At 58.8% G+C, this 230,686-nt stretch carries 180 protein-coding genes, 1 tRNA gene and 3 pseudogenes (2 of these 184 only partly in view); 117 read left to right on the top strand and 67 right to left on the bottom strand.

The window, feature by feature from the left end; all coding sequences use genetic code 11:
• Positions 1-10,872, bottom strand: partial view of a beta strand repeat-containing protein gene (locus tag AC3RLQ_RS24460; RefSeq protein WP_493031263.1) — the 5' portion only. The gene continues 3,429 nt to the left of window position 1, outside the view; the window shows 10,872 of its 14,301 coding nt (coding positions 1-10,872); the start codon lies at positions 10,870-10,872; its stop codon lies beyond the left edge, outside the window.
• 286 nt (positions 10,873-11,158) lie between these two features.
• Positions 11,159-27,172 carry an autotransporter-associated beta strand repeat-containing protein gene (locus AC3RLQ_RS24455; protein ID WP_493031262.1) on the bottom strand — a complete coding sequence of 5,338 codons (16,014 nt, stop codon included), beginning with the start codon at positions 27,170-27,172 and terminating at the stop codon, positions 11,159-11,161.
• 234 nt (positions 27,173-27,406) lie between these two features.
• Between AC3RLQ_RS24455 and AC3RLQ_RS24450 the strand changes: the two genes are divergently transcribed.
• The 3 genes from AC3RLQ_RS24450 (at position 27,407) to AC3RLQ_RS24440 (ending at position 31,100) form a co-directional block, all read left to right on the top strand.
• Positions 27,407-28,948, top strand: a complete 1,542-nt coding sequence (locus AC3RLQ_RS24450; protein WP_493031261.1) for a sulfatase — start codon at positions 27,407-27,409, stop codon at positions 28,946-28,948.
• 89 nt (positions 28,949-29,037) lie between these two features.
• Positions 29,038-30,519 carry a sulfatase family protein gene (locus AC3RLQ_RS24445; protein WP_493031260.1) on the top strand — a complete coding sequence of 494 codons (1,482 nt, stop codon included), beginning with the start codon at positions 29,038-29,040 and terminating at the stop codon, positions 30,517-30,519.
• Positions 30,516-31,100, top strand: coding sequence for a hypothetical protein (locus AC3RLQ_RS24440; RefSeq protein WP_493031259.1), 585 nt, complete (start codon positions 30,516-30,518; stop codon positions 31,098-31,100). Before AC3RLQ_RS24445 ends, AC3RLQ_RS24440 begins: the two co-directional genes overlap by 4 nt.
• Positions 31,101-31,391: 291 nt before the next feature.
• On the opposite strand, the gene AC3RLQ_RS24435 is transcribed toward AC3RLQ_RS24440, so the two are convergent.
• From AC3RLQ_RS24435 to AC3RLQ_RS24415, 5 genes and pseudogenes are all read right to left on the bottom strand, one after another.
• Entirely contained in the window at positions 31,392-31,631 is a 240-nt protein-coding gene (locus AC3RLQ_RS24435) for a hypothetical protein (RefSeq protein ID WP_493038753.1), read from the bottom strand.
• Between the two features lie 99 nt (positions 31,632-31,730).
• Positions 31,731-32,597: pseudogene (locus AC3RLQ_RS24430) on the bottom strand (integrase core domain-containing protein); the annotation flags it as partial.
• A gap of 147 nt (positions 32,598-32,744) precedes the next feature.
• Complete coding sequence (locus tag AC3RLQ_RS24425) at positions 32,745-33,209, bottom strand: EVE domain-containing protein (protein WP_487681364.1); 465 nt, start codon at positions 33,207-33,209, stop codon at positions 32,745-32,747.
• A gap of 292 nt (positions 33,210-33,501) precedes the next feature.
• The gene (locus AC3RLQ_RS24420; protein ID WP_493031258.1) at positions 33,502-34,614 is read right to left on the bottom strand and encodes a D-TA family PLP-dependent enzyme; all 1,113 of its coding nucleotides are present in this window, start codon (positions 34,612-34,614) and stop codon (positions 33,502-33,504) included.
• Between the two features lie 82 nt (positions 34,615-34,696).
• Positions 34,697-34,843, bottom strand: coding sequence for a hypothetical protein (locus tag AC3RLQ_RS24415; RefSeq protein WP_493031257.1), 147 nt, complete (start codon positions 34,841-34,843; stop codon positions 34,697-34,699).
• A gap of 125 nt (positions 34,844-34,968) precedes the next feature.
• Between AC3RLQ_RS24415 and AC3RLQ_RS24410 the strand changes: the two genes are divergently transcribed.
• The 7 genes and pseudogenes from AC3RLQ_RS24410 to AC3RLQ_RS24380 form a co-directional block, all read left to right on the top strand.
• Complete coding sequence (locus AC3RLQ_RS24410; RefSeq protein ID WP_493031256.1) at positions 34,969-36,117, top strand: lactonase family protein; 1,149 nt, start codon at positions 34,969-34,971, stop codon at positions 36,115-36,117.
• A gap of 45 nt (positions 36,118-36,162) precedes the next feature.
• Positions 36,163-37,101, top strand: coding sequence for a transaldolase (gene tal / locus AC3RLQ_RS24405; protein ID WP_493031255.1), 939 nt, complete (start codon positions 36,163-36,165; stop codon positions 37,099-37,101).
• 96 nt (positions 37,102-37,197) lie between these two features.
• Positions 37,198-37,956 (top strand): imidazole glycerol phosphate synthase subunit HisF, encoded by a 759-nt coding sequence (hisF, locus tag AC3RLQ_RS24400; protein ID WP_422321397.1) that lies wholly within the window; start codon positions 37,198-37,200, stop codon positions 37,954-37,956.
• Between the two features lie 218 nt (positions 37,957-38,174).
• Entirely contained in the window at positions 38,175-39,077 is a 903-nt protein-coding gene (locus AC3RLQ_RS24395) for a hydroxypyruvate isomerase family protein (protein ID WP_493031254.1), read from the top strand.
• Positions 39,078-39,147: 70 nt separating this feature from the next.
• A complete protein-coding gene (locus AC3RLQ_RS24390) occupies positions 39,148-39,528 on the top strand; it encodes a VOC family protein (RefSeq protein ID WP_493031253.1) in 381 nt (126 codons plus the stop codon).
• 1 nt (position 39,529) lies between these two features.
• Complete coding sequence (locus tag AC3RLQ_RS24385; protein WP_493030878.1) at positions 39,530-40,546, top strand: IS630 family transposase; 1,017 nt, start codon at positions 39,530-39,532, stop codon at positions 40,544-40,546.
• 17 nt (positions 40,547-40,563) lie between these two features.
• Positions 40,564-40,668, top strand: a pseudogene (locus AC3RLQ_RS24380) (VOC family protein); the annotation flags it as partial.
• 16 nt (positions 40,669-40,684) lie between these two features.
• Here AC3RLQ_RS24380 and AC3RLQ_RS24375 read toward each other — a convergent pair.
• The gene (locus tag AC3RLQ_RS24375) at positions 40,685-41,203 is read right to left on the bottom strand and encodes a L,D-transpeptidase family protein (RefSeq protein WP_493031252.1); all 519 of its coding nucleotides are present in this window, start codon (positions 41,201-41,203) and stop codon (positions 40,685-40,687) included.
• A 212-nt stretch (positions 41,204-41,415) separates the two neighbouring features.
• Entirely contained in the window at positions 41,416-43,275 is a 1,860-nt protein-coding gene (locus AC3RLQ_RS24370) for an ABC-F family ATP-binding cassette domain-containing protein (protein ID WP_493031251.1), read from the bottom strand.
• A gap of 126 nt (positions 43,276-43,401) precedes the next feature.
• Between AC3RLQ_RS24370 and AC3RLQ_RS24365 the strand changes: the two genes are divergently transcribed.
• From AC3RLQ_RS24365 to AC3RLQ_RS24340, 6 genes are read left to right on the top strand one after another with little or no spacing between them, the layout of a single operon-like run.
• Positions 43,402-44,721: an NADase-type glycan-binding domain-containing protein gene (locus AC3RLQ_RS24365; RefSeq protein ID WP_493031250.1), complete on the top strand. Its 1,320-nt coding sequence runs from the start codon at positions 43,402-43,404 to the stop codon at positions 44,719-44,721.
• A gap of 58 nt (positions 44,722-44,779) precedes the next feature.
• The gene (locus AC3RLQ_RS24360) at positions 44,780-46,108 is read left to right on the top strand and encodes an NADase-type glycan-binding domain-containing protein (RefSeq protein ID WP_493031249.1); all 1,329 of its coding nucleotides are present in this window, start codon (positions 44,780-44,782) and stop codon (positions 46,106-46,108) included.
• 4 nt (positions 46,109-46,112) lie between these two features.
• A complete protein-coding gene (locus AC3RLQ_RS24355) occupies positions 46,113-48,608 on the top strand; it encodes a CapA family protein (RefSeq protein ID WP_493031248.1) in 2,496 nt (831 codons plus the stop codon).
• A gap of 60 nt (positions 48,609-48,668) precedes the next feature.
• The gene (locus AC3RLQ_RS24350) at positions 48,669-49,778 is read left to right on the top strand and encodes a hypothetical protein (protein ID WP_493031247.1); all 1,110 of its coding nucleotides are present in this window, start codon (positions 48,669-48,671) and stop codon (positions 49,776-49,778) included.
• A 22-nt stretch (positions 49,779-49,800) separates the two neighbouring features.
• Complete coding sequence (locus AC3RLQ_RS24345; protein WP_493031246.1) at positions 49,801-50,967, top strand: outer membrane protein assembly factor BamB family protein; 1,167 nt, start codon at positions 49,801-49,803, stop codon at positions 50,965-50,967.
• Positions 50,967-51,707, top strand: coding sequence for a TVP38/TMEM64 family protein (locus AC3RLQ_RS24340; RefSeq protein ID WP_493031245.1), 741 nt, complete (start codon positions 50,967-50,969; stop codon positions 51,705-51,707). Before AC3RLQ_RS24345 ends, AC3RLQ_RS24340 begins: the two co-directional genes overlap by 1 nt.
• Before the next feature lie 7 nt (positions 51,708-51,714).
• Here AC3RLQ_RS24340 and AC3RLQ_RS24335 read toward each other — a convergent pair whose 3' ends face one another.
• Positions 51,715-52,155, bottom strand: coding sequence for a hypothetical protein (locus AC3RLQ_RS24335; RefSeq protein ID WP_493031244.1), 441 nt, complete (start codon positions 52,153-52,155; stop codon positions 51,715-51,717).
• 473 nt (positions 52,156-52,628) lie between these two features.
• On the opposite strand from AC3RLQ_RS24335, the gene AC3RLQ_RS24330 reads away from it, so the two are divergent.
• The gene (locus AC3RLQ_RS24330; protein ID WP_493031243.1) at positions 52,629-53,453 is read left to right on the top strand and encodes an FHA domain-containing protein; all 825 of its coding nucleotides are present in this window, start codon (positions 52,629-52,631) and stop codon (positions 53,451-53,453) included.
• Between the two features lie 47 nt (positions 53,454-53,500).
• Here AC3RLQ_RS24330 and AC3RLQ_RS24325 read toward each other — a convergent pair whose 3' ends face one another.
• Genes AC3RLQ_RS24325 through AC3RLQ_RS24315 form a run of 3 tightly spaced genes read right to left on the bottom strand, consistent with a single transcriptional unit; the run spans position 53,501 to position 56,413 of the window.
• The gene (locus AC3RLQ_RS24325; RefSeq protein ID WP_487681326.1) at positions 53,501-54,478 is read right to left on the bottom strand and encodes a 3-keto-disaccharide hydrolase; all 978 of its coding nucleotides are present in this window, start codon (positions 54,476-54,478) and stop codon (positions 53,501-53,503) included.
• Positions 54,479-54,522: 44 nt separating this feature from the next.
• Complete coding sequence (locus tag AC3RLQ_RS24320) at positions 54,523-55,527, bottom strand: BPSS1187 family protein (RefSeq protein ID WP_493031242.1); 1,005 nt, start codon at positions 55,525-55,527, stop codon at positions 54,523-54,525.
• Between the two features lie 52 nt (positions 55,528-55,579).
• Positions 55,580-56,413, bottom strand: coding sequence for a prephenate dehydratase (locus tag AC3RLQ_RS24315; RefSeq protein ID WP_493031241.1), 834 nt, complete (start codon positions 56,411-56,413; stop codon positions 55,580-55,582).
• An 84-nt stretch (positions 56,414-56,497) separates the two neighbouring features.
• On the opposite strand from AC3RLQ_RS24315, the gene pbpC reads away from it, so the two are divergent.
• Entirely contained in the window at positions 56,498-58,753 is a 2,256-nt protein-coding gene (gene pbpC, locus AC3RLQ_RS24310) for a penicillin-binding protein 1C (RefSeq protein ID WP_493031240.1), read from the top strand.
• A gap of 184 nt (positions 58,754-58,937) precedes the next feature.
• Here the strand turns inward: pbpC and AC3RLQ_RS24305 are convergent, their stop codons facing one another.
• The gene (locus tag AC3RLQ_RS24305) at positions 58,938-61,250 is read right to left on the bottom strand and encodes a CehA/McbA family metallohydrolase (protein ID WP_493031239.1); all 2,313 of its coding nucleotides are present in this window, start codon (positions 61,248-61,250) and stop codon (positions 58,938-58,940) included.
• A gap of 147 nt (positions 61,251-61,397) precedes the next feature.
• The gene (locus AC3RLQ_RS24300) at positions 61,398-62,285 is read right to left on the bottom strand and encodes an EamA family transporter (RefSeq protein WP_493031238.1); all 888 of its coding nucleotides are present in this window, start codon (positions 62,283-62,285) and stop codon (positions 61,398-61,400) included.
• Positions 62,286-62,405: 120 nt separating this feature from the next.
• Between AC3RLQ_RS24300 and AC3RLQ_RS24295 the strand changes: the two genes are divergently transcribed.
• Positions 62,406-63,554: a 6-phosphofructokinase gene (locus tag AC3RLQ_RS24295; RefSeq protein WP_493031237.1), complete on the top strand. Its 1,149-nt coding sequence runs from the start codon at positions 62,406-62,408 to the stop codon at positions 63,552-63,554.
• 40 nt (positions 63,555-63,594) lie between these two features.
• Here AC3RLQ_RS24295 and AC3RLQ_RS24290 read toward each other — a convergent pair whose 3' ends face one another.
• Positions 63,595-64,704 (bottom strand): alpha/beta hydrolase family protein, encoded by a 1,110-nt coding sequence (locus AC3RLQ_RS24290; protein ID WP_493031236.1) that lies wholly within the window; start codon positions 64,702-64,704, stop codon positions 63,595-63,597.
• A gap of 67 nt (positions 64,705-64,771) precedes the next feature.
• Here AC3RLQ_RS24290 and AC3RLQ_RS24285 point away from each other — a divergent pair, with 67 nt between their 5' ends.
• The gene (locus AC3RLQ_RS24285) at positions 64,772-65,482 is read left to right on the top strand and encodes a LamG domain-containing protein (RefSeq protein WP_493031235.1); all 711 of its coding nucleotides are present in this window, start codon (positions 64,772-64,774) and stop codon (positions 65,480-65,482) included.
• Positions 65,483-65,525: 43 nt separating this feature from the next.
• Complete coding sequence (locus AC3RLQ_RS24280; RefSeq protein ID WP_493031234.1) at positions 65,526-65,957, top strand: DUF5069 domain-containing protein; 432 nt, start codon at positions 65,526-65,528, stop codon at positions 65,955-65,957.
• Here AC3RLQ_RS24280 and AC3RLQ_RS24275 read toward each other — a convergent pair whose 3' ends face one another.
• The 8 genes from AC3RLQ_RS24275 to AC3RLQ_RS24240 form a co-directional block, all read right to left on the bottom strand.
• Positions 65,958-67,208: a C39 family peptidase gene (locus AC3RLQ_RS24275; RefSeq protein ID WP_493031233.1), complete on the bottom strand. Its 1,251-nt coding sequence runs from the start codon at positions 67,206-67,208 to the stop codon at positions 65,958-65,960. It abuts the gene before it with no gap.
• Positions 67,209-67,816: 608 nt separating this feature from the next.
• A complete protein-coding gene (locus AC3RLQ_RS24270) occupies positions 67,817-69,289 on the bottom strand; it encodes an NADH-quinone oxidoreductase subunit N (protein WP_493031232.1) in 1,473 nt (490 codons plus the stop codon).
• A 7-nt stretch (positions 69,290-69,296) separates the two neighbouring features.
• The gene (locus tag AC3RLQ_RS24265; RefSeq protein WP_493031231.1) at positions 69,297-70,757 is read right to left on the bottom strand and encodes a complex I subunit 4 family protein; all 1,461 of its coding nucleotides are present in this window, start codon (positions 70,755-70,757) and stop codon (positions 69,297-69,299) included.
• 12 nt (positions 70,758-70,769) lie between these two features.
• On the bottom strand, positions 70,770-72,650 hold the full coding sequence (gene nuoL / locus AC3RLQ_RS24260; RefSeq protein WP_493031230.1) for an NADH-quinone oxidoreductase subunit L: 1,881 nt from the start codon (positions 72,648-72,650) through the stop codon (positions 70,770-70,772).
• Between the two features lie 9 nt (positions 72,651-72,659).
• The gene (gene nuoK / locus AC3RLQ_RS24255; protein ID WP_294401205.1) at positions 72,660-72,977 is read right to left on the bottom strand and encodes an NADH-quinone oxidoreductase subunit NuoK; all 318 of its coding nucleotides are present in this window, start codon (positions 72,975-72,977) and stop codon (positions 72,660-72,662) included.
• On the bottom strand, positions 72,974-73,552 hold the full coding sequence (locus AC3RLQ_RS24250; RefSeq protein ID WP_397384637.1) for an NADH-quinone oxidoreductase subunit J family protein: 579 nt from the start codon (positions 73,550-73,552) through the stop codon (positions 72,974-72,976). The genes nuoK and AC3RLQ_RS24250 overlap by 4 nt, the downstream gene beginning before the upstream one ends.
• Positions 73,552-74,097, bottom strand: coding sequence for a NuoI/complex I 23 kDa subunit family protein (locus tag AC3RLQ_RS24245; protein WP_395730385.1), 546 nt, complete (start codon positions 74,095-74,097; stop codon positions 73,552-73,554). Before AC3RLQ_RS24245 ends, AC3RLQ_RS24250 begins: the two co-directional genes overlap by 1 nt.
• Before the next feature lie 174 nt (positions 74,098-74,271).
• Positions 74,272-74,679, bottom strand: a complete 408-nt coding sequence (locus AC3RLQ_RS24240; protein WP_493031229.1) for a ComEA family DNA-binding protein — start codon at positions 74,677-74,679, stop codon at positions 74,272-74,274.
• Positions 74,680-75,005: 326 nt separating this feature from the next.
• On the opposite strand from AC3RLQ_RS24240, the gene AC3RLQ_RS24235 reads away from it, so the two are divergent.
• Positions 75,006-77,315 (top strand): hybrid sensor histidine kinase/response regulator, encoded by a 2,310-nt coding sequence (locus AC3RLQ_RS24235; RefSeq protein WP_422317633.1) that lies wholly within the window; start codon positions 75,006-75,008, stop codon positions 77,313-77,315.
• A 46-nt stretch (positions 77,316-77,361) separates the two neighbouring features.
• A complete protein-coding gene (locus AC3RLQ_RS24230; RefSeq protein ID WP_493031228.1) occupies positions 77,362-77,793 on the top strand; it encodes a hypothetical protein in 432 nt (143 codons plus the stop codon).
• Between the two features lie 6 nt (positions 77,794-77,799).
• Here AC3RLQ_RS24230 and AC3RLQ_RS24225 read toward each other — a convergent pair whose 3' ends face one another.
• From AC3RLQ_RS24225 to AC3RLQ_RS24210, 4 genes are read right to left on the bottom strand one after another with little or no spacing between them, the layout of a single operon-like run.
• A complete protein-coding gene (locus tag AC3RLQ_RS24225; RefSeq protein ID WP_493031227.1) occupies positions 77,800-78,990 on the bottom strand; it encodes a sialidase family protein in 1,191 nt (396 codons plus the stop codon).
• 6 nt (positions 78,991-78,996) lie between these two features.
• Positions 78,997-80,238, bottom strand: a complete 1,242-nt coding sequence (locus AC3RLQ_RS24220; RefSeq protein WP_493031226.1) for an MFS transporter — start codon at positions 80,236-80,238, stop codon at positions 78,997-78,999.
• A 4-nt stretch (positions 80,239-80,242) separates the two neighbouring features.
• Positions 80,243-80,692, bottom strand: coding sequence for a hypothetical protein (locus AC3RLQ_RS24215; protein WP_487681290.1), 450 nt, complete (start codon positions 80,690-80,692; stop codon positions 80,243-80,245).
• Positions 80,665-81,423 carry a creatininase family protein gene (locus tag AC3RLQ_RS24210; RefSeq protein ID WP_493031225.1) on the bottom strand — a complete coding sequence of 253 codons (759 nt, stop codon included), beginning with the start codon at positions 81,421-81,423 and terminating at the stop codon, positions 80,665-80,667. The genes AC3RLQ_RS24215 and AC3RLQ_RS24210 overlap by 28 nt, the downstream gene beginning before the upstream one ends.
• A 72-nt stretch (positions 81,424-81,495) precedes the next feature.
• Between AC3RLQ_RS24210 and AC3RLQ_RS24205 the strand changes: the two genes are divergently transcribed.
• Complete coding sequence (locus AC3RLQ_RS24205; protein ID WP_493031224.1) at positions 81,496-83,052, top strand: phospholipase D-like domain-containing protein; 1,557 nt, start codon at positions 81,496-81,498, stop codon at positions 83,050-83,052.
• Positions 83,053-83,060: 8 nt separating this feature from the next.
• Here the strand turns inward: AC3RLQ_RS24205 and AC3RLQ_RS24200 are convergent, their stop codons facing one another.
• On the bottom strand, positions 83,061-84,311 hold the full coding sequence (locus tag AC3RLQ_RS24200) for an SGNH/GDSL hydrolase family protein (protein ID WP_493031223.1): 1,251 nt from the start codon (positions 84,309-84,311) through the stop codon (positions 83,061-83,063).
• 121 nt (positions 84,312-84,432) lie between these two features.
• On the opposite strand from AC3RLQ_RS24200, the gene AC3RLQ_RS24195 reads away from it, so the two are divergent.
• Positions 84,433-84,978: a hypothetical protein gene (locus AC3RLQ_RS24195; RefSeq protein ID WP_493031222.1), complete on the top strand. Its 546-nt coding sequence runs from the start codon at positions 84,433-84,435 to the stop codon at positions 84,976-84,978.
• A gap of 44 nt (positions 84,979-85,022) precedes the next feature.
• Here the strand turns inward: AC3RLQ_RS24195 and AC3RLQ_RS24190 are convergent, their stop codons facing one another.
• Complete coding sequence (locus tag AC3RLQ_RS24190; RefSeq protein WP_493031221.1) at positions 85,023-86,969, bottom strand: RecQ family ATP-dependent DNA helicase; 1,947 nt, start codon at positions 86,967-86,969, stop codon at positions 85,023-85,025.
• A gap of 160 nt (positions 86,970-87,129) precedes the next feature.
• Positions 87,130-88,479: a trigger factor gene (gene tig, locus AC3RLQ_RS24185; protein WP_422317615.1), complete on the bottom strand. Its 1,350-nt coding sequence runs from the start codon at positions 88,477-88,479 to the stop codon at positions 87,130-87,132.
• A 254-nt stretch (positions 88,480-88,733) separates the two neighbouring features.
• On the opposite strand from tig, the gene AC3RLQ_RS24180 reads away from it, so the two are divergent.
• Complete coding sequence (locus tag AC3RLQ_RS24180; protein WP_493031220.1) at positions 88,734-89,117, top strand: hypothetical protein; 384 nt, start codon at positions 88,734-88,736, stop codon at positions 89,115-89,117.
• 6 nt (positions 89,118-89,123) lie between these two features.
• On the opposite strand, the gene AC3RLQ_RS24175 is transcribed toward AC3RLQ_RS24180, so the two are convergent.
• Entirely contained in the window at positions 89,124-89,420 is a 297-nt protein-coding gene (locus AC3RLQ_RS24175; RefSeq protein WP_493031219.1) for a Smr/MutS family protein, read from the bottom strand.
• A 187-nt stretch (positions 89,421-89,607) separates the two neighbouring features.
• Here AC3RLQ_RS24175 and AC3RLQ_RS24170 point away from each other — a divergent pair, with 187 nt between their 5' ends.
• Together AC3RLQ_RS24170 and AC3RLQ_RS24165 are read left to right on the top strand one after the other, a co-directional pair.
• Positions 89,608-91,386: a SulP family inorganic anion transporter gene (locus tag AC3RLQ_RS24170; protein WP_493031218.1), complete on the top strand. Its 1,779-nt coding sequence runs from the start codon at positions 89,608-89,610 to the stop codon at positions 91,384-91,386.
• Between the two features lie 17 nt (positions 91,387-91,403).
• On the top strand, positions 91,404-92,504 hold the full coding sequence (locus tag AC3RLQ_RS24165; protein WP_493031217.1) for a site-2 protease family protein: 1,101 nt from the start codon (positions 91,404-91,406) through the stop codon (positions 92,502-92,504).
• On the opposite strand, the gene AC3RLQ_RS24160 is transcribed toward AC3RLQ_RS24165, so the two are convergent.
• The 6 genes from AC3RLQ_RS24160 to AC3RLQ_RS24135 are packed head-to-tail and all read right to left on the bottom strand — an operon-like array spanning position 92,501 to position 98,013.
• Positions 92,501-93,574 (bottom strand): HD domain-containing protein, encoded by a 1,074-nt coding sequence (locus AC3RLQ_RS24160; protein WP_493031216.1) that lies wholly within the window; start codon positions 93,572-93,574, stop codon positions 92,501-92,503. The genes AC3RLQ_RS24165 and AC3RLQ_RS24160 overlap by 4 nt on opposite strands.
• Complete coding sequence (locus AC3RLQ_RS24155; RefSeq protein ID WP_493031215.1) at positions 93,571-93,876, bottom strand: PLD nuclease N-terminal domain-containing protein; 306 nt, start codon at positions 93,874-93,876, stop codon at positions 93,571-93,573. Before AC3RLQ_RS24155 ends, AC3RLQ_RS24160 begins: the two co-directional genes overlap by 4 nt.
• A gap of 52 nt (positions 93,877-93,928) precedes the next feature.
• Positions 93,929-95,347 carry a TonB-dependent receptor gene (locus tag AC3RLQ_RS24150; RefSeq protein ID WP_493031214.1) on the bottom strand — a complete coding sequence of 473 codons (1,419 nt, stop codon included), beginning with the start codon at positions 95,345-95,347 and terminating at the stop codon, positions 93,929-93,931.
• On the bottom strand, positions 95,344-96,330 hold the full coding sequence (locus AC3RLQ_RS24145; protein ID WP_493031213.1) for an SAM-dependent methyltransferase: 987 nt from the start codon (positions 96,328-96,330) through the stop codon (positions 95,344-95,346). The genes AC3RLQ_RS24150 and AC3RLQ_RS24145 overlap by 4 nt, the downstream gene beginning before the upstream one ends.
• Positions 96,308-97,558: a valine--pyruvate transaminase gene (locus tag AC3RLQ_RS24140; RefSeq protein ID WP_493031212.1), complete on the bottom strand. Its 1,251-nt coding sequence runs from the start codon at positions 97,556-97,558 to the stop codon at positions 96,308-96,310. The genes AC3RLQ_RS24145 and AC3RLQ_RS24140 overlap by 23 nt, the downstream gene beginning before the upstream one ends.
• Positions 97,558-98,013: a DUF2452 domain-containing protein gene (locus tag AC3RLQ_RS24135; protein WP_395730407.1), complete on the bottom strand. Its 456-nt coding sequence runs from the start codon at positions 98,011-98,013 to the stop codon at positions 97,558-97,560. The genes AC3RLQ_RS24140 and AC3RLQ_RS24135 overlap by 1 nt, the downstream gene beginning before the upstream one ends.
• A 146-nt stretch (positions 98,014-98,159) precedes the next feature.
• Here AC3RLQ_RS24135 and AC3RLQ_RS24130 point away from each other — a divergent pair, with 146 nt between their 5' ends.
• Positions 98,160-98,675: a hypothetical protein gene (locus tag AC3RLQ_RS24130; protein ID WP_493031211.1), complete on the top strand. Its 516-nt coding sequence runs from the start codon at positions 98,160-98,162 to the stop codon at positions 98,673-98,675.
• A gap of 141 nt (positions 98,676-98,816) precedes the next feature.
• On the opposite strand, the gene ppdK is transcribed toward AC3RLQ_RS24130, so the two are convergent.
• Positions 98,817-101,765 (bottom strand): pyruvate, phosphate dikinase, encoded by a 2,949-nt coding sequence (gene ppdK / locus AC3RLQ_RS24125; protein ID WP_493031210.1) that lies wholly within the window; start codon positions 101,763-101,765, stop codon positions 98,817-98,819.
• 314 nt (positions 101,766-102,079) lie between these two features.
• Here ppdK and AC3RLQ_RS24120 point away from each other — a divergent pair, with 314 nt between their 5' ends.
• Positions 102,080-102,742: a type II secretion system protein gene (locus AC3RLQ_RS24120; protein ID WP_493031209.1), complete on the top strand. Its 663-nt coding sequence runs from the start codon at positions 102,080-102,082 to the stop codon at positions 102,740-102,742.
• 65 nt (positions 102,743-102,807) lie between these two features.
• On the opposite strand, the gene AC3RLQ_RS24115 is transcribed toward AC3RLQ_RS24120, so the two are convergent.
• Positions 102,808-103,308 (bottom strand): NADH-quinone oxidoreductase subunit NuoE family protein, encoded by a 501-nt coding sequence (locus tag AC3RLQ_RS24115; protein ID WP_395730411.1) that lies wholly within the window; start codon positions 103,306-103,308, stop codon positions 102,808-102,810.
• 35 nt (positions 103,309-103,343) lie between these two features.
• A complete protein-coding gene (gene nuoD / locus AC3RLQ_RS24110) occupies positions 103,344-104,603 on the bottom strand; it encodes an NADH dehydrogenase (quinone) subunit D (RefSeq protein WP_493031208.1) in 1,260 nt (419 codons plus the stop codon).
• 207 nt (positions 104,604-104,810) lie between these two features.
• Between nuoD and AC3RLQ_RS24105 the strand changes: the two genes are divergently transcribed.
• The gene (locus AC3RLQ_RS24105; protein WP_493031207.1) at positions 104,811-105,548 is read left to right on the top strand and encodes a hypothetical protein; all 738 of its coding nucleotides are present in this window, start codon (positions 104,811-104,813) and stop codon (positions 105,546-105,548) included.
• Positions 105,549-105,555: 7 nt separating this feature from the next.
• On the opposite strand, the gene AC3RLQ_RS24100 is transcribed toward AC3RLQ_RS24105, so the two are convergent.
• Complete coding sequence (locus tag AC3RLQ_RS24100; RefSeq protein ID WP_461527393.1) at positions 105,556-105,852, bottom strand: hypothetical protein; 297 nt, start codon at positions 105,850-105,852, stop codon at positions 105,556-105,558.
• Positions 105,853-105,886: 34 nt separating this feature from the next.
• Between AC3RLQ_RS24100 and AC3RLQ_RS24095 the strand changes: the two genes are divergently transcribed.
• From AC3RLQ_RS24095 to AC3RLQ_RS23970, 26 genes are all read left to right on the top strand, one after another.
• Positions 105,887-106,825 carry a CPBP family intramembrane glutamic endopeptidase gene (locus AC3RLQ_RS24095; RefSeq protein ID WP_493031206.1) on the top strand — a complete coding sequence of 313 codons (939 nt, stop codon included), beginning with the start codon at positions 105,887-105,889 and terminating at the stop codon, positions 106,823-106,825.
• A gap of 50 nt (positions 106,826-106,875) precedes the next feature.
• Positions 106,876-106,957, top strand: a tRNA-Leu gene (locus AC3RLQ_RS24090).
• 226 nt (positions 106,958-107,183) lie between these two features.
• A complete protein-coding gene (locus tag AC3RLQ_RS24085; RefSeq protein WP_493031205.1) occupies positions 107,184-107,396 on the top strand; it encodes a hypothetical protein in 213 nt (70 codons plus the stop codon).
• A 138-nt stretch (positions 107,397-107,534) separates the two neighbouring features.
• Positions 107,535-108,059 (top strand): hypothetical protein, encoded by a 525-nt coding sequence (locus AC3RLQ_RS24080; RefSeq protein WP_493031204.1) that lies wholly within the window; start codon positions 107,535-107,537, stop codon positions 108,057-108,059.
• Positions 108,056-108,868 carry a RecB family exonuclease gene (locus AC3RLQ_RS24075; RefSeq protein ID WP_493031203.1) on the top strand — a complete coding sequence of 271 codons (813 nt, stop codon included), beginning with the start codon at positions 108,056-108,058 and terminating at the stop codon, positions 108,866-108,868. The genes AC3RLQ_RS24080 and AC3RLQ_RS24075 overlap by 4 nt, the downstream gene beginning before the upstream one ends.
• A 61-nt stretch (positions 108,869-108,929) precedes the next feature.
• Positions 108,930-109,304 (top strand): hypothetical protein, encoded by a 375-nt coding sequence (locus tag AC3RLQ_RS24070; RefSeq protein ID WP_493031202.1) that lies wholly within the window; start codon positions 108,930-108,932, stop codon positions 109,302-109,304.
• Positions 109,243-109,689, top strand: a complete 447-nt coding sequence (locus AC3RLQ_RS24065) for a hypothetical protein (RefSeq protein ID WP_493031201.1) — start codon at positions 109,243-109,245, stop codon at positions 109,687-109,689. The genes AC3RLQ_RS24070 and AC3RLQ_RS24065 overlap by 62 nt, the downstream gene beginning before the upstream one ends.
• A gap of 87 nt (positions 109,690-109,776) precedes the next feature.
• Positions 109,777-110,838 carry a WGR domain-containing protein gene (locus tag AC3RLQ_RS24060; RefSeq protein ID WP_493031200.1) on the top strand — a complete coding sequence of 354 codons (1,062 nt, stop codon included), beginning with the start codon at positions 109,777-109,779 and terminating at the stop codon, positions 110,836-110,838.
• A gap of 78 nt (positions 110,839-110,916) precedes the next feature.
• Positions 110,917-111,114, top strand: coding sequence for a hypothetical protein (locus AC3RLQ_RS24055; RefSeq protein WP_493031199.1), 198 nt, complete (start codon positions 110,917-110,919; stop codon positions 111,112-111,114).
• Positions 111,111-112,544, top strand: coding sequence for a DNA polymerase III subunit beta family protein (locus tag AC3RLQ_RS24050; protein WP_493031198.1), 1,434 nt, complete (start codon positions 111,111-111,113; stop codon positions 112,542-112,544). Before AC3RLQ_RS24055 ends, AC3RLQ_RS24050 begins: the two co-directional genes overlap by 4 nt.
• Before the next feature lie 66 nt (positions 112,545-112,610).
• Complete coding sequence (locus AC3RLQ_RS24045; protein ID WP_493031197.1) at positions 112,611-112,805, top strand: hypothetical protein; 195 nt, start codon at positions 112,611-112,613, stop codon at positions 112,803-112,805.
• 29 nt (positions 112,806-112,834) lie between these two features.
• The gene (locus AC3RLQ_RS24040) at positions 112,835-113,611 is read left to right on the top strand and encodes a DUF932 domain-containing protein (protein ID WP_493031196.1); all 777 of its coding nucleotides are present in this window, start codon (positions 112,835-112,837) and stop codon (positions 113,609-113,611) included.
• Positions 113,612-113,731: 120 nt separating this feature from the next.
• Positions 113,732-114,202, top strand: coding sequence for a hypothetical protein (locus tag AC3RLQ_RS24035; protein ID WP_493031195.1), 471 nt, complete (start codon positions 113,732-113,734; stop codon positions 114,200-114,202).
• 140 nt (positions 114,203-114,342) lie between these two features.
• The gene (locus AC3RLQ_RS24030; protein ID WP_493031194.1) at positions 114,343-115,629 is read left to right on the top strand and encodes a TolC family protein; all 1,287 of its coding nucleotides are present in this window, start codon (positions 114,343-114,345) and stop codon (positions 115,627-115,629) included.
• A 12-nt stretch (positions 115,630-115,641) separates the two neighbouring features.
• On the top strand, positions 115,642-116,361 hold the full coding sequence (locus tag AC3RLQ_RS24025; protein WP_493031193.1) for an efflux RND transporter periplasmic adaptor subunit: 720 nt from the start codon (positions 115,642-115,644) through the stop codon (positions 116,359-116,361).
• A 4-nt stretch (positions 116,362-116,365) separates the two neighbouring features.
• A complete protein-coding gene (locus tag AC3RLQ_RS24020; RefSeq protein ID WP_493031192.1) occupies positions 116,366-119,512 on the top strand; it encodes an efflux RND transporter permease subunit in 3,147 nt (1,048 codons plus the stop codon).
• A complete protein-coding gene (locus AC3RLQ_RS24015) occupies positions 119,509-119,943 on the top strand; it encodes a hypothetical protein (protein ID WP_493031191.1) in 435 nt (144 codons plus the stop codon). The genes AC3RLQ_RS24020 and AC3RLQ_RS24015 overlap by 4 nt, the downstream gene beginning before the upstream one ends.
• A 97-nt stretch (positions 119,944-120,040) precedes the next feature.
• Entirely contained in the window at positions 120,041-120,490 is a 450-nt protein-coding gene (locus tag AC3RLQ_RS24010) for a hypothetical protein (protein WP_493031190.1), read from the top strand.
• A 306-nt stretch (positions 120,491-120,796) separates the two neighbouring features.
• On the top strand, positions 120,797-121,849 hold the full coding sequence (locus tag AC3RLQ_RS24005) for a TolC family protein (protein ID WP_493031189.1): 1,053 nt from the start codon (positions 120,797-120,799) through the stop codon (positions 121,847-121,849).
• A gap of 25 nt (positions 121,850-121,874) precedes the next feature.
• A complete protein-coding gene (locus tag AC3RLQ_RS24000) occupies positions 121,875-123,056 on the top strand; it encodes an efflux RND transporter periplasmic adaptor subunit (protein WP_493031188.1) in 1,182 nt (393 codons plus the stop codon).
• A 2-nt stretch (positions 123,057-123,058) separates the two neighbouring features.
• Positions 123,059-126,247: an efflux RND transporter permease subunit gene (locus AC3RLQ_RS23995; RefSeq protein WP_493031187.1), complete on the top strand. Its 3,189-nt coding sequence runs from the start codon at positions 123,059-123,061 to the stop codon at positions 126,245-126,247.
• 67 nt (positions 126,248-126,314) lie between these two features.
• Positions 126,315-126,788 (top strand): hypothetical protein, encoded by a 474-nt coding sequence (locus tag AC3RLQ_RS23990; protein ID WP_493031186.1) that lies wholly within the window; start codon positions 126,315-126,317, stop codon positions 126,786-126,788.
• Between the two features lie 67 nt (positions 126,789-126,855).
• Positions 126,856-127,206, top strand: a complete 351-nt coding sequence (locus tag AC3RLQ_RS23985; RefSeq protein WP_493031185.1) for a hypothetical protein — start codon at positions 126,856-126,858, stop codon at positions 127,204-127,206.
• 12 nt (positions 127,207-127,218) lie between these two features.
• Positions 127,219-127,560 (top strand): hypothetical protein, encoded by a 342-nt coding sequence (locus tag AC3RLQ_RS23980; RefSeq protein ID WP_493031184.1) that lies wholly within the window; start codon positions 127,219-127,221, stop codon positions 127,558-127,560.
• 34 nt (positions 127,561-127,594) lie between these two features.
• Positions 127,595-129,559 carry a heavy metal translocating P-type ATPase gene (locus AC3RLQ_RS23975; RefSeq protein WP_493031183.1) on the top strand — a complete coding sequence of 655 codons (1,965 nt, stop codon included), beginning with the start codon at positions 127,595-127,597 and terminating at the stop codon, positions 129,557-129,559.
• Between the two features lie 12 nt (positions 129,560-129,571).
• Positions 129,572-129,961, top strand: a complete 390-nt coding sequence (locus AC3RLQ_RS23970; RefSeq protein ID WP_493031182.1) for a hypothetical protein — start codon at positions 129,572-129,574, stop codon at positions 129,959-129,961.
• 193 nt (positions 129,962-130,154) lie between these two features.
• On the opposite strand, the gene AC3RLQ_RS23965 is transcribed toward AC3RLQ_RS23970, so the two are convergent.
• Positions 130,155-130,343, bottom strand: coding sequence for a hypothetical protein (locus AC3RLQ_RS23965; RefSeq protein WP_493031181.1), 189 nt, complete (start codon positions 130,341-130,343; stop codon positions 130,155-130,157).
• A 262-nt stretch (positions 130,344-130,605) separates the two neighbouring features.
• Here AC3RLQ_RS23965 and AC3RLQ_RS23960 point away from each other — a divergent pair, with 262 nt between their 5' ends.
• The 8 genes from AC3RLQ_RS23960 to AC3RLQ_RS23925 all read left to right on the top strand — a co-directional run bounded on the left by AC3RLQ_RS23960 (position 130,606) and on the right by AC3RLQ_RS23925 (position 136,251).
• Positions 130,606-130,914 (top strand): hypothetical protein, encoded by a 309-nt coding sequence (locus tag AC3RLQ_RS23960; protein ID WP_493031180.1) that lies wholly within the window; start codon positions 130,606-130,608, stop codon positions 130,912-130,914.
• Between the two features lie 77 nt (positions 130,915-130,991).
• Positions 130,992-131,315 (top strand): hypothetical protein, encoded by a 324-nt coding sequence (locus AC3RLQ_RS23955; protein ID WP_493031179.1) that lies wholly within the window; start codon positions 130,992-130,994, stop codon positions 131,313-131,315.
• Positions 131,312-131,791, top strand: a complete 480-nt coding sequence (locus tag AC3RLQ_RS23950) for a Spy/CpxP family protein refolding chaperone (RefSeq protein ID WP_493031178.1) — start codon at positions 131,312-131,314, stop codon at positions 131,789-131,791. Before AC3RLQ_RS23955 ends, AC3RLQ_RS23950 begins: the two co-directional genes overlap by 4 nt.
• Positions 131,792-131,806: 15 nt before the next feature.
• On the top strand, positions 131,807-132,376 hold the full coding sequence (locus tag AC3RLQ_RS23945; RefSeq protein WP_493031177.1) for an RNA polymerase sigma factor: 570 nt from the start codon (positions 131,807-131,809) through the stop codon (positions 132,374-132,376).
• A gap of 650 nt (positions 132,377-133,026) precedes the next feature.
• A complete protein-coding gene (locus AC3RLQ_RS23940) occupies positions 133,027-133,281 on the top strand; it encodes a hypothetical protein (protein ID WP_493031176.1) in 255 nt (84 codons plus the stop codon).
• A gap of 259 nt (positions 133,282-133,540) precedes the next feature.
• Positions 133,541-134,644 (top strand): hypothetical protein, encoded by a 1,104-nt coding sequence (locus AC3RLQ_RS23935; protein ID WP_493031175.1) that lies wholly within the window; start codon positions 133,541-133,543, stop codon positions 134,642-134,644.
• Positions 134,538-135,617: a helix-turn-helix domain-containing protein gene (locus tag AC3RLQ_RS23930; RefSeq protein WP_493038751.1), complete on the top strand. Its 1,080-nt coding sequence runs from the start codon at positions 134,538-134,540 to the stop codon at positions 135,615-135,617. The genes AC3RLQ_RS23935 and AC3RLQ_RS23930 overlap by 107 nt, the downstream gene beginning before the upstream one ends.
• A gap of 49 nt (positions 135,618-135,666) precedes the next feature.
• Complete coding sequence (locus AC3RLQ_RS23925; protein WP_493031174.1) at positions 135,667-136,251, top strand: helix-turn-helix domain-containing protein; 585 nt, start codon at positions 135,667-135,669, stop codon at positions 136,249-136,251.
• 90 nt (positions 136,252-136,341) lie between these two features.
• On the opposite strand, the gene AC3RLQ_RS23920 is transcribed toward AC3RLQ_RS23925, so the two are convergent.
• Positions 136,342-136,503, bottom strand: a complete 162-nt coding sequence (locus AC3RLQ_RS23920) for a hypothetical protein (protein WP_493031173.1) — start codon at positions 136,501-136,503, stop codon at positions 136,342-136,344.
• Between the two features lie 161 nt (positions 136,504-136,664).
• On the opposite strand from AC3RLQ_RS23920, the gene AC3RLQ_RS23915 reads away from it, so the two are divergent.
• From AC3RLQ_RS23915 to AC3RLQ_RS23800, 24 genes and pseudogenes are all read left to right on the top strand, one after another.
• A complete protein-coding gene (locus AC3RLQ_RS23915; protein ID WP_493031172.1) occupies positions 136,665-136,979 on the top strand; it encodes a hypothetical protein in 315 nt (104 codons plus the stop codon).
• Positions 136,980-137,020: 41 nt separating this feature from the next.
• The gene (locus AC3RLQ_RS23910; RefSeq protein ID WP_493031171.1) at positions 137,021-137,197 is read left to right on the top strand and encodes a hypothetical protein; all 177 of its coding nucleotides are present in this window, start codon (positions 137,021-137,023) and stop codon (positions 137,195-137,197) included.
• Between the two features lie 198 nt (positions 137,198-137,395).
• Positions 137,396-137,656: a hypothetical protein gene (locus AC3RLQ_RS23905; RefSeq protein ID WP_493031170.1), complete on the top strand. Its 261-nt coding sequence runs from the start codon at positions 137,396-137,398 to the stop codon at positions 137,654-137,656.
• Positions 137,653-139,026 (top strand): TolC family protein, encoded by a 1,374-nt coding sequence (locus AC3RLQ_RS23900; protein ID WP_493031169.1) that lies wholly within the window; start codon positions 137,653-137,655, stop codon positions 139,024-139,026. Before AC3RLQ_RS23905 ends, AC3RLQ_RS23900 begins: the two co-directional genes overlap by 4 nt.
• Before the next feature lie 4 nt (positions 139,027-139,030).
• Positions 139,031-140,599 (top strand): efflux RND transporter periplasmic adaptor subunit, encoded by a 1,569-nt coding sequence (locus tag AC3RLQ_RS23895; protein WP_493031168.1) that lies wholly within the window; start codon positions 139,031-139,033, stop codon positions 140,597-140,599.
• Positions 140,600-140,602: 3 nt separating this feature from the next.
• Positions 140,603-144,256 carry an efflux RND transporter permease subunit gene (locus tag AC3RLQ_RS23890; RefSeq protein WP_493031167.1) on the top strand — a complete coding sequence of 1,218 codons (3,654 nt, stop codon included), beginning with the start codon at positions 140,603-140,605 and terminating at the stop codon, positions 144,254-144,256.
• A gap of 2 nt (positions 144,257-144,258) precedes the next feature.
• Positions 144,259-144,903: an SLOG cluster 4 domain-containing protein gene (locus tag AC3RLQ_RS23885; RefSeq protein WP_493031166.1), complete on the top strand. Its 645-nt coding sequence runs from the start codon at positions 144,259-144,261 to the stop codon at positions 144,901-144,903.
• Positions 144,904-144,909: 6 nt separating this feature from the next.
• Entirely contained in the window at positions 144,910-146,895 is a 1,986-nt protein-coding gene (locus tag AC3RLQ_RS23880) for a glycoside hydrolase family 57 protein (protein WP_493031165.1), read from the top strand.
• 302 nt (positions 146,896-147,197) lie between these two features.
• The gene (locus tag AC3RLQ_RS23875; RefSeq protein ID WP_493031164.1) at positions 147,198-148,595 is read left to right on the top strand and encodes an MBL fold metallo-hydrolase RNA specificity domain-containing protein; all 1,398 of its coding nucleotides are present in this window, start codon (positions 147,198-147,200) and stop codon (positions 148,593-148,595) included.
• 28 nt (positions 148,596-148,623) lie between these two features.
• Positions 148,624-150,336, top strand: a complete 1,713-nt coding sequence (gene glgP, locus AC3RLQ_RS23870) for an alpha-glucan family phosphorylase (RefSeq protein WP_493031163.1) — start codon at positions 148,624-148,626, stop codon at positions 150,334-150,336.
• Positions 150,337-150,349: 13 nt separating this feature from the next.
• Entirely contained in the window at positions 150,350-151,411 is a 1,062-nt protein-coding gene (locus AC3RLQ_RS23865) for a 2-hydroxyacid dehydrogenase (protein WP_493031162.1), read from the top strand.
• Positions 151,412-151,424: 13 nt separating this feature from the next.
• Positions 151,425-151,679, top strand: coding sequence for a DUF2934 domain-containing protein (locus AC3RLQ_RS23860; protein WP_493031161.1), 255 nt, complete (start codon positions 151,425-151,427; stop codon positions 151,677-151,679).
• A 186-nt stretch (positions 151,680-151,865) separates the two neighbouring features.
• Positions 151,866-154,613, top strand: coding sequence for a cation-translocating P-type ATPase (locus AC3RLQ_RS23855; RefSeq protein WP_493031160.1), 2,748 nt, complete (start codon positions 151,866-151,868; stop codon positions 154,611-154,613).
• A complete protein-coding gene (locus AC3RLQ_RS23850; RefSeq protein WP_493031159.1) occupies positions 154,585-154,806 on the top strand; it encodes a hypothetical protein in 222 nt (73 codons plus the stop codon). Before AC3RLQ_RS23855 ends, AC3RLQ_RS23850 begins: the two co-directional genes overlap by 29 nt.
• A gap of 173 nt (positions 154,807-154,979) precedes the next feature.
• The gene (locus AC3RLQ_RS23845; protein ID WP_493031158.1) at positions 154,980-155,108 is read left to right on the top strand and encodes a hypothetical protein; all 129 of its coding nucleotides are present in this window, start codon (positions 154,980-154,982) and stop codon (positions 155,106-155,108) included.
• A 36-nt stretch (positions 155,109-155,144) separates the two neighbouring features.
• Positions 155,145-155,519 carry a hypothetical protein gene (locus tag AC3RLQ_RS23840; RefSeq protein WP_493031157.1) on the top strand — a complete coding sequence of 125 codons (375 nt, stop codon included), beginning with the start codon at positions 155,145-155,147 and terminating at the stop codon, positions 155,517-155,519.
• Between the two features lie 75 nt (positions 155,520-155,594).
• Complete coding sequence (locus AC3RLQ_RS23835; RefSeq protein WP_493031156.1) at positions 155,595-155,765, top strand: hypothetical protein; 171 nt, start codon at positions 155,595-155,597, stop codon at positions 155,763-155,765.
• Positions 155,766-155,973: 208 nt separating this feature from the next.
• Positions 155,974-156,297: a hypothetical protein gene (locus tag AC3RLQ_RS23830; RefSeq protein WP_493031155.1), complete on the top strand. Its 324-nt coding sequence runs from the start codon at positions 155,974-155,976 to the stop codon at positions 156,295-156,297.
• A gap of 111 nt (positions 156,298-156,408) precedes the next feature.
• Positions 156,409-156,724, top strand: a pseudogene (locus tag AC3RLQ_RS23825) (copper-transporting ATPase); the annotation flags it as partial.
• Between the two features lie 410 nt (positions 156,725-157,134).
• Positions 157,135-157,728, top strand: a complete 594-nt coding sequence (locus AC3RLQ_RS23820) for a DUF2314 domain-containing protein (protein ID WP_493031154.1) — start codon at positions 157,135-157,137, stop codon at positions 157,726-157,728.
• A gap of 192 nt (positions 157,729-157,920) precedes the next feature.
• The gene (locus AC3RLQ_RS23815; protein ID WP_493031153.1) at positions 157,921-158,403 is read left to right on the top strand and encodes a hypothetical protein; all 483 of its coding nucleotides are present in this window, start codon (positions 157,921-157,923) and stop codon (positions 158,401-158,403) included.
• 85 nt (positions 158,404-158,488) lie between these two features.
• The gene (locus AC3RLQ_RS23810; RefSeq protein ID WP_493031152.1) at positions 158,489-158,653 is read left to right on the top strand and encodes a hypothetical protein; all 165 of its coding nucleotides are present in this window, start codon (positions 158,489-158,491) and stop codon (positions 158,651-158,653) included.
• A 71-nt stretch (positions 158,654-158,724) separates the two neighbouring features.
• The gene (locus AC3RLQ_RS23805) at positions 158,725-161,037 is read left to right on the top strand and encodes a multicopper oxidase domain-containing protein (RefSeq protein WP_493031151.1); all 2,313 of its coding nucleotides are present in this window, start codon (positions 158,725-158,727) and stop codon (positions 161,035-161,037) included.
• 48 nt (positions 161,038-161,085) lie between these two features.
• The gene (locus AC3RLQ_RS23800; protein ID WP_493031150.1) at positions 161,086-162,366 is read left to right on the top strand and encodes a type II restriction enzyme NmeDI-related protein; all 1,281 of its coding nucleotides are present in this window, start codon (positions 161,086-161,088) and stop codon (positions 162,364-162,366) included.
• 9 nt (positions 162,367-162,375) lie between these two features.
• Here AC3RLQ_RS23800 and AC3RLQ_RS23795 read toward each other — a convergent pair whose 3' ends face one another.
• Positions 162,376-162,735 carry a hypothetical protein gene (locus AC3RLQ_RS23795; RefSeq protein WP_493031149.1) on the bottom strand — a complete coding sequence of 120 codons (360 nt, stop codon included), beginning with the start codon at positions 162,733-162,735 and terminating at the stop codon, positions 162,376-162,378.
• A gap of 213 nt (positions 162,736-162,948) precedes the next feature.
• Here AC3RLQ_RS23795 and AC3RLQ_RS23790 point away from each other — a divergent pair, with 213 nt between their 5' ends.
• Positions 162,949-163,428: a hypothetical protein gene (locus tag AC3RLQ_RS23790; RefSeq protein ID WP_493031148.1), complete on the top strand. Its 480-nt coding sequence runs from the start codon at positions 162,949-162,951 to the stop codon at positions 163,426-163,428.
• Positions 163,429-163,516: 88 nt separating this feature from the next.
• Here the strand turns inward: AC3RLQ_RS23790 and AC3RLQ_RS23785 are convergent, their stop codons facing one another.
• Positions 163,517-163,909, bottom strand: a complete 393-nt coding sequence (locus tag AC3RLQ_RS23785; protein ID WP_493031147.1) for a hypothetical protein — start codon at positions 163,907-163,909, stop codon at positions 163,517-163,519.
• 203 nt (positions 163,910-164,112) lie between these two features.
• On the opposite strand from AC3RLQ_RS23785, the gene AC3RLQ_RS23780 reads away from it, so the two are divergent.
• The 8 genes from AC3RLQ_RS23780 to AC3RLQ_RS23745 all read left to right on the top strand — a co-directional run bounded on the left by AC3RLQ_RS23780 (position 164,113) and on the right by AC3RLQ_RS23745 (position 175,115).
• Positions 164,113-164,697, top strand: a complete 585-nt coding sequence (locus AC3RLQ_RS23780; RefSeq protein ID WP_493031146.1) for a hypothetical protein — start codon at positions 164,113-164,115, stop codon at positions 164,695-164,697.
• A gap of 129 nt (positions 164,698-164,826) precedes the next feature.
• Entirely contained in the window at positions 164,827-164,958 is a 132-nt protein-coding gene (locus AC3RLQ_RS23775) for a hypothetical protein (RefSeq protein ID WP_493031145.1), read from the top strand.
• Between the two features lie 45 nt (positions 164,959-165,003).
• Complete coding sequence (locus AC3RLQ_RS23770) at positions 165,004-165,273, top strand: hypothetical protein (protein WP_493031144.1); 270 nt, start codon at positions 165,004-165,006, stop codon at positions 165,271-165,273.
• A gap of 592 nt (positions 165,274-165,865) precedes the next feature.
• Complete coding sequence (locus tag AC3RLQ_RS23765) at positions 165,866-167,935, top strand: multicopper oxidase family protein (protein ID WP_493031143.1); 2,070 nt, start codon at positions 165,866-165,868, stop codon at positions 167,933-167,935.
• 34 nt (positions 167,936-167,969) lie between these two features.
• Positions 167,970-168,239 (top strand): hypothetical protein, encoded by a 270-nt coding sequence (locus AC3RLQ_RS23760; RefSeq protein WP_493031142.1) that lies wholly within the window; start codon positions 167,970-167,972, stop codon positions 168,237-168,239.
• Between the two features lie 603 nt (positions 168,240-168,842).
• Positions 168,843-170,099, top strand: a complete 1,257-nt coding sequence (locus AC3RLQ_RS23755; protein ID WP_493031141.1) for a TolC family protein — start codon at positions 168,843-168,845, stop codon at positions 170,097-170,099.
• A gap of 4 nt (positions 170,100-170,103) precedes the next feature.
• Complete coding sequence (locus AC3RLQ_RS23750; protein ID WP_493031140.1) at positions 170,104-171,792, top strand: efflux RND transporter periplasmic adaptor subunit; 1,689 nt, start codon at positions 170,104-170,106, stop codon at positions 171,790-171,792.
• A complete protein-coding gene (locus AC3RLQ_RS23745) occupies positions 171,789-175,115 on the top strand; it encodes an efflux RND transporter permease subunit (protein ID WP_493031139.1) in 3,327 nt (1,108 codons plus the stop codon). Before AC3RLQ_RS23750 ends, AC3RLQ_RS23745 begins: the two co-directional genes overlap by 4 nt.
• 46 nt (positions 175,116-175,161) lie before the next feature.
• Here the strand turns inward: AC3RLQ_RS23745 and AC3RLQ_RS23740 are convergent, their stop codons facing one another.
• The 3 genes from AC3RLQ_RS23740 to AC3RLQ_RS23730 all read right to left on the bottom strand — a co-directional run bounded on the left by AC3RLQ_RS23740 (position 175,162) and on the right by AC3RLQ_RS23730 (position 178,754).
• Complete coding sequence (locus AC3RLQ_RS23740) at positions 175,162-175,749, bottom strand: hypothetical protein (protein ID WP_493031138.1); 588 nt, start codon at positions 175,747-175,749, stop codon at positions 175,162-175,164.
• A gap of 106 nt (positions 175,750-175,855) precedes the next feature.
• Entirely contained in the window at positions 175,856-178,123 is a 2,268-nt protein-coding gene (locus tag AC3RLQ_RS23735; protein ID WP_493031137.1) for a hypothetical protein, read from the bottom strand.
• 343 nt (positions 178,124-178,466) lie between these two features.
• Positions 178,467-178,754: a helix-turn-helix domain-containing protein gene (locus tag AC3RLQ_RS23730; RefSeq protein ID WP_493031136.1), complete on the bottom strand. Its 288-nt coding sequence runs from the start codon at positions 178,752-178,754 to the stop codon at positions 178,467-178,469.
• 101 nt (positions 178,755-178,855) lie between these two features.
• On the opposite strand from AC3RLQ_RS23730, the gene AC3RLQ_RS23725 reads away from it, so the two are divergent.
• Together AC3RLQ_RS23725 and AC3RLQ_RS23720 are read left to right on the top strand one after the other, a co-directional pair.
• Positions 178,856-179,689, top strand: coding sequence for a hypothetical protein (locus AC3RLQ_RS23725; RefSeq protein ID WP_493031135.1), 834 nt, complete (start codon positions 178,856-178,858; stop codon positions 179,687-179,689).
• A 72-nt stretch (positions 179,690-179,761) separates the two neighbouring features.
• Positions 179,762-180,163 (top strand): hypothetical protein, encoded by a 402-nt coding sequence (locus AC3RLQ_RS23720; protein ID WP_493031134.1) that lies wholly within the window; start codon positions 179,762-179,764, stop codon positions 180,161-180,163.
• Positions 180,164-182,400: 2,237 nt separating this feature from the next.
• On the opposite strand, the gene AC3RLQ_RS23715 is transcribed toward AC3RLQ_RS23720, so the two are convergent.
• From AC3RLQ_RS23715 to AC3RLQ_RS23705, 3 genes are all read right to left on the bottom strand, one after another.
• Positions 182,401-182,592: a helix-turn-helix domain-containing protein gene (locus AC3RLQ_RS23715; protein WP_493031133.1), complete on the bottom strand. Its 192-nt coding sequence runs from the start codon at positions 182,590-182,592 to the stop codon at positions 182,401-182,403.
• Between the two features lie 101 nt (positions 182,593-182,693).
• Entirely contained in the window at positions 182,694-183,470 is a 777-nt protein-coding gene (locus tag AC3RLQ_RS23710) for a hypothetical protein (protein WP_493031132.1), read from the bottom strand.
• A gap of 33 nt (positions 183,471-183,503) precedes the next feature.
• Positions 183,504-184,958, bottom strand: a complete 1,455-nt coding sequence (locus AC3RLQ_RS23705; protein WP_493031131.1) for a tyrosine-type recombinase/integrase — start codon at positions 184,956-184,958, stop codon at positions 183,504-183,506.
• A gap of 172 nt (positions 184,959-185,130) precedes the next feature.
• Between AC3RLQ_RS23705 and AC3RLQ_RS23700 the strand changes: the two genes are divergently transcribed.
• The 6 genes from AC3RLQ_RS23700 to AC3RLQ_RS23675 all read left to right on the top strand — a co-directional run bounded on the left by AC3RLQ_RS23700 (position 185,131) and on the right by AC3RLQ_RS23675 (position 192,743).
• A complete protein-coding gene (locus tag AC3RLQ_RS23700; RefSeq protein WP_493031130.1) occupies positions 185,131-185,580 on the top strand; it encodes a hypothetical protein in 450 nt (149 codons plus the stop codon).
• 109 nt (positions 185,581-185,689) lie between these two features.
• On the top strand, positions 185,690-186,949 hold the full coding sequence (locus AC3RLQ_RS23695) for a TolC family protein (RefSeq protein ID WP_493031129.1): 1,260 nt from the start codon (positions 185,690-185,692) through the stop codon (positions 186,947-186,949).
• Between the two features lie 31 nt (positions 186,950-186,980).
• Positions 186,981-188,171 carry an efflux RND transporter periplasmic adaptor subunit gene (locus tag AC3RLQ_RS23690; protein ID WP_493031128.1) on the top strand — a complete coding sequence of 397 codons (1,191 nt, stop codon included), beginning with the start codon at positions 186,981-186,983 and terminating at the stop codon, positions 188,169-188,171.
• Between the two features lie 2 nt (positions 188,172-188,173).
• Entirely contained in the window at positions 188,174-191,362 is a 3,189-nt protein-coding gene (locus AC3RLQ_RS23685) for an efflux RND transporter permease subunit (protein WP_493031127.1), read from the top strand.
• 73 nt (positions 191,363-191,435) lie between these two features.
• A complete protein-coding gene (locus AC3RLQ_RS23680; RefSeq protein WP_493031126.1) occupies positions 191,436-191,906 on the top strand; it encodes a hypothetical protein in 471 nt (156 codons plus the stop codon).
• Positions 191,907-191,942: 36 nt separating this feature from the next.
• Positions 191,943-192,743 carry a hypothetical protein gene (locus AC3RLQ_RS23675; protein WP_493031125.1) on the top strand — a complete coding sequence of 267 codons (801 nt, stop codon included), beginning with the start codon at positions 191,943-191,945 and terminating at the stop codon, positions 192,741-192,743.
• Positions 192,744-192,951: 208 nt separating this feature from the next.
• On the opposite strand, the gene AC3RLQ_RS23670 is transcribed toward AC3RLQ_RS23675, so the two are convergent.
• Together AC3RLQ_RS23670 and AC3RLQ_RS23665 are read right to left on the bottom strand one after the other, a co-directional pair.
• Positions 192,952-193,269 carry a hypothetical protein gene (locus tag AC3RLQ_RS23670; protein ID WP_493031124.1) on the bottom strand — a complete coding sequence of 106 codons (318 nt, stop codon included), beginning with the start codon at positions 193,267-193,269 and terminating at the stop codon, positions 192,952-192,954.
• Positions 193,270-193,585: 316 nt separating this feature from the next.
• Positions 193,586-194,785, bottom strand: a complete 1,200-nt coding sequence (locus tag AC3RLQ_RS23665; RefSeq protein ID WP_493031123.1) for a hybrid sensor histidine kinase/response regulator — start codon at positions 194,783-194,785, stop codon at positions 193,586-193,588.
• Between the two features lie 82 nt (positions 194,786-194,867).
• Here AC3RLQ_RS23665 and AC3RLQ_RS23660 point away from each other — a divergent pair, with 82 nt between their 5' ends.
• Positions 194,868-195,326 carry a response regulator gene (locus AC3RLQ_RS23660; protein WP_493031122.1) on the top strand — a complete coding sequence of 153 codons (459 nt, stop codon included), beginning with the start codon at positions 194,868-194,870 and terminating at the stop codon, positions 195,324-195,326.
• Between the two features lie 20 nt (positions 195,327-195,346).
• Entirely contained in the window at positions 195,347-199,501 is a 4,155-nt protein-coding gene (locus tag AC3RLQ_RS23655; RefSeq protein WP_493031121.1) for a PAS domain-containing protein, read from the top strand.
• Positions 199,502-199,511: 10 nt separating this feature from the next.
• Here AC3RLQ_RS23655 and AC3RLQ_RS23650 read toward each other — a convergent pair whose 3' ends face one another.
• Positions 199,512-203,513: a PAS domain S-box protein gene (locus AC3RLQ_RS23650; RefSeq protein WP_493031120.1), complete on the bottom strand. Its 4,002-nt coding sequence runs from the start codon at positions 203,511-203,513 to the stop codon at positions 199,512-199,514.
• A 505-nt stretch (positions 203,514-204,018) separates the two neighbouring features.
• Positions 204,019-205,827, bottom strand: coding sequence for a response regulator (locus AC3RLQ_RS23645; protein WP_493031119.1), 1,809 nt, complete (start codon positions 205,825-205,827; stop codon positions 204,019-204,021).
• Between the two features lie 213 nt (positions 205,828-206,040).
• Here AC3RLQ_RS23645 and AC3RLQ_RS23640 point away from each other — a divergent pair, with 213 nt between their 5' ends.
• The 7 genes from AC3RLQ_RS23640 (at position 206,041) to AC3RLQ_RS23610 (ending at position 215,579) form a co-directional block, all read left to right on the top strand.
• Entirely contained in the window at positions 206,041-206,748 is a 708-nt protein-coding gene (locus AC3RLQ_RS23640; RefSeq protein ID WP_493031118.1) for a hypothetical protein, read from the top strand.
• A 26-nt stretch (positions 206,749-206,774) separates the two neighbouring features.
• Entirely contained in the window at positions 206,775-207,422 is a 648-nt protein-coding gene (locus tag AC3RLQ_RS23635; RefSeq protein WP_422321643.1) for a response regulator, read from the top strand.
• A gap of 17 nt (positions 207,423-207,439) precedes the next feature.
• Positions 207,440-208,699, top strand: a complete 1,260-nt coding sequence (locus tag AC3RLQ_RS23630; RefSeq protein WP_493031117.1) for an OmpP1/FadL family transporter — start codon at positions 207,440-207,442, stop codon at positions 208,697-208,699.
• Between the two features lie 143 nt (positions 208,700-208,842).
• A complete protein-coding gene (locus AC3RLQ_RS23625; protein WP_422321641.1) occupies positions 208,843-210,291 on the top strand; it encodes a class I SAM-dependent methyltransferase in 1,449 nt (482 codons plus the stop codon).
• Positions 210,284-212,971, top strand: a complete 2,688-nt coding sequence (locus AC3RLQ_RS23620) for an ATP-binding protein (RefSeq protein ID WP_493031116.1) — start codon at positions 210,284-210,286, stop codon at positions 212,969-212,971. Before AC3RLQ_RS23625 ends, AC3RLQ_RS23620 begins: the two co-directional genes overlap by 8 nt.
• A gap of 14 nt (positions 212,972-212,985) precedes the next feature.
• Complete coding sequence (locus AC3RLQ_RS23615) at positions 212,986-214,236, top strand: response regulator (protein ID WP_493031115.1); 1,251 nt, start codon at positions 212,986-212,988, stop codon at positions 214,234-214,236.
• Positions 214,237-214,400: 164 nt separating this feature from the next.
• The gene (locus AC3RLQ_RS23610; RefSeq protein WP_493031114.1) at positions 214,401-215,579 is read left to right on the top strand and encodes a 3-keto-disaccharide hydrolase; all 1,179 of its coding nucleotides are present in this window, start codon (positions 214,401-214,403) and stop codon (positions 215,577-215,579) included.
• 56 nt (positions 215,580-215,635) lie between these two features.
• Here AC3RLQ_RS23610 and AC3RLQ_RS23605 read toward each other — a convergent pair whose 3' ends face one another.
• From AC3RLQ_RS23605 to AC3RLQ_RS23570, 8 genes are all read right to left on the bottom strand, one after another.
• Positions 215,636-216,574 carry an ROK family protein gene (locus AC3RLQ_RS23605; RefSeq protein WP_493031113.1) on the bottom strand — a complete coding sequence of 313 codons (939 nt, stop codon included), beginning with the start codon at positions 216,572-216,574 and terminating at the stop codon, positions 215,636-215,638.
• Between the two features lie 14 nt (positions 216,575-216,588).
• Positions 216,589-217,329, bottom strand: a complete 741-nt coding sequence (locus AC3RLQ_RS23600; RefSeq protein ID WP_493031112.1) for a type III pantothenate kinase — start codon at positions 217,327-217,329, stop codon at positions 216,589-216,591.
• The gene (locus AC3RLQ_RS23595) at positions 217,326-218,060 is read right to left on the bottom strand and encodes a hypothetical protein (protein WP_493031111.1); all 735 of its coding nucleotides are present in this window, start codon (positions 218,058-218,060) and stop codon (positions 217,326-217,328) included. The genes AC3RLQ_RS23600 and AC3RLQ_RS23595 overlap by 4 nt, the downstream gene beginning before the upstream one ends.
• A gap of 73 nt (positions 218,061-218,133) precedes the next feature.
• Positions 218,134-218,922 carry a phosphate ABC transporter ATP-binding protein PstB gene (gene pstB, locus AC3RLQ_RS23590; protein ID WP_493031110.1) on the bottom strand — a complete coding sequence of 263 codons (789 nt, stop codon included), beginning with the start codon at positions 218,920-218,922 and terminating at the stop codon, positions 218,134-218,136.
• Positions 218,923-218,924: 2 nt separating this feature from the next.
• Positions 218,925-219,713, bottom strand: a complete 789-nt coding sequence (pstB, locus tag AC3RLQ_RS23585; RefSeq protein WP_493031109.1) for a phosphate ABC transporter ATP-binding protein PstB — start codon at positions 219,711-219,713, stop codon at positions 218,925-218,927.
• A gap of 14 nt (positions 219,714-219,727) precedes the next feature.
• Complete coding sequence (gene pstA / locus AC3RLQ_RS23580; RefSeq protein ID WP_422321632.1) at positions 219,728-220,909, bottom strand: phosphate ABC transporter permease PstA; 1,182 nt, start codon at positions 220,907-220,909, stop codon at positions 219,728-219,730.
• Positions 220,906-222,840, bottom strand: a complete 1,935-nt coding sequence (gene pstC, locus AC3RLQ_RS23575; RefSeq protein ID WP_493031108.1) for a phosphate ABC transporter permease subunit PstC — start codon at positions 222,838-222,840, stop codon at positions 220,906-220,908. Before pstC ends, pstA begins: the two co-directional genes overlap by 4 nt.
• Positions 222,841-222,934: 94 nt before the next feature.
• Positions 222,935-223,750: a PstS family phosphate ABC transporter substrate-binding protein gene (locus AC3RLQ_RS23570; RefSeq protein WP_493031107.1), complete on the bottom strand. Its 816-nt coding sequence runs from the start codon at positions 223,748-223,750 to the stop codon at positions 222,935-222,937.
• A gap of 339 nt (positions 223,751-224,089) precedes the next feature.
• On the opposite strand from AC3RLQ_RS23570, the gene AC3RLQ_RS23565 reads away from it, so the two are divergent.
• The gene (locus tag AC3RLQ_RS23565) at positions 224,090-225,685 is read left to right on the top strand and encodes a porin (protein WP_493031106.1); all 1,596 of its coding nucleotides are present in this window, start codon (positions 224,090-224,092) and stop codon (positions 225,683-225,685) included.
• A 154-nt stretch (positions 225,686-225,839) separates the two neighbouring features.
• Positions 225,840-226,664, top strand: coding sequence for a hypothetical protein (locus AC3RLQ_RS23560; protein WP_493031105.1), 825 nt, complete (start codon positions 225,840-225,842; stop codon positions 226,662-226,664).
• 2 nt (positions 226,665-226,666) lie between these two features.
• Here the strand turns inward: AC3RLQ_RS23560 and AC3RLQ_RS23555 are convergent, their stop codons facing one another.
• From AC3RLQ_RS23555 to AC3RLQ_RS23545, 3 genes are all read right to left on the bottom strand, one after another.
• Positions 226,667-227,578, bottom strand: a complete 912-nt coding sequence (locus AC3RLQ_RS23555; RefSeq protein WP_493031104.1) for an alpha/beta fold hydrolase — start codon at positions 227,576-227,578, stop codon at positions 226,667-226,669.
• A 75-nt stretch (positions 227,579-227,653) separates the two neighbouring features.
• On the bottom strand, positions 227,654-230,416 hold the full coding sequence (locus tag AC3RLQ_RS23550; RefSeq protein ID WP_493031103.1) for a DUF6600 domain-containing protein: 2,763 nt from the start codon (positions 230,414-230,416) through the stop codon (positions 227,654-227,656).
• A 57-nt stretch (positions 230,417-230,473) separates the two neighbouring features.
• Positions 230,474-230,686: the end of an acyltransferase gene (locus AC3RLQ_RS23545; RefSeq protein ID WP_493031102.1), read on the bottom strand. Its footprint extends 465 nt past the window's final position; the window shows 213 of its 678 coding nt (coding positions 466-678); its start codon lies off the right edge, out of view; the stop codon is at positions 230,474-230,476.

Here is a 230,686-nt window from a genome sequence, read left to right as displayed (position 1 = left end):
CGTGCGCAATGAAATGTCATCCGTGAAGCCAGCACCGAGGCGAAGCGTGCCACCGGCGAAGACCAGTGAACCGGTGGTGCCGCCGATGTTGCCGAGAGAAGTGATTTCGAGAATGCCTTCATTCAGGGTGGTCTTCATGGTACCGCCGCCGGCGGTATTGACGCCGCTGAGGATCAAGGTGCCACGACCGGATTTGGTGATGTCCGCCGTGGAGGTCAGCGGGGAGCTGATGCTGGCCGTGAGGTTTTCAAGGGGGGCGTATTGATAGGTCTGGCTGCTGGCGGTCAAAATGGACGGCAGGCTCATGACGAAGTGGGTGGCATCCGTCACGCTCAGGACGGTGGCACCCAATGCAATGCCCGCGCCGAAAACCGGCATCCCCGCCTGCAGGCCGGTGGTGCTGGCCACGGTGACGATGGTACTCCCAAAGGTGGTGGAGCCGGTGGTCAAACTGTTGGAGGAGTTTGGATTGATGACGCTGATGACGTACTCGTTGGTGCTTCCCACGGTGATGCCGTTGTCGAAGCCGCCGAGGGTGGTGGTGTAGGCGGTGTTTGTCACCGCACCGGTGACGGTGAAGAGCAGCGCGCCGCTGGTGACTCCGAACGACTGGCCAGCGCCGGAGCCAGCAACATTAAGAGCAGGTGTCGCGGCGTTGTTCAGGACCAGAGAATTGATCGTCTTGCCGCCAAGTCCGGTGAGGTCAGCGGAGAGCGATTCGCGGGCGTTGTCAGTCGCGCCAGCGAGAGCGAGAGTTTTGTATTCGGTGGTGAGATCGAGGGGGCGGAAGCCAGCCCCGCTGACGTAGGTGACGAGGGAGTTGCCCATGTTGCCAGCGGTGAGAGCGCCGCTGGTGGTTTCACCCAGAGCCCAGGGCACGATGCTGATGTTGGTGCTGCCGGCGAGGCCACCGCCACCGACCATGGTGGCGATGAAAGCGGTTTGGTTTGCGGCGGTACCGATAAGGAACTGATTGCGACTGCCAGTTGTAAGCCCCAGTGAACGGCCGCGGACATTGACCGTGGAATTGTTCAGACGGATGAAATCATCCGCAGTGATCGCGGAAAGGGCCGTGCCGGTGGAGTTGGTCGTTTCACCGCTGAGATAGTTTGAGCCGGAGGCAAAATTCAGGCTGCCGATGGTCTCGCTGGTGGTCGCGCCCTGATCAGTGCGGATGGCGAGGCCACGCACAATGGTCTGGCCGTTGAAGGTGCCGTCTGCGGAGTCAAGGGTGACGGTGGTGGTGTCGAGAATGCGGGTGCCGGAGCGGGTGGTGCCGTTGTTGTCGATGAGCAGGGACCCATCATTGCTGACGCGGATGATGGAGGCGTTGAGCTGACCGCTGCCGCTGAGCTGGAGGGTGCCGCCCGCCACCGTGAAGATGCCGGTGAATCCCGTGCTGAGGTTGGTCAGATTGAGATTACCCGCGCTCTGTTTGATGATGCCACCAGTCCCGGTGAAGAAGCCTGCATAGGTGGTGTTGGAGACTTCGTTGATGGTGAGGGTGTGGGTGCCGACGGCGACGGTGCCGTTGTCAGAATTGGTGGCGCGCTGGCCACCGGAGAGACGGCCGATGGTCTCGTCAGCGAGCAGCTGCAAGGTGGTGTCCTGATAGGCACTGAGGGAAACGATGGAGCTGTCACCGATGGCATTGCCGCCAGAGACCTGAAGGGTGCCCTGCAGGATTTCGGTTTCGTCGGTGTAAACGTTGTTGCCGGTGAGGAGAAGGGTGCCCGTGCCGGACTTGGTCACTGCATGATTGATGCGGATGTCCGAACTGATGGTGAAGGTCTGGGCGCTGTCCTGAGTGATGATGAGCTCTGTGACGCCCGAAGCGAGAGTGCCGCCCTGGATGCTGGGAGTGCCGCCGACATTGCTGGTGACAAGGATGCCGCCGCTGGCGATGCTGAGGACGCCGCCCGGAGCGATGATCAAATCTGAACCCGCCACGGCATTGAAGCGGAGGCTGTTGATGTTCAGGCCCTGAAGCGTGCCGGTGAAGCCGGTGGTGTCGTCGGTGATGTGATCAGCGACAGCCCAGGTGGAGACATCGTTTTTAACGGTGGAGACGAGGGCGACGATGTTCCCACCGGCGAGGTTGGTGGCGTTGGTGGCGAACCAGACGCCGGTGCCATCATCCACGGTGGCGAAAGCGCTGGTGCCGAGCAGACCCTGCGTGCCGTTGAGCGTGGAGGTGGTGAAGCCATTGGTGGCGCTCTGTGTACCGGAAGGCAGAATGAAGCGGATGGTGCCATCCCGGTTGGTGGATGTGCGGGTGATGGCCCCCAGGTTTAGCACTATTTCCTGCCCGGCTCCCGGATTGAGCGTGATGGTGCTGGCACCGCTGTTGTCGCTGGAAGAGCTGCCGTCCAGAGTGGTGCTGGCCACGGTCTGGCTGGTAGCGGAGGTGGCGCTGCCGGTGAGGATGAGATTGCCGCCGAGTATTTCAAGAGCGGAGCCGGTGCGGAGCTTGGTGGCGTTGCTGACGGTGTAATCGAGCACCAGAGTGCCTTCGTAGAGGATGCTGTTGCCGGTGGAGGCGAGGCCGCTGTTGTCCCCTTTGAGGGTGATGGTACCGAGGCCGAATTTTTCCAACCCAGTTGTCCCATTGCTGGCGAGGTTGGCGCTGATGGTGCCGGTGTAGAGATTGATGTCGCCACCGGTCACCGTGACCGTGCCGGTGCCGTCGATCTGGCCCACCAGGCCGACATCGCGCTGACCGACGTCGAAACGCAGGGTGGTGATGTTGAAGGTGTTGGTGTTGAGGATGGCGGTCTGAGGGCCGCCAGAGTCGCCGATAATGATGAAGTCGAGACCGCCGCTGTTGGCGACGCCATTCACATCATCCGCGTTGAGATTGATGATGGCACCGGTGCGGGCGTAGAGACCGCTGCTGGTTCCCGCAGGGTTGGAGGCCAGAAGGATACCGGTGGTGTTGAGGTTCAGGACGGTGGAGGCACCCGTGACGATCACATCATCGGCGATGGTTACCGTGTTGTCGCGGAGGGTCCAGATGCCGGAATTCACATTGAGATCGGCCACGGATGTCCCGGTGGGCTGGGAGATGCCGCCGCTGATGATACCTTCTCCGGTGCCAGTGAGAGTGAGGCTGTTGTCGACACCCTGAGTGATGGCACCGGCATAGGTGATGACGGCCCCCGAAGTGCCGCTGGCATCCAAGGTGAAGCTGGCCGTGGAGGTGAGCGCCCTGTTGGTGGACTGACTGGTGTCACCCATGAAACGCAGGATGGATGTGCCGGTGATGTTGATGGCCGAGCCCTGACCGAGGCTGCTGGCAGCGCCACCGATGTTGGTGACGGTGTTGAATTCGAGAGTGCCTTCCTTGAGCGAGATGTCGCCGCCAAAGGTGTTGGCTCCGAGGAGGCGTATGGTCTGGCTGGTGACAGCCCAGGCGCCGAGCTCGTCATTGATGGCAAGGCTGCGGCCCAAACCACCATCGGAGATGACGGCGGAAATGATCAAGGGCCGGACGGACGAGCCTTGATAACTGAGGCTGGCGTTGTTGCCGAGGACGATGGAGTTGGTGATGTTGATGATGCTGAAGTTGTCCGAGGCCTGGCTGATGCGGAGGGCGTTGTTTGCATTGGCGGCGCTGCCGATGGTGATGATGCCGCTGAGGTTGACGGTCATGTCGCTGACGGGTGTGCCGGAGGCGTCTGCGCTTAATTCGAGAATACCGCCGGGGCCATCCACGGTGATGTTCTGGCCGAGGTTGTAAGTGGTGCCGCCGGCGGTGACGAACTGAATGCGGCCGGCGCTGGCGGTGATGTTTCCGGTGCCGAGGCCGGTGACGGTCTGAGTTTGAACGGTGCCGCGGATGAGATTGATGCCGCCGGACCAGCTGCTGTTGTCCGACTGGAAGTAGAGGGTGCCCGTCAGCTGGTTGCCACTCGAAAGCGTGCTGATGGAGTCCACGGTGAGACTGCCAGCGCCGCTGACGACGCCGCTGAGAACCACATTTCCCTGAGTGGCGGTGAGCACGGTGGAATTGGAGCCGCGCATGTTGATGAATGAACCCGCGCTGACACTCACGGTGCCGGTGTAGTAGTTGTTTCCGGCATTGCCGCCTGCGGAGAGAGTGCCGCCGGCCAGCGTCAGTTTGTTGGCGACGCCGGTGGCGGCGGAATTGGCGGCGCCGTTGTAGTAGAAGGCACCGCCGGTGTTGACGGTGATGGTGGCGAGATTGCTGTTGGCGGTGCTGCCCAAAGCGGTGGCATTGAGGATTTCCAACGTGCCTGCGTTGATGGTGAAGTCCGAGGTGACAGTGGTGTTGAAGGTGAGATCGGCCGCGGTGGTGAGGGTCACTTTGCCCGCGCCGCTTTTGATGACATCGGCCTCTCCGAACAGGGGGCCGAGGGAGAGGACGGAACCTGCGTCCGCCACGCTCCAAGTCTGATCCGAAACGATGCGAAGGGGAGCGGTGATATTCACCGTGGCCGGACCGCCGGCGGTGATTTTGATGCCATCGGTGGCGACCTGCGGGGCGATGCTGAGGCGGAAGGAAGGATCGATGCCGGAGGCGATGGTGACGGATGTCGGTGTGTTTGCGCCAATGGTGGCGGCCTCGAAGGTGAGGGAGTTGATCTTGAAGCTTTGCTCCAAGGTGGTGGAGACCGCCGCGCTGGTGGGCGCATTCCACTGAAAGATGACATCGGTGCCCTGGCCCGGAGTGGAGAGCGCCGCGATGGTGCCTGCTTTATCCTGGGACCAGTTGTTGACGTTGCCGTTCCAGGTGGTGTCCGTCAATCCGCGCCAGTAGGAGGTGCCGGTGATGAGGGTGCCGGTGGTGATGGATATGAGGTTGTCCGTTTGATGGATGGTGATGGAGCTGAAACCACCCGGGGTAGAACCGAGTATCCAATCGCTGGCGCCAAGGGGTCCGGTGATGAGACCACCGTCTGCGGAGGAGATGAGGTTGTAGGTTTGGGATGCGTTGAGGCCGGTGTCGCTGAGGTTCAGTTTGATCTGATTTCCGGCAAAGAGCTGCAGGGTGCCGCCTGCGAGAAGTCCGAGAAGGTCGGTGGTGGCGTTGTCTCCCGAAATGCCGCCGTCACCGACATTCAAATTCAGGGTGGTCATGGTTCCACCGCTGGAACCGAGGGAGAGGATGGTGAGCTGATTGAGCCTGTCCCCTGCCCCGTTGAGAAGATTGAGTGAGGAAGCGTTGTCAACGACCACACTGGTGACGACAGCGGGGGCGGCGATGCCGCCGGTGAGAGTGAGTGTGGAGCCGTTTGTGACGCTGAGACCGGTGGTGCCATTGAGCGATGAGCCGATGGTCAGCGAACCGCCGTTCACGTTCGTCGTGCCGGTGTAGGTCAGCGTGACTCCGCTGGATATGACCGCCGCCGCAGTGCCGGTCTTGGTGATGGAGAGAGCACCGCCGCCGCTGTTTTGGATGGAGTAGGTGCCGACACCGCCGCCGTAACTGACTGCTGAGTCTGCGGCACCGAAGGTGAGGGAGGCGGCGGTGGAAGATGTGTTGTCGATGACTGCGGTGCCGTCCGTGCTGGCGGTGAGGCCATTGATGGTCTGGGAGGTGCCGTTGAGATCGAAGGTGGCGGTGTCGCCATTGGCGAGTTCGGGACTGAGGGCCACGCCGCCAAATCCAGCGCCGGAAGGAATGGCGTTGTCCGCCCCCATGCGGAGGGTGCCGCGATCAATGTCTGTGAGGGCGCTGTTTTTGTTGTAGGTGGAGCCGGTGCCATTGAGCTGGAGGACGCCGTCACCGGTCTTGGTGAGCACGACGCCGAAGGCGGTGGAGGTGGTGAAAGCGCCGTTGATGATCGTCGTGCCCGAGCCGTCAACGGTCCACGCGCGATTGGCGGTCATGAGGTCGGAGGTGACTCCGGCAAAGGTCAGGGCCTTGCCGCTGGCGACGTTGTTGTTGAGGCCGGAGTTGTTCGCGGACTGGAGCAACTGGAAGACGCTGGTGGTGGTGAGGCTGTAGTCGCCCGCGAAGGCGGTGGTGGTGTTGTTTATGAGACGGACGGCGTTGCTGATGGTGCGGTCTGCGCCGTAGGAGAACAAGGTGCCGTTGCTCCAGTCGAGAGTGCTGGTGCCGAGAGCGTGGTCATCGCCGATGCCGAGGGAGCCGGCGGTGAAGGTGGTGGTTCCGGTGTAGTTGTTGGAGCTGTTGGTGAGGATCCACATGGCGGAGCTGTCCACCTGAATACCGAGGGTTCCGCCGTTGTCGGACAACACGCTGGTGATCATGTTGCCGGAGGCATTGACGCCACGCAGGAGGAGGACCTTGCTTCCAAGCACGAGGTCGTTGGCCACATTGGTGAGAATCAAGGGGCCCACGCCATCGGCATGGATTTGATTGCTGGCGGTGGTGGTGTTGAGGCGGATGTAGCGGTCGCTGGTTTCACCGAGACCGACGTACTCCAGAATGCCGCCCGTGGTGGTGCCGTTGCCGAGGAGAATGGCGCCGGCGCTGGTGTTGCCGAGAGTGGAGTCGCCGACGCTGGAGCTGCCTGGGGTGGCGCTGCTGCCCAGAGTCTCCACGGCCAGGGTGCCCTGCCGCACCAGTGTCTGGCCGGTGTAGGTGTTGGCGCCGCGCAGATTGAGGATGCCCGCGCCTTCCTTGGCCAGATTGCCAGCACCGGAGATGACGCCGCTGATGGTGGCGAAGTCTGAGCCGCTGGTGGTGAAGTCGCCCACATTGACCTGACGGTAGCCGTCGCCAGAGAAGCTGGAGGAAACACCGGTCGCGGCAAGCACCCCAGTGCCGCTGCTGAGGGTGAACTGTGTGGCGCTGATGATGTTGGCAATCGTCGCGCCAACGGGGATGGCGGGGTTGCCGGAAATCGTCTGGCCGGCGGTGAGTCCGGCGGTGGTGCCGGAGGCGAGATTGACGGTGGCGCTGCCGGCGGTGGTGGTGAGAGACAGGCCGGAGATGGAGGCGCCTTTGGTGATTTGAAATCCGTTGAGCATCGTCACGTCGGACAAGGCGATGCCGTTCACGGTTTGTGAGATGGCATTGAAGAGCAAGGCACCGCCATCCAGGAAGCCGGCCGTGCTGCCCCAGATGGGATTGCTGCCGAGGTCCACAGTGAGCGGGGCAGCGCCCGCAGAAAAACCGCTGGCAACCGTGCCCACGAACTGCACCTGACCGGCACCGGTGCCGAGGGTGCGGACGAAGGCTCCGGTGGTGGCGAGAGAACCGCCGTTCAGCACGAGATTGGAGGCTGTGGGGAGACTTGTGCCGTCGTTGGCATAGAGGAGGCCGCCGGTGATGGTGGTAGCGCCGGAGTAGTTGTTTACCGCTCCCAGAATCCAGACACCGGCATCCGCCTTGTAGAGCGAAGTCAGGGCTGCACCGTTGTCATTGATGATGGGGGCGAAAAAGTTGTCTCCTGTGGAAGCGCCGCCCAAGACGAGGCCCTGGGCATTGCCTGTGGCGGCAGCGCCGAAGGCCAGGGCACCTGTATTGGTGAAACTCAGCGTGGCTCCGTTGACGCCATTGGCCTGAATGCGTGCACCACCGCTGGTACCGCCGTTGAAGGTGAAGAGACGATCGGTGGAATCATTGGTGGTGCCAGCGAAGCTGAGACCGCCATAGGCCTGAGTAGCGCTGGTACCGGTGAAGACGAGATTGCCCGCCGCATTGCTAGCTGCGCCGATGCCGCTGGCGAACCCGCCGTCCGCCACATTGTTCACAGTGAGGATGCCGGTGGAGCTGATGGTGGTGATGCCGGTGTAGGTGCTGAGGCCGTTGAATGACATCGCGCCGGTGCCGAGCTTGGTGAGATTGATGACGCCGTTGGTCTGATCGATGATGCCGAAGGAGGTGCCGACGCCGTTGCTGCTGCCGATGGTGAGGGTCACTGCTGCAGCATTGGTGTTGGAGACGGTGCCGTTGTTATTGAAGTCATCGATGCCGATGGAGACATTCACTCCGTTCAGATCCAAAATGGCGCCCTGGCGGATGGAGAGAGTTGCGGTGGAGCCGCCCGCGCTCAAGCGGCCTCCAGTGGCAAGCTGAACGGTGCCCTCGTTGATCGAGTTGACGCCGGTTTGCGCGTTGAGACCGGCAAGGATCAGCGTGCCCGCGCCGACCTTGGTGAAGCCCCCTGTCGAGGTGCTGGTGATGGGCGCATTGAAAGTCAGCGTGTTGGCGCCGCCGTCCACGTTGATGACCAGCACGCCGCTGCCGCCTGTGGTGACGCCGGTTCCCGAGATGGAGCCGGAGCCGCCCGTCTGGATGATGCCGCCGGAGGCGTTTGAGGCGCCGGCTGTGCGAATGGTGAGCAGGCCGGTCATGTTGAGGGCCTGGGCTCCATTGATTTTCAGTGAGTCGATGGTGACGGCTGCATTGCTGAAGCTGCCGGTGATTTCATTGCTCTGGCCCGAGGTCAGTGCGGTGGCACTGGTGGCGAAATCTGCGTCGCTGGAATAATTGGGCGCACGCACGGCCAGCCCGGCACCGGGGACGAAGGCGAAGTCTGAACCGTTATAGAAGAGCCCGGCATTGGCGATGTTGTTGGTGATGCTTGTGGAGGCAAACGAGACGGTGTCACTGCTGGTGGGAGCCACGATGTTTACGGTGCTGCCGCCGCCCACCGTGCCGAGTGAAGCAAAGACCAGCGAGGCGGTGCCACCGCTGCCGGGAGTGAGCTTGATGGTGCCTGAGCCGAGAGCGGGGGTCAGCACCCCCAGGGTCTCCACGTTGCTGGCACTGGCCTGCCCGACAAACTCCAGGGTGCCGCCTGCGTATTGGTTGACCTGATTGAAAGTGATCGCGGAGGTGTCTGCGATGATCGTCGAGACGGCGGCGTTGGCCTTGAGCTTCAAGATCCCGTTGGTGATGGTGGTGGTGCCGGTGAACGCATTGGCGCCTGCGAGAACCCAGGTGCCGGAGTCGACCTTGGTGAGATTCACGAGACCTCCTGCATCGTTGTTGGAGATGATGCCATTGATGGTATTCTGTGCTATGCTGGTGCCGCCCAGGGTCAAGGTCTTCACATTGGCCGAGGTACCTCCGGTGGCTGCGAAGTCGGCATTGAGAATGAGGCCGGGGCTGGTGCCGGTCTGACTGGCGAGGATGGTGGCGCCGCCGGTGGTGCCGGCGAGATTGATGACCTTGCTGGTGGTCAAATTGGCCTGGAGGACATTGTTGCCGACAATGCTCAGAATCGCCGCAGTGCCGCTGCTGCCGATGTTGATGGCACCGGTGTTGTTGTTGATGGCGCGCCAGTCGCTGACGGCCAGTGTGCCACCGCTCACGCTCACGGCGCCATCGAGAGTCGAGGCTGTGCCGGTGATGGTGAGGGTTCCCGTGCCGGACTTGGTGAGGTTGTGCGCGAAACCAGCGGAGGCGCCATTGACGCTGCCATTGATCAGGGTGTTGCCATTGCCGCTGATGGTCATGGTGCGATTGCCGGTGTTCTCGGTGTTGCTCCAGAAATTTCCGGTGAAGGTGAGCAGCGCGCCACCTTGGAGGTTGTTGGTCATTGTGGTATCGCCGTTGCCACCATTGACCGGTGCGGTGGTGAAACTCATGCCGTAGCCGTTGCGGCTGTTGAAGGTGAGCGTGATGCCGTCTTCATAGGACAAGTTGCCGAAAGAAACCGTCTGGTCCTTGGCCGAACTGTTCGGTGCGTGGTCTGCAAAAATGGTGCTGGCTGCGCGGAAATAGACATTGGCGTTGGTGCCGTTCGAGACTTTGACATCCGGAGAGTCCATGAGCACGGCGAGGACGCCGCCATTCAAGTCGAGCACCGCGCTGGTGGTGCCGGCGGTGCGAGTGCCGAGGACATTGGATGAGCCGATGCGGACCTCGCTCTGGCCGCTGGCGGCGCTGCCGCTGACGCGGATGGTGCCGGAGAAGCCGGAAGAGTCGGTGGGATGGAGATAGAGCGTACCCCCGCCACTGCCTTCAAGAGTTCCCGAGCCCGTGAGCACGCCGGAGATGTTGTAGAAACTGGCACCGGCCTGATTGGTGCCGCCGAGGGAGCTGATGGTCGTCGCGGCTGTGCCGAGCACGTTCAGGGTGCCGGTGAAATTGAGGACGCCATCCGCAGAGATGATGCGGGTGCTGAGGTTGGTGGTGACATACGGGGCGCCCATGGTGACGGAGCCCGAGAGGGTGTTGACACCGGTGCTGATGAGAGCGGCGCCACGATCGGAGATGGGCCCCTGCCCCTGTAGCAACAAATCCCGTGTGAGAGTGATGCTGCCGGCGCTGCCGTCCAACACCAACGAACCGCCGCCAAAGCCACGCAAATTGGTGGAGGCGATCACCGGATTGAAGCCCGTGACAACAATGGCCGAGGTGTCAGCGCCGAGTGCTCCTTGATTGGTGATGACCAGCGAACCGTTGCTGATGGTGGTGGTGCCTGTGTAGGCATTGGCATTGCTGCCGAGGCGGATGGTGCCTCCTCCCAGCATCGTAAGTCCTCCTGTGCCGAGGATCTGAGTGTTGATGGTGGCGCTTTCTCCCAAGGCCGCTCTCAAGGTAGGCGAACCGCCAGCCAGAGTGAGACTGCCGCCGGTGAGTGTGTAACCGCTGCGAAGGAACGACAACTGACCGGCGGTGATGCCAGGGCTAAGGGTCACTGTGCTTAACATGGGCAGCAGTGTCACGGGCGCGCTGAAGATGGCCGTGTCCGCACCGGTGTTGGGCCAGAGGCCAAGTGCTGCACCATTCCACCAGTTTGAGGTCGTCAGATCCCATGCACCGGTGCCGCCGAGGCCGGTGCCATCCACGTTGTTGCCAGCCGTGGTGGTGTCCGTGTCCCAGTAGAAAGAGGCTGCTTGCGTGGATTCCAACTGACACACCAAGAGAGTGAAAGCAGCGAAACGGCACCACACGGGGACGCGAAGCAGCTGATGAGTGGCCTTCATGCAGGGGATGAAACAGTTCGGGTTGGGCGGTTTTTGAACGGCGCAAGGCACCGCACAAATGATCAGACAGGTTGTGTAGACTGATCAGCTTGAATGAACTGCGTTCTTTGGAACAAGCCCAAAGTGGTCCTTAGATCGAGACTTGGCCCATGCCCTATATAAAATGGAACATTGTCTTTATGTTCATAAAGAGTGTTTCTTTATGAGGCGTGGAACCGCTTTCAGCACCTGCACTTACGATCATGCTTTGCCTGACTCATCATGCCGAGGTGCTGCGAGCAGAAGCTTAGAGAGATGACCGGCGGCGGCGGGTCAGGAGTCCGAGAAGGCCCAGCATGAGGAAGAGCGCACGTGAGGGTTCTGGCACGACGACCACGAGTCCGTAGGTGGTGAAAGCAGAGGTGTCCCAAGACATGCCAGAAGAAGACAGGTCAGGAAGGCTGAAGTCGGTGCTGGCATTGAAAGAGCCGCTGTAGGAGGCCCAGTCGATGAGGTTGAACACATCTCCCAGCTGAGGCCCGCTGGTGATGTAGCCGTTGTCGAGAAGGGTGATGGTGCCAGGTCCGGTACCCAGGACCAAAGATCCTGCGCCGAGATTGATGAAGTCATGATTGCCTGGAGTGGCGCTGTTCCAAACCGCCAGACTGGAGGTGCCGATGCCTTGAAGGTAGGCGAGAGCGGTGGCGGCGGTGCCCCCAAGGCCATCGTTATAGACGCCATTGAAGTAGACGCCGGAAGCCTGGGTTGTGGGAGCGGAGAGGCCAAGCTCAATCCTGGCGCCGTCGTTCACGGTCAGCGTGTTTGTGACGGCGGTGAAAGTGAGCGTTTGATTGCTGGTGCTTGTGGTGCCCGTGCCGGGGGCGAGAACGGTGCCATTGTTGAGGGTGGTGGTGCCAGCGATGCTGCCGGAGCCGGCGAGCCTGCTGCCAGCGTTGCTGACGGTCACTGTGCCGGCGCCGGTGCCTGATCCCGAAGTGTTGTTCACCTCCAGCGTGCCGCCGGAAACGGTGGTGCCGCCGGTGTAGGTGCTGGCCTGATCCAAGACCAGAGCGCCGGTGCCCAGCTTGGCAAGACCGACGGAATTGGCTCCCGCATTGGTGTCAGCGATGGCCGTGGAATAGGTGAAGCGACCGCCGGTGGAGTTGGAGGTGTCCAAGCCAATCTTAGAGCCGTCTTCAAAGCCGCCGGTGGCGGTGCCAAGAGGCTGGATGGTGGCGATGTCAGAGGCTGTGAACTCACCCGTTCCACCGACGTTGAAGGCGGCAGTGGCACCGCTGCTCACCACCAGATTGGCGGCTGTCCAGCTGGCAGCCACATTGTTGTAAAGAGATGACTGCCTGGCGAACTGAATTGTGCCGGCACTGACGGTGGTCACACCGGCGTAGGTGTTGGTGCCGCTGAGAATCTGCGTGCCCACACCCGTCTTGGTCACGGTACCACTGCCGCTGATGGCACCGCCATAGGCCAGGCTGCCGAAGCGATTGTATACCAGTGATGCATTGTTAACGATGCTCAGGCTGTTGCTGATTGTTCCATCCCTGCCGCTGGTGCCATCACCCAGCTGCAGTGTGCCGGCGCTGATGGTGGTTGTGCCGGAGTAAGTGTTGCCGGCCGTCAGGGTCATGGTGCCAGTGCCCTGCTTGGTCAAGCCACCTGAAGTGCTGCTGATGACACCACCAAAGGTGGTGCTGGTGTTATCGCTGCCGGTGTTGAGGGTCTTTGAACCCAGGGTCACACTGGATCCGGCGCCGCCGGCCAGAGATGCAATGGTGGCGGACACAGGAGTGACGCCACTGATGTCGAAGATGCCGCCCGTGCCAGTCACGGTGATGGCAGTCAGAGTCGCGGTGCCAGCCGTACTGAGCGCCAAGGTGCCGGTGCCGACGGTTGTCGTTCCCGAATAAGTGCTGGCACCGGTCAGAGTCAGCGCTCCGCCATTGACGACGATGTTGACCTTCCGTGTGCCGCCGCCAAGAACGTTCTGAATGACACCTGCATACGTGGATGTGCCCGTGAGGGTGAGGGTGGAGTCGGAGGTGGTGGAGCTGTTGCCGACGGTTGCTGTGCTGGCGCCCTTGATGATACCAACCAAGGACTGGTTGAAGCCCGCAAGATCGAAATTCCCCGCCGCAGTGGATGCAATGGTCAAAGTGGCGGTGGTGGCAAGACCGTTATTGGCACCGATGGCCGTCGTATCCTGGTTGTTGATGATGCCGGTGTAACCTGTGCCGCCGCCAGAGAAAACCACGGTGCCAATGCGCACGGACACATCCACCGACGAAGTGATGACCCCCGTCACATTCAAAACTGTCCCGGCCGTAGGAGCGGCAAAGTGGCCACCGGCGGCTGCGGCATTGTTGATGGTGATGGGGCCGGAAATGGTGGCGGTTCCAGCCGTGGTTCCAGCCTCCATGAGGCCTCTGCCTGAGGCACCACTGTTGGCACCGATGGAGATCGCATTGGAGAAAGTGAGGCCGGTGCCAACGACGAGGCGAACACCGGAGGTGTTGAAGGTAACGCTGCCGCTGCTCAGGGCGCCGGCGTTGTCGACCTGAATGACGCCGCCGCTGATGGTGGTGGCGCCAGAGAAGGAGTTGGCCGTGTTGAGGATGAGTGTTCCGGTGCCAGTTTTGGCGAGCGCGAGCACCGCGCTGCCGCCGGTGTTTTGCAGCACACCGCTGAAGGTGCTGGTGGCATTGTTGCCGCCGACGGTCAGCGTGCTGGTGGTAGAGGCAGCGAGGTTGTCCACGGTGCCGGTGCCGCTGAGCCCGTTCACGGTGTCGTTGAAACCGTTCATATTGAGGAGGCCGTTGGTGGTCACAAAATTGCCTTTGCCGGTGCCATCCGGGAGGACGTTGTTTGAACCAAGCTGGATGGTGCCGCCGCCGACTGCGAAGGTCGTGTCACCGACGTAGGCATTGGTGCCGTCAAGAATGAGAGTGCCGCTGGTGGATTTGACCAAGGCTGCGCCGGCATTGAAGTCGGCGAGGTTTTTGAGCGTGCCCTGCTGAAGATTGAAGATGGTGACCAGATTGCCGCTGGCGCCGATGGTGCCGCTGGTCATATCGAGGACACCGCCATTGAGCGTGAGGGTGGAGGTTTCCGCGCCTGTGCCATTGGTGGCGGCGATGTTGCCATCCACCATGAGGAGGCCACCGGTGATGATGATGGAGCTGGTCACCGCATTGAGTGCGTTGACGGTGGTGTTGCCCATGGTGAGATTTCCCGTCACACGCAGGGTGCCGCTGTTGAGATTGATGGTGGCGGAGGCGAGGGTGGCAAGGGTGGCCGCAACGGTGGCTGAATTGACGGCCATGTTCAGAGTGCCGATGGTCGTGGTGGAGCCATTGATGTTCATGGTGGCAAAGGTGCCTCCCGTGGCAGTGGTACCGCTGAGGGTGCTGACGCCCATGTTCAAGGTGGTGATGTTCACCGCACCGGTGCCGGCGATGTTGAGCGTGGCCTGTGTGCTGCTGGAGGCAGTGGCACCGCTGACGCTGAGGGCTCCCATGTTCAGAGTGGTCACAGCGACGGTGCCCTGGCCGCTGATGTCCAAGGTGGAGATGGCATTCCCGGATGAATTGGCGGTGGAGGTTGAGTTGGTGCTCATGTTCACCGTGGTGAATGTTGCCGTGGTTCCTGCGGAGGTGCCGCCGATGGTCAGACTGCCGGTGACGCTGCCGGTGGTCAGGCTGGATCCACCGCGGCTGGACAGAGCAAGCGTGGCGGCCGTGAGCGTGCCGGTGTCAAAGGTCATCGATCCCGTGGTGGAGGCTGTGTTGGCAGTGGCCGTGGGGGCGCGTGATGCGATGGTGAGAGTGCCGGCCAGGATGTCCACGCTGTTTCCAGCCAACGAGGCGGTGCCAGACAGGTTGCTGTTGGTGCTGCCTGTGGTGTTGACCAAGTTGATGGTGGCCGCACCCGTGCCATTCGCCGCACGGACTTTCAAGGTGCCGGAACCGACGGCGAAGTTGACCACGCCATTGGCGCGAACAACGGTCGTTCCGGTGGAGACGCCCCCAATGTTGAAGCTGTCCGCATTGATGGTGGTGAGGCCCGTGCCGAACGTCAAAGTGTGGATGCCGGAATGAGCGGTGGAAGCGCCCACATCAACTGTGGCGGCGGTGATGGTGCTGGCGGGGGCGAGCAGAACCGTGACGGTGTCTACGACACTGACCGAAGTGTCCGAACTGCCGAGGCGGAAGGCTCCGCCGCCGAGGCTGGAGTTGAAAGTGCCGATCCCGGTCATGTCGAGCACGGTGGTGCTGGCGACGGTGGCACCGCCACCGACGCGGAAGGTGGCCCCAGGCAAGGAAGAATTCCAGGTGCCCACGCCCGCCGTGGCGCCTGCAACGAGAAGCTTGGTGGTGGGAGTGCCCGTGGTGGCGGACGAACCAACAACCACATTGTTGCTGGTATTGAGCGTCATGCCGGAACCAATCGTGATGACATTGTTGGATGTGGAGACGGACTGAACAAGCATGCCACCGCCAAAGGTGGCGCTGGCACTGGTCAAATCCAAGGTGCCCGTGGTGGTGATGGTGCTGGAGGAGCCAAAGAACAACGCGTTCGTCGTGGAACTGAGAACCTGGGTGGTGTCGAAACCCAGAGTGCCCTGGTTGATGATCGTGGCACCATCGTAAACGTTGACTCCGGCCAAGCGGAGGGTGCCAGCCCCCGCTTTGATGATGCTGAAGAGAAAGCCGCCGTCATCAATCACGCCGGCGATGGTCAGTGTTTTGGCGCTGACGGAGATGGTGGATGAACTGACCAGTGTGACGGCACCTGTGCCGGTGCTGAGATTGTTGGTTCCAACAAAGGTGGAGCTGCCATTGAGGTTCAGCGGATTGCTGGTGCTGAGCGTCAGCGCAACGCCGGAGGTGTTGTCAAAGGTGCCGCCATTGATGGTGAAGGCATTGACGCCGAGTGCGTCGGCTTTGCCAATGTTCAAGGTGCCTGAATTGAGATTGACACCGCTGCTGATGGAATTGCTGCCACCGAGATTGAGAATGCCCCCTGTGACATCCACCGAACCGGTGATGGTGTTGTTCCCATTCATGGTTGCGGTGCCGGCTGTGATGCTGACACCACCGCCAATGGTGCTGGCGCCGTTCATGGAGAAGGTGGTGCCAGAAGCGGTGACCGAACCACCGATGGTGTTGGTGGAGCCGCCGAAGGTGGCGGTTCCGGCGGTGACGGCGAGGCTGCCACCGATGGTGACATTGCCACCGACGGCCAAGGTGCCGGCTCCAGCCTTGGTGAGAGAGCGGCTGCTCCCTGCGTCACCGATGGAGCCGCCGACGGTGAGGGTGCTGGCGATCGTGTTCAACGAGGTGTTAGCACCGAGAGTGACAGCGCCTGAGCCGAGGTTCAGCGCACTGGCGCCGGTGAAGGTGAAGCTGCCGCTCCAGTTCATCGGGTTGTTGGCGGTGGTCAGGCTGACCGCGGAACCTGAAGTGTTGTTGATGGTGGTGCCGGAACCAATGGAGAAGGTGCCTTCGCCCAGGGTATTGTTTGCGTTGATGTTGAGCGTGCCGCCGGTGAGGGTCAGTCCGCCAGAGCCCGTGTTGCTGGTGCCGCTGAGGGTGAGTGTGCCAGCGCCCGTCTTGTTGATCAGGGCGTTGATGGTCAAAGGACCGCTGATGAGAAGAGAGGAGTTGCCTGTGCCATCCACACTCCATGTCTGAGACGACACGTTGGCGATGGATGTCACCAAGGGCGCAATGATGGTGATGTTTCCTGCGTTTGGACCGACGAGAATGCCGCCGGAGGTGCTGCTGGGCGCGAGAGTGAGAGTGCCGCTGGTGCCCTGATCAATCGTGACAGCCGTGACACCCGAAGGGGCGGCAATAAACTGCAGGCCATCCAGAGTGTAGCTGCCGTCCAATGTGGTGGTGATGGTGGGACCGGTGGCATTGGAGGCGCTGAAGATCACGGTGTCTGTAGTGGTCGGCACGGTGGTGTAGTTGGTGGTGCCTGCGTCATCGGTGGCCCAGTTGGTCAAGGGGCCGGCTTTGGTCGTGGCCCAGGAAGTCGTGGCCTGGCTGCCGGTCCAGTAGATGGGCACGTAGGAGACCACATCGAGGCTGATGAGTGTGGCGCTGGTGTGGAGAGTGTAGTTGAAGCCTGCAGGCGCATTGCCCAAGGCAAAGGTGGCCAGATCCAATCCGCTGGCGGCCGAGATGAGGTTGTAGGAGCCACTGCCAAATCCTGCGAGGTTGAAGAAATCCAGGGTGATGGTGCCACTGACCACGGCAGCCACGGAGCTGATGATTTTGTCGCTTGTGCCAGGGGCGGCCAGCTCGAATCCGAGGCGGGCACCGCCAGCGACTTGAAGAGCACCAGCGGTGAGAGTGAGGGCCTCAGCGATGTTGTTTTGGAAGCTCATCACACCGGAGGAAGCGACGGTGAGGGCATTGATGCCGCCTGTGCCGAAACCAGCGCGGAGGCTGCCATCACTCACAATGACGGCATTGGCGCCGCTGTTCCAGCTGTTGGAGCCGGAGATGACGACGGTGCCTGCGCCGGTCTTGGTCAAGTCACCGGTGCTGGAGCTGCTGATGCCGCCGGAGATCGTGAGAACGGCGGTGGAACTGACCGCCTCGATGGTGCCGCCGGAAGAACCGATGGTGAGGACGCGAGTGGAGGTGAGATCCAGAGCGCTGGAGCCCGAGTAACTGAGCGTGCCGCCATTGATGCCGAGGGTGTTGGTGGCGGAGGCATTGCCCAGATTGCCACTGGTGGCAAAGGACAGCCTGCCGCCATTGGCATTGACGGCGCCTGAGAAGGTGCTGGTGGAATTGAGCGTGACGGTGCCGGACGTGGTCTTGGTGACACCCACGCTGCCGGAGAGGATGGCGTTCACCGTGCCGCTGCGGAGGTCGAAGTTTGAGGTGGAAGTCAGCACTCCCGTGGTGCCGGTGACGGTGCCGCTTTGCAGACTGAAGCCGGCGACGGTGTTGTTGAAGGAGGTCAGGTCAAGCGTGCCTCCGTTCACGGTCACGTTTCCTGCGCTGGCGAGTGCATTGTTCACGCCAAGTGCGAGTGTGCCGACGGTGACGGTGGTGCCGCCTGTGTAGGTGTTTGCAGCGGACAATGTCAATGTGCCTGCGCCAATCTTGGTCAAGCCGCCGGAGGTGTTTGCCGTGGTGAGGGAACCCAGAGTGACCGATGCGCCGGAGCCACCACCGCCGGTCAAAGTCAAAGTGGGCGTGGTGCCGCTGACATAGGTGCCGGGCGAGGTGATGACGATGCCAGTGACCGCCCCGCCGCTGATGAGGGCATAACCTGCGGCAGGGGTGCCACCCGCCACGAGGCCCGCACTGCTGAAGACGACCGCCGGAGCGCCGATGTAACCCGTGCCACCGACGACCGTCATGTCAGACTGAGTCACGCCGACACCGGTGGCAGCGATGAAGGGCTGATTGAAGGAGCTGTTGAAGCCACCGCTGTCAAAGACGAGCCCGCCGGCGAAGGAAGGAGCGCCGGAGACGGCGCTGTTGTCGATGGCCCCGAAGAAGGTGGAGGTGTAAGTGATGCCGGCGGAGGAAGCAGGCACCCAGTTGGTGATGGCTGCGGTTGTTTTCAAGGTGCCGCCGGCAAAATTCAGGTAGGCGTTGTTGGCACCGGTGGGATTCACGCTTGAGACGATGGCCGTGCCCACGCTGAGTGTTCCTGCAGCGAGATTGACGAAGCCCGCGTTGCCGCTGCCATTGGTGGTGTTGTTGCCAAAACGAACGGGCTGCGCGCCGGTGATGACGGTGCCGCCCGCGAGATTGAGAACGCCATAGGCGCCGCCGACGGTGGTGCTGTCCATGAAGATGGCGAAGGATGCATTGGAGCCGGTGTGATCGATGACGCCGCTGTCTGCGACGGTGATCTGCCCCAGGCTGTAGCCATTGATGAACCACTCTGCATTGGTGTGATCCAGAAACCCGGTGCCGCCGACATAGACCACACCTGCGGAGAAGGAACCCGGGGTCTGAATGTTCCCGAGATTGGTGAGTGCGTTCACATCAAAGCGATTGCCGACTTTGTATGTGCCGCCGGTCAGGTTGAAGTAACCGTAGGAGCCTGCGGCCCTGGCCACATACTGGGAATTGCCGGTGCCGGGGGTGATGGTGACGGTGCCACCTGTTTGATTGTAAACCGCGACACTGCCGACGGCGTTGCCGCCGGTGGTGGAGAAGAGTGTCATGTCACCGCTCACGTTCACGATCGTATTGGTGGCGGAGCCGCCATAGGCGAGCGTTGATGTGGTGGAGTTGCCGGTGATGGAGCCGGTGATGTTGAGGGTGCCGTTGCTGACGGTTGTGTTGCCAAGATAGGTGCTGGCTCCGCTCAGGGTGAGGGCACCGGTGCCGGTCTTGACGAGCGCGAGATTGGCGGCTGCTCCGTTCTGCAGCGTGCCTGCAAAGGTGGTGGAGGTGTTGTCTGCGCCCACGGTGAGGGTGATGCCTGTGGCAGCACTGCCATTTTCAACGATGGCACCGGCGGCGCCCGCGAGTGAAGCGATGGTGTTGTTGAAACCGTTGAGCTGCAGTTTTCCTGCGGCACCGATGACCACGGCGGAGTTTGCGCTGAAGGCTGTGGCAGAACCGGCGCGCAAGATGCCCCCGGTGATGGTGGTGGTGCCGTTGTAGGTAGAAGCATTGGCGGTAGTGAGCTGCAGAATGCCGTTGCCCAACTTGGTGAGATTGAAGCCATTGCCGGTGACACCGCCTGAGACGTTCAGCACTGTCGCCGCGTCTGCCACGGTCCAGCTCTGAGAAGCGGCGAGAATGAGCGGGGCGGAGATGGTGACGGAGGCGGGAGCACCGGTCTGAAGATTGATGCCGCTGGTCGGGGCGGTGGGGGTGAGTGTGAGCGAACCCCCGGTACCGGCGGCAATGGTGATCGCGCCCAAAGGTCCGGCGCCCACGCTGCTGTTGAAGGTGAGATCCTTGATGTTGAATGCGGCATCAAGCGTCGTGCTCAGGGAGGTGATCGTGAGGTCATTGGCACTGAAGATCACACTGCTGTCCGCCCCGGGGGTGCCGAAGATGTTTGAGGTGCCAGCAGGATCGGAGGTGAAGTTTGAGGTGGTGCCACTGAAGCCCGACCAGCTGGTATTGGCGGCTCCTTTCCAATAGAAGTCTCCGGTGGAGGCTGCTGCGGTGAGCTGGACGAGGCTGTCCGTGCTGGAAAGGGAGAAACTGGAACCTGTCAGCAAAGAGGAGACAGAACTGATGCCGTAGGTGGCGCCACTCAAGCCGCTGGTGGCCGAAATGAGAGTGTAAACGCCGGGCCCGAAACCGGTGAGACCCGTGAGCCGGAAACTGACCGCGTTGGCTGTGGTGGCCGCGCCGGTCAGCACGATGGAGTCATAGTTGCTGGTGGAACCAAGCTCAATGCCGAGAGTGGTGGTGCCGGCACCTGCACCGAGGTTCAGGCTTGTGAGGTTCAGCGCCTGGCCCACGGTGTTGAGGGTGTTGAACGTGGCGCCAGCGGCCACACTGAGGTTTGTGATGGCAGGAGCTGTGGCAGTGGAGCCCGTGATGTTCAAGGTGCCAGCGCTGACAGTCGCACGGGAGAAATTCATACTGGCCGAATTCAAGGTCAGGGCCGAGGTGGCGCTGTTCTGGATCACATTGGTCACGTTGGAACCGATGTCTGCATTGAAGATCGTCGCGCCTGTGGCGGTACCGGAATTGGTGATGGTGCCGATGTTGTTGATGGTGGCGGTGCCGAGGGTGATGGTGCCGGTGGTTCCGGTGTTGTTGATGACGAGACTGCCTGTGCCAGTGATTCCGCCATTGAGCTGGGCGTTGCCGGTGGTGGAAGTCTTGCCGATGGTCAAATCGTGGCTGTTGAGGGTGACAGCGCCGCCCCAGATCACGCTGCCGGTACCGGTGCCCAGAATCAGGGTGGCGACGCCGGTGTTTCCGGTCGCAACGGCGATGGGCTGCAGGTAGGTGAGCGAATTGGTGACCTGCAAGGTGGCGTTCAATGCCCCTGATGAATCACCGATGGTGATGATGTTGGCATTGTCACCGAAGGTGTTGGCGTTGTTGCCGCCGATGACGGTGCCCGCCTTGATGGTGAGGCCGGAGTTCCAAAGGTTGGCGACGGCGCCCAGGGTGAGACTGGAAGTGAGGCTGCTTTGAATGACTCCGGTCACATTGGTGCCGATCACGGCGCTGATGGTGGTGGAGCCGGTGGCGAGACCACTGTTGGTGATGGTGCCAGTCTGATTTACGGACGTGGTGGACAGGGTGATGGTTCCTGTCGTGGCATTGTTGCTGATGATCACATTGCCCGTGCCGGTGATGCCGCCGGTGATGGATGAGGAGCCGGTGGTGCCTTCCTTGGCAATGATCAGATCTTTATTCAGAGTGATGCCGCCGCTGAGAACCGGAGCGCCCGTGGTGGTGCCGAGAAAGATGGTGGCGGCGCCGGTGCTGCCAGACGCGACCACGATCGGGTTGGCGTAACCCGAGGCTGTATTGAAGAAGGTGACACTGGCATCTGCGCTGCCGGAGGTGTCGCCCAGGGTAATGATGTTGGAGCTGGCACCGAACGTGTTGGAATTGCTGCCGCCGATGACCGAGCCAGACTTGATGGTGATGCCGCCGGTGAAAGTGCTGGCGGTGGCTCCCAGGGTCAGAGTGCCGAGGCCGGTCTTGACGATGGCGATGTTGTTCTCGTTGGTTCCGGCACCGCCGATCAAGCCTGCATACGTGGTGTTGGTGTTCTGATTGATGGTGAGAGTGGAGACGGAGCTGTTTCCGCCGACGAGAGAGGCCCCGGCAACGGCGCTCAGATCTGTGACGGTTTGATCTGCCGTGGTAGTACCGCCGAGCTGCAACACCCCGGTGCTGCCCAATGTCAGGCTGGCGGTGGTGGAGAGACGACTGGCACCGCCGTCGAGAATCAAGCGACCGGCGTTGATGATAGTTCCGCCGGTGAAGGTGGAAGCGGCATTCAGCGTGAGCGAGCCGGAGCCAATCTTGGTGAGACTTCCTGCGCCGGCGTTGCCGATGGCATTGGCAAACGAGATGTCGTTGCCATTGGTGTCGAAGGTGGCGCCGCCTGTGCCGACGGTGATGGTCTTGGAGGAGACATCGTAAACTCCGGTGAACTGCAGGCCGCCGCCGAAGAAGTTCAGAGTGCCGGTGCCCAGTTTGGTGAGGGAGTCCGCCTGAACGAGGCCGAGATTGACATAGAGATCGGTGAAGGTGTTTCCGGTGCTGCCGAGCACGAGCGTGCCCGCGCCTGATTTCACCAGGGTGGTGGCGGTGGTGAGCGCGGAATTCAGGGTGAGCGATCCTGCGGCATTGGTGACATAGGCGTAGTAAGGTGTCCCGCCAGTGTTGAGAGCAGTGAAGCCGCCGATGACGTTGGCCACAGCATTGGCGGAAAGGATGGCACCGCTGGTGATTTGCAGTGCGCGCGCAGGGCCGGTGAGCGTCTGCCCCGTGGCAGCATCAATGAGCAAAGAATTGATGGTGGTGGCTGATCCGGCGAGGGTCGCACCTGTGGTAAAACGGACGTTGTTGGTCGTCACAGCGGCGAGTGCATTGAAACCGGCGGCATCCTGGATGTATTCCGTGGAGGTGTTCAGAGTACGAAGTCCCAGCGTGCCATCCACGAAGGTGACGAAGGAGTTGCCGACGTTGGTGGCGGCGACGGGTGCGGCGGTGGTGTTTTCGCCAATGAAGAAGGGATAGATGCTGTAGGTGGTGGCACCGGTTCCCGCGCCGGCGGCAGCTCCGCCGATGGCCCCGCCGGGATCGACACTGAAAACAATTCTGCCGCCCTGGGTGGCGACGGTGTCAAAGCTGCGGGCGAGGAGGAGTGCGGTGGAGAAGTTGTTGCGCACCAAGGGAGCGGCATTGGTGAATTTCGGGCCGCCGATTCGAGAGGCAGCATTACCATCTGCAGTGATCGTGTTCTGACCGGCGTTGAGGGTCAGAACACCCACCGTTTCCAAAGCCGCCGTGGAGCCGCCGTTACGTGTCGCATAAAAGCCAAGGCCACCTGCCGTGTTGCTCAGGGTGACAGGGGTCGTGTCCGGAATACGATTGTTGGAGCCGGTCTGGTCATTGTTGAGTTGAAGCGAGCTGCCAGTTCCGTTCAAGACGATGGCGTTCAGCGCCGTTCCGAACTGAGTGACGGCGCCGTTCATGAGCAAGATGCCCTGATTGATTTGAAGAGTTCCCACAAAACCGCTGCCGCCGTTGGCAGCATAAGTCAGGGTGGACGTGCCGGTTTTGATCAAAGTGGACGTCGCATCTCCAGCAAAGAGCCCGGAATAGCTTGTCGGTGTCGTTTCATTGATGATCAGCGTGCTGCCAAGTCCCAGCGCCACGGTTGCCGGGCCATTCGTGCCGCTGCTGCCCGTGAGGGCGCCAATCGTTTCCGTGGTGGCATCTGCCAGAGAGAAGGTGGCGGAGGCTCCCACGGGGCCCAGTGTCAGGCCCTGGGTGTCACCGACGGCAAAGCCGCCGGAAGCGATCACGGTGCCGGCCATCAAGGTGAAAGCTCCGGTCGAATTGTTAAATCCGCTCAGCGAGAGAGTGCCGGAGCCAGACTTGGTGACGAGAGTCGCGCCTGTAATCGTGGACGAAACCGCGAGAGTCTGAGTGAGGCTGTCGGTGGTGAAAATCAGTTCGCTGCCCACATTGCCGACAAGACGGCCACCGCTGATGGAGGTGACACTGGCGCTGGAAGTCTGGAGTATGCCGCCGCTGTCGATGCGCAGCAGGCCGCCAGCCGAAATCGTGAGATTGGACGCGCTGGATGAATTGAAGCGGAGACTGGTGATGCTGGTTTCTTTGTCCAAGGTGCCCGTGAAACCGGCCGAGTCCGAAATGTTTTGCCCAGCCAGCCAGCTGGTCACCACGTCCTGAATGGTGGTGGTGGCAGCGATGATATTGCCGCCCGATATTGTGCCAAACGAGGTCACACTGCCACTCGTCACGGTCAACCAGCCGCCTCCCGTGCCGACCAAGCCGGTAGTGGCATCGTTGGTGGTGGAAGTGATCACGCCATTGGTCGCACTCTGAGCGCCTGAAGCGAGATTGACGCGCAACACCCCGGCACCGGCAGCGCGGGTGATGGCTCCCAAATTCAACACCAGTCCCTGGCCTGCACCTGGATTCAAAATGATGGAAGCTTGTCCGCCCACGGCCAAGGTGGTGCTCGCGACGGCCTGAGAAGTATCAGCAGTGGCATTGCCATTTAAAACCAGACTGCCGCCAAGCAGCGACAAGACCCCGGCAGCGTTTATTTTAGTGGCATTGGAAGTCGTGTAATCCAGGAGAAGAATGCCGCTGTTGAGCGTGGTGGTGCCGGTAAGTCCCGAGTTGTTTCCGGTGAGCGCGAGCGTTCCGCCTGCAGTGGTGCTTTGAACGATGAGCCCGGAGAAGGTGTTGTCACCGGCGAGCAGCAAATTGCCGGCGCCTGATTTGGTCAGAGCGAAGGCACCGTTGATGGGGGCAAACACCGAAAGTTCATACTCGCCCACTGCCGCGACATTGGTGCTGTCGCCGACGGTGAAGGTGCGAGCAGCGTTCAGGGTTATGTTGCCCGCGCCGGTGCCGGTGATGATCGAACCCAAGGGATTGCCGGTGTTGGTGTAAGTCACGTTGCCGCCTAGAGTGAGCGTGCCCGTGCGGAGATCGATCGTGCCCTGGGCAGTAGCGGTGGTGCCAGTGCCACCAAAGGTCAGGGCGGCGGAAGTGAAATTGTAACCGTTCAAATCCAGCAGCGCAGGCAAACCGGTTCCGAGCGCCACAGTTACCGTGCCCGTTGTATTGAGAGCTTGATTGACTCCAAAGCGGACGGTTCCACCCTGGATGCTGGTGCCACCCGTCCAGTTATTGGTGCCGGAGAGAGTCAAAATACCGGTGCCCTGCTTGGTCAAGCCGTTGCCAGCGACACCTGAGGCCGTCCCTCCGCCAACCGAACCTGAAGCGGCCAATGTGCCTGAAAAAGTGGTGGAGGTGTTGTCACCACCGACCGCGAGAGTCTTGGTACTGGTGTTGGAATTGAAGATGGTGCCGGAGCCAGAGATGGAACCGACAGTCTCGGTTTGACTGGTCGCTGTACCATTGATGTCAAGACTGCCCGAGGCTCCAATGATCACAGGACTTAGATCCGGAATCCCGCCTGAGGAGGAAGTGATGCCTATCTGGAAGACGCCACCGTTGATGGTGGTGGCACCTGTGTAAGTGGGGACGGCCGACAATGCGAGTGTGCCGGCGCCTGTTTTCGTCAGGCCACCGGCCCCAGAAACGACGCCTCCCAAGGTGAGGATGGTGGTGGTCTGAGAGACATCGAGCGTGGCATTGCCTCCCTGGAGCGCGAAGGTATGAGCCCCCGGCGTCGTAGCGGCACCACTGATGGTGCCGGTGGAACCTGTGTACTGCAGAGTGGCACCATCACGAAGCGTCACGACTGTCGTTGAGCCGTTGCCAAGGCTGCCGGCACCCGCAGCGGTGACGTTGCTGAAACTGAGGGTGCCACCGTTCACGAAAACTGTTCCGGTGAAGGTGTTGGTGCCAGCGAGCGTGAGCAGGCCCGGTCCGGCCTTAACGAGGTTCAGCGTACCAGCACCATTAGCGATGCCCGCATTCACTGTGACTCCATTGGTGGAGTTGTACTGCTGAAAAATGAGGTCTCCGCCTCCGCTGGCGGCCTGGCCAAGAACACCTGTGCCGGAGGCGTTGATGTTCCAGCCATCGGTGCCGTCAATGAGGATGGCTCCCGGAGTCACATTGCTGGCACCACCCAAGGTCATGTTCAACGCGCCCGCGCCAAGGTCCAAAGTCTGCACAGTGCCAGCGCTGGAACTAAGCTTCAGAGTGCCGATGGTGGCGGATGCGGTGGTCTGGGTTTGGCTGGCCGTCAGGATATAGGCGGTGCCGGTCGCACCACCTCCTGCCACGGGAAGGGCGGCGACAGGAAGAAAACCGGACATCGCATTTGCAGCGGCGTTGTTATTGTAGGCCCAATTGTAGGTATTGGCCGTGCCGTCGTTGAAGACCAACCGTCCATTGAGAGCCGTCGAAGCAATGGCGGAGCCGATTGTGAAAGTGGTGGTGGCTGGAGCGACGATCAGGAGAGCCCCGCCGGAAGCGGTGGCGGTCAAAGCAAGCGTGGCAAGACTGGTGCCGGTGCCTCCATTTGGGGTCAAGGTGATCGAACCGCCGGTGGCGCCCAAGGTCAAGGTGCCCACGTTTTGTGAGACGGACGCGCCAGAACGGCCCATCATCTGGAAATTACCGCCGGTGATTTGAAAGTTTGTCGCCCCAAGAAAACCGCTGGTGAGGGCGCTGGCCGAAGTATCCAGAATGATCGCGCCCCCATTGATGATGGTGTTGCCCGTGTACGTGGACCCTGCGACACCGTTTGCAGGCTGAAGGGTCAAGGTGCCTGCACCGATCTTTGTGATCGCAATGTTGGCTGCGGTTGTGGGAGCAATTCTGCCGGTAAATGTGGTGCTGGTTTCATTGCGTCCGATGGTCAAAACGCGGGCGGTTGCGGTCGAGTTGGTGAGAAGACCGCCACCACTCAGTGAACCCATGGTGGGAGCCGCCTGGAGATCCAGGGTCGCACCACTGGCAATAATCACCGCACTGCGAACTGGCAGCGCGGTCGATCCACTCACGATCAACTTGCCTGCATTGATTGTCATGGCACCTGCATAGGTGTTGGCACCCGAAAGGCGGACAGTCCCGGAGTCATTCTTGGTCACGCCGCCGCCGGTGCCGATGACGCCTGAGATGTCAATCGAGCCCGTGGCAACTGCGCCCGTGCCGTTGAGCGTGAGATCGAACAGGGTGGAACGCAGCGTGCCGGAGATGGTGAGGGTGCCGATGGTTTCATTGTTGGTGATGGCAAGCGTGTCGTTGAACACGGAGCTGGCAGAAATAACATCCAGGCCGGCACCCGTTTTGGTGATCGATGCAGAACCGGAGCTCACATCGAAAAAGAGGGTGCCTGTTCCCACGGTGATTGCATTGCCTGAACCGCTGCTGTCACCAATGTTCAGCGAACCCAGGGTGGTTTGCTGATTCAGGTTGATGGTCTGCGCGCCACTGAGACTCGCAGTCAGATTCGCGATGTCGTCCAAGGCATTGGGGAAATTGGATACCAGCAACCAATTGGATCCATCATTCCAGTTGTAGGTTCCTGCAGCCGACCGATTCCACAAAAAAGTCGCTGCCTGCAATGGCTGCCCCACCTGCCATGAAAGCAGCAGAACAAACATCAGGGTGCCCAGGGAACGGCGAAATGCACGTAAGTGATTCATCATGAATTTTTAATTGGCGAATTGTGAGGCTAAGGGAATGGGGCAGTCGCGAGCAAGCAAATGTTCAGGTGGCGGCTAAAGATTTGTGCATTTTTAATCCGATGCCTAAAGTATTTATTTAGCTGCAAAACCGATAATTTAATCTTCTTAACCATCTTGGATTTCGCCACTGCCCTCCGGCGACGACATCTGAGTGTTTGGCAAGATGCGTCTTTTCCGGGCGTTTCACCGGGCCGCATGAGACTCCCTACCTTTCTCGCCACCGCCGCACTTATCGTCTTTTCACAGCTTCACGCCGCCCAGCGGCCGAATGTGCTGTTTATGATGGCGGATGACCTCAATAACAGCCTGGGGTGCTATGGGCACCCGCTGGTGAAAACGCCGAATCTGGACAAGCTGGCGGCACGAGGGGTGCGGTTTCAGAATGCGAACTGCCAGTTTCCGCTGTGCGGCCCGAGCCGGAATTCGATACTGACGGGGCTTTACCCGAACAGCACGGGGATCCTGACCAACTCCCAGCTTTTCCGCCAGACGATCCCGAACGCGGTGAGTCTGCCGCAGGCTTTTCGGAGGGAGGGATACTTCGCCGCACGCATCGGGAAACTTTATCACTATGGAGTGCCGAACTCGATTGGCACGAATGGGCATGATGACCCGGCCTCATGGGAGCTTGAGCTCAACCCTGCGGGCTGTGATCGCTTGATCGAGCATCCGGATATTTTTTCGCTCCTGCCCGGGAACTTTGGTGGGACGCTGAGCTGGTATGCCTCGCCGCGGCCGGATGAGAAGCACACGGATGGGCTTCAAGCGAAGGATGCGGAGTGGGTGCTGGAGCGCTGTGCGAAGGAGAAGGACCGGCCGTTCTTTCTCGCGCTGGGGTTCTTCCGTCCGCATACGCCGTATGTGTCGCCGGAGAAGTGGTTCAAGGGTTACCCGGAGGCGGAGATGCCGGTGGTGCAAGGGGTGAAGGAGGATCAGGCGGACCTGCCTGTGCCTGCGCTGGGGAGTTACAAGAAGGAACAGGACAAGCTGACGGATGACCTGCGGCGTCAGGCGGTGCAGGCGTACTTTTCGGCGATCAGTTTCATGGATGCGCAGGCGGGCAAGGTGCTGGATGCGCTGGACCGGCTGGGACTGGCGGAAAACACGATCGTGGTGTTCACCAGTGACCATGGGTACCATCTGGGTGAGCATGGGCTGTGGCAGAAGCAGAGCCTCTTTGAGGAGAGTGCCCGGGTGCCGATGATCATCGCCGGGCCTGGGGCCAAGAAGGGTGTGGTGGCCAATGCGCCCGTGGGTTTGATCGATCTCTACCCAACGTTGGCGGAGCTGTGTGATGTCAAAGCTCCCGCGAATCTTCAGGGGCAGAGCCTGGTGCCAATGCTGAAAGACCCGACGGTCAAGGGTCGCGGCTGGGTGCTGAGCCAGGTGGTGCGCGGAGGGGGCTTCAAGCGCATGGGCGCCAGTGCTGCGAAGGGCGATGATGGGAAGCGGATCTTTGGCTATGCGCTGCGCACGGACCGCTGGCGCTACATCGAATGGAACGAAGGTGCTGCGGGCAAGGAGCTCTACGATCATGAGACGGACCCCAAGGAGCTGACCAATCTGGCGGACAAACCTGAGCAGGCTGAAGTGCAGGCGAAGCTGGCTGAGCAGCTGCATGGCATCGTGAAGACGACGTATCCTGCGAGTGGGAAGACGCCGGAGATTCCGCAAGGGAATGTGATGTATGCGCCTGAGCTGGTGGATCCGCAGGGCGGCAAAGCTGCCAAGAAGTGACCGTGCAATCCAAGGTGGCCAGGGTTCGTGCATCCAGCACCGCCTTGACCTCTCCCCATCCCCCTTCCCTTCATCCTCTTTATCGGCCCATGAAACCCCTGCTCCTCCTCCTTTCGTCATTCACCCTGCTGCACTCCGCCTTCGCAGCCGAGACTCCGAACATTGTGCTCATCAACATTGATGACCTTGGTTATGCGGACATCGGTCCGTTTGGTGCCAAGATCTCCACGCCCAACATCGAACGGATGGCGCAGGAGGGGATGAAGCTGATGAGCCACTATGCGGCGCCGGTGTGCACCCCTTCCCGCGCAGCGATGATGACCGGCTGCTACCCGAAGCGGGTGCTGCCAGTGCCGCATGTGCTGTTTCCGGCGGCGGCGGTGGGACTGAGCCCCGAGGCGACCACGGTGGCCGAGGTGCTGAAGGGCGCGGGCTACGCCACGACGTGCATCGGCAAATGGCATCTGGGCGACCAGCCGGAATTTCTGCCGACCAATCAGGGCTTCGACAGCTACTACGGCATTCCTTATTCCAATGACATGGGGCCGGGAGCGGAGGGATCAAAGAGCAATCCTGACCAGCCGCTGCCGAAAGGGCCAGCCAAGGGCAAAGGCAAACAAGGAGCTGCCAAGGCCGATGCTGAGCCGGAGACGGGCATCAAGGGACCGGCGCAGCCGCCGCTGCCGCTGATCGAAAACCACAACGTGGTGGAGCGCGTGAAGGCGGAGCAGCAGCACACCTTCACCCGGCGCTACACGGAGCGTGCGGTGAAGTTCATCCGCGAGCATCAGAAGAAGCCGTTCTTTCTTTATCTGCCGCACAACGCGGTGCACTTCCCGCATTATCCGCATCAGGATTTCATGGGCAAATCGGGGATCAGCCTGCAGAAGGACTGGGCGATGGAGGTGGACTGGTCTGTGGGACAGGTGCTGGACACACTGCGTGAGCTGAAGCTGGACGCGAATACGCTGGTGATCTTCACGAGCGATAATGGCGGGCCGCTCAATCAGGGCGCGGACAACACGCCGCTGCGCGGAAGCAAGGGCAGCACGCTGGAAGGTGGGATACGCGTGTGCACGATCGCGTGGTGGCCGGGGAAGATCGCGGCGGGTTCGAAGACGAATGAGATTACCGCGCACATGGACTGGCTGCCGACTTTTGGGACGCTGGCGCGATGCAAGAGCGTGGGAGCGCTAACGCTGGACGGCAAAGACATCTCGCCCGTGCTGCTGGGCCAGAAGGGTGCGAGCGGGCACGATGTGTTTTATTACTATGCGGGCTTCAACCTGCAGGCGGTGCGCAGCGGAGCGTGGAAGCTGCACCTGGGCAAAAAGGAGCTGTACAATCTCGACGAGGACATCGGCGAAGCGAGGAATGTGGCGGCTGAGCATGCCGACATCGTGGCGCAGCTGGAGAAGCACGCGGAGACGATGAAGGCGGACCTGGGAGACAAGACGAAGGATGCGCCGGGTGTGCGTGAGCTGGGACGGGTGGAGCATCCGCAGCCGCTCATCAGTGCTGACGGCACGGTGCGCGAAGGGTTTAACAAGATCGCCAAGACACTGCCATGAAGACCGCCCTGTGTCTTTTTCTCGCCACTGCATCCTTCGCGGCAGATGCGCCGCTGCTGAAGGATGAGTTTCTGCTGCCGAACTTTGAAACCCGCCGTGCCGCGCGAGGTGAGTGGAAGTTTGCGGAAGGCTGCGCCACGTGCACGCAGGATGATGCGCTGTTCAAGAAGAACAAGGATCATGGGCCGATCCTGTTTTATGATCTGGCTTACACGGACGCGGCCATCCACTTCGCGGTGAAGCCGGATGCGGCGAACAAGATGATTGTCTTCACGGCGAACGGTGCGGAGGGGCATGTGTTTCGGCTGGTGTTCAGCCAGGCAGGCATGGGAGTGCGGGCGTTTCCGCCGGAGGAGAAGGACCATAAATCGATCTCGCTGGGGAATGAGAAGGCGGTGGTGCTGAAGACGGATGCGTGGACGAAGATCCGTGTGGAGCTGCGCGGCAGCAAGGCCACGGTGAAGATCGGGGATTTTACGAAGACGTATGAGCATGCGTCGATTGCGCGTGCGAAGACGAATCTGAGTGTGGGCTTCAGCTACGGCACGGTGAGCGTGACGGAGATGGTGGTGGAGAAGTAGGGGGGCTCTGGCGCGTTTCACATCATTTTATAGCCCACTCCCCTTGGCTCATGCCATCGTGCGGGCACAAAGCTACTCCCCTCACCCCAACCCTCTCCCCGAAGAAAAAGATACGGGTCTGTGCACTCGGGCACAAGGGTTACATTTTCTCCCGGGCACATAGGTGACACTTTTTTATGGCTGGGGCGGCTCATCCAAGCGCATGCAGCACCTTGTTTTTGTGAGCCTGCGCGCAGGGTGGCTTTCCGAGCGAGGCCTCAGCCGAGCCGGGAAGACGCCCGTAGCGCAGGCTCACAAAACACCGCCCCTCCCATCCTCGGCTTCACGTGGCTTGGCCCCAGCCTGTTTTGGCAGATTTTTATGCCCTTTGACCTTCATGGTGCGCTCATCAAAAACGCCCAGCTCAAGGTCTTGGAACCACACTGCCCAGCGCCCGTCTCCCACCGGCTCCAGCCCCACATCTTCGCCGCTGAGCACCTGTGTGAGATGCACCTCATGGCCGCTCCACTTGATCGTGCCTCCTGGCTTCACTTTGCGCCGGTGCCACTCCTCAGGGAACTCCCGCGCATCAGGCAGTCGCTGAGGATACTCAAGGCTCGATGGCCTGTAGTGTTCCGCAGGTGTGGTCTGGCCCAGCGCCTCGTGCGGGCGCTCGTGGTTGTACTCGCGGCGGAACTCGTCAAAGCAGCGCTACTGCGCCTTGAGCGTTCGTGCTGGCGGTGATGCGGTGTGCTGTTCCAGCGTGCGATGAAAGCGCTCGTGCCGTCCGTTTTGCTGCGGCTTGCCCGGCTCGATGCGCTCCAACCTGATGCCCAGCCGCAACCACCACACGCTCAGTGCGCTGAGCCCGCCGAGCGTGCGGCTGGCAAAGGGCGGCCCGTTGTCCGAGCGTATCGCGCACGGCATCCCATGCTCCCGGAACGCGCTGATCATGATGGGCTGCACCAGCGGCCCTCCGGTCTTGCTGCCCAGGCACTGGCAGCGCAGAAGGTAACGGCTGCTGGCATCGGTGAGCGTCAGTGGACTGCACTTGCTGCCATCGCCCGTGCGGAACCATCCCTTGAAGTCCACGCACCACACCTCGTTGGGTGCACGTGCATGCCCCAGCGGCTGGCTGCTGGGCACTGCGCTGGCATGCGCGCGTCGCTTGATCGAATTGGACAGCCCATGCCTGCGCAAGATGTCGCTGACCGTGCTCTCCGCAGGATGCGGCCCCGCTTCAGACTCGCGCTGCAGCCGTGCCAGAAGCTTTGGCGCGCCCCAGTGTGGCCAGCGAGCCTTGAGCCGCAGGATATGCTCGACGACCTCCAACTCCGTGGCGTTGGGATGGTGATGCGGTGCGCTGGATCGCTCCTGCAATCCCTCCGCTCCTGCCTGCTCGTAGCGAGCGATCCACTTGTAGACGGACTTGCGGCTCACGCCGTATCGCCGGGCCAGCTCCGCTGGCCCATAGCCGCCGCTCAAATACTCGCCGATCATCTTCAACCGTTCCTTCATCTCGTTTGTTTGGTTCCAGGGCATCAGTCACCCTGTCACCCATGTCCCCGGGAGAAAGTGTCACCAACGTGCCCGGAACATACCGGATGCTCTGGGCTCCGGCGACGGCGGGCTGGGGACAGCCCGCCCTACCTGCGGGGCCTGTATCTACAGGCCGCCGAGTTTGCAAATGCGGTCCCAGTGTTTGGTTTCCACGGGGGTGATGGAGAGGCGGTTGCCGCGGCGGAGGATGAGCATGTCGGCGAGCTTGGGGTCGGCGCGGAGCATGTCGAGGGTGACGAAGGTTTTGAAGTCGGCCTCCCATTTCACATCGACCATGAGCCAGCGGGGGTCTTCGCGTTTGCTGCCCTTGTCGAAGTATTCGGAGGAGGGGTCAAACTGGGTATGGTCGGGATAGGCTTCCTTGACGATCTTCACGATGCCGGCGATGCCGGGGACGTCGCAGCTGGAGTGGTAGAAGAAGCCGAGGTCTCCCACGTTCATCTGGTCGCGCATCATGTTGCGGACCTGGTAATTGCGCACGCCGTTCCAGGGCTCGGTCTTTTTGGGACGCTGCTTCAGGTGGTCGAAGGAGAAGACGTCGGGTTCGGATTTGAGGAGCCAGTGGTGCATGAGGATGGCCTACGGAATACACGGAATACACGGAAAGGGAAAGGCAAGTTAGAGATGGCCCGATCAATGGGAGCTGATCAGTGGTTCGATGGCGTCGTTTGCTGAAGACCGCCGAACCGCACATGGAATGTGAGGACCACTTCACGCTGGGTTCGCGGTGTGATGGTGTCTAAAAAAACACCGAAACCGTTCATGAGGCCGGACTACTGCAGCGGGCGTGTGTTTATCACGCGTTCAGAGACGGGCGGGCTGTCGCCACACCCATCCCACGAACGAAAAAGTGCCACGTGGCTCAAACGGTGATCAGCCGGTTGCGGGCGGTGATGGGCCAGCGTTCGGTGGTTTTGAAGCCGTCGATGATGTAGGCTTCGCCGTGCATGGAGACGGTGGGGCAGACGTGGCGGGGGATGCCGTGGAGGGCCTGGCCGATGGTGAATTCGTGGGCGCGCTCGGTTTCGAGGACGAGGTGCTCCTCGCTCTGCATGACCGCGACCGCGTCGGGGAGTTCTTCGAAGCGGACGCGGGGGTGGGGATTTTCGGGGGCGACGGATTTGTGGCCGAGGTCGAGGGTGAGGCGGTTCACGCCGGGCTTGCTGATGACGCGGGCGAGAAGGACGGCGGCGGGCAGGAAGGGGAGATCGGCGGGGTATTTGTCTCCGTAGCCGAAGTCCCAGAGGACGGTGGTGCCGGGGCTGAGGGTGCGGTCTTCATAGCCGGCGTGGATGCCGAAGGTGGGGGAGCCGCCGGCGACGAGTTCTTTGACGATGATGCCCTCCCCCTGGAGGCGGCAGCGGAACTGGAGGACGGACTCGAAGGCGGCGTCACAGCGCTCGCGGCGGACGTCGAGGCTGTCGTCGTGGATGTGGCCGTCATAGCAATGGATGCCGCGGAACTGGAGACGAGGGGTGTCCTTGAGGACATGAGCGAGCATGGCGGCCTCATCGCCGGGGACGATGCCGGTTCGGCCCATGCCGCAGTCGATTTCGATGTAAACACCGAGGGTGACATTGTGCTGCTGGGCGGCGGAGGCGAGGAAGGTGATGACCTCTTCGGAGTCGGCGATGCTGGAGAACTGGGTGTCGGGGAACTTGACAGCGAGATCGCCGAGGCGCTGGGCATTGATGCCGACGCAGGGCATGGCGAGGAGGACGTCCGTGGCGCCAACGGCGGCGCACATCTCCGCCTCGGCGATGGTGGAGGTCTTGAACTGGGTGATGCCAAGACGGATCTGCATGGCGATGACCTCGGCCGTCTTGTGGGTCTTCACATGAGGACGCAGGCGTTTGGGATTGCCTGCGATCTGGAGCATGAGGGCCAGATTGTGCTCGATGCGCTTGCGGTAGAAGAGGAGCGCAGGCGATGGGATGTCAGCTTCGTTTTCGACGTGGAACCAGGCGGGTTGCATATGTGAGCACACCGTGGCGAGGACGGCGGGCGCGGTCAAATGCGCTCATCACCTGGATTTTGAGCTGACGGCGGGCGCCGGGCTAGGTGTTCTTTGGAATCCAGTCGCCTTCGCGGTAGTCGAGAGGCTTCTCTTTATCCGTATCGTGCTCCAACTTGATGGGTTGGAAGCCGCTGCAGCCAGGGAGGATCAACAATAGGGCGGCGAGAAGAAACAGGGACGGTTTCATGGCACGGAAGATGCGCGGTCCTCATGAAGGAGCAAGCTAACAAATTGACGGGATGAAATCCGTTCATGCAGCAGGCGCAGTGAGGGCTTGACCGGGCAGCCACACGCCGTCAGCATCGGGGCACCATGACCCGAGCCTCCATCGCCTTTGCCTTTGCCGCCCTCACCACCACCGCCATCGCCGGGGAAAACTTCCTCGTGTACTTTGGTACCAGCACCAATGCCAAGAATGGGAGCAAGGGGGTTTACGTCTCCCGGTTTAACACCGCGACTGGAGAACTGACGGAACCCCAGCTCGCTGTGGAGGCAGGCAATCCGGGCTTCCTGGCGATCCACCCGTCGAAGAAGTATCTGTATGCCTGCGGGGACGTGACGAAGGCCGATGGCAAGAAGGCAGGGGGGATCAGCGCGTTTGGGATCGACTCAAAAAGCGGGAAGCTGACGCTGATCAATCAGGCGGCGACGACCGGAGCGGGCCCATGCCATGTGAGCGTGGACAAGACAGGAAAGGTGGCGACGATCGCGAACTACGGCAGCGGGAGCATCAGCTCCTATGCGATCAAGGAGGACGGCTCAGTCTCTCCGGAAGTGAGCTTCTTCCAGCATGAGGGCTCAGGCGCGGACCCGAAGCGGCAGGCAGGACCGCATGCGCATTCGGTGAACTTCAGCCCGGACAATCGCTTTGCCTTCGCCTGCGACCTGGGGCTGGACAAGGTGCTGATCTACAAGGTGGACACGGCCAGCGGTAAGCTGACGCCGAATGACCCGCCCTTTGCCAAGACACCGGCAGGCGGCGGGCCGCGCCACCTGGCGTTTCACCCGAGCGGGAAGTTTGTCTTTGTGAACAACGAGATGGGGATGTCCGAGACGGTGTTTGCCTATGATGCGGAAAAGGGCGCGCTGACCGAGGTGGAAACCGTTTCCACGCTGCCGGAAGCGGACCGTGGCCTGAAGGGCCTGAGCACGGCGGAGTCGGTGGCGCATCCGAATGGGCGCGTGGTGTATGTTTCCAACCGCACGCACGACACGATCGCCGTGTTTGCCTGTGACCCTGCCACCGGGAAGCTGACGCTGCTGCAAAACGTGCCTGTGGAAGGCAAGATCCCCCGGAACATCTGCCTGGACCCGACTGGGAAGTGGCTGATCGCCGCGCATCAGGACAGCGCCACGGCGGCGCTTTTCAAGGTGGACCAGGACAGCGGCAAGCTCACCTTTACCGGCACCAAGGTGAACGTCCCGGGGAGCATCTGCGTGCGGTTCCTTGCGCTTGATTAACCTGCCACTGCCTTTACTCTCATACCCCCCAAAAAAACCCAGACTATGACCCAGCTCGATCAGCTCAAGCAGCACACCGTGGTAGTGGCCGACACCGGCGACTTCGAAGCCATGAAGGCCTACAAGCCCCAGGACGCCACGACCAATCCTTCCCTCATCCTCCAGGCTTCGCAGAAGGCTGAGTACAAGTCGCTGTTCGACAAAGCTGTGGCTGATGGCAAATCCGGCGGCGTGGACGCCGTGATGGACAACCTGGTGGTGGCCTTTGGTCTTGAGATTCTGAAGATCGTCCCCGGTCGTGTTTCCACGGAAGTGGACGCCCGCCTGTCGTTCGACACGCAGGCCAACATCGACAAGGCGCGTCATTTGATCAGCATGTACGAGAAGGCTGGCATCGGCCGCGAGCGTATCCTGATCAAGATCGCCTCCACGTGGGAAGGCATCAAAGCCGCTGAAGTGCTGCAGAAGGAAGGCATCAACTGCAACCTGACGCTGCTTTTCAGCCTCGCGCAGGCGGTGGTTTGCGCCGAGGGCGGCATCAAGCTGATCTCTCCTTTCGTGGGCCGCATCCTTGACTGGCACAAAAAGAGCACGGGCAAGGATTTCGCCGGTGCGGAAGATCCAGGCGTGCAGTCCGTGACGCAGATCTACAACTACTACAAGCATTTCGGCTACAAGACCGAGGTGATGGGTGCGAGCTTCCGCAACAAGGGCGAGATCACTGAACTCACCGGCTGCGACCTGCTGACCATCAGCCCGGGCCTGCTGGGTGAACTGGCTGCGAGCGAAGACGCCATCACGCCGAAGCTCAACGCTGCAAACGCGAAGTCCCTGAAGATCGAGAAGATAGGCAGCGACGAGAAGACCTTCCGCTGGCTGTTCAACGAAGACGCCATGGCGACTGAAAAGACCGCTGAAGGCATCCGCAACTTCGCGAAGGACATCGTGAAACTGGAAACGATGGTGGCTTCGGCTTTGGGCTGAGACTGAGCCGAAAGAAGGAAACGAGGAGAAAAAATCGGAGAAGAAGTTCTCTGATTTTTTCCCTTTTTGATTTCTTCGGCGTATCCCATTTTCATTATGCTGACCAAGCGCATCATCCCCTGTCTGGACGTGAAGGAAGGCCGTGTCGTCAAAGGCACGAAGTTCCTGCAACTGCGTGATGCCGGCGATCCGGTGGAGTGCGCGCAGGTGTACAATGCGCAGGGGGCGGACGAGCTGGTGTTTCTGGACATCACGGCGAGCCATGAGGAGCGCAAGACGATGGTGGATGTGGTGGCACGCACGGCGGCGAGCTGCTTCATGCCGCTGACCGTGGGTGGTGGCATCCGCACCGTGGCGGACATGCGCGAGATGCTGCTGGCGGGTGCGGACAAGGTGGGGATCAACACGGCGGCGGTGAAGACGCCGCAGGTGATCGATGAGGCGGCCAATGCGTTTGGCTGTCAGTGCCTGGTGGTGGCCATCGATGCGAAGCGCAATGCCCATGGCTCATGGACGGTTTACACGCATGGAGGCCGCAATGCGACGGAGCTGGATGCGGTGGAGTGGGCGGCTGAAGTGTGCCGACGCGGTGCCGGTGAGATTTTGCTGACGAGCATGGACTCGGACGGCACGAAGAATGGCTATGACATCGGGCTGACCAAAGCGGTGAGCGAGGCGGTGACGATTCCGGTGATCGCCAGCGGTGGCGCAGGGAACATTGACCACATGGTGGATGTGCTGCGTGATGGGAAGGCTGATGCGGTGCTGGCGGCGAGCATTTTCCACTTTGGTGAGTACACCGTGGGGGATGTGAAGAAGTATCTTGGTGAGCGTGGGGTGCCGGTGAGGCTGTAGGAGGCGGTGCTATAGCGGCCGCATACGCTTCCGGATTCCGGCTGAAGCCGGTACTACAATACGTAGGCTGGGTAGGCGCCTATGCTTCGTGAAAATGTCGTTTTCACTTTGGAAGTAGTGGGGGCGAGGGGTGAGAAGTCCAGAACGGGCTGAAGCCCGAACTACGAGCTGTGATTCTGTGCTTGGAATCTTGCGGGGTGTCCGTGTAGGCTGCGCCTATGAATCCATCCACGCTTTCCCGTCGTCAGTTCGGAACTCTTGCCAGTGTCAGTGCCATCGCGGCGATGCTGCGGACGCAGGTTGAGGCGGCGGACAAGGCGGCGGCCGGTGCAGGCAAGGTGAGGCACTCGGTGTGCAAGTGGTGCTACAAGCAGATCCCGCTGGAGGATTTTTGTGTGGCGGCGAAGGAGATCGGGCTGGAGTCGGTGGAGTTGCTGAATCCGGAGGATTTTGCGACGGTGAAAAAGCATGGGCTGCACTGCGCGATGGTGAGCTATCCGACGATTGAAGCTCCGGGCGGAGTGAAGCTGGGGCCGATCCCGAAAGGGTGGAACCGTGTGGAACATCATGACCTGCTGGTGCAGGCGTATGAGCCGCTGCTGCAGACGAGCGCGGAGGCGGGATTCAAGCAGGTGATCTGCTTCAGCGGGAACCGCGATGGCATGAGCGACGAGCAGGGACTGGAGAACTGCGCGAAGGGCCTGCAGCGTCTGATGCCGCTGTGTGAGAAGCTGGGGGTGACGCTGGTGATGGAACTCTTAAACAGCAAGGTGAACCACCCGGACTACATGTGCGACCACAGCGCGTGGGGCGTGGCTTTGTGCAAGAAGATCGGATCGCCGCACTTCAAACTGCTGTACGACATCTACCACATGCAGATCATGGAGGGGGATGTGATTGCCACGATCCGGCGGGATCATGAGTACTTTGCGCATTATCACACGGGCGGGGTGCCGGGACGGGCGGAGATTGATGAGACGCAGGAGCTGAACTACCCCGCGATCATCAAGGCGATCCAGGAGACGGGATACACCGGATATCTGGGACAGGAGTTCATTCCGAAACGGGCGGACAAACTGGCCTCGCTGAAGCAGGGGGTGCAGATCTGCACGGTGGCGTAGTGTGCGCGTTCTGCGCGTTCTGCGCATTCCTGCGCATTCCTGCGCTCAGCGAACTGCATCAGGAAATGCCATGCTTCATCACCTCTCCTTCGCCGTCACGGACATCGCACGCTCCGGGGCCTTCTATGATGCCGTGCTGGCACCGCTGGGGTACGGGCGGGTATGGGAGGATAAGACGTTTGTGGGGTATGGAACGGAACCGGGGAAGGATGTGTTTGCGCTGAAGCTAAGGCCTGAGAATGCATGCGTGCCGGGGGATGGGTTTCATGTGGCCTTCGCCGCGCCGACGCGGGAGGCAGTGAATGCGTTTTACGAGGCTGCGCTAGTGCATGGCGGCAGGGATATAGCGATTTCCAAAACCGATTTCCGGATAGCGGAGCAAAAAGTGCTGTACAAAACGTGCGGCAGTGCTTTGAGGATGGTTGTTGAGAGCGCAAGAACTCAGACCTGATGTGGACAACGCCACGCTGGAGCAACTCCAGGCGGCGATGGAGGCCGCGCCCAACAAGCGCAGCTATATCAGGCTGGCCGCCATGCGCTGCCTGCTGCGAGGCATGGACCGTGTGGATGTCTGCGAAACCTTCTGCCGCAGCGAGCGCATGGTTCGGCTCTGGATCATCAAATACAACCATGGAGGCATCGACGCGCTCATCAGCAAACCCACGGGAGGCAGAAGACGCAAGATCGCCCTGCAACGGCTCGAAGAGGTGCTGGTGCCCGTGCTCAAAGACCCCGCCCAGGCGGCCATGGAGCACTGGACCGGCGTGAAGGTCCACGGCTGGCTGCTCGGGCGGCTCCAGGCCGAGCTGAGCTACAGCACCGTGGTGCGCTATCTCCATGACCTGGACTTTCACCTGCGCGTGCCGCGTCCCTGGCCGCTGCCCCTGCTGGATGAACCCGAGCGTGAGGCGCAGCGCCAGAGCTTCCGCACGCAGATCGCCACACTGGCCGCAGACCCACAGGTCGAGCTTTGGTTCGGTGACGAGTGCGGCGTGGATGGCGATCCCCGGCCAAGACGCCGGTGGGTGCAGCCGGGCAGCAAGCCCAAGGTGCCGCATCTCGGCAAGCATATCCGCCGCAGCGTCGTAGGGGCAGTCTGTCCGCAGAGCGGCGAGTTCTTCAGCCTCATGTTTGATGGCGTCGATGGCGCTGTCTTCCAGTGCTGGCTTGACGAACTGGCGCGCAGCGTGCCAGCGAAACCGGATCTGCGCCGGGTGCTGGTGCTCGACAACGCCTCCTGGCACAAGGTCAAAACGCTCAACTGGCACCACTTCGAAGCACTGTTCCTGCCGCCTTACAGCCCGGACTTCAACCCTATTGAGCGGCTGTGGCTGCGCCTGAAGGCCGACTTCTTTGCCGACTGGATCGCACGCAGCGGCGCGGAGCTCGAAGACCGTCTCTGCCACGCTCTCAACCACTTCATGTCATCGGCCTCTCAGACCGCCTCCATCTGCTCGATCCGGAAATGAGTTTTGCGATTTGCTATAACGGCGGCGCGGGACTGCACGCGGAATATGGGCCGGGTTACTTTGCAGCGTTCGTGGTGGATCCGGATGGGTACCGCATTGAGGCGGTGATCTGTGGAGAGTAGTCCTTTGGAGCGGGCCTCAAGGCACAATCTTTACGGGCGTGCCCACTGAGGACTCGCGGTAGAAAATCTCCGCCATGCGGTGAGGGAGACGGATGCAGCCGTGGGAAGCGGGGTAGCCGGGGAGATAGCCTTCGTGCATGCCGGTGGCCCCGGTGATGCGCATGAAGTAGGGCATTTTGGCGGCGTCAAACAAGGCGCCAGGCGGGCGGGGGTCTTTGCGGACGTCGATCTCACGCTTCAAGACGGTGCCGTCCCGGCTGATGTAATCGCCGAACAAGGAAGATTTGTGATCGATGTCCTTCTCAAGGATGGCGAAATTGCCTGCTCTGGTGGCCATGCCTTCACGACCGGAGGAAATCGGCGAGATGCCTGCGAGCTGGCCGGCCTTGTAGAAGTAAACTTTTTGCTCACCCAAACGGATGACCATGCGCGGAGGACCCACCATGGAATCGCCCTGCCACTGGCCCTCCTCATAGGCGAGGGATTGAAGTCGCGATGCTTTCCGATCCCGTGGCGGAGGCTGTTTCTTTTTCACAACGATCCGCTCAACCCAGTAGCCAGCTCCACCGGGAATCGGGCGACGGATGTAAGCTACACTTTGATCTGAGCAGGCGATCAGGCTGAATGATAGCAGCAGCAGACCAAGCCGAAGACACAGTGCGTGGGATGACAAGTTCACCCCGTCGGGTAAAACACAGCCCCCTTGTGCTGGCAACCGATTTTGCGGGGGGCGCGTGTTGTGCATGGCTACTTTGTGTCGACGGGGACCAGTTTTTCCAGCTCCTCCGTGGCTTTTTCCCACTCGGTGGTGAATTTGGGGATCTTGGTTTCGACGGCTTCGAGTTCGGCGCTGAGGACGCGGAACTGGGCGGCGTCTGCATAGGTGGCTTCTTCCTGGAGGAGGTTGACGATCTCGTGCTTGCGCTTGTCGAGGGTGGCGAGCTCCTGCTCGATTTTGAAGATGCGCAGATCGAGTTCCTTCTTGGCCTTGCTGTAGGCATTGCGGGCATCGGCCTCGGCACGGCGCTGCTGCTTGCTCTTGGCCTCTTTCGGTGCGGGAGCGCTGTTGTAAGAAGTGGGCTGGGCGTTGTGCAGAGTTGCGGTGAGAGCCTCGCGGGCGGAGCCGGCCTTGGACTTGTCGAGGTAGTACTGGTAGTCGCCGGCGTAGGGGGTGATGACGCCGGCGCTGACGTGCAGGACGTGCTTGGCCATCTGACGGATGAAGTGCACGTCATGGCTGATGAAGACGAGGGTGCCTTCGTATTGATCGAGCGCGCCGATGAGGGCGTCGATGCTGCCCATGTCGAGATGGGTGGTGGGCTCGTCCATGAGGAGGAAGTTTGGTGGATCGAGCAGGAGGCGCACGAGCACGAGGCGTGATTTTTCACCCCCGCTGAGAACGCCGACGGGCTTGAAAACGTCGTCTCCGTGAAAGAGGAAGGAGCCTAGGAGTGTGCGGCACATGTTTTCACCGGGACGGCTTGGCAGGTCCATGGCGGACTGGAGCACGGTGTGGCGCATGTTGAGGACATCGCCGCGATACTGGGCGAAGTAGCCGAGCTTGACGTTGTGGCCGAGCTCGTAGGTGCCGGCCTGAGGTTTGAGGGCTCCGGCTAGGAGTTTGAGAAGAGTGGATTTGCCGGCGCCGTTGGGGCCGACGAGCACGGTGCGCTGGCCGCGTTCGATCTCGAGATCGAGACCGGTGTAAACGGGCTGAGTGCCGTAGGCGAAATCGACATCCTTGATGCGGATGACGCGCTGGCCGCTGCGCAGTGGCTGCGGGAAGCGGAACTTGACGGTCTTGGCATCGGCCACGGGTGCATCGACTTTTTCGATGCGGTCGATCATCTTGGCCTTGTCCTGCGCACGGGAGGCGAAGTTGGCCTTGGCTTTGAACTTATCGACCCAGGCCTGCATCTTGGCGAGCTCGCGCTGCTGATTGTCATAGGCGCCCTGGAGCTGCTCCATGCGGGCGGCTTTTTCGCGGGTGTAGTCGTCGTAATTGCCGGTGTAGCGGGTGATCTTGCTGTGGGCGACTTCGAGGATGCTGTCGCAGAGGGCATTGAGGAATTCGCGGTCATGCGAAATCATGAGGATGGCGCCCGGATAGCTCTGGAGGTAATTTTGGAACCAGATGAGGGATTCGAGGTCGAGGTGGTTCGTCGGTTCGTCGAGCAGGAGGAGATCGGGCTCCTGGACGAGAAGACGGGCTAGGTGAGCACGCATGACCCAGCCGCCGCTGAGGGTGCGGGCATTGCGCTCGAAGTCGGACTCGCGGAAGGCGAGGCCGCTGAGGATGCGCTTGGCCTTGGGCTCGATTTCCCAGCGCTGATGTTCGTCCACATGACCGGTGGCGAGCTCAAGCACGGTGACGTCTTCAATGGGGGCGCTTTCCTGCGGCAGGAAGCCGAAGGTGATGCCGCGCTCCATGACGACCTGGCCATCGTCCGGGACGGTGTCGCGCAGCAGCAGGGAGAAGAGGGTGGATTTGCCGGCGCCATTGGGGCCGATCAGGCCGATTTTTTCGCCACGGTTGATGTGAAACGACACCTGGCTGAACAAAGTGCGGCCGGCGTAGGTTTTGCTGACATTGGAAACGGAGAGCATGAGGGAAAGGGGGCGCGCACTGTGGCGATGAAATGGCCAGTGTCGAGGGCGCAGGCGGGGGGGGTAGAGTGTCGGCAGGCAAAATGCGTGCTTGGCAAAGCGGGTCGGCGGGTATTATCCCCATCCATGATGAGATTCCTTTTTACCCTGGGTTTCGGCCTGCTGGTTGTCACGACTGCGATGCATGCCAATGGGGGTGGGTATTCGAAGGGCGTCGTTTCGACGTCGGCTTTTCAGCCAATCGGCGTGGAGCAAGTGGAGATGCTGTCTGAGCGGCTTGAAATTGATCTTCACATCGAGTACGCGGACATCCGCATCGAATACGTGCTGCACAATCCGGGGAAGAAGGTGACGGTGGAATGCGGGTTTCCAGCTGTCTTTGACAATTCTGGAGGGTATTTGACACCGATGCATCCTTTGGCCCCAGGAGAGAGCGCCAAGCCGCGCAAGCCGCAGGCACTTGAGGAGTTTTCCCTGCTCGCAGATGGGAAGGCAATCGCGGCGAAGGTGACTGAAGACGAGGCTGACATTCCGGGTTTCAGCGTGCGCAAGATTGCATCCTGGCATGTGGTGAAGATCCCTTTTGCAGAAGGTCAGACGCGGCACATCCAGGTGAGCTACCGAAACCCGTATCACATCTCATTTCATTCCGTTTCTGAGGACTGGACTCGGACGGCCCCCAGCCTGACGTATGCGTTCTCCGCCGCTGCACTGTGGGCGGGGCCGATCAAGCAGGGCACGGTGATCGTCAATGCGACGTCCGTGGATCCGGCGAAGGTGCGGTTCAACCATCCCAAACGTTATGTGGGAGAGAAGGGCACATGGAAGTGGTCGTTTGCCGATTTTGAACCCACGCTGGAGGATGATCTTGTCATTCAAACGCACCTGGATGAGCATGGGTATAACGGCGGCTACCTCGCTGAGGGTGGCGAGTGGAAAGACGGCTCCCACAAGAATGCACGATGGATGATGAGGGCAGGATTTACCGCCACAGCCTCGTCCTTCCTGAAGGAAGCGGATGGGACCGAACACAAGCCTGAAAATGTGGTGAGCTGGCTAAGAAGTTCAGCCTGGGTGGAAGGCCATCCCAGCGACGGGGTGGGTGAGTTCATCACACTGACATTGAAAAAACCCGCCAAGGTAGGCCGCGTGAGAATTGTGAACGGTTTCGCCAGGTCCCGTGAACTCTATGAGGCCAACAACCGCGTGATGATGCTCAAGGTCAGCGTCAATGATGGCAAGCCTTTCAATGTGGAGATTCCGGATGAGTTTTTGCAGGAGGAACGTTTCTGGTTTGACCTGCCTGCAAGCTCTGAGCTGGTGAAAACCGTCAAACTGGAAATCGCAGCGATCTATCCTGGCACCACTTACAGAGACACGGCCATCTCGAGTGTGGAACTGCTGGTGCCACTGAACAAAACGCCCAGGATCCAGCCTGCGCGATGAAGGCGTGGCGGACCGCCTTTGCCACAAGCGGATTCTCGCCTGCACATTTTATCCTTTCATGAAGACTCTTCATTTCGCTTTTTTAGGCCTGCTAGCGGTTTCGCGCGTCTTCGCCAACGGGGGAGGTTATTCAAAAGGTGTCGTTTCAACGTCGGCTTTTCAGCCGATTGGCGTGGAGCAGGTGGAGATGCTGACGGAGCGGCTGGAAATCGATCTGCACATCGAATACGCCGACATTCGCATCGAGTATGTGCTGCATAACCCAGGCAAGAAAGTGACGGTGGAATGCGGATTTCCAGCAGCAACATCGGGCTCATATTACATGTCCGAGGAAGCACGGAAGACCCGGCCTCCGGTCGCGCTAACCAACTTCGCGATCACGGCTGACGACAAGCCTTTGAAGACACAATTGCTGCCAGACGACATTCGATTGAGTGGCAAGCCGGACGGCCGGACGGCGCTGAACCTAACCTCATGGCAAGTGATGAAGATTCCATTTGCTGAAGGTCAGACACGAAAAGTCAGCGTCTCATATCGCAACGAGTATTTTCGGACGTCCACGGAGGCAGGAAGCCACGCCACCTTATCTTATCTTTTTTCGGCTGCGGGCTTATGGGCGGGAGCAATCAAGCAAGGCGTCGTGATCATTAATCCTATGACAGTCGACGCCGGGAACGTCAGTTTAAACCATCCCAAGCGATTTACCCGCTCCAATGGAGCCTGGAAGTGGAGCTTCACGGATCTGGAGCCAAGCCTGGAGGACGATCTGGTCATTTCCATGGGAGGCCACCTGTTTGCGCAGTCCGAGAATGTTGAAACAGGCAACGAGGAGGAAAGATCGCAGGTCACCTATGTCGCCAAAGGGGGAGAATGGAAAGGCGACAGGATCGTTGGGGCGTCCTGGGAAATGCGCAGTCAGCAGTTCACGGCCAAAGCGAGCTCGTGGCTCAAAGAGGCCGACGGTAACGAGCATCCGCCAACGGCAGTCAAAGACCTAAACCGCAGCACCGCATGGGTTGAGGGGGCAGAAGGAGATGGGATTGGCGAGCACCTGACCCTGGCGCTCGACAAACCCTTCAAAGCGCGCCGGATAGGCATAGTTAACGGGTTCATGAAAAACAAGGATCTCTACCTGGCCAACAACCGTGTTCGAGGACTGGCAGTGAGTGTCAATGGAGGTGAGCCATTCCATGTGGAGCTACCGGACGAGCCATTGGAGGTAGAATACTTTTGGATCGATCTGCCAAAGTCATCTCAACCGGTCAAAACCGTCAGACTGGAAATCACGGCCATAAGGCCGGGCAACACCTACAAAGACACCGCCATATCCGAGATTATTTTGTCGGTTCCACTGGAGAAGGCCCCCCGCATTCAACCAAACCGCTAATCTCATGTTCTCACCTCGTAGAGTTGGAACGGCGGGAACGCACCGTGTTAGAAACTCTGCGGCCTTCCAAACTCTGTGGGAAAAAATTCAGGTTTCCACATGGCTCTTCTTCACGGCGTACGCCTCAGCTCAAACGCTGCCGGTTCACATTGAAGAATCACATGCTGGTGCGTTCTACCATCTGGTGGAGACGCTGCCGCTGAGGGAGGCGCATACGCTGGTTTTGATTGATGCGCATTGTGATGCGAACGGGATGGCGAACTCGGATGAGATCCGCAAGGCGATCCGACGCGGGCCGACGGTGAAGCAGCGTGCGGAGATGCTGGCGGAGTGGCGGCGGACGGGGAAGGTCCAGTGCTACAACTGGATCGAACCGCTGATGCCGGCGCCGATTGCGGAGGTGATCTGGATTCCTGCGGCGCGATTGACCGAGGCGGAACGGGTGGCGCAGGAAACGGAGGCGCGTGAGTATCTGGATGCGCATGAGGAGGCGCTGCCGAGGGAGGCGGGAGCGCTGGGGCCGCAGTATCGGGTGCTGAGTCTCGAAGGCTTTGCGCGTGAGGCGCAAACCTGGCAGGAATCGAAGCCGGTGGTGGCGAGCGTGGATCTCGATTATTTCGCGAAGAGTGCGGATGCTGAGCTGGCACCGCAGATGGAAGGCATCATGGATCTGCTGCTGGGCATGCGTGCGCTGCGCGGCCTGAGCTTTGCGATTTCGTCGCCATATCTGCGAGATGCAGCGCAGGCGGAGCGGCTGACGACGCTGGCGCTGGATGCGGCGTGGCGGATCCCGAATGCAGAGGTGCACTTTGATCCGTTTGCGAAGACGGGGCCGGATCGCTCGCTGATGGCGCGGCTGCTGGAGAGGCAGGGGAAAAGATTGCCGACGTTTGATGTGGCGAAGGCGGGACCAGAACTGCGCAGTGTGCTGATGCAACACTGGCGGGATCCGCAAGCGCAGGAACTGCTGGCGGAGTGGGCGGGAGCGCCGTTTCAGCACCGGATTGAAGTCCCGGGAAGGCTGAGGATGACGAATGGCACGTGGGAGCTGGAGTTTAATCCCAAGGCCAGCCTGGAACTGGTGCCGCCGCCGACGGGGTCGAGGGTGCGCTGGTGGGCCTTGGAAGCGGCGGACGCCAGCTACCGGATCAGTGATACGAATCTGGGGTTTGCCGTACGGGCACCGCGCTGGATGTGGCGGAAGCGGCGGCTTTTGGCGGAAGGCCCTGCATTGGGAAGTCTGACGCTGGAACGGCTCACGCGAGGTGCCGATTACGGCACGTTTGAGATTTATGCGGAGATCATCCGCGATGGTGAAAGCACGCGCACGCCCGCAGAGATCGTGCGCCTGAGCAAAGCGGGGACGACGGGTGTGCGGGCGGAGTGGAGCCGACAGTTTGGGCTGCCGTATGTGTTTGATTCACGCCTGCTGGTGCGCGGCACGCAGACAGGAGCGGAGGCCCGATATGGGGCGGACTGTGCGAACTTCATCACTGCAGCGCTGCGGGCGGAGGGGTGGCTGCTGCCGTGGGGCAGTCCGAATGATGTGAAACCGTTTCTGACGCGCTGCGATTCACGAGAGACGCCGCTGCTGCTGCATTTTGGGTCGCATCTGGCGGCGTTGTGGGAGGACCGTCCGCCAGTGGGGAAGCTGGACGACGCGGACTTGTGCGTGCATCAACTGGAGGGGCTGCCGGAAATTCTTTCGTTTGGGAAGCTGCGACAAAAACGGGCTGAACCGGTGCTGATGACGATGAGGGAGCCGGAGGAGGTGATACGCATCACGATTTGCGGAGATTTAATGTTGGGACGCAGTGTCGCTGATCATGCGGATCCGCTGAAAGATGTGGCCCCGATTTTAAAGCGGGCGGATCTGGCGCTGGGAAATCTGGAATGCGTGATCGGCACGGTGCGGCCGCGAGATCGTCTGCAACTGATCGCGCCGCTGAAGTGTGTGGGCTTGCTGCGTGAAGCTGGGGTGGATGGTGTAAGCGTGGAAAACAACCATGCGATGGATTTGGGCCCGGAGGGGCAAATGGCGACGCGAACGGCTTTGCAGGCTGAAGGGATTGTTCCCATCAGTTCGCAGGTGAAGATCTTTGAGGTGAAGGGCAAGCGCATCGCGGTGGTGGCTTTTGATGATTCGCGGGAAGATGCCGAAGTGCCGGAGCTGAACGTGAAGGCGGATTATGTCATCGCGCTGCCGCACTGGGGAAGAGAACACCGGAAGACGCCGACAGCGCGGCAGCGCGAGATGGCGGTGAAGCTCATGCAAGGCGGGGTGCATCTTATCGCGGGCAGCGGTCCGCATGCGCTGCAGCCGCTGGAGCACACGTATGCGGGCAGCGTGGCCTTTTCTCTGGGCAATACTGTTTTCGACGGCCCCGGACCGGATGCGGAGTGGGACCGGGGGGCGGTGCTGGAGGTGACGCTGGACGCAAAAACCTGCCGGGCGGTGAGAATGCGCCTGATCGAGGTGCGTGCGCTCCCGGCAGAATGATATGTGACGAAACTCCGGCTTGGCGAGGGGCGTTCTTTGTGAAAGCTTGACCGTCTGCCTATGAAATTGAGCCTCATCTCTTTATTTGCCCTCTCCGCTGTGTCTTTGCAGGCGGCGGAGGATTTGTCGAAACCCATCGAAGCTCTGCGAGCGGTGGGGAAAGAAGGCCAGGGAAATGAGGCGGCGGGCAAGGCGTGGCAGGGGATCGTGAAGGCGGATGCGGCAACGCTGCCGGAGGTGCTGAAGGGCATGAACGGGGCGAATCCGCTGGCGGAAAACTGGCTGCGTGCGGCGGTGGGTGTGATCGCGGATGAGGCGCTGAAGGCGAAGAAACTGCCGGTGGCGGCGCTGGTGACGTTTTTGAAGAACACCCAAAACAGCCCCGGAGCGCGGGTGGTGGCGTTTGATCTGATCCACCGGGCGGATGAGAAGCTGGCGGAAGAACTGACGCCGACGCTGTTGGAGGATCCGAGCTCGGACCTGCGGCGGCATCCGGTGGCGAAGCTGATCGAGGCTGGTGACGCGGCGCTGGAGAAGAAAGACAACGCAGCGGCGATCGTGGCCTATGGCAAGGGATTGGGCGGAGCGCGGGATGAGGACCAGATCAAGGTGCTGGCGAAGAAGCTGCGCGCCCTGGACCAGAAGGTGGACCTGCCGAAGCATTTTGGTTTTCTAATGAGCTGGAAGATGATCGCGCCGTTCAGCAATGCGGATCGTGCCGGGTTCGACACGGTGTATCCGCCGGAGAAGGAGCTGAAGTTTGATGCGGTCTATGAAGGCAAGACGAAGGAGGCGAAGTGGGTGGACTTCACCAGCACGGATGAGTACGGCAAGATCGACTTCAACAAGCCTTTCGGGATGGAGAAGAGCGTGGTGGGCTATGCGGCGACGGATTTTTTCAGCACGGAAGACCGCCCGGCGGAGATCCGCATCGGCTGCAAGGACGGCTGGAAGGTGTGGCTGAACGGCGAGCTGCTGTTTGCACGTGATGAGTACCACCGCGGTGCGAAGCTGGACCAGTACAAGCTGCCGTGTCAGCTCAAGAAGGGGAAGAACACGATCCTGGTGAAGTGCTGCCAGAACGAGCAAACGGAGCAGTGGACGGTGGAGTGGGAATTCCAGCTGCGTGTGTGTGATGCGACGGGCACGGCGATCCTGGCTGCGAAGTGATTTTTTAACCTCGATAATGACCATGAAGACGATTTCGATGTGTTTGATGATGTGCCTGGCAACGGGCGTGGTGCGTGCGGACTGGCTGCAATTTCGCGGGCCGAATGCCACAGCGGTTTCCACCGAGGCCAAGGCGCCGGGGGATGACCTGAAGGTGGCGTGGACGGCGGATCTGCCGGGGCGCGGGCTTTCGGCACCGATCGTCGTGGGAGACCGTGTGTTTGTGACGTGCTCGAGCGGGCCGGGGCAGGAGACGCTGCATGTGTTCTGCTTCAACGCGGCGGATGGCACGAAGCGCTGGGAGCGTGCGATGCGCAGCACGGGGCGGACGATGACGCACAACAAGACGTGCGTGGCGGCGAACACGCCGTGCAGTGATGGGGACCGGGTGTTTGCGCTGTTTTCTTCGAACGACCTGTTCGCCTTTGATCTCGATGGCAACCTGCTGTGGCTGCGCGGGCTGACGTTTGATTATGCGAATGCGAGCAACAGCCTGGGGATGTCGCAGTCGCCAGTGGTGATGGATGGGACGCTGGTGGTGCAGAGCGAGAATGACAGCGAGTCCTTCGCAGCGGGCCTGGATGTGGCGACGGGCCGCAACAAGTGGAAGCTGGAACGGCCGAAGGCGGCGAACTGGACGAGCGCGACGATGTGGAAGAACACGGTGGCCCTGCAGTCGAGCAAGGGCATCCTGGCGGTGGAACCGGCGACGGGAAAGACGGTGTGGGATTACAACGACGGGGCGAGCACGATCCCTTCGAGCGTGGGCTCAGGCGAAACGATTTATGCGGTGTCTCATGGCATCACGGCGCTGGCACCTGAGAAGGGTTCGGTGACGCAGCTGTGGCGCAATGAGAAGCTGAACCCGGGCACGGCAAGCCCGCTGGTGCTGGGCGACTCCATCTATGTGGTGAATGGCGCGGGCGTGCTGATCAAAGCGAATATCAAGAATGGCGATGAAGCCTGGAAGCTGCGCATGAAGGGCCCTTTCAGCGGATCGCCTGTGGCGGCTGGCAAGCGCATCTACATCGTGAATGAGCGTGGTATTTTTCAGGTGATTGATCCCGAAGCACCTGACGGCAAGGTCTTGAAGGAGATTGAGCTGAAGGAAACTGTGCTCACGACGCCCGCGGTTTCCGGTGGGGCGATTTACGTGCGTAGTGACGCGAAACTTTGGAAGCTGCAATAATGGCGACCAAGGACGAGCCTGCCGCAGAGCCTGAAGAGCTGGATGTCTCCATCACGAGCGAGGTGGAGCAGGAGACCTCGCGTGCGCTGGGGAAGGAGACGCGCCAAGTGCTGTTTGCGGTGCTGCTGGTGGCTGCGTTCATGGCGCTGGCGCATTTCACAGGTCTGAAGTCGTGGATCACGAATGTGCAGACCTGGAAGGAGATGGTGCGCCAGTTTGGCTGGGGGGCGCATGCGATCTTCATGATCGCGTGTGCCGGAACCGTGATGCTGGGTGTACCGCGTCTGCCGTTGTGTGCCGCCGCCGGGCTGGTGTTTGGCTTTGGTGAAGGGCTGGTGCTCTCCCTTGTCGCATCGACTTTGGGTTCATATGGAGCCTTTGTCTTATCCCGGCATGGGTTCCGCAGAGCGGTTGAATCGCGGGCGGAAAAATGGCCGTGGCTCAAGAAATTGCTGAAAAAGCCCTCCGTATTGCGGGTGTTCTGGGTGCGGCAGCTGATGGTGCCTGGTCTGGTCTTGAATGTGCTGCTGGGCATGACGCCGGTGAAACACACGCGTTTTCTGCTGGGCACGCTGCTGGGTTATCTGCCGCTGAACGTGGCCTTCAGCCTCGTGGGCAGCGGATTGGGCAAAGGCAGCCTTGCGACGACGCTCACACAACTCCTCGCTGCCATGGCGGTGATCAACATCGCCGCATGGCTGGTGTATCGAGTGATGAAGAAGCAGAAGACGAACGGCTGACGCAGGCTCAATGCATGGCGTGCCAGCTCAGGGTGTGATGTTCCGCATCCTCAGCGTCGGCTTGAAGGGCCGAGGCCGCGACAGCACCACAGCCGATGAGCACAGCGACGGGGAAGATGACGATGAGCATTGGCAGCAGCATGATGAAGGCGAGCGGGCCTAGGATGATGCTCAGCGCGATGGTTTCCCAGCCAAACTGCTTTAGATGGAGCCCGACGGGAGGGGAGCCATGCTGGCCGCTTTCCACAAAAATGTGCTCCTGACGGAGCCAGACGAGCAGAGGGCGCAGGGCCTGACGGAAAGGCCGGAGGACGGTGGCCTTCATGCGTCGGAACTGCCAGACGCGGTGGAGATTGCGGGTGACGAAACGCGCTTCGGCGTTGTGAGCGGTGGCGGCTTGCTGAAACGAGGCCGCCTGTCCTCGTTGAGGTGCAGGGATCGTGTTCATAGGTTTGATGGTTGTTATTTAAAACGAACCTCCCACCTACATTCTGACACAAACTCTCCCAAACTCAACAGCCCCGGCCGTGCATGGAGCATGCGCGGCATCCGGCGCAGAGGTCACAACTGACCGTGTGCGGATTCTCCAGGCACTTCGGGCAATGGACGCAGAGCATGCAAAACGGGCGCTGCGTGCTGGTCACGCTGGAGGCGCAGGGAATTCTTTTGGCAGCACCGTCAGATGCAGAACACGCTCTCGACGAGCGTGTCCGGGTGGGTTCCAAAACAGCGGTTTTCATGAGTGCAGGGGTGAGCGAGCACACGCATCGAACCGAACCGAAAAACGCGCTATTGGCAGACCTGCCAATACGTAACTTTTTTTCACCCGCGTTGCACATCGCACGCTCCTGCGCAAAATCCTGCATGCCAGTGAATGCCGGGATGAAGGACCAACCAGCCTTATTGAAGTGGAGTGGAGGCGTGTACACACTCCAGGGCCCCTGCTTCATTGGCCGTCGTTCGGACAACGACATTCCCATCAGCAATGTGCAGGCTTCACGACGCCACGCGGTGCTGATGAATTTGAATGACGACTGGTGGATCAATGACCTGGGCAGTCGCAATGGCGTCATCGTCAATGGCCTGCGCATCACCTGTGCGCGCCGGCTCAAGAACGGAGATGAAATCCGCATCGCCAATCAACGGCTCATTTTCTCCAACTCGTCACAGCCTGCGCCGCATCACAGCTCCATCATGGGCAAGACCACGGAGCTTGCGCCTCAGACCATGAGCGATGCGCCGCTATCCTCGGCTGCATGCGAGCTCCTGATTGTCACGGAACAGGGAGAAATCCTTGAAGGTGACAAAGCGGCCCACTGGTTTTTTGGCAAAACTTTGGAGCGTGCTCCCGGCGCCCCGCATTATTTTCTGCCTCCAACCGTCCGCCAATGGCTGCAGCAACTGGCCGACGAAAGTGAGAACATCTTTCCTCCGCTGGAAATGGAGCAGGAGGGGCACCGCATCGTGCTCTCGCTGGCACGTTGCAGGGACAACCGTTTTTATCTGCTGGGCCGAGTGGAATCACTGCAGGTTTCCATCGAACGGCTGCAGAGCCTCGGACTCACGGAGCGTGAGGCTGAAGTGATGCACTGGGTGTGCGAGGGCAAGAACAACCCTGAAATCGCGCAGATTCTCGATGTGACGCTGCACACGGTGAACCGGCACAACGAGCACATCTTCAAAAAGCTGGCCGTGGACAACCGGCACAAGGCCATCAAGACCGTGAAAGAACGCCTGGGGGTGTGAAACGAATTTTTTGATTCGTCCCACACCCACGAAAGCGGGCAATCGAGTTACTTCACCACCGGGGTGAGGACCATGTTGCGGTAGTCCACGTTGGTGTGATCTCCCTGGAGGTAGATCGGGCCGGGCTTGAATTCATCGCTGGTCATGGCACCACCGGTGCAGCCGAGCACGGGGGCGTTGTCGATGATGGTCTTGCCATTGAGGATCACGGTGAGGTGGCGGTCCACGAGGGTGATGTCGAGGGTCTGCCATTCGCCAATGGGCTTCTCAGCGGCGACGCTTGGGGTGATGCGGCTGTAGAGCGCGCCCATGTGGTGTGAATCAAGAGGCTGGCCAAAGCTTTCCATGACCTGCACTTCATAGATGCCGCGGAGGTAGATGCCGCTGTTGCTGCCTTCCTGGGTGCGCACTTCGGTCTTGAGATTGAAGTCTTCAAATTCAGCGTCGGTGCGCAGATTGCCGAAGTGCTTGTCCTTGGCCTTCACCACGCGATTTTGCAGGATGCCATCGACGACGCTCCAGCCGTTATCGACGCCTTCTTTGAGCAGACGCCAGCCGGTGAGGTCTTTGCCGTTCAGGAGCTGGATGGGGGCGCCATATTTCACCTTGGAGAGATCCGGTGCCGGTGGCACGTCAGCGATGCGCTTGCCGGCGAATTCCTGGGCCTTGCCGATCTCCTTGCCTTCCGCATTTTTCTTGGAGGTGGTGAGCTTCAAAACTTCGCCCTCGGCTTTCGCAGTGATCGTTTCGATGGCAGCCAGTTTGCCTTCCTTGTTCTTCTGCTCGCGGGTCACGATCAGGGTGTCGCCCTCGACCTTGGTGCTGGCGGTGGGCACCACGCTGCCGCCACCCCAGAGCACGCTGGAGCTGAGAGCGCCGTCTTTGGACTCCACGCCGAGCCAGCCTGCGCCGCCTCCAGGGATGGTGAGCGCCCAGCGGCCGATGAAAGGATTGTCAGCAGCATTCAGAAGAGTGCCGAGACTGAACACGGCGGCGATGGAGAGGGGACGAAGCGAGAGCAGCATAGGAGAGCGGGTTGGAGGATTGAGTTGGGCGTGAATTAACGGGATTATTTGCGCTGATCCTTCACACAGTCGGGATCGGCGGGTGTTGGGGAGCCGGTTTTATCGACCGGGTGATTGAAGAGATACTGCCAGACGGCTTCGTGGATGAATTTGCCATCCTTGTCTTTCACCGCCGCGCCACCGGGGGTCACGGAGCTGTGGGCGCGTTTGTCGTCGCCTTTCACATCGGCGTTGGTGATGAGTCGGCGGGTGTTTTGAAACGGAGGAGCGCTGATGTCCACATCCACAATGGGTCCGAACTGATTCAATCCCATCATCTCCCAGGAGCGGCAGTAGTGATCGGCGGACCAGCCACCATCGAGAACGTGGCTGAAGCCGAAGATGCGGTTGGCGGGCGTCGCGGAGGGCAGCGACTGCCAGGTTTCATAATTGTCACGCGGACCGCAGAAGCAGACCACGCGGTCCACCTTCTGATGCTTGGCGAAGCGGGCGGAAGTCGTGGCGCCGTGGGATGCACCGGAGACGATCACTTTGTCCCAACGCAGGCCTTTGCCGTCTTCGCTGATGAACTGGCCCCATTTGCCTTCGGGATGCTCCTTGGACAGCCACTTCACGAATTGAAACGAGCGCTCCATCATGCCGTCTGGCTGTGGGATGCTGACGAGGTCGCTGTGATCCTCACCGATGGAGGCTTCGAGACGGATGTCGCCCAGGGTCTTGCCGTCATTCAGCCGCGCCGGTGGGATGAGACCGAACCACTTGTTGGCGTAATGCACCTGAATGGCGTGGAGGCCGTAGCTGTTGAGGCGCTCGAACAACGGAGCGCTGTAGCCCATGAGCCAGATGACGAGCTTGCCCTGTGGCTTGACCTTCACATCGACACTCGCGTTTTGGAGGTCCTGCGGCTTTCCCTTTTTGTCAGTGAAGACGAAATCGATTTCCGGATGCTCCTTGGCGCGCGGGTCGATTTCGCTGGCGCGTTTGGAGATGGTGGGAGCGGCATTGAGGCTGATGGACAAGGCCAGCAGGCAGGGGAGGATGTGTTTCATAAGGTTGGTGGGTGGCTGTGACTCCAGACGGGCCAGGAATGGCCCGGTTACTTCAGGATTCGAAGCGGAGGTCGGCGGAGTAGGAGCCCACGCTGCGGATCGTCGCGCCATCGGCACGTGTTTGATTGAGGGCTTTCTGCACGCGGGGATCGGCGGTGGAGCCTTCGATTTCGATGTAGAAGCGGTACTTGTTCGGCTGGCCGCGGATGGGGCGTGATTCGAGACGCTTCATGTTGATGTCGTTCTCACTGAGTGGCGTGAGGAAACGGCACAGGCTGCCGGGGCGGTCCGGGAGCTCGACGATGAGCGCGGTGCGGTTGTGCTCGAGCCCGGGTGTGTTGGCCACGTGCCCGATGAGATAGAACTGCGTGATGTTTGGCACCTCGCCTGCAATGGGGAAATGCAGGATCTGCAGGCCATGGCGCTCGGCGTTTTGGCGTGGGCCGATGGCGGCGGCTCCCGGTGTGGCGACGGCTTTTTCGGCGGCTTTCGCGGTGCTGGGCTCCACCACGCGCTTTACGTCGGGATAGTTGGCCTTGAGCCAGTCATCGCCGTGATAAAACGGCATGGCGTGGGAATGGATGGAGGTGATGGGCTCCCCTGCCCTGCCGAGCAGCGCGAGCTTCACATCCAGCGTGAGTTCTTCGAGAATGGACAAGGTGCTGCGGGTGTCCACCAGACGGTCCACGGTGTCGATGATGAAACCTCCGGAGGAGTTTTCGATGGGCACGATGCCCAGGGCGTCTGGATTCGTGGCGAGGAATTCGAACACATCCCCCACATTGTCCCGCAGGCTGACCGCCAGGCCGGGAAAACGCATCTGCGTGATCAGATGCGAGAAACTCCCCTCGGGACCGAGGCAGGCGATGGTTGGCGGCGGATTCATGCGGGCCGTGCATGCTCCGCCGCAGACGCCCACGGTCAAGAACACCGCGCTGGATTTAATCGTGCGCCTCGCGTTCCTTTTCGCATGCTGCGCCGCTGGAAAATCATTCTCATCACCCTGCTCGTGCTGGCGGCAGGCGGATGGTGGGGGCTGCCATGGCTGCTGCCATTGCCGGAGGCGCTGCTTAAGCCGCCGCCAGCTTCCACGCTCTATCTCGCGCGTGATGGCACACCGCTGCGGCATCTGCTGAATGAGAACGGAACGCGCTCTGCACCGCCGGTAAAATACGCTGAGATTCCGCCTGCGCTGGTGCATGCGCTGCTGGTTGCGGAGGACAAACGCTTCTTCTCCCATGGTGGCGTGGACCTCCTGGCGGTCATGCGCGCGGCGTGGGACAATGCACGCAGCGGACACATTGTTTCCGGTGCTTCGACGATTCATCAGCAACTGATCAAGAACACCACGCCGCAATCGAGCAAACGAACGCTGGGGGTGAAGCTCGCTGAAGCGCTGCGTGCGCGCCGGCTGGCGATGTGCTGGAGCCGCGAGGAGGTGCTGGCAGCCTATGCGAACCGGGTTTCGTTTGGCAATCTCATGACCGGGGCCGCCACGGCTGCGTCAGGCTATTTTCACAAACCGCTGGGTGATCTCACGCCTGCGGAGTGTGCGCTGCTGGCGGCGCTGCCGCAGTCCCCGGCACGGCTGAATCCGTTTCGCAATCTGGAGGGAGTGCTGCCGCGTCAGCGCCGAATTTTGGACAAGATGCATGAACTGCACTGGCTGGATGACGAGCAGCATCGTGTGGCATTGGATCAGAAGATCGTGCTGCACCGTTTCAGCGGTGGGTTCGAGGCACCGCATGCGGTGGAGATGCTGCGTGGAGGAAGACATGGAGAAACGATTCGCACGACGCTGAATGCCACGCTGCAGCAGCAGGTGGAGACGATCATCGCACAGAGGCTGGAGTCGCTGAAAGGCCGCCATGTGACGCATGCGGCGGTGGTGGTGATTGAGAATGCCACGGGTGCGGTGCTGGCGCTGGCGGGGTCGCGGGATTTTTTTGCAAAGGACGGTGGGCAACTCAATGGGGCGTGGGCAGCGCATTCGCCGGGATCGGCGATGAAGCCGTTTACGTACCTGCTCGCCTTTGAGCGTGGGGCTACGCCGGCGAGCATTGTGGCGGATCTGCCGGTGGAGTTTGGCACTGCGTCGGGCACGTATCGCCCTGAGAATTTCTCGCTGCGCAGCTATGGGCCGATGACGTATCGCTACGCGCTCGGCAATTCGCTCAACATCTCTGCGGTGCGTGTGTTGGATTCCATCGGCGGAGCTGAGACGCTGCTGCCGAAACTGAGGGAACTCGGCATGAGCACACTCACCGAGGACGCCGCGCACTATGGGCTAGGCCTCACGATTGGGAATGCCTCGGTGCGCCTTGTGGAGCTTGCGAATGCGTATGCGTGTCTCGGGAGACTGGGGCGGTTCAAAGCGTGGACGCTGTTGCAGGATGATCGAGCTGCTGAAGAGCGGCGGCTTTTGGGAGAGAATGAAAGCTGGCTGATTGCTGATATTCTCAGTGACAATCAGGCGCGGGAGATGGCGTTTGGGAGCTGGTCGGTGCTGAGGCTGCCGTTCAAGTGTGCCGTGAAAACCGGGACGAGTTCCACCTTTCGCGACAACTGGACACTGGGATACACGCCTGAGTTTACGGTGGGTGTTTGGGTGGGTAATTTCGACAACACGCCGATGCAGGATGTGAGCGGCGTCACGGGTGCCGGGCCGATCTTCCGCGATGTGATGCTGCACCTGCATGAGAAGCATCCGGCCACGTGGTTTGCGACGCCGAAGGACATTGTGCGTGCGCGCATTGACCCGCGCACGGGGAAACGATTGACGCCGCAGACGCCGCCTGCGCGGGTGAGTCGCGAGGAGTTTTTCATCGGCGGCAAGCTCCCCGCTGTGGCGCAGGCGGGTGATTATGATGCGCGGGGCCGGGCAATTCTGCCGCGTGACTATGCCGGGTGGATTGGCAGCAGCGCGAACTGGCTGGGGGATTTGGTCACGACGGCGGAGAATGAGGACAGGCCGGTGCTGCGGATCACGAATCCGATTCCCGGCACGGTGGTGATTCTTGATCCCGACATTCGCAACAGTGGCAGCCGACTGCTGCTGCAAGCGGCGGGGACGAGTCAGGCGCGGTGGAGTTGCAAGACGCTGGAGCTGCGCAGTGAGGGTGCTCACACGTTTGCGATACTCAAGCCGGGGAGGCATGAGATTGAGGTGAGGGATGAGGCGAGCGGGTTGAGTGCGAGGACTTTTGTGATTGTAAGGGAGGAGTAGGTTTTCCTTCGTGCGAGCGCGTGGCTGCATGTGGGCGGCGCTGGCATACCTACGGCATGCGACCTTTAGGAAGCGTAAGCTGGATGAGCTTTCCAGGGGTCTGCGACCCCTGGCTACCGGCTGTGATCCCTTCGGGATCAAATCAGACGCTGGGACAAACAACCACCCGTCAAAACCTGACCGATCACTCCGCCAGCCGCTCGCGATAGACCTGACGTGCGTGCTCATAGGCGGCGACGGCATCTGTGTGTTCCTTGGGATCGATGAGGGATTCTTTTTGGGACCAGCATTGATCGACGCTTTTGAGGCACCACTCGAGGCTGCGCTCTTCGCGGATGGGTTTGTTGGCGACGATGACGAAGATGGGATTGGTGTGGGAGCTGGCGCGGATGCGCAGGGCGACCCAGCAGCTGTGGGTGACGGGCACGTCGAAGCTCATTTCCCGGGTGACGCCATCTGCGGTGATGTTTTTCTGGGCGACGGAGATGCCGTTCACGATGACTTCGACGGGCACGTTGTGCGAGGCGCCACGGCGGGCGCGCTCGAGATCCCAGAAGGGTTTTTGGTCGACGGGCGCGGATTGAATTTCGGGATGCAGATCGTCATCCAGACGGGCGGCGATTTTGGCAGTGAGCTTGATGGTGGCGGGCTTGGCGAGCTTGAGTTCGCTGCCGTTCACGCCGAGTTCCTGATCGTTGGCCTTGAAGTCCATGAGGTGGCTCTTGCCATCGCTGACATAGGCGCGGCCGGCGCGGATGCCTTCGCACCAGGCATCGTAGCTGAGGCGACCGTCGAGCTTGACGTAGGAACGGCCGAGGCCGACGCGCTCACCGTAGATGCAGGGGAAATCGGTCTCGCCGCTGATGCGGGTGCGGAAGCCGGCATTGAGGGTGTGATACCAGATGTTCAGCTCCCAAGTGTGCGGCGTGTCCACCATGGAGAGGAAATCGACGGCAGGCACCGGTTTGCCAGCGGGCCCTTCCACCATGTGCGTGACATCGACGATGTATTCGTTGGCACCGATGCCGTTGAAGGGCGGGATGATGTAGTTCGGCAGTTCGTCGGTGGCGCTGGGGATGCCGAGTTTGTAGTTCTGCTTTCGCGCAGGATCATTTTCAGCAAGCGGTTGCAGTCCCCAGCCGCTGTGCGCGGGGCCGCAGAGGGCGCCCTGTTTTTTGGCCCACTTCAAAGTGTTCAGGCAAAGCGTGGGCCAGTGGGCGGTGCTGTCGCCGCCGGGATACATCTGCTCCTTGAGCTTGAGCAGGCAAAGGTGGCCGCTTTTGTGGCTGCCAAAGCCGCTGACCTCGACATCGTAACGCAGCAGGAAGGGGAACTTGGATTCCTTGTCCTCGGTGCCGGTGAAGAACTGCTTTTGGTAATCGAAGCAGGGGCCCCAGGTGAGGTTTGCGCCGATTTTCAAATCTTCGCCCATGCAGTGCCGCGCCATGTCGGGCGCATGCACGCCCATGGTCGGCACGGAGTAGTGGGCACAGCCTGCGGCGTGGATGTGGTGATCGCCACTCCACCAACCGAGCTTGCTGGGATCGATCCAGCGCTGGACCTGAAATTTTAGCGAGGTGTTCTTGCCTGCGATCTTCACTTTGCGCTGCTCGGGCACGGATTCCGGGCCGCGACGGAAGGTGATGTCGTAGTCGCCATCGGGGAGTTTTAGCACTTCGCCATCGCCGCGATAGATCTGCGGGTGGAAGAAGAAGTCTGGGGCGAGGCGTTTGATCTGACTGGGGTAGATGCGTCCTGCGTGGTCTTTGATGAGCAGTTCGGCGATGCAGGGTTTACCATTTTCATCGGTGATGTTCAGCGCCACTTCGCGTGCGGGCAGGCAGTCAAAGAGGACGCTCGTTTCAGCGCGGAAGCCGAGATCCTGCGTGCCCTGGCCGGTGTCGAAACTGAAGACGGCTTCGCGTTTGCCTGCCTCGCTGGCGTAGAGCTGGATGATGCGGTATTCGACGCCGAGTCCGCTGAGCGTGGGCTGCAACGGGGGTGACTCATGCATTTGCAGGGCAAGCCAGCGTGAGGAGAGCGGTGGCGGCCCGGGATCGCGGGGCTGGGCATGTGGTGCCACGGGCGGGGAGCCTTTCACATAGACCTCTTTGGCCTGCGGACTGGAGGCGGCGAGCCTGGCGGTGACGCCGGCTTCATTCTCCACGCGCACGAGGTACTGCCGCCAGCCGGATTCATCGAGGAGGGCTTTGGCCGGGCCGCGCTCGACCTTCACGCGCTGTTCGGGAGTGATGGTGACGAGGAACAAGGCGTGTGCATCGAGGACGGCTTGCGCCTTGGCGACGGAGGCTGCGTCGTGAGTCTTGATGCAGGCGTGCAGCGTGGTGAGTTCTTCGGCACTGAAGGGTGAGCCGAGAAAGGCTGCTGCGTCGATGAGGCGCTGAGTGGCGGTGAAGAAGGGCTGGGGTTCGACTTCGGCGGCGTGGCCCGAAGTCATGATGGCGACACACAGACAGAGCAGAATCGGCATTTTCATGGGGACTCAAACGTTCGCTGGGGATACGGGCTTCCAAACGCGATAGAGGTGTTTGGGACAACTCAAGCCCCTGGAGTTTTGCGCAAATGATGGGACGTTCGAAAGCGGCGCTGAAGCGCCGCACACCGAGGACGCTTACGCGACTTTTTACACCACCACCAGTACGATGGCGCTCATCATGAGGAGGGCGCCGGCCAGACGCCAGCGCATGACTTTGGGGCCGAGGTGCTGTTCGGCGTTCATGAACCAGTGGCCAATCATCCAAACGAGGGCGACGCTGAGAAGGCCGCGTGAGGCGTAGACGATGTTGGCCGAGGTGGCCTTGCCAAAGACGGCGAGGGTGCTGACGAAAATGATGCTCTGAGTGCCGAGCAGAGCCGCCCCTCCCACGAGCCATGGCCAGACCTGGATGCGGATGGCGCTGAGGGGGGCTGAAAACCGGAAGATGAGGCCGAAGGAGAGCAGGGCATTGATCCAGAAAATGCAGGGCAGCAGGCGGCCGACTCCCCAGTAGGGGCCCCACTTTTGCACGAGCACATCGAAGATGGCGAAGGCCACCGCACCGATGCCACCGGCGACGAAGGTGATGAACAAGTGACGCGGCGGCTGGCCGGCATCCTTGCGGTTGAGGAAGGTGATGCCCAGGACGCTGAGAAAGGCGGCGATCCACAGTTTCACCCCGACGGCCTCACCAATGAGCAAGGGGGTGAAGAAGGCGACAAGGATGACTTTCAACCCAAACACGGGCACGGCGACGGACACATCCCCCTTTTCCAGCGCCAGAAACTGCGCGAGCTGGCCGATGAAGAGGCACATGGCGATGACGCCGGGCTGCCACAGATCAACTATTTCCACCGGAGGGCCGCCGAGCAGCCAGAGGAAGGAAAACAGCCCCGCGACAATCAAATTTGCGACAAAGGTGGTGCGCCAGAGGCCGACGCCGAGGTCGCTGGAGCGTTTCAGCACGAGCGCCCCGAAAGCATACAGGAGGGCGGCAATGAGCGGAAAAAGCGTGGTGGCGAAGGCTGGGGACACCCCCGCCATTAACACGCGCAGGCAGGGTAGCAAGCGCGAGGAATTTCAAGCTCTTAAGCAGCCACTTGCCACGCGCTAAGTGCTCGCTAAGCAGACAATCCCCCATTTTCCATTTTTCCCATGAGCGCCACTTTTCCCGAACAATCCGTCGCCGTCCTTTTCAGTGGTGGTGACGCGCCCGGCATGAATGCATTTCTGCGTGCCATCGTGCGACTGGGCCTGAACCGTGAAAAAATCGCGGTTCTCGGCATCCGAGACGGTTACCGCGGCCTCGTCCGCACTGCACGTGCCGTGAATGATGATGCTGAAGCTTTGGTGCGCCTGAAAAAGGACATCGCCACCCACACGGGCCGGGCGGGCCTGATCTCCGAACAACTGCACGTCATCCAGATGGACCACGCGAGCGTGAGCGGCATCATGGGCAAAGGCGGCACCATCCTGGGATCGGCACGCTGCCTGGAATTCCACGAGAAGAAGGTGCGAGAGAGCGTCCTCAAGCTCCTCAAAAACCTCAACGTGCGCGCGCTGGTCGTCGTGGGGGGAGATGGCTCGCTCACGGGTGCCCGGCTGCTGGCGGAAGAAAGCGATCTGCGCGTGATCGGCATTCCTGCGACGATTGATAACGATCTTCAATTTACTGACATGGCGCTGGGAGTCGATACGGCGGTGAACACGCTCGTCTGGGCGGTGGATCACTTCATTGACACGGCACGCAGCCACCGCCGCGTGATGGTGCTGGAAACGATGGGCCGCGCGAGCGGAGATCTGGCGCGGATGGCCGGCCTTGCTTCGGGTGCAGAGATGATCGTCACCCCGGAGTCGGGAGCGCTAAACGAGGAGGCCATGAAGAAGCTTGCGGCCAAGATCGAAGGCGCCATGACGCGCGGACGCGGCCACGCCATCGTGCTGGTGGCGGAAGGCGTGGAGTTTGATCCGCCGCAGAAGCGCAACCGCGCCTACGTGCTGATGGATGCCTTCCAGCAGTATTTCCAACGTGCCGGAGCCCCCTTCCCCGACCTTGAAGTGCGTCCTTCTGTGCTTGGTCATTTGCAGCGCGGCGGCCACACCACGCCGCAGGATTGCATCCTTGCCGCACGCTTTGCGGATTGTGCATGGAACAGCATTCAGCAGGCGGACGGCGGCAGCGGCATCACTGCGCTGCGCAAGAACGTCATCGAAATCGTGCCTTACGGCGAGCCTGACATGCCGGAACGAGCTGCCTTCTCCCGTGAGATGGAGCGGCTGCATGATGACTTGAGCTCGTGGTAGGAGGGATGGAGGTCAAGATGCGCCTGAGCGCAGCCTTGACCTACTTGGCTGGATTTCCGTTCTTCACCCAGCGGTCCATCCATTGCACCGTCTTCTCCCACATCTCGGGCAGATACACGTGACCGACGCCGGGGTAGATCTCGTTTTCAAAAAACTCAGCCGCATTCAGGCCATTGAGAAGGTAGATCTGGCTCACGATTTCGCCGATATGACGCACACCATCGGTGGGTGAGCCGCTGTCTTGATCGCCGGTCATGAAGAGCATGGGGCGTGGTGCGCCGAGGGCGATGACGGCTTCGGTGTCGAAGTGTTTGAGCATGCCGGGGACGAAGTAGTAAATGCCGTGGGCCTTGAGCATGCCGGCGCGGATGAGTTCTTCGTAGCGCGTCATGCAGCCTACACACACTGCGGCGCGGGGGCGGTCATCCAGCGCCATGATCCACCAGCTGCGGGTGGAGCCCATGCTGATGCCGGTGACGCCGACGCGCTGCGCGTCTACTTCCGGGCGTGAGCAGAGGTAATCGAGCGCGGTGAGATCATCGCGCAGCATCATGCCCCAGAGAGTGCGACCGGCCCAGAGATTGAACTTGGCGGCGGTCATCTCGCCATTGCCGCCTTTCTGCTGCGGGCCGTCGGGGCCCTGACCGTTGCGCTCGCCGAAACAAGGGGCGTCGATGCCGAGGACGACGTAACCAGCTGCTGCCAATGCGGGGCCTGCGGCGACGGGTGTGGCGTTCGTTTGCAGGAGCTCCTGTTTGCCGATGTCGTACTGCCCGCCATGCCAGTGGCAGTAGAGGATGGCCGGAGCCTTGCTCTGTGCTGTGGCGGTCTTCGGCACAAAGACATAGCCTTTCACGGTCTCGCCTGCGCCATTGTCGAATTGGATCGTCTCCAGAGTGTAGCTGCCTTTGTCTTCGCGAGTGATCACTTGAAACGCGGATACCGGTGGCCGCGGAGGGAGGTCTCCGAGGAGTTCGTTTAACTTCGCGCGGATCTGAGTCCGCTGCTGCTGCCAGGCCTCCAGTGTGGTGGGCACCCGCAAGGGTGGGGCGATCTTTGCTTTTGCCAGCCAGGCATCGGCGACGGCATTGGGTTCGGCGGCTTGCATGTGGGTGAGCAGGAGAGTGAGGCAGACCGTGATCGTGCGCATGCGCTGGTTCTATCAGGTCGGGAATTTTCGCGCAACATGGATGCAGTGCTGTCGTTCACAACGGCCCATGAAACACACTTCCCTGCTCACCCTGACGCTCGCTCTTGCCGCATTCGCTGCACGTGGCGAGGACAAGCCGCTGCTGGCCATCCCCGGCAAAGTCATCTATGAAAACAAGCTCAACGACGGTGCAGGCGCTCCGTGGAAAGCGGCCAAGGGCAAGTGGGAGGCGGTGGACGGTGTGCTGCGTGGCTCTGAACTGGAGGCTGACAAGCATGGTGCGGTGACCCGCCTGCCCAACAAGCTGAAGGACTTTGTCATTGAGTATGAGTTCAAGTTTTCAGGGGCCAAGAGCACGAGCCTTTCGATCAATGCCGTCAAGGACCACATGGCGCGCATCAGCATCACGCCGAAGACGGTGACGGTGCAGCGTGATGACAATGACCATGAGGGGCCGGACAAGGCGGTCGTCTTTGCCCGTTTTCCCACGGAACTCGGTGAAGGCTGGCACAAGGTCCGCCTGGAAATGGTGGGCGATAAAATGCTGGGGAAGGTGGATGACCTCGTGGCCTGGGGTGCCAGTGACCTTTTCCTGACTGAGAAAGCCAGCCCCGGATTCACGGTGAGCGGCCAATCGGTGGATTTCCGTAACTTCTCACTGAGTGAAGCGACGCTCAATCCTGCGTGGGAAGAGGTGAAGGCCACGCTGCCGAAGCCCGGAGAAAAGGTGGCTGCTGCCGCCAAGCCGGCGGGCAAAGGGAAGAAGAAAGCGGAATAAGGCGGTGGATTGACTTTGCCATGCGTCCTCGTTAAAAAGGCGCATGGCATTTCCCATTCGTTCTCCTCGTGATTTGGTCGGCGGCATCGCCGTCTTTGGGCGCATTCTCGATAAAATCCGGCTCAACGCCAAGGAAGGCAAACTGCCCGATGGCTACCACCTGGGCTACATGCCGGGGAACCGCACCTTTGACGAGCGTGTGTGCAAGTTTCTCGGGGTGGACTTCAATGAGCTTTCAGAGCGCACGCTGGCTGGTGGAACGGACGAAGAAATCCTGGAATGGTGCTGCCTGAATGGCAACCGGCCGACGGCAGAGCAGATTGAAATCTGGAACGGCTTCATGCACAAGCGCGGCTGGCGCGATGCTGCCAGTGAAGGGCTCATCAAGCAGCGGGCCGAGGCTGGCCTGGCTCATCGCGAAGACTTGGTGACGTTCTTTGACATGATGGATGTCGAAGAAGGACGTGCACCCTGATCACAACCCGCGCGGAGCCATGGAGTAGAGGCCCAAGGTGACGTCATAGGCATCCAGCAGCGCCATGCGCTTCAGCTCGTGGCCAGCGCCCCAGGAGTCGGTGAAGAGCACCTGGTTCTTGGCCAGGTTATAACCAATGACCATGCGCATATGGCCGCCGCTGACCTGCCCACCGTTTGGGAGCGGTGGATCTTCGGGCTTCTGGCCAAGGAACAAACCCCAGAGCAGAGGCACGCCTTTGTCGGTGTATTCCTTGATGATGGAGAGGAACTCCTTCTCTGAGACACGGCGCTTGCCTCTGGAGTAATACTGTTCGGGATTGATCAGCGGTTTGAAAGTCACGTTGAAGGCTCCATCGATCTTGGCGAGGCTCTTCTGCATGGTGGTGATATCGGCGCCGCCTTGAGCATCGATGCTGACGAGTTTGGCCATCTCGTGCTGGTCACAGGGAATGCGCATGTATTCAAAGAGGCGCTGGCAGCTGGCAGCGACGCAGTAGCCTTTCTGCCCCTGATCCACCATGGGTACGCCGGAAATGTAGACATCACCTTCAGCCGTCTTTTTCACACGCTGGAGCAGTTCCATGCGCTGAACGCCGGTGGCCATCTTGCCCATGCTCCAGTCGGCCTGATTGGGTGCGGCGAGTTTCAGGCGCAGGAACTCAGGCTTGGTGACTTTGCCGGGTGTGTTGTATTCGTTGTACTCAAGCAGGGCGACGCCGCTGGGCGAAGTCCAGTTCCAGCCGGTGACTGGCAGGGCGGCATTGGAGGACAATATCTGCCGTTTGGGAGCGACCTTCATCACCTGACTGAGGTTTTGACCGATCAATTTGAAAATGCGGTCGAATTCCGCCGTGGTGATATCGCCCGAGTCGCCGCGATTGTAGAAGGAGATGGTGGCGCGTGCGGCTTTGCCGTTGACGAATTCGAGAATGGCTTCTTCCACTTTGATGGAGCCGCCAAACATGGTCAGTTTGGTCTCCGCGTTGGTGAACATGTGGCGGGAGAAGCGCGCGCGGTCTTTGGAGCTGCTCACCCATTCAAACTGCGGCGGCTTCGGCTGCTTGTCCTGATCTTGGAGTTTCAGCACGTAGTTCTTTTCGAGATCAGCTGGTGTCCACTGCCACAATCCAGCGAAGTTCAGCAGGGCGTCGAGATTTGCAGACAATGTCGGCTGTTTGTCGGGCTCGCTTGCAGCCTGTCGTTGAGAAGGCTGCGGCGTGGGGGGCACGCCTGAGATGGAAAAGTTCAATGAATAAGCATCCGAAGTAATACCAACCCTATATTTTGGATTTACCCACCACAGCGCCGTTTGACCCGACGACCCAACCGGGACCTCTTTGGGATGAGAATCGCCGGTTTTTTGCGCGAGAAGGATCTCAAGTGCGGCCAGCTTTTTCTTCGTCACGTTCCTATTGTTGAGTGTTATGTCGAAGGAAGAGCTGGTGCGGTAGCAGCTTACGGCAACGTGCGTAACCTCAAAGAGGCCGCCAAACATGGTGTCTTCCAACATGCTACCTTGAGCCGAATTCCCAGGGTGAAAAGTCACTCGGCTCTCCGATTCATCTGTCACGATGGTGTATGAGGGCTTGCGTCGGTCTTTACTGTGCGCATCTAAAAAGCTGATCAGCTTTTGCTGCGTCAGAGCCAGAGGATCAGACCAGTCGATCAAATCATCGATGGAAGGACCGGAAGACTTGGTCTGCGCATTGGCGGCAGAATGAAAGCTCAGCCATGCAAGCAGAACCGAACCGAGGAGCAGCCGAAATTTCATGCGGCTTATGTATCTGGTTTGGCCTAAACCTGTCAATGTTTACTGACAGGCCAAGTCATCACACAGCCTACAAATCATTCTTCCCTTCACTTCGCCACGACAGCAGGGCGATCTGACGTCAGAACGCTTTGCAGTGGCTTGGGATAGACACCAAGGATCAGGATGACGAGAGCCAGGGCACCGGCGACAGCTTTGGCGGGACCTGAGAAGGTGAGCGCGGGGACGTCGGTGCCTTCGGTGGTGTACATCGCGAGGATGGTCTTGAAGTAGTAGTAGAAACCGGCGGCGGCGGCGATGACGGCGCAGCTCATGGCACCCCAGTAGCCGTGGTCGGCGAGGCCGAGGAAGACAAAGAGCTTGCCGAGGAAACCAGCGGTGAGCGGCAGACCGGCGAGGGAGGCGAAGGAAATGGTCATCAGCAACGCGAGCAGCGGGTTGCGTTTGGCAAGTCCGGTGAAGTCCTTGATGTCTTCGCCAAGGCCGTTGGCGCGCATGAGGCCGAGGCCGAGGAAGCCGAGGACGGTCATGGGCAGGTAGGTGGCGAGGTAGAAGGCGACGACGCCACCGGAGGAGAGATCGAAACGGGCGCTTTCGCGGCAGGCGAGCGCGAGGAGAAGGTAGCCTGCGTGGGAGATGCTGGAGTAGGCGAGCAGACGCTTGACGCTGGTCTGGAACATGGCGGGCAGACTGCCGAGCAGGGCGGTGAGCGAACCGATGACGAGCAGGAAGCCCTGGACCTCGCTGCCAATGATGGAGCCTTCGGCCATGAAGGCGTCCAGGGCACGAGTGAGGACGACGAAGCCAGCGGCTTTAGAACCGACGGAAAGGAAGGCGGTCACAGGAGTGGGAGCGCCCTGATAGACGTCCGGAACCCACATGTGGAAAGGAGCGGCGGCGACTTTGAAGCCGAGCCCGCAGAGCAGCACAGCGGCACCAAAGAGCGCGGTGGTTTTGCTGGTGGCAGGATTGGCGAGCGCCTTGGCGATGCCATCGAAGCTCATGGTGCCGGTGGCGCCGTAGATCCAGGCGATGCCATAGACGAGGACGCCGGTGGAAAGAGCACCGAGGATGAGGTATTTGACGCCGGCTTCAAGGCTGAAGGCGCTTTTGCGGGCGAAGGCGACGAGGACGTAGAAGGAGACGGTGACGAGTTCGAGCGCAACGAAGACGGTGACGAGGTCGCGGGCGGAGGCCATCCACATCATGCCGGCGCAGACGATGAGCGGCAGGCTGAACATTTCGGCCAGTTTGCCATCGACAGTGAAACGGGTGAGGTAGGGGGCGCATTCCAGCGTGAGCCAGAGCACGAGAATGGTGATGACGAGCGCAAAGCCCTTGTAGAAGAGGGCGAGGCTGTCGAGCTGATGCCAAGGCTGGATGAAGCCGGGCAGGCTGGCAGAGTCGTGCGGCGCGATGGTCAACAGCACGAGCGCGAGGGCGGCGCCAGCGATGGCGGTGAGACCGAGAGTGCGACGGGAGATGTCGGGCTTGAAGGCCTCCAGCAAGAGGAGGACGAGTCCGAGAATGGCGAGGCCGGCTTCGATGGTGAAAACGCTCATGGCAGGACTACAGCGCGGATTTCATGAGGTTGAGCAGCAGCCAAGGGCAGCAGCCGGTGACAAGCAGCGTGGTGGCGAGCATGATGAACGGCACGCGCTGGGAGAACACAGGATCGATCATGAAGAGGCCTGTGGCAGGACTGCCGTGGAAGATGCTGCGGTAGGCGCGCAGCATGTAAACTGCGGACATCACCACGCCCCAGAGCGCCAGGATGACGGTCCATTGCAAATTGGTCAGGACGCCTGCTTTGAATTCGGTGAAGTTGCCGAGGAAGATCAAAACTTCGCCGGCGAAGTTGGTGAGGCCTGGGAGGCCGATGGAAGCAAAGGAGCCAAAGGCGAACAACACCGTGAACGCTGGAGCATGAGTGGCGAGGCCACCGAGCTTGTTGTACTCCAAAGTGCCAAGCTGATTGCGCATGCGGCCGCAAAGGCCGAACAGCAACGCGATGGAGATACCATGTGCGAACATGAGGATCACCGCGCCTTTCAGGGCGATCTCGGTTCCTGCGGCAATGCCGAGGAAGATGTAGCCCATGTGCATGACACTGGAGTTGGCCAAGGTATTGTCGAGGCGGCTCGCATGGATGGTGACGAGGCCCATGACGAGGATGTTGCCGAGCAGCATCAAGAGCAGCGCGTTCTGCACCCATTCCACATGAGCTCCCTGAGGAAGCAGCGGAAGCGCGATGCGGATGAGGCCGTAGAGACCGAATTTTTTCAACACGCCGGAATGCAGCATGGCCACGGGAGTGGGTGCTGTGGCGTAAGCCGGCGCGGCCCAGCTATGGAAGGGGAAGAGGCTGACGAGGGAGCCAAACCCAAGAAGGAGGACAAAAAAGATCTGCGCCTGCTTGGCGTCGGGCAAGGGATTGAGCTTGGCCTGACTGCGGAGGGCTTCGAGGTCGAAGGTGAGCTTGGAGCCGCCGCTGAATTCGAGCACCAGCCAGACCAAACCGGCGAGCAGGACGAGACTGCCGACACCGAGGTAAATGGTGGCCTTCCATGCAACGGCTTTGCGCTGGGCAGGCTCGGCACGGCCATGCAGCGCGATCATGAGGAAGGTCGGGATCAACGCGAGCTCATGGAATGCGTAGATGAAGAAGACATCCGTGGTGAGGAATGCCCCAAGGGCGCCACCGCCGATGAGCAGCGAGGATACGTAGAAGATCGGGGGACGATCCTCAATCTGCCAGATGGCAGCGAGCATCACCAACCCGGTGAGCAGGGCGAGGATGATCGAGATGCCATCCGCACCGACGGCGAAGCTGAGCGATGGATTTTCGAGGATCGGGCGGGAATGGGTGAAAGCGAGGCCCGTTTTGCCCCAGTATTGAACCGCCGTGTAGAACACGAAGATCAGATTGATGAACGTGGCACCGAGGGATGCAGCGCGGGCAGGCGCACCGAGCCAGATCGCCAGAGCGGCGAGCAGCGGGAGTGCGATGATTAGTTCAAGAACGCTCATTCAGTTTCTCCATCAATGGCCCATGCGGGGCAGCACAAACACGACAAGATAAATCACAGCAATGACACCACCGCCCAGCAGGAAGGTGTAGCCTTGCAGATGGCCGCCCTGCAGCAGACGGGTGGCGGCTCCGAGACGGGCAACGATCGCCGTGGGCAGGCGGGCGATGAGGCCATCGACAAACACACGCTCCAAGGCGGTGACGATCCAAGCGAGGCGGTCCTGGCAGATGCGGACGATGACGGCGTAGATTTCGTCGAAGTAGAACTTGTTGGCGAAGAGCTTGATGCTGATCGGGTCCTTGTCCTTGCCGCGATAGAGGTAGATGGCACCGCCGGTGCCAACGAGGAATGCCAGGATGGAAGCCGCCAGCACCGTGGTATGGGGCGGTTCATGCGCCGGCTTGTAGGCCTGCAGCGGCGTGGCGAAGCCGTCCCAGGCGGAGAAGATGGAAAAGACCGCCAGCAGGACGAGAGGAAGCAGCATGATCACAGGCACCTCGGTGGCATGATGCGCAGATTCGGTGCGGGGCTTGCCAAAGAAGGCGATGATGACCAACCGCATCATGTAGAACGAAGTCAGCAGTGCTGTGAGCGTGGCGGAGTGGAAGAGAATGCTGCAGCCGCTGTCATAAGCCGCTCCCAAGATGCCTTCCTTGCTGTAGAATCCACTGGTAACCCATGGAAGGCCCATCAATGCCAGAGTGCCGATGAGAAAGGTCCAGAAGGTGACGGGCATGTGCTTGCGAAGACCACCCATCTTCCAGATGTCCTGCTCATGGTGACAGGCATAGATGACGGCACCTGAGCCGAGGAAGAGCATCGCCTTGAAGAAGGCGTGCGTATAGAGGTGGAACATGGCCGGATGGCCGGGATTCGGGCCGTGCGCCTCGTGGCCGTGCTGGGCAGCCATCGCCACGGCACCGACGGCCATGACCATGTAACCGAGCTGGGAGAGGGTGGAATAGGCCAGCACACGCTTGATGTCGTTCTGCTGGGTGGCCATCAAGGCCGCCAACAAGGCGGTGAAGCAGCCGATGCCGGCGATGATTTCCGCCGCCAAGGGCGAAGCCTCAATGAGGAAGCTCACACGCACCAGCATGTAAACACCTGCAGCGACCATGGTGGCGGCGTGGATGAGGGCGGAGACGGGGGTGGGGCCTTCCATGGCGTCCGGCAACCAGACATGGAGCGGGAACTGGGCGGATTTGCCGACCGCGCCGAGGAAGATGCACAAAGCGGCGGCCGTGGTGAAACCTGCGCTGTAACCGGGTGCGCCGGGGGCCAGCGGGCCTGATTTGAAGGCCGTGGCGAGATCATCGAGGTTCACGCTGCCGTGGTTGGCCCCAAAGAGCAGCAAAATGCCGATCATGAAGCCGAAGTCGCCAATGCGGTTGGTGAGGAAGGCTTTTTTACAGGCTTCGGCGGCGCTGGCTTTTTGATACCAGTGGCCGATGAGCAGGTAGGAACTCAGACCGACGAGCTCCCAGAAGATGAACATCATGATCAGGTTTCCAGCCAGCACGATGCCGGTCATGGAGAACATGAAGAGTGAGAGCGAGCCGAAGAAGCGCGGCTTTGCGTCGTCGTCCTTCATGTAGCCGAGCGAGAAAATGTGCACCAGCATGCCGATGAAGCTGACGATGAACATCATGCCCCGGCTCTGCTTGTCGATCAGGACCTCAATGCCTGCATGGAAATGGCCGCCGACATCGAGGAAGGGCAGGAGCAGCTTGTTGTCGTCTTCAGCCGCCAGGAAAAACAGGCAGGCGATGAAGGAGATGATCGAGGAACCCACCGAAATGAGCACGGAAGCCCCTTTGAGCTGACGGTGGCCCAGAAGGATGACGAGCGCCGAAAAGAATGGCAGCAGTAGGATGATGCTGGCGTGCATGCGGGCGCGTTATCCTTGAAGTTTGGTGACGGACTCCACATCCACGCTCTGCTTGGAGCGGAAGAGAGCCACGATGATGGCGAGACCCACGGCCACTTCAGCAGCAGCCACGGTGATGGTGAAGAACACGAGCGACTGCGCGGTGTAATCCGGCAGGCCGTTGACGAGATGAAAGCGGGAGAAGCCGACGAGAGCGAGATTGGCTGCGCTGAGCATCATCTCCAGACACATGTAGACAATGATGATGTTTCTTCTGGCAATGACGCCAGCGAGACCCAGAGAGAACAGCATGCCGCTGACAACGAGATAGTGGCCAAGGGTGATCATGGGGCGCTCCTTTCGCGTTTGCTGAGAACGACGACACCGATCGTACCGACGAGCAGGAGCAGGCCGATGACTTGAAGGTGGAAGCCGTATTGATCAAAAAGGGTGAAGCCGATCAGCTTGGCATCAGGCAGCGTGCCTGCTTTGAGGTCGTTGGTAATCGTGGGAAGCGCCGCTTTGCCGATCTTTCCGGCCGCCTCGGCCAGAGCCAGGGGGGTATTTTGCGAGGTTTTATTCGCCAGTTCAGTACTGCCGACAACTGCGATGATCTGCAGAGTCAGCAACACCGCCAGCAGCACACCGGACACGATGGCGGGGACATTGATTTTCTTGCCCTCCTCCGTCTTGATGTCCAGCAGCATAATGATGAACAGGAAGAGCACCATCACTGCGCCGGCGTAGACGAGAATCTGGATGACTCCTATAAAATAGGCGTCAAGACTGAGGAACAGCGCGGCGAGGCCGACGAAGCTGGCCGCAAGCGCGAGAGCGCAGGTGACTGGATTGCGACCGGTGACGACCAGGAAGCCGAAGCCCAGGGTGATCAGTGCAAAGAGATAGAACAGCAGAGGGGGCATTACTTGAGCTCGTTCCACTTGTTCACCAGCCCCACGCGCTGGCCGCCGATTTCATAGAGGCGCTTTTTGTTGTGCACCATCTCCTGGCGTGAGAGACCGGTGATGGCGTAGTCTTTGCGCAGGAAAATGGCCTGCTCCGGGCAGACCTCCTCGCACATGCCGCAGTAAATGCAGCGAATCATGTCGATGTCGAATTCCTTGGGCCGCTTCTCGACCTTGGCCCACGGGTCATCGCTGGGTATCTCGCCGGGGATGATTTTGATGGCCTTGGGCGGGCAGATGAACTCGCAGAGCTGGCAGCTGACGCAGCGCTCGCGGTCCTGCTCGTCGGTGACGAGGGCGGGGGCGCCACGATAGTGTTCGGGCAGATGCTCGTCCCACTTCTGCTCCGGGTATTCCATCGTGACCTTGGGCTTGCCCCCGGCGATCTGGAGGAAGGTCTTGATGCCGTGCCCAATCGTGATTTTCAGCCCTTTCAGCAGCGTGGAAATGAACCAGCGTTCATGCCAGGCAAGTTTGGGACGTTGTACAATGATAGTGGCCATGTATGAGCAGGGAACCGCAGGAGAACCGGGTTTGATTATCCGAACGTCCCGCAGTGCGGCAACCGCTATTTGTGAAAAATTTCACAAGGTCGGGCCGGAATCCCAAAATCAGGCCGAAATGGGCCTTGAATCGCCTGAATGAGCGGCAGGGGCTCCAAAGCTCCCCTCTGCAGGCTATTTTGGGCTCGGGGCGTCCGCTTTCTTCGGCGAGGACTTCTTTTTGGCGGGAGCTTTTTTCTCCGGCTGGGGAAAGCCTGCCTTCGCATAGGCGACCATTTGAGCAAAAATGCCCTCGCCGATGCCATCGACACTGACCACGTTGGTCACATCGGGCAAGGGACGGGCTTTTTGAATACCCTTGGCGCGAACTTCACCAATGCCGGGAATCGCCATGAGCGCCGCCAGATCACCTTGGTTCAGCAAAGTCAGCAACTGGGCCCTTTCTTGGGGCGCGAGTGTTTTGGCTACAGCCTCCACTTTGGCTGAGGGTTTCTCCGGACTTTTCGTTGGCGGAGCGGTTTCAGCGGCGGAGAGCGAGAAACTGAGAGCCAGAACAGCAAGAAATGCGAGGAACGATTTCATGAGAGAGATTTTGTGAAGTGAGCAGCAAGGTTATTAAAAGAACAGGAGGGATGGCGAGCCAAATTTTCGCAGGCTTCTTTTTTTTCAGAAGCCACTATGCCTCATTTGAGCGGTGCGGTGAAGAAGGGCTGTGCAAAGGCACTGATGTAAATTTCTATGTCTCAGCAAACAACGGCCCTGTCAGTACCAACAGGCAAGGTATCCGGACAAGTGCCGTCCGGACCGTGAGTCCTTTCTGGCAAATTCTCACCAGTCGAATAAAAGGACTTAGAATTCCTATGGCGTTTCTAATTCATATCGGTTAGAATAATGGAACTAACGGGGAAATGACCAATTCTGACCGCATTCGTATATTAATCGTCGAGAACGAGGGCCTCGTGGGCTGCGACATGGCCACGACCCTTGGCAAACTTGGCTATGTGGTGGTCGCCATCTGCGCTTCTGGAGAGGAAGCACTGGAGCGGCTGGATGAGTTTCGGCCTGATCTGGTCTTGATGGACGTTCACTTAGCGGGGCAGATGGATGGGATTGACACCGCCCGTGAGCTGCAGAGCCGCAGCCGAGTGGCCATCGTCTATGTTACAGCCTGCGCGGATCTGGACACCGTGGCCCGCGCTCGAGGAACGCACCCCCATGGTTACTTGCTGAAGCCTTTCAATCACGACGAACTGCGACTTGCCGTGGAAGTGGCTGCGCAGCGCCATTTTGAAGAGAACGAGCGCCAGCGCCGTGAACACAGCTACTTTGAGGCTTTTCAAAGCCTGGCTGATGGCGTGATCGCCGCGGATCTGTCTGGAGGCGTGGTGTTTATGAACCCCTCCGCCGCCCGTGCCACGGGCTGGGATGCGCAGGAGGCCGTCGGCCGTTCCTTGAACGAGGTGTTTCGTATTTATCAGAGCACGGGTGAGCCTGCGGAGATTCTTTCTGCGGAGTCAGCTACGCAAGCCGCTGAGCGCACGGTTTACCTCACGACCCTGGCGGGTGAGCGTGTACCGATCCAGGACCGTACGGCACCGCTGCGTGATGCGCAGGGCCAGCTGACCGGGCTCATCATTCTCTTCCGAGCCGCTGCTGTGCCAGCGCCGGTGGAAGCAACGCCTATCCCGAACCGCAGTACTGCGCCACTCGTGGATGTGGTGGAGAGCATTTCCGACCCGCTGTTTGCGCTGGATGCCCGCTGGCGGGTGACCTATGCCAACGCGAGCGCGCTGCGCCTCTTTGACCGCAACCTGCAGAACATGCTGGGTCTTTCGCTGTGGGACATCATGCCCAGCGCGACCCGCGAACTGCATCATGAGGCCTTTGCCCATGCCATGCTGCACCGGGAGACGGTGAACCGTGAGCTTTACCTGGACGAAAAACAGATCTGGCTGGAACTGCGCGGTTACCCCTTCGGAGAAGGCCTGCTGCTCCTGGTGCAGGATGTGACGGCGCGGCGCGAGGAAGCGGAACGCCGCAATCGCATCGACCGCCTGGAATCACTCGGGCTGCTGGCGCGTGGCTTTGCCCACGATTTCAACAATCTGCTTACCGTGCTGCTGGGCAACATCTCGCTGGCCGAGATGCGCCTGCGCAATGCCATCACTCTGCCTGAACTGCACACGGCCAAGCAGGCCACGCTGCAGGCGCAGAACCTTGTGCAGCAACTGCTGACCTTTGCCCGTGGCGGTGCACCGATCAAAACACAGATCCGCCTTGGCGACCTTATTGAGACCTTCTTTACGCACCACACGCGTGCGAATCGCGTGGAGTATCGGATCGAAGTACAGCCCGGCCTGCCGCAAATAGCCATTGATGGTGCCCAGATCCGCCGCCTGCTGAGCAATCTGATCCGCAACGCCGAACAGGCGCAGCCCGATGGCGGGGAAATCACCGTGCGTTGCTTCGCGCCTGATCACGCCGAGATGTTCCCGGGTGAAATGGTCACCGACACGAACTTCCAGCCTTCAGGCCTCGCCATCGAAGTCGAAGACAAAGGTGAAGGCATCACGACGGAGCATCTGCCGCATATTTTTGAGCCCTACTTCAGCACCCGCAAGGCTGACAATGCGACTGGGCTGGGCCTCACGGTCTGCGAATCCATTGCGAAAGCCCACGGCGGCTCGCTAACCGTCAGTTCCGAGCATGGGAAAGGCACCACGGTGCGCTTCTACCTGCCGCTGGATTCCGATGGTGAGGAAGCCGATGCCTTTGGCCTCAGCAAGGTGTTCGACGCGGCACCGGAACTGAACGCTGCCAATCCGCGCATTCTGGTGCTGGAGGATGATCCGCTGGTGCGCTCGTTGATTGTCCGCAATCTTACTGGCAACGGCTTCGATGTGGCTGAGAGCTCCGAAGGCAGTGAAACGGTGCGCATGTACCAGGAAAGCGTGACCCAAGGCCGGGCCTTTGACCTCGTCATTCTCGACCTCAGCATTCCCAATGGCATGGGTGGTGTGCGTGCGATGGAAAAACTCCGCGCCATCGACCCTGAAGTCTTTGCCATCGTTTCCAGCGGCTACTCGGATGATCCGGTGATGGCCAATCCGGCAGCCTATGGCTTTGCCGCCGTGCTGCCAAAGCCCTATGAGCCTGCCGACATGCTGCGGCTGGTGCGCAACATCCTGGCGACACGTGGCATCCGCCGCGCTTCCTAAGCGGGGCTTGCGTTGACAAGTGCGCCTGGTTTGAGAAAGAACCTGCATGCGCGAACAGGACCTTCTCGACAAGCTCAGCAAAATCGAGCGGCTCTATGCAGGCGCTGCGACTCCCGGTGAGAAAGAAGCCGCCGCCGATGCCATCATGCGCATCAAACGACGGCTGGGTGAGACCGCCAAGATCGAGCGGCCCATTGAGTACAAGTTCACCCTTGCCGATGGCTGGTCGAAAAAACTTTTCACCGCCCTGCTACGCCGATATGAGCTCAGACCGTACCGCTATGCGCGTCAGAGGCGGACCACGGTGATGGTCCGAGTGCCGCGCAGTTTTGTGGATGAAACGCTGTGGCCCGAGTTTCTCGAACTCAGCAAGGTACTGCAAACTTACCTCGATGAAGTGACCGAACGGGTCATATCCCGTGCCATCCATGAGAATGAGGGCGAGGAGGAGGTCATTGCGGGGGAGTATCTGGGCTGATGCAGGCTATTTGCCATCCTTCCACAGGATGCGCGCGGCATAGACGCTGTTGTCAGCGCCATACTTGTTGTCGGGCTTGATGACGATGTCCGGGCCGTTCTTCTGCATCCACTCGGCCACGGTGACCCAGGTTTCGTTTTCACTGACCTCGCACACGCCGAAGTTTCCGAGTCGTGCGCCGCGTTCAGGCACCAGGATGCGTTCGGTTTCGCGTTTCACGGTGAGGCCGGCCTTGTCCACCTCCGCCATGAAAAGCGGGGCGCGATGGCGGAAGACGTGATCGTTGTTCGCGCCTTTGCGGGTGTAAACGAGGTAGAGATGGTCTTTGTGCGCCACCCAGTGCTGCTGGGTGTTGTAGTTGCCCAGATCGCCGCCGCCGCTCCAGTCCCAGCGTTTCGGTTCGCTGAAGTGCAGGCCGTCATCGCTGACACACACGTAGCCTGCGGTGTCATTGCGCAGGGTCAGATAGAATTTACCCGCGCAACGGATCAATGACGGCTCATACACACCGCGCCCGGATTCCAGTGCGAGATCATTGCCCTGCTCAATGAAGCGCAGTGTGCTGCCGTCAAAGCTGCAGCGCAACACGGTGACGCAGTAGTATTTATCTCCTTTGGCTTTGAAGTAGATGGGCAGCAGGATGTCACCGTTTTCCAAATCCACCCGCTGCACACAACCTGCGCCTGCATTTTCAAATTTCGGATCTGAGGGCATCGGCAATGTGGCCCATGGCGTCCAGGTGGACTTCTGCGGATCATAGACGGAGAAGCAGGTTTCGCGGGGGCGTTCATGAATGACCTTGTCGCCGGAATAACGCACGGTGTGGCCGATGCCGAGGAGTTTGCCTGATTTTGCATGCCACTTCGGGGTGAAGTCACAGGCGGCTACGATCACGCCATCTGGTTCCGCACGCCGACCCAGGGTGTTCGTGTGCTCGACCGGCTGAGTCCACGACTTGCCGAGATCGGAGGTGCTGACATGGTTCAGCGCATAAAAGACATCGCTACCCGTGAGCAGCAGCTTCTGCATGGTCAGCACGACCTGCGGAGGGCTGCCGGGGATGGCGCCTGCACGCGGATGCACCCAGCACATTGTACCGTCATAGCCTTTGGTGATTGTTTCGAGCCTCAGTTCATAGGGCTCGGCGGCGTGCAGCACCGAAACGACGAACAAGACGGGGGTCAGCAGACGAATCATGCCCACTCAACGCACCGCAGCTGCCGGGTCCTTCGACTTTTGCGTGTCCCACAGAAGCTTCATGGCGATGACGCCGAGCCAAGGTACAAGACCAGCCATCGCCATGCCGAGATCAAAGGACTTCGTTTCATCCACGAGTCTGCCGAAGAGCTTGTGCATGGGGGATGACACTGCCCACACCCAGGTGCTGAGCAAGCCGGTGAGCCTTCCCACATGGCGGTCGGAAAGCTCCTGTACAAAGCTGTAGTAGCAGGGAAACAGAGCCAGGGCGCCGGCACCGACGATCAGAATGGCCCCCATGAGCGGCCAGCCTTTGGGCAGCCAGAGCAGCAGCACGCTGAACGACGTCATGAAACAAGCGCCTGCATACACCCACCGCCGGGCGCCGTGTGCGGAGATGGTGAACCGCCGGGCGAGCCAGAGTGAGATGATCCCAGCGGCGATGCAGCCGATGTCTGTACCGATGTAATAGGCGGAATTGAAGGCGAGGGCCTCCGTCTCCGAGTAGCCGCGTCCTTCCTGCATGAACTTCGGCAGCCAAACGCGGAAGAGGTGCCAGCAGGTCTGCGCACCGAAGATTAAAATGGCCAGCGCCCAGAAGCGGCCGCCCCGAAGAATGCCCCACATACTCTCGCGTTTCGATGGGTCATCCTCCACCACCACATCCAGATCATTTTTGCGCATCGACACGAACCAAAGCACCACCCAAAGCAGCCCGATGAAGCCGATGGCTTCAAAGGCCAGACGCCAGCTGGAGAGCTCGTCCGTCATGAGCCAGATCATCAGCGGGGGTGTCACCACAGCGCCGATGGACGCCCCGCTCTGCAGCACGCTGTTGCCCATGGTGCGGTCCTTTGGCTGCAGCAGTGCGAACGTCGTCTTCAAGGCACACGGCCAGTGGCCCGCTTCAAAGAAGCCCAGCAGCACACGGCACGTCAGCAGCGGCCAGTAGCCTTCCGTCTGCGCCGAAGCAATCCCCATCAGGGACCATCCGCTGAGCACCACCGGATAGAGCCAGTAAATGCGAAACCGGTCCGCCAAAAAGCCGAACACCAGAGATCCCACCGCAAACGCCCAACCGAACGCCAGCTCCATGTCGCCATACTGCTCCTGCGACAGATGGAACTCCTTCGTCACCCTGGTTGAGGCATTCGCCAGCGTCTGGCGGTCCATGTAATTGATCGTTGTGGCCAGCAGCAGGAGGCCGCAGAGATACCATTTCCAGAGGGAGGAGCGTTGTGCAGTCATACATTCACCATTTGATTACCTTCCAGCATTTCCCTGCCTGGTCGAAAAAGACCAGCGCATGATAGTTGCATTCGAATCCAAAGTTAACGACCCGTGAAGACTTGTTGAAAGCCGCCGGCAGCACTTCTCTCTCGGCTGCGGTAATCTCCAAGTCCTTGGTCTGTTCATGCAAATCAGAAATCGAGCTGACAACCTCGGGCTGAGGCTCGCTGGCTTTACGCCAATCAGCTTCATGCGCATGTTCATCCCCCAGCTTGTCGATACGATCACGAATCCGAGACCATACTGCATCCATGGGATTCGAAACCGACTGAATGGTTTTGTGTTGGACACATGCCATGGGAAGAAAGAGCGCAAAGCCGCAGAGACACCCTTTCCATGTAGAGCGAGGTTTGGAATCCACAGGCAATTGTTTTATTCTTTCGGTTAGCCTTCCCATGTTTTCCCATCCCATGCAATCACGCGTTCCAGCAGCTTCACGACGGACTCGCTGAAGCATTGGAACAGCACCTCGCCTTTTTCGGCGGTGGCGGAGCGGGGATCGCCGACGTGGCCGGGCTCGCTGCGGTCGGGCATGATCCAGCCGCGGGAGGCGGGCTCGAAGGCGTTGCCGAAGGGGACATCACCCGTCTTGTTCAAATCGATTACGAGTTCGGGGCGGAGGCGCAGGACCATGCTGGTCTCCCATTCGCAGGCGTGGCCCATGACGCGTTGCTGAATGGAAGGATCACGAGTCCAGGGCTCGGCACCGAGGTTCCAGTAGGTGGCGAAGAGGAGCAGCAGATCGCTGCGATCCCGATATTTCTGCCGGGTTTCGAAGACGGCCTGCTTGCCGGGGATGTCGTTGCCGCCGTGGCCGTTGAGAAAGACGAGGCGCTTGAAGCCATGGGCGATGAAGTTGTCCATCAGGCCGTTGAGCAGATCGAGATACAGCCGTGGCTCTGCGGACAAGGTGCCGGGGAAGTCCATGTGATGGTGCGAATTTCCGAGCCAGGTCAACGGGGCGATCAACACCCGCTCTCCCAGGGCGGCCTCGGTGCGGCGGACGAGTTCATTTGTCAGCATGCTGTCCGTAAAGACGGGCATGTGCCGGCCATGCTGCTCCAAGGCGGCGACGGGAAAGATGACGGGGGTGTTTTTGTCCAGGGCGGCCACAGCGGGCCAGGTGAGATCAGCTAAAAGCATCCGATTAGAACGCCATTCGCGATTCGTTTTTTGATGGACTTGCATCTTTGTTCCGCGCTGGAATCCTGCCTGATGAAATTATGGCCCCGTCTACTGCTTGGTGGGACACTCATTCTGCAGGCAGCTTGCGGGACCTCCGGTCCGAAAAATGGCGCGCTACCCACGGTGGGATTTGTCAGTCAGGAAACCATCGCGCATGCCTGCCGCCAGCACACCGTGCGCCGCGAGGGCACGGCTGGATTTGAAATGCTGGAGGATGGCCGCGAGTCCTTCCTGGCGCGTCTGGCCATGGTGGAGGCCGCGCAGCGCACGCTGGACGTGCAATATTACATCTGGAGAGACGATGTGGTCGGCACCACCTTTGCCGACCGTCTGCTGGCAGCCGCCGACCGAGGTGTGAAAGTGCGCCTGCTGCTGGACAACACCACAGATGCCCAGGTGGAGGTGCGCTCTGCGGCGCTGGCGGCGCACCCCAACATCCGCGTGGCCTTCTTCAATCCGATGACCGACCTCAAGGGCATCTTCGCCGGAAACCCGATTCCGGTGATCGGTGAGATCGACCGCATGCAAAGCCGCATGCACAACAAGCTCATGATCGCGGACGGCACCCTCGTCATGGGCGGCGGGCGCAATCTGGGAGATGCGTATTTTGGCATTGATCGAAGGCACAACATGCGGGATTTGGATTTCATCGCCGCAGGGCCGGTGGTGGAAGCGGCTGCCAGGTCTTTTCAGCTCTTCTGGCGCTCGCCGCTGACACGCATGGGCGATCAGACAAAAATCACCGATCATGATCGTGAAGAACTCCAGGATTTGCGCCGGCACATCGCACGCAAAAAACGCACGCTCGCCGCGAGGAGCGGCCGCCCCTTCCCCCTCTCTCTGAGCCGGGCGGAGTCACTGGACACCCTGCACAACATCGTGAGCCGCATGATCTGGGCTGAGTACGAATTTGTAGCGGACCCGCCGGAGCGCATGATGCGGCAGGGACAAGTAGCCTCACCAGTATGGCGCAAAATTGAAACTGCCGTTCGCAAGGCGAAGTCCGACGTGACGATGCATGCCGCTTATTTCATTCCCCAGAAAGACACGTTGGAACTGCTCAGAGCGGCCACCGCGCGTGGTGTGGACGTGCAGGTGCTGACCAATTCCCTGGCTTCCATCGACGGGGTAGCCGCGATGGCGGGGATCGCGAACCGTCGCGCTGGCGTACTGGACAGCGGAGTCAGCCTTTTTGAGCTCAACTCCCATGCGGCAGATCGTAAAGACTACATCCATGCCCGCAGACTCACGCCGCTGGGCATGCACACGAAAGGGTTCGTCATCGATGACCGCCTGTCGTTCATCGGCTCCTACAACATGGATCCCCGCTCCAAATACATCAATACCGAGACGGGCGTGATCATCCAAAGCGCGGCATTCGCGGCGCGCTTGAAATCACATTTGATGAAGGGTTTGCAGCCGGAGAACAGCTGGCACATCACGCGAGATGCCAGCGGCTCCTTCCTCTGGACAGGGCAGCTTCCCAATGGCTGGCGAACCGTGCGACGCATCGAACCCGGCGCGTCTCTGATGCGCCGGCTTGAGTATTGCATCTACCGCTGCCTGCCCTGGGAAGACCTGCTCTGAGTGCCGCCTCAGCGGATTTCGTCGACCTTGATCGTGTGCGTGACGGGCTTGATGAACTTGCGGACGTTGGCGTCCTGCTTGGCATGCTCATCGGCCAGTTTCTTCTTCAGCTTCGTCAGAGCCCCGGCCACTTTGGGATCTTCGGCCGCTTCGGCGGCGATCACGCGCATGTGCGTGACGAGATTTTTGATCAGGATCGTTTCATAGCTCTCCTTCTGGGTGATGGCGTTGGTCAATGCGGCGAAGTCATTATCAAACGGGGTCTTGGTGAACTCTGCGGCGAGGTTGATGCCGGTGGCGAGCTGATCACGGCTGAATTCCTTGCTCTGGGTGCCCCAGGTGACCTTGGCCTTGGCGCTGCCCAAGTTCAGCACCCTGAGGGTGAAGCGGTTGAGGTCCTGATTGAAGCTGGTGAAGGGCAGGATGCTGCGATTGCTGCTGGCCGAGGCAGGATCTGCGTCGAACACAAACGGCCACTTGGTGCTTTCCAGGGTCACGCTGCCGAGTTGCAGACCTTTGACCGTATGGCCGGTGCTCGCGGTGTTGGGACCTTTCATATCGACCGTGACCGTGCCGATATCGCCTTCAAAGCCCAGCGCCTTCAAAAATGCCTGCGCCATCAAGAGCTGACCCGCAGGTGCCGGATGGAAGCCGTCACCGCCGAAAGGACCGTATTCTTTGCCCAGCGCCGCCTTCGACTTGGTGAGAGCGCTGATCATCGTGTCAAACACGTTGGCAAAGGGCTGCTTGTTCTCTTCGGCGAGTTTCTTGGCGATGTCACGCAGGTGGGAGAGGTTGTCGTTGTAGTCCTGGCCGGTGACGTTTTTCTTGAAGTAATCCGGGTCCACGCCACCAGGGGAGCCGATGGCCATGACCTTCACGCCGACCTTTTTCAGCCCGTCGATGACCAGACGCATGTTCTTCTCATACTCAGCGCCGATCTCGGGGGCGTAGGGCTTGTAGCTGGCGTCGTTCATGCCGTAGCAGGTCGTGGCGACATTTGGATTGAACACCGCGAGATCGTTTTCGAGGCGAGCCGCGAAGCCGCCGGCACGTTCGCCGCTCCAGCCGAACTGAAAGACCTTGATGTCGCTGCGCCCGGTGCAGGCGAGCAGGTAGGTCTCGATGTACTTGGAGTAGATCTTCTGCTCGGTGATGCTGTCACCAATGACGGCGACACGGGCGTTTGGCGGCAGCAGGGATTCCGCACGCAGGCTGACGGCGGCGAGGAGGATGGAAAGAAGCGGGAGAATGCGCATGATGGTTGAATTGAGAGAGGGACATACCTCCAAAAAAGGGGAGTTCTGGCAAGGAATTGTTTAGCCATCCCTAAACTCACTTCTTGTGGCAAGACGACCAAGCCACTAGCCTTCACGACTGATGAGCGATTCCAACCAGAGTCCAGATTCAGGCTTTGAAAAGCCGATACCGGCTTCAGCAGCCAATGTCCCCCCTGCTCTACCATCATCGAGTCGTGCTGCCTTGGGTTGTCTAGCATTGCCAGCGCTGACGGGTGGGTGCTCAATTCTACTCCTGGCATTCGTCTTTTTCTTTGCAGGCGCATCATGGATCCTCACCCGGTTTGGAGGAGAGCCGTTTCACATTGGTATTCCAAGCTTCCATGGTGATTGGTTCTCATGGGCATGGTTTATTGGGTGCCTGATCGCGTGCAGAGCGATACTTGCTGAGAAGCGAAAACCTTGGGTTTATTGGCTCGTCAGTCTTTGCCTGGCTATTGCCGCCCTTTTAAGCCTCGGGAGTGCCTGGTTCAAAATCTCCTGGCCTGGCGCCTCGGATGACCAAACCTTAGAAGTTGGGCGGTGGATCGGTTTTGCCATAGTCATCTCGTTGCTTTGCTGGTTTGTGCTGGGGAAACAGAGCCGCAGGTACTACCGCGTTTCCGCCGAACAAGCCGTTGATCGCTGAGCCCTAAAGTAATCCTCACAAAGAACTGTGAGGATCACCTTGATTCACCCCAGCATCGTTTCCGTCTGCGCGAGGACATCGCCAAAGGGAATGCGCTCCAGCAAACCGAAGCTGGGATGTCTGCCGAGGCGTTCACGCGTGGTGGCAGGGCTGGTGAGGCCGCAGAGGAAGCGGGCGAGCTGGCGGGATGAGCGCAGCGCGGCTTTGCGCTCGGCGATGACATCGTGAATGGCGGCGACATGCTCGACAGTGATTGGCGGCGGCTCGGACTGCGGGATTTCGCGAGGTGACTCGTCGGTGATGCCTTTTTCGCGCTCTTTGCAGCTGGTGCAGGTGCCGCAGTCGGCGGCCATTTCTTCACCGAAGTAATGCAGGAGCCAGCGGGTGAGGCAGCCGCGATGCTGGGCGAAGGTGAGCACTTCGTTCAAGCGCTCGACATCGCGGCGTTCGCGTTCCCCAAAGAGCTGCTGCATCTTTTTGGTGATCTCCTTCGGGTCACGACGATGCGCGTCTTCGGATAGACGATATTTCTGGCGGCTGCCGCTGGGCTTGAGCTCGATGTCGCCGGATTCCTGCAGCCAGGTGAGTGCTTTGAGCACGCGGTCACGTGGTTCATTGAGTTCGGCGGCGGCTTCGTCAGGATTCAGCGTGATCCACTTGGTGCCGCGCTTGCCGCATTGAAACAACAGGCGGAGGAATGCCTGCCGCTCGGGTTTATGGCCGGAAAGGATGCGCTGCTCGGGCTGAATGAAGCGGAACTGATAGCTGGCGTAAAAGGAGCCGAGAGGACGCAGGATGCCGTCGAGTTCGAGGTTGGTGATGACCGTCTCGATGACCAGCGGGCGAATGTCCGTGGCGTGAGCGAGATCGTACATCGAGATATCGAATTCCGCGCCTTGGAGCAGCAGATGATCGAGAAGCTGGCGGATGGCCTGCGGCGTGGGCGTGTCGCCAAAGGTGAAATTTTCCAGCACGATGCAGTCGTCCGCGCAGGCGAGCAGCTCGCAGACGGAGACCTTGCCATCGCGACCAGCGCGGCCGGTTTCCTGCGAGTAGTTTTCGAGGGTCTTGGGAAGATTGTAGTGATAGACGGCGCGGATGTCGGCTTTGTCGATGCCCATGCCGAAAGCGATGGTGGCGACGATGACATCGGTCTGGCCGTTCATGAAGGCATCCTGCGCGGCGTGCCGGTGTTCGTCGGGCAAACCGGCATGATAGGCGAGAGCGTTCACGCCATTCTTCTGCAAATGCGTGGCCACGTGCTCGGCGGTGTTTTGCAGTGTCACATACACGATGGAGGGCACCTTGCGCTTCAGCAGCAGCTTGGTGAGCACAGGCAGGCGCTGCTGGGCGGTGCAGGGTGTGATGCGAAAATGGAGATTGGACCGCAGGAAGGAGGTCTGAACATGATCCGGTGGTTCAATGCCAAAAGCCTTGCGGATGTCTGCGGCGACCGATGGCGTGGCCGTGGCGGTGAGGGCGAGCACGGGCTTGATGCCGAGCTCCTTCGCGACGAGTGCCAGACGCAGGTATTCCGGGCGGAAATTGTGGCCCCACTCGGAGATGCAGTGCGCTTCATCGACCGCCATCATGGAGATGCGCAGGCGCTTGAGGCGCTCGACGAAATTTTCATTCATGAGCCGCTCCGGGGCGATGTAGAGGAGCTTCAGCGTGCCATTCCGCATGTCGTCAAAGACCTGCGCCGCTTCATCCGCTGAGAGCGAAGAATCCAAACGTGCGGCGGCAATGCCACGCGCGCGCAGCGCCTGCACCTGATCCTTCATCAGCGCAATCAACGGCGAGATGACCAGCGTCACGCCGTCCATGAGCAGCGCGGGAAGTTGATAGCAGAGCGATTTGCCCGCGCTGGTGGGGAAGAGCGCGAGTGCGCTTCTTCCGGCGAGCAGGGCCTCCATCACCTGCTCCTGTCCGGCACGAAAGGCCTTGTGGCCAAAGTGCTGTTTGAGTGCGGCGTGAAGATCGTGAGGCATGCGCACTCATGGCACACGCGGGCTTTGGGATGCAATGCAAACCTTGCGGCTGGGCTCACACCAAAACCCGCCACAGCAAAATGCGAAGGCCGGCGAAAATTCGCCGGCCTCCAGCCTGATTTAATTCAGGGACGTTTTAATTCAGAGCCAGGCTCCGAGATTACTTGCTGTGAGTGTCGCAGTGTTCCGGCTCGGGCTCAGTTTCTTCGACGATGGCCTTGGACTTGAGGAACTCCATGGCTTCCTGCAGGAGCAGGTCGCTGCGGACGTTGTCGATGAGGCCGTTTTTCTGAGCCTCGGCCATGAACTTCTTGGCGGGGGTCTTCTGACGCTCGGCGATCTGTGCGAGGGCCATGGCGATCTTCTGGGCGGGAACTTCGAGGGCTTCCTTCTTGGCGATCTGCTCAAGGATGAAGCTGACTTTGACGTTCTGGCGGGCCTGATTGGTGGCGCTGTTGAGGATCTCGTCCTGCTGCTTGATCAACTCTTCTTCGCCGATGCCCTGCTGCATGGCGCGCTGGGCGATTTCGTTGGTGCGGCGCTGGGCTTCGCGGTTCACGACTTCCTGAGGAAGTTCGAACTCCACTTTTTCAAAGAGGTGGGCGATGACCTGATTGGACTTTGCGGCATCACGAGCCTGCTCACGGCGGCGGCGGATGGCATCGCGCACTTCGTCACGCAGGGTTTCGAGGCTCATTTCCTCACCGGCGATCTTTTTGATGAACTCTTCGGTGAGTTCCGGCACGGCCTTGTTCTTCACGCCGTGGCATTTAACGTTCAGGGCGATGGTCTTGCCGCGCAGGGCTTCGAAGTTGAAGTCGTCTGCCAGGGTGATGTTGAGCGTGCGCTCGTCATCTTTGGCGATGCCGACGAGGCCTGCATAGAAGCCGGGGAGGAAATCGTCTTCGTCGGCGAGGAGGAACCAGTTTTCCTTCATCTCCTTGAGATGGGAGGGGGCATCTGGCATGGCTTCGGCAATGGGCTGGCCATCGAGGCTGCCGGTGACGCTGAGAACGACGACATCACCCACAGCGGCGACACGGTCGACGTCTTCGTAGGTGGCCTGGTTTTCACGGAGGTGAAGGAGATCGTGGTCCACATCAGCGTCGGTGACTTCGATGCGGGGGAGCTTGACCGGGATGCCGGTGTACTCGGGCAGCTCAAACTTCGGCGCGAGGCTCATCTCGATGGTGAAGCTGAAGCTCTTGTCCGTGTCGTGATACATTTTGTCGTTCACGGCGAGGACGTTGAGGAGTTCGAGGCCTTCGCTCTTCACCGCCTGGCGCAGGCCTTCGCTGATGAGCTTCTTCTCGAGTTCGTCCTTCACTTCGTTTTCGTAGCGCTTGGCGACGATGCTCTTCGGCGTTTTGCCAGGGCGATAGCCGGGCATGCGCACCATGCCGGCGAAGTAGGTGATGATCTCGTCACGTTCTTTGCCGACCTGGTCGGAAGGAACGCGGACGTGGGCGACGGCGCGGCAGTTGGGCTGATGTTCGACGTTGATGTTCATGAGAAAGAGGTTAGGGGGCGAAGTGTTTTCCATCGCAACAACCGGGCGGTGGGGAACCGCGTCCGGGCCGGAGGGGCGCGCATGATAGACAGTTTGACGGTTTTGACAAACAGAGAACGACATCCCCGATTTTAGCCATCATGCGTATTTTTCAGAGATTTGAGGTCTGGCTGCTGCTTATCGTAGGCGGAATCGCTATTTGGTGGTCCTTTCAAACGGCCCCAAACCCCGCTGAAAACAGTTCTGGAGCCGAAATGAGCGCCGATTCCCCCCTGCAGCTGCGCCGCAGCACGCTGGAGCGGGATTTTGGCAATGCCCGGCTGGATTTGGAGGTGCGCTACAAGAATTCCAGCCCCCGGCCGCTCTCCATGCAGGCGCCGGACGTGCGTTTGGTCAATGGAGCAGGCAAAGAGGTGCCCCCTTTTATTCTGCCTGTGGAACGCCCGCCAAGCATCGAAGCCCAGACCACGGGCGACGTCCGCCTGCGTTTCTGGCTGGAAAAAGCCGACCTCGCCGGCCCCCTGACGCTGGAAATCCGCGGGCAGAAGCTGGAAGTCAAAAACGGCACGGCGCTGGATTTGGAGAAGCTGGAAAACGCCAAGCCGAAGGTGTGGACGAGTGCGGACTGGGCTCCCTGACGAGCTTCAGGCCCGCAAAATGACCCAGGTGGCGCCCCAGGAGCCGCTGGTTTCATCGGCAGGCCAGATGAATTGCTGCACTTCGGGCAGTTTCGCGAGCAATTGATGGACGCCGCTTCGAAGGGTGCCGCTGCCTTTGCCGTGGATGATACGGACGCGGAGGATGCCACGCTTGCGGCATTCGGCGAAATATTCAGGCAGCAGACTGCCGATTTCATTAGGCCGGAAGGTGTGCAGGTCGAGCTCTGGACCGATGGGATGCTCCACCAGATCGGGGATCGGTTCGTCGGCGTCTTCGGGCATGGTGGAAGGTGATTCGGTAGAACCTCGAGTCCAGTGGCAATCGTATAAGCACAAAGCTTGTGATCTGTGCTGAGGCGTTTAGCTTGGGCCAAGCGTTTCCAAGGAGTTTCTTTTGCCCTCCCATCTACAAGCCTGGTTCCAGCAACTGCGTGAATTCGCAAGTCGGGGCCGAACATGGCTGCAGACCATGGCCGCAGCCAGTGAGCTGGACCCGTTTCCGCTCAGGCAGATGCTGAAGGGCTACGACAAAGAAATGTTCAAGGCGGACTCCAGAAGCGGGCTGGACGGTGCGCTACTGGCCATCCCGCAGGGCATGGCGTTTGCCGTGGTGGCCGGACTGCCGCTGGCCTATGGCATCACTTGTTCCGCCGTGGCCTGTGTGGTTGGGGCGCTGCTGATGAGCTCACGGCATTCCATCTATGGGCCGACGAATGCCACGGCGTTCATGGTATCGTCCTATTTCGCCGCCTTTCCCAACCTGAATCAAATGGCCTCGATGCCGATGCTGGTGTTCCTCGTGGGTGCGCTGCTGATCTTCGGCGCGTATTTCCGCGTGGCGGACATGGCGCGGTTCATCAGCAGGGCGGTAGTAGTGGCGTATCTCACTGGTGCCGCGTTGCAGATGTTTGCGCATCAGCTCCCGGTGGTGCTGGGGCAGCAGATCTCCGAGCCTTCCGGGAAACCCGTGGCTCGAACGCTGGTCTCCGATTTGCATGATGTGCTGGGCAATCTCGGGGGCATTCACTGGCCGAGTGCGCTGATCTGTGCTCTGGCCATTGGCTGCTACTACGGTCTCAAACGTTTCGGCAAACGATTCCCGGCCCTGACGCTGACGCTCATCCTGATGTCACTGATCGCGGTGATGATGAACAAAGCGGGGCTGCAGGTGGCCACCTATTCAGACCTGTCCTTCACCTGGCGCACGCTGCTGCCGCCGTTTCCTGACTTCACCAGCGGCAATGCCTCGGCGCAGTTCAGCCAGCTTTTTGGGCTGGCGCTTTCGCTCGCGTTTGTGGCGATGATGGAAAACTCCGCGATGGCGCGGACGCTGGCCAGCCGATCAGGACACAATGTGGATGCCAATCAGGACATGCTGAGCCTGGGCGCGGCGAATCTGGCCTGCGCCTACCTCAGCGGCATGCCTGCCTCTCATTCTCTGACGCGTTCGCTGGCGGCGTATGAGAGCGGGGCGGTGACGCCGGTCTCCGCGATTGTCAGCGGCGTGGTGTGTCTGGTGGCGGCGCTGACGATCGGCCCGCTGGTGGCGTTCATCCCCAAGGCCGCGCTGGGAGCGATGGTGATCTGCGTGGCCGTGGCACTCATCAACAAGAGGCAGATTCAGATTTCCCTGCGAGCCACGGGGGCGGATGCGGCGGTGTTCGTCACAACTTTCGTGGCCACGCTGATGGTGCCGCTGCATGTGGCGATCTTCACCGGTGTGGGAATTTCGATCATTCTCTACCTGCACAAAGCCAGCCAGCCCTCGCTGGTGGAGTACGTCTTCAATGAGGAGGGCAATCTGGCTGAAGCGCACCAGGGCGGACGCCAGCATCCGGCCATCTCCATCGTGCATGTGGAGGGCGATTTGTTTTTTGCGTCCGCCGACCTGTTCCGCACGCAGATCCAGGGCTCCTGCACCGACCCGAATCTGCGGATTGTGATCCTACGGCTCAAGAATGCACGCCACCTCGATGCCACGTGTGCCATGGCGATTGAAGAACTGGTGCGCACGCTGCGTGCTGACGGACGGGACCTGATCGTCAGCGGCGTGTCGAAAGATCTGTACCGCGTGCTGAAAGGTGCGGGCATGGTGGAGGTGATCGGCAAGGACAATCTCTTCCCCGCCAGCCCGTCCAATCCCAATCTTTCCACTCGGAATGCTTTGCGCCGTGCTCAGGAGATTCTAGGCATCAAAGACGCTGATGTGCGTATCTACTACGACCCTTCGAAATCACCCAAGCTCTAGTTTTGACTTCCCCATCTATGAAATGGTCCTTTCGCCTCTTCACCTTTGCCGGCACGGAGGTTCGTGTTCATGTCACCTTCCTGCTGCTGCTGCTGTTCGTCGCCAGCCAGAGTTTTTTAAGCGGACAGGGGCTTCCTGCAGCGCTGGAGTCGACCCTGTTCATCACCGCCATGTTTGCATGTGTGGTGCTGCATGAATTTGGGCACGTCACGGCGGCGCGGGGCTACGGCATCCGCACGCCGGACATCACGCTGCTGCCCATCGGCGGCGTGGCGCGGCTGGAGCGCATGCCGCGCAAACCTTCGCAGGAACTGGTGGTGGCCATCAGCGGCCCGCTGGTCAATGTGATCATCGCAGCGGCCATTTGGCTGGGCCTTGGCATCAACACGGCGTTCCATCCCGGCTACGATTTTCTGCAATCAGGCCATTTCTTCCAGAAGCTCATGATGTGGAACATCCTCATGGTCGTGTTCAACCTGATCCCCGCCTTTCCCATGGACGGCGGCCGGGTGCTGCGCGCCTTGTTCGCCATGTTCATGGAGTACGGAGTTGCCACACGCCGGGCGGCTTCGATCGGGCAGGGCATTGCGATGATGGTGGCCATCTACATGCTGCTGAACCACACGTTTCAGCCCATGCTGCTGCTCATCTGCTTCTTCATCTTCATGGCCGCAGGCCAGGAGGCAGCCATGGTCACCCAGCAGGAGGCCACGCGGAATCTGCGCGTGCGTGATGCCATGCTCACGGATTTCCGCAGCCTGCCACCGGAGGCCACGCTGCGAGATGGTGTCGAGCTGCTGCTCGCCGGCGCACAGCAGGACTTTCCTGTGCTGGACGCCCATGGCGGCATCCAGGGCATGCTGACGCGACATGATCTGATCTCAGCTCTCGCGGAAAAGGGCCCCGGGCAGCCGGTGGTGGAGGTGATGCGCCCCTGCCCTGAATCGACTCAGGCCACGATTGAACTGACACAGGCGCTCGAAACCTTGAACGCCAGCGATTGTCCGGCCCTGCCGGTCCTTGATCCCATCAGCGGTGAACTCATCGGCCTGCTCACCACGGAAAACGTGGGCGAGACGCTCATGGTGCGTGCGGCGCTGATGAAACTGCGCGCCTAAGAAGCAGCGCTCTCCGCCGGCGGCAGATGCACGGCGGGCAGCGGTGCGACGATGTTCACCGGCCACGGGGAAAATTTCTCGAAGATGCCAGGGGCGAGTTCTTTGCTGCTGGCGTAGCCACGCCGGAACATTTCGAGCTTGGCGTCGATGTTATCGACGTGATGCAGCGCCACGGCCTCAGGCGTCTTTGGCAGAACGGGGGAACCGAATTCAAGGCTGCCGTGATGGGCCGCGATGAGATGCAGCAGATGGAGGCGCACGATTTCAGAAGCGGGCTCCAAGGAGGTCCATTCCGCCGCTGCAGGATCTTCCAGCAGATCACGCCACAGCTTGTTCACCAGCTCCAGGCCCAGCGGGATGTGGCCGAGCATTTCGGCGGTGAGATTGTAAGGCATGGTGAAGCCGGACTCGGCATAGACATTCTCCCAGAGTTTGCCGCAGTCATGAAACAAGACGCCCGCGATCATGAGGTCACGGTTCAACTGCGGATAAAGGCCCGCCAGAGCCACCGCGCAGCGCATCATCTGCGCGACATGCTCCACCAGACCACCACGGCGGGCATGATGGTTTTTGCGCGCTGCACCGGTGCGGCGGAAGCGTTCGCCATGGCGTTCAAGAAACACCCGGCAGAGCTTTGCAAGACGTGGGTCACGCATGGATTCGACGAAGGCGACGATGTCAGCGTAATCAGCCGACTGGCGTGCTGAGAGATCGGGATCTCCGAGAAGCAGTGTGCTGGCTTCATCTTCGGCGAGCAGGCGCATCTGCACCTGCCGTGGTTCAAGACCGTATTTGCCCTCCACCCACTGTCCTGCGAGCTGGATGAAAGCATTGCGCCCCAGTTTGGCCGCGTCTTGGAACAGCGGATTGTTGTCAAAGACCCGCCAGATGAACGAATCGGCAGCATCGACGAGCTTCACCTCGAAGAAGGGACTGCCGGAGCTGGTGGCTTTTTCGATGCGTGATTCGACCTGCAGGTGCAGCCGGTAGGGCTGCGGTGTTGGATTCGCGACCTGCCGCAGCTGGGTGATCGTGATGAGGTCGAGGTCGTCTGGCATTTGATCGCTCATGGGGCGGAGTCTTTGGTGTGGCCGGGATTGTTTTGCCAGGGAGTGCCGGTGGTATCTGAAAGCGGAGGGCGGCTTTGGGAGGCGTGAGTGGGTGGAAGTTTGTCTTCTTCGCTGATGAGGAAAAACAACAGAATGCCGATGACTGGTGCGAAAGTGATGACCAAGAACCAGAGGATGCGCTCATGGGTCCCAAAGCGTCTGCGGTTAAGCAGGTAGGCGAGAGTCACCCAGTAAATCAGGATATAAACGACCCAGACTGCGATCCAGAGCGGTTCTGTGCTGGTGAATTTGAAGTCCGGCATGATGCCGCGAATTCAAGCGGTTGCGCCCAGAAAAGCAATAGGTATGCCGGTGTTACATAACTGGCTGCCCGATCTCACGCCACGGCCCCTGCTTAAGAACGATGTCTGGCACGAGGGACTGCCAGTTGCCATCCCGTGCGTGGATCATGTTGCGCACTTCGGCGCTGGTGTGGAAGAGGAAGTCCTGATTGGGCTCCTCCAGCGCCCGCACACTCTGGGTTTCAATCAGGTAGCGGAGCAGATGCCTTTGCTCAGGAGTGACGCGAACATCGTTCAGCCCGAGAATCTGGCCGTTCATGGGATTGCCCATGGGATAAACATAGACACGGACCTGATTTTTGAAGAGCCGCCCAAAGGCTTCGAGCAGGCCACCTTCGAGATCCGTGCACCAGCGTTCGTTAAAGAGTTCTTGAAACAAAGGCAGGCCAAGCACGATGCCAATGGGGCACTGTGTGTGGCGCGCAAGGTAGCTGCTGACACGGTGAAACTCCGGATACGTCGAGATGAGCACGTTTTTGCCAAGTGCCTGGAGGACATCTGCACGCGCGAGGAATTCGCTGTCCGGCACCTCGGCACCACTGGCGAGGAGGTTGTGCATGGTGATTTCGAGAATCTCGATGTTGTTGCGGGCGGAATCGCCGAAATCTGCCTGAAATGCGGCCTGACCACGCTCGATCATGTCGAGGTTGAGCTTGGTGATGGGATCAAAGCTGCCGCGCTTGAGGAAGACCGGCTTTTTGTAAAGCACATCGGAAGCCTGCCAGATTTCGCCATCGGCACCGAAAAGTGCGGCGTCAGCCAGACCGAGGCGGACGAGTTTCAATGCCACGAGACGATCCTGGAACTCCGATGCGGCAAAGGCAGGGCCGGTGAAGTCGATCATGTCAATTTCCACCCGCTTGCGGCTGAGATCGTCGAGCAGGCTTTGAAGGAAAGTGGAGAGATCATCCCGCAAATGGAAGGCGGCGTAGATGAAATTGACGCCCAGTTTGCCGAGGGCATCCGACTGCCGTGCATTGGAGTCGTCCAAGAGCCGCACATGCATCTGGATTTCGCTGCTGGGACCGCCGGGGTCTGTCTGAAAGCGCAGGCCAATCCAGCCATGGCATTCCTCCGTGGTGTCGCGGTAGGAACGAGCGCGCACAGTGTCTGCCAGCGTGAAGAAGGTGGTGGTGGCGCCCCGTTTGGCATTCAGCCGCTGAATGAGCATGGGATACTCATGCTCCAGCATGTCGCACATGCGCTGGCGCGAGACGTAGCGGGAGCATTTGCCGTAGATCTCGTCGCTGATGGTCATGTCATAGGCCGACATGGTTTTGGCGACAGTGCCGGATGCGCCGCCGGCGCGGAAGAACCAATTGGCGACTTCCTGTCCGGCGCCGATTTCAGCAAAGGTGCCATAGATGGTGTGCGCGAGATTGATCTTGAGCGCTTTTTCAAGCGTGCCGGGGCGGTCGTTAACAGAATTCATGTGGGGTGATTTGATGATGCGCATGCCTGACGGCGATGCACGAAGCATTTGAAGGCAGTTCCGGCTCCATCGGCGTCGGTGAGCGCGGCTGGTGCAGGTGCAGAGTGTGAATGCAGAAATTCGGCCAAGGTCTGGCGCGAAGCCTCTGTGAGGCCCAGCTCACGCAGCCAGGCGGCATAGTCAGTGAAATTGATGTCGGCAGTGATGTCCTGGCGGCCAGGATTGGCATAGATGTCGGCTCCGGTGAGTCTTTGGTGCAGGAGATAAGCACGCAGCGTGCCGTGTGGCCGCCGATGGTAGAGCCGGGGGAATTCGTCGCCGTAGTCGATGGTGAGCATGGCGCCGCCTTTCCAATGCGGTGTCCATTGGTGCAGCCAGTCGCGAATGCTGGGGTGGAGCTCGCAGCGCTGGCGGTCGGCAAAGGTGGTGTGACGCAACGCGCTGTAGTGGGCCGCATCGAGAGCGTGTGGGTGCAACTGCTCCGGCACCCAGACTTCGAGCCAGCGCTGCTCGGCGGCGCTCCATTGCACGAGGGTGGCAGGGAAGGCGTCGAGGAGTTCGTTGTGGTAGATGAGCGCTTGGCCTTGCGCAGCGGCGAGTGCGGATTCGAGATCTTGGTGCCATGTCACCTTGGTGCCCAGCTTCTTTTGCTGCTCCTGCCGCAGCACCGGCGAGGTCTCGACGATGTGAAACGTGAAGCGACGGCGCGCCAACCAGCCGAGCGCCTTGCGCACCGCATTCATGAGCGATCCATCACCTGCGCCGACCTCGATGATGTGACGCACCTGGGGCTGCAAACGAGATTCAGCCTTGAGCCAGGCTGCGATGGCGTGACCCAACGCTGGCGAGAGAGTGGCGGAAGTGGAGAAGTCGCCGCGTGCGCCGACGGTCTTGATGTGGCGGGTGTAGTAGCCGCGTTCGGGATCGAACAGGGCACGTGCCATGAAGGCGGAGAAGGGCTCAGAAACTGCGGATGATTTCATCAGCGATGATTTCCAAGCCTTCGCGCACGATGTGCTCCGGCTGCGAGTAGGTGAGCCGCAGGCATTCGTGTGGATGACGCCACTCCTTCTCCAGACCAAAAGCGAAGTAATGCCCCGGGATGACGAGCACTTTGCGCTCTTTGAGCCGGCGATACAATTCTGCCGCAGGGATGGGCAGGCCATTGACCCAGAGCCAGAGGAAGAACGCCCCTTCCTGAGCATGCAGAGCCCACGGAACGCGATCTCCCAGGGCGGATGCGAGCACGGATTTGGCGAAGTCGGAGCGTTCGCGGTAGAAGGGGCGAATGACCGTGGGGCCGAGTTTGACGAGGGTGTCGTCTTTGAGCAGGGGCATGAGGAGCGCCTGGCCGAGGTTACCGTTCGCAAGTGAAACGATGGCGTTCATGTTCGACAGCGCCTTCACGATGTGAGGATCGGCAACGATCATGGCAGTGCGCACTCCGGGGAGACCGACTTTGCTCATGCTGATGCTGAAGATCATGCCCGGCTGCCACTGGGGCAGGAAGCCGTTGTGAATGACGCCGGGAAAAGGATGGCCGTAGGCGTTGTCGATGATGAGAGGGATGCCGTGCGCATCCGCCAGTGCGTGCAGGCTTTCGAACTCATTTTGCGTGAGCACGTTGCCCGTGGGATTCGTGGGACACGAGACACACATGGCGGCGATGTCGGGTGTGATGCGCAACTGATCGAAATCGACGTGGTATTTGATTTCGTGCGGGGCGGTTTCGACAATGCGGGGCAGACAGGCGGTGAACTGGCCGGGGCAGAGCGCCTGGTTGGCGTAGCCGATGTATTCAGGCAGCAGCGGGAAGAGGATGCGCTTCCTGGCAGTGCCGGTCTGCCCAGCGAGAAGATTGAAGAGCAGGAAGAACGCAGACTGCGAACTGGGCATGACCGCGATGTTTTCATGGGTCACGTTCCAGCCGCATTCGCGATTGAGAAAGCCGGCGAAGGCGTCCCGGAAGAGTGGATTGCCACCGGGAGGATCGTAGTTGAGCAAGGTGCGGTCGATGCTGCCATCGTCGAGCATGGCGTGCATGCGATCGCGCCAGAGCTTCTGCACCTCGGGAATGGCCGCAGGCTGGCCGCCGCCGAGCATGCGCATGTCCGGATGGGTGGTGAGCGCGGCTCCGCAATCATCCATGAGTTCCTGGATGCCGCTGGGGCCAGCTAGGCGCTGGCCGATGTCTGAGAAGGTGGGTTGCATCAAGAGGCGACCGAGGTCTGCACCCAGTCGCGAATGCTGAAATCTGGCGCAGCTTTTTCAATCTGCCAGCGGCCATCCGCGTTCAATCTGACACTGCCTAGCCAGCGCTGATGCCACTCCTCGGGAGAAATCATGCTGAGCTGGTGCCTGCCTGAGACTTCGTAGAGGTGATAGACCTCGCCACAGACGGGTTCAAAACCGAAGCTGCTTTCGTAGATGAGCTTGTTCCAGTTGAACGCGTCGATGACCTCCATGTAGCGCTCCTGAATTTCCACCATCTCCTGCTGGAGGACGCGTTCGACCCGGGAAACGCCGCGGGATTTGAAGTTGGTAAGATCCTGGGGGATGATTTTGGCAGCCAGGCGCGAAGCCGGATACGGCAGGTAGTTGCCGCGGGGTTCGGGGGCTTGCAGAGCAGCGTCGATGGGGTCCAAAACAGGGGCGTTTTCTATCATAAGATGGGCTGCGGGGGTGCGATATGCAACGGCGCTTTGATTTGAAATGCCGCTGCGGGAGCTTAGAATGAGCCATGAATAACGTCTCGAAACTCCTCCAGGCCGCAGTGCTCTCTGGTCTTCTGGCATCATGCGCTAGCAGAACCATGGACAGCATTCCCACATTGGCAGACCTGAATGCCTATGAAAAAGTGGTCCGCGCCAGATATCAGTTCATGTACGATGACCTTGAGAAAAAGCGCGCCAGCGGTGCGCTGAGCAAAGCTGACTATGCGGAAGAAAAGCACCGGCTGGATTCCAAGGTTGCTGAGAACGTCAACAACGCAGCATGGAACAAACACTACCTCGCCGAGTCAGAGCGCAAATCTGATGGTGTTCCGACTCCGGATCAGCCGGTGGCATTGCATGCGGGACTGGTGGGAGGAAATGGCATGAGCGGCGGAGTCGGATCCGGAGGGATGGGTTCGTTTTACCAACCCTCATACCAGAATTATGGCGCCGTTACAGGCATGGGTGGTTCCGCAGGCATGGGCAGCATGCGATCTGCCAATGAACAGCTCAGCCAATCCAAAAGCATCCGCAATGATGCCATCTCAGCCGGGGGAACCTATCTTTCCGCGCCGCCTCCCGGCTCCGTTTACGATCAAGACGTGAAGCGTTAAACAGACGCGCTTTCCTTTCCTGGGCCAAGAACCTAACAGAGGCCATCGCATTCAAAGATAAAGCCCTGTGAGGAGTGATCCCCACAGGGCTTTTGGCGGCGGATTGCTCCGCCACATTGACCTCCCTAGGAGGCCAATGCGTTACTTCTTCTTCGCAGCCTTCTTAGCGGCCTTCTTTGCGACTTTGACGGCTTTCTTTGCGGGCGCCTTTTTGGCGGCTTTCTTTGCAGCTTTCTTAGCCATGGTGTTTATCCTCTGTTTGTTGTTGGTTGCGTTGTTGTTTTGTTTTGCCACGGACGCGCTTTTGGCACCTCCACGGACACTTTTTCCTGCGGCGGCCGGAGCGGCGGCGCGCTTTTCTTCGATCGCGGCCTGCGCTGCGGCAAGGCGTGCGACTGGGACCCGGAAAGGACTGCAACTCACATACGTGAGGCCTGCACGATGGCAGAATTTGACGCTCTCAGGATCGCCGCCGTGTTCACCGCAGATGCCCAGCTTGATGTCGGGCTTGGTCTTGCGGCCTTTTTCGATGGCGATATTGATGAGCTGGCCAACACCGGTTTGATCCAGCGTGGCAAAGGGGTTCTTCTTGAAGATTTCGTTCTCCGTGTAAGGCATCAGGAAGCTGCCCATGTCATCACGGCTGATGCCAAGCGCAGTCTGCGTGAGGTCATTGGTGCCGAAGCTGAAGAACTGTGCGGTCTCGGCGATTTCATCAGCCGTGAGAGCTCCACGCGGCACCTCAATCATGGTGCCGACAAGATAGTCGAGCTTAATTTTTTTCTCAGCCATCACTTCTTTTGCTACCTTATGCACGATTTCGACCTGCAGGTCGAGTTCTTTCTTGAAGCCGACGAGCGGAATCATCACCTCAGGTTTCACCTTGATCTTCAGCTTCGCCACATCTGCGGCGGCTTCAAAGATGGCGCGAGCCTGCATCTCGGTGATCTCAGGATAAGCGATGCCAAGACGGCAGCCGCGATGTCCGAGCATCGGATTGAACTCATGCAGAGCAGCGACACGTGCGGTGACCTTCTCAACTGCCACGCCCATTTTCTTGGCGAGCTCAGCCTGGGCTTTTTCTTCATGCGGCACGAATTCGTGAAGCGGAGGATCAAGCAGACGGATGGTGGCGGGAAGTCCTTTGAGCGCCTTAAAGATGCCGGTGAAGTCTTCACGCTGATATGGAAGCAGCTTGGAGAGCGCTTTTTTGCGGTCAGCCACGTTGTCGGCCAGAATCATTTCACGCACGGCGTCAATGCGGTCACCTTCAAAGAACATGTGTTCCGTGCGGGTGAGGCCGATGCCCTGGGCACCGAAAGCGATGGCGTTCTGCGTCTGCTCCGGATTGTCGGCGTTGGTGCGGACCTGCATGCGAGTGGCCTTGGAGCACCAAGTCATGAGCTGCTGGAAGCTCTTGAATTTTTCGGTGCCCTGCGCGGCCTTGTCACCACTGATCATGCCGGTGATGATTTCGGAAGGAGCAGTCTTCAGCTCGCCGCCGTAAACGATGCCGCTGGTGCCGTCGATGGAGAGGTAATCCCCTTCATTGAAGGTCACACCTGCGACAGAAACCGTCTTCTTGTCGTAATCGATTTCCAGAGCGGCGGCACCGCAGATGCAAACCTTGCCCATCTGACGGGCGACGAGAGCGGCGTGGGATGAAACACCACCACGTGCGGTCAGAATGCCTTCGGCAGCGATCATGCCGCGAAGGTCTTCCGGGCTGGTTTCGTTGCGGACGAGGAGCACTTTCTCACCTTTTGCTTCGGCGATGACGGCGCGGTCGGCGTTGAGGTAGATCTTGCCAGATGCGGCACCCGGGCCGGCAGGAAGACCGGAAGCGATGGCCTTGGCCCTCTTCACGTCAGCGACGTCAAAGATCGGAGCAAGGAGCTGTTCGAGCTGATCGGCAGGATTGCGCAGCACGGCGGTCTCCCAGTCGATGAGCTTTTCCTTCACCATGTCGATGGAGAACTTCAGAGCGGCGGCGGCGGTGCGTTTGCCATTGCGGGTCTGCAGCATGAACAGCTTGCCTTCCTGAATGGTGAACTCGATGTCCTGCACGTCCTTGAAATGCTTTTCAAGCTTCTGGCGGACCACCAGCAGTTCCGCGTAGGACTTCGGCATTTCCTTCTTGAGCTGGAGCACCGGCTCAGGAGTGCGCACGCCGGCGACGACGTCTTCGCCCTGGGCATTGATGAGGAACTCACCGTAGAACTCGTTGGTGCCGTTCGCAGGATTACGGGTGAAGGCCACGCCGGATCCAGAGGTCGGACCGGTATTGCCGAAGACCATGGCCTGCACGTTCACTGCAGTGCCCCACTCGGCAGGGATGTTGTACTTGCGGCGATAAACGATGGCGCGGTCATTCATCCAGCTGCCGAAGACGGCGCCGGCGGCACCACGCAGCTGATCCCATGGATCGGAAGGGAACACCTTGCCGGTGCGCTCTTTGACGAGAGCCTTGAAACGCTTCACCAGTTCCTTCTGGTCATCGGCGGTCAGATCGCTGTCGATGATGTCCTTGCCGTAGGTTTCGTGTTTGAACTTCTCGATGGCCATTTCAAACGGCTCATGGTCTTCACCTTCGAGCTTCTGCACGCCGAGAACGACGTCACCATACATTTGAACGAAACGGCGGTAGCAGTCCCAGGCGAAGCGTTCGTTGTTCGTGGCGGCAACCAAGGAGAGAACGGTTTGATCGTTCAGGCCAAGGTTGAGGATCGTGTCCATCATGCCGGGCATGGAGTCACGCGCACCGGAACGCACGGCAACGAGAAGCGGGAAGCCTTTGGCGTCACCGAACTTGTAGCCCATGATTTTTTCCATGCCTTTGACGGCAGCTTCCATCTGCGACTGCAAAGAGGCAGGGTAGGTTCTCTTGTTCTCGTAAAAGTATGTGCAGACTTCTGTGCTGATGGTGAACCCGGGAGGAACGGGAAGGCCGATGCGGCTCATCTCTGCGAGATTGGCGCCCTTGCCGCCCAACAATGCTTTCATGGAACCATCGCCGTCTGATTTTCCTGGTCCGAAAAAGTAAACGTACTTCTTTTTGTCTGCGCTGCCCTTGGATGCTGTCTTTGCCATATGAGATATTTCGAATCGTCTGATGCGATCCGTGGTTGTGTGTGTGTTCTGTGGGGTTTGAAGCGCGGATTTAAATCGTTGCAGTATATGATGCAAGCATTAGTTGACAATCAAAGCCGCCCGGTGAAGGCGGCGCATCTTGGGTCCCAAGGGTCGTGGTTCACCTTGTCAGCCCCCGTCGAAGTTGGCGCTTGTTCATGACAAGTATTGACGTGGCAATGCAAAAACGATTAAATACTTCAGCGGAACGACGACTGTTTTTTTGAACCCCTATCGTTCCTGGCACACGCCCAACACAAACCCAACCGAAGATCATGAAACTCAAACCTCGTTCCAACTTTTCCACACGACCGGGCTTTACGCTCATCGAACTGCTGGTGGTGATCACCATCATCGCCGTCCTTGCAGGCCTGGTCATTTCACAGGCCAACAAGCTGATGGCGGATGGGAGAAAGTTGCAGGTGCAGGTGGTCCTTAAAGATTTGCGCAGCGCCATCACGAGCTATCAGGTTGATTACAACCGCTGGCCGGTGAATCCCAGCCTGCTCAGCGCGGCAGCCGCCGGCCAGGACATTCAGGCTTTGATGACAGATGAGAACAGCGGCATCGTCGGTGCGCTCACAACGCTGACGTCATCCTCTGCCGCAGGCGGCGGCGGCGGAACAGTCAACCTGAACCCCAAAGGCATCAAATTCATTGATCTGCCGATTGCCAGGAATGGCAAGTTTGGCCTGGTCAACGCCCAACCCCCTTACAAGCTGGTCGATCTCTGGGGCACCGTCTACTATGTGCTGCTTGATACCAATGGTGATCTGCAGGTGGCCAATCCAGATTTGACCAACTCGGATCCCAAGATCTCTGCAAACGCCATCAGCCCGCCGCCAAAGATGCTTCCTCTGGAAGTCGCCATTTACAGCTGGGGCCAGGACTTGAAGGCACAGACTCCGGACGACGTTGTGTCCTGGCGGAGCAAGTGAGAGGTCCTGACATCCGTCACAACTAGAGGCGCAGCGGCAAAACCGCTGCGCTTTTTTATGCCTGATCAGGCGCGCTGCGCGAGCAGTTCACCTGCTTTGGCGGGATCAACTTTTTCATAGAAGTCGTCCTCGATCATGCAGACCGGACCAAAACCGCAGCTTGCCAGACACTCGGCAAATTCAATGCTGTACTTGCCATCGGCGCTGACCGCGATGGGATGATGATGATCCGTGTGGGAGCGGTCGATGTTGCCAGCTTTGCAGAGCGCGTCCATCAGTTCGTAGCTCCCCGCCATGGCGCATGACAGCGTGCGGCAAACGCGGATATGGTATTTGCCGGGGGCGGTTTGACGGAAGCCCGGATAAAAAGTGACGACTTCGAGCACCTGAATCGGCTCAAGAGAGAGCTTGGCGGCCACCCAGTTCACGGCCTCTTCACTGATGAAGCGGAAATGCTCCTGCACCAGATGCAGCAGGGGGAGGACGGCGCTGCGTTTTGAAACGGGATAGTGCGAGATCGCCTCGTCCATGCGTTTTTCCAATTCGGCTGGAACTTCAAAGGCCATGCGGGGAGTGTCTCGGATGAAATGGTTAGGATGAATCAGCGGTCGCATTCGCCCATGACGAAGTCCAGGCTGCCAAGCACTGCAGGAATGTCGCTGAGCATGTGGCCGGGGATCAGCTTGGAGATGATGCTGAGATTGAGGAAAGAGGGAGCACGGATTTTCAAGCGGTGCGGGACACCGCCGCCGGTGCTGTTGATGTAGAAGCCGAGCTCTCCCTTGGGATTTTCGGCGGCGAAATAAACTTCTCCCGCAGGAGCATCAATGCCCTGGGTGGAGATGATGAAGTGGTGGATGAGCTCCTCCATCTTCATCAGCACTTTTTCCTTCTTTGGCAGCAGCCCCTTGGCGTCTGCCACATTGATGGGGCCTTCGGGCAAAGTGGCGAACACCTGCCGGAGGATGCGCACGCTCTGGCGCATCTCCTCCATGCGTACCAGATACCGATCATAGCAGTCGCCCTTGGAGCCAACAGGCACGTCGAACTCGTACTTGTCGTAATCGAGGTAAGGATGCGCCTTGCGAAGGTCATGTTCGACACCTGAACCGCGCAGGTTTGGGCCTGTGAGACCGTAACCGATGGCGTCTTCTTTGGAGATGATCCCGATGTCCTGAGTGCGGTCGATGAAGATGCGATTGCGCGAGAGCAGCTTGTCGATCTCATCGATGACAGGCTCCAACTGATCGAGGAAAGTTTTCACGGCACCGACAAAGCCATTCGGCAAATCGCGGATCTGACCACCCACGCGGGTGTAGCTGGTGGTGAAGCGCGCGCCGGTGAGCTGCTCGCACAGATTGTAGATCTTTTCGCGCTCGGTGAAGGTGTAGAGGAAGACGGTCATGGCACCGACATCCATGGCAAACACCCCGACTCCGAGCATGTGGGCGGAAATGCGGGCCAGCTCGCAGCAGATCACGCGGATCGCGCGGCCACGCTCAGGCACTTCCCAGCCCATGAGCTTTTCCACAGCGAGGGCATAGGCGACGTTGTTCGCCAGCGGTGCCAGGTAGTCCAGCCGGTCCGTGTAGGGCACGAACTGGTTGTAGTGCATGTTCTCGGCGATTTTTTCGTCGCCACGATGCAGGAAGCCGACATCGGGATCACACTTGGTGATGATTTCGCCGTCGAGTTCCAGAATGAGCCGCAACACACCGTGGGTGGCCGGATGGCTGGGCCCCATGTTGAGCACCAGTTTCTCTCCGACGATGTCCGTCGTGGCTTCTTCCACAGCTTCGAGCTGCCGGGCCGCTTTGGCGGCGGTATCCGGGGCCTCGTATTCTCGGGTGACAGTGGGCATGAAAAGCAGGGGGCTGGTAGCGTGCGTGAGGGGTATCTATCTACGCTGCCCAAAGAGCGGCAAGGCGATTTTGTGAAAAATTTCACAAGCGCGCTCAAACCAGCCTCAAAAAACCCTCTCCAACCTCTTTATTCTAGGGTGACGGCGCCGGAGCTGCCACGCCGGAAGTTGCCCTCAGGCCCGGTCTGGGGCAGACTGCGGCCGGACATGCGATACCCCCCACGCCTGAAGCGACACCTGCTTTTCCCAGCTTTTGCCGGGGTATGGCTGGCCATGGCTGGGTGGGGAGTGGCCCAGACTGAGCCGCCTGCAGACGGTATTCGCGATGACACCCGGGCCCTCACCCCTGAAAGCCATCGGGTGCTCGCCGAGGAGCTCAAACAGTTTTCCCAGAATTTGAAATGCGATGCGTGGATCCAGGCCACCAGTTTCATGCCTGCAGGGCTCACCGTCCGCAGAAAGGCTCAGATCACGAGACGTGAATGGAGCGGGACGCGGCCTGCCGTGCTGATGGCTTACGACCGTGCCAGCAACAGCAACGCGATGTCGTTTTCTCCGGATTTCTGGGAACGCTACCCGGCGGCCGATCTCGTCGAGATCATCCAAGAGGCTCGCCGCATCCAGGCCGACACCAAGCTCACTCTCGAAGAAAGGCTGACACAGGCCACGCGCTACTGGATGGACCGGCTGCGCAGCATGGAAACCGTGCGGCTGAAACAGTCACTCTGGCTGCAACGGGGTGAAAAGCCGTTCGCGCTGGCTGTTCCAGTCTTTCTGGCCGGCGGGGGCGTCGTCCTGGCCTTGCTCGGGATTGTTTCGCGGCGGCGCAGTGCACGCGCAGGCCGTCGTTTTCTTTTTCCCGAGGTGCAGGTGGGCATGCGTTTTGGCGCAGCCTACGGCGGAGGAGTGACGTCCGAGATCAAAACGAACGTCGGTGCCCAATGACGGGACGTCAGTCGTCCTCGGTCTGCGGCTCGTCTCCCTCGATCTTGATCCCCATGTCCTCCAGCTTCTTGTCCAGATCGACGACGTACTTCCAAGGCAGCTTTTTGCGCTGATACTTGCGGAAGAGCAGATCACGCAGCTCCAGCCAGCGCTCCGGGGGTGGATTTTCCAGCGGCATCCACGTCTCGCCATCGGGATGGGCATAGCGAAACAGCCATTCACGCGAGTTCCAGTACGCGCGGATGTATTGTTTGCGACCGTCTTCGAGACGCTCATGCCATTCGTGGATTTGGTTTTTGGTCATTTGAGAGCACGCAGAATGCGCTAGTATCGCTCCCATGCAAGCCGCCAGCCCCGGCAGTTCCCCTGCCCTGCCGAAACTCCTGCTCTATCTTCTCGCTGTCATGCTTGGCGGGGCGCTGCTGTCCGCGCCTTTGTTTCACCTTGGCAAAGCCGCCCATGGCTGGCTTTCCACTTCATCCCTGCATGAGGCCGGGCTGGTGAAGTGGTTGCTCTCAGAAATCGAGCGGGCGCAGTTTACCCGCTACTTCAACCGCGCCGTGCTCGTCTGCGCCCTGGCCTTTATCTGGCCCTTCATGCGCTGGGTGCGGCTGGAGCGCACGCTGCTGCCCGCCTGGCGTCCGTTCAAAACGGGGCTCAAACAATGGGCCGTCGGCTTTGTTCTGGCCTCGGGTCTGCTGCTCGCGCTCGGGTTCATTTTCCTCAAGATCGGCGCCTATCAACTGCGCCCCGACCCGCGCTGGTGGAAACTGGGGGAACCCATCACCGCGGCACTCGGCGCTGGCATCGTGGAGGAGTTTTTCTTCCGCAGTCTGCTGCTGGGTCTGCTGTTGCGGACCATGAAGGAGACAAAAGCCCTGCTTTCACTCACCTTCGTCTTCGCCCTGGTGCATTTCCTCAAACCCCCGGAAGGCTGGCAGATCAGTGATGCCGCCGTCACCTGGAGCAGTGGATTCCTCGTGCTCCGACAAATCGCCGTCGGCTTTGGGGATGTGCACTTTCTCCTCGCTGAATTTGCCACGCTCTTCGCCGTCGGCTGGGTGCTGGCCAAAGCGCGCATGCAAACGGGGGCGTTGTGGGCCGGCATCGGCCTGCATGGCGGCTGGGTCTTTGGTCTGAAATACTTCAGCGCCCTGACCACCTATTCCGGCAGCTGGCTGCCCTGGATCGGAGCCAATTTGAAGATTGGACTCATGCCGCTGTGCACGGTTCTGGCCACCGGCTGGATCGCCTGCCGTCTGCTGCGCACGCGATAATTCATTTGCAGCATGGGTGTCCGCACGGATCATGCCGCATGCAACTCCATGCCGGAGTGGCGGAATTGGTAGACGCGCCAGACTTAGGATCTGGTTGGGAAACTAGTGCAGGTTCGAGTCCTGTCTCCGGCACTTGCGAAGGAGAAATGGCAAATTTTGAGTGTTGCGACGAAACCTCGAAAAAATGTACCTTGGCCACTTCTTGGCCACTTTTGCGGAGCAACATCCCCGGCCAGTTTGTTGGCTGGGCAGACTTCCACACTTGGCTTGCCCACAGGGTGGACTGCAATTTGCCCCTCTTTCGCGTTATAAGAAATTGAGAAGCCGGGCATTATCCCCAGCTCTCTCATCCACCCACATGCCCCGGCGAACCCATTATTCGCCCTGCATCAACCGGGTCATCGTCTGCGCATTGTATCATGAAGGCCGGCGGCTACGCCGTCCCATGACACAACTGGTCAACGATCTGCTCACTTCATCCCTGCAACACACGCAGGGTTGGAGCATCGCTGCCACGCAGATGAGCGTCCCGGCTCAGGGCCGCATTCAGGAGGCTGGCAACAACTGCTAGCCGCTCTACGTCGTCACAATATCCCACTTCATCCACCCGGTTCCCTCGCAAGAGGGGCCGGGTGTTTTGTTGTCGGGCCATGTGGCGGCTTCTTCATCCACCCAAGCACACCCACCCCACATCAGGAGACACAACATCATGGCCATCAAACTCAGCGCCAACTACAGCAAAAAACTCGGACTGCCTCAGTACAGCAGCCACAGCTTCAGCGCCTCCGTTGAAGTCGAGCTCAGTGACATCACCCAGGTCGAAGCCGAAGTGCAGAAGCTCTACCAGCTCTTGCAACAGTCCGTCGATCAGGAAATCCAGCACCCCGGTTTCGTCCCGACGGCCAGTACCAACGGCAACGGGCAGGCGGCGTCACAATCAAATGGGCGCTCCTACCCGGTCAACGGCAACAATCGCTCTGCTCCACCGCCCGTCACGGATCGCTGGAACTGCACCGATGGCCAGCGCGGGTTTATCCTGCGCATTGTCAGCGAGAACGCCAGCATCACCAAACAGGTGGCGGAGGATCTGTCCCAGCAGCTCTTCGGCATCGGCGTCAAGCAGCTCAACAAGATGCAGGCGTCTCAGTTGATTGAGGACCTGCTCGTCAAAGCAGGCAAGCCCGCACCACGCCAGACCCGCTGGCAGCAACAACCCACCGCCCAAGCTGCATGAACACACCCGCTGCCTCACCACCGGAGCGCAGCGAGCAGGACATCATCACCGCATTGCAGGCAACAGTGTCAGCTTCACGGCTGTCGCTGTTCCTGCAATGCCGGTTGAAGTTCTACTTCCGCTACGTGCTCAAGCTCAAGAAACCCAAGACAGCCTCGCTCCATCTCGGCAATGCGGTTCACGCCGTGTTGAAAGCCTGGAATAAGGCACGCTGGGTGCAGCAACCGCTCTCGCTCAAGGTGGTCCATGAAACCTACCAAACAGCCTGGGCGGACGATACCGAGGGATCGGTGACATGGGAAACCGGGGAGGAGGAGGCCGACAAAACCACCGGCTGGCGTCTGCTCGACACCTATCTGCGCGAAAGTCATGTCCCTGCTGAGATCAAACCCGATGCCGTGGAAGTCCCGGTGGAGGCCGATCTGCAACAGCATGGGCTGCCCCGTCTCATCGGCATTCTCGATCTGGTGCAGCAACGCCAGATCATCGACTACAAGACCAGTGCAACGACCCCCAACACGGACAAGGTCGCACACACCACTGAGATCCAGACCAGCAGCTATGCCATCCTGTATCGCCACAACACTGGTGCGCAGGAAGCCGGCATGCAGCTACATCACCTGGTCAAACTCAAAAATCCCAAAGTGGTCATCACCACACTGCCAGCCATGAGCCCACCGCAGCAGACGCGGTTGTTCCGGCAAATGGAGGCCTACCTCGAAGGATTGCAGCGTCGTGATTTCATCCCTTCGCCTGGGATGCACTGTTCAAGCTGTGAGTTCTTCAGCGAATGCCGCCGCTGGCATTAAACCATGCAGCAGGTCGGCGCTCACCACGAGCGCTGGCCTGCGGCCCATCCCCACATCTACAATGAAACATCTCATCCTCATCACCAGCCTGCTGGTGCTGTTCACGCCGAACACGCACGCAGGCTGGTTCTTCGACGATCCGCCGCCTGACCTCGGACCGGAATACCGGGCCAAGATCGTCAGGTTGGAAGATCGCATCTCGGAACAGCACGCCAGCACCACGCGCTGGGAGATTGCCACCGGCACTCTCGCCGTGGGCTGCGTGCTGTTGTTTGTCATCGGAACCGCCCTCGGGGCCAAAACACGCCAACATTATGATGGAACAACCAGAATGGGACGAACAGTCCCCACCGCTACCCCGGCAGCTCCCAACGGTGCCCGCCACCACTTGGGCGAAGCAGGCCCGCCAGATCGTCATTCGACGATGGCAGCCTGAACCGCTCAGCGAACCCGCCATTGACGATGCCCTGCCACATCTCAGCGCCATTGAGCGCTCTGCTGAGGTGATCAGCTTCACCTGTCGTCGATTTGAATACTGGCTCTCACCGCAGGGAACCTTGCGAGAGTGGTTCAAGTTCAACCTGCGTCTGGCCATAGGATTTGCGGTGCCAGCGTTGCTGGTGGCACCACTGGTCACGCTGGCCTTGAACCAGTTCAACCAGTGGATCGATGTCATCAGCAAGACGACCTCCAATGTTGTCCTGGTGCCGCTCTCGGTGCTGCTGGTTGTCGGTCTCATTGCCGGCTTGGTCTCCATTGGGAAATCCATTCTCTCGATGCGCCTGCGCCATCAACAGCGCCGGGATCCCTACAACTACTGACACGGCACCCACGACCCATACCCAACCCAGAGCCGGATGATCGCAGGATCGTCCGGCTCTTTTCATTTCAAGAAAGGAATTCACCCCATGGAAAGCATCACTTTGTATTTCCGCGAAGGCCCCTCCGACAAAGTGTACCAAGCCAGCATCTCCCCCAAGGATGATGGTTATCACGTACACTTCGCTTATGGCCGTCGCGGTTCCACACTCACCGTCGGCAGCAAAACGCAGACGCCGGTCGAATATCCCATCGCCAAAGGCATCTACGACAAACTCGTCCGTGAAAAGATGGCGAAGGGCTACACGCCTAGAGTCGACACTGCTCCCACCACACCACCAGAATCCCCCAACAAACACACCGGCATCCAGTGCCAGCTCCTCAATCCCATCAACGAACAGCAGCTTGACCAGTTCCTGCTCAATCCCGACTACTGGATGCAGGAGAAACTCGATGGGCGCCGCCTGCTCATCAAAAAGGACGGCGACCAGATCACTGGCATCAACCGCCTGGGTTTTCCCACTGCTGTTCCTGACGGGATCACACGCAACGTGGCCAAATACCCGCGCGACTTCGTTCTCGATGGCGAAGCTGTAGGAGACACCTTCCATGCCTTCGACATGCTCACCATCGGCCCGGAGGACATACGTCCTCTGGCGTTCTCGGTGCGGTATCTGCGGATGCGCGACATGCTCAACGCTTTCGATCATCCCCATATCCAGGAGGTGCGGGTATTCTTCCCCGCTCAAACGGCTGGCTGGTTCCAGCAGTTCAAAAGAGAGGGGAAGGAAGGCGTGGTGTTCAAACACAAGGACGCGCCGTACACTCCCGGCCGACCCAACAGCGGCGGCAGCCAGCTCAAATATAAGTTCTACGAAACCGCATCGTTCATCGTCACCAAGGTGAATGATAAACGGAGCGTCTCGTTGATCCTGTTCGAGGGCGACAAAGTGCGCCCCGCTGGCAACGTCACCATCCCACCCAATCACGATGTTCCCGCACCGGGAACCGTGGTTGATTGCCGCTACCTCTACGCGTTCAAGGAATCCGGCAGCATTTACCAGCCGGTTTACCTTGGCTCGCGCACCGACATCCGCGCCGCCGAATGCACCACCGCCCAGCTCAAGTACAAAGCTGAAACGGATACCTAGCACTACACCCACGCTCAAGCCCATGTGTCTTTATCAGCGCACGGGCTTGTTTGCGTACAACCCGAAAACTCATTCATCATGAAGAACATTGCCCCTTTTATCAGGATGGCAGCCTGTGCGCTGCTCGTCCTCACAGGCACCGCCTGCCCACGCTCCTCTTCGCAACCAGCCATCAAGGAACTGCGACAGGAATTCATCATCGTCGTCCCGCAAACCAACGTGAAGCCGGAGAAGCCATTGCATCCCGGCGATCAACCTCAACCACCACATCCATGAACCCCATCACTCTTCCCATTGCGGAATTGAAACCCGCCCTTGTTGGACTCGGCAAAGTGATCAATCCACGATCCACTCTGCCCATACTGCAGCACGTTAAAGTCGAGCGTACGGCCGATGGTTGGATTGCTCTCACGACCACCGATCTTGACCGCTTCGTCACCGTGCGTCTCGAACATCCCGCCACAGGGCCATCCATGACGGTTTTTATCCCCCATGACCAGCTCGTTCAGCTCACCAAAAACTGTGACCGCAATGAGAGCCTTCTCATTGATACCACGCCGGGAGGCCCCGTCATCAAATTCGCCCTGGCTGACAACCTCGGCGAATCCAAAGTGAAACTTATCCCACTTGCAGAGTTCCCGGTGACACCGCGACTTCCTGGCGAGGCCATCCCGCTGCCGCCCGAACTGCGCCGCTCCATTCACGAAGCGATGGAATGTGCCAGCATCGACAGCACACGGTATGTTCTCAATGGCACCTTCATCGACGCCAGCAACCCGAAGGCCAATTACGTCGTCGGCACCGACGGCAAGCATCTGTACAGCGCAAACTCCTTTGCGCTGCCCTTGAAGCACTCCGTCATTATTCCGAACAACAAGTTCCTCGGCTGGAAGGAATTCAACAACGACGGCGAATGGCAGCTTAAGGCGGACGACAAAACGGTCCAGCTCAGCAGCCGACGCTGGCGGTTCATCAGCAAACAGATCGACGGGAACTATCCCAATTGGCGGCAAACCATTCCGAACCCAGACGACGCCAAGACCCACATCACTCTCGATGCGGCAAAACTGGAAACGCTCATCAAGCTCATCCAGCGCATGCCTTGTCACGATGCGGAGAAGTACCAGACCCTCGGCTTGGAATGTAAAGAAGGGCAATTGCTGCTCCTCGGCAAAGACAACGGCAACGAGCCATGGACCCGAGTCCCTGTGCTCGATGCCAAAGTTCAGGGTCCGGAAGCACTGATCTTCCTGAGCCGACGCTTCCTCATCAAGGCCCTCGATTACGGCCTAAACACCATCAGCATCATCGATCAAATCGCCCCCCTGCGTTTTCACAACAAGGGCAGGCAGATGATCGTGATGCCACTGCGACCTGATGGCCCCTCCTCCAGACCATCAGCAAACCCACAACCGGCACTGGTAAACATGCCACCATCCCGGCCAGTTCTGCCGCCTGCACCACCACCCCAACACATGATCACTCATCCCACCACCGAAGGGCCTGCATCAGGCGAACCCAAAAGCGCCACGGAAGAAGTCATCGATCTGACCTTGCTCCTCCGGGACAAGCTCAACGAAGGTTTCAACCTGCTGCGTGAGCTCTCCATCAAGCTGAAGGCCATCCACCGTGACCAGAAGACAAGCGCTCGGGAGCTGAATTCCGTCCGCACCACCCTGCGCTCGCTGCAAAGCCTCAAACTGTAATCCACCACCCACACACCCCATGGAGCCAGGCGCGTCTTCAGCGACGTGCCTGGCTCCTTTCGTTTTATGAAACGCATCTCGTCCATTGTCTTCGACAGGCACGAGCGTCCCAAGCGAGCCACCATCATCACCCCGCTCGGCACCATCAAGGTCGAGTGGCGGGAAGTGACCGGAAATCGCTACTGGACCAGCTCAGGCGAGCTGCCAGCCAAGCAGCTCGCCGTTCCCGTCATCCAAAGAATCGAGCGTCTCTTTTGCTGACGCTCTCAACTACGAACCACAATATCATCATGATTGCTCAACTCGAACCTGAAGCCCCCACGTTTATCAAACGTCCTCATCCCAACCTCATCCTCCACTGCGGCGCTCGTGCCGCTGAACGGAAGGAAATCATCGCCGTCCCCACTCCTCATTCCACAGAAAGCTGGAGTCCCATCCCGCACATTGAACTGGTGAAGCAGGTGGAAGGCACGATTCGCAGCAACGGCCTGACTGTCGGCACCCAAGCTCACAGCCTCACACACGATGGCATGCGCTACTTTGGCCTCATGGAAATCCAACGTCGTGAACACGACAAGGATTACTGCTGGGTGCTCGGCCTGCGCAACAGTCACGACAAGACATTCCCCGCAGGCATTGTGGCAGGATCATCCGTGTTTTGCTGCGACAATCTCGCGTTTTACGGGGAGGTCAAACTCGCCCGCAAGCACACCCGGTTCATCATGCGTGATCTGCCCGGCCTCGTCCAGAGCGCCGTGGGCAGACTGATGGAGCGCTGGCACCATCAGGACAGCCGCATCGCCAGCTACAAACTCACCGATCTGGACGACCGAACTGCCCACGATCTCGTGGTGCGGGCTTTGGATGTCGGCGTTTGTCCCAACCGTCACATCCCTCTGGTGCTGCATGAATGGCGTATGCCGCGCCATGAGGCGTTCCAGCCCCGGAACGTCTGGAGCCTCTTCAATGCGTTCACCGAAACGCTGAAAGGCAATCTCACCGAACTCCCTCGCCGCACGGAAGCCCTCCACGGCCTGCTCGACAACCACGTCGGGCTTTCCGCCTAGCTGCGCTTGATTCCCAGAGGATCAGGCTGCCGCAGGCGGAACGGAAAAGCTTCTCTCACAAGAGGACCTTTTCTTTTAGCTATCACACATTGTCTGCTGCGTGCTCCATATTAAATCTCGTTGAAAGAGGTCTTCAAAAGTAATGACCCGAGCTACACCCTTGACCTTTTTGTCATGTCAGCTACTATTGAAACTCCGTCGCCGATGAAACACCTCTTGCAAATCCTCGCACTCGTATTGCTGGCACTCATGGTGCCTGCTTCGGTGTGCTGTTTGGGAGTGGAAGTATTGACCGAGCATCACTGTGACAGCCGGAGCGAAACGGAACACCAGTCGGAGACTCCCTGTCTGCCGGATTGTCCCAGCGACACTATCTCCCATAGCCAGGTGCCTGTTTTGGTTGCGATGCCGCAAATGCAGATGGTTGAAATCACAGATCTCATCCAGGCGATGCTTCGTTTGAATGAGTCGGCTGCGGTAAGTGCCGTGCCAGTGCCTTTGATGACCACCGCGCCGCCGCAGTTGCGGACGACATGGGTGTTTGTGAGCCGTGCGGCATTGCCTGTACGTGCCCCTTCGGCTCTGGCCTAATTTTTCCGTGCGTAGCACCGCCCAAAGGGTGGTGAATGAATGCGCCGGAGTGATGCACGCTCCTGATCAGCGGTGTGCATCTGCCTTCCTCATTTCGAGGTTGTTTCGTGCTTTTGCCTGCCACTCAAACCGTTCCCATCATGCGCTCCGTCCTTTATCCTTTTATTCTGTTAATCCCCCTGTCTGCGATCCTCTCAGAGGAACCGCCCACGCCCAAATCCATCGAGCATTTGGTCTCGATCACGCTTGCCGCCAACCCGGAAATTCGCTTCTACGAAGCGGAGATTGCCAAGAGCAAGGCCATGCGCAGCACGGCGGGCAGGCAGTCAAATCCCACCATCGAACTGCAATACGGGAAGAACGCACTTTACGCACCCGACGGCAGCTCCGATGGCCTGGCGTTTTCGGCCAGCCTCGCGCAACCTATCGAGTGGCCGGGGCGTCTCGGTTTACGAAAGGCGATTGCAAACCGCGATGTCTTGCTAGCCGAGCTCGGCCTGGAGCGCTTTCGTTTTCATCTCGCCTCACGTGTGAGGGTGCTGGCTTACTCCCTCGCCGCACAGCAGGATGTTGCCCGTGCGGCAGGCGAAGTCGCCACTCGTTATGCCTCATTGCGAGAGGTCATGGTGCAGCGCGACTCTGCGGGCATCGCTCCGCAGTTGGAGATCGTCACCATTGAGGCGGCGGCGCTCGTGGCTGAATCGAGCGCGGCCAAAGCCGCTGTGGCCGTGCAGCAGGCATTGCTGGAATTGAACCAGCTCATGGGCCGCCGTGCTGATGCCCCACTGGTCGTCCTTCGGAGCGCCTTCGAGATGAAAACGGCTCCGTCGCTTGAAGGGCTGCTGATCACAGCCATGAACAATCACTATGACCTGCGCATCCGGCGCTCGGAACTAGAGCAGCAAGGCTTCAAAGTCGCGCTGGCGAAAAATGAGCGCTATCCCACGGTTACCGTCGGGCCGTTCTTCCAGCAGCAGAATGCCCCAGCACTGGAAAATCAGTCGGTGATTGGCGTCGGTGTGTCATTTCCGCTTCCATCCTGGAAAAATGGCAAGGCTGAAGTCACTGCGGCTGAAGCACGCCAGATGCAGGCACAGGCAAGCCTCAGCACTGCACAGCGCCAGGTGGAGCGGCAGGTCACGGAAGCCATGCTGATCTTCAAAACACAACGGACTCGCCTCGCTCTATGGAAGAAAGATACGATGTCCAAGTTCAGCGACGCGGCAGCGCTGGCGGATCGTCATTATCGTCTCGGAGCCGTGCCGATGAGCACCTTCGTCGATTTGCAGGACAAGTATCTCGCTGCTGTGGAGGCCATCAACGACACCCAGGTCCAGGCGCTCGACGCAGCTCTCATGCTGGAGGCACTCACCGGAGCGCCCGGCAGTCTCGTCACCCTCGCTGCCCCCGCTGCCCAAAAGCCATAACCGCACTCGCCCATGAAACTTATTTTGTCACTCCTGCTCATTTCTATTGCCGCTTTTCTAACGAGTTGCAGCAAGTCCACCGCCAGCATCACTGCCGACGATGACGATGCCGGTTCCTCCGCTGAAACCGGCGCGCAGCTCAAAGAAGGCCACGGCCTGTCACTCACACCGCTGATGACGAAGGCCATCGGCCTGCAAACCGCCGAAGTGCAGGAGGAAAAAATCGCACCCGTCTTCACCGCCGCCTTGCAGACCATGGAGCAGGGCACCGAGGCCAGCGGCTGGATCACCGAGACCCAGGCCGCCCGCGTGCAGCCCGGCATGGAGGTGGAACTCGATCATGCGGGCGGCAAAACCACCGGCAGCGTGCTTCGCCTTGAGAAGTCACCTTACGTCACGCTTGGCGACTTCGAGGTCAAGGTGCAAGCCCGAGAGATCATCAACGCAGGCACCGCACTCACGGCGACGTTTCGTTTTCCTACAGGCGAGGCCGTGCCAACGATTCCAAAAAGTGCGCTGCTCACAACGGCAGAGGGCACTTTTGTGTATGCAAAGAATGACGTTTTCTACGTCCGCACGCCTGTCAAGGTTGGCGCAAGGAGCAATGACCAGATCGAAATCACCGACGGTCTCTACGCAGGCGATGAAATCGTCACCTCCGGAGTGATGTCCCTCTGGCTTGCGGAGCTGCAAGTCCTGCGCGGCGGCAAATCCTGCACCTGTGGCCACTGATACCATGCTTACACATCTCATCACCCTCGCCATGCGACAGCGGCCTGCCGTGCTGCTCGCCATGCTGCTGCTCATCGGCATTGGCTCATGGTCGGCCATCAACCTGCCGATTGATGCCGTGCCGGACATCACGAATCCGCAGGTGCAGATCAATACCGCTGTCTCCGCGCTTGCGCCGGAGGAGATCGAAAAACTAGTGACCTTTCCCATCGAAATGGAAATGGCCGGCTTGCCGGGCATGGTAGAACTGCGCTCACTGTCCAAATTCGGACTCTCTCAGGTCACGATGATTTTTCACGATGACGTGGACATCTACCGCACCCGCCAGCTTGTCACCGAGCGACTGCAGGGCGTGCTTGATGAATTGCCGCCTGGTCTCGCACCAAAACTCGCTCCCATCGCAACGGGCCTTGGTGAAATTTTTTATTACAGCCTCGACTACACTGAAGAGGCGAAGACCCGGCCTGCCACACGGGAGGAGCAGCTTATGGCCCTGGCACAAATCCAGGAGTATCAGGTGAAACCTCTGCTGCGTGGCACACCCGGTGTGGCTGAGGTGAACACCAGTGGCGGCTATCGCAAGCAGATCGTCATCCAGCCTGATCCCACCCGCCTTGCCGCACGCGGTCTTTCGCTTGCCATGCTCGCCGAGATCGTGCAGCAGCACACCCGCAACGCCGGCGGTGGTTATGTCGAGATCGGCGGCGAACAGTTGATCATCCGCGCTGCCAGCCGTGTGAATGAGATCGAGCAGATTCTTGCCATCCCCTTAAAATTCGCCGGAGGTGTAAAGCCCATCCTGCTGAGCGAAGTTGCCACGGTGAGCATCGGTTCCGCCTTTCGCACTGGCGCGGCCACCGATGATGGCCGCGAGGCCCTCGTGGGTGCCACGATCATGCTTGCTGGTGAAAACTCCCGTCTCGTTGCTCAGGCCGTGCGTGCCCGTCTCACCGAAATCCAGGAAAAGCTGCCCCAGGGCGTCGCCATTCGCACCCTGTACGACCGCAGTGATCTCGTCAGCCGCACCATCGGCACCGTGGAGAAAAATCTGGTCGAAGGGGCCGTGCTCGTCGTCGTGGTGCTTTTTGCACTGCTCGGCAATTTCCGCGCCGCCTTCATCGTCGCGCTCGTCATCCCCCTGTCCATGCTTGTCGCGATGACGGGCATGGTTCACTGGCGAATCAGTGGGAATTTAATGAGCCTTGGTGCCATTGATTTCGGTCTCATCATTGATGGCGCGGTCGTCATGGTGGAAAACATCGTGCGTCATCTCGGCGAAAGACAGCATGCGCTGGGACGCAAACTCACTGTCAGCGAGCGCACCGAGGAGGTGCTCAAGTCCGCCAAGGAAGTGGCCAACCCCATGTTCTTTGGTGTGCTTATCATCACGGTTGTCTATGTGCCCATCCTCGCCTTGCAGGGCATTGAGGGGAAAATGTTCAAGCCTATGGCGCTGGTGGTCATGCTCGCGCTCGGGGGTTCGCTCGCTCTTGCTGTCACCCTGATGCCTGTGTTGTGCTCCTTTCTGCTCGGTGGCAAGATTCAGGAGAAAGACAACTGGCTCGTGACTCTCACGAAGCGTCTCTATACCCCGCTGCTCCATTTCGGCCTGCGTTTCCGTCTGTTCATCGTGCTGCCCATGCTCCTGCTGTTTGGCTCCTCGCTATGGGTGCTTTCACGGCTCGGCTCCGAGTTCATTCCGCAGCTTGATGAGGGCGACTTCTCCTTTCAGCTCATTCGCAGCAGCAGCGCCGGGATTACTGCTTCCATCGACCTGCAAAAGCAGAGCGAAGCCCTCATCCGGCGCGACTTCCCGGAGGTAAAGGAAATGTTCTCTCGTATTGGCACGGCCGAGGTCGCCACCGACCCGATGAATCCAAATGTCGCCGACACTTACCTCATGCTCAAACCACGCGAGCAGTGGCGCAAGGAAAATGGCAGGCCCATCAGCAAAGAGGAACTGGGCGCACTGATGCGCAAGGCTCTGCTCAGTCAGGTGCCCGGCCAGAACGTGCTCGTCACCCAGCCCATCCAGATGCGCTTCAACGAGATCATGGCCGGAGCACGTGCCGACCTTGTATGCAAAATTTTCGGCGACAGCTATGACGAGCTTGAACGCATCGCCGGAGAGGTTCGTACCGCGATCACCGCCGTTCGCGGTGGGGGTGAGACCGCTTTCGACAGCATTGGCAAGAATCCCATGATTGAAATTCAGCCCGACCGTGCTGCGCTGCGCAAATACAACGTCCACACCGAAGAGTTGAACCGCCTGGTCGAAACCGCACTGGCTGGTGATGAGGTTGGGCTCGTCATCGACGGCAACAAACGCAGTCCCATCGTTGTGCGTCTTGCCGAGGATCGACGCAGCGATCTAGAAGCTCTCAAGCACCTTGCTGTGCCTACCGATGGCGGGGGAATGCTGGCGCTCGGCCAGATCGCCAAGATCGTTCTCGTGCCTCAGCCCGTGCAGATTGCCCGCGAGAAAACCCAGCGCCGCGTTAGCATCCTCATCAACGTGCGGGGCCGTGATAGCTCCGGTTTCGTCGCGGAAGCCACGCAGGCCATCCGTGAGAAGGTGAAGTTCCCTGACGGATATTACTTTGAGTTCGGCGGTCAGTTTAAGAACCTCCAGGAAGCCAAAGCACGACTCACCATCGTCGTCCCGCTTGCGTTGGGCACCATTTTTGTGCTCATCTTCCTCAGCTTCGGCTCATTCCGGCAGGCCACGCTCATCTTTATGTGTGTGCCTCTGGCGGTCACGGGCGGCATCTTTGCTCTTCATCTGCGGGGCATGCCGTTTACCATCAGTGCTGCGGTTGGATTCATCGCCTTGAGCGGGATCGCCGTCTTGAACGGCATCATGCTTATCAGCTACATCAACCAGCTCCGCAGTGAGGGCCGCGAACTGCGGGATGCCGTAGTCGAAGGCACGCTCACCCGGCTTCGCCCCAAGCTCATGACCGCGCTCGTAGCCAGCCTCGGGTTTGTCCCAATGGCGCTCGCCGACGGTGCTGGAGCGGAAGTCCAGCGCCCCATAGCCACCGTCGTCATCGGTGGCATCCTCACCTCCACTTTCCTCACCCTGCTCGTCGTGCCTGTGCTCTACGACTGGATCGAACGGAAAACCAAACCCACAACAAACACACCATGAAAACACTGCTGAACCTCCTCATCATCGCCGCTCTCGCCTCCACTTCCGCTTTTGCTGATCTCAAGGTCAAAGCCGGACCGCGAAAAGGTCTCATTCTCGATCTCGGAGCAACGCAAGCCGAGTTCCTCGTCGAGAAAGACCGCAGCATCAGCATAGCCATGTATGACGCCGCTCTGAAAGCCCAGCCCGCCAGCAGCGAAGTCATCACTGCCACTGCCGAAGCCCCGACCGGCAAAACCAAGATCGAATTCGAGAAGAAAGGCGACCTGGTTGTTTCCAAAAACAAGCTCCCCGAAGGTGAAGGCTATCAAGTTGTCCTTCAGGTCAAGACCACCTCAGAGAGCAAGCCCAAAAACTTTCGCATCAAGCTCATTCTGGGCATCTGTGAAAAGTGCCACAATCCCGAATACGCCTGCACCTGCGACGAATGAACAGCGTTGCCAGAAACTCCTGACCTCCTGGCATGAAGTCTGGAGGTCAAAAAATAACATTGAACAAATTCAACTCCGCTCCCATCATACTGCCGTCATGTTGCTCCTCCGCAAACGCATCCTTCCCACGCTGGCCGTTCTGCTCGTGGCGTGTGCGCAGGTGTTTGGGATGCAGCGCGGGTTTGTGTGTGATCATCAGGGCACGGTGGTTGTGACGGAGGCGGAGCATTGCCATCATGAGAAGGAAGACGGAAAGACAGGCTTTGCTGTTTGCTCTGAGGACTCACACAAGGATGACGGTGAGCATGAGGATACAGAGCATCATGCTCCTTTGACGGTGGATTTGCTGGCCAGTGCCACAGGTTTGGCAACCGTGTCCATCCCGTCTTTTGTGGCCGTCCTAGTGGCAGAAAATCCAGTTCATGAGTGGGTGCTAATTCAGACTCTCACGGTGAATGAAATGATGATGTCACCCCACGACACCGGGGGCGAGAGTTCGCCACCTGCGGCGTTGCAGGTGGCACGTTGCATGGTGATTTTGGTTTGAGAGAAGTCTGCGCCTCCGTCCACGACTGACGTTTGAGGGCGCTCCGATTTCCCCCCCGTTTCTCAGGCATGGCATGTCCACGCCTACAAACTTCAAACCACTCTGTCTATGTTTCGATCATCTCTTCTATCTACATCTTTATTTTTAGCTGTCGCCTCTTCGGCCTCCGCGCTTTCCGTCACACTTGCTGACATTGGTCCACGGGTTCATTCGTCGAATCCATCCCTCAAGGCTGCCCGCATCATCGTGGAGGAGGCACGCGGTCGCCAGCTTGGTTCAGGTCGTCTTTCCAATCCGACGCTGAGCATGGACTGGCGCACAGAGAGCAAAGTCGAGCCAGGCAGCGCATTGCTTGCCTTCGAGCAGGCGTTCCCCATCACGCGACGCCTAAGCCTCGAAAAAAAGCTAACCAGCCAGATCATCACCACTGCTGAACTGGAGGTGCGTGATGCGGAGCGCCGCATGATCGCAACAGCACAAAGCCTGGCTGTCCAACTGCTGGCACTGGAGAAACAACGCGCATTGCGCCAGCAGCAGATCGCCCTGGCAACCAAGCTTTCTGACTATGCGAAAGGCAGGGCCAAAGCAGGCGAAATTTCCGTCCTGGACGTGGCGCAGATCGGGTTGGATGCGCAACGTCTGACGGTGGATTCACAGCGCATCGAAGCACTGCACACCAGCCTGTTGGGGGAGCTCAAGACCATGCTTGACTTGCCACCTGCGGATTCCCTGACCCTCTCCGGTGACTTGCCTGCCATCTCCCTGCCCGCCATCACGAACGTGTTAAATCAGCGCGCCGACTACCAGCTCGCGCAGACCAAGATGGCGGCGGCGCAAACGGATGCAGATCTTGCAAAAGCGAAGCGGTTGCAAGATGTGACGCTGGGGTTCATCGGAGGCCCGGAGCAGCAATATGTTCAAGGCACCGGCGAACAGCGCACAGGCTTCATTGGCTTCCGCATCTCTCTTCCACTACCCTTCTGGAATCGAAATCAGGGAGAGATCGCGGAGAAAACTGCCGTGAAAAGGAGGGTGGAGCTGGAGCGGGATGCTCTGGGCAAAAAGATCATCAATGAAGCAGATACGGCACGCGGTGAAATGCTCATCAACGCCCGCCTTGCGAAGGAGACAAAAGACAATCTGCTACCCCTTGCTCTGCAACAAACCGCGCAGTTGGAGAAAGCTTACGAAAGCGGCCAGGCTGATCTGATGACCGTGCTGCGTGCGCGTGAACAACGCCTGCAATTGGAGGCCTCCTCTCTGGACGCTCTGCGGGATTTCCATCTGGCCCGCATCCGCTACGAGGCTGCCATCGGCAAACATGCGCCTGCGGTTCCCGCCATGTCTATCAATCACTAATCATATCGCCCCAGTCCCGATTTTCATGAAAACACGTACTTTTAAATTCTTGCTCCTCGGTCTTGCCATGTCAGGCATGGCGTTCGCCGAAAGCGATCCAAAACGCGCCGCGAACACTGTGGTGCTGGATGAAACCGGTGTGAAAAACCTCCGCATCGAAACTGTGGAGGTCGAGGAAACCGATTTCGAGGGCACTATCTTCTCATTGGGCCGAATCGAAGCCATTCCGAACAAGATTGCCGCAGTGAGCAGCCGCATTTCTGGACGCATTGTGGAACTGAAGATCGCTCCTGGGGACATGGTGAAGAAAGATGACGAAGTGGGGAAGATTGAGAGCCGCCAGCCCGGTGATCCGCCGCCTGTCATACCGCTTAAAGCTCCACTCGGCGGCTTGGTGACGCGGGTCGATGCCCGCCTCGGCGATCCACTCGACCCGGAAAAGGCGCTGCTGGAAATCACTGATCTCAGCGAGGTCTATGCCGTGGCCCGTGTTCCCGAACATCAGGCCGGACGTATGAAATCTGGCACTGAGGCTCATATCAAAGTGGCCGCGCTTCCAAACGAAAAATTCAACGGTGAATTGCTGCGTTTTGGAACCAGTGCAGACAAGGAAAGCGGTACAATTGATGCCATCTTCCGCCTGACCAATCCCGGCGGACTGCTGCGGGCTGGCATGCGTGCGGAGTTCTCCATTGTGATGAGCAAGCGCACCACTGTAGTTAGCGTTCCTCGCGCTGCCTTGCAGGGCGAATCCAGCAACCGCTTTGTCTATGTGAAGGACTTCGATCTGCCGAATGCCTTTGTAAAAACCCAGGTGCAGGTTGGTGAGATAAATGACCGGTTTGTCGAAATCACCAAAGGCCTGCTTCCAGCGGATGAAGTCGTCACGCGCGGGGCCTATTCCCTGTCATTTGCCGGAGCCAGCAGCGTCTCGCTCAAAGAAGCGCTGGATGCGGCACACGGACATGAGCATGCGGAAGATGGCTCTGAGCTGACACCGGAGAAGAAAGCCGAGATGGAGGCGAAAAAAGGCGGCTTAGCAGGCAGCCATGCACACGCGGAGGAAGGAGTGAGTTCCATGTGGATGTATGCCAGCTTCGTTCTCATGGTTTTGCTGCTGCTATCCCTGTTCGCCAGGAAAGCAGCAAGCCCTTCTGATGAGGATGACGTTGCTGCGCAGAAACCCATCAAAAAGGAGGCTCACTAGCCATGCTCAACAAGCTGATTCACTGGTCGCTTGCAAACCGGGCGGTCATCATTGGAGTCTCGCTCATCCTTATGGTGATGGGCATACGCACGGCCACTGAGCTGCCTGTGGAGGTGCTGCCGGATCTAACAAAGCCAACGGTCATCATACTCACGGAAGCCCCTGGCCTTGCGCCGGAGGAGGTGGAAATGCGTGTTACACAGCCGATGGAGAGCGCGCTCATGGGTGTGGCGGGGCTCACTCGCCTGCGCTCAAACTCTGACGTGTCGCTCTCGCTTGTCTATGCCGAGTTCGGCTGGGACACTGACATTTACAAAGCCCGCATGCTCGTGCAGGAGCGACTGCAGAGCGTGCGAGGTCAGTTGCCCTCAGGCGTGCAGCCCTTCATGACACCAGTGGCCTCTCTGATGGGAGAAATTTTGCTTGTCGGTGTACGCTCAACGACCAAGGAGGGCGAACCCGGCCATATCCCGCCGCGTGAAGTGCGTTCACTGACGGACTGGACCATCAAACGGCGTCTGCAAAGCATCTCCGGCATCGCCGAAATCCTCAACATGGGCGGCGGTGTGAAGCAAATTGAGATCCAGCCTGATCCTTACAAGATGCAGGCCAACGGCGTCAGCTATGATGAGCTGGAGCGTGCCGCCACCGAATCGGCCAACACGACGACGGGCGGCTTTCTCAATACAGGTTCCACCGAAATCATGGTGCGCAATCTGGCGATGACTGTGGAGTTGAATGACATCGCTCGCACGATCATCAAGAAAATTAACGACCGCCCAATCGCCATAGGGGATGTGGCAAACGTCGTCTGGGGCATCGAGCCCATGCGAGGTGATGCCACCGTCAGCCAGGCACCGGAAAAATCACCTACTTACGGCGTCATCATGTCCATCACCAAGGCTCCCGGTTTCGACACCCGAAAGCTCACAGAGCAAATCAAGGCAGCTCTTGAAGAACTTCAAAGCACTTTTCCCAAAGGCGTTGAAACCACACTGCTGTTCCAGCAGAAGGATTTCATTGATCACGCCATCGGCAACCTTGCCGATGCCATTCGCGACGGAGCCATCATGGTCACCATCGTGCTGTTCTTGTTTCTGCTGAACTTCCGCACCACCTTCATCACGCTGATGGCGATGCCGCTGTCCTTTGGCATCACTCTGCTTGTCTTCAAATGGTTTGGCATCAGCGTAAACTCCATGACACTCGGCGGTCTCGCCGTCGCCATCGGCATGGTGGTGGATGATGCTATTGTGGATGTGGAGAACGTCTTCCGGCGGCTGAGGGAAAATGCCGCTCTGCCAAATCCGCACCCACGATTGAAGGTGATCGCCAAGGCCTCTGGGGAAGTGCGAAATTCCATCCTTTACGCCACCATCCTTATCATTCTTGTCTTTCTGCCGTTGCTCGGCTTGACGGGTGTGGAGGGCAAACTGTTCGCTCCTATTGCCATCGCCACTATCATTTCGATGATCGCCTCTTTCATCGTTTCACTCACTGCAATCCCGGTGCTGTGCTCGATGCTGCTAAATCCTGCCGCAGGTCACGAGCACAAGGACGGCTTCATCACCCGCAACATGAAGTGGCTGCTGGAGCACACACTGTTGCGCTTCGCCCTCAATCAGCCCCTTGTCGTCCTCACCATCGCAATAGTGCTTCTGATCGGCTCATTCTCGCTGTATCCAAAAATGAACAAGGATTTCCTGCCCAAGTTTCAGGAGGAGACAGCGCTCGTAGCCGCCACCACCGCGCCTGGCACCTCGCTGGAGGAGATGAACAAAATCTCCGATGTCATCGAGCAGCAGATCCTAACCGTGCCGGAAGTTCGCAAGGTGGGCCGCCGTCTGGGCCGTGCAGAACGTGGAGATCACGTCGTTCCCGTATCCACTGCCGAGTTTGATGTGGATTTCCGCGAGATCGAAAATGAGAACCAAACCAAAGGTCGCAATCGCAAGGAGATTCTTGAAGACATCAATAAGAAAATCAAAAGCGTGCCAGGTGTCTTTGCTGTCGTGGGCGGCCCGCTAGCCGACCGCATTGGCCACATGATGAGCGGCGTCTCCGCGCCCGTGGCAGTCAAGATTTTCGGTCCAGATCTCGACAGACTGCGCCAGCTCGGCATCGAAATTCAGACCATCGCCAAATCCATCCCTGGATTCCAAGACTGCAAGCTCGACCAGACCTCCTCCATCCCGCAGCTCCGGATCGAAGCGGATCGTGACCGCGCCAAAGCGTATGGAATCGCGCCTGGCAAACTGAATGACCAGCTCTCCAGCCTCATCGGGGGCAAAACCGTTGCTGAACTGCGCGAAGGGCAGCGGCGTGTAAATCTGGTCATGCGGTTACCGGTTGAATGGCGTGATTCACCGGACAAAATTGCTGAGCTGCCTATCGAGATGCAGGATGATGGCGATGGTCGGCATGTTCAGCGCATCCCCTTGTCACTGGTTGCCGATGTACGTGAGGCCAAAGGACCGAACGTCATCTTCCGAGAGAACAGCCAGCGCCGCTTCGCCCTCGCCATCAAGCCCACCGTGCGAGATGTATCGAACCTCGTCGTGAGGCTGCGGGAGGAAGTCACCGCCAAGGTGAAGCTGCCCGAAGGCTACTTCATCACGTTTGAGGGTGAGTTCCAGGCACAGCAGGAAGCTACACAACGCATTGCAGTTTTCTCCTCCGTAGTCTTTGTGGCTGTGTTCCTCATGCTATACGGCTATTTCCGCAGTGCTTCGCTTGCGTTGCAGGTGCTGGTGAACATCCCGCTGGCGCTCATGGGAGGTCTTGTCTTCACCTACTTTAAGTTAAACAACATCAGCATAGCGACGCTCGTTGGGTTTATTGCTGTTGGCGGTGTAGCGGCACGTAACGGCATCATGATGATCTCGCATTACCTGCATCTCATGACACATGAGGGCGAAGGTTTCACCCGCAAAATGGTCGTACGCGGCACGCTGGAGCGGTTGGTGCCTGTGCTGATGACGGCCCTCTCCGCTGGCATCGGCCTTATACCTCTCGTCCTCGCGGCGGATCAGCCGGGCAAAGAGATTCTTCACCCGGTGGCCGTTGTCATCGTCGGAGGACTCATCTCTTCAACCTTTCTCGATATGGCGATCACGCCCGCAATGTTTTGGCTGATCGGCCGCAAAGCCGCCGCCAAGGCCATCGAGAACGAAGCCCCAGCATCTCACTAATTTCCAACGCGACGGAGCTCCAAGCTTTCGACGCGAAGGCAAAACCAAACCAGAATACCAACATACCATGAAAAAGCTGCTCACCACCACCCTGCTCATTCTCTCTCTGGCTTTCACCGCCAGCGCCGCCGACAAAGACAAACACGATCACGAAACCAAGGCTGGCCCAACTGGCGGCAGGCTCATCACAGAAGTCGAACCCCATGTCGAGTTCTTCGTGAACAAAGACAAAAAGGTCGAAATCCGCTTCATTGATGACGCCATGAAGGTTGTGGCCCCTGGCACTCAGGTCATCAGCGTCACCCTTGGCGACCGCTCAGCTCCCACGAAACTGAACTTCACCAAAGATGGCGAAAAGCTGATCTCTGACAAAGCCGTCCCTGAAGGCAACGACCTCCCCACCGTGGTGCAAATTCGCGAGAAAGAAGGTGCCAAGGCCATCAATGAAAAGTTCAACCTTAACCTCAACGACTGCCCCACCTGCAAGAACAAGGAATACGCCTGCACCTGTGCGCACGGCGACGAGGAGAAAAAGAAATAACAGCACGACCGCAATCCGCAGTGCCGCTCACCATTGGGGCGGCGCTGCTAGATGCATTCGCCACCCCATGAACACATTCATCAAAATGGGCCTTCTGGTCTCTGTCGTTCTTTGCGGGGTGCCTGTCAACGCCGGGGTCGTGCCTCCGCGCGGCACCAGTATGACTGGCGTAATACAAAGCGTCGATCATGCCACCCGGTGGATCGTCTTCGCGCAGAATGGCGGCCCAGTGCGCAGATTTGTTTACAGTCAGTGGGCCAAGTTCTGGCATGATGCCATAGAGGCTTCTCCAGCCCGTTTGAAGCCTGGCATGAAAATCCGGGTCGATCTCCATAACCCGTTTTTCGGCCCCGATTTCGTCATGCGGATAGAACTGCTGGAGCCAACAAAAGGCGCAGGCGGCAAAAACCCGAAATGAGAGCAGAACACCATGCCGCATGAACCACCATCCTCACTCACATCGCTGGCGAAAGCGGCGCTTTACTTGTCGTTTGCCACGCTGGTCATCTTCTACTCCGGCGTACTGACCGGAGTCCTCACTCCACACCAACCAGGGGCGGCCATGGGCGATCTGATCGCGTTCATCCTATGCCGCATCCTCAGTCCGGTGCTCGCCTTCAGTGCATGGCTGGTGGGCTTTGTCGCCGTGCTGCGGCACCCCGGTGGCCCCACCTGGAGCGCCGTCACCGTCATGGTGCTCATCCTAATTTTTATACTGCTCTTATGTTACAGCGCCTTGCTTGGCTCCGCCGCTTTTCATCCAACCCATTGAACCATAAACAATCAAAGCAACAGCCCTATTAATTATGAACACCGAGAACCACGACGAATCCCAATCGAAATCCTGCTCTTCCTGCGAGCACAGACACGATGAGACCTCCCTGCCGCGCAACGCACTGGTCATCACCTCCGGCACCTTGCTCACATGCGGTCTGCTGCTGCAGTGGTTCAAGCTCGGGCCACCAATGCTGCAAACCATCAGTTTTGCTCTCGCCACCTTGGCGGGAGGATTGCTCGTAGTTCCTGCGGCATTCGGAGCACTGCGGAAGCTGCGTCTGGACATGAATGTGCTCATGACCGTGGCCGTAACGGGTGCGTGGCTCGTTGGTGAAGGTGCTGAAGGTGCCGCTGTGGTATTTCTCTTTGCCCTGTCGGAACTGCTGGAATCCTGGAGTGTCGGCAGAGCCAGGAGAGCCGTGGCCTCGCTGCTCAAGCTCACACCAGAAACAGCCTTGGCGCGAGATGCGACGGGTGCTTTTAAAGAAACACCTGTAGCGGAAGTAACCGTGGGCACAGCAATCAGTGTGCGCAGTGGCAGCCGTGTTCCCCTGGATGGCAAGGTCATCACAGGCGATTCCGCTGTGAATCAAGCCCCCATCACCGGTGAGTCTGTGCCAGTGGAAAAAAAGCCGGGTGATCCGGTGTTCGCAGGCACCATCAATGGCGAAGGATCACTGCTTGTTGAAGTCACCAAAGCCGCAAGTGACTCCACGCTCGCCCGCATTATCAAACTTGTTGAAGAGGCTGAAGAGCAGAAGGCTCCCACACAACGCTTCGTGGACAAGTTTGCCCAGATCTATACGCCTACGGTGTTTGTCGTCGCGGTGCTCGTGGCGCTGCTACCCCCGTTGCTCACAGCGGGTGCGTGGTCAGAATGGGCGTATCGTTCGCTCGTGCTACTCGTCATCGCCTGTCCGTGTGCTCTGGTCATTGCCACGCCTGTTTCGATTGTTTCCGGCCTTACGGCCCTGGCCAGACGCGGCGTGCTGATCAAAGGCGGAGCCTATCTGGAGGCCGTTGGTAAGTTGCGTGTACTTGCTGTGGATAAGACTGGCACCATCACTCAGGGCAAACCACAGGTGACCAGCGTCATCCCTTTCGGTGATCTGTATGAAGATGAGGTGCTGCGTCTGGCCGCTGCGATTGACGCCCATTCTGAGCATCCGCTGGCCAAAGCGGTGGTGGCCGCCGCACAGAGCAAAAGCATTTCCTGGAGCGAGGCATCACAGTATCAATCCGTCACGGGACGTGGAGCCATCGCCGTCATCGACGGCCATCCGCACTTCATCGGCAATCACAAGATGGCGCACGAAATGGGTGTGTGCAGTCCTGAGATTGAAGCAAAGCTTGCCGAGATCGAAGGACGCGGTGAATCGCTTGCCATCCTCGGCCACAAACCACATGACGGCTGTGCCGGTGCCGTGCTCGGCATCCTCAGCATTGGCGACACCATGCGCCCGGAAGTTTCCAGCGCTCTTGCGCTGCTGCACGAGTCAGGCATTGAAAAAGTCGTCATGCTCAGCGGCGACAACCAGCGCACTGTCGATGCCATTGCCAGGCAAGCAGGCATTGACGAAGCCTATGGCGATCTCATGCCAGAGCAAAAAATCGAACACATCCGTCGCCTCTTGACAGAGCGTCATTATGTCGGTATGATCGGTGATGGAGTAAATGACGCCCCGGCGCTCGCTCTCGCAAGTGTTGGCATAGCCATGGGTGCCATCGGTAGCGACACAGCAATCGAGACCGCTGACATGGCGTTGATGAAAGACGATCTCACACGCGCAGCCGAAGCCATCGTTCTGGGCCGCCGCACTTTGCGAATCATTCAGTTCAACGTTGCCTTTGCCCTCGTTATCAAAGCTGTCTTCCTCGTCCTCGCATTCGCCGGTCATGCCAGCCTGTGGCTCGCAATTCTCGCCGATACCGGAGCAACGTTGCTCGTCATCATGAATGCACTTCGCTTGCTGAGTGGGGGCTACAAACTTTAAATGATGTAATTCATGAGCAAGCACTCCCGTCTTAAGCGGACCGCGCCTCCCTCCGCCAAGATCTCGCGTTCCGATGAAATCAAAGCCATTGGCTTTCTGCTCCTGTTCTTCGTTGTACTAACGCTGTTTTGGTATTTCCATTCCGTTCATCAACAGGAAGCCTCTGTATCCAAGACCATCGAGGAATGGAAGACCCTCTATCACATCACCGACAGCCAGGCGGAGCGCATCAAACAGATCGAACTAGACTTCCATGGCAATGGCAGCCCGTTCGCCATTAAAAGCAATCGAACGAGTGAAGAAAAACGCCGTCATCATGAAGAGATCAGCAGCCAGATGTCCCCCGAGTATGGTGCGCGTTTCATGCGGGTGATGGAGGAAAGCACAGGCAGGCATTATTAAGTCTTTGCACAATGCTCTGGACACCAGAGGTGTTCTTGCCCGCCATACCGACGATAAGCGTGGGGAATCAGAGCGACAGTGGGTGACGAGCACCCAGCCACCGGGTCAAGAATCGTTACTCCTGCTTTGCTATGATAAAAAACCAGCCTGTGATGCAGGCTGGTTCTTCACGCAAACAAGGCTGGAGGCCGTGCTACTTGTTGCACTTCTCGCAGACCTTGCCGTCTTTTTCGGCCTTCACGCAGCAGGGATGCTCGCACTTGCCGCCAGCTTTCTGGGCTTTGTCACAGCAGCCGCCTTCTTTGTACTTTTTCTCCACAGGAGCGCCAATGACAAGAGCACAGCTCATGGCAAATAGACTGAGGATGTAGGATAGTTTCATATCGATTGTGGTTATTGGGTTGGAATGAGGAAGCCATGGGCCTCCTCATCAGTATGTTAAACGTAGCAGGGGGAGGTGTCTGTCGTCTAAATCGGTGGTTTTGACTGAGGTCAACCGCTGATAACGGCACTGCCGGGGTATTCAGACAGCCAGTTTTTTTCAAAATCACAGAGGGGTTAGCTCATTGGCGGAGTTGCACTAAATGAATGCACCACACAGCGTCCAACCAAACGAAATCAAACCACTCAACCCTGAACCAATCATGAAAACAAAACTCACCCTTCTCGCCGCCACGCTTATCGTTGGCTTCAGTGCCAGCAATGCTTCAGCCAGCCCACCGAACTGGGACTTTTATGCCACGAAAGTGACTCCTGCTGTCCAGGCTGCTCATGCGGCACGCAGCCCCGGCCTCAAAGCCTGCTTTGAGACCCGCGCGAATGTCACCACGGGCCCGAACAAAGGCGGCGCTCAAGCGATTCCCAGCACCGTCTGCAATACCAGGTGCGACATGCCGCATGCGGGCAAAGCCTGCTCCGCCAACGCGCTCAAGCATTGCGCCACCAAGGACTGACCGCCCTGAAAACCCGCCAGGCTTCGGATGACCTGGCGGGTTGAGTTCGGCAGATCATCCGCCACCTTCCCACCATCATGAACGACAATGAACTCCATTCTCTGATCCGCCAGTCCCAGCCCAAGCTGGAACTGCCCTCCTCCTTCAACCGTGAAGTCTGGACGCGCATTGCCGTGGCAGGCAAGGAGTCCTGGAGCAACAGGTGGCATGAGATCGCGGATGCGTTGCTTCTCTGGATCGCCAAGCCCGCCCCTGCACTGGCCCTGTTTACTGTCATGCTCATGGCTGGCGCAGGTCTTGGCGGTCTTAACGTGAAAGAGAGCAGCGCATCCGCCCAACGCACGGCCTACCTCGCCTCCATCAATCCGCTGCATCCAGCACATCTCTCCTCCCAGGAATGAAACGCGGACTCATCATTCTCATTCTCGCGGTGACAGTCAGCGCGGCTGCTTTTGTCATCACGCGCAACCAGTGCCAGTGCACCATGAAGCAGAATGCCACGATGCACGATGGCGACACCATGCTGCCTGAATTGGAATGGCTGCACCATGAGTTGAATCTTGACGATGCGCAGTTTTTGAAAGTGAAATCCCTTCATCTCGCCTACCGGCCCACCTGCGAGGCCCTGTGCATGAAAGTGATGGCCTCGCAAAAAAAACTCGGAAGTCTTGCCTCGCAGGGAAACATCGTAATGCCTGAACTCGAAGCCGCGCTTCAAGAGCAGGCCGCCGTGCGAGTCGAATGTCAGAAGGCGATGCTCAAGCATCTGAAAGAAACCGCTGCTGTCATGTCGCCAGAGCAGGCGCGGCAATATCTCGACACCATGCTGCCTCAGGTGATCGGAACCGAAGCTGAGCACCTGTCCAACGGACACTAACCGCTTCAACCGTTCATGCCTGCTTCCACCGATGACGACATCTCGCTCATGCAGCAGCTCACCACTGGCAACGACCTTGCCCTGAACGAACTCATGACCCGCTGGCGTGAACGTGTCGCCGCCTTTCTTCTGCGCATGGTCGGTGATCATGCGACGGCGATGGATCTCACCCAGGAAACATTTGTGCGGCTCTACACCAGCCGTCACAGTTACCGGCCCACGGCCGCTTTTTCGACCTACCTCTTTCACATCGCGGCCAATCTCGCCCGCAGCCACGCCCGCTGGAAAGGCAGGCATCCCACTATGCCGCTCACAAACGAAGAAGGCACGCTGATCCATGACCCCGTGGATTCGCAGCTTTCCCCTGATGCCGCCGCAGCTCTACGAGAAAAGACTGCGCTCGTGAAGAATGCCGTCGCTGCATTGCCTGCCGATCTGCGTGAGGCACTGCTGCTCTTTGCTGTCGAAGACATGAGCCACGCAGAAGTTGCAGCCTCTCTCGGCTGCTCGGTCAAAGCCGTCGAAGTCCGTATCTACAAAGCACGGCAGATGCTCAAAGAAACAGTCGGGAAGCAAGCCCGGTAAGCTGATCTTGCGCTGACCGCTGCTTCTTTTTCGGTCTTGGAGGGATTGGCGGCGTTCCGGAGTTATGTCTGTGTGAGCACACACCGCTCCATTCAAAGACAAACCAAACGACACAGACCATGAAAACGAAACTCATCCGTTCCACCCTCCTTGGCCTCGCGGCCCTCGGCACACTCGCCCTCGCCTCCTGCCAGGCTCCTGCCAGGCTCCTGCCAGTACGCACACGCCCACCAGCGCGGTCACTTGCAGCAAATGCCACACCATTCACTTCAATGCGCCCGCCACTGGCGGAGTCGGGGCCGCTGGAGCAAAAGGCGGATTCGTCACACTGCGCCATGCCGACAGCATGTCCTGCCCGGATTGTGAAAACCAGGTCATCGCCATGCTGAAGACGGGCAGCCTTACCCAGCACGTCTGCAAGACCTGCGGAGGCACCCTGTATCACTGCACGCAGCACTAAGCATTGTCGGGTTTTCGGGCCACCTGTGGTTTAGCCGCAGGTGGCCTTCCTGTAGCGTACGCCATTACATTTCAACAGCGGTTTCCAATGCAAAAAATTTGGAGGGATTTGAAGCCCGACGGAGTTGCACCTTCAACTGCTTCCATTGAAGCGGCATATCATCCAAACAAAGAAAGACTGACACACCTCCATGAAACTCACCCTCGCGCTCCTCTCCAGCCTCCTTCTCGGCGCTGGCATCGCTTCAGCCATTGAAGGCGTCCCCGCCACCTATCCGCTCAAAAAGTGCCCCGTCTCAAACGAAGATCTGGGCGGAATGGGCAAACCCGTCAAAGTCACACACGAAGGCACCGATGTGTATCTGTGCTGCAAATCGTGTCTCAAGGATTTCAATAAAGATCCCGCCAAGTTTGCCGCTCAAGTAAAGGCGGCTAAGAAGCAATAACCTCTTCCTTACAAAAGCAACAAACACCAACGTTGTATGAAGAAAACTATCCTCACCATCATTGCGATCAGCGTCACGACCTTCGCTCTCGGCAGTTGCGCCGCCAAAGTCACGCGGACCGGACAAAAACACTGTGCGAGCTGCGAGCGGCACTGATCGTTCGTTTGAAGCGCGAGGCTGGCCGGCTGTTATGCCGGCCAGCCTCTCTTTTGTTTGTCTTTTCCACGAGAGTGGCCCGCACCATCACACGCCTCCAATTATGAAATCCGTCCTTTGTTTCTGGCTGATCCTCACGGCAGCCATTCACGCGCAAGTGCAGATCGAATCGCTCCCGGAACCGGGCACCCAGCCGCAGGTCGCCATTACTCCCACGGGTGTCGTTCATCTGATTTATCTTCTGGGCGACCCCAAGGGGTGCGACATCCGCCATACCACACGCCGAGTGGAAGGTGGTGAATGGACTGTTCCTGTCACCGTGAATAGCGAACCGCGCTCAGCCATCGCCGCAGGCACCATTCGTGGCGCACAAATCGCGCTTGGGAAGGACGGCAGCGTGCAGGTCATCTGGAATGGCAGCACCGGGGGAAAAAAGGAGATGCTGATGCGTGCTCCGCTACTATATGCCAGCCTCCACGCCGGTGAGAAGTCTTTTAGACCGCAGCAAAACCTGATGGGTGATACCACTACACTCGATGGAGGAGCATCCATCGCGGCCAATGGCAAGGGACATGTCTGCGTCGTCTGGCACGCCGCACATGCGAATGAAACTGGAGAGGGTTCACGCCTGGTCTGGGTGCGGTATTCCGCCGATGACGGCGGTACATTCTCAGCGCCCATCGCACTGAATGACAAAATGCCCGGTGTCTGTGCCTGTTGTTCCCTGCGTGCGCATCTTGCCAGCGATGACACGCTGAGCGTGCTCTATCGCGCCGCAACCACGCCGAATGCACGAGGCATGATTCTGATCACGAGCAAAGCCGGACGCAACACCTTCAACAAACTCGACGACTGGCGCATTGCCGCCTGTCCAATGAGCAGCGCCAGCCTTATGTTCAGTGGGCAGTCGTTACGTGCTGCATGGGAGAATGACGGTCAGATCGTCACTGGCATCATGGGGGCCGGTAACGCGCAGAAAATCGGACCCAAAAACGCCAAGCATCCCACTCTCACCCAGAGCACAAAAGGCCAGACGCTCATCACCAGCATCATTGGTTCCGGCTGGTCCAAGGCCGGTCGCTTGCACTGGGACATCCTGGATGCTCAGAGCCGTGTCATGGACTCCGGCGATGGAGAAAAGCTTCCCATGTGGAGCTACACCGCCGCCTACGCACGGTCTGACGGCAGCTTTGTCATCCTGCGCTGATTTACGTGTGTCGGATTCTACGGAAGACAAAAGATACCAAAGAGACGCAAATACCCCCATGCTGGACACTGCCCCCCATTCCAAGGCTCGTTTAGAGTCACTGACCGGGAAGCTCACGAAAAGTCAGTTGTTTCAAGATTATCAGAGTGCTTTTGAAAGCGCCACTGGGCTGCCCATGCATTTGCACGAGCCAGGGTCTGTGGCGGGAGGACTATCCGATCGACCGGGGGGAAATCCCTTTTGCCTTCTGATGGCAAAAAGTAATCAAGCCTGTGCCGCGTGCTTTGCCTTGCAGCAAAAAATTGAGCAGCAGGAGGGTATGGAGCCAAGGTCTCTGCATTGTTTTGCCGGCTTGTGTGAGAGCGCCGTGCCGGTGCGTGTGGGTGAAAAGGTCATCGCCTTTCTTCAAACGGGTCAAATCCTACTTCACCGGCCCGATGCGAAGCAGTTCAGCAAAGTCGCGCAGATCTTGATCGAAATGGGAACAGAGATCGACCTGAAGAAGGCCGAAGAAGCGTGGTTCGCCACCACCGTGCTCAAAGAGTCGCAGTATCAGTCGATGCTGCGGCTGCTGCACATTTTTGCTGGTCATTTGTCAGAGTGCGCCAATGCCCTGAGCTTGGAGGCGCAGTCGGCGGAGTCCGCTTCCGTCACCAAGGCGAAGGTCATCGTCCAGGTGAACTCCGATGATGAGATTTCGCTGGGGCGCGTTGCCAAGGCAGTAAATGTGAGCGCTGGCTACTTCAGCGAGCTGTTTCACAAAACCACGGGCCTGACGTTCACCGAGTATGTGGCACGCGTACGGGTGGAGAAGGTGAAAAGTCTGCTGGCGAACCCGCGTCTGCAAATCACCACCATCGCCTACGACACGGGGTTCAAATCGCTTTCGCAGTTCAACCGCGTTTTCAAACGCGTGTGTGGTGTCAGCCCACGTGATTATCGTCTGGGTCTGACAGGCATGGTCAATTCCTGATAATTTGCGTAACAATTCCGCGGTGATGCGGAGCTTGGGGATGCGGTGAATGGCTATTTTGCTGGCGATGCCACTGCCCACCATTCTCGTAACCCTCATTAGTTCGACTGGACTCCAGAAGACGTTCCTGATCGAGGCTCTTGATCTTGAATGTGATTGTGGCTGCATTCCCCAGCTTCCGGGCAGGCTGGCGTTGTGCCGCATTCTTGAACACAGTATGCCGCATCAAAATGGTCCGGCCGATGCCTGTCATCGTCAGCATGCCATGGTTCGGTTGGTTGCCGAACCAGCCGCGATCACGAAAGCGAAGACGTTTGTCTGCTCCCATCTGAACAAAAATCTTTCGCTAGGGGATGTCGCGAAAGCTGTGAACTTCAGCGCAGGCTATTTTAGCGAGATGTTCCGTCAGACCACGGGAATGACTTTCACCGGCTATGTGGCTAGTGTACGTGTCGAAAGAGTCAAAGCGCTGCTCTCGAATCCCGTGCTACGAATCACCGAAATTGCCTACGACACAGGTTTCAAATCGCTCTCGCAGTTCAACCGTGTGTTCAAGCGTTTGACCGGAGTCAGTCCTACCGGATATCGCGAAAAACTCAGTGCAAGCGGCAAATTCCGGAAAAATGCACATTAGTTCCGCTGTGATGCGGAGAATGTTTCAATGGTCCTGCTAATTTCTTCGCCAATGTCATCAGCCACTCTCAAAGTCACCGTTGTCGATGCCTCAGGCGTCCAGCAGATGTTCCATCCGGAGCGGCTTGACCTCGACTGCGGCTGCGGTTGCCTTGATATCCGGCCAGGCAGGCCCGCGTTTTGTCGCGGATTTGAGCATGGCGTGATGACGCTTGATGAAGGTGGGAAGATCATCACGCTCAAAGTCCTGCATGGCATGGCCTCATTGGCAGGGGATGTCATCCATGTTCTTTGCGAAGAGGCCAGCCCCCCCCCCTCAATAACCACCCCTTTCGCCTGCGGCGATGTCATTCCTGGACCAACCACCAGCAGCTACAACAAACAAGAAACACACTACCACATATGAAGATATTGATGAAAATACTCCTGATGGTCAGCAGCCTTGGCGTTGCCAGTTTCCTGACCTCATGCCAGAGCGGCACGACGTACGTTCCGCCCACGAGCGCCGTGAGTTGCAGCAAGTGCGGAACCATTTATTTCCAAGCTCCCTCCACCAACGGAGTTGGAGCAGCCGGTGCCAAGGGCGGCTTCATCACCCTGCGCACTGCCAGCCGCATGAGCTGCCCGGATTGTGAGAACAAGGTCGTCGCCTGGGTGAAGACCGGCACCTTCACCCAGCACGTCTGCGCCACTTGTGGTGGCACCATGCGTCACTGCACCAGGCACTAAGTCACGACCCAGCGTCATTCTAAAACCGAACCACCCTCATCATGAAAACGACACTGAATTCCACCCTGGCCGCGCTGAGCGCCCTTCTCGTCACCCTCGCCCTCTCCGGTTGTGAGAGCGGTCGCCATCGTCACGGCGACAGCGGCTGGCACAACATGGGCACTGGTCCCAAAGACAGCAGGCCGATGCCTGATGAAAACATGCCCGTCCGCCGCTGAGATGACGCGCCAACAGGTGTACGCACTTCTATCTGGATATGCCTTGGTGTTCGAAACTCTTTGAGATCCAAGGCAGGGTTATACCCCCCCTTTGGCACTATCCGTCTCCGACAGGCAGCAGTGCCGAAACAACGGCACCAGAGGCTTCCCGAACCCGAAGTACCTCTGCCGCCGTGACCACATGCCATCATCCACACCATGAAAGCCATTCCCATATTACTCATCTGCCTCGGTCTCGCTTCCTGTGGCAAAACCTCGAATGCTGGCTCCTCCCCGCTCACCACCTGCCTCGTCTCCGATGAAAAACTCGACGGCATCGGAGAGCCCCACGTCTTCACGCATGAGGGCACCGAGGTGCGCCTGTGCTGCGAGTCGTGCCTGGATGACATTAACAAAGAGCCTGCCAAACACATGGCGAAGTTGAAACCATGCCCCATCAATGGCATGGACTCGATATGATGAAATCTTCCACACATGGCCGGGCGGCGGTGCGAGTTACCCGCATCGTTCTGGCATCGGCCTGTTGCTTTTCAGCCGCTTGTGTTGGCATCAAAACATCGGGCGAGCGTGATTCGCGGGAACAGGTGCAGAAGGTGCTGAGCAAATACCGCCCGGCAGATGCAGCGCCGAGCCTGCCACCACTGCGCAGTGGTGGTTCGCCGGAGACATTCGTGCGCTACGCCATCTACCAGCATCCACAGGTCGAGGCGGCGTATTACGAATGGCTGGCATCGGTGGAGAAAATCACCCGCGAGCGCTCCCTGCCGGATCCGCGGCTGACGTTTCAGTCAGACATCACGCGAATGATCCTGGCGGTGATGCCGGGGCTGATGCTGGACTTCCCAGGCCCGGGCAAACTGCGCGCGGCGGCCAATACTGCCACGGCGGAGAGCGTGATGAAGTACTTCCAGTTTGAAACGGCGGTGCTGCAGGTGGCCTACGGCTTCAAGAAGGCGTGGTATGAGCTGCGGCTGGTGGATGAGCGCATTCGCGTCATCCAGGAGATGGTGACGCTGCTGCAAGACCTCGAAAAGCTCGCGCAGTCGCGCACGGAGGTGGGCAAGGGCACGTTGCAGGATCTGCTGCGCACGCAGATGGCAAAAGAGCGGCTGCAAACTGAGTTGACGAATCTGCGCGACTCACGGGGTTGGTTCGTGACGCAGTTCAAGGCCGCGCTCGGACTCGGCGCGGGTGATTCAACACCGCCACTGCCCCGGGCGCTGCAATCCTCACCTCTTTCCACCAGTGGCGATCAGATTCTCGCAACGGCGCTGGCGAGGAATCCGCGCCTGAAGACCATGGAGGCCGATGTGCGGCGTGCGGAAGCGGCGCTGGTCGTGGCGCGGAAGACACGCCTGCCAGATTTCGCGCTCGGTGTGATGGCGGACGTGAAGGCGTCTCCCGTGATGGTGCGCCCTTTGGGTGGAATGACCCTGCCCATCTGGCGCGACAAGATCGCAGCGGAGATCACTGGTGCGCGTGATCTGGCAGGCGCTTCGAAAGCCCGGCTCTCCAATGAGCGGCTCACGCTGACCGTGGAGGTGGCGATGAAAAGCTACCAGTATCGCGAAAGCACCCGCCTGCTCGCGTTGCTGCAAAACAGCCTGCTGCCAAAGGCGAAGCAATCGCTGGATGTCGCGCGTTCGGGGTATTCGACCGGCGGGACGGATTTCATCAACCTGATTGATGCTCAGCGCACACTGCTGGAGTTTCGCCTGGCTGAGGTCGAAGCGCGCATCAAGCGCGAACTGGCCTTGGCCGATCTGTCAGTGCAAGTCATGGGCGTGCCGCCGTCGGGCGCTCCTTTTCTCGATCCATCCAGGAGGTAACATCATGTCCGCTTCATCCATCCATCGTCTCTTGCTCGCCAGCATCGCGGCGGCACTCGTGTTTGTCAGCTTGAGCTGCGATGATTCCAATTCCGGGGCTCCCGCCCCAGCGGGCCAGGTCTGGACCTGCTCCATGCATCCTCAGGTGCGGCTGCCGAAGCCGGGCAAGTGCCCGATTTGCTCGATGCCTCTGATTCCGGCAAAGGCCGCTGCTCCCAAATCAAATCGCTACAGGTCCTCTATGATGCCTGGTGAATTCAGCGACACGCCGCGCAAAGACAGCATGGGGATGGACATGGTGCCGATGGAGGACTCCGGCGCATCCATGCTCACGCTCTCCGAGCACGCCCGCGCCATGGCGAGCGTGGAAACTGTGCCCGTCGAGCGCCGCCAGATCACGCATGAAATTCGCGCGGTCGGCAAGGTGCAGTACAACGAGTCCGCGCTCGCCGTGATCAACAGCCGCGTCGAGGGCTACATCGAAAAGCTCTACGTGGACTTCACCGGAGTGCAGGTGAAGAAGGGCGACCATCTGGTGGAGATCTACAGTCCTGACCTCGTCCTCGCGCAGCGGGAACTGCTCGTCGGCCTCGAAGGTCCGGCGAACAACGCCTTGATCGAGGCTTCGAAGCTGAAACTGCTGCGCTGGGGACTGACGCAGGAGCAGGTGGACGATCTGGTGCAGAAGCGCAAGGTCAGCGAGCGCGTCACCTTGTTCTCGCCCATCGACGGCACCGTCACCGAGCGCATGGCCGTGCAGAAGGCCATGGTGAAAAGCGGCGAGATGCTCTACAAGCTGGCGAACCTGGAGTCCCTGTGGGTCTATCTCGACATCTACGAATCCGAACTCGGCTGGGTACAGCAAGGGCAGGCTGTCACGATCCAGGCGGAGGCTTATCCCAGCGAGTCGTTCACCGGCCGTATCTGGTTCATCAATCCCGTGCTCACGGAAGAAAGCCGCACGGTGAAAGTGCTTGTAAACATCGCCAACACCGATCAAAGGCTGAAGCCCGGCATGTTTGTCAGCACCATCATCCGCGTGCCGGTTCTGGCGGATGGCAAAGCCGCGCCGACGGGACTCGGCGGCCAGTTCACCTGTCAGATGCATCCGCAGATTCTGCAAGCTCAGGCGGGCGCATGTCCGCGCTGCGGCATGGCACTGACGGTCATCCCCGGTGGCAAAACCAAGCCTACCGACGCCGAATTGAGCGTGCTGGCCGTGCCCATCGCCGCCGTGCTCGACAGCGGCATGCGCAAACTGGTGTATGTGGAACATTCGCAAGGCGAGTTCATGCCGATGGAGGTGAAGCTCGGCTCGCGTGCCGGTGATTTTTATCCCGTGCTCGACGGCTTGAAGGAAGGCCAGAAGGTGGCGGTGCGCGGCAATTTCCTGCTCGACAGCCAGTTTCAAATTCAGGGCTTGCCCAGCTTGTTTTACGCGGAGGGCCAGGCTCCCGCCGCTGGTCATCAGCACGGTGGTGTCCCCGGATCGAAACCCGCCGCCGCACCCGCCGCCGCAGCGGCAGGCCATGAGGGCCATGCCGCACCGAAGCCCGTCGAGCACAAACACTAGGCCATGACTACTGCTCTCATCCGCTGGTGCCTCAAGAACGGCTTCCTGGTCTTTGTTTTCATTCTTGCTCTGCTCGGCGGCGGCTACTACGCGCTGCAAAACGTGCCGGTGGATGCCATCCCCGACATCGGTGAGAAGCAGGTCATCGTCTTTGCCGACTGGCCGGGCCGTTCGCCGCAGGACGTGGACAATCAGGTCACCTATCCCCTCACCACGAGCCTCACAGGCACGCCTGGTGTGAAGACCATCCGCAGCATGTCGGGCTTCGGCTTCTCGATGGTCTTCGTCATCTTCAAAGACGACGTGGACTACTACTGGGCGCGCTCACGCGTGCTGGAACGTATCAACGTCGCCCAACAACGACTTCCCTCCAGTGTCACTCCGGTTCTTGGCCCCGATGCCACGGCGCTCGGCCAGGTCTTTTGGTACACCGTTGAGGGTGAAGGCTTCGATCTCGCCGAACTGCGCAGCATCCAAGACTGGTATCTGCGCTATCAGCTCAATGCCGTCGAAGGCGTGAGCGAGGTGGCGAGCATCGGCGGTTTCGTGAAGCAGTACCAGATTGACGTGCATCCCGATAAAATGCGTGCGCAACGGGTGACGCTGTTCGACGTGTATGAGGCCATACGAAAGGCAAACATCGACGTCGGTGCGAAGGTGCTGCAGAAAAACGGCCTGGAGTTCTTCATCCGCGGCGTCGGCTTCATCAAATCGACGGAGGACTTGGAGAAGGTCGTCATCCGCCAGGAGCAAGGCACGCCGATCCAGATCAGGCATGTCGCCACCGTGACACTAGGACCGGATTTCCGCCGTGGTTCGCTCGACAAGGCGGGAGTCGAGGCCGTGGGCGGTGTGGCTCTGATGCGTTACGGCGAAAACCCGCAGCATGTCGTCGAGCGGCTGAAGGCCAAGCTCAAGCAGCTCGAAGCCGGCCTGCCGCAGAAGACACTCCCGGACGGTCGCATCTCGAAGGTTCACATCGTGCCGTTCTACGACCGCACAGACATCGTCAACGAGACCATCGACACGCTCAAGGAAGCACTGAGCGAGGAGGCGCTCATGGCGAGCGCGATCATCCTCATCTTCCTGCTGCATCTGCGCAGCACGGCCTCGGTGCTCGTCACGCTGCCACTGTCCGTCTGTCTCTGCTTCATCCTCATGTTCGCCTTCGGCGTGGACTCGAACATCATGTCGCTCGCAGGCCTCGCCATTGCCATCGGCGACGTGGGCGACATGGGGATTATCATGACGGAGAACATCTACCGTCACATCGCGCTGGCCGACCCGAAGAAATCGCATTTCGAGCGGGTATTCGAGGGCGCGCGCGAGGTGGGCGGCGCGATTGTCACCGCAGTGTCGAACACCCTCGTCTCCTTCATCCCGGTGTTTTTCCTCACCGACCAGGAGGGAAAGCTCTTCCGCCCGCTCGCCTTCACCAAGACCTTCGCCATCGGCGGGAGCGTCATCCTCGCGCTCACCGTCGTGCCGCTGATGTGCTATTACTTGTTCCAGCCGGTGAAATGGTCGCGCCGCACCGTGTGGAAGATCGCCCTCAGCATGGGCATCGCCTCGGTGTTCGCCACACACGCGATTTTCATGTGGGCCATGGCAGGCTCGCACTACAGCGGCTGGCCGATGTCCGTAGTCGTCGGCGTCATTGTCATGCTGGCCGTGGTGCGCATGACGCGCGAGCGCTTCCTGCCGATGGAGGAAAACCCGGTCTCACGCGGCATTTCTCGCGTCTATGTGCCGGCGCTGCGCTGGGTGCTCGACCACAAGAAGACCTTCATGATGGCCCCGATGGTGATCCTCTTCACCGGCATAAGCATCTGGCTCGGCATCGGCGTGACCTTGAAGCCCGTCGAGTGGATAGCCAACCTCGGTGCCGACGAGCCGCGCGTGCAACTGGGCGAACTGCGCTGGCAAAAAATTCGTCATGGTGACGAACCGCCCAGCCATCGCTTGCTCTGGCGCAAACAAAGCGAGGTCGATGCACACAATGAGGTCAAGGAAGGGCTCACCCTTGTTTCGGAAACTCGCATCGTGCCAGGCATCGGGCGTGAGTTCATGCCACCGCTGGATGAAGGATCGTTTCTCTACATGCCCTCGCTGTTGCCGCAGGGCGGCCTCGGCCCAGCCATTGAGGTGAATGCGAAGCAGGACATGGCCATCGCCACCGTGCCCGAAGTGGAAAGCGTCGTCGGCAAGCTTGGACGTGCTGAGTCCGCGATTGATCCCGCTCCCATCGGCATGATGGAGAGCATCATCATCCTGAAGCCCGAGGACGAGTGGCGTCATGTTCCGGTGCAGCGCTGGTTTTCAAACTGGCCCGGCTGGCTCAAGGCACCACTGGCATGGATAGCGCCGGAGCATCGTCAGATCACGAAAAACGAAATCCTCACCGAGTTGCAGGAGAAGACCGCCATCCCGGGCGTGCTGCCGACTTTCCTTCAACCGATCCAGACCCGTCTCATCATGCTCCAGACCGGCTTCCGCGCGATGATGGGCGTGAAGATCTACGGCGGCGACCTGAAGGAGATTGAGCGCATCGGCCTGCAAATCAACTCTCTGCTCAAGGAAGTGCCTGGTGCCACCGACATCGTGGCCGACCGCATCGTCGGCAAACCGTATCTCGAATTCCACATCGACCGTGACCGCATCGCTCGTTACGGCGTCAACATTCGCGACGTGCAGGACGTGATCGAAGTCGCCATCGGCGGCATGAACCTCATGGAATCCGTCGAAGGTCGCGAGCGCTATCCCATCCGCGTGCGCTACCTGCGAGAGTTCCGCGAGGACATTCCCGAGCTGGAGAAAATCCTCGTCTCCACCAGCAGCGGCGCGCAGATCCCGCTCACCCAGGTCGTCACCATCAAAAGCGTGCTCGGCGCGCAGGAGATCAAGGGCGAGCGCGGCCTGCTTGTCGGCTATGTCACCATGAACACGCGCGACCGCGATGAAGTCAGCGTCGTGGAAGATGCCGAGCGGCTCTTGCAAACCGCTTTGAAGGACGGACGCCTCAAGCTTCCCGCCGGTTACTATTGGGAGTGGAGCGGCCAGTTTGAGAATCAGGTGCGCGCCACCAAGCGCATGCAGATCCTTGTCCCAATCTGCCTCGCCATCATGTTTCTCATGCTCTACCTCGGCTTCAATCGCTGGTGGCTCTCGCTCATCATTTACTTCGGTGTGATTGTTTCCGCATCCGGTGGCTTCATCATGCTGGGAATATGGGGGGTGAATCTGTCCGTGGCGGTCTGGGTGGGCTTCCTCGTGCTCTTCGGCGTCGTGGATGATGACGGGGTGGTGATCGGCACCTATCTAGAAGGCTTGTTCGATGATGGCCGGAAATTTAGTTCCATCAGAGAGATTCGCGATACCGTGATCGACGCAGGACTCAAACGCATCCGCCCCTGCCTCATGACCGCCGCCACGACTATCATTGGTTTGATGCCGATCTTCTGGTCCACCGGCCGCGGCTCCGATGTCATGATCCCGATGGCGATTCCGTCGGTAGGCGGCATGTCCATCAGTCTCATCACCCTCTTCATCGTGCCCTGCCTTTTTTGCGCGTTCGAAGAATGGAAATGGAAGCGCGCGCAGGGGCTCGCACGGAGCGAAAAAGTGCCGGAAACCACAAACACTCTGGAAACGATATGAGCATGTCCCACCCAAATTCCGTCTCAACCTGTGCGAGGAATGTGACCACTGGAGCGCAAATTCGCATCGGCGTGATGGGTTCTGCTGCGGAAATCGGCGATTCGGCACTCATTCAGCAGTGCCGCAGCCTTGGGCGTGCCATCGCGGATCAGGGCTGCTGCGTTCTCACGGGGGCATGTCCGGGCATGCCGCATGAAGTGGTGCTTGGCACCAAAGAGGCCGGCGGCCATTCGATGGGCATTTCACCCGCCGTGCATCTCAGGGAGCACATCGACACCTTCACCTCGCCCTACAAAGAATATGATGTGATGATCTACACTGGACTCGGTCTCATGGGCCGCGAACTGATCAACATCCGCAGCAGCGACATCATCGTCGTGGTCGGCGGGCGCTGCGGCACGCTGGGCGAGTTCGCCATTGCCTACGAGGAAGGCAAGCTCATCGGCGTGCTCACTGGCACAGGCGGCATCACCGACGTGCTGCCACAACTGGTGGGCAGCCTGGGCAAGAAGACTGGCTCTGAGGTGATGTATGACTCAAACCCAGAGCAGCTCATCACTCGGCTGTTGCAGCGTTTCCAATCGCCTGACTACGAATGCACCTGCAAGCCAGAGTCCTGCTGCTGTGAACCTGCGGAGAACCCATGATTGGCCATGAACCGCCCACATCTGTTTCTCGCGCTGCTCTGGCATCAGCATCAGCCATGCTACGGTGACTTCTCACACTCGGAATCTGGCGGTTGTTTTCCTGTGCCGTGGGTTCGGCTGCACTCGTTGCGTGACTACTACTCGATGGCGGCGATGGTGGCGGACTTCCCAAAAATCCATCTCACCATCAACCTGACGGCTGTGTTGCTCCGGCAAATCGAGGACTACATCGAGCGTGACGCCACCGATACTGCGCTTGAATTGACCCGAACCCCGACTTCCGATTTGACCGGCGAACAGCGCGAGGGAATCAGCAAGACGTTCTTCGATGCGGACTGGCACAACGAGATCTATCCCCACCCGCGCTACAAGGAACTGTTCGACCGGCGCGGACGCGGACAGATGCTGGACGACCGGGATGTCACGGACCTGCGGATGTGGTTCAACCTGGCGTGGTTCGCGCCGGAATTTCAGCGTGGTGAAGTGACGTTGCCCGATGGGGCGAAGGCTTCCGTGCAACGCTTCATCGAGAAGGCCAGCGACTTCAGCGAGAACGACATCACCGCGATGATCGAGGAACAGTTCAAGATCATGCGCAACGTCGTGGCCATCCATCGCCGCCTTCAGGACACCGGGCAGATCGAGGTTTCGACAACGCCTTTTTACCATCCGATTCTCCCGCTTCTGCACGACAGTGATCTCGCCATCTTGGATCGCGATGGCGCGTTCCTGCCCCAACGTTTTGCCTACCCAGAAGATGCGGAGGCGCAAACGGCAAACGCCGTCGAATTCTACACACGCCTGTTTGGCCGGAAGCCCTCCGGGATGTGGCCGGCGGAGGGTGCGGTCGGCGAATCTGTCATCGCGCACTTTCGCAAACACGGCGTACGTTGGATCGCGAGCGACAGGGGTGTTTTGCAACGCTCTGGCGAATGGGGCTATGAAGCACATCGATCAGAATTGCTGGCCAAGGCCTGGCGTGCGGGCAGCGACAACCCGGACGATTGCGTGTCCATCTTTTTTCGTGACACCGCCCTTAGCGACGCCATCGGCTTCCACTACGGCAGCATGGAGCCTCAGAAGGCCGTTGATTACTTCATTGCCAGTCTCAAGCAGCACCACTTCTCGGGCGGGAATAACGAAAGAATCGTATCTGTCATCCTCGACGGTGAGAATGCCTGGGGATCGTATCAGCAGGCAGGACGACCGTTTTTCGCCGAGCTTTATCGGCGGCTCAGCACCGATAGCGGAATCTGTACCGTCACCTTTGACGAGTGGCTGCGCGGCGCGGCAGAACGCGGCATCGCGCCGCATCCAATCACGGAACAGGAGCGGGTGTGCAAACTGGCCCACGCATCATGGATCGACGAATGCGGTTCGCGTCCCGGAAACGATCTTGGCACCTGGATCGGCGAGCCGGATGAAAATGCCGCCTGGGACTTGCTGCGGGAAGCGCGGGAGAAGCTGTGCGGTGCTGGCGCGACACCAGCGACAAATCCGCGAGCATTCGATGCCCTTTATGCAGCCGAAGGGAGCGACTGGTTTTGGTGGTATGGCGATGACCAGCATTGCGACGCCGAGCCATTGTTTGACGATCTGTTCCGTCAGCACCTGAAAGCCGCTTACCAGCTCGCCGGCCTTGAAACGCCTGCCAGCCTGGACCGGCATATCGTGCCGCGTGTCGTGACGTGGAGTTTCCTTGATCAAGTGCGGCGCATTTCGCCGCGCGACCGGCTTCGTTTCAAAGCAGGATGCCCCGGTGCCTTGAGATGGCGTATGCAAAGTGAAGACCATTTCCACGAACTGCCACTCGTTCCGAGCGGCGGTGTCATGGCCGGTCAAAATAACTACACGGCCACCCTGGGACCATTCAACGATGCTGACCGGCGCATCGAGTTCCGCTTCCATTGCGGCTGCGTGCCCGTCTGCCATTGCCGGACCGACGATCTGTGCTGTGACGGCACGCCTTACACCGTCTGGATTGCCAAATGAGCGGACGCGATTGAAAAAAGTCGCAGCATGAAATGCACACTCAAACCGAAGCGATGCGGAGCCACGCGCTGCGCCGCTCATTTAATATGACAGCCATGCATCAATAACGATTATCCACCAGACTTCACCGCGTCGCCGCTTTCGGCGCCGAGGAGTTGCTGACGCCTCCTTGGACACAGCATATGCGCGTACGCTCCAAAACTCACCACTGATGAACACCGCAAGTTTTTTGGAGTTCCCGCAATCCGCCAATTAAAGACCGTAGCATCTCCCGCATGTTTGATTTCCACAAGGCAAAACACATGAACAAGCACCCAACCGTTCAATTTCTCGGTGCCGCACGCTGCGTCACCGGCTCAAAATATCTGCTGCGCACCTTGGGTGGCACCACCCTCATCGACTGCGGCCTGTTCCAAGGTTTGAAAAAACTGCGCGAGCGAAACTGGGAGCCGCTGCCGATTCCCGCGAAGGAGATTGACCAAGTCATCCTCACGCACGGACACATCGACCACTCCGGGTATTTGCCGAGACTGCACAAGGAAGGATTCACCGGACCGATCTACTGCACGCCATCCACAGCTGAGCTGCTGGCCTTGCTGCTGCCGGACTGTGGCCACCTCCAGGAGGAGGATGCCAAATATGCCGCTAAAATGGGCTTCTCCAAACATGCCGTGCCACTGCCGCTCTTCACATCAGAGGACGGGCGAAAGGTGTTGCAATTGCTGCGCACGGTGGACTTCGGCCGCAATGGAGGAGCCGGTGCGGGCCTGAGTTTCCGCTATCATCCAACCGGGCACATCCTTGGCGCCGCCAGTCTGGAGATCGAAATGAACGGAACGCGCCTCTGGTTCTCGGGCGATCTGGGGCGCTATAGGGATGAAGTGATGAACCCACCGGAGCCGGCGGGCGAGGCTGACTATGTGTTCATCGAGTCCACTTATGGCAATCGCCTCCATCCCGCTGGGGATATGCGAATGGAGCTCGCGGCCATCATCAATCGCACCGTCGAACGTGGCGGGTGCATCGTTATTCCTGCCTTCGCGATCGGGCGGACGCAGACGATGCTTTATCACATCCGTCGCCTCGAAGATGCAAAGCTCATTCCGAAACTGCCGGTGTACATCGACAGCCCGATGGCCGTGGATGCCTCCGCGCTGTACTGCAAGTTTGGCAACGAACAGAACCTCAGAATCGACCTCACCATGCGGGCCGGTGACTGCTGCCCGCTGCGTTGCCATGAGGCTCACTTCGTCAGATCCCCCGAAGAATCCAAGCAGCTCAACTTCCTCCGTGCGCCTGCAATCATCATCTCCGCCAGCGGGATGGCTACAGGAGGCCGGGTGGTTCATCATCTCGCACGCCGTCTTCCCGACAGCCGCAACACCGTCTTGCTCGTTGGATTCCAGGCCGAAGGCACGCGCGGACGCCTGCTGCTGAATGGCGCAAAGGAACTCAAGATGCACGGGCAGTTCATTCCCGTGAAGGCAGAGATCGCCTCTGTTTCGGGCCTCTCTGCCCACGGTGACCAGAGCGACCTCATGCGCTGGCTGGGCACATTCCGCCGCGCACCGCGGCAGACTTTCATCGTGCATGGCGAGGATGACGGCATGGCTGGATTGCAGAGCGCAATAGAAACCAAGCTCGGATGGCCCACGTACATCCCTGAATACCTGGAGACCTTCGGTTTTCAAGGCGGCTGACCGTGTGAACCAGCAACAAAAGAGCGCCATGCTACCCGATACCATCGCCTACTTCTCCATGGAAATTGCCTTGGCGCCGACCATGCCGACCTACAGTGGCGGCCTGGGAATGCTCGCAGGCGACACGATTCGCTCGGCGGCTGACCTCAAGGTGCCGATGGTCGCCGTTTCGCTGCTGCATCGTAAGGGCTACTTCAACCAATCCATCGGACCCGACGGCTGCCAGACCGAGGCACCGGCGAGTTGGCAGGTGGAGAACTTTTGCCGCGAAGAGCCAGAGCGCGCGGAAGTCACCATCGAGGGCCGCACCGTCCATGTGCGTGCGTGGCGTCACACGGTCAGAGGCATCAGCGGCCATGATGTGCCGGTGTTCCTGCTCGACACCGATCTTCCCGAAAACTCTGAATGGGACCGCACGCTCACGGACTTTCTCTATGGCGGAGATGCGCACTATCGGCTTTGCCAGGAGGTCGTCCTCGGCATTGGCGGCGTGCGGATGCTTCGCGCTCTGGGTTGCAAGAATGTCTCCCGCTTCCACATGAATGAGGGGCATGCCAGCCTGCTCGCCCTAGAACTGCTCGACGAGCGGACACGTCAGCGCGTCCTCGGGATTCCCAGCCATGAGGACATCTGGGCCGTCCGCCAGCAGTGCGTCTTCACCACGCATACTCCCGTGCCCGCCGGACATGACAAGTTCCCGCTCGATCATGTCGGCCGGGTGCTCGGCCGTTCGGACTTCCTCGCCATGAAGGAGGTCTTCTGCTGCGCTGGCGAGCTGAACATGACCTACTTGGCGCTCAACCTCAGTCATTACGTCAACGGCGTGGCAAAACGCCACGGTGAAGTCTCGCGCCAGATTCTCACGCCGCGCGATGCCAATCATCATTACCAAATCGACTCCATCACCAATGGCGTCCATCTGACCACTTGGGCCGCCCCTTCATTCTCCGCGCTGTTTGACCGCCACCTCCCAGGCTGGCGCGAGGATAACTCCAGCCTGCGCAACATGCTGGGCATCCCCCCCAATGAGTTATGGGAAGCCCATGCCGCCGCCAAGGCCCGATTGATTGAGGAGGTCAATCGCCGAGCGCATGATCACTTCGACTGCGACACCTTCACGCTAGGTTTTGCCCGCCGCGCTACGGCCTACAAGCGGCCCACCCTTCTGCTCACCGACCCGGCGCGCTTGAAGAGCATCGCCGCTGGTGCTGGCCGCATTCAGATCATCTTCGCCGGCAAGGCGCACCCGCGCGACGAAGCGGGCAAGCAGTGCATCCAGCAAATCGTTCGTGCCGCGGAGGCGCTCGCTCCCGAAGTCAAAATGGTCTATCTCGAAAACTACGACTGGAATCTCGCGCGGCTCCTTGTTGCCGGCGTGGACGTTTGGCTCAACACGCCGGAACCGCCTCTGGAGGCTTCCGGCACCAGTGGAATGAAGGCTGCGCTCAATGGTGTGCCCAGCCTCAGCGTTTTGGACGGGTGGTGGATTGAAGGCTGCGTCGAAGGCGTGACGGGCTGGGCCATTGGAGATCGTTGTGCTCCATCCCTCGACCCGGCCGATCGTGCCCGCTGCGACGCGGCCTCACTTTACGACAAACTCGAACACGTCATCCTGCCGCGCTTCTTCGGCCAGCGTGACCAGTTCGTGAACATCATGCGCCAGACCATCTCGCTGAATGCCTCGCACTTCAACACTCAGCGCATGGTGCAGGAATACGCGGTGAAAGCCTACCTCGAATGAATCAAACACGCCTATGACGACCGCCTTCTACGATGCAAAGCCTTATGACCGGCAGTCTTTCGAGCGTGCCGGTGGCGGGGACTGCATCCAGTGGCGCTTCCATGAATTCCGCCTGACCGCTGAAACCGCTGCTTCAGCGCAGGACGCGGATGCGGTTTGCGTGTTTGTCAGCGACCAACTGGACTCGGCTTGCCTTGAGGCGCTTGCCAAGCTCGGCGTTCGCCTCGTCGCCTTGCGTTGCGCTGGATTCAACAACGTGGATCTCGCGGCTGCAAAGTCTCTCGGCATCGGAGTGACACGCGTCCCGGCTTATTCGCCACATGCAGTGGCCGAACACACGGTGGGCCTGCTGCTGGCGCTCAACCGCAAGATTCATCGTGCCTACAATCGAGTGCGGGAACTGAACTTTTCGCTGAACGGCCTGGTTGGTTTTGATGTCTGCGGCAAGACCGTCGGCATCATCGGCACCGGCCGGATCGGACGCGTGACCACGCAGATTTTTCGAGGGTTCGACACACACGTTGTCGCGTTTGATCCCGCGCCCGACACTGAGTGGGCGGCACAGCACGCCGTCACTTATGCGGCCCTCGACGCCCTGCTGGCTCGCAGCGACATTATTTCCCTCCATGTGCCACTCACTGCGGACACGCGCTTCCTGGTGAACAGTCAAACCCTGGCCCGCATGAAGCCCGGCGCTTTCCTCATCAACACCAGCCGTGGCAAGCTCATCGACACGGCTGCTTTGATTGAAGCGCTCAAACAAGGTCATCTCGGCGGCGTGGCCCTGGATGTGTATGAGGAGGAAGAAGGCATCTTCTTCGAGGACCATTCCGGCGAAGTGCTGCAAGACGACGAGTTGAGCCGTCTGCTGACGTTCCCGAACGTCCTGATCACCTCCCATCAAGCGTTTCTGACGCAAGAGGCATTGGGCAAGATCGCGAGGGTCACCCTTGGCAACCTTTCAAGGCTCGCACAATCGCAGCCGCTTTCGCCGGGCACCGTTCTCGTGGATTTGCCGGATCAAGGCGGCGGCGCTGCAAGCACCGTTCAATCACCTGCAAACTCGTCACACTAACCACCGCGCCATCATGAAAACGAAAACCCAATCGAAACCACAATTGAAATCCGGGTCGAAAGTCGAATCGAAATCAAGAAAAGACAAGGCTCCATCCAAATCCACCACCCGCAAGCCCGCACCCCCAAGCCAACCCAAGGTGGATGCGCCCCCCAGGCACGTTGAGATCGCCACCAGAGCTTACTTCATCTACCTGAACGCAGGCTGTCCGGCTGGACGGGAGATGGAGCACTGGCTTGAAGCTGAAGCTCAACTCACCCGTTGCTGACCATGCCATCCGTCTACGCAGATCCCGCTGTGCGCAGCCGCCTCATCGAGTTTCTCGGTGGGGATGACCTAATGGCCTGATTTGCACAACGACATCCAAACCAATCTCGTCTGGCTCACGCACACTCCTGAATACCGCAAGACGTCCGGGTTTCAACCTGGGTAAAAACGACAGCACTCCACATCCATGTCCACTACATCAACTTCAAGTCAAGCCGTCACCTGGCATACGCAACCACCGGAACGGGTGCTTCAGCAACTCCAGACATCCATCACCGGATTATCTTCCGCCGAGGCGGCTCAACGATTGATCTCCAATGGTTCGAACGAGCTGAAGGAAACCAAGCCCATCAATCCGTGGCGTTTGTTCCTTGGTCAGTTCAGCAGTCTCATCGTTTGGATTCTGATTGTCGCGGGCATCATTGCGGGATTGTTGGGCGAGTGGGTGGATAGCATCGCCATCCTTGCCATCGTGGTGCTGAATGCGGTCATCGGGTTTTATCAGGAGTTCAATGCGGAGAAAGCCATCGCTGCGCTGAAGAAGATGACGGCTCCCAGCGCCAAGGTTTGGCGTGACGGGCAGGTTGTCTCCATTCCTGCCATCGAGGTCGTGGTGGGTGACGTGCTGGAGTTTGAAGACGGTGATCTTGCCGCAGCCGATGCGCGATTGCTCGAAGCTGCCTCGCTGCGCTGTGTTGAATCATCGCTCACGGGAGAATCCGAAGCCGTGCAAAAAAAGGCTGGCACACTTGACCGGGAGAATGTGCCTCTGGGCGACCGTGAGAACATGATCTTCAGCGGCACGATTGTGGCGGCAGGCACAGGCAAAGCCGTTGTGGTGGCAACCGCGATGCAAACCGAGGTCGGACATATCGCTGGATTGCTCGGGGAAGCCACGCTGGAGGAGGAAGGCGAGGGCACACCGTTGCAGCACAAGCTTGCCGCTTTTGGTCGCCTGCTCGTATGGATTTCCCTCGGCATCGTGGGCCTTTTGTTTTTACTTGGCCTTCTGCGCGGAATGCAGTTCTTCGAGTTGTTTCTCACCTCCGTAAGTCTTGCCGTGGCTGCAGTGCCGGAAGGATTGCCGGCCGTTGTAACGATTTCGCTCGCTCTCGGCGTTCGTCGCATGTCCCACCGACGCGCATTGGTCCGCAAGCTTCCTGCTGTGGAGACGCTTGGCTCGACTAGCGTGATCTGCACTGACAAAACCGGGACATTGACCGTCGGGGAGATGACCGCGCGCGCGTTCTACGTCGCAAGCCAGCATTTTGAAATCACTGGCGAAGGCTACGGCCCAGAAGGAAATATTCTCTTTGAAGGCAAGGCGTCCGATGCCGCCCATGCAGCGCCACTGCTGGAACTGGCGACTGTCCTGGTGGGCTGCAACAATGCTCATCTTCAACTCGAAGATGGGAGGTGGAAAGTTGTCGGTGATCCCACTGAAGGAGCGCTGCTTTCCGCAGGAGTCAAGGCAGGTGCGGACAAAGCCCGCGTGGACAAGGAGCAACCGCGTCATCACGAGATCCCGTTTGATTCGGATCGCAAGCGCCACACGATCATTCGCCTCATGTCCGACGGACATCTGCGTGCTTTTGTTAACGGAGCGCCGGATAAACTGCTCGCCTACTGCACCCACATCCTCGCCAAGGATGGAGTGAGACCGATTACTGAAGCGGATCGAGGTGAGATAAGTGCTGCGAATGTAGGACTTGCCAGCAAAGCCATGCGAGTTCTTGGGGCGGCTTATCGTGATCTTGATACCGCTTCTCCAGAGTCCTTAACCGCCGATCATGTTGAGCGTGAGCTCGTGTTCGTCGGACTTACCGGCATGGTCGATCCGCCTCGTCCAGAGGTGAAGGAGGCAGTTGATCATTGTCGCTCTGCCGGAATTCGGGTGGTGATGATCACCGGGGATCATCCGCAGACCGCGCTAGCCATTGCTCGCGAGCTTGGAATTGCCACGGGCAGTGATCTTGCCGTCTCTGGTACCGAACTGGAAATGATGAGCGACGATGCACTCAAGCAGCGTGCTTCCCAAATCGCTGTTTATGCTCGCGTGACCGCCGCGCACAAGCTGCGCATCATCCGCGCATGGAAGGCCAATGAAGCCGTCGTGGCCATGACCGGCGACGGCGTGAACGACGCGCCTGCCATCAAAGGCGCTGACATCGGCATAGCAATGGGTCGCGGTGGCACGGAGGTGACGAAGCAAGCCTCGGACATGATTATCACGGACGATAATTTCGCCACCATCGTGGCCGCAGTTGAGGAAGGCCGTGGTATTTACGACAACATTCGCAAGACTCTGCAATATTTGCTCGCAGGCAACACCGGTGAACTGCTCCTGATGATGGCCTGCATCCTCTCCGGCCTGCCCATGCCGCTGCTGCCCATTCATCTGCTTTGGATCAACCTCGTCACCGATGGACTCCCCGCCCTTTGTCTCGCCGTTGACCCCATCGACGCCGACGTGATGACCCGCTCCCCACGACCCCGCAATGAGCCCATTACCTCCGGCTCCTTCCTGAGCATGATGTTCCTCACCGGCGTGCTGACCGCAGGTGTCTCCTTCGCCGTCTTCCTTTACGGCCTGCAATCCGAAACCGTGGAACTGGCCCGCACGCACGCCTTCGCGACCCTCGTGTTCGCCGAACTCTTCCGATCATTCGGAGTGCGCAGCGAGACAAAAAACGTCTTGCAGTTGGGGCTCGCCACCAACCTGCGACTGCTCGTCGTAGTCGCCGTGTCGTTCATCATCCAGATCGCCAGCCATCACAGCGCCAGCCTCGCCAGCCTATTCCGAGGAGCCACGATGGATTTGAGCGACTGCATCATGCTTACCGCCGTCGCGACCATCCCGCTGGTCGTTCTGGAGATCATCAAGGTTATCCGCTCGGCAAAGGACCGTGGGAAAGAATCTCGCAACGCCCATTGAACATCAAGTATGCACCCACCGGCACCGCCATTTTGCCCTGCTGCGCAATCTCGTCAAAGACCAGGGCATCACCGTGATCCTCACCACGCACAATCTGGCGCTCGGTCATCAGGCCGACCGCATTATCACGCTCGAAGACGGCCGCATCGCGAAAGCGAAGAAAAGCGGCCTAGATGCTCCTCCCGCATCATGAACTTGCCCGCTCCCGTAACATCAACCCAACGCTCAGATCATGAAAGCCACGCACATCACCGCCCTCATTGCAGCGCTTCTGCTCAGCACCGCGCTCGTGCTCAAAGTGTTCTCTCACGAGGGCAACCTCACAAGCGGGGCACCTGCGTCGTCTCCAGCGAAGAACTCGGCAGCATGGGCAGGCCCGTCAAGGCCACCCATGATCATACCAAGATGCTCCTCTGCTGCAAATCATGCATCAATGAATTCAATGCCCAGCCCGGCAAATACGCCGCCATGGTGAAAGCCGCTCACAAACACTAAATCCTCCGGCTTCGGCCAGACACAAATCTTCAAGTTATGAAATTTCGCGACTTTGCAGCGCTTCTCTTCCTGGCAGTTTTCCTTTGCACGCCGGGCATCGCCGATGCGAGAAGCCCCCAGGGCACTTCCATGGCTGGCATCGTGCAGGCGGTCGATCACACCACGCGTCAGATCACCTTTGCCCAGGAGGACGGCCCCGTTCGTCAGTTCGTTTACACCCGCTGGGCCAGGTTCTGGCACGGCGAAGGTGAATTGATGCCCGCACATCTCAAGCCGGGGATGAGAGTAAGGTTGCGACTGCATAGGCCGTTCTTCGGACCCGATTTCGTGACGCATATCGTGCTGCTCACACCGCAACAGCCCGCGCCCAAACGTCCAGCCTTAGCGCGAGATGCGGACGGACATGAATAAACATCAGCCTTTCTCGACCAAGCAGTCCTCTCCCTTCGGGAAACCTCAAACACCACACTCAATCAATCCACGAAGATGAAACTCCTCAGCCTCAGCACTCTCCTCGCCACTGCCGTTTTCAGCCTTGCAACCCAGGCATTCGCTCATCACAGCATGCACTACTCGCTGCACACCTGCGTCGTCTCCGGCGACAAGCTCGGCGGCGACATGGGCAAGCCTTATGTTTTCAAGCATGCCGGCATTTAAGTGCAGCTCTTCTGCAAATCCTGCCTCAAGAACTTCAACAAAGAACCGGCCAAATACATGGCGCTAGTCAAGCATGCCTTGAATCACCAACACCGCACGAGGAGTCCGGCAAAATCGGAGTGGATGGCAGTGACCTGCCTAAATACCATTTCTTTTGGCACAAACTCTGCTACATAAAAACTTGGTTCTTTGCAACCATATTACATCCATGAAGACCAAACTCATCCGCTCCACCCTCCTGTCCCTCGCAGCTTTCGCCAGCCTGCTGCTCGCTTCCTGCGCGGCGCCCTCCGCCACACCCACGAGTGCCGTCAGTTGCACGAAGTGTGGCACCATCTACTTCAAGACTCCCGCGACAGCTGGTGCGGGTGCGGCTGGTGCCAAGAGTGGCTTCATCACGCTGAAATCTTCCAGTCGCATGAGCTGTCCGGATTGCGAAAACAAGGTCATCGCCTGGGTGAAAACCGGCTCCTTCACGCAGCACGTCTGCAAGACCTGCGGCGGCACCATGCACCATTGCACCAGCCACTAAGCTTCTTTGGGTCGTAGTTTGGCCGCGAGCGGATGCATCCGCTCGCGGCCTTTTTGTTTGCACACGGACCATCACCATCCAGGCCTCTGGTGAGGATCAGGCCAATCCACATTGGTAATAGCTGGTGACGGCGCACCCGCGCTTAGCGAAGCAGAAGTCGGCACGCCATGGGCACAGGCAATGATGTCGCCATGCAAAGTGCTGATGTCACGCTCATGAAAGTCGACCTACACGGCATCGCCAAAACCATCCGCCACAGTCGCGCCACCATGCCCAACATCCGGCAGAACCTCCTCTTCGCCTTTCTCTACAACCGCTGAGCATTCCAGTCGCGGCGGGTGTGCTCTATCCCTTCTTTGGGCTGCTCCTCAATCCCATGCTTGCCGGAGCCGCGATGAGCTTGAGTTCCGTGTCCGTCATCACCTAGGCGCTGCGCTTGAGATGCGTGAAGTTATTATAAACCCACACGTCGAACATGACATCGCGAGTCACCCGATTCAGTGGTAGCGACTCGGAGTGGTGATGGAACCGGAGACAGGCAATCCGCTGGAAACGGGAGGTGTGTTATTTATAAATCCAGCGCCGGCATGCGTCGCGACGGGCAGCTTTATCTTTTCTCCGGTTGGCAGAGTCCCCCTTGGCAGAATTGGGCGGACCGTCCAGAATTGACGGCAACAGCGATAGCCTATTCAGCTGAATCTCGTCCTGATTTCAAAATCGAAGTTTTAACCGAAAATTTATCTGCGCCAAGGATGTGCAGGAGCAGAAAGTTGGCAAACACGAGCAGCGTCGTTGACGGTGCGCGGTCACCAGCATCGGGCAAAACGCATACATCCGATGGGAAAGAACGACGCTAAGGCGAACCTGCGTGTCATCTATCAGCGGATCAGCCAGATCATCGTGCAGTTGGTGCGCAAGGACACCCTGGCGATTTACAGCCCGGACACCGATCAGTTTCACCTCAATGATGCGACACTCATCGGTCATCTGAAAAGCCCTGATCCATTGCAAGACCTCGTCCCCGCCGGGCTGGCCGGGGCTGAAGCCTCTGGCAACACCGTCACCATCAATGACGACGGTCCACAGCTCCTGGTTGCGCAGGCAGAGACGAGAAAAAACTGGCCTGCGTTCATCCAAGCGTTCAAAATACGCGGCAAAGACCAGTATTTTGCGGTCAAGGGCTGCATCATCGAGCGTGAGGCCCGCGAGTATCTGTGGCTGCAAATCAATGAAATCGACGACACGCAGGTTCACGGCAGACTCGTCAGCGATCCTGAGACATTGACCAAAGCGAAGCATGGTGCAGCCCTGCACATCCCCATCGCTGATGTGGATGACTGGCTCTACAGCACAGGGAAAGGCAAAGGCACCCGAGGCGGCTACACACTGCGCCTGTTTGACGAACTGGCTCGAACCAGGCAAAAGAACTGATGCTACCTGCACCGGGTGCGGCTTGAGGCATGGCTCCATGCTCGGGCTGGGTCCGGTTCTCATCGGTTATGGGGTGAACACCCCATGGCCTGCCGCTGTTTTCAAGCACAGACTTTGCCCAACAGTTATTTTGAGGGCTTTTACAGGCGGCGGAGTTCAAGCTGTGCCTCAAGACATCTCCCACGACCAGCCATGAAACCTGAATACCTCCACGCCATTTCCAATCATGTGCTGGTCATTGGCGTCGGGGTGGGAATCTTCGCGCTTGTGATCGCTCTGTTCCTGAAAAGCAGGCAGGCACAGATCGTGGCATTGGCCGTCGTCCTGGTCAGTTCCGCTGCAGCCTATCCGGTGCTGTTTCTCGGATATCAAGCTTACAAATCCGTGCGTGGCATAGCCGATGAACCAGGCCAGGTCTGGCTCGACAACCACATACAGCGAGCAGAAAGCACCATCTACATCGACTATGCCTTGATGCTCGTCGCAGGGGCAGCGCTTGCTGTGCCAAAATGGAAGTCCAAGACCGCCGTGCCGCTGGCGACTCTGCCCCTCGCCGCCGCAAGCGTGGGCGTTGGCGGCTGGATCAGCTATGCAGTGGGGCGTGTGCGACACCCAGAGTTTCGCGACGCCCCCGCCTGCGGCATTGAAGGCTCGACATCGGCATGTGGTCCATGAATAGTCGCGACATCATTTCCCGGAATTCAAATTTGCCGGATTCCGACAGAACCAAATGCAAACTCAACCACGAATACATACCATCATGAACAAACTCATCGCCTTCATCCTTGCTGCCACCACAGTGGTCATCGTCAGCAGTTGTGCTTCCAAGTCATCCGCTCCTGCAAATCAACCCATGCCTGGCATGTCCGCCGGGGAGCACGCCAACATGAAAAAGGGCGGCTCCATGCAAGGCATGAAAATGTAGCACCTGCACAGTCACGGCGGCCTCTTCACGCGTGGTCGCCGTGTTTGATCCAACTTCAAAGGTCTGCAATCATGCCCTGCCGTACTTTCTTCACTCTGCTGTCATTGTTTCTCCTGTACGAACCAGTTGCCGTGTTCGCAAAGACCGTGAACTATGACCTGAACCTGTCAGAGATGACGGTGAGTTTCGGCGGCAAGGAGCGACGTGCAATGGCGATCAACGGCTCAATCCCCGGACCGACAATGCGCTTTACCGAAGGCGATGACGCCGTTCTGCGGGTGCGGAATGATTTGAAGGAAGAAACCTCCATTCACTGGCATGGCCTGCTCGTTCCGAATGATCAGGATGGTGTGCCGCATGTGAACATGGCTGGCATCAAACCAGGCGAGATGCGCGAGTATCGCTTCCGGTTGCGGCAGAGCGGCACCTTTTGGTATCACTCCCACAGTGTCTTGCAGGAACAGCTCGGCATTTATGGGAGCATCGTCATTACCCCCAAAGGAGGGGAGCGCATCAAGACAGGTCATGACCTTGTGGTGGTGCTCTCAGACTGGACGAACGAGAGCCCTTATGATGTGCTGAGCCAACTCCGCGCGGGCTTTGAGTGGCAGCAGATCAAAAAGGGCACCTTTCAAAGCATCATTGGTGCCATCCGGCACAACGCCTGGCCTGACATGGTGAAACGCTCGAAGTCACGAATGCCGCCCATGGACTTTTCTGATGTGGGTTATGACGCTTTTCTCGCCAACGGCAAACCCGCCGTTGAATTTCCAGCGCTACCTGGTGAAACGGTGCGTTTGCGGCTCATCAACGCGAGCGCCGCCACCTATTACCATCTCGACTACGCGGGCGGCAGCATGAAAATCATCGCCGCCGATGGCACAGAAGTGCAGCCTGTGGAAACCGGCCGCTTCCTCATGGCCATCGCAGAAACCTATGATCTGCTGGTGAAGGTGCCGGCCAAAGGCGGAGCCTGGGAACTGCGTGCCACAAGTCAGGATGGCACCGGCCAAAGCAGCCTGTTCATCGGACAAGGGGAAAGACATGCCGCACCAAATGTGCCGAAACCCAATATTTACAAGATGGGTGCCATGGCCGGGATGAGCGGAACGGAAGACAAGAACAAAATGAATGGCATGCCGGAAATGAAAGGGATGAAGGGCATGGATGACAGTAACATGGCAGGCATGGGCGAGGGTGACATAGAAACGCCCGCACCTGCGATGGGTCACAGCACGGCGCCCGGTATGAAAGGGATGCCGCCACAGCAACCGACAACGAAAACTGACTCCATGGCAGATATGAAAGGCATGGACCACAGCACCATGCCGATGCCCGCCAAGCAGCAAAGCAGTGCAGCCATGAAGGGCATGCCGTCTATGGCTGGAATGCAGGGCATGGATGATCCGGAACGCCCTGGCAGCCCGTATGAAAAACTACGCGCCCTGCGTTCCACGGTGATTTCAGACTCCCGGCCATTGCGTGAATACACTTTCCGCCTTCAAGGCGACATGATCCGCTACGTCTGGACGCTGGACGGCAAGACCTTCACCGAGGCAGACATGATCAACGTGCGGCGTGGGGAGAAAGTGCGCTTCACCTTCATCAATGATTCGATGATGCACCATCCCATGCATCTGCACGGGCACTTCTTCCGCCTCGTCACCAGCGCAGGCAGCCTGTCCCCCATGAAGCACACCGTGGATGTGCCGCCCATGACCAGCCGCACCATTGAATTCGCCGCTGATGAACCGGGCGACTGGATGATGCACTGCCATCTTCTTTATCATGCCGAGGTGGGCATGATGCGCGTCGTTCATTACGAGGAAGCGCCGGTGACGACCTACATGGCCGAGCATCCGATGAGGCACTCCACGCTGTTTGGTGGCGTGCATGACCCCTTGTTATTCTTCGGTGAAGGCGTTTTGCTGTCCCAAATCAGCGAGGGCACCGTCTCCATGCAGAACAATCGCAATCGCCTCATGGCCCACTGGCAGTTGCGCCTCGGCAATGGCAGCCGGACTCAATACGAGATGGGGCTGGATTACGACCGCTTCTTCACCTCGAACTTTAGCACTTTCGCCAGTTACGAGTGGAGCACCGGCATCAACCGGAACCGCGCCATGTTCGGCACCCGCTACCTGCTGCCGTTCCTCATCCAGTCCCAGGCCTCAGTGGACACCGATGGCGACTTTCGCTTCACCGTCAGCAAAGTTTTCCCCATCACCGCCCGGTTTTCACTCTTTGGCCGCGCGCAGTATGACACCAAGGCGATTTGGGAAACTACCGTGGGAGTCGAGTATTACCTCCATAAAACTGTCTCTCTTGTCGGTTGGTATCACAATCAATACGGAGTGGGTGCGGGTGTCGGTTTCCGGTTTTGATTCCACCACTTGTAAAACTGTCAGAACATCTGTTATACATGTTGGTTGATGATCTCCACTGACGCATTCAGAACCCTGCTCACCCGTTGGCGCGAAGACGCTGGCAGCGCCTATCGCACCTGGTTTCTATGGGAGGAGCGGCTGAAGAACTTCCGTTCCATCCGCCGGGGTCTGGCTGCTGTGGTAACGGATATCGAACGTGGCACGTTTGGCACTGCCTATCGCGGTTCGTCGTTGGAAACCGTGGTTCATTCCGTGGCCGAACAACGGCAGATTTTCAAAGGAGCTGATCACGCCTTTCTGTGGAAGCCGAAACTTCGCATCCCCGACATCTACGAGAATAGCGAGAACCAGCGGGTATTTGGAAGATTTCTCAACACCTGCGACTGTTGCACCTGTGAAGCAGAGATTGTGGCGGCCATACATGCTTTGGATGCCCGGCAGATCAAAGGGCTGGGGCCTGCGGTGGCCAACCTGCTGTATTTCATCCACCCGACAGTGGTAAGCCCTTTTAATACCGCAATGGTCAAAGGCTACAATGCGCTCACAGGAGCGAAAGTGAAGCTGGGGAGCTGGCAGGAATACCTCGCCATGCGCAGCGGCGTGCTGAGGCTGAATAACGAACACCGTTCGCTGCTCTCCAACGATCTCGGAGCCATCGCCGGACTCCTCTTTGACATCGGGAGTGGCCGGTATCCGCTACCACCGGCAGATAATGAAGCCTCTGCCAGGGCCATGTGGGAAACAGATATGGCAAAGGTCCGCGAAGAAGCAGCCTCTGCCCTTTCCAAACAACAATTGGCCGCGCTGGAGGGAGATCGCACACATACAGAAATTCAAAGCTGGCTGCGCGATCTAGGGCATGCCCTTGGCTTTGATGTCTGGATCGCCGCCAATGACCGCAGCCGTTCCCACGGCGAAGGAAAACTAGGTGACGGTTGTCTGGCGACTCTGCCTGAACCCCTCGCATCTGCTGCGGGGGTTGAGATGGTTCGCTTGATTGACGTGCTGTGGCTCAACAAGGACAGCCCTGCGGTCGCCGCTGCATTCGAAGTGGAGCATTCCACCTCGATCTATTCCGGCATCATGCGGATGCTCGATTTAGCGCTGGGTGCAGGAGGTGAGTCCGTGCGCGGCCTGTTTCTTGTGGCTCCTGACAGCCGTGAGGAAGAAGTGCGGGCGCAGTTGGTACGCCCCGCCTTCCAACGCGTGGCTGATCTACAACTGCGCTACCTGCCTTATGGTGAGTTGGAGAAGCATCGCGAATCCATCGGCCGGTTTGGCGAAGGACTGAAGGCCATCCATGCCGTGTCGCGCACGTTGGTGTGAGCACATGGATCATTCCAAGATACGCTTCACCGTATGAATGCGGACGGCTCGGGGATGATCGGAAAGGGCAAAGTGGGTCCAAGTGTCGTGATGGTCGATGCTGATACGCGCCTGCTTTCCCACATGATCACGAATTGCAGCGATCGTGCCATGCAGCGTGACGATGTAGGAACGGGTGGCGGTGGACACTTGCACCTTGTGAATTTCGGCATCCGGGTCGTAACCCAAATCTCTGTCAATGGTGACGAGGAGATGATCATGATCGTGTTCGGCATGAAGGGTTGGCAGGAACAGGCCCAGCATCGACAGCACGATAACGGAGAGGAAAGAACGCGGACTGATCTTGGATGAGAGAGGGTGAGTGTTCATGGTGAAACAATGGGTAGAAAACGGCCTTGCCCGTCAATCTATTTTATCGGGATAATACCGAGAATTTGGCCTCAAAACAGAGTTGAACCATGACCAAACCATCCCGGTGGTGACCATCACAATCATCACTTCATCATTCCATCCAAACCATGAAAACACATTCCGTAATAACCTCATGCACCCAAACACGCAGACATTGCACTCCTGCGTACTTTGTCTTCGCCCGTGATTACCACGGCGACAGAAACACCGGCGGACAACAGTGTTCGCCTCCAAGTCGCCGTCAAAGGCGAACACGACGCCCCCAAAGGCAGTGTGCAAGAAGTCCATCAGCGCTGGCTGGAGATTTCCGCCACCGCGTTTCATTTGGAAAAGGAGAAAGTTCGGATTGAGTGGATCCTGTATGGCGATGATCTGACAGCAAAGAAGGTCATCAACCAGACGGCGGGCGCAAATACCGTGGAACTTGCGCAGAGCAAGCTTGCCATGATCAAGACCAAGCCAACCACCTTCACCTACACGCCCCGTCACAGTGTCAGAACGGGCAGTGGCAGGCGCGCCAGATTCAAAACCGTTGAGGCCACTGGCATTCGTTACCACGGTTGGGCGGTACGTGCCTTTATCGGTGACCAACTCGCGGGGGAGGCCTACAGCATTGAAAGCATCAAAAAGCTGGTGGATGGCTCGAAATGAAAGGTCTGGGAACGAACGGTTTGTTTTATCCAATGAAAAACCCACCGGAGACTCCTCTCCGGTGGGTTATCTCAACACTCAACTCCTGCTAGCGGCGGGCATCATGCCCGCCGAAACTGAAATGAATCCCCGGCAGACTGATGTGGCCGCCGTTATAATGGCTCGGCACGTGACCGTAGCCGGACTGATAGCCGCTGTGTCCGTAGCCACCATGACCGTAGCTGGGCTGGTAGGTGCCATGGCCGTAATTCGGATACGACGGTGCGTGACCGTAACCATAGCCGTGGCTGGACTGATAGCCGTTCGGGTAGTAGCCGGGATGGCCGGACTGATGGCCGCCATGAACGTAGTAGTGCTGGCTAGATGAGGAATGCTGGGAATGATGTCCGCTCCCGTGGTGGGCGTCTCCGGCCTGTGATGCGGTGGGGACCGCAAGGCCAAAAATGGCGGCCATGGCGAGGGAGGTGACAATTGTTTTCATAATGGTTTTGGTTTGGTTTCGGTTGCCTCAGTGCGAGGTCTGGTTTTCAGACGATGCCTTTTGCGGCGTATTCAATTTGTTTCTTATCTTGGAACGCTGGCGCGAGCACAAACCCTCATGAATTCATAAAAAATGTTCAGTCCGGCGGCATTCCGTGAGAAAAGCAGAGGGGTTGTTCATCCAACGGAGTTCTAGCGTATGCCATGAAGCATTCCTCCCTCCTCACCATCACTCTTGTCGCCTCTGCCGCCGTGGCACAGGCGCACGGCTCTGAAACCCACAGTGCCTCCTCATTGCCCATGGAACTCGATCCTGCGCATCTGCACCTGCTGACCAATCACATGCCTATTTTCATTACGCTGTCCGGCTTGCTTGCGCTTGGTTTGGCGCTGCTCGCGAAAAACGCACCGGCCAGACGAATCGCCCTGGTGCTGCTGCTCCTTGGAACGGTCGGCGGCTTGATGACCTATTGGCTGGGGCAGCAGGCCTACAAACCGGTGCGCGGCCTCGCCGATGAGGCAGGGCAGAACTGGCTTGATTTGCACATGGACCGCGCAGAGCAAGTGATCTGGCTCTTTTGGATCGCTGCCGTGGCTGCCGCAGGGGCGCTGATCGCCTCATGGCGGGCAGTTCGTTTTGCGCCGCCCTTGGCGCTTCTGGCCGGTGCGTTGGCGGCAGCCACGCTGGCGGCCTCTGGCTGGATTGCAGACGCAGGCGGCAAAATCCGTCATGTGGAAATTCGCGGGGACACCAAACCGGCAGCGGTCAAACTTTCGCATGACCATTGATTGCCTGTGTGGGTCAGTCGTGATCTCACAAAAGATAGAAATTCGGAGGGGTTTTGCGCCTAGCGGCATTGAACTCGATGGACTGCGGTCAACACCTCCGTAGCCAACCCAATCGAACAGCACCACAACATGAAAAAAATCATCGCCTTCAGCCTGGCTCTTGCAGCCACGCTTACCATCAATGCCTGCCAGTCAAAAAATGGCAGCCACAAAGGCCACGAGCCGCACATCCACGCCGATGGCTCCGCACATTATCATTGATCGCCAGCGCTGAACGCCAGGAACTATTTTCCAATCAAAACGCACATGAAACCGACAACCAACATCATACTCACGGCCTTCATCGCCGTATTCACCCTGACCTCGGCGTCCTCGCTGAGCGCCCATGACGGACATGACCACGACAAGCCTTACAAACCCGGCACCTGTGTCGTCTCCGGTGACAAGCTCGGGGAGATGGGCAAACCCGTTGTCTTTGTATACAAGGACCAGGAGATCAAGCTCTGCTGTAAAGCCTGCCGCAAAGACTTTGACAAAGATCCTGCCAAATATCTGAAAAAACTGGCAGGAAAGTAGCTCATCGCTTCCCGCCCTCATCACATGAAGACATCTTTAGTCATTCTCATGCTGCTTCGCCTGGCCCTGCCAGGGGCAGTGTGGGCGTGCCTGATGGTGGAGCCTGTTTGCGCACAGGTGATGCTGGAGGAGACGGTGATGGATGCGCCGCATTGCGCCTGCTGCCAGCCTGGAAGCTGCGCTTGTTCACAGCCTGACGACTCTGCTCCTGGCAGCCAGACGCCTGCATTTCCGGCGCGTTCGGACATGGCACATGGCTGGGCAGGAGCGCCCGGCTCAGATGAAAGCCGGGCTCTGCTTCTCTCACCACTTGCCTCTAAACAGATGTTGCTCGCCAGCCATGATGCTGGCTCTCTGTCACACGGCAAGGTTCCACTGCATATCTGGCACTGCTCGCCCTTGTGGTGACGCTGGACGTTCCCTGCCCGTGGTGTGTCCAGGCATCGGCACACGTTGAGAACGGGTGGAGCGAACGAGTCCGGCATCGGATAAGTCAGTCGGCCCTGATGCCACGCTTTGACTGACTCGCACTGAACGCCGCTGCCACATTCGGACGGCCACGGTTTTATACAGTCCACAAGCTCTCCTGATCATGAAATTATTTTTAGCAACACTCACAGCTCTATGCGCCGCGACAACTCTCATTCACGCCAAGGTGGTCGAATATACCCTCGACATTAAGGAAACGCTGATTTCGCCAGCCGGGAAGCTGGTGCGGGCGCTAACCATCAACGGGGGGCTTCCGGGTCCCACGCTGCATTTCAAAGAGGGCGACATCGCCCGCATCCATGTGGTAAACGGCCTCAAGGGGGAAGAAGTCTCCACCCACTGGCACGGTCTGCTGGTGCCGAACCTCGAAGACGGAGTGCCTTATCTCACCACACCGCCGATCATCCCAGGCACATCCCGCACCTTCGAGTTCCCGCTCAAACAAGCAGGCACCTACTGGTACCACAGTCACACCGGCTTGCAGGAGCAGCGCGGCGTGTATGGAAGCATCGTCATCGAACCCAAAAATGGTGAAAAAATCAAGGTGGACCAAGACATCGTGCTCGTGCTCTCCGACTGGACCAATGAAAATCCCCACGAAGTGATGAGCACGCTCATGCGCAACAGTGAGTGGTATGCCATCCGCCGAGGCATGGCGCAGTCCATCCTGGGCGCTCAGCATGCGGGCAATCTCAAAGATTACTTCAAGCGAGAGAAGTCACGACTGCCGCCGATGGACGTGGCAGACGTCGCCTTTGATGCGTTTCTCATCAACGGCAGGCCGCGCTCCAACATCATTGCGAAGCCCGGCGAAAAAGTGCGTCTGCGCATCATCAATGCTGCCGCCTCCACTTATTTCTACCTGAACTCCGCCGCCGGGCCGCTCACCATCATCGCTGCCGATGGCATGGATGTGCAGCCGATCAGCCAGCATCGTCTGCTCATCGGCATGGCTGAGACCTACGATTTGATGGTCACCGTGCCGCCATCAGGCGCATGGGAGTTCCGCGCCACCTCGCAAGACGGTTCGGGCCGTGCGTCCGTTTTCATCGGCAGCGGCCAAGAACAACCCGCCCCTGACATCGAGCGAATCAATCCCTACAGCATGAATGCCGCCATCGCCGCTGTGCTCGATCAGCTCGACGAAACCGGCGGCCTTTCCGACCAAGCGGCGCTCGCTGCCGAAAAACCGCGTCCATTGCCACCCTACAAGCGCCTCAAGGCCACCAAGCCCACCACCCTGCCCAAGAATGCGCCGGCACGAAAAGTCACGCTGAAGCTCAGCGGCAACATGATGCGCTACATCTGGACCATCAACGACACGACGCTCAGTGAAGGCAGCACCATTCCGGTGAAGCGCGGTGAAGTGCTTCAGTTGGAACTCGTCAACAACAGCATGATGCACCACCCCATGCACTTGCACGGGCATTTCTTCCGGCTGCTCATGCAGGACGGCCCCAACCCAAGCTATGCTCCGCTCAAGCACACCGTGGACGTGCCGCCTATGAGCCGTCGCTTGATCGAGTTCTACGCCAATGAAGAGAAGGATTGGGCCTTCCACTGTCACCTGCTCTATCACATGCACGCAGGCATGATGAAAGTGCTCAGCTATGACGACCAGGGGCCAGCGCACAAACCGAACCTCGATCTTAAGATGGAAAATCCGTTTTATTTCCTTGTGGATGGCAATATTCAAAGCCAGATGAGTATGGGTTTCGCCCGGCTGATGAACACCCGCAATGATTTTGGTATCAACTGGGAGACCGGCTGGAAACATCCCGGCCTCGATCCACGCCTAGGCCCGGAGTACGAAATCGAATCCACCTGGCAGCGCTACATCGACATGCGCTGGATGACATTCGCCGGCTTTCGATTCACAAATCTGCTGCACAAGCAAAACACTCCGATTGCAGGCTTCACCCACCTGCTTCCATATATGTTCAGCGCCCAATTCGCGGTGGAAGGCACTGGCAACATGCGCTTTGGCCTGTTCAAAACTTTCCAGCTCACCAGCCGTCTCAGCGTCTTTGGCCGTGTCGAGTATGACACGAATCCGGCACAGGGGCTCGAATGGCTCGCCTGGACCAACTACACCCTCAGCAAAAACCTCGGCCTGATCACCTCCTACAGCTCCGACTATGGCCTCGGCGCTGGTCTCTCGTATCGCTTTTAATCCCAACAGCAAACCCAAACACACGCCCCACCCTATGAAAACCACATTCAAAAACACACTCCTCGTCCTCCTATGCGCAGGCACCGCAATCGTCATCACCGCATGTGCCAGCGGCACGTCAAGCAGCCTTGGCGGAGCCAAGGCCTATCCTCGCAACACATGCATTGTCACTGACAACGATCTTGGCTCCATGGGCGACGAGCAGCGCCTGGTTTATCAAGGCCAGGAACTCAAATTTTGCTGCGCTCCTTGCGTGAAGAAGTTCCAGGCCAACCCCGCCAAATATATGGCAAAACTCCTGTAAGCCAGGCCATCCGGCCGTTCCTGTGCTGGCTTCTTGATCAGCCATGCACAGGAATCAGCCGGTTTTTTCATGGCGTTTGGGGGGCGCATTCTCCCAGAGTAGTTTGCACGAATCGTGCTATCCCATAAAACTTGCTGCCTATCATGCAATTCTTCCGTTTCATCATCCTTGTCTTTGCGCTTGTGGTGCAGGCCGTGCCTGCAGCCGCAGTGACGCATGGAGATGCGCAGCCTGTGTGCCGGATGGAATGTTGCACCACCGGCACAATGAGTTGTTGCTGCACGGAGCCTGCACAGGCTCCTTCATTGCCTGCACCGGCCAGCACACCTCCGGTGGCGGGACGACAGCTTGTTCCTGCCACCTTGTGGACACCATGCGTTTCTTTCCTTTCACTGGAAGCAGCAGGAAAAGAACCTACTAAGGCGCATTTTTATGAACGCTGTGCTGACATGCAACCGCATGTCCGGTTGCCAGTGTTGTTCTGCTCGTTGCTGAATTGAATCTGCGCCTCTGACAGACGCATTGTGCCCATGCCCCGCGGTCCCATGACGGATCATGCGCGTGAAAGGCTGGACCTCAAGAACCCGCAACGACTCAAAGCTCATGTACTCATCCTTTTACTGGCCCGCAATTGCGCTGGCCATGGCTATCACGGCTCATGCCGATGATGTCTCCCCTCAATTCATCAACCGCCTCATCCATGAGGCAATCACCACCCATCCCTCCATCGAAGCGGCGGCAGCACGAACTCAAGCCGCCACGTCCGCCATCGGTGCCGTGCGTCTTTGGGAAGATCCGCAGCTCGGCCTCGGCACCTTGTTTGCCAACCAAATGAACCGCCAGTTCAACGGCGACATCCTGGTGGGCGTCGATCAGATGCTGCCACGACCCAAGCTTTACCAGGCGGAGAAGCGACGTGCCGTTGCCGAGCAGCAGGTGCAGCAGGCTGCAAAGCGGCAGTCGTCGAATGAACTCGCTCTCTCTGTCGCGCAGGGTGTGCTGGAACTGGCGCTGGCAGATGAAGTCGTGCGCCTGCAAACAGAGAATGTGAACTGGCTGCAAACCATCGTGAAAACCGCTGAGCAACGCGCCAAAAGCCCGGATGCAACGGCAACCGAGACCCTTCGGCTGGAAAGCGAACTCGCCATGCAGATACAAACGCTGGCGGCGGCAAAACGTCAGCGAAGCCAGTACGGCACCACCTTGAATCTGCTGCTCGGGCGTTCGGTGGAGCATCAGTGGCAGCCTCTCGCACTGCCAGTCAAAGCACAGGAAGTGCTGAATGCCATCTCGTTGAAAGTTCGCTTAGAGCACAACAATCCCAGGCTGGCCGGCTTGCGCCATCAAGCCGAAGGCGCTCAGGCAGCAGCAGATGCCGCACGGGAGAAGCGCAAGCCGGTGTTTTCCGCTGGGGTTCAGGTCTATGGCTATTCACAGGGCAACACCCACGACATGATGACGATGTTCACGCTCAAGATGACCATGCCATGGTTCAACCGCTCCGTCTATCGCGCTGACATTGCGCGGGCCGAGAGCCAGCGCGATGCCGCCCAAAGCGACCTGGCCGCTGAGCAGCGCATCCTCTACACGCAGGTCACCAGCATGTTGACGCAGGCGGAGAACAATCGCCGTCTGGCTGATGCTTACGCCACTGAGGTCTTGCCCAAGGCAGAGAAGACCGTCCAGACTTTACAAAACGCCTGGGTATCGTCCAAAGCCACTTTGCTTGAAGTTCTCGAAGCACGGCGAGCACTGCTCCAGGCACGGCAGGAATATAAACGGGCTCTTGCCGCACAAAACGTCGCAGCTCAGGCACTGGCAGCACTCACCGGAAGCCTGGCAACCACCTCTTCGAATTAATTCCATGAAAAGCTTTCTCATTATTCTCCTTGTCATTGCCGCAGCCGGCGCAGGCTGGTTTCTGCGTGACAACCATTCTCCCAGCATGCCTGCTATGGCGGCCTCGGGTGAACGCAAAGTGTTGTTTTATCAGAGCGCCATGCATCCATGGATCAAGAGCGACAAGCCGGGACGCTGCACCATTTGCGGCATGGAACTGACGCCTGTTTATGAAGGTGACAAGGGATTCGATGCCGCTGGAGGGGATGTCGTGCCGCTCACGCAATCCCAAATTCAGGTGCTCAAGGTGGAGACGGTGGAAGCAAAGAGGCAGCCGCTCATTAAGACGCTACGTGTCGCAGGCGCCATCAATGAAGACCAGCGACGTCATCGCATCCTCACCACTTATGTGGATGGTCGAATCGACAAGCTGTTTGCCAATCATCATGGCATCGAAGTCGTGGCGGGCAAACCACTTGCTTTGCTCTACAGCCCCACGCTGTTGCAGACAGAACGAGAGTATCGCCAGCTTACTGGAGAACTGAGAAAAAGCACCGCACTGCGGCTGCGACAGATGGGGCTCACGCCGGAGCAGATCGCCGCACTCCCAAGCAAGCCTGACGATACATTGAACTCGGAGATTATTGCGCCGCTCACCGGCACCGTGGTCGCCCACAACGTCTTCGAAGGCCAGTATGTGACGGCGGGAGAGAAGCTCTTTGAGATCGCCGATTTCAACATCATGTGGTTCTTGTTCAATGCTTATGAGCAGGACATGCCGTGGATCAAAGTCGGACAGACGGCGGAAGTCACTACTCCATCTGTTCCGGGCAAGGTCTTTGCCGGCAAGATCACCTTCATTGATCCGAATTTCAATGAATCCACCCGCTCCACGCAGGTTCGTGTGGAGCTGCCGAATCCGCTGGTTGAAAGCCACCGCGAATTGCTGCACCGACTGTATGCCGAAGGCGCGGTGAAAGTGGAGCTGCCGGAGGCACTCGCAGTGCCAAAATCTGCCGTCATGCAGACCGGACCGGAAGCCGTGGTCTATGTCGATCAAGGCGGTGGTGCGTATGCTCGCAACGTCGTACAGACCGGACGTCGAGGCGACACCTTGGTGGAGATCGTCTCCGGCATCAAGGCTGGCGACAAGATCGTTACGAACGGCAATCTGCTCATCGACGGACAGGCGGAAATGAACCGCTCTTTCGCCTCGCCTGCCATGCCTGCTCCAATGGTTGATTTGAGTCCGGCGCAGCAGAAGACCATCGCTGAATTCGTGAAAGTAGCCGATGCGATGGCAGCGGCGCTTTCCGCCGACAACCTCGCCGCCTTCAACAAGGCCAGCGAGCCGACGATGATGCAAACCGGCGAACTGATCGACTCTCTGAAATCACAGCCGGCCTTGAAGCCTCACCTTGAGGCGCTGGACAAAGCGCGACACTTCCATGGCTTCGATGATATTCAAAAAGCCCGTGTCGCCTTCCACGCTTTTTCTGTCGCCGCCACCGCCTTATTGGAGCCACTGCGAACTTCGCACGGAGCACCCGATTTCAAGGTCTGGGAGTGCTTCATGGTGGATCAAATCATTCCTGACGTGCCTGCCAAAGGCCACTGGCTGCAGCTCAGTGGGAGACCGGGACACAACCCGTATTTCGGCAAGGACATGCTGCAGTGCGTGAAGGAAATCAAACCTGGGGAGGCGCTGCCATGATTGAGCGCATCATCGGCTGGAGCCTGAAAAATCGCTTTCTCGTCGCCTGTGCAGCGCTGCTGCTCATCGCTCTGGGCGTGCGTGCCATCTACCTCACCCCGGTGGATGCGATCCCTGATCTCACCGAGAACCAGGTGCTCGTCTATGGTGAGTGGATGGGCCGTAGCCCGCAGGAAGTTGAGGACCAGGTAACCTTCCCACTGTCCACCGGTCTGCAAGGTCTGGCGGGCGTGAAGGAAGTACGGGCCACCTCCATGTTTGGCTTCTCGCTCATCACCATCATTTTCGAGGACAAGGTGGACACCTATTTCGCCAGAGCACGTGTACTGGAGCGCCTGAACTTTCTGCAAAGCTCCATGCCTGAAGGGGTGAAACCGCAGCTTGGCCCGGACGCCTCCGGGCTGGGGTGGGTGTATCAATACTACTTCGCAGTCGATTCTACGCAGTCCTCCAACGGCGGTTATGACCTCGCGCAATTGCGGTCGTTACAAGACTGGTATGTGCGCTACCAACTCGCCAGCGTGCAGGGCGTGGCCGAGGTGGCGAGCATCGGCGGCTTTGTGAAGCAGTATCAGGTTGAATTGAACTCCACCAAAATGCGCATGACAAATGTCACGCTCATGGATGTGATGACGGCTGTGCAGAACGCCAACCTCAATGTGGGTGGCAAGGTCGTGGAGGAAAACGGTGCCGAGTTCGTCCTGCGTGGCGTGGGCTTGGTCAAAAGCCCTGAAGACCTCGAACTCGTCACGGTGAAGGCCATGGAAGGCACTCCGATCTATTTAAAAGACATTGCCACGGTGCAAATCGGCGGGGACTTTCGTCGTGGTGCACTCGATTTGAACGGACATGAAGCCGTGGGAGGCACGGTGGTCATGCGCACTGGTGAAAACGCCAAGGCGGTGATTGAACGTATTAAAGAGAAGATCGCGCAGATCGCGCCAAGTCTGCCCCCGGGCGTCACGATCAAATCATTCTATGACCGCAGCGAACTGATCGACAGCACCATCGACACACTCAAGCATGCGCTGCTTGAGGAGATGATTCTCGTCACACTCGCCCACATCATTTTCCTCTGGCATTTTCGCAGCATCCTCATTGTCACATTGCCGCTGCCGATCTCGATTTTACTTTCATTCCTGCTGATGAAGGAATTCGGCATCACCAGCAATATCATGTCGCTCACCGGCATTGCCATTGCCATCGGCGTGCTGGTGGATGCAGCCATCGTGGTCACGGAAAATGTGATCCGGCACTGTGAAAAGGCCGAAGAGGTGAAGGGTTCCCGATTGGATGCAGGAGAGACTTGGCAGGTGACGCTTGAAGCCTGCACGCAGGTCGGACGGCCCATCTTCTTCGCCATGGCGATCATCATTCTCGCCTTCGTGCCGGTGTTCGCACTCGCAGGCCAGGAGGGGAAGCTGTTTCATCCGCTGGCCTTCACCAAGACGTTTGCCATGATTGGTTCCACCCTGCTGGCTGTAACGCTGGTGCCGGTGCTGTGCTCCCTGCTGGTGCGTGGTCCCTTCCATTCGGAGGAACACAACATCGTGATGAAGTTCCTGCTTCGTCTGTATGAGCCAACGCTCAATTGGGCATTGAATCATCGCAAGACGGTCATTGCCGGCGCTTTCGTCATTCTCTCCGTCTCCCTGGTGATCGCCTTTGGCCTGCCCCGCTCCTCCGTGAAGCAACTGCGAGATGCCGGGTATCCGCGTCTGGCGGACACTGTGACCGGCTTCGGCAAGGAATTCATGCCGCCGCTCAACGAAGGCAGTCTGCTCTACATGCCCGTGATGATGCCCAAGACCGGCCTCAAAGAAATTCAGCGTGTCATGTCGTGGCAGGACACTGTCATCGCCGCTACCCCCGAAGTCGAGTCTGTCGCGGGCAAGCTGGGGCGCTTTGAAACCGCCACCGACCCTGCACCCACGGAGATGCTGGAAACCACCATCATGCTCAAGCCTGAATACATCGCGGACGGCCGCTGGAGCGTGAAGCGCAATCCCGCCTGGCGAGATGGCATGACGGTGGAAAAGCTGAAAGCCGAGCTGACCGAGAAAATGAAGCAGGTGCCCGGATATGTACCCGCGTTTCTACAGCCCATCGAGAACCGCATTCTCATGCTCTACACCGGCATCCGGGCGCAGGTAGGTGTGAAGATCTATGGCGACAATCTGGATAAAATTCAGCGCAAGGCCTTCGAGGTCGAAAAGCTCATCAACCGCATTGAAGGAGCGTCAGGCGTGTCGCCGTCACGTGTGCAGGGGAAGCCCTATCTCAATGTCCAGGTGGACCGGCAGGCCATGGCCCGCTATGGCCTCGCTGCCAAGGATGTGCTGGATGCCGTGGAGGTTTCCATCGGCGGCAAGAATGTCAGCACCACCATCGAAGGGCGGCAGCGCTTTCCTATCCAGATCCGCGTGCAGCGTGGCGAGCGCGATGACATCGAAAAGCTCAGCGGCATCCTCATCGCCACACGCTCCGGTATGAGCGCCCCTAGCACACCGGCTGCAGGCATGGCGGCGGCAGGCAGTGAGCCGACCATCGCCTACATCCCTCTTGGCATGGTGGCGAAGATCACCCGGGAAGTCGGAGCCAATGAGATCGCCAGTGAGAACGGACGCCTGCGCTCCTATGTGCAGGCAAATGTCCAAGACCGTGACCTCGGCGGCTTCGTGCAGGAAGTCGAGCAGCAGCTCAAAACCATCGACTGGGAAGGCATGACCTACAAAATGACCGGGGAGTATGAAAATCAGCGCCGCTTTGTGCAGACCATGCAGATCGTCTTTCCCATCGTCCTGCTCATCATTTTCGTGCTGCTCTACATCGTCTATCACAGTGCGCTGGAGGCAGCCCACGTCATGCTGGCCGTGCCCTTTGCTCTGAGTGGTGGCGTGCTCTTGCAAAAGCTGCTCGGCTACAACTTCAATGGTGCCGTGTGGGTCGGCTACATCGCCCTCTTTGGCACAGCGGTACAAACGGGTGTCGTCATGGTCGTGTACCTCGAAGAAACCGTCAAAGCCCGCATGGAACAGCTCGGCAAGGCCTTCGCCTATTCCGATCTCGTTCAAGCCGTGAAGGACGGTGCCCGCCTGCGCCTGCGCCCGAAGGTCATGACCGTCGCCACCATCGTCGCCTCGCTATTGCCCATCATGTGGAGCCACCGCCAGGGAGCGGAGGTCATGCAGCCCCTGGCCACGCCCGTCATCGGTGGCATGATCTCCAGCTTGATCCACATTCTCATCGTCACGCCAGTCATCTTTCTCTGGCTGCGCGGACGTGAATTCAACAAAGGCTCATTGCATGAGTCTTTTGGGTAAAACATCACTACTTCAGTGGCTCGGCATTTAGCGCTGATCGAACATGTTATGCCTTCGATTTCGTCACTCTCTTGCTCACTGAAACAAGGGCTTCCTTCTTTTTGTAAACCCCCACCGCGTTCAACTCAGCTAGTTTCGACACATCCCACCCTTTTTGCTTTTTTGTGGGGCCGAAGGCGTAATTGTTGTCTAGACGCAGAATGCCAAGAAAATTGTCCAACGGACCACCAGCACCGCCGCCGCCCGGATTTGTCCACCAGACATTTTTGCCTTTCACATATGCGTTGCAGTAGAATTCGTAATCGCTCTTCAATTCCTCCGGAGACAATTCGGCAACCTTGATCTGAAAAATGATCCCAAACTCATCAAAATATGGCACCTTTCTTTTCTCGCCCTCTGTTGATTCTTCAGGCATCATGAATTTAAATTCGCCGAACGCATCCCAGTATAGATCGGAAAACATGTCGGCCACCTGATCCGGCGTCATCCCAAGCAGGCAAAGTTTTTTCGCGTAAAAGACAAGTCGTTCGAGTGCGGACGAGGTTTTCTTCCATTTGCGGCCATCTCTGGTATGCGGCCAATCGGATCGCAGAAGGCGATCTTGGAGGTTTTCTTTGGGAAGCATTTTTTTCATCTGAAATTGTGGATTTGAACGACGAAACATTACCAACCTGATCGTTTGTTCATTGGTTGAAAGTTCTTTTTCTGCTCAAGGTTTTTGCACCCGCTCGTGAGAGTTATCATTCTAGGTTTTCCCGCAACCTGTCGAAAATACCGGGTCTGGATGTTTGGGGCCGACTTTCCGTTATCTCAAATCGCAACTGCGCTAACAGATTTTTCGCATGGTCAGGCACTCTTTCATCAGGGGTGACAAAAAAAATGAAGGGTGCCTGCGCCACAACCGGAATACCGACGAGAATGATGGTAATGCTATCAAATTCGTATTCCTTGCAGCGCTGGATGCATCTGGCTCTTACCGCTTCTTTTGTGAAATGAGGAAACTGAGCACATGCCAGGCCAATCGCCGTTCTGGTCTCTGTGCATCCAATCACTGACAGACCGAACGGAGCCTTTTCTCGGAGGACTCGTTTGAGCTGCAAATGAATCTTTCCAAGCAATTTTTCTCTGTCTCTTGGGTCAAACTCCAAAAACTGCAGCACCGCTGTCATCCAACCTTTCGGCCGCCACTTTTCCAAAAACTCAAGAAAACGTTCCGTCTGAGCTCCCAGCACAACTCGTGGTTTTGCGCCCTTGGCTATTAGCCCCTGTTTGCGACGATAATATTGATCCAGATCCTCGGTGTAACCAACTATCGTCAGATGCTCATTCTCGTTTGGCTTGTTCTTGCCCCGAAAGAAAAGCCCCTGCCGCACATAATACATCATGTAATCCAGTTCGTCTGACGCCTCCACATTGCGTTCCTGGTCCGTGTCAAAGCGGCGGATTAGATAATGAAAGAACACGGCGGGTCTGTCCAAAATATCGACAACCACGCGCAGATCGTTGAGTGAAACCGACCAGCAGCGTTCCGTGGTTTCAACGAGCCCAATGTCCATCAAGCTCAGAATATTCGAAGCGACGGGACTGATTAGATCCAGTGTTACGTTAACCCGGAACACCCACCGAAATTCATCGGCCTTTAAAATGGTCTCGTCAGCTCTTTTGTTTTGGATGGTCAGCTCACCGTTTGCGATTAGCTCCCCGATCAGCCGCTCAGCCTGGTTCAGACCTTTGGCAATTGTCTTTTTCACATCGGTTTTAACCCGCAGCGTCCCGCCTCGTTTGGCGGCAGACGTAATTGCTCCCGCTTTGCACTCCACTATCAATAAAATTTCGTCCATAACAATAACGATGTCCGCTTCGGCCAGGCCGCCTGCTTTGAGCGGATAAAACCCGCATGTAATGATGCGTGCCTCTGGCAGCAGTTTTCGAAATAGCCGGGCTGTTTCCTCCTCCAGATACCGATCTCTTGCCGGCAAAAACTGAGCCTGCCAATATTGGGACTCGACCACTTGGAAAAGGCCCGTAACGACATCGTATGCGCTCCGTCCTATTTTAGAAAAATTGAAGGCATAATATCGTCCTTCATGCAGGACAAAGGGCTTCCGGTCTGTCAAAATTTCGTTGAGTGGCCAGAATCGATGAATTTCACTTGTTCCGTAAAACGGCACGTTTTCACCAAATTCACAGGCAAGAGACTTCAGAATAACCTCCTCTGCTGCATTTTGTGGTACCACCAGGAATGAGGCGGGCGAGCCAAATGTTTCGGCTGACGAACGTGCCGCCCCGAATTCGTCCCGATGGTCCTCGAAATATTGTTGGCAGGCAGCGCTCAAGGGCTCCTCACTTTGAAGCTCGGCAATCCACGGTTTCATCAATTTCCGATAAGGGACGTGCTTTTGATCTGCCTCGTCATTGATGCGGCACTCGATTAACTTTTCGAGGCGATCAGAAAGGCTCAAATAATCGTCAAAAGAAAAACCGATTGCCTTCTGAGCCACCTTCTCGTGAGGCTGCATTATGTCACACCAGGTTTGTCTCAGGTGTTGCCAGTAGCCATCGCCACGGACGTGAAGCTTCTGGACCTGAAATGATTTTGACAACTCAGCAAGAGCTTGATCATCTGGCTGTGACAAATTCTTGTGGGCGGTGTACCACACCGCCGCATGCATATGGATGGTCGCAAGAAGATCAATGATGGTGTGCACATCCTTTGCCGATGGAAAATCAGCAGCCTGTGAATTCGGCAAAGCCATCGCAAGGCTGCAAAGATATTCCAGATTGACCTCACTTTTTCGCGCGTGTTCTTCCGTGGGACGGCTTCCGTTCTTGGAGAATAGAATAAATGTTGCCACCCTTCCCAAGAGTTCGAGACGGTTTTTGGTAATGATCAGTGCGCACAAATTTAAAATGGCGAAGTTCACCTTCGATTCAGCACCTGCTGCTATGGCTTCCCAGTTTGGTTCCGCGTGTTGTGTGACGTCGTGAGTTTTGCTGTCGTCGCTCATTTGGGGTGCGTCTGTTAAGATTGATGATTTTTGAGCTGAAAAATTTGAAATTTTTTTATCCCCATATGATGCACTGATAAAGCGATGGCTCGTAACACTTCCCCGGCACAATCGGTTGAGCAGATGTTGTTCAAGACTGAGGCCGGACTACCGATCTTCGTGAGTTTTCTTTTTTGCCGTTAGACACGCAGCTTTTTTTGCCTGCTAAAGCACGCACATGAACTGTATCTAAGCATGGGCAGAACGGGTTTGGTGGGTCGGAAGGAGGTCAAAGATTTTGCCGCCAACCTTTTGCTTAGCACGATGACGGACGCTTTCCCCCGTCACACACGACAAATTCTCATCACTCACGCTGCCTGGCACCACACAAGGTCGGTAAATCGGCACGCAGGCTTCGCTCCGAAGTGGCAATCAACTCGTCTGGAGAGATCTTCAATACAGTTCCAATCACAATCAGCTCATAATCAAAGAGGGACCGGATTTGCGACTCTATTTTTGCCACCGCCACACGGTCGATGTTTTCCAGGCCTGCAAGCTGCAACCTCGCCGCCAGATCATCCTGGGATAAACCGGCCTTCTTCCGCCATTTGCGGATATTCGGACCCAAGATGTTTCTGAAGCGCTGGCTCATGTGTTCCCCACTGGGAACTTGACATTTGCATACTTGGGCCAAGCATTGGTTCCCCCTGGGGAACAATGCATTTCTCAACCAACCGCCCCTAAAACTGCGTTATGACTCTCAGTAGAATCTTTTTCCTAGCTCTGCTTCTTTTCGTTGAATCGTATCCACTAGCGGCAGCAGATCTGGCGGCTTACGAGGGAACTTGTCACAATGTCACTGGCAACGTTGATGGCCATTTGAAGGTCGTATTTACCGAAGAAAACGACCAACTCGCGGGATTCATGTCGGTCAGTGGCTGGCTGGGCGGAGGAGGAAACATTAATGGCAAGCGAAGTGGAACAAGCTTCAGATTCACCACGACAGATCACACTGGATTGATTATCGAGTGGCAGGGGGATCTTCAGAATGGGAAGCTTTCTGGGGAATATTTTATCAAAGCACAAGGCGACTTGCCCCGGCAAGTGGGGGAATGGAGCGTAAACACGGAGGGCAGCTTGAAAGCCGGCGTGTCTTTCGATTCGAACGTGACACTCAGCCTGCTTAAACTGGTTCTCGAAACCAGATTTAATGATCCTGTTAAACAAGCTGACGGCACATCCATTTCTGGTGCTCAAAACGTGTTCAAATCAATTCATCCTGCTGGAGCGGGAATCAGCATTTGGGTTGAAAGCGTCGATGTGGATTGGAAGACCGACACACAAAGCAGACGTCTGGAAGACATTCACAAATTCAGGCTCAATTACATTTTATATTGGCAGGGGATTCTCAAGCCCACCGGCACGACGAAATTGCGTTTGGCCTACAATACCAAAATCGACTCCGTCACATCCGTTGAAATAATCGAAAGCACCGGCACAACGAACAAGGATGTGAATGGGGTCCTTTTCGATGTGGGGGCATTTTTGGGCAAAGCTGCCGTGAATAGCCTTCTGCGAGGGAATTAACGAATTTAATAGGCTCTCCCAAATGGCAAGGGCAGAACTGACTTCGCTGCACACTCCAATATTTTGCAAATCATGAACGATCAACGTGCGCAATTTCCGGGAGATAATTCGTCAGTTTTACAATCTGTTGGAAATCCGAACAGTGGTTGTGCCTTAACAGCCGCAGTCGTTGCCTTTATTTTGTCCGTGTTTGTGCTTTCAAGTTTCGTATTTGTAAATCAGGAACAAAAATTGGTTGAACGAGGGGGGCTGTTTTCGAGCGATAAATACGAAACTGTTAATGTGACGTCTTGGTTGCCCGTCATGTTTTGGACCACCGTATTTTGCGGTGCAATCTATGGTCTCGTTTTGTGGAAGCGTAGCAAACCATTCATATGGTTGGCCATAGCAGCTTCCATATGGCTGAAAAATGTGTCGGATTCACAGAAACGCGCAAATGCAGCCAAACCCGTGCCTGGCTATCAATCAAGGTAGGCAGCCGTGGTTTCATCTTCCGCCGGTGAAGTGATGGCGTCATACTGGCACCTGTTCATGCATATTCCATGGGGCAGGCTGCCTTGTAGCATCCAGGCGGTCCTTTATCCAAAAGCCTGCGGAATGCTCCTGCCCATTCCGGGTCTGAATTCGTAGCCTCCTGTTCGCATTTGTAGCTCCAAGTGAGCTTCAGGCGCGACCAAAAACGGGCACATTATTAATGACGTTATTGTCTGAATTCATCTTCTTCGTGGATTCTGAGCCGAAAATCTTCATTTCACTGGGTAAATCCATCACGATTGATACCCGGAATCGTCCTTTTTTGAATTCCGCTCTCACCACTGAGAAAGCAGTAGTTAATCCATTGTAGCTTAATAAAATACAAGTTCCGCATTTTGAAGGAAATCATGCTCAAAACACACCTTCTAATTCCGCTTTTACAGCCGCCGTGCACAAATTTATGGTGATTATAAAGCATTATGGGCATGATGTGACAAATTGTCTCGCCCATCCCTCTCCGAATTCTCGGTTAAAAGCTTATTGGTCCATTCCAGTCCCACCGCGTTCCTCTACCGGCATCAGAGGCTACACACACTGCGATTCCATGGGGCGGATGCGGGCTAAGCCAGCCGGGGGCAAAGTTAGAGCACAGATCCTAACTGTGTCACCACCAGCCTCCAACTCGGGGGCGATAAGCGTATGGGCGGAGGGGTTCCGCCCCGAACGAGGCTCTGGTTGCTTGATAGCGCAGAATGCACAGAATTCCCGCTTCTCGGCGTCGGCATGCCCCACCGGGACCTTGACCCTCGGGAGATATTCGAACGCGCCAAAGGCGTCTGGAACGCCGAAGGCGCCGGGTGAAGGGACAACCTCCTGGATTGTCCCCCTCACCTGTTCAACCACCAACCAACGAAACACGAACCTTCTGAATAAAAAAAGGATTGAGTTCCTCTTTTTCCCCGGAAAAAGAGGTTAGGAGATATTGTTTCTCCCTTCCTCTGTTACATTACCATTATAAGGGGGTGTGGGGGATCGGCTACTGTGGTGCCCTCCACAGAGGGGCACTGTACGGCAGGGGCCTGATAACTGTCGGCACCAGCTGCGCCCTCGGTGCCAAATGCCAGGCGCATGAGTTTGCGGCCGTTCTAAAGCGGTTTGATTTACCCGGGTTGAACTTGGGACTGATGGTCTTCCGGCATCAGGAGCCGCTGGGCACTCGTTGCCGACGGGTCCGGCATTTGCGTTTGCTGCCCGTTCTAGGCTGGCCTGGGCTGCCGCAGGCGCAAGACAGCACAGCCGACCTTCCGACGCGCGTAAAGGGGCCTGCTTGCTCCGTATTGGCATCGAGGGAAAAGTGAGCAATATAGCCTTCCGGCTTTTGGAGGTCCCCTTCCAGGCGGGAGTACGACCACGACGATGCCTCGGGAGGGGATTCCGGCTAGCCGAAGGCGTCCGGAACGCCGAAGGCGCCGGGTGAACGGTCAACTGCCTGCTTCTCCCCTTCAACCGTCGAAACTCCAACCAGCAAACCTTCTGGATAAAAAAAGATTGAGCTCCTTCCTTTCCCCCGGGAAAGGGAGGTTGGGAGAGATTCATTCTCCCTCCCGTCTGTTATATTATCTATATAAGGGTACAAGGGATCGGCTACAGGGGTGGCCTCCACAGGGGGCCCCTGTATTGCCGGGGCCTGATAACTGTCAGCAGCCCCTGCACCCGCGTTACCGACGGCCCGACGCTTGCAATTGCTGCCCATTCTATGCCGATCTGGATCTCCCGGGTTATGAGCAACACGTACGCCCTTCCGGCCCGTGCGGAGGGTGGCTGATTGCTTCGTGTTTGCATCAAGGAGAAGTGGGTGACATTGCCAGTCCAGCCTCTGTCTGGTCCCATCCAGCCGGGAGTCCGGGAAGTGGCCGAAACGTTTGCCAGCATTCCGGCACTCCACTCTGGCCTGGGTCATCTGAAACCAAGCAAGATTGGTTCCGAGCTCGTTCATCGCCAGAAAAGCGTTCTTTCCCAATGATTTGCGGATGCTTTCGAGCCCTGGGTTTTACAGCGGGCTGTTGGAGGAAGAGAAGTCCTGCAAAAGGGGAGCCATCAGTTCGCGCTCGCCCACCGGGGTTTCCGGCTTGGCTTTGCGCTTCCGCTGACGGGGGAGCGTCGGGGTTGTTGTTGAGGAACGCGGGATTGAATCAAAAGTCAGACAGGGGTCAAAATGCGATTGGAACGGCGGTGGCTCATTCGCGTGCTTGGGCCTCGAAACGTTCAACATCAGCAAGAGAGAAGCGAATTCCCCGGCCAAGGTGTAGGGCTTGAATTCGGCCTAACCGGCGCCACCTCCGAAGTGTGATAGGATTAATAGACCACCTTTTTGCGAGCTGAGCCGGCGTCAGAAGTTCGGTTGTGCCTGAGGGAGTTTCTGGTTTCATGCGGTGCGACTTTTCCACCGGCTGTTCCCATAAGTCGCGTTATGAGCGTATCGCCAAAAATTAATATTTTGGCGATAACGCATCTCATCGAAATACCACCCTCACTTAACCGGCAAGTTTTTCAGCCCCGCTTGCTCGAATTGGTCACTCCAGTTTACAGGCGAAAGATTCTTCTTGTCGCGTTCTACAACCAATTCTTGATGGTGCCTTGCTTCCAACTCGTCGCTTAATTCTTTTTTAATTGGGCACCTTTGAAGTTCGTTAGCTAATTCCAAAGCAACATCAATTGCCCTCACGGTAAGCAGCACTTTATCTTTTTTTCCTCCCGCATATTCAATGCTGACAAAGAGGGGCCGCTGCGGAGTTTTTCTATTATTTGAAAGAATCTCCAGAGATGCGGCAAATCTGTTTTTCAAAATCTTCAATGCTTCGGATTCACTGAGAAGTGATGATTCGTTTTCTACGCCCGTATTCGGAGGGAGGAGAGACTTTTGCATCAAAATTGAGAGTTCTTTGCCGAGAGATTGTTGAATATTCAAAACCACTTTGCAGCACTGATGCATCATGAAGAGCAATCCCTCTTTCGATTCGGGACTCAAGGATTCATTGAATTCCACCAAGCACTCTTCATCGGACATCGCCAAAAGAATATGGCGATTGTGCCGCACCAGCCTTTCGAGTGATTCCGGAGAGATTCGAAGGGAAATGTCCAATGCATTGGAAAGATTCAGATCCCGCGCTTCCGCATTAAAATTCAGCTCATCGTATTTTTGAGACAACTCAGGCTGCATAAAAGCTTGGTATTTGCTCCCTCCAAATTCCTGCACAAAGCGAAATAATCCCGGCACATCCTTTGGCGGTTCGTTCCTGGTGTTCACGATTTTGAGGTGGGTTGGAATGCTCAGTTCAATTTAATCCGAGTTGGCAAGCAGTGCCCCCAAGCCAGCTGTTATGCGCTTTTTTTTGTCGGCATAATAAGCGGCGGTTGTGCTGATCTGCGCGTGCCTGAGCACGCTCTGAGCGGCAAAAATGCCCTGCTCTGACGCAAGGACTGAACCCAGTTCTTTTCGCAACGTATGGAGCTTTTTGGTATCGCTGACACCATGGCCCTTCAACCACGCGTACAGCGACTTGAAATGCCGGGTGCAACGATAATTGGAGCGAGACATGTGCTGCTGCGGCTTTAGGTCCGGTGCTATAACGAATTCTCCCTTGTCCTTGGCTTTCCAGCCTTTCATGAGCCCCAGAAGCTCAGCATCCAAATCCACGGCCCCGAATGACTCCTCGCTCTTGGGTTGAAAAAGCTCCGTTGCCTCGATGCAAATCTGACCGCTGTGAAAATCGACCTGCCGCCACAACAACGTGTCGATCTCACGCTTTCGCAGGCCGCAGAGCAACCCGAGGCAAAAGATCTTAAATGGCTCGCCACTCAATTCGAGATGTGCCGTCTTTATCAGTGAATGAGTATTGATCCGGGAAACGTAACGAGTACCGGCCATTTTGGGTATTTTAAGCCCGGCAAACGGCAGTGGATTGGGCAGGGTGAGCGTTTCCAGCACGTATTTGAGCGCGCGTTCTGAAAACAACGCTCTGGCGCTTCGGAGGAGGGATCCGGCCGTATTGGTAGCTTTTCGAACTGCATCGGGCGCAGTGCCTGCTTTTTCGATGTATGCGAGTTTCCAACGCTGCACCGCCGCTGCTGTTAAAATATCCAGCGTTTGCGCCTCCACTTTCGCCACCCAAGCCAGCCGCCCTCCGCTTTGATGGTCCCGGCGCGAAAGATAAACGATCCGTTTTTTGCGGTCGCGCTTGGGTTGTCCATCTTCATCCAGAGCGGGCTGGTCGCCGATGTCGCAGATTTCAGCCGTTATTTGTCGCAGGCTCTGAGAATAAACTGTGAACGTGGATGCTCGAAAACCAGCTGTGGCTTTCACCTCAGCGAGAAATTCTCCGACGGTAGCAATATGCGTCGATTTCGCGGCCTTCGGTTTGAATTCCGCCAGCGTCTTTTCCCATCCGTCGGTGAGCAGCGATGAATAAATTTTCTGTGCCGTGCGTGCCGCCGCATCACGATTCGGTGAGCCGAGATTAAAAGTTTCGCGCCTCCCTGCACGGGCGATGCGTGCGCACCAATCTCGCGTGAGCGATGTTTCGTCCCCGTTTTGGTAGCTATTTCGAAACAAACGGGCGAGCCAATACCGCGAGTCTGTTTTGGGCAATGCCTTTGTCTTCGTTTTCTTGTGGCTTGAAACAACCTTGGCCACTTCTTGGCCACTTTTCTTGTCCATCTTTGCTCGCGCGTGATCGCTCAAGTCTTCGGCCGATGTCTCTGATTCCTTTGATTCATAATCATTTAAAGCATTCACAAGCGAACATTAGCAAACTTGACGAAACCCGCAACAACGAGACTTAGGATCTGGTTGGGAAACTAGTGCAGGTTCGAGTCCTGTCTCCGGCACTTGCGATGGAGGCTGCGCTGTGGCGCTGACAAAAAATCACATTGAACAAAGCCGGCCCAGCCCGCATCTTAACTCAGCCATGGTATTCCTTCCCAAGCGCATCCTTGCCTCACTGGCCGTTCTGGTCGTAGGGTGTGCGCAGGTGTTTGGGATGCAGCGCGGGTTTGTTTGTGACCATCAGGGAATCAGGGTGGAAACAACTGCGGAGCACTGCCATCACGATGCGGAGGCCGGAAAGACCAGTTTTGTTTCCTGCTCTGAGGATGCGCATGAGGAGGATGGTGAGCATGAGGACACGGAGCATCATGCGCCATTGACGGTGGATTTGCAGGCCGGCACCGCAGGTCTGACCGCGGTTTCCACCCCGGCTTTTGTAGCCGTCTTGGTGGCGGAGATGCCTGTGCATGAGTGGGTGCTGATGGAGGAACTCACGGTGAATGAAATGATGAAGACGCCGCTGGATACCGGGGGAGAGAGTCCGCCGCCTGCGGCTTTGCAGGTAGCACGTTGCGTGGTGATTTTGGTTTGAGACAAGGGTGCGCCGCCGTCCACGACTGACGGCTTAGGCGCTTCTGCTTTTCCCCTGGTCCAAGGCATGACGTGGCCATGCCTGCAAATCTCAAACCATCACGCTTTCCATGTTTCGCTCTTCTCTTTTGTGCACTTCCTTGATGCTGGCAGCCGCCGCCACGGCCCCTGCCCTGACGCTTTCGCATGCCGACGTTGGCCTGAAGGTGCGCACTTCGCACCCAACTCTCAAAGCCGCGCGGCTCGCGGTGGAGGAGGCGAGGGGTCGTCAGCTCGGCTCTGGCAGACTTTCGAATCCGACATTTGGCTACGCTCTTCAAAATCAAAGCAAAGTCAGTCCCCAAACCGGTGTCTTTTCCATCGATCAGGCGTTTCCCATCACCCGCAGGCTGAGCCTGGAAAAGAGACTCAGTTCCCAAATGGTGGGAGCCGCGGAGCTGGAGGTGCGGGATGCGGAACGGCGCTTGATCGCGGAGGCGCAGAGCCTTGCCGTGCAATTGATGTCGCTCACTCAGCAGCGTGTGTTGCGAAAGCAGCAAACGGCACTGGCCGCGAAGCTTTCTGAGTTTGTGCGCGGGCGGGCGAAGGTGGGAGAAATTTCCGCTCTGGATGCCGCCCAGGCTCAGGTGGATGCGCAGCGGCTGCTGCTGGAGACGCGGAAACTGGAAACGACCAGCATCAGCCTGATGGGCCAGCTCAAACCCATGCTGGGTCTGCCGCCTGATGAGCCGCTGACGCTTTCAGGCGATCTGCCTGCGCTTGTGGTTCCTGGCATGGGTGCGGGCTGGATGCAGCGGGCGGACTACCAGCTGGCCCAGACCAAGATCGCCGCGGCCACGACAGACCAGCAACTCGCCAAGGCTCGACGTTTGCCGGACGTGAAAGCGGGTGTATTTGCCTCGCGGGAAATGCAGGATGTGACGCCGACGTACCGCCAGTACACGGGCTACTATGGCTTCAGCATTTCCATCCCGCTGCCGTTCTGGAACCGCAATCAGGGGGAGATCGCCGAGAAGGCGGCGAGTGCGGAGCGCGCCGTGCTGGAACGAGAAGCGCTGGGCAAGCAAATCATCAGCGAAGCCGAAACGGCCCGCCTCGAAATGCAGGCCAATGCGGACCTGGCCCATGAAACGCGGGACAAGCTGCTGCCGCTGGTGATTGAGCAGACGGACAAGCTGGAAAAGGCGTACGAGCAGGGGCAGACCAATCTGCTGACGATCCTGCGCGCGCGGGAGCAACGCCTGCAACTGGAGGCCGCGGCGCTGGATGCCGTGCGGGATTTCCATCTGGCGCGCATCCGTTATGAAGCGGCCACGGGCAAGCATGCGCCCGCGAGTGCAGCCACCTCATCCACACCAGCTAAACGCTGACCTGCAATATCCAATTCTGACCAACCTTTTTATGATACGTTCCTTTTCCCGACTGATCCTCTGCCTCGCCATGTCTGGCATGGTGCATGCCGAGGGCGACTCCAAACGCGCGGCCAACACGGTGGTGCTGGATGAAACGGGGGTGAAAAATCTCCGCATTGAAACCGTGGAGGTGGAGGAGACAGACTTCGAGGCCACCATCTTTTCGCTGGGTCGCATCGAGGCCATCCCGAGCAAGGTAGCGGCAGTGAGCACGCGTATTTCAGGGCGCATTGTGGAGCTGAAGGTCGCCCCGGGGGACACGGTGAAAAAGGATGATGAGGTGGCGAAGATCGAGAGCCGCATGCCGGGTGATCCACCACCGGTCATTCCACTGAAAGCTCCGCTGGCTGGTCTGGTGACGCGTGTGGATGCGCGGCTGGGAGATCCGCTGGACCCGGAGAAGGCGCTGCTGGAAATCACGGACCTGAGCGAAGTATATGCGGTGGCGCGTGTGCCGGAACACCAGGCCGGACGCATGAAGCCGGGCACGGAGGCGCACATCAAGGTGGCGGCACTGCCCAATGAAAAATTCAAAGGTGAACTGCTGCGCTTTGGCACGAGTGCGGACAAGGAGAGCGGAACGATCGACGCCATCTTCCGCCTGACGAATCCGGGCGGGCTGCTGCGGGCGGGCATGCGCGCGGAGTTCTCCATCGTGATGAGCAAGAGGAGCAATGTGGTGAGCGTGCCGCGCGCGGCGCTGCAGGGCGAATCGAGCAACCGCTTTGTCTATGTGAAGGACTTTGATCTACCGAACGCTTTTGTGAAAACACAGGTGCAGGTGGGAGAGATCAACGACCGCTTTGTGGAGATCACCAGCGGCCTGCTGCCTGCGGATGAGGTGGTGACGCGGGGCGCGTATTCGCTGTCCTTTGCGGGAGCCAGCAGCGTCTCGCTGAAGGAGGCGCTGGATGCGGCGCACGGCCATGAGCATGCGGAGGACGGCTCCGAGCTGACGCCGGAGAAGAAGGCCGCGATGGAAGGGAAAAAGGGAGGAGCGGGGCATGATCACGGGCACGAACATGAGCATGAGCATGAGGAGGAAGGCTCCAGCCCGATGTGGATGTATGCCTCCATCGTGCTTTTTGTGCTGCTGCTCATCTCGCTCTTTTCCAAAAAACGCGGGATTGCCGATGAGGATGCCGCTGCTGCGAAACCCGCTGAGAAGGAGGCGCAATAGCCATGCTGAACAAGCTGATACATTGGTCGCTCGCGAATCGCGCGGTCATCATTGGCGTGTCTCTCATCCTCATGGTGATGGGGGTGCGCACGGCCACGGAGCTGCCGGTGGAGGTGCTGCCGGACTTGACGAAGCCGACGGTCATCATCCTCACGGAATCGCCGGGGCTCGCACCGGAGGAGGTGGAGATGCGCATCACGCAGCCGATGGAAAGCGCGCTGATGGGTGTGGCGGGGCTCACGCGGCTGCGGTCAAATTCGGATGTGTCGCTCTCGCTTGTGTATGCCGAATTCGGCTGGGACACGGACATCTACAAGGCGCGCATGCTGGTGCAGGAGCGGCTGCAAAGCGTGCGCGGGCAGCTGCCGCCCGGCGTGCAGCCATTCATGACGCCGGTGGCTTCGCTGATGGGTGAGATCCTGCTGGTGGGCGTGCGTTCGACGACGAAGGAAGGCGAGCCCGGCCACATCCCGCCGCGTGAGGTGCGGTCTCTGGCGGACTGGACGATCAAGCGCCGCCTGCAGAGCATCTCCGGCATTGCGGAAATCCTGAACATGGGCGGCGGCATCAAGCAGATCGAGATTCAGCCTGACCCCTACAAAATGCAGGCCAATGGCATCAGCTATGATGAGCTGGAGCGTGCGGCTGCCGAGGCGGCGAATACGACGACAGGCGGCTTTCTCAACACGGGACCGACCGAGATCATGGTGCGCAATCTGGCGATGACGGTGGAGCTCAACGACATCGCGCGGACGATCATCAAGAAGATCAATGACCGCCCGATTGCCATCGGTGATGTGGCGAATGTGGTCTGGGGCATCGAGCCGATGCGTGGGGATGCGACGGTGAGCCAGGCGCCCGAGAAGTCGCCGACTTATGGCGTGATCATGTCCATCACCAAGGCGCCGGGATTCGACACACGCAAGCTAACAGAGCAGATCAAGCAGGCGCTGGATGAACTGCAGGCCACCTTTCCCAAAGGCGTGGAAACCACGCTGCTGTTTCAGCAAAAAGATTTCATCGATCATGCCATCGGCAATCTGACGGAAGCCATCCGTGACGGAGCCATCATGGTGACGCTGGTGCTGTTTTTGTTTCTGCTGAACTTCCGCACGACTTTCATCACGCTGATGGCCATGCCGCTGTCCTTTGGCATCACGCTGCTGATCTTCAAATGGTTCGGCATCAGCGTGAACTCGATGACACTCGGCGGCCTTGCAGTCGCCATCGGCATGGTGGTGGATGATGCGATTGTGGATGTGGAGAATGTCTTCCGCCGGCTGCGGGAGAATGCGGCGCTGGCGAAACCTCATCCCAAATTGCAGGTGATCGCGAAAGCTTCGGGTGAAGTGCGGAACTCCATCTTTTACGCCACGATTCTCATCATTCTCGTCTTCCTGCCACTGCTCGGGCTGACGGGCGTGGAGGGGAAGCTCTTCGCGCCGATTGCCATCGCCACAATCATTTCGATGATCGCCTCGTTCATCGTTTCACTCACGGCCATTCCAGTGCTGTGCTCGCTGCTGCTGAATCCGGCCGCAGGGCATGCGCACAAGGACGGCTTCATCACGCGCAGCATGAAGTGGCTGCTGGAGCACACGTTGCTGCGCTTTGCGCTGAATCAGCCGCTCATTGTCCTCACGCTAGCGGTGGTGCTGCTGATCGTTTCGTTCCTGCTGTATCCGCAGATGAACAAAGACTTCCTGCCGAAATTCCAGGAGGAGACGGCGCTGGTCGCTGCGACGACTGCACCGGGCACTTCGCTGGAGGAGATGAACAAAATCTCCGACGTGATCGAGCAGCAGATCCTCACCGTGCCGGAGGTGCGCAAGGTGGGCCGGCGTCTGGGCCGTGCGGAGCGTGGTGACCATGTGGTGCCCGTTTCGACGGCGGAGTTCGATGTGGATTTCCGCGAGATCGAAGGCGAGCACGCGGGCCAGAGCCGCAGCCGCAAAGAAATCTTGGATGACATCTCGAAGAAGATCAAAACAGTGCCGGGTGTCTTTGCCATCGTGGGTGGGCCGCTGGCGGACCGCATCGGCCATATGATGAGCGGTGTGTCCGCGCCGGTGGCGGTGAAGATCTTCGGGCCTGATCTCGACAAGCTGCGGCAGATTGGCATTGAGATCCAGAGCATCGCCAAAGCGATCCCTGGATTTCAGGACTGCAAGCTGGACCAGACTTCCTCCATCCCGCAGCTCCGCATTGAGGCGGATCGTGATCGCGCGAAGGCGTATGGCATCGCCCCCGGCAAACTCAATGACCAGCTCTCCAGCCTCATTGGTGGCAAAGCGGTGGCTGAGCTGCGCGAAGGACAGCGGCGTGTGAATCTGGTGATGCGGCTGCCCGTCGAGTGGCGTGATTCACCAGACAAGATTGCCGAACTGCCCATCGAGATGCAGGACGAGGGCGATGGGCGGCACCTGCAGCGCATCCCTTTGTCACTGGTAGCCGATGTGCGCGAAGCCAAGGGACCGAACGTCATCTTTCGTGAGAACAGCCAGCGGCGTTTCGCGCTGGCCATCAAGCCCACGGTGCGGGATGTGTCGAACCTTGTCGTGAGATTGCGGGATGAAGTCACGGCGAAGGTGAAACTGCCGGAGGGCTACTTTATCACCTTTGAGGGCGAGTTCCAGGCGCAGCAGGAGGCCACGCAGCGCATCGCACTGTTTTCAGCCATCGTGTTCGTGGCGGTCTTCCTCATGCTGTATGGGTACTTTCGCAGTGCCTCGCTGGCGTTGCAGGTATTGGTGAACATCCCGCTGGCGCTCATGGGCGGTCTGGCCTTCACGTATTTCAAGCTGAACAACATCAGCATCGCCACGCTGGTGGGCTTCATCGCCGTGGGTGGCGTGGCGGCGCGCAATGGCATCATGATGATCAGCCACTACCTGCACCTCATGACGCATGAGGGCGAGGGATTCACGCGCAAGATGGTGATACGCGGCACGCTGGAACGACTGGTACCGGTGCTGATGACGGCGCTTTCCGCAGGCATCGGTCTTATTCCACTGGTGCTGGCGGCAGATCAGCCGGGAAAAGAAATCCTGCATCCTGTGGCCGTCGTGATCGTGGGCGGACTGATCTCCTCCACCTTTCTCGACATGGCGATCACACCCGCGATGTTTTGGCTGCTGGGCCGCAAAGCCGCCGCGAGAGCCATCGAAAACGAAGCACCTGCATCCCATTGAATTTCTAGCGAGGCCAGGCATCCAAGCCTGGGCCTCCAAAATAAAACCAAACCACACAAGAACACTGACACCCATGAAAAAGCTGCTGACCACCACCCTGCTGACACTCGCACTGGCCTTCACTGCCAGTGCTGCCGACAAAGACAAGCATGACCATGAAACCAAGGCTGGCCCTACCGGCGGAAGGCTCATCACGAAGGTGGAACCCCACGTGGAGTTCTTCGTGAACAAGGACAAGAAGGTGGAAATTCGCTTCATCAACGACGACAACAAAGTCGTCTCCCCTGGCGAACAAGTCATCAGCGTCACGCTGGGTGAACGCTCGGCACCGACGAAGCTAAGCTTTGCGAAAGAGGGCGACAAGCTGATCTCTGACAAGGTCATTCCTGAAGGCAACGACCTGCCCACGGTGGTACAGATCCGTGCGAAGGAAGGTGCCAAGGCGGTGAATGAGAAGTTCAATCTCAACCTGGAGCAATGCCCCACCTGCAAGAACAAGGAGTATGCCTGCACCTGCGCGCATGGCGATGAGGCGAAAAAGTAGCATGGACATGCCCTTCCTATTGATATGATCATCTTCATGAAAAAGACTTTGCCTCACCTCGCCATGCTGCTCGCACTTTGCGGCAGCCTGCATGCGCACGGGCGCTTCATCTTCAGCCCAAGCGGCGGTCGCATCCTGGCGATTGATTCCGTGAGCACGCCGAATGCGGAATTCAACGTCAGCGCGGATCGTCGCTTTGAAATCACCTTTCTGGACAAGGATCGCAAACCCATCGCGATTGGTGAGCGCAAGCTCGTCGTCACTGCGGGTGACCGCAGCGCGGCGAAGAAACTCAGCTTAGAAGCTAAAGGCGAGACACTCGTGACCGAGACCGCGCCTGCAGGGGACGATTACTACGTCATCATGCAGTTGCGTGAACCTGGAGCAGCCAAGTCCATCCCCTTCCGGCTGCACTTCAACACCACTGTGTGCAGCGAGTGCAAGAAGCCCGAGTGGCAGTGCGACTGTGGCAGTCACAACAGCGGTAAGAACGTCGAAGTTCCTGCGGACCTCGGGGGACTGTGGGCGGAGATCAACCAGCACACGGAAGAGCTCCACGAAGGGACCGCTGACAAAAAGTATGATGCTATTGATGAAGTCACCGAGGCATTCCCGGTGCTGGCCTCCGCACTGCCGGGCAAGACGGATGCGGCCAAGCAGGCTGAAGCTGGCAAACTGGTGGATGAACTCAAAGCCGCGCTCGGTGGCGTGCGTGATGCCTTCGCTGCGCGCAAACCTGCAGAGGCGGACCCCCCTCTGAACGTGGTGGATAAAACTCTCGCGAAGCTCAAGGCGCTGTATCCCGCCGAGGTCGCCAATGCGAAGCTCAAGGAATAACGCGATGATCGCGGGGGGGGGGGGCCTCTGCTCCTTGGTCTAAGCGAAAACCGCTCCAGTAAAGTCCGGGCATGACGCCCCTGGATTCAGCATCGTCATGAGGGTGATGAAGCACTTCCATCATGACCGCTCTCACGTTTCATCCCCGTAAAAAAAAAGACCTGCCGGAGAGCTTTCGTTCTCCGGCAGGCCGTGTCTTCACCTTGGATTAGCGATGGCTGGAATGACCGCCAAAATTGAAATGAAATCCTGGCCAGCGGGAGGGTCCAGCGTTGCTGCCATGTCCATGGCCATGACTGTGGCCCATAGGGCGACAGTTATGGCTGACGACGCGATAGCCAAAGATGGGATGCCCGTGACGATCGTGGCCGATGATGACGCGTTCGCGATACACCGCAGTGCCGCAGGAGCCGCAGTTGTTCGCGAAGCTGCGGCTGGAGTGGTGGCCGTCAAAGGCCTGCGAACTGGCAGGAGCGAAAACAGCAAGACTGGCGGCAGCAGCAATGAGGGTGAAGAGCTTTTTCATGATGAGAGGAGGTTTGCTTTTTGATTTGTTGCCGCATTCTAACGGCGTGTTCATGAGACGCGGGCCAGCTGCGCGTATTCGAGATTCATCCAACTTTTTTCATCGCACACGCAAATCTCCGCGAAGGAACTGACATGAAGAGATTCCATTTGATCGAATGGGTGTTCACGCAGCATCCAAAAAAAATGCACACGGCATTTCGAAGAGGCCGAGCACGGTCATCACAGTGGTGCACGCAATGAGAGCATGGCGACCACAGCCCATGAATCAGTGAGGATCAGGAGGAGCCTGACGCTCAATGGGCGCCCCGGACCGGTCAATTGCGACTATCCGGGCGGATATGCTCGGCGATGATGCGATCCAGTTCGCGAACACCGAAAGGTTTGTTCAGGTACGCAGTGGCTCCTGCGGCCAGACACTTTTCTTTGTCCGCGGCACTCGAATGCCCGGAAAGGCTGACGATGGCGATGTCGCGCGTTTTGGGATCTGTAGAGGCACGAATCTGCCGGATGGCGCTCAAGCCATCCACAACCGGCATGCGCACATCCATGAGGATGAGATCGGGCTGCAGCGTGCAGGCCTGCTGAATGGCTTCACTGCCATCCCGGGCTGTGATGACTTGGAAGCCAACGCTTTCAAGATAGTTGCGCGTGACGGCGATGAGAGCAGGCTGATCATCAGCGATCAAAATGATGGGCTGACGGGAAGAGGCCGGAAGAGGAGCTTCATCGCTGACCGCAGGCTGTGGCAGGGGCTGTTCCTGAGCGGGCACCGCAGCCGACGACCGGCTCAGTGGCAGACGAATGGTCATGCAGACTTCCCGGTCGGCTGTTTCGATCACCTCAAAAGTGCCCCCGTGGAATTGCACCAATTTCTGCAGCAAGGCCAGACCGATAGGTTTGACTTTTCCCAGGCGGTTGAGAATAAGCGCCGGCTCGGAGGGCAGCGGGCCGACGCTGCCCTGTGTCTGTAGCTGCAAGGCTCCCTCGTCATGGATGATGCGGAGCCTCAATTGACCGCCCGTGTGCATGGATAACACAGCGGCGGAAAGCAGTTCGGTGATGATCTGCTGAAGCCGGTTCCCATCGGCAAGGACTCCGAGGCTGGGCGGTTCTACTTCGGTGATGATCTGAATGGACCGTGACTGGGAAAATCCCGCCAAGGCGGCCACGCTGCCAGCGCACTTTTCACTCACCATGCATGCTGTCTGGGTCAGCGATGACGCGCCTGCGTCGATTTTGCCAAGATCCACCATGTCAGCGATGAGCTGGACCAACTGCCTGGCACTGTCCTGAATGGCTGTGACCGCCATTTTCTGCGCTTTCTCCATAGGCCCGTAAACACCCTCCTGCAGTGTTTCTGCCTGGGCGATAATGTTCGCGAGCGGATTGCGCAGCTCATGCCCCATGTGGCCAAGGAACTCGTTTTTCTCCGCTATGGAACCCTCAACGAGAGAGAAGTTCGGCCTCAGCGAGTCATGCTGCCGAAGTTTAGGCGAGTCTAAATCATTATTCATTATCATGCTTCCCCGCTACACGTGTCAGATTTGCTGTATGTTACTGCTGATTCCAGTCATAATCAGAAACTAAAGAGCATTTATGCAGCAGGCAAATTGGCATTCCAATGGTTCAGGAAATTCCGGAGTGATCCTGCTGGTCGAGGATCACGACCTCTATCGTGATGTGGTGCGTGCTGCCTTGGGCAGATACCTGCCCAATTATGAACTGCTGGAGGCGGACTGCGTGGCCGCCGCACTCCCGGTGCTGCATTCGCACCCTATTGACGTGATGGTCGTGGACATGACACTGCCAGACGGCTCAGCCATTGATCTGGTGGAGCAATGCGGGTATTTCATCGAGCAGGGAATCAAAGTCATTGTGCTCAGCAGCCATTCCAGCGCCGACATGCTGCCGGTTTTGAGCCGTGGCGATGTACATGGCTACGTCTCGAAGGAGCAAGGACTGAAGATTCTGGCAGAGACGATCACTGCAATCTGCTCTACCGAAGTCACCGAGACTGATGCACCGAAGGAATTGACACTAGAAAAATCTCTGTGAATGATTGAAACCACTCCTGCATGATCATTCCCACCATGACGACGGCCACCGCCACCGAAGACCTGGACATTGAAGTGCGTGGCGATTGGTTTCGCAGTGTTTTTGACTGCCTCAATGATGCGGTTTTCATCCACGACGTCGTCACCGGGGCCATTCTGGAAGTCAACCAGCGTGCCTGTGAAATGTATGGCTGCGATCCTAGTGAAATGCGGCGGCTCTCCATAGCAGAGCTTAGCGTGAACACTCCGCCTTACACCCTGGAGGAGTCGCTCTACTGGATGCGCAAGGCGATGCAGGAAGGTCCGCAGATGTTTGAATGGCAGGCACGCGCACGTTCTGGACGTGTGTTTTGGGTGGAGGTAAGCATGCGCAAGGCTGAGATCCTCGGGAACGACAGACTCGTCGTCACCGTGCGGGATATTTCCAAGCGGAAGCAGGCCGAGAGCGAGCTGCGGCGGAGTGAAGAACGTTTCCGGACTGTGCTCGGCAACTCCAAGGACCCGGTGTACTGTCTCAGCCTGCCCTCGCTGACCTATGATTACATCAGTCCCGCAGTGGAACAGGTGCTGGGCTTCAGCATTGAAGAATGCATCGCGGGAGGTCTTCGGTTCATGTTTTCGCGGATCCACCCCGAGGATTACCAGTCAAAACGCGAACGGCTGGAAAAACTGATGGCACGTGATCTGAACGGGGATTTTCAACCTGTCCTGGAATACCGGTTCAAGCACAAAAATGAGGCTTATCGCTGGATCAGTGACAACCGGTCCATCGTCAGAGACAGTGAAGGCAAGCCGGTCGCGATCATTGGCAACCTGCGGGATTTCACCACACGACGCGAGCAGGAGGAGGCACTGCAGCAGCAGGCCCATGCGACGCTGCTCTATCACCTGGAAAACACTTCGCTGGCGCTGGTGGAGTGCGACACAGACAGCCGCATCTGCCGGTGGTCGCCCCAGGCGGAGAAAATCTTTGGCTGGAGCGAGGCTGAGGTCATGGGGAATGATCACAGTGACTGGAACTTCGTTCATCCTGAAGATCTGCCGCGGGTGAAGGCGACACTGGGCCGGCTGCTGGACCGGTCAGAATCCCGCAACACCTGCATCAACCGCAATTTCACCAGTGATGGACGGGTGATTGTGTGTGAGTGGCACAATTCTGCCCTGTTGAACGACGATGGAGAGCTGCAGTCGATACTTTCGCTGGCCTCGGACATCACGGTGGAGAAAAAAATGGAGGAAGCACTGCGGGCAATGGCCGAAGGTGTGGATGCACGCAGTGGCGAGACTTTTTTCCAGTCGCTCTGCCTTCAAGTGGCCCGCACGGTGGAAGCCAAATACGCCACCGTGGCCATGCTCCTGCCGGAGCGTGATCGGATGGTGCGGACACTGGGTTTCTGTGCGGACGGCAAGGTGCTGCCCAACAAGACCTGCTCCTTGATCGGCACGCCGTGTTACAACGTGGCCAGTGGCGAAGTCTGTTATTATGACAGCAATGTGCGGCAGCATTTTCCAGACGACCAAATCCTGCAGGAACTGGGTGCAAACAGCTACATGGGCATGCCGCTGCATGCCACGGACGGGCGTGTGATCGGAATGATTGCAGTGTTCAGCGAGCATGCACTGGACCACCGGGAGCGCCTGCAGGCCATGTTCCAGCTCTTTGCAGTGCGTGCGGCGGCGGAAATGGAACGCCACCAGGCGGAGCTGGCTCTGCGACAGAGTGAAGAACGCTATGCGCTGGCGGCCACGGGTTCCACCGGCGGTGTCTGGGACTGGGACATCCGCACCGGCGGCGTCTATTATTCCGCGCGTTTCCGTGAACTGCTCGGTTACAACCACGAGGAATTTCCCAGTCTGTTTTTTGCCTGGGAGCAGAAAATGCACCCGGCGGACCTGCCTCTGGTACGCGCTGCGCTGGAGAGCCATCTGGAGCAGCGCAGTGAATTCTGCATCGAATACCGCATTCAGGTGAAGTCGGGCGGGTATCGCTGGTTTGAGGCCCGTGGCCAGGCCTTGTGGGACAAGCATGGAGAGCCCTACCGCATGGCCGGGTCCGCACTGGACATTCATGAGCGCAAGCTGGATGAGCAGCGCCTGCTGCGCCTGAACCGGCTGCATGCCATGTCCAGCAGCATCAACGAGGCGATCGTTCGTATTCGTGAACCGCAGCTGCTGTATGAATCGGCGGTAAGCATCGCGGTGGAGAAGGGCAACATGAAGATGGCCTGGATTGCCTTTTTTGATGAAGAGTCCCAAAGCTTGAAGCCGGCTGCCTGCGCCGGCAGCTATCAGAACTATCTGGATGGACTGACTCTCATCACCCGCGGAGATCATCCCTCGGGCCGCGGACCGGCTGGACGCGCCTTCAGGAGCGGCACGCATGAGATTTCCAATGACATCGAGCACGATGAAACATTCTACTTTCGCGAGCGGGCCTTGGAACGTGGCTTTCGTTCCTGCGCCGCCTTCCCACTGAAACCAGGCAACATCCCTGTGGGGGTGCTGCTAATCTACGCCGATGAGCGAGACTGTTTCCAAGAGGAGGAAATCCGCGTGCTCAGTGCCCTGGCCAATGACCTTTCCTTCGCCATGGAAACCGTGGAGAGGGAGAAGGAACGCCAGCAGGCGATCGAAGCCCTCCGCGAAAATGAGCGCATGATTTCGACGCTGATGGGCAACCTTCCCGGTGCCGCCTACCGTTCTCTGATCGATGAAAAATGGACACTGGAGTTTATCAGTGAAGGCTGTTTGGAACTCACGGGTTACGAGGCGGAAGTATTCGCCGGCAACGGCGAGGTCTTCTTCGGTGATCTGATTCATCCGGAAGACCGGGAACATGTGCGTCAGACGGTGACGGAGGCTGTCGCTGCTGGGAAACGCTTTGAGATGAGCTACCGCATCCGCACGGCGGAAGGCGCGGTGAAGTGGATCTGGGAACGCGGTCAGGGAATCCCTTCCGAAGACGGCGTGATGCGGCACACCGAGGGCTTCATGACCGATGTGACTGAGAAGCGTCGCATGGAGTCACAGTCCCTGCGCAATCAGCGTCTGGAAAGCATCGGGACGCTCGCCGGCGGCGTCGCACATGACTTGAACAATGTGCTCACCCCCATTTTGATGTCGCTCACGATTCTGCGCATGAAACTGCAGCAACCGCGCGACATCGAGCTGCTGAACGCCATGGAGAACAGCGCAAATCGCGGTGCTGAAATGGTGAAGCAGATTCTAAGTTTTGCGCGTGGCGTCGAGGGCCGCAGCATGCGCCTGCGGCCGCAGGATGTGCTGCAGGAAATCGAGCAGCTCATCCATGAGACCTTCCCCAAGTTCATCAAATGCCGGATCTCCTGCCCGGAAGAAACGTGGAACGTGGAAGGAGACCCCACCCAGCTGCACCAGGTGCTGCTCAATCTCTGTGTCAATGCCCGTGACGCCATGCCCGGGGGAGGCGAACTGGACATCACCATGAGCAATGTGGTCGTGGATGAGCAGTTTGCCAGCATGCACCCCGACGCCAAGGCGGGCCCCCATGTGGTCTTTGAAGTGAAGGACACGGGCACAGGTATTCCGCTGGAAGTGAGGGATCGCATTTTTGATCCCTTCTTCACCACCAAGGAAATGGGCAAGGGCACCGGACTTGGACTGGCCACCACGCTGGGCATCGTCAAATCGCACCACGGGTTCATCGATCTCACCAGCCGGATGGGCAAAGGCACGGTGTTTCGCATTTATTTGCCGGCCAAAACGGACGTGGAGCACAGGGAGATCCAGATAGTCGAAACCAAACGCTGCCTTGGCCAGGGCGAGCTGATCCTCGTCGTGGATGATGAATCCGCCATTCTCACCGCCACCAAGCACACCTTGGAAGCCTTTGGTTACCGTGTGGTCGCAGCCTGCGACGGGACTGACGCCATCGCGACCTTCCTGAAAAGTTCCGAGAAGCCAGCCGCACTCATCACCGACATGATGATGCCCAACATGGACGGACCGACGCTCATTCAGGCGCTGCTCAAAATTCATCCTGACCTGCCAATCATCGGCGCCAGCGGGCTCAGCCACCAAATGCAGGCACAGGTCAACAGCCTGGGAGTGAAGCATTTCCTGCGTAAACCTTACAATGCCGACTCCTTGCTGGAAGCACTCGGCGACGTGCTGCAGACAATGCGGAAGGCAGCCTGACCTTTTGGGCTTACTGCTCGTGTAGAACGTTGTGCAGAGCCCGCAAAATGGTTTCGGCAGTGTAGGGCTTGGGCAGAAACTGCCGCACCCCTGTGCCTGCGGCCTTGGCAATACCGTTGTTGGAATTGATGCCACTGGCGGCAATGATGCAGACCTCGGGGTTCATCTTCATCAAAACCTGAATCGTGGTGGAGCCGTCCATGACCGGCATCCGCATGTCGGTCAAAACCAGGGCGATGTCGTGCTGATGCTTGGAGTAGAGGGTCACCGCTTCCACTCCATCCGCAGCCAGCAGCACACGGTAGCCGTACGCTTCCAGTGTCTGCCGTGTGATTTCCCTCACGGCCGCCTCGTCATCGACGAGGAGAACAAGCTCCTGATTGCCACGAGGCAGCACCGGCTCTTCGACAACCGTCTGCTCCATGACCTGAGTCGGCTGTGCCGGAAGATACACATGAAAGCATGAGCCATGCCCCAGCTCGCTGTAAACACGGAGGAAGCCGCCATGACTTTTCATGATGGCCAGCGAAGTGGACAGCCCGAGTCCGGTGCCCTTGCCCATTTCCTTGGTGGTGAAAAAGGGATCGAAAACCTTTGGGAGAATTTCCGGCGCAATGCCCACTCCATCGTCTTCGACGCTGATCATGATGTGCGGCCCTTCACGCGCCTCGATGTTCATGGCGGCGTATTGCGCGTCGATCAAAAGGTGTGCCGCCTTGATCGTGAGCGTACCGCCGGCAGGCATGGCATCCCGCGCATTGACACACAGATTGAGCAGCACCTGATGGATCTGCGTCGCGTCGCCTGACACGGCATTGGTTTCCAGCAACTCATCCTGCAGCCGAAGCTGGATATTTTTTGGAAAGGTGTCTCCGACGATGCGTGCCAGATCGTGCAGCAAACGGCTGATCTTCAAAGGGGTCTTCTGCCCTTCCATGCCCCTGGCAAAAGACAGCACCTGGTTGAGCATGTCGGCTCCTCGGCGTGCACTGGAGGCGATCGTCTCCAGAGTTTCCCTGCAAACCTCATCCTTGATGCGCAGATTCAGCAGATCCACCGACATCATGATCGGAGTGAGCACATTGTTGAGATCATGCGCGATTCCACCCGCCAAGGTGCCGATGCTTTCCATGCGCTGGGAACGAAGAATCTGATCTTCAAGCCGTTTTTGCTCGGTGATGTTGGTGTTGATGGCCAGCACGCACTTGGGCCTGCCCTCGGCATCGCGCACCAAGGTCCAGCGCCCCTCCACGGTCACCTCTTTACCCGCCTTGGTCACCTGCAGGATTTCACCTGCCCATTCTCCATCGGTCAGCACTTTGTTGTTTTTTTCCTCGAACTGTGAATCATCGATGTAGAGCAGTTCGGACACTTTACGCCCTCTTGCCTCCTCGGCGGTCCATCCATAGAGACTTTCGGCGCTTTTGTTCCAGTAGGTGATGTGGTGGTCCAGATCACGCACCAGAATGGCATCGTTTGCCTTGTCGAGGAGTGACGCCTGCTGACGCAGCATGTCCTCCACCTGCCTGCGCTCCCATTGGGCGAGCACCAGGGAGATGAAGTTGGCCATCGAAGTCGCAAAACTTTTCTCCTCCGGCAGCCAGGCCCGCAACGGACCGACATGCTCCTGACAGAGCACTCCGGCCAGGACCCCGCCCACATGCAGCGGGGCATCCAGCATGGAGGTGATACCCTGCGGTGAAAGGTAGCTTTCGGTGAACTCACGAGTGCGTGGGTCACGCTGCGCATCATCCGCTGCAATGGTTTCATTTTGCGCCATGGCTCGGAAATAGGCCGGGTAATCTCTTCCACTCAGTTCTAGCCCGGAGGAATGACGCCGCGCACCTGCCTCAAACAGCATCTGACAGACGATGCTGCTGCGGTTTTGATCATACCGCCAGATGCTGACGCGCTCCACTTCCATGGCGTGGGCGATTTCTTCCGTGATCAGACGAAACGCGGACTCCAAATGGACGGCCTGCATCACGCCGCTACGTATCATCCGGGCCAGAGCGACATGCTGCCTTTCATACCGCAGATTGCTCTTCCACAGCCGGTCGGCGGCCTCTTTGCGTGCGGTGATATCACGCTGGACCGCCACAAAGTGACTCGTCTGGCCGTTGAGATCGGTGATCGGCACGACATCAATCTCTACCCAGAAAACAGACCCGTCCTTCTTGTAATTGATCAGTTCCTCCTTGCATGGCAGCCCTTGGGCCAGGGCCTCATGCATTCGGCCCAGTGCCAGCCGGTCGGTTGCCGGTCCTTGGAGGAAGCGCGGGCTTCGCCCCAATGCCTCTTCCCGAGTGTAGCCGGTCTGCCTGGTGAACGCATCATTCACAAAAACAATGCGCGGGCCGGGTTCATCCAGGGGCTCAGGCTCGGTGATGAGCACAATGTCATTGAGATGAGCCACGCAGGCTTCAAGCAATCTCAGCTGTTCCTGGTTGCGGCGTGATTCCGTGATGTCTTTGCAAAGGACCACCATGTGCAGAGCCACCCCGGCTTCATCCCGGATGGCGGACACACTGTTTTCCACCCAGGCCACCTCGCCGTTCTTGCAGAGATAGCGTTTCTCAACGACGAAGTCGTTGATCTCTCCAGCTATCAACCTCTGGTTCAGCATCTGCTTGCGTGTCACATCATCCGGGTGCGTCACAGAGGCAAAAGATCTGCCGATCATTTCGTTTTCCGCATAACCTATGATTTGACAGTAGTGCTTGTTGATATGGAGGACGACTCCTCCCATGTCCGTGATCGCAAACCCCACGCTGGCATTCGTGAAAGCATGCCTGAAGCGCAGTTCACTGGTTTTAAACGCCTCCTCGGCCAGCTTGCGCTCCGTAATGTCATGCGCCGTGCCCACCATTCGCAAGGGCTGGCCGGTCCGCTCATCGAGAAAAATCTGGGCGTCTTCGTGGATGTGCCGGACTTCGCCGTTTGGCAGAATGATCCGGTGGTCGATCGAATAGCGTCCATGGCTGCGGATGGCCTCGCTGACCGCCCGCCGGATCATTTCGCGGTCATCAGGATGAACCGCACTGAAGAAAATCTCATTCGTGGTTTCGGTCCCCCCCACTTCATAACCAAAGATGCGATAAACTTCGTCTGACCAGCGCAGGGAGTTTTTGCCGGTCCCGTCCAAAACCGTCAAATCAAGCTCCCAGCTGCCGAAATGTGAGATGCCCTGGGCGGTTGCCATGGTGGCCTCACTTTGCCGCAGCCGCTCTTCAACTTGTTTCCTTTCGGAAATATCCCGGGCCACACTGAGCATCGAAATCATGTGGTCTTCGGCATCACGCAAGGGAACCGAGTGCATTTCGATCCAGGACAGCCTGCCTTGGCGGCCAATAACGCGAAAAATCTGCTGCCCTGATTCGCCCTCAATTACCTGGCGGTGATGCTGCTGAAGTTTCTCCCGGTCATCCGGATGTACCAGGTCTACGATCAGCCCCCCCTTGACCTCTGCCAGAGACCCTGTTTCGATGATTTTCAGGCCCGCAGGGTTCATGTCCTGCAACCGCCCTTCGCTGTCGACGATCGTCACGCACTCGGGCTCGAGATCAACAATAGCCCTTCCTTGCGCTTCCCGATGGCGCAGTTCGAGTTCCGCCTGTTTCCGTGAGGTGATGTCTATGCAGGTGATCAGCGCACCAGAGCTGTCGCCAACCGGCAGCGGAATGATCGTGATTTCAATCCAACACCTTGCGGTCGAGCCTGAAAGACATGATTCGATCCGCGCGCCCGCCGATTGCTGATCCAGCACCTCCTTGAGAGTCTTTGCCCATCGAGCCCCCCCTTCAAAACGGGTTTCACATTCGGTGGCAAAGAAATCAAAACAACTGCTGCCGCTTTCCGGCAGACGCAGATCCTGGCCAAAAATCTCCGCAAAACGAATCCTCCCGCCGTTCACCGCATGAACGATTCCAAGACTGTCCACCAAGATGACCAGACTGCATTCGAGAGGCTGCTCCTGCGTATTCAGCGCAAAATCTGACGCGCCAGACTTCATGGATGCAGGGCTTGCAAAGCTACCACCTCCACAGGACGCAATTTCATTTTCAGTTCTGGGCAGATAATACGTGAGCATTTCCTACGCCAGAGAAGTCTACGCGCAAAGAGACACATGATGGGAACACAACGGCCAGGAGGTGTGCGGCCTTGGAATGGATTTGCCTCTGCAAGCAACAGAAAGACAATAAAATATGGAGTGAGCCATGCTCTTCCTTCGGTCATTGACGGGTGCGGTCAAGATTCTGTGCACGCCAAATCATTCAGCGCAGAGAATTTGAGGAAAATTCCATTCCCACTATGCATGCTGGAGGAGTTGCCAGCTTCCTTATTCGCAGGTCCCGGAGACCTTTATTGATCTCACTACCAGTTTTTTGCGCAGTGACAGGCCTCCCGAGCATGGCCAAAAAGAGACCCCGCGTGGCAAAGACTGAAGCTTTCGTCGTTTGGATCTCGGTGCCGTCTCGGGTCGTCCGCAGGCGGGAATCCATGATTCCCCGCGTTCTTTACAACCTTGCCGGCTGCAGGAGGGCCTGGCCCACGATGTTGAGCAGCTCCACCATTCCGAAGGGTTTTGGCAGAAAATTTTCGCCTGCCTTCAGCTCTTTTGCGTTGCTCAGCGTGGTCGGAGAGTAGCCGCAGGTGAAAATGACCGGGAGTGTGGGATCTTCCGCTGCCAGAGCTTTCTCCAAATCGAAACCGCTGACCCCACCGGGCAGCTTGACGTCGATAAGCGCGAGTTTGATGACGGCCGACTTCTCACGCCAGATGGCCCAGGCTTCATTGGCATCTGCGGCAGTGAGCACCTTGTGCCCTTGGCTGGTGAGCACATATTCCATCACTTGCCGCACGGAGTCTTCATCATCAACGATCAAAATGGTGGATGCTTCGTCCCCGGTGGTGGTGCTCAGGAGTTTCTTCTCCGGCGTGGGAGGTGTTGGCACCGTTCCGTTGGCGACAGGAAGGCAAATGGAAAACTCCGTACCGACTTCCAGGACACTCCGGCCGTCGACCCAGCCGCCTTGCATGCGCACCAATCCCTGCACCAGGATCAACGCGATGTCCGCTCCGCCTTCTTGATCTGATGAAAGTTTGGACGAGTCAAACAGACCTGCCAGCTCGGCAGGACTCATGCCCTTGCCTGTGTCAGAAATCGTCATGACCACATATTCTCCTGGTTTTGCCTCTGCATGCATCTGGCAGGCGGTTGCAGCGTCTGGGATGAACAGCGGCCTGGTTTGAATCATTAATCTGCCTCCCATCGGCATGGAATCACGTGCATGGATGATGAGATTGAAAATGATCTGCTCCATGGCGGCCTGATCTGCCATGACACTAGGCAGATCGGGGCTGTGGCTGATCTGGATGGCAATCTGCTCACCCATGGCTTTCTGCAGCATGGAGGCCTGTCCATCGATGATCTGCCCGAGATGCAGCGGAGCTGGCTGCATGTATTCGCGCCTGTTGAAGGACACAAACTGTGAGGTAACGCCCGCAGCACGCTGCGTGGCGAGGATGAGTTCTTTCAGCGTGGAGGTCGGCAGCGTGCTTGAGCCGGTGCCATCCTGATTTAGCTGGGCGACTTCCACATGGCCCTGGATCACAGTCAGGTAATTGTTAAAAAAGTGTGCCATCGCATCTGCGAAACGCCCCACGGTTTCCAGCCGCTGGTTCCGGCACAACTGGTCCTCCAACTGCCTGCGATGGTCCTGCTCAAGCCGGAGCCGGTTGCTGACGTCTTCAAAACGTGAGGTCACCTCCAGCAGCTGGGCATTCAGGCTCAGATTGCGGTGTGAGGTTTGATTCTCAGCACTATGCCTGACAGAGAGTGTGCGAATGAGCTGGGTTATCTCGAAGGGGACCAGCCTAAATTTGAAAACTAGCAGATGAGGATTGGACCCTAAGTCGATCGGGATTTGTTCGAATGATTCCAACTGGGAAACAGCATGCAGCACCACATGCAAATCACGCTGTGTCTGCCATAAGCGATTGATGATATACCGATAGTCTTTCCCATAAAAAAGGCGGCCATCCATAATAACTAGGGAAAACGGCTTGTGACTTTGAGCCGCTGCTTCCACCAACGCTAACGCCTCTTTCTCATTCGCAGTGCAAACCAGCTCAGGAGCGGAGGCCGCAGATCTAGCTTTATTGCTGCCATGCTCCGTACCCAGTGAAGCAGAGGAACTGCCACTATGGCTCATGTTCTGCAGTGCATGGGAAATATGCAGATCTTCCTGCAAAGACCGCTCTTCGGTCACCATCAGAATCCGACTACAGGCACTGAGGTTGTGCTGAATGGTATTTAGATACATGTGCAGAATATTAGTCTTGGGTTTTTATAAAATTAATAAAAATAGGTTTATTTAAACTAAATTCCAGATTCACAAGAATTCTTTCAAAAAAGACGGCGCAATGCAGATTTAGGCGAGACCTAAATATTAAATCAACATTTAGGTGCTAAGCCCCTCGGAATGTGGTTCTCCTAAATGCAGCGACATAATGATTTAAATTATTTAGCCCTTCACATGCATCCCATCGCCCTCGAAATGGAAAATAACTCAGCCGCAATGCTGCTACAGGCGCTGAGCAGTCTGTTAAAGGAAGAAGATGCTCAGCGCGTCGATCTCGCACATTTGTTGCACAAAGACATGGCTGGAGGTCTGGTGGCCTGCGCCTCGCTGGGTGAAATGATGCGACACGAACTGGCGAACGGTGGAGACGCGGCGAGCGTCGGCAAATTGCTCGGCAGCCTGGATTCTACCCTGCGACAGACGTTGCAACTGGTTCGGGACATGACGGAAAAGCAGTTTCCTCCAGTTTTGAAGGCCTTCGGGCTGCATGTCGCGCTGCAGCAGCTGGTGCGCAATGTTGGCGAAAATTTTGCCGGCTCTCTGGTTCTCCACATCAGCGGTGATGAGCCGTCATTCGATCTCGCCAGCCGGCTCAATCTGTTTCGAATCATGCAGGCGCTGTTAAAACATTGCGTGCGTTTTGCCAACACCTCATGGGTGGAGGTGACCTGCCGGGCGTCTGCCGAGAAACTGGAAATCACCATCGATCACGATGGTGGCGACAGCATCTGGAAGGAGACCATGGCCGGATCAGAACTGGCCGTCATCGAAGCCCGGTGTGCTCTGCTGGGTTCCCGCATGCAGGTCATGGGCGCCGGACCGGGAGGCAGTTCGCGGGTCTGCCTCATGGCACTTCCATCACCCCAGCAGTCCGCAGCATAAACCTCTTCACCGCATTGAACACTTTCATGCAATCTCCCCCGCCTTTCCGCATTCTGGTTGTCGATGATCATGCGCTGGTTCGTGAAGCTTTCACGAGCATGCTTAAGGGGGAGTTTCCCCAGGCCACCGTCGTCTCCACAGGCACTTGTGCGGAGGCGATGGTTGAAGCCCGCCTCCACAATTATGAAATCGCCCTTGTCGACATCGAGCTCGGGGACCGGTCTGGAATGGAACTGACTACGGAGCTGCGCACCCTGCCCACCCCTCCCAGAATCATCGCTGTTTCGATGCATCAGGAGGAAACGTTTGTCTCGCGCACCATGCAGCTCGGGGCGCGGTCCTATGTGACCAAGGACGCCCCTCCGCATGAGTTGTTTGATGCAATTCGCTGCACTTTGGAAGGGCGCAGTTACATTTCCAGAGAACTGGCGCAAAAGTTTGCAGACCGCTCCATCCGCAAAGGTTCCTCAGGGCAGGTGCATGAGAAGCTTTCCAATCGTGAGCTGGAAGTCCTCATGCAGCTGGCACGCGGCAAAAGCCTCAAGCAGGTGGCGCTGGATCTGTCTCTCAGCCCGCGAACCGTCGCAGTGCACAAGCACAACCTGTGTCGCAAGACCGGGCTGAAAGGGACCGTCGAAATTCTCAGATACTGCCAGTCCAACGGACTGGCTTAACTCAGCCCAACCCAACCATGAATAACCGCGTCGTTTCTTTCATTCTTGCCCTGGGTTTGACCTCAGCGGCGGTGCAGGCATCCGAAACATTCTCCGTGATACCTGACTCCGCCCAGGCGTTGAGCATCGTGGGTGGCAGATATGCCAATCTGAGCGACGCCTCCGCTGTGCGTGTCGCTCCGGCCAACATCCTGAAGATTGAGAAAAGCGAGCTGCTGATCAACACGGCCATGTGGCATTCAGACATTCGCTTTGAGCAGAACGGTGGCCAGAACGTACGGATCAACCGGCCATGGGTGTTTCCCGCGAGCATGTACTATGTGCAGCCGTTGCTGCCCGGCAGGCTGTCCTTTGGACTCGGTGTCAGCACCCCATATGGCCTTGCCGCCTACTACCCCAGAGGCATGGGCGGCGGCCTGCGCTATGCGTTGCCCTACGAGGCCAATCTGCTGACGGTGGACATCACCCCGGCTCTCGCGGTGAAGATCACAGATGATCTCGGCTTTGCCGTCGGGCTCGACATCTTGTATGCCGATCTGACGATGAAGCAGTTCTACTCCTGGAACAACATTATACCAGGTTCGGCGGAGGGAGACATCAAGATTCACGGCCAGGGGTGGGGCCTGGGCGCCTATGCAGGCATCAACTGGACCATTGCCAAAAGACATCGCATTGCAGTGATTGGGCGGCTGCCGGTGAAGGTCAATCTCAGTGGTGACTTCAAAGCCAGCAACATCCCGCCGGCGCTGATTGGCACCTTCAGCGAATCAAGCAGCTTCAAATCCGACATGACCTTTCCTGCCTCCATCTCCGTCGGCTATGGATTTGACGTGACAGACCGCTTCACCGTGGGTTTTGACTTCAAATGGGCGCAGAATTCCTCCCATGATGATCTCCCCCTCTTGATCGGCAACAACCAGGCTTTGCTCGGCGGGTCGACCAGCACCGTCTTTGGGTGGAGAAACTCGCTCGATTTTGGCACAGGGATGTCCTATCAGCTGAATGAACACTGGGCGGTGCGCGGCGGTTATCTCTATTCAGAAAATTCCCAGCCGCAGAACAGCTACACACCGCTGATCCCTGGCAACGACAGGCATGTCTTCAGCCTGGGCGTGGGCTGGCGGGGCAAAACTCGGGGCGTGGATCTCACCTACTCCTGCGTTTACTATCCTGCCCGTGTCATCAGCGGGGCCGCTTCCAATCCGCCCAACCAGTATGACGGCACCTACAAGCATCAGTGGCAGGTGCTGGCGGTGAGCTTCACGCAGAGGTTTTAATTTCAAATATAATGACACCATGTTTATTCTCCTCGTACGTCTCCGGCACCCTCGCTGGGCCATGCCAGAACACGCGGCGAACTTTTTCCAAAAGGCTTGTGTTGTCATCAGCGAGCAAACCGCTTTAGCAGAGGATTCGTAACATGGAGAACAACGACAACGCACTTCCCAATCTCGCTTCCTCAGGGGAGCGGCTCAGTTTCATCATCTGCCGCAACAGCCAGGGGGCTGAAGTGCGCGGCACGCTTCACCGGCTCACACGCTATCTGGGTGTGTTTGAAGTTTACAATCCCTACAGCATTGTTCAGCTCTCTGAAGTCCTGAATGACTTCCGGATCATGATGAATGACCGCGTGGTCTACACCGGCAGGGCCACCATTGCCAACTTGGTGAACACCGGCATCATGCTCATCTGCGAGGCTTCGCTTTCAGATGAAGGCTGGATCGACATCGACATCCTCTCCCCCTCGCAGAACAAGGGCCGCCTGCTGACCGAGTTTGCCGAGTTCTTGCGGGAGACGGAAAAAAGCTATCGCGTCATGCCCGATTTCAAAATCGTGGTGGCCGATATGCATACCATGCTTTCCGACCTGCGCCGCTGGATGGAGCAGGTGGAGCTCGGCGTACGCTCGCTGCCCACCGGAGATCGAATTCAGGCTGAGCGTGAAGTCCTCCTGCAGATGGAGGAGCCCATCGTTCCCACGGTGTATCCGCTGATGAAGCGGTTTGAGGAATCCGCCGCCATCATTCCGCTGGAGCAGCAGCCGGTGCATCGCAGCTACATCAAGCGCCAGCTTCACCCGCTGGTGCTGTGCGCACCGTTTGTTTACCGCACCTATCACAAGCCGCTGGGCTATGCCGGTGACTATGAGATGGTCAGCATGATGCTGCGTGATCCTTATGAAGGCAGCTCGATTTTTGCGAAGCTGCTTAACAAGCTCTATCTGGACATCCCGCCGGTGATCGCCCACCGCAACCGCATCGTTTACCTGGTGGAGCAGCTCAAGGCTGAAACAGCACGTGCAGCCGCCCAGAACCGCGTGGCACGCATCTACAACCTGGGTTGCGGCCCGGCCCAGGAGATTCAAAACTTCCTCACCCATGAGCCCATCTCCGACTCGGCAGACCTGCTGCTGCTGGACTTCAATGATGAGACCATCATGCACACGACGCGGTCTCTGGAAGATCTGCGCAACCGACATCGTCGCCGCACCGGTCTGCGCTTCGAGAAAAAATCCGTGCACCAAGTTTTGAAAGAGTCCGGACGTGCGGCGGCCCAGTCAGGCACGTATGACATGGTTTATTGCGCCGGTTTGTTCGACTACCTCTCCGACCGCATCTGCCGGCGTCTTCTGGAAATCTTCTATGATCTGCTCGCACCCGGCGGATTGCTGATCGCCACCAATGTGCACCCCAGCAATCCTTGGCGGAACTGGATGGAGTATCTGGCCGAATGGCATCTCGTGTACCGTGACGAAGAACAGTTTCTCAAACTGGCGCCTGATCGTGCGCCCCCGGGGTCTTTTGTGGTGAAACCAGACGCCACGGGCGTGAATATCTTCCTCGAAGTACGCAAACCTCTCGATGCCTGATGCTTCTCCAGTTTTAGCTGGTGGCCTGAAGGGAAACTTTCAGGCCTACGAGCAGGACATCCGAGTCCGCAACTATCAGCTCTGCGGCATCCTCGCCGTCGTGTTCATGCTGGCCGGGAGTTCTTTGGACTGGGTGGTGTTTCAGGAGGAAGGCGTGAAGCGCTTTTTCCCCGCACGTGTTCTTTCCGCCGTGGTCAGCGTTCTCGTCTGGCTGGCTTTGACCACCGCCTGGGGCAAACGCATGCACCGCCTTCTCGGCCTGCTCATGGCCATGCCTCTCATTGTCGGGATTGCATGGATGATCTACGCCAAGGGGGGGGCTGAATCACCCTACTATGCCGGGCTGAATCTGGTGATGCTCGGAGCCGCTATTCTCATGCGCTGGACACTGCAGGACAGCATCCTGGTGGTGGTCCTCACGGTGACGTCCTATCTCCTGGCGTGTTATTTCCATGGCCCGATCGTCAATCGCAGCATCTTCTTCAACAACTTGTACTTCCTGTTCGTCACCGGGGTCTTCACCACCGCCGGCACCTGGTTTTACAACACCATCCGCTTCTCCGAGTTCAAGCTGCGTCACGATCTGGACCTCAACCGCGCCGAGCTTGAGGCCAGCAACCAGAAACTGCGTGAGCTCGACGAGGCCAAAAGCCGCTTCTTCGCCAACATCAGCCATGAACTTCGCACGCCGCTGACCCTGCTTATTGCTCCGCTGGAAAGCCTGATCCAGAGCGCTGAATCCACCCGTCCTCAGGAAGAGCGAGACCTGATGGCCACCATGCATGGCAACTCCATGCGCCTGCTCAAGCTCATCAATGATCTGCTGGATCTCGTGCGTCTCGAATCCGGCCGCGCTCAGGTCAACACCAAGCGCGTGAATGTGAACGATTTTATCAGCGGTCTCGCCAACGCCGTCGGCAGCGTCGCGAAAGACAAGCGCATCCATCTGCATTCCCATGTGGATGAAGATCTCGGCACCGTGCTCGCCGATCCGGAGAAGCTGGAACGCATCTGCCTCAATCTGCTCTTCAATGCTCTGAAATTCACCGCCGCAAATGGTCACGTCAACTTCAGCGCCCTCAAGACAGATGGCTGGCTGGCCATTGAAGTGCGTGACTCCGGCATGGGCATTCCCGCGGATCAGCTGCCGCATATCTTCAATCGCTTCTGGCAGGCGGACACTTCATCCCAGCGCAAATTCCAGGGCATGGGCATCGGCCTCGCCCTCGTTAAAGAACTCGCGGAAGCGCAGGGCGGCAATGTCGTGGCCACCAGTGAAGTCGGCAAAGGCACCACCATGACGGTGAACATTCCTCTCCTCCAAGGCGAACCGACCGCCACAGAAGATGATGAGTCGGATGAAACGATCGAGGAAGGAGACGCCGACGCTCCCAAGAACAAGGACTGGATCGCCGAACTCTACCGCCGCGCCGAACTCTTCCCGGCCATGACTTCGCTGCAAGCCACCCTGCGTCCGGTGGAAACCGGCGTGGGTCGCAGCCGCAAACCCAAGCTGCTCATCGCCGACGACGAACCCGACATGCTGCGCTTTCTCAAGAGCCAGCTCAGCGGCACCTTCGAGATTCTGGAGGCCGTGGACGGGCAGCAGGCCGTGGAAAAGGCCGCGCAGTTCCTCCCGGACATCATCCTCTCAGACATGATGATGCCGGAAAAAGATGGCCTGCAGGTCTGCCGTGAGCTGCGGGAGCGCAGCATCACACGCTCCATCCCCGTGGTGCTGCTCACCGCACGTGCGGATGAGAAAACCAAGCTCGCATGCCTCGACGCCGGTGCCAGTGACTTTCTGGCCAAACCGTTCTCGCTCACGGAGATCATGGTGCGTTTGAAAAATCTCGTCGATTCGCGCCTGTTCCAGAAGGAGCTCGTGGTGCAAAAGCAACAGCTCGAAAATGCGCTGGAGCAGATCAAGGAGACCGAATCCATGCTCGTGCAAAATGAGAAGCTCGCCTCCCTCGGCCGCCTCAGCGCCGGCTTGATCCACGAGATCAACAATCCGCTCAACTACGCACGTCAAGGCCTGGGCATCATCAGTCGTGCCACCAAATCCCTGCCCGAGGAAGAACGCGCTGACTTTGCCGACACCGTCAAAGATGTGGAGGAAGGCGTGAACCGCGTCATCCAGATCATCTCCGACCTGCGTGGTTTCACCCGCACGACCAACCAGCTCAATCACGCCTTTGACTTGAAGAACGTGGTGAACACCTGCATGCGCTTCTTTGCTCACGTCTGGAAAGACGGCATCCAGCGTGAGGTGGACATTCCCGAGGAGCTTGAAATCCGCGGCGATAGCAACCAGTTCGTGCAGGTGCTCATCAATTTCATCCAAAACGCCCTGGATGCCATGGCGACCAAGGAATACCCGGAGGGAGAGTCCGCCTGCATCAAGCTTTCCGCATTCGCCCGCGGCAACAGAACCATCCTCTCCATCAAGGACAACGGGCCCGGCATTCCACAGGAGATCCGGGACAAGATCTTTGACCCCTTCTTCACCACCAAAGACGTGGGACAGGGCATGGGGCTTGGACTTTCCATTTGCAACCGCATCATTGCCGACCATGGCGGACGCATTGAAGTACGCAGCCAGCCCGGCCAGTTTACCGAGTTCATTCTCGAGCTACCCTCTACCGACAGCCCCAACAACAACCACGCCGACACCTAGAAGGACTTCCCCATATGCAAAACCAATACGACCTCAAACGCTATGCCGTTCTCTATGTCGATGATGAAGAGAAGGCGTTGAAGTACTTCGAAAAGACATTCGGAGACGAATTCCGCATCCTCACAGCCATCAGCGCGGCCGAGGGGCTCAAACTCATCGAGCAGCATGGTGAGGACATCGGCGTGCTGCTGTCCGACCAGCGCATGCCCGGGGAAAAAGGGGTGCAGCTGCTTGAGCGCGCCCGCCAGCTCCGCCCCCGCCTCGTGCGCATGATGGTCACGGCCTACGCCGACTACGACGTCACGGTGGACGCGGTCAACCTCGGCAGCATCTTCCGCTACATCTCCAAGCCCATCCAGATGGACGATGTGCGCAACACCCTGCACCGCGCCATGGAGTTCTACATCCTTCAGCAGGAGCGCGATGGACTGCTGCAGGAAAAGCTCTCCGTGCTGCAGAACCTGCTCATCACCGACCGCGTCATGGGGCTGGGGGTCGTGGCTGCCGGGCTGAACCAGAAGCTGAACCAGCCTCTGCGCGCCGTGCATGCCTTCCTGGACATCACGCCCGGAAGACTCGGCCAGCAGAACTTTGACCTCGACCGCCTGCGTCAGGCCACCTTCTGGCGTGACTTCCACGCGCATGTGGTGCGCCAGGCCGCCCGCATCGCCGATCTCCTCGGTGAACTGCAGTCCGCCTCCGGTGCCGAGCACAAGATGGATGCGGCCAATGTCATTCAAGCATTGATTGACCAGCAGCGTGCCGCCTTCACCGCCAAGGGTATCGAGCTGAAATTTGAAGCTGCAGGAGCTCTCCCAGCCCTTCAGGCCAGCCGCCCTGCGTTTGAAAAAATGCTGCACCTGCTGCTTCAGACAGAGCTGGCGCTGCTTTCCTCCGGCACACAGGTCACCCTCTCTGCCAAAACAGCGGCCGAGGCCGCCGACGCCGGAGCGCTGCATCTCACCCTCACTGACACCGGTCCTGGGCTCGCCAGCGATGTGCTGCGCTCCGTGTTTGATCCCTTCTTCACTCACGATGACGTCACCACGGATGGCCCCGGCCTCACCCTCATGGGCGCGTTCTTCCTCGCCTACCATCTCGGTGGCCGCATCACATCCCAGCGCACTGCCAAGGGCCTCATCCTCGACATCGTCGTGCCTGCCGTGGCTCCGACCCCGGTGGCCGCCGTTGACAGCAGCCGCGAATTCATCACAAACGTCCTCATGAACGACATCCTCTGGGAGCGTCTGCTGCCGAACGGCTGACCCCTCTAAAAAGCACGATATGCCATTCCGCCGCACTGGTGGAATGGCATATTTTTTGCCATTCAAATGCCTGGAGTGCCGCCCGCGACCGCGAGATTTGGCTGCTGTGAGTGTATGAATCCTCATTGCTCCAAGCGTCTTCCCATCTACCTCTTTCCACCACCATGAACCGACCCACGCTTCACACTCTCGCACTGTCTCTGCTCACCACCGCTGCGCTCGCTGATGGCGCGTTCTACGGCGATCCGCCGGACGCGACGCATCCGTGGGCCATTCATGACATGAACCGTCCGCAGCCCGTGCGCGTGGAGCCGGGCACGTTCAGCTCTCAGGAAAAGCCGGGCACCCCGCCTTCGGACGCGGTCATCCTCTTCGGCGGGAAGCCGGAGGAGATCGAAAAATGGCAGGCGGACAAAACGCCTGCGGAGCCCACCAAGTGGGAAGTCAAAGACGGTGTTCTGCAATGCGTGCCGGGCAGCGGCTACGTGCGCACCAAGGAAGAATTCTCCGACTGCCAGCTCCACATTGAATGGAGCGCTCCTTCCAAGGTCGAGGGCAACAGCCAGGGCCGTGGCAACAGCGGCGTCTTCCTCATGGGCCAAGTCGAAGTGCAGGTGCTGGACAATTACAACAACCCCAGCTATCCCGATGGCATGGCTTCATCCATCTACGGCATCAACCCGCCGATGGTGAACCCACTGCGTGCACCCGGTGAATGGCAGACCTACGACATCGTCTTCCGCCGCCCGATCTTCAAAGACGGCAAGGAACTCGATCCCGGCTACATCACCGTTTTCGTAAACGGCGTGCTCACCCAGGACCACACGCCTCTCGAAGGCGGTGGCGGTCACATGAAGCGCTCTTCTCCGCGCCCTTTCCCAGACAAGGGCCCGCTCAAGCTGCAGGACCACGGCAACCCCGTCCGCTATCGCAACATCTGGTACCGCCCCCTGCCCAAGCGCGCCATCGAGGGTGGTGAGACCAGCCACATGAGCGAAGCCGCCACCACGGCCAAGCGCGCGGTGATCGCCAAAAACATCCGCGAATCGGCCGCCAAGCTCGAAGGCATCGAGAAGATGCTGCACTACTTTGAGTCACTCTGCTACGCGGACAATGCCGAAGCCCGTGAGTTTGCCATGGCCACTGTGCGGGATTTCGCAAGCGCGATGAAAGAGGTGCCCCCGGGCAAAATCGAATCCAAGAAGAACGAGATTCTGCAGGTGACCAAGGCGCTGCGCTACCTGACCAAGTTCAAAATCCTGCCGGAAGACATCGACGCCAAGAAAGATTTGGAAGCCATCATCAAGGTGGAGGACTGGGAGCCGAAGCCGAAGAAAAAGTAGCCTTGTGCACAGCAACAAGGAAAGCCCTGTTCGGCATCCGCAGGAACAGGGCTGCTTTACACCGCGTCTGCCGCCAGCGCGGCATTGCCGATGATGCCGGCCTCATTGCTGAAGCGAGCGGGCACAATCTGCAGGCGCTCCCAGACCACGGTGCTGAGCATGCTCTGCACCTTGTTTTTGAGCGGTGTGAAGATCAGATCTCCTGCCTGCGCCACACCGCCACCGATCACGAAGGCATCGGGATTGAGCAGCCAGGCGATGCTGGAAATCGCGGTGCCGAGCCAGTCGGCCACCTCGCCCCAGATCTGGCGGGCGATGTCATCCCCGGCCTGCGCCGCATCCGCAATCTTTTTGGGCGTGCATTCGGCAATGTCCTTCTCGATGCCCGCCTCGGAGTAGCGCAGCACGGCGTGCTCGGCGATCTGCTGGTTTCCGGTGTACTTTTCCAGCGCGCCCAGATTGCCGTAGTGACCGGCCTTGCCGTTGTAATCGATGCTCATCTGGCCGATCTCTCCCGCCACGAAGCCGCTGCCGCGGAACATCTTGCCATCCAGCACCAGACCACCGCCGATACCGGTGCCCATCGTGAGGCCGATGACGTTTTTCAGGCCGCGTGCCGCCCCATGACGGAACTCGGCATAGGTCATCGCATTCGCATCATTTTCCACCAGCACGGGCAGCCCGGTCTTTTCGCTGAGGATGGCCTTGAGCGGCACATGCTTCCAGCCGGGGACGTTCGTCAGCTCATGCACAAAACCGTGATCAAAATCCACAAGCCCAGGAACACCGACGCCGATGGCGCAGATGGCTGGGTAAGCTTTTTGCAGCTTCGCAACGCGTGCGGCCATCTCCCCAATGAGCGCGGCTGGCCCGTGGAACTGGGTCGTGGGGATGGGCTCGTCCGTAACGAGCAGTTCATCGCCACGGCACACACCGAGTTTCACGGAGGTGCCGCCAAAGTCGATGCCGATGGAAGTTTTGTCAGTTTCAGCCATAACGCGTCCCGCCTTCAGAGCGGGGCGCGGAGATTGCCCACCAAACGCAGTCCGTGCAAGGTCAAATCAGGGTCGGTGGTGATGTCTTCGCCCATGCCGGAAATGATCCATTCCGCATCCCCACCCGTGGCGACGATGCTGACCTTTTGCCCGCCGAGTTCTTTTTTCAGCGCCTCTAGGATGCCTTTTACCATGCCGCGATACCCAATGGCAGCTCCCGCCAGGATGGCTCCCTCGGTGGACTGGCCAATGGCCGTGGTGGGCTCACGAAGGTCAACCCGGGGCAGCAAGGCGGTGCGCTCGTGCAGATAATCGGTCATCAGCCGCAGTCCCGGCGCGATCACACCACCGATGTAAAACTTGTCAGCGGAGAGGATGTCGAAGGTCACCGCCGTGCCGAAGTCGATGACGATGCCGGGTGCGCCATGCATGTGCGCCAGCGCGACGGCATTTGCCAGACGGTCAGGGCCGATGCTCTCGGGCTTTGGGTAGCGAATGCCGATGCCCATGGGAGTGCCATACCGCAATTCGATGAGCTCATCGCCAAACACCTCGCGGAACGCAGGCACCGCCTTGGGCACGACGCTGCAAATCACAGCGCTTTCAAACTGCCAGCCCTGCGTGACCGCACGCACGGCATCGGGAGAAAGCTCTCGCGTGGCATGCTCCCGGCGTTCGAGAATCGCCTCACTCGTGGCGAGTCCGAATTTCGTACGTCCGTTACCAACATCAATGAGCAGCTGCCTCCGGCTCATGGTTTGGCAGCCTCGTCTTCCTTCTTGGCCTCTTCCTTCTTCTCTTCTTTTTTGTCCCCTTCCTTGGGGGCCTCGCCAAAGGTGTTCAGGTTGAACATGTTTTCAGGCGCGGTCTTGGGTTCTGGAGGCTTGGGGCGAATGGGATCTCCTTCCACGACCAAGGCCTTGGGCGGGTCCTTGACGTATTTCACACACTGATAGAGGAGGTTGTAGTTATGGCGCAGCGCGGCCGGATAGGCGATGCGACCGGGTTCGGTCACGTTTTCTCGCAGCAACTTGCTGGCAAGACTGCCAAAGACATCCCCGCCAATCTTGGCGGCCTGGGCCACGGTGCCGCCGACCACTTGCCCGGCGGCGCCAGCCGCCTGCTTGCCGCCGCTGCGAAACATGTCGCTGCTGATGCGGCGCGCCTGAATGGAGATCGACGCCTGAGAGGAAAGCAGGGTGCCGTCCGGCGCGAAGCTCATTTCCAGACTCGCGTGGTCATCGGAGGAAAACATGCCGCGAAGATGATCCACCCGCACGGAGATGAAAACGCCGCCATCGGGCGCGGTGGTGACCTCGGGCTTGTAGGTGCGGAAATCGACCTCCGAAAATTTGTACTCAGCCGCCTTCTTTTTCTCCTTGGTCCACCCGCCGAGGCTCTCGCCGAATTTTTCAATGTCCACCTCCACGCCTGCGCGGGCAACGCTGGCAATGAGTAGGAACAAGGCGAGGGTACGGAGTTTCATGCGCCAGCACAGTGCTGCAAGAAACAATATTTTCAACTTCGGGGTATGCCGGCCTGCCGCAGCGACAGCCTCCTTAGGTCAACCGTCCCGTGATGTAGGCCTCGGTCTGCGGGTCGCGCGGGTGATGGAAGATGTTCATCGTCTCGTCCTCCTCGATCAGCCGGCCTTTGTAAAAGAACGCGGTGCGGTCGGCGATGCGCTTGGCCTGCTCCATGTTGTGCGTGACGATGACGAACGTGTACTGGCCGCGCAGCTGGTGAATCAGCTCCTCAATGCGCGCGGTGGCGATGGGGTCCAAGGCGGCGCAGGGCTCATCCATCAGCAGAATGCGCGGCTGCAGGGCAATGGCACGGGCGATGCACAGACGCTGCTGCTGGCCGCCGGAAAGCCCGGTGGCCACTTCGTGGAGACGGTCCTTCACCTCGTCCCACAGGGCTGCGGAGCGCAGACTGCGTTCGGCGGCTTCTTCAAGGTCGTGGCGGTCTTTGATGCCGGCCACACGCAGGCCGTATACGGCATTTTCAAAGATTGAGCGCGGGAAGGGATTGTACTTCTGGAAGACCATGCCCACATTGCGGCGCAGGTTGATCACATCGACCTCAGGCGCGTAGAGATCGATGCCGTCGATTTTGATCTTGCCGCTGACCACGCGGGCGGAGTCCACGAGATCGTTGATGCGGTTGATGGAGCGCAGCAGGGTGCTCTTGCCGCAGCCGGAGGGGCCGATGAGAGCCGTCACATCCTCGCTGCGCATGTTCAGATCGACGTCAAAGAGCACCTGGTTGTCACCATAGGCATAGTTGAACTTTTCCACCTGAATGAGCGGCTCTGCGGCAGTGGGAGCTGGAGTGTCGTCGGCCATTGTTAACTGAAAGTGCCGCGCAAATAAGATTCGGTGAGCTTTTCGCGCGGATTGGTGAAGAGCTCCTCCGTGGGGGCAAACTCAACCAGTTTGCCGAGGTGAAGGAAGGCCGTGTAGTCCGAGACACGCACGGCCTGCTGCATGTTGTGGGTGACGATGACCACCGTGAATTCTTTGGCGAGCTGGTGCATCAACTCTTCGATTTTAAGCGTGGAGATGGGATCCAGCGCCGAACAGGGCTCGTCCATCAGCAGCACGTCCGGCACGGTGGCGATGGCACGGGCGATGCACAGGCGCTGCTGCTGGCCGCCGGAGAGGGCGAGGGCGTTCGCATGGAGCCGGTCTTTGAGTTCCTCCCAAAGGGCGGCATGCGTCAGCGAGCGCTCGACCGCTTCATCGAGCACGCTTTTATTTTTCTCACCGTGGATGCGCAGCCCATAGGCCACGTTTTCGTAAATGCTCTTGGGAAAGGGATTCGACTTCTGGAACACCATGCCGACCTGTTTGCGCAGCTGCGTGAGATCGACATCGGCATCGTGGATATTTTTGCCTTTCACGAGCACTTCACCCTTCGTCACACGGGCGCTGGGAACGCGGTCGTTCATGCGGTTGATGCAGCGCAGCAGCGTGCTCTTGCCGCAGCCCGAAGGGCCGATGAGCGCGGTCACGCGGTGGTATTCGACCTTCAGATTGATGTCGAACAGCGCCTTGCTGCTACCGTAGCAAAAATCCATGTCCCGCACCTGAACAACAGGCGGCGGTGTGGACTGGGCGGTGGAATCGGCGGACATGAAAGGAGAAGCAATTACCAGCGATACTTGGCGCGCAGACGTTTGCGCAGCATCACGGAGCTGGCGGCCAGCGAGGCGACCAGAACGAGGAAAACGAAAACAGACCCATACTGCGCACGCTCCGCGTACTCGTTCTGCGGGATCTTGGCGGCAAGCGTGTAGATGTGATACGGCAGGGCTTGCACGGACTCGGTGAAGATGCCGAAGAAGCGCGCCACGCTCTGCTCCCAGTGCGCAAAGATCGATGCATCGGCTGGCAGCGGCGGCAGATCTTTCTGCCACGGCAGCTTGTCTTTGAAGGCCAGCGCAGCGGTGAACATGATCGGGGCCGTTTCACCTGCCGCACGGGCGATGCCAAGGATGCTGGAAGTCAGAATGCCGGGAGTGGCAAAGGGCAGCACGCTGTAGCGGATGGTCTGCCAGCGCGTGGCACCCAAGGCCATGCTCGTTTCACGAAAGCCCTGCGGCACCGCCTGCAGGCACTGCTCGCTCGCAGTGATGATGACGGGCAGGATGACAAAGGCGAGCGTGAAACCGCCAGACAGCACGCAGGTGTCCCATCCTTCAAAGCTCAACGTGGTGAAACCGAGCGGGATGGAGAACACGGAGCGCTCCGCCGGCACATCGACAAACGTCGGCGCGGTCAAAACGAACGCCCCCAGACCAAACAAACCGAACACGACCGAGGGCACGCCCGCGAGATTCAAGATCGCCAACCGCACCATTTCGAGGAACTTGCCGTGCTTGGCATACTCGCTGAGATAGATCGCACAGGCGACGCCGAGAAAAAGCGCGACACCCACGCTGACAACCACGAGCAGCGCCGTGCCCACGATCGGCCCCAGGATCCCACCACCCGAATAGGAGATGGTTTTTTCCGCACGGAAGTTGTCGCCCAGCTTCTTCTTGATCGCGTCGGCTCCGTTCACATCGGTTTCGATGTGATTGCCCTGCTGGTCTTCAATCACGTGCAGCGTGGCGGGCAGTTCGGTGAGGAACTGCGTGTTCACAAACGGCCACTGCGACCGGAACACCACCGGCGCACCTTTGACGAAAATGTGCAGCATGATCGCCAGCGTGATGATTACCACGATGTAGCTGCCGATGCGCAAGGCCCAGCGCGCAGCGGTCTCGCGCTGCTGAATGCCGGAGTTGTCGCCGGCGAAAGGATTGTCGTTGGTGGGGACAGGGGTCATGCCTTATGGGGTTCAAAGCGGCGGGCCACGGCGCGGGCGCACCAGTTGACCAGCAGCGAGATGGCAAACAGCACGATGCCGACCATGAACAGCGCCTGCCAGTGCGAGCTGCCACGTGACACCTCGCCTAGTTCCTGCGCGATGATGCCGGTCAGCGTGTGGGCCGGATGAAATATGACGCCGGGTCCGGCGCTGAAATCAGGAATGGCAATGCGGTTGCCTGCGACGAGCAGCACCACCATCGTTTCACCCACAACTCGACCCAGCCCCAGCAAAATGGCCGAGAGAATGCCGGAGATGCCTGCGGGCACGATGACACGAAAGACAGTCTGCAGCTTGGTGGCACCAAGCGCGTCAGACGCATCAATGTAGGCACGCGGCACGTTGTTCAGCGCATCTTCCGAGAGACTGAACATGGTGGGCACGGCCATGAAAGCGAGCAGACAGCCCGCATTGAACATGTTGAGACGCTCCTGAATCGGGAAACCCGGCACCCATTGCAGCCAGCTCCATTCACTCACGTCTTTGATCAAATTCCCCACCAGCGAGATGCCGATGAACCCCAGCACGACCGAAGGAATGGCCTGGATGAACTCGATCACCGGCTTGATCAGCTCCTTCTCACGCTCGCTGGCAAACTGGTTCGTATAAATGGCGGCCACCACACTGATGGGCGTGGCGATCAAAATAGCGATGGCGGCAATGACGAGCGAACCGGTCAGCAGCGGGACAAAGCCAAAGAAGTCCTGCCAGGAGCTGTTCGTGATCCATTGGGTGCCGAAAAAGAAAGCGCCAATGACGGTGAAAATGGAAACGGGTTTGTCCCAGCGCCAGCCTTCAAGCTTTCCAGCCGCGGCCCGCATTTCCCGGGCATGCACCGGAATCCCTTCACGCACATCGTTGACCAGCGTGCGGGCGGCTCCGGTGCCTGCATCTTTGGGCAGATCAGCAGCGGCCTTTTCAATGACCACGGCATATTTTTCCACCTGCTCGCGCAGTTCAGCCGTGCGTCCGGTGATTTCCTTGATGCTCTCCTCCAGATTCACCGTTTCAGCGACGGATTCCTCCGCCTCCTTGGTCAGGCTGGCTTTTTCTTTTGGATCAGTTTCGGTGGCTGCGGCTTCGAGAAGACGCAGGCGGTTGGTTTCCAGCACCTCAAACTCCACGGCTTTCTCCTTCGTCTCCAGAGCCTTCGCCTTGAGCTCGTCCACCACTTCTTGGAGCGGCTCCGTAGCTTCCTCAAATTCCTCCTGCGCCGTTACAAGAGAAGCAAACTTGGTGCGTGCCTCGCGGTCTTTGGCACTGAAATCCGCCACAAGCGTCTGCACCAGCGGCGGCAGGTCAGTGACCTCTGGTGTCAGCGCAGAGAACTCACGCTGCAGTTGCTCACGTTCTGCGGCACTGAAAACGGCTGGATATTCCAGCGCTTTCGCAGCAGCCGCAGACGCCTCAGCCAGTTCTCGGCGAAAAACCTCGATCTGCTCCGGTGCTGGAGGCGTCTTCTCCAGCGCCTGCGTGAGCGATTCGCGCGGCCGCGCGGTCTTGTCCTCCACCTGCCGCTTGAGCAAAAAGGCCGCATCACGGCGGTCACGCGCTGTCTTGCTCAGCGTTTCAAGGGAAGCACTCACCGCCTGGCGCAGGCTGCTGGAAAGCGCCTGATTCCGCTGCAGCGGCTGGTCGATGATGTCACAAAACTCCAGCCCCGCCCGGCGATAGGTCTGCAGCTCGCGCTGGTAGGTGGGCAGAAAATCAACGCCCTCACGCAGCAGAAACACCATGATCAGCACCAGCACGATGATGGCCACGCTGGCATTGCTGCCGAAGAAATATTTGATCAGCTTCTGGGGATCCACCCCAAGAATGGTGTGCTTGCGACTCCTGAGCAGCACGCTGCGCAGCGGCGGTCTGCTGGGCGTCGGGAGGCTGTTCATGCGGCTATGAGGGAAGAATGCACCAGAGTTGAAAACAAATCCGGCGGTCGAGACACGTCTCTTCCGCCGGACTGGTGAATCGGTCAATCAACAGTTATTTCGCAATGCTCAGAGGGACAAAGCCCGCCTTGTTGACAATGGCGTCGCCCGCAGGGCTGAGGCAGAAGTCGATGAAGGCCTTGATGGTGCCGGTTGGCTCGCCGCTGGTGTAGAGGAAGGTCGGGCGGGACAGCGGGTAGGACTTCACCGCCGCTGGGCTTGGGAAGGCACCTGCGATGGAGACCACCTTGATGCCCTTCGCACCCGAATACGCGTAGCCGACATAACCGATGCCGTTTGGATTGGAGCCCACTTCAGCGGCAATCTGCTCATTCCCAGCCATCTTCTGGCTGTTTTTGCCATACTCACGGCCTTTCATGGCCAGACCGATGAAGTCTTTGTACGTGCCCGAGGATGTGTTGCGGGTGTAAACCGAGATGGGGCCGGGGGTGCCACCGACTTCGCTCCAGTCCTTGATGTCACCGGCAAAAATCTGCAGCAGCTGCTTTTTGGAGAGATCGGACACGGGGTTGTTCTTGTTCACCACGACGGAGATCATGTCCCAGGCGACTTCGTATTCCGTGAGGGTCACTCCCTTGCTGCGGCAAAGTGTGCGCTCATCTGCCTTCACCTTGCGGCTGGACATGCCCACCTCCGCCGTGCCGGAGGCCAGATTCGTGAAAGCGGTGGAGGAACCTTCCGCAGCGATGTCAAAGCTGACTTTGCCGCCCTGCTTCTTGAAGGATTCGGCCAGCTGCGGGACGAGCTTGGCTCCGAGGGTGTCGGATCCACGGATGCGCAGGGTGGTCTGAGCCTGAAGCGAAAGCGCTGCAGTCAGGGTGGTGACAAGGGTAAGGAAGGCGATCTTCATGAGGGTTGTAGGATAGTGTAAGGCGATAAGCTTGTCCGCCGGCAGTTCGCGGGTGACGAGGCGGATATTGGCGGAAGGGGGAAGGTGGTCAAAATGCACTCTGTGACGAAAGCGTCACATACAGAATACGGAGTCCTCCGCCTCCCCTCAAGAGTCAAATGCCATGTGAATAACTCCGATTCGTGACGAAAGCGTCACATTAAGGATCTCGCGGGGGATTCCGGTTACAGCCATGTGACATTCCTTTCCTAGGGGATACCACATCGCCTGGGGGAGCTCATTCAACTCACCTGACTCACCTCACACATGCGCCTCAAACATTCCCGCATATCCCGTGTCATGGCTGCTCTTGCAGCCGTCGCCATCGCCCTGCCACCCTCCTTGCCAGTTGCCGCCGGCCCTGCCATGGAAAAGCTCTTCTCCATCATGAAGGCCAAGGGCACCCTCAGCCAGGAGGAGTACGACATGCTCGTCGCCGCCTCCCGTGAAGAGGACAAGGAAAGGGACAAAGCCCCGGTGGCAGCCGCTCCGGTGCCAGCCGTTTCAGCTCCTGCAGCCGGTTCCACGGCAAACACCTCCGCTCTCGAAAAGCGTCTGGCCCAAACCGAAAGCAAGGTGGGCAATCTTGAGAATGCCTTGAACCGCGCTGGCGGCACCACGCTGGAAAAACGCCTCTCTCAGACCGAGAGCAAGGTGGGCGATCTCGAAAACGTCATTTCCACGACCCGCGGGCAGATTGAGGACATCTCCAAGATCACCGACAACACCTCGCCCTCCACCATGTCGGCAGCAGAGCTCGACACCCTGCTGGCTGACAAATGGTACGAGCGCCTGAAAATGAAGGGCTACCTTCAGGTGCGCGCGGATTCCGTCATGCACGAAGAAGGCGGTCAGCTGCATGTTCAGAATGATTCGTTTGCCAATGACCAGTCGAGCATCGGCATCCGCCGCGGCCGTCTGGCCTTCAGCGGCGACCTGACCAACCACGTCTATCTCTATTTCCAGGCAGACTTGTTTGGCGGTGTCAATGGCAATGGCGGTGTGCAGGCGCGCGACTATTACGCCGATGTTTCCCTCGACCCAGCCCGCGAACATCGCGTCCGCATGGGTCTGTCCAAAGTCCCCTATGGCCACGCCATCTTGCAATCCTCCCAGAATCGACTCGCCTTGGAGCGCCCTGAAGCCATCAGCACTGCTATCGAAGGCGAGCGTGACTTTGGCGTCTACTACATGTATGCCCCTTACGAGATCCGCGAACGTTTCAAAAACCTCGTCAAGATGGGTCTGCGCGGTTCGGGTGACTATGGCATGATCGCCTTTGGTGCTTTTTCCGGCCAGGGCATCAACAAGCCGGACACCAACGGACAGCCTCATTGGGTGGCCCGCGCCACCTATCCCTTCGAGTTCGAGAACGGTCAGTTCCTCGAACTCGGAATCCAGGGCTATGCTGGGAAATTCAACACCACCACGGCAGCCATCCCCGGCGTGGGCACTCCTGCCAATGGCAACGGAGGCAACCGCGGTTTCACCGATGCACGCGTCGGCATTTCCGCCATCTTGTACCCGCAGCCCTTCGGCATCGAAACCGAATGGAACTGGGGCAAAGGCCCGCAGCTCTCCAGCGACATGCGCACCATCACCTCCTCCAGTCTGAGCGGTGGCTATGTGCAGGCAAATTACCGCCACGTGTTTGCCAACCAGCGCGAAATCATTCCCTTCGCCCGCTGGCAGACCTACAACGGCGGTCGTAAATTTGCCGTCAACGCACCGAAGGACAAGGTCAACGAAGTCGGCTTTGGTTTCCGCTACATCCCCTACCCGGAACTGGAACTCACGGCCATGTTCATGCACGGCATGCGCACCAACACCAACGTGGCTCCTTACAGCAACGTGAATTACGACTACCTCGGCGTGCAGGCCCAGGTCAATTTCTAAGCGCTCATTTTTTGGTTAAGGTTGAGTGGGAGGCCGGATGCATCGGGAGTGCGTCCGGCCGCTTCGTTTTCAGGCGGTTAAGACGAACGGATGCAGGGTTGCTTTGTCTCACCTCATCCTCTAGTTTCTCCTTCGCTCCAAATCCAGCGGCCTCATGGAAACCACACTCCAGCAGATTCTTTATGTTGCGGCAGTCATCGTTTTTGCCATCGCCTGCCGCTCCTTCAACAACCGCTTCATCCAGAAGCTGGGCTGGCTCGCGTTGCTGGGTGCCTCCTATCTCAGCGGTTACTACCTGACCTACTCGCACATCGGTGGTGCCATCTTTGTCGCTGCCTGGTTCATGCTGCCGTGGATGGAAATTGTCTTCCGCGTTCGGCGGCTGCGCTTCCCCATCAAAAGCGAGGTCAAGCACCGCTTCCCCCCTTCCCGCGAGGTCTTCCCTGAGCTCTCCGAGCTCAGCAGCGAGGCGGATGATGCCGGATTCACCGAAGTCGGCGACACCGGGTGGAAGTTCAGCCAGACAGACTACTTCATGCGGCTCTTCTACCATGCGGAAAAACGCATGCAGGCAGCCATCGCGCTGGCACAGCAGGGCGATTTTGGCTTTTCGTACGTCAGCCTCACTTCACGCACCACCAGCGGAGTCACCTTCACCACGACGAACTACCCTTTCGCCGCCACGATGAAGCACTCCCCCAAGCAGCGACTGAACCGCTTCACCCATGCGGGCTCGTTCTCAGACCTCCTGGAGCGCCATGAAGACTTCCTCCACCGCGAAGGCGTCCGCTCCGAAGACCTGGCGCTACAGGACACCGAGTACCTGCACGCCTATATCGAGCGTGACATGAGCGTGCTGATTGACCACAACATCACCGCCGGCGTCATCGAGCCCACCGGCAACGGCGAATTCCGCTATTCCTGGCGCGGCTGCATCTTCCTCTACTGGCAGGTCGTGAAAGACATGCTGCGGGTGTAGGTTTAAGGGCGCGGCATCCACTCGCGCAGCTTGGCCATCGTCAGCGTCGTATGGCTGAGCAGGAAGAAGTGATCCGCCTCCGGAACGGTGAATGCCTGCGAGGCAGGCGCTAGCTGCCTCACCTGCGCGATGCGCCGGGCAAAGTCCCCCGACTTCACGAAGTACTCGTTTCCACCTGCAATGAATCCAGCCCTCGCCTCCCGCGGAAATTTCAGCAGCAGGTCCTCAGGCGGGTAGGCTGCCATGCAGATCAGGCGGTCAAAGCGTTCCGGGTGCTTGGTGTAAACATCGCAAGCGCCAAAGCCACCCGCTGAAAGCCCCATCAAAACCGGCTTCAGCACGGGTCGTCCCAGTCGCAATCCCACGGCCTGCACGCACTCCTGCACATACTCGCCGGAAACGGTTGAAGTGTTGATCCCATGCGCCGGACAGACGATGATGTGATTCCCAAAATGCTCGGCCAGCAATTGCTGATACCACAGGAAACTGCCGCCATAACCGTGCAGAAACAGCAGCACTGGAGTCTGCGCATCTGCACCCGCGGGCACATGCACCAGCGCCAGCCCTTCCTGCGGACGTTTTTCTGCAAAACAATACGGCAGCGCCGAAGCCACACCGGAGTATGCCGGTGATTTGGCAATCAACGCATAACGCTCCGCCACCAAAGGCCGCATCATGCCCGCCTGCGCAGGCGTCAGTCCGAGCATCGCGGGTTGTGACAGCGCCAAGGCGACGATCGCAGACTCTGGCAGCGTGCTCAGCGCCAGCCGAAACATCGGCAGGAAATCCGCCGTCGGACGACTGAACTGCGGCGGTGCTGCTGCGTGCGTGGTCTTCCAGGTGACCCGGATGACCTCATCCGCATGCACTGCCCACGAACCGCAGATTAGGAAAAGGGGCAGCAGCCAGCGCATTCCAAAATTCTACCGCGCCAGCCTGCCGCATGACAATCAGGAACTGTGACGGGCAGGGCGAATCATCGCGTCGGCTCAAGATCCGGGAGCAGGCTGCGGCTGATTGCGGGCGGCTTCAGCGGCGGCACGCTGCGCAGCTTCGGCAGCAGCCCTCTGCGCGGCCTCTGCGGCAGCACGCTGGGCTTCTTCCTGAGCACGACGCGCCTGCTCCTCTGCCTGGCGCTGAGCCATCTCCTGGGCACGCCGGGCCTGCTCTTCCGCCTGACGCTGGGCCATTTCTTGGGCTCTCTGAGCCGCCTCCTGCTGGGCGCGCATCTGCTGTTCTTCAGCCGCACGGCGGGCCTGCTCCTGCGCACGCTGCATTTCCGCCTCCTGCTGACGGCGAGCCTGCTCTTCCGCCTGGCGCTGGGCCATTTCTTGATCACGACGTTCGGCTTCCTGCTGGGCGCGCATTTGCTGCTCTTCAGCCGCACGGCGGGCCTGCTCCTGCGCACGCTGCATTTCAGCCTCCTGCTGACGACGGGCCTGCTCTTCAGCCTGGCGCTGGGCGGCCATTTCTTGAGTGCGGCGTTCGGTTTCCTGCTGCGCCTTCATTTGCTGCTCTTCAGCGGCACGGCGGGTGGCTTCCTCCTGCTGGCGCTGCTGCATGGCTGCGGCTTCAGTCTGCTGACGAACCCGTTCTGCTTCTGCGGCGGCGGCTTGTTCGGAAGCCATGCGTTCAGCCGTGGCACGCTGCTGCTGGGCCGCCATCTCCTGCTCTTGCTGGGCTGCGGTCGCAGCGGCCTGCTGGTGTGCTTTTTCAGTCTCGGCGGCTTGGTCGGCAGCCATGCGCTGCTGCTGGGCCGCCTGCGCCTCCTGCTGCGCAGCGGCGGCCTGCATGCGGCTCTTTTCCGCTTCGGCATTCGCGGCGGCTTGTTCAGCCGCCCTTTTCTCTGCCATGGCACGGTCTTGCATCTCCTGCTGCTGGCGCTGCTCCATGGCGGCGGCTTGGGCCTGTTCCCGGCCAGCATGCATTCGCGTTCTTTCCACCTCGGCGGCCACGGGTTGCGGCGAAACACTGGGTTCGGCAGACGGCTGCGGCATGACGGCTGGTGCAGCGGTCCGTTCTGGCTCAACAACAGGCACCACTGGAGCAGCCGAAGGCTCCGGGGCCTTGTTCTCCACCACGGCAGGCATCACGGCGGGTGTGGATGGTGCGGCGGCAGGAGGGCTGTTCTCCACGACCTTGCTCTCAGGCGGCACATTCGGTGCCTGTGGTGCCCCCATCCCGGGCTGGCCATGCCGCCGAGGCTCTCTCGTCGCGTCTGCGCCAGGTTCTACAGCCACAGCGGGGCGCACGGTTTCCTGGGCTGGTGTGTTCGTCGCAGGCCGTCCTTCAGGCGAATGCCGACGAGATCCTTGTGGCATGCTTCCCTGCCCCGGCTGCTGTTGCACCGTCGCCGTCTCCACTGGAGCTGTAGCTGGAGCCACAGCAGGGGGTTCAGAAGGGCTGGCAGGCCTCACGGTTTCCGGCAGAATAGCACCTGGCACTGCGGGCGGTGCATTGACGACCGTCGGTGGCTCAACCGGGCGTCGGCCAGGGCCATGCTGCATGTGCCCGCGCATCGGGGGCGGTTGTTGTTGCACCACGGCCGTTTCTTTCTCTTGGGCGATGTTCTCGCGAATCTCCCTGGCAGCCTGCTGCGGCACGCCTTCAAATCCACCCATCAAAACCGGCTTTTGGATGTGCTCTTTGATTTCGGGGCGCCTCATGTGGGCACCGGGAGCCACGGCGGGAAGTTCAACCATGGCCACAGGAGCATCCGCGTCTCTCCGCCCATGATGCTGCGGGCGCGTGGGCATCTGGTCGGCGTGCATGGTTTGCACCTGCCGCTGGGGCACCGGCCGGCCACAGGCCTGCTCCATCTGGGAGCGGGGTGGTCCTCCTTGATGGAAAAACGCATGCCGCTGGCTGTGGCTGGGCACGATCTGCGTCACGTTCACGCTGTGCTGGAAGATCGTGGTCTGCCGCGTCACGGGCGCATAGATGTTGATGTAGGTCGGGCTCACAAACTGGGTCGTGTTGATGAAGGTGTAGCTGGTGGGGCCGAGGCCGTAGCGTGAGTCACAGTCGCGATACGCACCGCTGAACACGCCTGTCTCCGGCGGCAGTGGCGCCCAGCCCACGCAATCCCGGCTTTGACGCCACGCGACCCACGCCGGAGCCCACTCGCTGCCCGGCACCCAGATCCAGCCGTAACGCGCCAGATTCACCCAGCGCCCGTAATGATAGGTAGCCCAGCCAAAGGGCTCGTTCGACTGCCAGGCCCAGCCAAGCGATGACCAGACCCAGCAACCATCCACATAGGGCCGCCAGCCCGCCACGGTGATGGTGGGCCGCCAGCAGTAGCCGTAGCCATTCACCTCAAACCAGCGCCCAAAAGGCGCCAGGCGGTCATAGAACAACGAGTAATCAGGCAGCGCCATGGGCTGCGGCGCCACATTTGGCTGGGGCGTGACGACGATGCGCTGAGTGATGGCATTGCTCTGCTGCCGCGCAGCATCCGCCTGCACACGCAGCTCGTCATTCTGCCGCTTCAGCGCATCCAGCGAGTCACGCAGTTCGGCATTGTCACGCTCCTTGAGCGACTGCGCCATCTCTGCCAGCTGCTTGTCCATCAAGGCCGTCTTGGTTTCGATCTCCAATGCCTGACGCTGCAAGGCATCTCGCGCCTCAGCGAGCTGGTTGTCTGTTTCTGCCGCCACGGGTGCGGTAGCCGCAGGCGGCATGGGTTTGTCACAGCTCGCCAGAGACCAAATGGCTGAAACGACGAGAAACGGGCGGAAAAGCGATTTCATAAACGTGGGATGTTGCTCTGACTCCCACACCCCGAATTGTATTCATTCTCTCTTCTACTACCGCCGGCGCTTGACCACCTGCTGTGTCTGCCGCGTCTTCAGCATGAGATCAGCCTCCAGCACACCGCTGAAATGCGACAGCGGATAGACGATGCTGCGGCGGCCGATGATGCTGCCGGGACTGATCACGCTGTTGCAGCCGATCTCGGCATAGTCGCCCACAACCGCGCCAAATTTTCGCAAGCCGGTGGGAATGATATCCGTGTCGGT

Source organism: Prosthecobacter sp. GW821-HT29F12 (assembly GCF_058803405.1).
Note: the sequence above shows the minus strand (reverse complement) of the source record. Positions and strands in the feature narration are given on the sequence as shown.

Bases quoted from the DNA above. Each gene is read 5' to 3' on its own strand.
- AC3RLQ_RS24455 (WP_493031262.1), bottom strand. From the start codon at position 27,172: ATGATGAATCACTTACGTGCATTTCGCCGTTCCCTGGGCACCCTGATG.
- AC3RLQ_RS24450 (WP_493031261.1), top strand. From the start codon at position 27,407: ATGAGACTCCCTACCTTTCTCGCCACCGCCGCACTTATCGTCTTTTCA.
- AC3RLQ_RS24445 (WP_493031260.1), top strand. From the start codon at position 29,038: ATGAAACCCCTGCTCCTCCTCCTTTCGTCATTCACCCTGCTGCACTCC.
- AC3RLQ_RS24440 (WP_493031259.1), top strand. From the start codon at position 30,516: ATGAAGACCGCCCTGTGTCTTTTTCTCGCCACTGCATCCTTCGCGGCA.
- AC3RLQ_RS24425 (WP_487681364.1), bottom strand. From the start codon at position 33,209: ATGCACCACTGGCTCCTCAAATCCGAACCCGACGTCTTCTCCTTCGAC.
- AC3RLQ_RS24420 (WP_493031258.1), bottom strand. From the start codon at position 34,614: ATGCAACCCGCCTGGTTCCACGTCGAAAACGAAGCTGACATCCCATCG.
- AC3RLQ_RS24415 (WP_493031257.1), bottom strand. From the start codon at position 34,843: ATGAAACCGTCCCTGTTTCTTCTCGCCGCCCTATTGTTGATCCTCCCT.
- AC3RLQ_RS24410 (WP_493031256.1), top strand. From the start codon at position 34,969: ATGACCCGAGCCTCCATCGCCTTTGCCTTTGCCGCCCTCACCACCACC.
- tal (WP_493031255.1), top strand. From the start codon at position 36,163: ATGACCCAGCTCGATCAGCTCAAGCAGCACACCGTGGTAGTGGCCGAC.
- hisF (WP_422321397.1), top strand. From the start codon at position 37,198: ATGCTGACCAAGCGCATCATCCCCTGTCTGGACGTGAAGGAAGGCCGT.
- AC3RLQ_RS24395 (WP_493031254.1), top strand. From the start codon at position 38,175: ATGAATCCATCCACGCTTTCCCGTCGTCAGTTCGGAACTCTTGCCAGT.
- AC3RLQ_RS24390 (WP_493031253.1), top strand. From the start codon at position 39,148: ATGCTTCATCACCTCTCCTTCGCCGTCACGGACATCGCACGCTCCGGG.
- AC3RLQ_RS24370 (WP_493031251.1), bottom strand. From the start codon at position 43,275: ATGCTCTCCGTTTCCAATGTCAGCAAAACCTACGCCGGCCGCACTTTG.
- AC3RLQ_RS24365 (WP_493031250.1), top strand. From the start codon at position 43,402: ATGATGAGATTCCTTTTTACCCTGGGTTTCGGCCTGCTGGTTGTCACG.
- AC3RLQ_RS24360 (WP_493031249.1), top strand. From the start codon at position 44,780: ATGAAGACTCTTCATTTCGCTTTTTTAGGCCTGCTAGCGGTTTCGCGC.
- AC3RLQ_RS24355 (WP_493031248.1), top strand. From the start codon at position 46,113: ATGTTCTCACCTCGTAGAGTTGGAACGGCGGGAACGCACCGTGTTAGA.
- AC3RLQ_RS24350 (WP_493031247.1), top strand. From the start codon at position 48,669: ATGAAATTGAGCCTCATCTCTTTATTTGCCCTCTCCGCTGTGTCTTTG.
- AC3RLQ_RS24345 (WP_493031246.1), top strand. From the start codon at position 49,801: ATGAAGACGATTTCGATGTGTTTGATGATGTGCCTGGCAACGGGCGTG.
- AC3RLQ_RS24340 (WP_493031245.1), top strand. From the start codon at position 50,967: ATGGCGACCAAGGACGAGCCTGCCGCAGAGCCTGAAGAGCTGGATGTC.
- AC3RLQ_RS24335 (WP_493031244.1), bottom strand. From the start codon at position 52,155: ATGAACACGATCCCTGCACCTCAACGAGGACAGGCGGCCTCGTTTCAG.
- AC3RLQ_RS24325 (WP_487681326.1), bottom strand. From the start codon at position 54,478: ATGCTGCTCTCGCTTCGTCCCCTCTCCATCGCCGCCGTGTTCAGTCTC.
- AC3RLQ_RS24320 (WP_493031242.1), bottom strand. From the start codon at position 55,527: ATGAAACACATCCTCCCCTGCCTGCTGGCCTTGTCCATCAGCCTCAAT.
- AC3RLQ_RS24315 (WP_493031241.1), bottom strand. From the start codon at position 56,413: ATGAATCCGCCGCCAACCATCGCCTGCCTCGGTCCCGAGGGGAGTTTC.
- pbpC (WP_493031240.1), top strand. From the start codon at position 56,498: ATGCTGCGCCGCTGGAAAATCATTCTCATCACCCTGCTCGTGCTGGCG.
- AC3RLQ_RS24305 (WP_493031239.1), bottom strand. From the start codon at position 61,250: ATGAAAATGCCGATTCTGCTCTGTCTGTGTGTCGCCATCATGACTTCG.
- AC3RLQ_RS24295 (WP_493031237.1), top strand. From the start codon at position 62,406: ATGAGCGCCACTTTTCCCGAACAATCCGTCGCCGTCCTTTTCAGTGGT.
- AC3RLQ_RS24290 (WP_493031236.1), bottom strand. From the start codon at position 64,704: ATGCGCACGATCACGGTCTGCCTCACTCTCCTGCTCACCCACATGCAA.
- AC3RLQ_RS24285 (WP_493031235.1), top strand. From the start codon at position 64,772: ATGAAACACACTTCCCTGCTCACCCTGACGCTCGCTCTTGCCGCATTC.
- AC3RLQ_RS24280 (WP_493031234.1), top strand. From the start codon at position 65,526: ATGGCATTTCCCATTCGTTCTCCTCGTGATTTGGTCGGCGGCATCGCC.
- AC3RLQ_RS24270 (WP_493031232.1), bottom strand. From the start codon at position 69,289: ATGAGCGTTTTCACCATCGAAGCCGGCCTCGCCATTCTCGGACTCGTC.
- AC3RLQ_RS24265 (WP_493031231.1), bottom strand. From the start codon at position 70,757: ATGAGCGTTCTTGAACTAATCATCGCACTCCCGCTGCTCGCCGCTCTG.
- nuoL (WP_493031230.1), bottom strand. From the start codon at position 72,650: ATGCACGCCAGCATCATCCTACTGCTGCCATTCTTTTCGGCGCTCGTC.
- nuoK (WP_294401205.1), bottom strand. From the start codon at position 72,977: ATGATCACCCTTGGCCACTATCTCGTTGTCAGCGGCATGCTGTTCTCT.
- AC3RLQ_RS24250 (WP_397384637.1), bottom strand. From the start codon at position 73,552: ATGCCCCCTCTGCTGTTCTATCTCTTTGCACTGATCACCCTGGGCTTC.
- AC3RLQ_RS24245 (WP_395730385.1), bottom strand. From the start codon at position 74,097: ATGGCCACTATCATTGTACAACGTCCCAAACTTGCCTGGCATGAACGC.
- AC3RLQ_RS24240 (WP_493031229.1), bottom strand. From the start codon at position 74,679: ATGAAATCGTTCCTCGCATTTCTTGCTGTTCTGGCTCTCAGTTTCTCG.
- AC3RLQ_RS24235 (WP_422317633.1), top strand. From the start codon at position 75,006: ATGACCAATTCTGACCGCATTCGTATATTAATCGTCGAGAACGAGGGC.
- AC3RLQ_RS24230 (WP_493031228.1), top strand. From the start codon at position 77,362: ATGCGCGAACAGGACCTTCTCGACAAGCTCAGCAAAATCGAGCGGCTC.
- AC3RLQ_RS24225 (WP_493031227.1), bottom strand. From the start codon at position 78,990: ATGATTCGTCTGCTGACCCCCGTCTTGTTCGTCGTTTCGGTGCTGCAC.
- AC3RLQ_RS24220 (WP_493031226.1), bottom strand. From the start codon at position 80,238: ATGACTGCACAACGCTCCTCCCTCTGGAAATGGTATCTCTGCGGCCTC.
- AC3RLQ_RS24215 (WP_487681290.1), bottom strand. From the start codon at position 80,692: ATGGGATGGGAAAACATGGGAAGGCTAACCGAAAGAATAAAACAATTG.
- AC3RLQ_RS24210 (WP_493031225.1), bottom strand. From the start codon at position 81,423: ATGCTTTTAGCTGATCTCACCTGGCCCGCTGTGGCCGCCCTGGACAAA.
- AC3RLQ_RS24205 (WP_493031224.1), top strand. From the start codon at position 81,496: ATGAAATTATGGCCCCGTCTACTGCTTGGTGGGACACTCATTCTGCAG.
- AC3RLQ_RS24200 (WP_493031223.1), bottom strand. From the start codon at position 84,311: ATGCGCATTCTCCCGCTTCTTTCCATCCTCCTCGCCGCCGTCAGCCTG.
- AC3RLQ_RS24195 (WP_493031222.1), top strand. From the start codon at position 84,433: ATGAGCGATTCCAACCAGAGTCCAGATTCAGGCTTTGAAAAGCCGATA.
- AC3RLQ_RS24190 (WP_493031221.1), bottom strand. From the start codon at position 86,969: ATGCCTCACGATCTTCACGCCGCACTCAAACAGCACTTTGGCCACAAG.
- tig (WP_422317615.1), bottom strand. From the start codon at position 88,479: ATGAACATCAACGTCGAACATCAGCCCAACTGCCGCGCCGTCGCCCAC.
- AC3RLQ_RS24180 (WP_493031220.1), top strand. From the start codon at position 88,734: ATGAGCGCCGATTCCCCCCTGCAGCTGCGCCGCAGCACGCTGGAGCGG.
- AC3RLQ_RS24175 (WP_493031219.1), bottom strand. From the start codon at position 89,420: ATGCCCGAAGACGCCGACGAACCGATCCCCGATCTGGTGGAGCATCCC.
- AC3RLQ_RS24170 (WP_493031218.1), top strand. From the start codon at position 89,608: ATGGCCGCAGCCAGTGAGCTGGACCCGTTTCCGCTCAGGCAGATGCTG.
- AC3RLQ_RS24165 (WP_493031217.1), top strand. From the start codon at position 91,404: ATGAAATGGTCCTTTCGCCTCTTCACCTTTGCCGGCACGGAGGTTCGT.
- AC3RLQ_RS24160 (WP_493031216.1), bottom strand. From the start codon at position 93,574: ATGAGCGATCAAATGCCAGACGACCTCGACCTCATCACGATCACCCAG.
- AC3RLQ_RS24155 (WP_493031215.1), bottom strand. From the start codon at position 93,876: ATGCCGGACTTCAAATTCACCAGCACAGAACCGCTCTGGATCGCAGTC.
- AC3RLQ_RS24150 (WP_493031214.1), bottom strand. From the start codon at position 95,347: ATGAATTCTGTTAACGACCGCCCCGGCACGCTTGAAAAAGCGCTCAAG.
- AC3RLQ_RS24145 (WP_493031213.1), bottom strand. From the start codon at position 96,330: ATGAAATCATCCGCAGTTTCTGAGCCCTTCTCCGCCTTCATGGCACGT.
- AC3RLQ_RS24140 (WP_493031212.1), bottom strand. From the start codon at position 97,558: ATGCAACCCACCTTCTCAGACATCGGCCAGCGCCTAGCTGGCCCCAGC.
- AC3RLQ_RS24135 (WP_395730407.1), bottom strand. From the start codon at position 98,013: ATGATAGAAAACGCCCCTGTTTTGGACCCCATCGACGCTGCTCTGCAA.
- AC3RLQ_RS24130 (WP_493031211.1), top strand. From the start codon at position 98,160: ATGGACAGCATTCCCACATTGGCAGACCTGAATGCCTATGAAAAAGTG.
- ppdK (WP_493031210.1), bottom strand. From the start codon at position 101,765: ATGGCAAAGACAGCATCCAAGGGCAGCGCAGACAAAAAGAAGTACGTT.
- AC3RLQ_RS24120 (WP_493031209.1), top strand. From the start codon at position 102,080: ATGAAACTCAAACCTCGTTCCAACTTTTCCACACGACCGGGCTTTACG.
- AC3RLQ_RS24115 (WP_395730411.1), bottom strand. From the start codon at position 103,308: ATGGCCTTTGAAGTTCCAGCCGAATTGGAAAAACGCATGGACGAGGCG.
- nuoD (WP_493031208.1), bottom strand. From the start codon at position 104,603: ATGCCCACTGTCACCCGAGAATACGAGGCCCCGGATACCGCCGCCAAA.
- AC3RLQ_RS24105 (WP_493031207.1), top strand. From the start codon at position 104,811: ATGCGATACCCCCCACGCCTGAAGCGACACCTGCTTTTCCCAGCTTTT.
- AC3RLQ_RS24100 (WP_461527393.1), bottom strand. From the start codon at position 105,852: ATGACCAAAAACCAAATCCACGAATGGCATGAGCGTCTCGAAGACGGT.
- AC3RLQ_RS24095 (WP_493031206.1), top strand. From the start codon at position 105,887: ATGCAAGCCGCCAGCCCCGGCAGTTCCCCTGCCCTGCCGAAACTCCTG.
- AC3RLQ_RS24085 (WP_493031205.1), top strand. From the start codon at position 107,184: ATGCCCCGGCGAACCCATTATTCGCCCTGCATCAACCGGGTCATCGTC.
- AC3RLQ_RS24080 (WP_493031204.1), top strand. From the start codon at position 107,535: ATGGCCATCAAACTCAGCGCCAACTACAGCAAAAAACTCGGACTGCCT.
- AC3RLQ_RS24075 (WP_493031203.1), top strand. From the start codon at position 108,056: ATGAACACACCCGCTGCCTCACCACCGGAGCGCAGCGAGCAGGACATC.
- AC3RLQ_RS24070 (WP_493031202.1), top strand. From the start codon at position 108,930: ATGAAACATCTCATCCTCATCACCAGCCTGCTGGTGCTGTTCACGCCG.
- AC3RLQ_RS24060 (WP_493031200.1), top strand. From the start codon at position 109,777: ATGGAAAGCATCACTTTGTATTTCCGCGAAGGCCCCTCCGACAAAGTG.
- AC3RLQ_RS24055 (WP_493031199.1), top strand. From the start codon at position 110,917: ATGAAGAACATTGCCCCTTTTATCAGGATGGCAGCCTGTGCGCTGCTC.
- AC3RLQ_RS24050 (WP_493031198.1), top strand. From the start codon at position 111,111: ATGAACCCCATCACTCTTCCCATTGCGGAATTGAAACCCGCCCTTGTT.
- AC3RLQ_RS24045 (WP_493031197.1), top strand. From the start codon at position 112,611: ATGAAACGCATCTCGTCCATTGTCTTCGACAGGCACGAGCGTCCCAAG.
- AC3RLQ_RS24040 (WP_493031196.1), top strand. From the start codon at position 112,835: ATGATTGCTCAACTCGAACCTGAAGCCCCCACGTTTATCAAACGTCCT.
- AC3RLQ_RS24030 (WP_493031194.1), top strand. From the start codon at position 114,343: ATGCGCTCCGTCCTTTATCCTTTTATTCTGTTAATCCCCCTGTCTGCG.
- AC3RLQ_RS24025 (WP_493031193.1), top strand. From the start codon at position 115,642: ATGAAACTTATTTTGTCACTCCTGCTCATTTCTATTGCCGCTTTTCTA.
- AC3RLQ_RS24020 (WP_493031192.1), top strand. From the start codon at position 116,366: ATGCTTACACATCTCATCACCCTCGCCATGCGACAGCGGCCTGCCGTG.
- AC3RLQ_RS24015 (WP_493031191.1), top strand. From the start codon at position 119,509: ATGAAAACACTGCTGAACCTCCTCATCATCGCCGCTCTCGCCTCCACT.
- AC3RLQ_RS24010 (WP_493031190.1), top strand. From the start codon at position 120,041: ATGTTGCTCCTCCGCAAACGCATCCTTCCCACGCTGGCCGTTCTGCTC.
- AC3RLQ_RS24005 (WP_493031189.1), top strand. From the start codon at position 120,797: ATGGACTGGCGCACAGAGAGCAAAGTCGAGCCAGGCAGCGCATTGCTT.
- AC3RLQ_RS24000 (WP_493031188.1), top strand. From the start codon at position 121,875: ATGAAAACACGTACTTTTAAATTCTTGCTCCTCGGTCTTGCCATGTCA.
- AC3RLQ_RS23995 (WP_493031187.1), top strand. From the start codon at position 123,059: ATGCTCAACAAGCTGATTCACTGGTCGCTTGCAAACCGGGCGGTCATC.
- AC3RLQ_RS23990 (WP_493031186.1), top strand. From the start codon at position 126,315: ATGAAAAAGCTGCTCACCACCACCCTGCTCATTCTCTCTCTGGCTTTC.
- AC3RLQ_RS23985 (WP_493031185.1), top strand. From the start codon at position 126,856: ATGAACACATTCATCAAAATGGGCCTTCTGGTCTCTGTCGTTCTTTGC.
- AC3RLQ_RS23980 (WP_493031184.1), top strand. From the start codon at position 127,219: ATGCCGCATGAACCACCATCCTCACTCACATCGCTGGCGAAAGCGGCG.
- AC3RLQ_RS23975 (WP_493031183.1), top strand. From the start codon at position 127,595: ATGAACACCGAGAACCACGACGAATCCCAATCGAAATCCTGCTCTTCC.
- AC3RLQ_RS23970 (WP_493031182.1), top strand. From the start codon at position 129,572: ATGAGCAAGCACTCCCGTCTTAAGCGGACCGCGCCTCCCTCCGCCAAG.
- AC3RLQ_RS23965 (WP_493031181.1), bottom strand. From the start codon at position 130,343: ATGAAACTATCCTACATCCTCAGTCTATTTGCCATGAGCTGTGCTCTT.
- AC3RLQ_RS23960 (WP_493031180.1), top strand. From the start codon at position 130,606: ATGAAAACAAAACTCACCCTTCTCGCCGCCACGCTTATCGTTGGCTTC.
- AC3RLQ_RS23955 (WP_493031179.1), top strand. From the start codon at position 130,992: ATGAACGACAATGAACTCCATTCTCTGATCCGCCAGTCCCAGCCCAAG.
- AC3RLQ_RS23950 (WP_493031178.1), top strand. From the start codon at position 131,312: ATGAAACGCGGACTCATCATTCTCATTCTCGCGGTGACAGTCAGCGCG.
- AC3RLQ_RS23945 (WP_493031177.1), top strand. From the start codon at position 131,807: ATGCCTGCTTCCACCGATGACGACATCTCGCTCATGCAGCAGCTCACC.
- AC3RLQ_RS23940 (WP_493031176.1), top strand. From the start codon at position 133,027: ATGAAACTCACCCTCGCGCTCCTCTCCAGCCTCCTTCTCGGCGCTGGC.
- AC3RLQ_RS23935 (WP_493031175.1), top strand. From the start codon at position 133,541: ATGAAATCCGTCCTTTGTTTCTGGCTGATCCTCACGGCAGCCATTCAC.
- AC3RLQ_RS23930 (WP_493038751.1), top strand. From the start codon at position 134,538: ATGCTCAGAGCCGTGTCATGGACTCCGGCGATGGAGAAAAGCTTCCCA.
- AC3RLQ_RS23925 (WP_493031174.1), top strand. From the start codon at position 135,667: ATGGCTATTTTGCTGGCGATGCCACTGCCCACCATTCTCGTAACCCTC.
- AC3RLQ_RS23920 (WP_493031173.1), bottom strand. From the start codon at position 136,503: ATGCAGGACTTTGAGCGTGATGATCTTCCCACCTTCATCAAGCGTCAT.
- AC3RLQ_RS23915 (WP_493031172.1), top strand. From the start codon at position 136,665: ATGAAAATACTCCTGATGGTCAGCAGCCTTGGCGTTGCCAGTTTCCTG.
- AC3RLQ_RS23910 (WP_493031171.1), top strand. From the start codon at position 137,021: ATGAAAACGACACTGAATTCCACCCTGGCCGCGCTGAGCGCCCTTCTC.
- AC3RLQ_RS23905 (WP_493031170.1), top strand. From the start codon at position 137,396: ATGAAAGCCATTCCCATATTACTCATCTGCCTCGGTCTCGCTTCCTGT.
- AC3RLQ_RS23900 (WP_493031169.1), top strand. From the start codon at position 137,653: ATGATGAAATCTTCCACACATGGCCGGGCGGCGGTGCGAGTTACCCGC.
- AC3RLQ_RS23895 (WP_493031168.1), top strand. From the start codon at position 139,031: ATGTCCGCTTCATCCATCCATCGTCTCTTGCTCGCCAGCATCGCGGCG.
- AC3RLQ_RS23890 (WP_493031167.1), top strand. From the start codon at position 140,603: ATGACTACTGCTCTCATCCGCTGGTGCCTCAAGAACGGCTTCCTGGTC.
- AC3RLQ_RS23885 (WP_493031166.1), top strand. From the start codon at position 144,259: ATGTCCCACCCAAATTCCGTCTCAACCTGTGCGAGGAATGTGACCACT.
- AC3RLQ_RS23880 (WP_493031165.1), top strand. From the start codon at position 144,910: ATGAACCGCCCACATCTGTTTCTCGCGCTGCTCTGGCATCAGCATCAG.
- AC3RLQ_RS23875 (WP_493031164.1), top strand. From the start codon at position 147,198: ATGAACAAGCACCCAACCGTTCAATTTCTCGGTGCCGCACGCTGCGTC.
- glgP (WP_493031163.1), top strand. From the start codon at position 148,624: ATGCTACCCGATACCATCGCCTACTTCTCCATGGAAATTGCCTTGGCG.
- AC3RLQ_RS23865 (WP_493031162.1), top strand. From the start codon at position 150,350: ATGACGACCGCCTTCTACGATGCAAAGCCTTATGACCGGCAGTCTTTC.
- AC3RLQ_RS23860 (WP_493031161.1), top strand. From the start codon at position 151,425: ATGAAAACGAAAACCCAATCGAAACCACAATTGAAATCCGGGTCGAAA.
- AC3RLQ_RS23855 (WP_493031160.1), top strand. From the start codon at position 151,866: ATGTCCACTACATCAACTTCAAGTCAAGCCGTCACCTGGCATACGCAA.
- AC3RLQ_RS23845 (WP_493031158.1), top strand. From the start codon at position 154,980: ATGGGCAGGCCCGTCAAGGCCACCCATGATCATACCAAGATGCTCCTC.
- AC3RLQ_RS23840 (WP_493031157.1), top strand. From the start codon at position 155,145: ATGAAATTTCGCGACTTTGCAGCGCTTCTCTTCCTGGCAGTTTTCCTT.
- AC3RLQ_RS23835 (WP_493031156.1), top strand. From the start codon at position 155,595: ATGAAACTCCTCAGCCTCAGCACTCTCCTCGCCACTGCCGTTTTCAGC.
- AC3RLQ_RS23830 (WP_493031155.1), top strand. From the start codon at position 155,974: ATGAAGACCAAACTCATCCGCTCCACCCTCCTGTCCCTCGCAGCTTTC.
- AC3RLQ_RS23820 (WP_493031154.1), top strand. From the start codon at position 157,135: ATGGGAAAGAACGACGCTAAGGCGAACCTGCGTGTCATCTATCAGCGG.
- AC3RLQ_RS23815 (WP_493031153.1), top strand. From the start codon at position 157,921: ATGAAACCTGAATACCTCCACGCCATTTCCAATCATGTGCTGGTCATT.
- AC3RLQ_RS23810 (WP_493031152.1), top strand. From the start codon at position 158,489: ATGAACAAACTCATCGCCTTCATCCTTGCTGCCACCACAGTGGTCATC.
- AC3RLQ_RS23805 (WP_493031151.1), top strand. From the start codon at position 158,725: ATGCCCTGCCGTACTTTCTTCACTCTGCTGTCATTGTTTCTCCTGTAC.
- AC3RLQ_RS23800 (WP_493031150.1), top strand. From the start codon at position 161,086: ATGATCTCCACTGACGCATTCAGAACCCTGCTCACCCGTTGGCGCGAA.
- AC3RLQ_RS23795 (WP_493031149.1), bottom strand. From the start codon at position 162,735: ATGAACACTCACCCTCTCTCATCCAAGATCAGTCCGCGTTCTTTCCTC.
- AC3RLQ_RS23785 (WP_493031147.1), bottom strand. From the start codon at position 163,909: ATGAAAACAATTGTCACCTCCCTCGCCATGGCCGCCATTTTTGGCCTT.
- AC3RLQ_RS23780 (WP_493031146.1), top strand. From the start codon at position 164,113: ATGAAGCATTCCTCCCTCCTCACCATCACTCTTGTCGCCTCTGCCGCC.
- AC3RLQ_RS23775 (WP_493031145.1), top strand. From the start codon at position 164,827: ATGAAAAAAATCATCGCCTTCAGCCTGGCTCTTGCAGCCACGCTTACC.
- AC3RLQ_RS23770 (WP_493031144.1), top strand. From the start codon at position 165,004: ATGAAACCGACAACCAACATCATACTCACGGCCTTCATCGCCGTATTC.
- AC3RLQ_RS23765 (WP_493031143.1), top strand. From the start codon at position 165,866: ATGAAATTATTTTTAGCAACACTCACAGCTCTATGCGCCGCGACAACT.
- AC3RLQ_RS23760 (WP_493031142.1), top strand. From the start codon at position 167,970: ATGAAAACCACATTCAAAAACACACTCCTCGTCCTCCTATGCGCAGGC.
- AC3RLQ_RS23755 (WP_493031141.1), top strand. From the start codon at position 168,843: ATGTACTCATCCTTTTACTGGCCCGCAATTGCGCTGGCCATGGCTATC.
- AC3RLQ_RS23750 (WP_493031140.1), top strand. From the start codon at position 170,104: ATGAAAAGCTTTCTCATTATTCTCCTTGTCATTGCCGCAGCCGGCGCA.
- AC3RLQ_RS23745 (WP_493031139.1), top strand. From the start codon at position 171,789: ATGATTGAGCGCATCATCGGCTGGAGCCTGAAAAATCGCTTTCTCGTC.
- AC3RLQ_RS23740 (WP_493031138.1), bottom strand. From the start codon at position 175,749: ATGAAAAAAATGCTTCCCAAAGAAAACCTCCAAGATCGCCTTCTGCGA.
- AC3RLQ_RS23735 (WP_493031137.1), bottom strand. From the start codon at position 178,123: ATGAGCGACGACAGCAAAACTCACGACGTCACACAACACGCGGAACCA.
- AC3RLQ_RS23730 (WP_493031136.1), bottom strand. From the start codon at position 178,754: ATGAGCCAGCGCTTCAGAAACATCTTGGGTCCGAATATCCGCAAATGG.
- AC3RLQ_RS23725 (WP_493031135.1), top strand. From the start codon at position 178,856: ATGACTCTCAGTAGAATCTTTTTCCTAGCTCTGCTTCTTTTCGTTGAA.
- AC3RLQ_RS23720 (WP_493031134.1), top strand. From the start codon at position 179,762: ATGAACGATCAACGTGCGCAATTTCCGGGAGATAATTCGTCAGTTTTA.
- AC3RLQ_RS23715 (WP_493031133.1), bottom strand. From the start codon at position 182,592: ATGAAACCAGAAACTCCCTCAGGCACAACCGAACTTCTGACGCCGGCT.
- AC3RLQ_RS23700 (WP_493031130.1), top strand. From the start codon at position 185,131: ATGGTATTCCTTCCCAAGCGCATCCTTGCCTCACTGGCCGTTCTGGTC.
- AC3RLQ_RS23695 (WP_493031129.1), top strand. From the start codon at position 185,690: ATGTTTCGCTCTTCTCTTTTGTGCACTTCCTTGATGCTGGCAGCCGCC.
- AC3RLQ_RS23690 (WP_493031128.1), top strand. From the start codon at position 186,981: ATGATACGTTCCTTTTCCCGACTGATCCTCTGCCTCGCCATGTCTGGC.
- AC3RLQ_RS23685 (WP_493031127.1), top strand. From the start codon at position 188,174: ATGCTGAACAAGCTGATACATTGGTCGCTCGCGAATCGCGCGGTCATC.
- AC3RLQ_RS23680 (WP_493031126.1), top strand. From the start codon at position 191,436: ATGAAAAAGCTGCTGACCACCACCCTGCTGACACTCGCACTGGCCTTC.
- AC3RLQ_RS23675 (WP_493031125.1), top strand. From the start codon at position 191,943: ATGAAAAAGACTTTGCCTCACCTCGCCATGCTGCTCGCACTTTGCGGC.
- AC3RLQ_RS23670 (WP_493031124.1), bottom strand. From the start codon at position 193,269: ATGAAAAAGCTCTTCACCCTCATTGCTGCTGCCGCCAGTCTTGCTGTT.
- AC3RLQ_RS23665 (WP_493031123.1), bottom strand. From the start codon at position 194,785: ATGAATAATGATTTAGACTCGCCTAAACTTCGGCAGCATGACTCGCTG.
- AC3RLQ_RS23660 (WP_493031122.1), top strand. From the start codon at position 194,868: ATGCAGCAGGCAAATTGGCATTCCAATGGTTCAGGAAATTCCGGAGTG.
- AC3RLQ_RS23655 (WP_493031121.1), top strand. From the start codon at position 195,347: ATGATCATTCCCACCATGACGACGGCCACCGCCACCGAAGACCTGGAC.
- AC3RLQ_RS23650 (WP_493031120.1), bottom strand. From the start codon at position 203,513: ATGAAGTCTGGCGCGTCAGATTTTGCGCTGAATACGCAGGAGCAGCCT.
- AC3RLQ_RS23645 (WP_493031119.1), bottom strand. From the start codon at position 205,827: ATGTATCTAAATACCATTCAGCACAACCTCAGTGCCTGTAGTCGGATT.
- AC3RLQ_RS23640 (WP_493031118.1), top strand. From the start codon at position 206,041: ATGCATCCCATCGCCCTCGAAATGGAAAATAACTCAGCCGCAATGCTG.
- AC3RLQ_RS23635 (WP_422321643.1), top strand. From the start codon at position 206,775: ATGCAATCTCCCCCGCCTTTCCGCATTCTGGTTGTCGATGATCATGCG.
- AC3RLQ_RS23630 (WP_493031117.1), top strand. From the start codon at position 207,440: ATGAATAACCGCGTCGTTTCTTTCATTCTTGCCCTGGGTTTGACCTCA.
- AC3RLQ_RS23625 (WP_422321641.1), top strand. From the start codon at position 208,843: ATGGAGAACAACGACAACGCACTTCCCAATCTCGCTTCCTCAGGGGAG.
- AC3RLQ_RS23620 (WP_493031116.1), top strand. From the start codon at position 210,284: ATGCCTGATGCTTCTCCAGTTTTAGCTGGTGGCCTGAAGGGAAACTTT.
- AC3RLQ_RS23615 (WP_493031115.1), top strand. From the start codon at position 212,986: ATGCAAAACCAATACGACCTCAAACGCTATGCCGTTCTCTATGTCGAT.
- AC3RLQ_RS23610 (WP_493031114.1), top strand. From the start codon at position 214,401: ATGAACCGACCCACGCTTCACACTCTCGCACTGTCTCTGCTCACCACC.
- AC3RLQ_RS23605 (WP_493031113.1), bottom strand. From the start codon at position 216,574: ATGGCTGAAACTGACAAAACTTCCATCGGCATCGACTTTGGCGGCACC.
- AC3RLQ_RS23600 (WP_493031112.1), bottom strand. From the start codon at position 217,329: ATGAGCCGGAGGCAGCTGCTCATTGATGTTGGTAACGGACGTACGAAA.
- AC3RLQ_RS23595 (WP_493031111.1), bottom strand. From the start codon at position 218,060: ATGAAACTCCGTACCCTCGCCTTGTTCCTACTCATTGCCAGCGTTGCC.
- pstB (WP_493031110.1), bottom strand. From the start codon at position 218,922: ATGGCCGACGACACTCCAGCTCCCACTGCCGCAGAGCCGCTCATTCAG.
- pstB (WP_493031109.1), bottom strand. From the start codon at position 219,713: ATGTCCGCCGATTCCACCGCCCAGTCCACACCGCCGCCTGTTGTTCAG.
- pstA (WP_422321632.1), bottom strand. From the start codon at position 220,909: ATGACCCCTGTCCCCACCAACGACAATCCTTTCGCCGGCGACAACTCC.
- pstC (WP_493031108.1), bottom strand. From the start codon at position 222,840: ATGAACAGCCTCCCGACGCCCAGCAGACCGCCGCTGCGCAGCGTGCTG.
- AC3RLQ_RS23570 (WP_493031107.1), bottom strand. From the start codon at position 223,750: ATGAAGATCGCCTTCCTTACCCTTGTCACCACCCTGACTGCAGCGCTT.
- AC3RLQ_RS23565 (WP_493031106.1), top strand. From the start codon at position 224,090: ATGGCTGCTCTTGCAGCCGTCGCCATCGCCCTGCCACCCTCCTTGCCA.
- AC3RLQ_RS23560 (WP_493031105.1), top strand. From the start codon at position 225,840: ATGGAAACCACACTCCAGCAGATTCTTTATGTTGCGGCAGTCATCGTT.
- AC3RLQ_RS23555 (WP_493031104.1), bottom strand. From the start codon at position 227,578: ATGCGCTGGCTGCTGCCCCTTTTCCTAATCTGCGGTTCGTGGGCAGTG.
- AC3RLQ_RS23550 (WP_493031103.1), bottom strand. From the start codon at position 230,416: ATGAAATCGCTTTTCCGCCCGTTTCTCGTCGTTTCAGCCATTTGGTCT.